The organism is Arthrobacter sp. ASL1, from assembly GCF_056680475.1.
The window spans coordinates 3,667,875-3,895,243 of the sequence record NZ_CM155284.1; the positions used below are offsets into that span (position 1 = coordinate 3,667,875).

The 227,369-nt window shown below is 68.0% G+C and carries 207 protein-coding genes, 3 tRNA genes and 1 other RNA gene (1 of these 211 only partly in view); 131 read left to right on the forward strand and 80 right to left on the reverse strand.

Annotated elements, in window-relative coordinates; all coding sequences use genetic code 11:
- Positions 1-88: 88 nt before the first annotated feature.
- The 7 genes from AC1MEQ_RS17365 to ssrA all read left to right on the forward strand — a co-directional run bounded on the left by AC1MEQ_RS17365 (position 89) and on the right by ssrA (position 6,147).
- Complete coding sequence (locus AC1MEQ_RS17365) at positions 89-880, forward strand: CoA transferase subunit A (protein ID WP_479792507.1); 792 nt, start codon at positions 89-91, stop codon at positions 878-880.
- Between the two features lie 5 nt (positions 881-885).
- Positions 886-1,533 carry a CoA transferase subunit B gene (locus AC1MEQ_RS17370; RefSeq protein WP_479792508.1) on the forward strand — a complete coding sequence of 216 codons (648 nt, stop codon included), beginning with the start codon at positions 886-888 and terminating at the stop codon, positions 1,531-1,533.
- A gap of 238 nt (positions 1,534-1,771) precedes the next feature.
- Positions 1,772-2,554, forward strand: coding sequence for a cell division ATP-binding protein FtsE (ftsE, locus tag AC1MEQ_RS17375; RefSeq protein ID WP_479792510.1), 783 nt, complete (start codon positions 1,772-1,774; stop codon positions 2,552-2,554).
- Positions 2,551-3,465, forward strand: coding sequence for a permease-like cell division protein FtsX (ftsX, locus tag AC1MEQ_RS17380; protein ID WP_479792511.1), 915 nt, complete (start codon positions 2,551-2,553; stop codon positions 3,463-3,465). Before ftsE ends, ftsX begins: the two co-directional genes overlap by 4 nt.
- Positions 3,466-3,593: 128 nt before the next feature.
- Positions 3,594-5,012, forward strand: coding sequence for a peptidoglycan DD-metalloendopeptidase family protein (locus tag AC1MEQ_RS17385; protein ID WP_479792512.1), 1,419 nt, complete (start codon positions 3,594-3,596; stop codon positions 5,010-5,012).
- A 161-nt stretch (positions 5,013-5,173) separates the two neighbouring features.
- Positions 5,174-5,650 carry an SsrA-binding protein SmpB gene (gene smpB / locus AC1MEQ_RS17390; RefSeq protein WP_479792514.1) on the forward strand — a complete coding sequence of 159 codons (477 nt, stop codon included), beginning with the start codon at positions 5,174-5,176 and terminating at the stop codon, positions 5,648-5,650.
- 110 nt (positions 5,651-5,760) lie between these two features.
- Positions 5,761-6,147, forward strand: a transfer-messenger RNA (tmRNA) gene (gene ssrA / locus AC1MEQ_RS17395).
- 166 nt (positions 6,148-6,313) lie between these two features.
- Here the strand turns inward: ssrA and AC1MEQ_RS17400 are convergent.
- Positions 6,314-7,483 (reverse strand): IS1249 family transposase, encoded by a 1,170-nt coding sequence (locus AC1MEQ_RS17400; RefSeq protein ID WP_479792515.1) that lies wholly within the window; start codon positions 7,481-7,483, stop codon positions 6,314-6,316.
- 496 nt (positions 7,484-7,979) lie between these two features.
- Between AC1MEQ_RS17400 and AC1MEQ_RS17405 the strand changes: the two genes are divergently transcribed.
- The gene (locus tag AC1MEQ_RS17405; protein ID WP_479792517.1) at positions 7,980-8,435 is read left to right on the forward strand and encodes a YrdB family protein; all 456 of its coding nucleotides are present in this window, start codon (positions 7,980-7,982) and stop codon (positions 8,433-8,435) included.
- A gap of 3 nt (positions 8,436-8,438) precedes the next feature.
- On the opposite strand, the gene hisN is transcribed toward AC1MEQ_RS17405, so the two are convergent.
- Genes hisN through AC1MEQ_RS17425 form a run of 4 tightly spaced genes read right to left on the reverse strand, consistent with a single transcriptional unit; the run spans position 8,439 to position 12,414 of the window.
- Positions 8,439-9,398: a histidinol-phosphatase gene (gene hisN, locus AC1MEQ_RS17410; protein WP_479792519.1), complete on the reverse strand. Its 960-nt coding sequence runs from the start codon at positions 9,396-9,398 to the stop codon at positions 8,439-8,441.
- Between the two features lie 40 nt (positions 9,399-9,438).
- A complete protein-coding gene (gene rsgA, locus AC1MEQ_RS17415; RefSeq protein ID WP_479792521.1) occupies positions 9,439-10,542 on the reverse strand; it encodes a ribosome small subunit-dependent GTPase A in 1,104 nt (367 codons plus the stop codon).
- Positions 10,543-10,544: 2 nt separating this feature from the next.
- Positions 10,545-11,873, reverse strand: a complete 1,329-nt coding sequence (gene aroA / locus AC1MEQ_RS17420) for a 3-phosphoshikimate 1-carboxyvinyltransferase (protein WP_479792523.1) — start codon at positions 11,871-11,873, stop codon at positions 10,545-10,547.
- 13 nt (positions 11,874-11,886) lie between these two features.
- Positions 11,887-12,414 (reverse strand): DoxX family protein, encoded by a 528-nt coding sequence (locus tag AC1MEQ_RS17425; RefSeq protein ID WP_479792524.1) that lies wholly within the window; start codon positions 12,412-12,414, stop codon positions 11,887-11,889.
- A gap of 272 nt (positions 12,415-12,686) precedes the next feature.
- Here AC1MEQ_RS17425 and AC1MEQ_RS17430 point away from each other — a divergent pair, with 272 nt between their 5' ends.
- Together AC1MEQ_RS17430 and rsrA are read left to right on the forward strand one after the other, a co-directional pair.
- Positions 12,687-13,343 (forward strand): sigma-70 family RNA polymerase sigma factor, encoded by a 657-nt coding sequence (locus tag AC1MEQ_RS17430; RefSeq protein WP_479792526.1) that lies wholly within the window; start codon positions 12,687-12,689, stop codon positions 13,341-13,343.
- The gene (gene rsrA / locus AC1MEQ_RS17435) at positions 13,343-13,609 is read left to right on the forward strand and encodes a mycothiol system anti-sigma-R factor (RefSeq protein ID WP_479792528.1); all 267 of its coding nucleotides are present in this window, start codon (positions 13,343-13,345) and stop codon (positions 13,607-13,609) included. Before AC1MEQ_RS17430 ends, rsrA begins: the two co-directional genes overlap by 1 nt.
- 89 nt (positions 13,610-13,698) lie before the next feature.
- On the opposite strand, the gene AC1MEQ_RS17440 is transcribed toward rsrA, so the two are convergent.
- The 5 genes from AC1MEQ_RS17440 to AC1MEQ_RS17460 form a co-directional block, all read right to left on the reverse strand.
- On the reverse strand, positions 13,699-13,773 hold the full coding sequence (locus tag AC1MEQ_RS17440; protein WP_372710594.1) for a 50S ribosomal protein bL37: 75 nt from the start codon (positions 13,771-13,773) through the stop codon (positions 13,699-13,701).
- A 97-nt stretch (positions 13,774-13,870) separates the two neighbouring features.
- Positions 13,871-14,533 carry a PadR family transcriptional regulator gene (locus tag AC1MEQ_RS17445; protein ID WP_479792530.1) on the reverse strand — a complete coding sequence of 221 codons (663 nt, stop codon included), beginning with the start codon at positions 14,531-14,533 and terminating at the stop codon, positions 13,871-13,873.
- Positions 14,533-15,381 carry a DUF4097 family beta strand repeat-containing protein gene (locus AC1MEQ_RS17450; RefSeq protein WP_479792531.1) on the reverse strand — a complete coding sequence of 283 codons (849 nt, stop codon included), beginning with the start codon at positions 15,379-15,381 and terminating at the stop codon, positions 14,533-14,535. Before AC1MEQ_RS17450 ends, AC1MEQ_RS17445 begins: the two co-directional genes overlap by 1 nt.
- A gap of 150 nt (positions 15,382-15,531) precedes the next feature.
- Positions 15,532-16,137: a GDSL-type esterase/lipase family protein gene (locus AC1MEQ_RS17455; RefSeq protein ID WP_479792532.1), complete on the reverse strand. Its 606-nt coding sequence runs from the start codon at positions 16,135-16,137 to the stop codon at positions 15,532-15,534.
- Positions 16,138-16,236: 99 nt separating this feature from the next.
- Positions 16,237-20,028, reverse strand: coding sequence for a multifunctional oxoglutarate decarboxylase/oxoglutarate dehydrogenase thiamine pyrophosphate-binding subunit/dihydrolipoyllysine-residue succinyltransferase subunit (locus AC1MEQ_RS17460; protein WP_479792534.1), 3,792 nt, complete (start codon positions 20,026-20,028; stop codon positions 16,237-16,239).
- Between the two features lie 503 nt (positions 20,029-20,531).
- On the opposite strand from AC1MEQ_RS17460, the gene AC1MEQ_RS17465 reads away from it, so the two are divergent.
- The 4 genes from AC1MEQ_RS17465 to AC1MEQ_RS17480 all read left to right on the forward strand — a co-directional run bounded on the left by AC1MEQ_RS17465 (position 20,532) and on the right by AC1MEQ_RS17480 (position 24,766).
- On the forward strand, positions 20,532-21,857 hold the full coding sequence (locus AC1MEQ_RS17465) for a hemolysin family protein (RefSeq protein WP_479792536.1): 1,326 nt from the start codon (positions 20,532-20,534) through the stop codon (positions 21,855-21,857).
- Positions 21,854-22,945, forward strand: coding sequence for a hemolysin family protein (locus AC1MEQ_RS17470; protein WP_479792538.1), 1,092 nt, complete (start codon positions 21,854-21,856; stop codon positions 22,943-22,945). Before AC1MEQ_RS17465 ends, AC1MEQ_RS17470 begins: the two co-directional genes overlap by 4 nt.
- A gap of 79 nt (positions 22,946-23,024) precedes the next feature.
- Complete coding sequence (locus tag AC1MEQ_RS17475) at positions 23,025-23,885, forward strand: metal ABC transporter ATP-binding protein (RefSeq protein WP_479792540.1); 861 nt, start codon at positions 23,025-23,027, stop codon at positions 23,883-23,885.
- Complete coding sequence (locus tag AC1MEQ_RS17480) at positions 23,882-24,766, forward strand: metal ABC transporter permease (protein ID WP_479792541.1); 885 nt, start codon at positions 23,882-23,884, stop codon at positions 24,764-24,766. The genes AC1MEQ_RS17475 and AC1MEQ_RS17480 overlap by 4 nt, the downstream gene beginning before the upstream one ends.
- A 28-nt stretch (positions 24,767-24,794) precedes the next feature.
- Here AC1MEQ_RS17480 and AC1MEQ_RS17485 read toward each other — a convergent pair whose 3' ends face one another.
- Together AC1MEQ_RS17485 and AC1MEQ_RS17490 are read right to left on the reverse strand one after the other, a co-directional pair.
- A complete protein-coding gene (locus AC1MEQ_RS17485; RefSeq protein ID WP_479792543.1) occupies positions 24,795-25,103 on the reverse strand; it encodes a hypothetical protein in 309 nt (102 codons plus the stop codon).
- 55 nt (positions 25,104-25,158) lie between these two features.
- A complete protein-coding gene (locus AC1MEQ_RS17490) occupies positions 25,159-25,605 on the reverse strand; it encodes a Fur family transcriptional regulator (RefSeq protein ID WP_479792544.1) in 447 nt (148 codons plus the stop codon).
- A gap of 126 nt (positions 25,606-25,731) precedes the next feature.
- Between AC1MEQ_RS17490 and AC1MEQ_RS17495 the strand changes: the two genes are divergently transcribed.
- Positions 25,732-26,394, forward strand: coding sequence for an MBL fold metallo-hydrolase (locus AC1MEQ_RS17495; RefSeq protein WP_479792546.1), 663 nt, complete (start codon positions 25,732-25,734; stop codon positions 26,392-26,394).
- Positions 26,395-26,412: 18 nt separating this feature from the next.
- On the opposite strand, the gene map is transcribed toward AC1MEQ_RS17495, so the two are convergent.
- Entirely contained in the window at positions 26,413-27,180 is a 768-nt protein-coding gene (gene map, locus AC1MEQ_RS17500) for a type I methionyl aminopeptidase (protein ID WP_479792548.1), read from the reverse strand.
- 65 nt (positions 27,181-27,245) lie between these two features.
- On the opposite strand from map, the gene AC1MEQ_RS17505 reads away from it, so the two are divergent.
- Complete coding sequence (locus tag AC1MEQ_RS17505; RefSeq protein WP_479792550.1) at positions 27,246-27,545, forward strand: helix-turn-helix domain-containing protein; 300 nt, start codon at positions 27,246-27,248, stop codon at positions 27,543-27,545.
- Here AC1MEQ_RS17505 and AC1MEQ_RS17510 read toward each other — a convergent pair.
- Complete coding sequence (locus tag AC1MEQ_RS17510; RefSeq protein WP_479792552.1) at positions 27,542-27,904, reverse strand: VOC family protein; 363 nt, start codon at positions 27,902-27,904, stop codon at positions 27,542-27,544. The two genes, AC1MEQ_RS17505 and AC1MEQ_RS17510, sit on opposite strands and share 4 nt — an antisense overlap.
- A 54-nt stretch (positions 27,905-27,958) precedes the next feature.
- Complete coding sequence (locus tag AC1MEQ_RS17515; protein WP_479796173.1) at positions 27,959-29,077, reverse strand: PLP-dependent cysteine synthase family protein; 1,119 nt, start codon at positions 29,075-29,077, stop codon at positions 27,959-27,961.
- Positions 29,078-29,151: 74 nt separating this feature from the next.
- Between AC1MEQ_RS17515 and AC1MEQ_RS17520 the strand changes: the two genes are divergently transcribed.
- Both AC1MEQ_RS17520 and AC1MEQ_RS17525 read left to right on the forward strand, forming a co-directional pair.
- On the forward strand, positions 29,152-30,021 hold the full coding sequence (locus AC1MEQ_RS17520; protein WP_479792554.1) for a sulfurtransferase: 870 nt from the start codon (positions 29,152-29,154) through the stop codon (positions 30,019-30,021).
- 66 nt (positions 30,022-30,087) lie between these two features.
- Entirely contained in the window at positions 30,088-30,633 is a 546-nt protein-coding gene (locus AC1MEQ_RS17525; protein WP_479792556.1) for an HIT family protein, read from the forward strand.
- A 14-nt stretch (positions 30,634-30,647) separates the two neighbouring features.
- On the opposite strand, the gene hrpA is transcribed toward AC1MEQ_RS17525, so the two are convergent.
- Positions 30,648-34,655, reverse strand: coding sequence for an ATP-dependent RNA helicase HrpA (gene hrpA / locus AC1MEQ_RS17530; RefSeq protein WP_479792557.1), 4,008 nt, complete (start codon positions 34,653-34,655; stop codon positions 30,648-30,650).
- Between the two features lie 334 nt (positions 34,656-34,989).
- Here hrpA and AC1MEQ_RS17535 point away from each other — a divergent pair, with 334 nt between their 5' ends.
- The 3 genes from AC1MEQ_RS17535 to AC1MEQ_RS17545 all read left to right on the forward strand — a co-directional run bounded on the left by AC1MEQ_RS17535 (position 34,990) and on the right by AC1MEQ_RS17545 (position 37,787).
- Positions 34,990-35,991 carry an ABC transporter substrate-binding protein gene (locus AC1MEQ_RS17535; protein WP_479792559.1) on the forward strand — a complete coding sequence of 334 codons (1,002 nt, stop codon included), beginning with the start codon at positions 34,990-34,992 and terminating at the stop codon, positions 35,989-35,991.
- Positions 35,992-36,081: 90 nt separating this feature from the next.
- Complete coding sequence (locus tag AC1MEQ_RS17540; protein WP_479792560.1) at positions 36,082-36,990, forward strand: ABC transporter permease; 909 nt, start codon at positions 36,082-36,084, stop codon at positions 36,988-36,990.
- 5 nt (positions 36,991-36,995) lie between these two features.
- Positions 36,996-37,787 carry an ABC transporter ATP-binding protein gene (locus tag AC1MEQ_RS17545; RefSeq protein ID WP_479792562.1) on the forward strand — a complete coding sequence of 264 codons (792 nt, stop codon included), beginning with the start codon at positions 36,996-36,998 and terminating at the stop codon, positions 37,785-37,787.
- Between the two features lie 55 nt (positions 37,788-37,842).
- Here the strand turns inward: AC1MEQ_RS17545 and AC1MEQ_RS17550 are convergent, their stop codons facing one another.
- From AC1MEQ_RS17550 to AC1MEQ_RS17580, 7 genes are all read right to left on the reverse strand, one after another.
- Positions 37,843-38,181 carry a CHY zinc finger protein gene (locus AC1MEQ_RS17550; RefSeq protein WP_479792564.1) on the reverse strand — a complete coding sequence of 113 codons (339 nt, stop codon included), beginning with the start codon at positions 38,179-38,181 and terminating at the stop codon, positions 37,843-37,845.
- Positions 38,178-38,774, reverse strand: coding sequence for an energy-coupling factor transporter transmembrane component T family protein (locus AC1MEQ_RS17555; protein WP_479792566.1), 597 nt, complete (start codon positions 38,772-38,774; stop codon positions 38,178-38,180). The genes AC1MEQ_RS17550 and AC1MEQ_RS17555 overlap by 4 nt, the downstream gene beginning before the upstream one ends.
- Positions 38,768-39,454 (reverse strand): energy-coupling factor ABC transporter ATP-binding protein, encoded by a 687-nt coding sequence (locus AC1MEQ_RS17560; protein ID WP_479792568.1) that lies wholly within the window; start codon positions 39,452-39,454, stop codon positions 38,768-38,770. The genes AC1MEQ_RS17555 and AC1MEQ_RS17560 overlap by 7 nt, the downstream gene beginning before the upstream one ends.
- Positions 39,451-40,578 carry a thiolase family protein gene (locus AC1MEQ_RS17565; protein WP_479792569.1) on the reverse strand — a complete coding sequence of 376 codons (1,128 nt, stop codon included), beginning with the start codon at positions 40,576-40,578 and terminating at the stop codon, positions 39,451-39,453. Before AC1MEQ_RS17565 ends, AC1MEQ_RS17560 begins: the two co-directional genes overlap by 4 nt.
- The gene (locus AC1MEQ_RS17570; protein ID WP_479792571.1) at positions 40,568-41,734 is read right to left on the reverse strand and encodes a class I adenylate-forming enzyme family protein; all 1,167 of its coding nucleotides are present in this window, start codon (positions 41,732-41,734) and stop codon (positions 40,568-40,570) included. The genes AC1MEQ_RS17565 and AC1MEQ_RS17570 overlap by 11 nt, the downstream gene beginning before the upstream one ends.
- Positions 41,734-42,369 carry a biotin transporter BioY gene (locus AC1MEQ_RS17575; RefSeq protein WP_479792573.1) on the reverse strand — a complete coding sequence of 212 codons (636 nt, stop codon included), beginning with the start codon at positions 42,367-42,369 and terminating at the stop codon, positions 41,734-41,736. The genes AC1MEQ_RS17570 and AC1MEQ_RS17575 overlap by 1 nt, the downstream gene beginning before the upstream one ends.
- 114 nt (positions 42,370-42,483) lie before the next feature.
- Positions 42,484-43,401 (reverse strand): LysR family transcriptional regulator, encoded by a 918-nt coding sequence (locus tag AC1MEQ_RS17580; protein WP_479792574.1) that lies wholly within the window; start codon positions 43,399-43,401, stop codon positions 42,484-42,486.
- A 166-nt stretch (positions 43,402-43,567) separates the two neighbouring features.
- On the opposite strand from AC1MEQ_RS17580, the gene AC1MEQ_RS17585 reads away from it, so the two are divergent.
- Positions 43,568-44,962, forward strand: a complete 1,395-nt coding sequence (locus AC1MEQ_RS17585) for an MFS transporter (protein WP_479792575.1) — start codon at positions 43,568-43,570, stop codon at positions 44,960-44,962.
- A gap of 358 nt (positions 44,963-45,320) precedes the next feature.
- Here the strand turns inward: AC1MEQ_RS17585 and AC1MEQ_RS17590 are convergent.
- The 6 genes from AC1MEQ_RS17590 to AC1MEQ_RS17615 all read right to left on the reverse strand — a co-directional run bounded on the left by AC1MEQ_RS17590 (position 45,321) and on the right by AC1MEQ_RS17615 (position 49,685).
- A tRNA-Arg gene (locus tag AC1MEQ_RS17590) sits at positions 45,321-45,396 on the reverse strand.
- An 81-nt stretch (positions 45,397-45,477) separates the two neighbouring features.
- A complete protein-coding gene (locus AC1MEQ_RS17595; protein ID WP_479792576.1) occupies positions 45,478-46,077 on the reverse strand; it encodes a hypothetical protein in 600 nt (199 codons plus the stop codon).
- On the reverse strand, positions 46,074-47,420 hold the full coding sequence (locus AC1MEQ_RS17600) for a DUF58 domain-containing protein (RefSeq protein WP_479792577.1): 1,347 nt from the start codon (positions 47,418-47,420) through the stop codon (positions 46,074-46,076). The genes AC1MEQ_RS17595 and AC1MEQ_RS17600 overlap by 4 nt, the downstream gene beginning before the upstream one ends.
- 11 nt (positions 47,421-47,431) lie before the next feature.
- Positions 47,432-48,439, reverse strand: coding sequence for an AAA family ATPase (locus tag AC1MEQ_RS17605; protein WP_479792578.1), 1,008 nt, complete (start codon positions 48,437-48,439; stop codon positions 47,432-47,434).
- Positions 48,436-48,927, reverse strand: coding sequence for a hypothetical protein (locus tag AC1MEQ_RS17610; RefSeq protein WP_479792579.1), 492 nt, complete (start codon positions 48,925-48,927; stop codon positions 48,436-48,438). The genes AC1MEQ_RS17605 and AC1MEQ_RS17610 overlap by 4 nt, the downstream gene beginning before the upstream one ends.
- The gene (locus AC1MEQ_RS17615; RefSeq protein WP_479792580.1) at positions 48,924-49,685 is read right to left on the reverse strand and encodes a DUF4129 domain-containing protein; all 762 of its coding nucleotides are present in this window, start codon (positions 49,683-49,685) and stop codon (positions 48,924-48,926) included. Before AC1MEQ_RS17615 ends, AC1MEQ_RS17610 begins: the two co-directional genes overlap by 4 nt.
- A gap of 158 nt (positions 49,686-49,843) precedes the next feature.
- Between AC1MEQ_RS17615 and argS the strand changes: the two genes are divergently transcribed.
- The 22 genes from argS (at position 49,844) to AC1MEQ_RS17725 (ending at position 73,056) form a co-directional block, all read left to right on the forward strand.
- The gene (gene argS / locus AC1MEQ_RS17620; RefSeq protein WP_479792581.1) at positions 49,844-51,487 is read left to right on the forward strand and encodes an arginine--tRNA ligase; all 1,644 of its coding nucleotides are present in this window, start codon (positions 49,844-49,846) and stop codon (positions 51,485-51,487) included.
- A gap of 2 nt (positions 51,488-51,489) precedes the next feature.
- A complete protein-coding gene (gene lysA, locus AC1MEQ_RS17625; protein ID WP_479792582.1) occupies positions 51,490-52,908 on the forward strand; it encodes a diaminopimelate decarboxylase in 1,419 nt (472 codons plus the stop codon).
- A gap of 7 nt (positions 52,909-52,915) precedes the next feature.
- On the forward strand, positions 52,916-54,223 hold the full coding sequence (locus AC1MEQ_RS17630) for a homoserine dehydrogenase (RefSeq protein WP_479792583.1): 1,308 nt from the start codon (positions 52,916-52,918) through the stop codon (positions 54,221-54,223).
- The gene (gene thrC, locus AC1MEQ_RS17635; RefSeq protein ID WP_479792584.1) at positions 54,224-55,324 is read left to right on the forward strand and encodes a threonine synthase; all 1,101 of its coding nucleotides are present in this window, start codon (positions 54,224-54,226) and stop codon (positions 55,322-55,324) included.
- Positions 55,325-55,327: 3 nt separating this feature from the next.
- Positions 55,328-56,332, forward strand: coding sequence for a homoserine kinase (thrB, locus tag AC1MEQ_RS17640; RefSeq protein WP_479792585.1), 1,005 nt, complete (start codon positions 55,328-55,330; stop codon positions 56,330-56,332).
- 317 nt (positions 56,333-56,649) lie between these two features.
- Entirely contained in the window at positions 56,650-58,785 is a 2,136-nt protein-coding gene (gene rho, locus AC1MEQ_RS17645) for a transcription termination factor Rho (protein WP_479792586.1), read from the forward strand.
- A gap of 146 nt (positions 58,786-58,931) precedes the next feature.
- Positions 58,932-60,017, forward strand: coding sequence for a peptide chain release factor 1 (prfA, locus tag AC1MEQ_RS17650; protein ID WP_479792587.1), 1,086 nt, complete (start codon positions 58,932-58,934; stop codon positions 60,015-60,017).
- A gap of 4 nt (positions 60,018-60,021) precedes the next feature.
- Complete coding sequence (gene prmC, locus AC1MEQ_RS17655) at positions 60,022-60,873, forward strand: peptide chain release factor N(5)-glutamine methyltransferase (protein ID WP_479792588.1); 852 nt, start codon at positions 60,022-60,024, stop codon at positions 60,871-60,873.
- 39 nt (positions 60,874-60,912) lie between these two features.
- Complete coding sequence (locus tag AC1MEQ_RS17660) at positions 60,913-61,707, forward strand: L-threonylcarbamoyladenylate synthase (RefSeq protein ID WP_479792589.1); 795 nt, start codon at positions 60,913-60,915, stop codon at positions 61,705-61,707.
- 117 nt (positions 61,708-61,824) lie between these two features.
- Positions 61,825-63,642 (forward strand): polysaccharide biosynthesis protein, encoded by a 1,818-nt coding sequence (locus tag AC1MEQ_RS17665; protein WP_479792590.1) that lies wholly within the window; start codon positions 61,825-61,827, stop codon positions 63,640-63,642.
- A complete protein-coding gene (locus AC1MEQ_RS17670; RefSeq protein ID WP_479792591.1) occupies positions 63,639-64,652 on the forward strand; it encodes an MraY family glycosyltransferase in 1,014 nt (337 codons plus the stop codon). Before AC1MEQ_RS17665 ends, AC1MEQ_RS17670 begins: the two co-directional genes overlap by 4 nt.
- A gap of 130 nt (positions 64,653-64,782) precedes the next feature.
- A complete protein-coding gene (locus AC1MEQ_RS17675) occupies positions 64,783-65,265 on the forward strand; it encodes a Cg1360 family ATP-synthase-associated protein (protein WP_479792592.1) in 483 nt (160 codons plus the stop codon).
- Positions 65,265-65,507, forward strand: coding sequence for a hypothetical protein (locus tag AC1MEQ_RS17680; RefSeq protein WP_479792593.1), 243 nt, complete (start codon positions 65,265-65,267; stop codon positions 65,505-65,507). Before AC1MEQ_RS17675 ends, AC1MEQ_RS17680 begins: the two co-directional genes overlap by 1 nt.
- Positions 65,508-65,591: 84 nt before the next feature.
- The gene (gene atpB / locus AC1MEQ_RS17685) at positions 65,592-66,398 is read left to right on the forward strand and encodes a F0F1 ATP synthase subunit A (RefSeq protein ID WP_479792595.1); all 807 of its coding nucleotides are present in this window, start codon (positions 65,592-65,594) and stop codon (positions 66,396-66,398) included.
- A 69-nt stretch (positions 66,399-66,467) separates the two neighbouring features.
- Positions 66,468-66,686 carry an ATP synthase F0 subunit C gene (gene atpE, locus AC1MEQ_RS17690; RefSeq protein ID WP_343901976.1) on the forward strand — a complete coding sequence of 73 codons (219 nt, stop codon included), beginning with the start codon at positions 66,468-66,470 and terminating at the stop codon, positions 66,684-66,686.
- A 55-nt stretch (positions 66,687-66,741) separates the two neighbouring features.
- The gene (locus AC1MEQ_RS17695; RefSeq protein ID WP_479792598.1) at positions 66,742-67,293 is read left to right on the forward strand and encodes a F0F1 ATP synthase subunit B; all 552 of its coding nucleotides are present in this window, start codon (positions 66,742-66,744) and stop codon (positions 67,291-67,293) included.
- Entirely contained in the window at positions 67,293-68,108 is an 816-nt protein-coding gene (locus AC1MEQ_RS17700) for a F0F1 ATP synthase subunit delta (protein ID WP_479792600.1), read from the forward strand. Before AC1MEQ_RS17695 ends, AC1MEQ_RS17700 begins: the two co-directional genes overlap by 1 nt.
- 111 nt (positions 68,109-68,219) lie before the next feature.
- Positions 68,220-69,857, forward strand: coding sequence for a F0F1 ATP synthase subunit alpha (gene atpA / locus AC1MEQ_RS17705; RefSeq protein WP_479792602.1), 1,638 nt, complete (start codon positions 68,220-68,222; stop codon positions 69,855-69,857).
- A gap of 70 nt (positions 69,858-69,927) precedes the next feature.
- Complete coding sequence (locus AC1MEQ_RS17710; RefSeq protein WP_479792604.1) at positions 69,928-70,818, forward strand: F0F1 ATP synthase subunit gamma; 891 nt, start codon at positions 69,928-69,930, stop codon at positions 70,816-70,818.
- A gap of 57 nt (positions 70,819-70,875) precedes the next feature.
- Entirely contained in the window at positions 70,876-72,330 is a 1,455-nt protein-coding gene (gene atpD, locus AC1MEQ_RS17715; RefSeq protein WP_479792606.1) for a F0F1 ATP synthase subunit beta, read from the forward strand.
- 2 nt (positions 72,331-72,332) lie between these two features.
- Entirely contained in the window at positions 72,333-72,617 is a 285-nt protein-coding gene (locus AC1MEQ_RS17720; protein WP_479792608.1) for a F0F1 ATP synthase subunit epsilon, read from the forward strand.
- A gap of 7 nt (positions 72,618-72,624) precedes the next feature.
- Positions 72,625-73,056, forward strand: a complete 432-nt coding sequence (locus tag AC1MEQ_RS17725) for a DUF2550 domain-containing protein (RefSeq protein ID WP_479792610.1) — start codon at positions 72,625-72,627, stop codon at positions 73,054-73,056.
- Between the two features lie 96 nt (positions 73,057-73,152).
- On the opposite strand, the gene AC1MEQ_RS17730 is transcribed toward AC1MEQ_RS17725, so the two are convergent.
- The 3 genes from AC1MEQ_RS17730 to nucS form a co-directional block, all read right to left on the reverse strand.
- Positions 73,153-73,356 (reverse strand): cold-shock protein, encoded by a 204-nt coding sequence (locus tag AC1MEQ_RS17730; protein WP_343901984.1) that lies wholly within the window; start codon positions 73,354-73,356, stop codon positions 73,153-73,155.
- Positions 73,357-73,564: 208 nt separating this feature from the next.
- Positions 73,565-74,800, reverse strand: a complete 1,236-nt coding sequence (locus tag AC1MEQ_RS17735) for an N-acetylglucosamine-6-phosphate deacetylase (protein ID WP_479792613.1) — start codon at positions 74,798-74,800, stop codon at positions 73,565-73,567.
- 64 nt (positions 74,801-74,864) lie between these two features.
- Positions 74,865-75,560 (reverse strand): endonuclease NucS, encoded by a 696-nt coding sequence (gene nucS, locus AC1MEQ_RS17740; RefSeq protein ID WP_479792615.1) that lies wholly within the window; start codon positions 75,558-75,560, stop codon positions 74,865-74,867.
- Positions 75,561-75,635: 75 nt separating this feature from the next.
- On the opposite strand from nucS, the gene AC1MEQ_RS17745 reads away from it, so the two are divergent.
- Positions 75,636-75,980, forward strand: coding sequence for a hypothetical protein (locus AC1MEQ_RS17745; protein ID WP_479792617.1), 345 nt, complete (start codon positions 75,636-75,638; stop codon positions 75,978-75,980).
- A 44-nt stretch (positions 75,981-76,024) separates the two neighbouring features.
- On the opposite strand, the gene AC1MEQ_RS17750 is transcribed toward AC1MEQ_RS17745, so the two are convergent.
- Positions 76,025-77,386, reverse strand: coding sequence for an AI-2E family transporter (locus AC1MEQ_RS17750; RefSeq protein ID WP_479792619.1), 1,362 nt, complete (start codon positions 77,384-77,386; stop codon positions 76,025-76,027).
- Between the two features lie 196 nt (positions 77,387-77,582).
- Between AC1MEQ_RS17750 and AC1MEQ_RS17755 the strand changes: the two genes are divergently transcribed.
- The 7 genes from AC1MEQ_RS17755 (at position 77,583) to AC1MEQ_RS17785 (ending at position 86,879) form a co-directional block, all read left to right on the forward strand.
- On the forward strand, positions 77,583-79,277 hold the full coding sequence (locus AC1MEQ_RS17755; RefSeq protein ID WP_479792621.1) for a hypothetical protein: 1,695 nt from the start codon (positions 77,583-77,585) through the stop codon (positions 79,275-79,277).
- A gap of 60 nt (positions 79,278-79,337) precedes the next feature.
- Positions 79,338-80,264 (forward strand): co-chaperone YbbN, encoded by a 927-nt coding sequence (locus AC1MEQ_RS17760; protein WP_479792623.1) that lies wholly within the window; start codon positions 79,338-79,340, stop codon positions 80,262-80,264.
- A gap of 82 nt (positions 80,265-80,346) precedes the next feature.
- Positions 80,347-81,126: an ABC transporter ATP-binding protein gene (locus AC1MEQ_RS17765; RefSeq protein WP_479792625.1), complete on the forward strand. Its 780-nt coding sequence runs from the start codon at positions 80,347-80,349 to the stop codon at positions 81,124-81,126.
- Positions 81,108-82,679: a transporter gene (locus AC1MEQ_RS17770; RefSeq protein ID WP_479792628.1), complete on the forward strand. Its 1,572-nt coding sequence runs from the start codon at positions 81,108-81,110 to the stop codon at positions 82,677-82,679. Before AC1MEQ_RS17765 ends, AC1MEQ_RS17770 begins: the two co-directional genes overlap by 19 nt.
- A 28-nt stretch (positions 82,680-82,707) precedes the next feature.
- On the forward strand, positions 82,708-83,019 hold the full coding sequence (locus AC1MEQ_RS17775) for a DUF3039 domain-containing protein (RefSeq protein ID WP_479792630.1): 312 nt from the start codon (positions 82,708-82,710) through the stop codon (positions 83,017-83,019).
- A 175-nt stretch (positions 83,020-83,194) separates the two neighbouring features.
- Positions 83,195-84,943 carry a DEAD/DEAH box helicase gene (locus tag AC1MEQ_RS17780; RefSeq protein ID WP_479796174.1) on the forward strand — a complete coding sequence of 583 codons (1,749 nt, stop codon included), beginning with the start codon at positions 83,195-83,197 and terminating at the stop codon, positions 84,941-84,943.
- A gap of 262 nt (positions 84,944-85,205) precedes the next feature.
- On the forward strand, positions 85,206-86,879 hold the full coding sequence (locus AC1MEQ_RS17785; RefSeq protein ID WP_479792633.1) for an APC family permease: 1,674 nt from the start codon (positions 85,206-85,208) through the stop codon (positions 86,877-86,879).
- 349 nt (positions 86,880-87,228) lie between these two features.
- Here AC1MEQ_RS17785 and AC1MEQ_RS17790 read toward each other — a convergent pair whose 3' ends face one another.
- The gene (locus tag AC1MEQ_RS17790) at positions 87,229-87,444 is read right to left on the reverse strand and encodes a hypothetical protein (RefSeq protein ID WP_479792635.1); all 216 of its coding nucleotides are present in this window, start codon (positions 87,442-87,444) and stop codon (positions 87,229-87,231) included.
- A 321-nt stretch (positions 87,445-87,765) separates the two neighbouring features.
- Between AC1MEQ_RS17790 and AC1MEQ_RS17795 the strand changes: the two genes are divergently transcribed.
- Positions 87,766-89,013 (forward strand): FUSC family protein, encoded by a 1,248-nt coding sequence (locus tag AC1MEQ_RS17795; protein ID WP_479792637.1) that lies wholly within the window; start codon positions 87,766-87,768, stop codon positions 89,011-89,013.
- 146 nt (positions 89,014-89,159) lie between these two features.
- Here the strand turns inward: AC1MEQ_RS17795 and AC1MEQ_RS17800 are convergent, their stop codons facing one another.
- Together AC1MEQ_RS17800 and AC1MEQ_RS17805 are read right to left on the reverse strand one after the other, a co-directional pair.
- Positions 89,160-89,798 (reverse strand): isochorismatase family protein, encoded by a 639-nt coding sequence (locus tag AC1MEQ_RS17800; RefSeq protein WP_479792639.1) that lies wholly within the window; start codon positions 89,796-89,798, stop codon positions 89,160-89,162.
- A 14-nt stretch (positions 89,799-89,812) separates the two neighbouring features.
- Positions 89,813-91,126 carry a nicotinate phosphoribosyltransferase gene (locus AC1MEQ_RS17805; protein WP_479792641.1) on the reverse strand — a complete coding sequence of 438 codons (1,314 nt, stop codon included), beginning with the start codon at positions 91,124-91,126 and terminating at the stop codon, positions 89,813-89,815.
- Between the two features lie 110 nt (positions 91,127-91,236).
- Between AC1MEQ_RS17805 and clpS the strand changes: the two genes are divergently transcribed.
- The 4 genes from clpS to AC1MEQ_RS17825 all read left to right on the forward strand — a co-directional run bounded on the left by clpS (position 91,237) and on the right by AC1MEQ_RS17825 (position 94,007).
- On the forward strand, positions 91,237-91,533 hold the full coding sequence (gene clpS, locus AC1MEQ_RS17810) for an ATP-dependent Clp protease adapter ClpS (protein WP_479792643.1): 297 nt from the start codon (positions 91,237-91,239) through the stop codon (positions 91,531-91,533).
- A 5-nt stretch (positions 91,534-91,538) separates the two neighbouring features.
- Entirely contained in the window at positions 91,539-92,123 is a 585-nt protein-coding gene (locus AC1MEQ_RS17815; RefSeq protein ID WP_479792645.1) for a DUF2017 domain-containing protein, read from the forward strand.
- Between the two features lie 64 nt (positions 92,124-92,187).
- Positions 92,188-93,150 (forward strand): glutamate racemase, encoded by a 963-nt coding sequence (gene murI / locus AC1MEQ_RS17820; protein ID WP_479792647.1) that lies wholly within the window; start codon positions 92,188-92,190, stop codon positions 93,148-93,150.
- Positions 93,147-94,007 (forward strand): MBL fold metallo-hydrolase, encoded by an 861-nt coding sequence (locus AC1MEQ_RS17825; protein ID WP_479792649.1) that lies wholly within the window; start codon positions 93,147-93,149, stop codon positions 94,005-94,007. The genes murI and AC1MEQ_RS17825 overlap by 4 nt, the downstream gene beginning before the upstream one ends.
- Before the next feature lie 12 nt (positions 94,008-94,019).
- Here AC1MEQ_RS17825 and AC1MEQ_RS17830 read toward each other — a convergent pair whose 3' ends face one another.
- The 3 genes from AC1MEQ_RS17830 to AC1MEQ_RS17840 form a co-directional block, all read right to left on the reverse strand.
- Positions 94,020-94,394, reverse strand: coding sequence for a hypothetical protein (locus AC1MEQ_RS17830; protein WP_479792651.1), 375 nt, complete (start codon positions 94,392-94,394; stop codon positions 94,020-94,022).
- A 239-nt stretch (positions 94,395-94,633) separates the two neighbouring features.
- Positions 94,634-95,218 (reverse strand): hypothetical protein, encoded by a 585-nt coding sequence (locus tag AC1MEQ_RS17835; RefSeq protein WP_479792653.1) that lies wholly within the window; start codon positions 95,216-95,218, stop codon positions 94,634-94,636.
- A 68-nt stretch (positions 95,219-95,286) separates the two neighbouring features.
- The gene (locus tag AC1MEQ_RS17840; RefSeq protein ID WP_479792655.1) at positions 95,287-95,727 is read right to left on the reverse strand and encodes a VOC family protein; all 441 of its coding nucleotides are present in this window, start codon (positions 95,725-95,727) and stop codon (positions 95,287-95,289) included.
- A gap of 144 nt (positions 95,728-95,871) precedes the next feature.
- Between AC1MEQ_RS17840 and rph the strand changes: the two genes are divergently transcribed.
- A complete protein-coding gene (rph, locus tag AC1MEQ_RS17845) occupies positions 95,872-96,624 on the forward strand; it encodes a ribonuclease PH (RefSeq protein ID WP_479792657.1) in 753 nt (250 codons plus the stop codon).
- Positions 96,621-97,250: an RdgB/HAM1 family non-canonical purine NTP pyrophosphatase gene (gene rdgB, locus AC1MEQ_RS17850; protein WP_479792659.1), complete on the forward strand. Its 630-nt coding sequence runs from the start codon at positions 96,621-96,623 to the stop codon at positions 97,248-97,250. Before rph ends, rdgB begins: the two co-directional genes overlap by 4 nt.
- A 33-nt stretch (positions 97,251-97,283) precedes the next feature.
- On the opposite strand, the gene AC1MEQ_RS17855 is transcribed toward rdgB, so the two are convergent.
- Positions 97,284-98,771 carry a sugar porter family MFS transporter gene (locus AC1MEQ_RS17855; RefSeq protein ID WP_479792661.1) on the reverse strand — a complete coding sequence of 496 codons (1,488 nt, stop codon included), beginning with the start codon at positions 98,769-98,771 and terminating at the stop codon, positions 97,284-97,286.
- Positions 98,772-98,908: 137 nt separating this feature from the next.
- Between AC1MEQ_RS17855 and AC1MEQ_RS17860 the strand changes: the two genes are divergently transcribed.
- Entirely contained in the window at positions 98,909-99,967 is a 1,059-nt protein-coding gene (locus AC1MEQ_RS17860; RefSeq protein ID WP_479792662.1) for an FUSC family protein, read from the forward strand.
- 25 nt (positions 99,968-99,992) lie between these two features.
- Here the strand turns inward: AC1MEQ_RS17860 and AC1MEQ_RS17865 are convergent, their stop codons facing one another.
- Positions 99,993-100,697, reverse strand: coding sequence for a DedA family protein (locus AC1MEQ_RS17865; RefSeq protein ID WP_479796175.1), 705 nt, complete (start codon positions 100,695-100,697; stop codon positions 99,993-99,995).
- Positions 100,698-100,815: 118 nt separating this feature from the next.
- Here AC1MEQ_RS17865 and AC1MEQ_RS17870 point away from each other — a divergent pair, with 118 nt between their 5' ends.
- Positions 100,816-101,823 (forward strand): 3'-5' exonuclease, encoded by a 1,008-nt coding sequence (locus AC1MEQ_RS17870; RefSeq protein ID WP_479792663.1) that lies wholly within the window; start codon positions 100,816-100,818, stop codon positions 101,821-101,823.
- A gap of 21 nt (positions 101,824-101,844) precedes the next feature.
- Here AC1MEQ_RS17870 and AC1MEQ_RS17875 read toward each other — a convergent pair whose 3' ends face one another.
- Positions 101,845-102,762 (reverse strand): ADP-ribosylglycohydrolase family protein, encoded by a 918-nt coding sequence (locus AC1MEQ_RS17875; protein WP_479792664.1) that lies wholly within the window; start codon positions 102,760-102,762, stop codon positions 101,845-101,847.
- 122 nt (positions 102,763-102,884) lie between these two features.
- Between AC1MEQ_RS17875 and AC1MEQ_RS17880 the strand changes: the two genes are divergently transcribed.
- Positions 102,885-103,142, forward strand: a complete 258-nt coding sequence (locus AC1MEQ_RS17880; protein ID WP_479792665.1) for a hypothetical protein — start codon at positions 102,885-102,887, stop codon at positions 103,140-103,142.
- 17 nt (positions 103,143-103,159) lie between these two features.
- Here the strand turns inward: AC1MEQ_RS17880 and AC1MEQ_RS17885 are convergent, their stop codons facing one another.
- Positions 103,160-104,953 carry a glycoside hydrolase family 15 protein gene (locus tag AC1MEQ_RS17885; RefSeq protein ID WP_479792666.1) on the reverse strand — a complete coding sequence of 598 codons (1,794 nt, stop codon included), beginning with the start codon at positions 104,951-104,953 and terminating at the stop codon, positions 103,160-103,162.
- A 190-nt stretch (positions 104,954-105,143) separates the two neighbouring features.
- On the opposite strand from AC1MEQ_RS17885, the gene AC1MEQ_RS17890 reads away from it, so the two are divergent.
- From AC1MEQ_RS17890 to AC1MEQ_RS17925, 8 genes are all read left to right on the forward strand, one after another.
- Positions 105,144-105,620 (forward strand): hypothetical protein, encoded by a 477-nt coding sequence (locus tag AC1MEQ_RS17890; protein ID WP_479792667.1) that lies wholly within the window; start codon positions 105,144-105,146, stop codon positions 105,618-105,620.
- Positions 105,617-106,237: a gluconate 2-dehydrogenase subunit 3 family protein gene (locus AC1MEQ_RS17895; protein ID WP_479792668.1), complete on the forward strand. Its 621-nt coding sequence runs from the start codon at positions 105,617-105,619 to the stop codon at positions 106,235-106,237. Before AC1MEQ_RS17890 ends, AC1MEQ_RS17895 begins: the two co-directional genes overlap by 4 nt.
- Complete coding sequence (locus tag AC1MEQ_RS17900) at positions 106,234-107,859, forward strand: GMC family oxidoreductase (protein ID WP_479792669.1); 1,626 nt, start codon at positions 106,234-106,236, stop codon at positions 107,857-107,859. The genes AC1MEQ_RS17895 and AC1MEQ_RS17900 overlap by 4 nt, the downstream gene beginning before the upstream one ends.
- A gap of 41 nt (positions 107,860-107,900) precedes the next feature.
- The gene (locus tag AC1MEQ_RS17905; RefSeq protein ID WP_479792670.1) at positions 107,901-109,709 is read left to right on the forward strand and encodes a thiamine pyrophosphate-requiring protein; all 1,809 of its coding nucleotides are present in this window, start codon (positions 107,901-107,903) and stop codon (positions 109,707-109,709) included.
- Entirely contained in the window at positions 109,706-110,818 is a 1,113-nt protein-coding gene (locus AC1MEQ_RS17910) for an enolase C-terminal domain-like protein (RefSeq protein WP_479792671.1), read from the forward strand. The genes AC1MEQ_RS17905 and AC1MEQ_RS17910 overlap by 4 nt, the downstream gene beginning before the upstream one ends.
- Before the next feature lie 58 nt (positions 110,819-110,876).
- Positions 110,877-112,043: an exonuclease SbcCD subunit D gene (locus tag AC1MEQ_RS17915; protein ID WP_479792672.1), complete on the forward strand. Its 1,167-nt coding sequence runs from the start codon at positions 110,877-110,879 to the stop codon at positions 112,041-112,043.
- Complete coding sequence (locus AC1MEQ_RS17920; RefSeq protein ID WP_479792673.1) at positions 112,040-115,126, forward strand: AAA family ATPase; 3,087 nt, start codon at positions 112,040-112,042, stop codon at positions 115,124-115,126. Before AC1MEQ_RS17915 ends, AC1MEQ_RS17920 begins: the two co-directional genes overlap by 4 nt.
- Before the next feature lie 64 nt (positions 115,127-115,190).
- Positions 115,191-116,477 (forward strand): MFS transporter, encoded by a 1,287-nt coding sequence (locus tag AC1MEQ_RS17925; RefSeq protein WP_479792674.1) that lies wholly within the window; start codon positions 115,191-115,193, stop codon positions 116,475-116,477.
- Positions 116,478-116,502: 25 nt separating this feature from the next.
- Here AC1MEQ_RS17925 and AC1MEQ_RS17930 read toward each other — a convergent pair whose 3' ends face one another.
- Positions 116,503-117,240, reverse strand: coding sequence for an IclR family transcriptional regulator (locus AC1MEQ_RS17930; protein ID WP_479792675.1), 738 nt, complete (start codon positions 117,238-117,240; stop codon positions 116,503-116,505).
- Positions 117,241-117,559: 319 nt separating this feature from the next.
- Here AC1MEQ_RS17930 and AC1MEQ_RS17935 point away from each other — a divergent pair, with 319 nt between their 5' ends.
- Positions 117,560-118,891 carry an MFS transporter gene (locus AC1MEQ_RS17935; RefSeq protein ID WP_479792676.1) on the forward strand — a complete coding sequence of 444 codons (1,332 nt, stop codon included), beginning with the start codon at positions 117,560-117,562 and terminating at the stop codon, positions 118,889-118,891.
- Positions 118,892-119,022: 131 nt separating this feature from the next.
- On the opposite strand, the gene AC1MEQ_RS17940 is transcribed toward AC1MEQ_RS17935, so the two are convergent.
- Positions 119,023-120,585, reverse strand: a complete 1,563-nt coding sequence (locus tag AC1MEQ_RS17940) for an aminopeptidase P family protein (protein ID WP_479792677.1) — start codon at positions 120,583-120,585, stop codon at positions 119,023-119,025.
- 58 nt (positions 120,586-120,643) lie between these two features.
- On the opposite strand from AC1MEQ_RS17940, the gene AC1MEQ_RS17945 reads away from it, so the two are divergent.
- The 3 genes from AC1MEQ_RS17945 (at position 120,644) to AC1MEQ_RS17955 (ending at position 123,706) form a co-directional block, all read left to right on the forward strand.
- Positions 120,644-121,501: a PHP domain-containing protein gene (locus AC1MEQ_RS17945; protein ID WP_479792678.1), complete on the forward strand. Its 858-nt coding sequence runs from the start codon at positions 120,644-120,646 to the stop codon at positions 121,499-121,501.
- 376 nt (positions 121,502-121,877) lie between these two features.
- A complete protein-coding gene (locus tag AC1MEQ_RS17950) occupies positions 121,878-123,557 on the forward strand; it encodes a sodium:solute symporter family protein (RefSeq protein WP_479792679.1) in 1,680 nt (559 codons plus the stop codon).
- A gap of 17 nt (positions 123,558-123,574) precedes the next feature.
- Complete coding sequence (locus tag AC1MEQ_RS17955; protein ID WP_479792680.1) at positions 123,575-123,706, forward strand: putative transporter small subunit; 132 nt, start codon at positions 123,575-123,577, stop codon at positions 123,704-123,706.
- A gap of 99 nt (positions 123,707-123,805) precedes the next feature.
- Here the strand turns inward: AC1MEQ_RS17955 and AC1MEQ_RS17960 are convergent, their stop codons facing one another.
- Complete coding sequence (locus AC1MEQ_RS17960) at positions 123,806-124,735, reverse strand: DNA-methyltransferase (RefSeq protein ID WP_479792681.1); 930 nt, start codon at positions 124,733-124,735, stop codon at positions 123,806-123,808.
- A gap of 5 nt (positions 124,736-124,740) precedes the next feature.
- Positions 124,741-126,399: a DEAD/DEAH box helicase gene (locus tag AC1MEQ_RS17965; RefSeq protein ID WP_479792682.1), complete on the reverse strand. Its 1,659-nt coding sequence runs from the start codon at positions 126,397-126,399 to the stop codon at positions 124,741-124,743.
- 389 nt (positions 126,400-126,788) lie between these two features.
- On the opposite strand from AC1MEQ_RS17965, the gene thiO reads away from it, so the two are divergent.
- From thiO to AC1MEQ_RS17980, 3 genes are read left to right on the forward strand one after another with little or no spacing between them, the layout of a single operon-like run.
- On the forward strand, positions 126,789-127,970 hold the full coding sequence (gene thiO / locus AC1MEQ_RS17970) for a glycine oxidase ThiO (protein ID WP_479792683.1): 1,182 nt from the start codon (positions 126,789-126,791) through the stop codon (positions 127,968-127,970).
- On the forward strand, positions 127,967-128,209 hold the full coding sequence (gene thiS, locus AC1MEQ_RS17975) for a sulfur carrier protein ThiS (protein ID WP_479792684.1): 243 nt from the start codon (positions 127,967-127,969) through the stop codon (positions 128,207-128,209). The genes thiO and thiS overlap by 4 nt, the downstream gene beginning before the upstream one ends.
- Positions 128,210-128,213: 4 nt before the next feature.
- Positions 128,214-128,999 (forward strand): thiazole synthase, encoded by a 786-nt coding sequence (locus AC1MEQ_RS17980; RefSeq protein ID WP_479792685.1) that lies wholly within the window; start codon positions 128,214-128,216, stop codon positions 128,997-128,999.
- A 52-nt stretch (positions 129,000-129,051) separates the two neighbouring features.
- On the opposite strand, the gene AC1MEQ_RS17985 is transcribed toward AC1MEQ_RS17980, so the two are convergent.
- The gene (locus AC1MEQ_RS17985) at positions 129,052-130,515 is read right to left on the reverse strand and encodes an RNB domain-containing ribonuclease (protein WP_479792686.1); all 1,464 of its coding nucleotides are present in this window, start codon (positions 130,513-130,515) and stop codon (positions 129,052-129,054) included.
- A gap of 78 nt (positions 130,516-130,593) precedes the next feature.
- On the opposite strand from AC1MEQ_RS17985, the gene AC1MEQ_RS17990 reads away from it, so the two are divergent.
- Both AC1MEQ_RS17990 and AC1MEQ_RS17995 read left to right on the forward strand, forming a co-directional pair.
- A complete protein-coding gene (locus AC1MEQ_RS17990; protein ID WP_479792687.1) occupies positions 130,594-131,274 on the forward strand; it encodes a ferritin-like fold-containing protein in 681 nt (226 codons plus the stop codon).
- Positions 131,275-131,317: 43 nt separating this feature from the next.
- Positions 131,318-132,010, forward strand: coding sequence for a 4a-hydroxytetrahydrobiopterin dehydratase (locus AC1MEQ_RS17995; protein ID WP_479792688.1), 693 nt, complete (start codon positions 131,318-131,320; stop codon positions 132,008-132,010).
- A gap of 96 nt (positions 132,011-132,106) precedes the next feature.
- On the opposite strand, the gene AC1MEQ_RS18000 is transcribed toward AC1MEQ_RS17995, so the two are convergent.
- Together AC1MEQ_RS18000 and AC1MEQ_RS18005 are read right to left on the reverse strand one after the other, a co-directional pair.
- Positions 132,107-132,334: a DUF3107 domain-containing protein gene (locus AC1MEQ_RS18000; RefSeq protein ID WP_479792689.1), complete on the reverse strand. Its 228-nt coding sequence runs from the start codon at positions 132,332-132,334 to the stop codon at positions 132,107-132,109.
- Between the two features lie 67 nt (positions 132,335-132,401).
- Complete coding sequence (locus tag AC1MEQ_RS18005) at positions 132,402-133,070, reverse strand: TetR/AcrR family transcriptional regulator (protein WP_479796176.1); 669 nt, start codon at positions 133,068-133,070, stop codon at positions 132,402-132,404.
- Between the two features lie 41 nt (positions 133,071-133,111).
- Between AC1MEQ_RS18005 and moeB the strand changes: the two genes are divergently transcribed.
- Positions 133,112-134,290, forward strand: coding sequence for a molybdopterin-synthase adenylyltransferase MoeB (gene moeB, locus AC1MEQ_RS18010; protein ID WP_479792690.1), 1,179 nt, complete (start codon positions 133,112-133,114; stop codon positions 134,288-134,290).
- Between the two features lie 18 nt (positions 134,291-134,308).
- Here moeB and AC1MEQ_RS18015 read toward each other — a convergent pair whose 3' ends face one another.
- Positions 134,309-135,661 carry a glutamyl-tRNA reductase gene (locus AC1MEQ_RS18015; protein WP_479792691.1) on the reverse strand — a complete coding sequence of 451 codons (1,353 nt, stop codon included), beginning with the start codon at positions 135,659-135,661 and terminating at the stop codon, positions 134,309-134,311.
- Between the two features lie 190 nt (positions 135,662-135,851).
- Here AC1MEQ_RS18015 and hemE point away from each other — a divergent pair, with 190 nt between their 5' ends.
- The 9 genes from hemE (at position 135,852) to AC1MEQ_RS18060 (ending at position 146,574) form a co-directional block, all read left to right on the forward strand.
- On the forward strand, positions 135,852-136,922 hold the full coding sequence (gene hemE, locus AC1MEQ_RS18020) for a uroporphyrinogen decarboxylase (protein ID WP_479792692.1): 1,071 nt from the start codon (positions 135,852-135,854) through the stop codon (positions 136,920-136,922).
- A gap of 83 nt (positions 136,923-137,005) precedes the next feature.
- Positions 137,006-138,475, forward strand: coding sequence for a protoporphyrinogen oxidase (gene hemG / locus AC1MEQ_RS18025; protein WP_479792693.1), 1,470 nt, complete (start codon positions 137,006-137,008; stop codon positions 138,473-138,475).
- Positions 138,476-138,529: 54 nt separating this feature from the next.
- On the forward strand, positions 138,530-139,234 hold the full coding sequence (gene hemQ / locus AC1MEQ_RS18030) for a hydrogen peroxide-dependent heme synthase (RefSeq protein ID WP_479792694.1): 705 nt from the start codon (positions 138,530-138,532) through the stop codon (positions 139,232-139,234).
- A 53-nt stretch (positions 139,235-139,287) separates the two neighbouring features.
- Entirely contained in the window at positions 139,288-140,445 is a 1,158-nt protein-coding gene (locus AC1MEQ_RS18035) for a ferrochelatase (RefSeq protein WP_479796177.1), read from the forward strand.
- Complete coding sequence (gene hemC, locus AC1MEQ_RS18040) at positions 140,442-141,440, forward strand: hydroxymethylbilane synthase (RefSeq protein WP_479792695.1); 999 nt, start codon at positions 140,442-140,444, stop codon at positions 141,438-141,440. Before AC1MEQ_RS18035 ends, hemC begins: the two co-directional genes overlap by 4 nt.
- Complete coding sequence (locus AC1MEQ_RS18045) at positions 141,441-142,319, forward strand: uroporphyrinogen-III synthase (RefSeq protein WP_479792696.1); 879 nt, start codon at positions 141,441-141,443, stop codon at positions 142,317-142,319. It abuts the gene before it with no gap.
- A 63-nt stretch (positions 142,320-142,382) separates the two neighbouring features.
- Positions 142,383-143,366 (forward strand): porphobilinogen synthase, encoded by a 984-nt coding sequence (gene hemB, locus AC1MEQ_RS18050; protein ID WP_479792697.1) that lies wholly within the window; start codon positions 142,383-142,385, stop codon positions 143,364-143,366.
- Positions 143,367-143,368: 2 nt separating this feature from the next.
- Positions 143,369-144,682 (forward strand): glutamate-1-semialdehyde 2,1-aminomutase, encoded by a 1,314-nt coding sequence (gene hemL, locus AC1MEQ_RS18055; protein WP_479792698.1) that lies wholly within the window; start codon positions 143,369-143,371, stop codon positions 144,680-144,682.
- A gap of 137 nt (positions 144,683-144,819) precedes the next feature.
- On the forward strand, positions 144,820-146,574 hold the full coding sequence (locus AC1MEQ_RS18060; protein ID WP_479792699.1) for an IS1634 family transposase: 1,755 nt from the start codon (positions 144,820-144,822) through the stop codon (positions 146,572-146,574).
- Between the two features lie 168 nt (positions 146,575-146,742).
- On the opposite strand, the gene AC1MEQ_RS18065 is transcribed toward AC1MEQ_RS18060, so the two are convergent.
- The 4 genes from AC1MEQ_RS18065 to AC1MEQ_RS18080 form a co-directional block, all read right to left on the reverse strand.
- A complete protein-coding gene (locus AC1MEQ_RS18065; protein ID WP_479792700.1) occupies positions 146,743-147,402 on the reverse strand; it encodes a methionine ABC transporter permease in 660 nt (219 codons plus the stop codon).
- The gene (locus AC1MEQ_RS18070) at positions 147,399-148,493 is read right to left on the reverse strand and encodes a methionine ABC transporter ATP-binding protein (protein WP_479792701.1); all 1,095 of its coding nucleotides are present in this window, start codon (positions 148,491-148,493) and stop codon (positions 147,399-147,401) included. Before AC1MEQ_RS18070 ends, AC1MEQ_RS18065 begins: the two co-directional genes overlap by 4 nt.
- A 115-nt stretch (positions 148,494-148,608) precedes the next feature.
- Positions 148,609-149,514 (reverse strand): MetQ/NlpA family ABC transporter substrate-binding protein, encoded by a 906-nt coding sequence (locus AC1MEQ_RS18075; RefSeq protein WP_479792702.1) that lies wholly within the window; start codon positions 149,512-149,514, stop codon positions 148,609-148,611.
- Positions 149,515-149,833: 319 nt separating this feature from the next.
- On the reverse strand, positions 149,834-150,514 hold the full coding sequence (locus tag AC1MEQ_RS18080; RefSeq protein WP_479792703.1) for an exonuclease domain-containing protein: 681 nt from the start codon (positions 150,512-150,514) through the stop codon (positions 149,834-149,836).
- A gap of 70 nt (positions 150,515-150,584) precedes the next feature.
- Here AC1MEQ_RS18080 and AC1MEQ_RS18085 point away from each other — a divergent pair, with 70 nt between their 5' ends.
- Genes AC1MEQ_RS18085 through AC1MEQ_RS18095 form a run of 3 tightly spaced genes read left to right on the forward strand, consistent with a single transcriptional unit; the run spans position 150,585 to position 157,653 of the window.
- Positions 150,585-150,968 (forward strand): MGMT family protein, encoded by a 384-nt coding sequence (locus AC1MEQ_RS18085; RefSeq protein WP_479792704.1) that lies wholly within the window; start codon positions 150,585-150,587, stop codon positions 150,966-150,968.
- A gap of 8 nt (positions 150,969-150,976) precedes the next feature.
- Positions 150,977-154,198, forward strand: a complete 3,222-nt coding sequence (locus tag AC1MEQ_RS18090) for an ATP-dependent helicase (protein WP_479792705.1) — start codon at positions 150,977-150,979, stop codon at positions 154,196-154,198.
- Complete coding sequence (locus tag AC1MEQ_RS18095; RefSeq protein WP_479792706.1) at positions 154,195-157,653, forward strand: UvrD-helicase domain-containing protein; 3,459 nt, start codon at positions 154,195-154,197, stop codon at positions 157,651-157,653. Before AC1MEQ_RS18090 ends, AC1MEQ_RS18095 begins: the two co-directional genes overlap by 4 nt.
- 2 nt (positions 157,654-157,655) lie before the next feature.
- Here AC1MEQ_RS18095 and AC1MEQ_RS18100 read toward each other — a convergent pair whose 3' ends face one another.
- A complete protein-coding gene (locus tag AC1MEQ_RS18100) occupies positions 157,656-159,164 on the reverse strand; it encodes a macrolide 2'-phosphotransferase (protein WP_479792707.1) in 1,509 nt (502 codons plus the stop codon).
- A gap of 208 nt (positions 159,165-159,372) precedes the next feature.
- On the opposite strand from AC1MEQ_RS18100, the gene nudC reads away from it, so the two are divergent.
- Complete coding sequence (nudC, locus tag AC1MEQ_RS18105; RefSeq protein ID WP_479792708.1) at positions 159,373-160,323, forward strand: NAD(+) diphosphatase; 951 nt, start codon at positions 159,373-159,375, stop codon at positions 160,321-160,323.
- Between the two features lie 4 nt (positions 160,324-160,327).
- Positions 160,328-162,448 (forward strand): ATP-dependent DNA helicase UvrD2, encoded by a 2,121-nt coding sequence (locus AC1MEQ_RS18110; RefSeq protein ID WP_479792709.1) that lies wholly within the window; start codon positions 160,328-160,330, stop codon positions 162,446-162,448.
- Positions 162,449-162,461: 13 nt separating this feature from the next.
- Here the strand turns inward: AC1MEQ_RS18110 and AC1MEQ_RS18115 are convergent, their stop codons facing one another.
- Positions 162,462-163,475, reverse strand: coding sequence for a TOMM precursor leader peptide-binding protein (locus AC1MEQ_RS18115; protein WP_479792710.1), 1,014 nt, complete (start codon positions 163,473-163,475; stop codon positions 162,462-162,464).
- A 134-nt stretch (positions 163,476-163,609) separates the two neighbouring features.
- On the opposite strand from AC1MEQ_RS18115, the gene AC1MEQ_RS18120 reads away from it, so the two are divergent.
- Positions 163,610-164,284, forward strand: a complete 675-nt coding sequence (locus AC1MEQ_RS18120; protein ID WP_479792711.1) for a M48 metallopeptidase family protein — start codon at positions 163,610-163,612, stop codon at positions 164,282-164,284.
- Between the two features lie 67 nt (positions 164,285-164,351).
- Here AC1MEQ_RS18120 and AC1MEQ_RS18125 read toward each other — a convergent pair whose 3' ends face one another.
- Complete coding sequence (locus tag AC1MEQ_RS18125) at positions 164,352-165,827, reverse strand: zinc-dependent metalloprotease (protein WP_479792712.1); 1,476 nt, start codon at positions 165,825-165,827, stop codon at positions 164,352-164,354.
- Positions 165,828-165,985: 158 nt separating this feature from the next.
- Here AC1MEQ_RS18125 and AC1MEQ_RS18130 point away from each other — a divergent pair, with 158 nt between their 5' ends.
- The 6 genes from AC1MEQ_RS18130 to AC1MEQ_RS18155 all read left to right on the forward strand — a co-directional run bounded on the left by AC1MEQ_RS18130 (position 165,986) and on the right by AC1MEQ_RS18155 (position 172,874).
- Complete coding sequence (locus tag AC1MEQ_RS18130) at positions 165,986-167,098, forward strand: YlbL family protein (protein WP_479792713.1); 1,113 nt, start codon at positions 165,986-165,988, stop codon at positions 167,096-167,098.
- A 137-nt stretch (positions 167,099-167,235) separates the two neighbouring features.
- The gene (locus AC1MEQ_RS18135) at positions 167,236-170,241 is read left to right on the forward strand and encodes a UPF0182 family membrane protein (protein WP_479792714.1); all 3,006 of its coding nucleotides are present in this window, start codon (positions 167,236-167,238) and stop codon (positions 170,239-170,241) included.
- Between the two features lie 141 nt (positions 170,242-170,382).
- A tRNA-Met gene (locus AC1MEQ_RS18140) sits at positions 170,383-170,456 on the forward strand.
- A 165-nt stretch (positions 170,457-170,621) separates the two neighbouring features.
- On the forward strand, positions 170,622-171,539 hold the full coding sequence (locus tag AC1MEQ_RS18145) for a cytochrome b/b6 domain-containing protein (protein WP_479796178.1): 918 nt from the start codon (positions 170,622-170,624) through the stop codon (positions 171,537-171,539).
- Between the two features lie 65 nt (positions 171,540-171,604).
- Complete coding sequence (locus AC1MEQ_RS18150; RefSeq protein WP_479792715.1) at positions 171,605-172,741, forward strand: acyl-CoA dehydrogenase family protein; 1,137 nt, start codon at positions 171,605-171,607, stop codon at positions 172,739-172,741.
- A 59-nt stretch (positions 172,742-172,800) separates the two neighbouring features.
- A tRNA-Met gene (locus AC1MEQ_RS18155) sits at positions 172,801-172,874 on the forward strand.
- Positions 172,875-172,968: 94 nt separating this feature from the next.
- Here the strand turns inward: AC1MEQ_RS18155 and AC1MEQ_RS18160 are convergent.
- Genes AC1MEQ_RS18160 through AC1MEQ_RS18175 form a run of 4 tightly spaced genes read right to left on the reverse strand, consistent with a single transcriptional unit; the run spans position 172,969 to position 175,049 of the window.
- Positions 172,969-174,141, reverse strand: coding sequence for a site-specific integrase (locus AC1MEQ_RS18160; RefSeq protein ID WP_479792716.1), 1,173 nt, complete (start codon positions 174,139-174,141; stop codon positions 172,969-172,971).
- Entirely contained in the window at positions 174,134-174,493 is a 360-nt protein-coding gene (locus tag AC1MEQ_RS18165) for a hypothetical protein (RefSeq protein ID WP_479792717.1), read from the reverse strand. The genes AC1MEQ_RS18160 and AC1MEQ_RS18165 overlap by 8 nt, the downstream gene beginning before the upstream one ends.
- Positions 174,490-174,717, reverse strand: a complete 228-nt coding sequence (locus AC1MEQ_RS18170) for a hypothetical protein (RefSeq protein ID WP_479792718.1) — start codon at positions 174,715-174,717, stop codon at positions 174,490-174,492. Before AC1MEQ_RS18170 ends, AC1MEQ_RS18165 begins: the two co-directional genes overlap by 4 nt.
- The gene (locus tag AC1MEQ_RS18175) at positions 174,702-175,049 is read right to left on the reverse strand and encodes a hypothetical protein (protein ID WP_479792719.1); all 348 of its coding nucleotides are present in this window, start codon (positions 175,047-175,049) and stop codon (positions 174,702-174,704) included. The genes AC1MEQ_RS18170 and AC1MEQ_RS18175 overlap by 16 nt, the downstream gene beginning before the upstream one ends.
- Positions 175,050-175,140: 91 nt before the next feature.
- Here AC1MEQ_RS18175 and AC1MEQ_RS18180 point away from each other — a divergent pair, with 91 nt between their 5' ends.
- The 4 genes from AC1MEQ_RS18180 to AC1MEQ_RS18195 all read left to right on the forward strand — a co-directional run bounded on the left by AC1MEQ_RS18180 (position 175,141) and on the right by AC1MEQ_RS18195 (position 177,244).
- Positions 175,141-175,794, forward strand: coding sequence for a hypothetical protein (locus AC1MEQ_RS18180; protein WP_479792720.1), 654 nt, complete (start codon positions 175,141-175,143; stop codon positions 175,792-175,794).
- Positions 175,795-175,982: 188 nt separating this feature from the next.
- Positions 175,983-176,183, forward strand: a complete 201-nt coding sequence (locus AC1MEQ_RS18185; protein ID WP_479792721.1) for a hypothetical protein — start codon at positions 175,983-175,985, stop codon at positions 176,181-176,183.
- A gap of 83 nt (positions 176,184-176,266) precedes the next feature.
- Positions 176,267-176,824 (forward strand): hypothetical protein, encoded by a 558-nt coding sequence (locus AC1MEQ_RS18190; RefSeq protein WP_479792722.1) that lies wholly within the window; start codon positions 176,267-176,269, stop codon positions 176,822-176,824.
- Between the two features lie 207 nt (positions 176,825-177,031).
- Positions 177,032-177,244, forward strand: a complete 213-nt coding sequence (locus AC1MEQ_RS18195) for a hypothetical protein (protein WP_479792723.1) — start codon at positions 177,032-177,034, stop codon at positions 177,242-177,244.
- Here AC1MEQ_RS18195 and AC1MEQ_RS18200 read toward each other — a convergent pair.
- A complete protein-coding gene (locus AC1MEQ_RS18200; RefSeq protein ID WP_479792724.1) occupies positions 177,241-177,696 on the reverse strand; it encodes a DUF732 domain-containing protein in 456 nt (151 codons plus the stop codon). The genes AC1MEQ_RS18195 and AC1MEQ_RS18200 overlap by 4 nt on opposite strands.
- A gap of 241 nt (positions 177,697-177,937) precedes the next feature.
- Here AC1MEQ_RS18200 and AC1MEQ_RS18205 point away from each other — a divergent pair, with 241 nt between their 5' ends.
- Together AC1MEQ_RS18205 and AC1MEQ_RS18210 are read left to right on the forward strand one after the other, a co-directional pair.
- Complete coding sequence (locus tag AC1MEQ_RS18205; protein WP_479792725.1) at positions 177,938-178,369, forward strand: HIRAN domain-containing protein; 432 nt, start codon at positions 177,938-177,940, stop codon at positions 178,367-178,369.
- Positions 178,353-179,030: a hypothetical protein gene (locus AC1MEQ_RS18210; protein WP_479792726.1), complete on the forward strand. Its 678-nt coding sequence runs from the start codon at positions 178,353-178,355 to the stop codon at positions 179,028-179,030. Before AC1MEQ_RS18205 ends, AC1MEQ_RS18210 begins: the two co-directional genes overlap by 17 nt.
- Positions 179,031-179,591: 561 nt before the next feature.
- Here AC1MEQ_RS18210 and AC1MEQ_RS18215 read toward each other — a convergent pair.
- Positions 179,592-180,359, reverse strand: a complete 768-nt coding sequence (locus AC1MEQ_RS18215; RefSeq protein WP_479792727.1) for a PspA/IM30 family protein — start codon at positions 180,357-180,359, stop codon at positions 179,592-179,594.
- Positions 180,360-180,439: 80 nt separating this feature from the next.
- Positions 180,440-182,521 (reverse strand): TPM domain-containing protein, encoded by a 2,082-nt coding sequence (locus AC1MEQ_RS18220; RefSeq protein ID WP_479792728.1) that lies wholly within the window; start codon positions 182,519-182,521, stop codon positions 180,440-180,442.
- Between the two features lie 261 nt (positions 182,522-182,782).
- On the opposite strand from AC1MEQ_RS18220, the gene AC1MEQ_RS18225 reads away from it, so the two are divergent.
- The 4 genes from AC1MEQ_RS18225 to AC1MEQ_RS18240 all read left to right on the forward strand — a co-directional run bounded on the left by AC1MEQ_RS18225 (position 182,783) and on the right by AC1MEQ_RS18240 (position 187,000).
- Positions 182,783-184,246 carry a S1C family serine protease gene (locus AC1MEQ_RS18225; RefSeq protein ID WP_479792729.1) on the forward strand — a complete coding sequence of 488 codons (1,464 nt, stop codon included), beginning with the start codon at positions 182,783-182,785 and terminating at the stop codon, positions 184,244-184,246.
- Between the two features lie 220 nt (positions 184,247-184,466).
- Entirely contained in the window at positions 184,467-185,285 is an 819-nt protein-coding gene (locus AC1MEQ_RS18230) for an electron transfer flavoprotein subunit beta/FixA family protein (protein ID WP_479792730.1), read from the forward strand.
- A gap of 16 nt (positions 185,286-185,301) precedes the next feature.
- Positions 185,302-186,243, forward strand: a complete 942-nt coding sequence (locus AC1MEQ_RS18235; protein WP_479792731.1) for an electron transfer flavoprotein subunit alpha/FixB family protein — start codon at positions 185,302-185,304, stop codon at positions 186,241-186,243.
- A gap of 1 nt (position 186,244) precedes the next feature.
- Positions 186,245-187,000, forward strand: a complete 756-nt coding sequence (locus tag AC1MEQ_RS18240; RefSeq protein ID WP_479792732.1) for a PIG-L deacetylase family protein — start codon at positions 186,245-186,247, stop codon at positions 186,998-187,000.
- Positions 187,001-187,082: 82 nt separating this feature from the next.
- On the opposite strand, the gene AC1MEQ_RS18245 is transcribed toward AC1MEQ_RS18240, so the two are convergent.
- The 5 genes from AC1MEQ_RS18245 to folP form a co-directional block, all read right to left on the reverse strand.
- Positions 187,083-187,634 (reverse strand): anti-sigma factor domain-containing protein, encoded by a 552-nt coding sequence (locus tag AC1MEQ_RS18245; RefSeq protein WP_479792733.1) that lies wholly within the window; start codon positions 187,632-187,634, stop codon positions 187,083-187,085.
- A 97-nt stretch (positions 187,635-187,731) separates the two neighbouring features.
- The gene (locus tag AC1MEQ_RS18250) at positions 187,732-188,193 is read right to left on the reverse strand and encodes a tRNA (cytidine(34)-2'-O)-methyltransferase (protein ID WP_479792734.1); all 462 of its coding nucleotides are present in this window, start codon (positions 188,191-188,193) and stop codon (positions 187,732-187,734) included.
- A gap of 40 nt (positions 188,194-188,233) precedes the next feature.
- Positions 188,234-189,157, reverse strand: a complete 924-nt coding sequence (locus AC1MEQ_RS18255) for a J domain-containing protein (RefSeq protein WP_479792735.1) — start codon at positions 189,155-189,157, stop codon at positions 188,234-188,236.
- A 94-nt stretch (positions 189,158-189,251) separates the two neighbouring features.
- Positions 189,252-190,028 (reverse strand): pyrimidine reductase family protein, encoded by a 777-nt coding sequence (locus AC1MEQ_RS18260; RefSeq protein ID WP_479792736.1) that lies wholly within the window; start codon positions 190,026-190,028, stop codon positions 189,252-189,254.
- Between the two features lie 9 nt (positions 190,029-190,037).
- The gene (gene folP / locus AC1MEQ_RS18265) at positions 190,038-190,961 is read right to left on the reverse strand and encodes a dihydropteroate synthase (RefSeq protein ID WP_479792737.1); all 924 of its coding nucleotides are present in this window, start codon (positions 190,959-190,961) and stop codon (positions 190,038-190,040) included.
- 65 nt (positions 190,962-191,026) lie between these two features.
- Here folP and AC1MEQ_RS18270 point away from each other — a divergent pair, with 65 nt between their 5' ends.
- The 3 genes from AC1MEQ_RS18270 to mnmA are packed head-to-tail and all read left to right on the forward strand — an operon-like array spanning position 191,027 to position 194,295.
- Positions 191,027-191,881: a hypothetical protein gene (locus AC1MEQ_RS18270; RefSeq protein ID WP_479792738.1), complete on the forward strand. Its 855-nt coding sequence runs from the start codon at positions 191,027-191,029 to the stop codon at positions 191,879-191,881.
- A gap of 30 nt (positions 191,882-191,911) precedes the next feature.
- On the forward strand, positions 191,912-193,150 hold the full coding sequence (locus tag AC1MEQ_RS18275) for a cysteine desulfurase family protein (protein WP_479792739.1): 1,239 nt from the start codon (positions 191,912-191,914) through the stop codon (positions 193,148-193,150).
- Positions 193,147-194,295, forward strand: coding sequence for a tRNA 2-thiouridine(34) synthase MnmA (gene mnmA / locus AC1MEQ_RS18280; RefSeq protein ID WP_479792740.1), 1,149 nt, complete (start codon positions 193,147-193,149; stop codon positions 194,293-194,295). Before AC1MEQ_RS18275 ends, mnmA begins: the two co-directional genes overlap by 4 nt.
- A 24-nt stretch (positions 194,296-194,319) precedes the next feature.
- Here mnmA and AC1MEQ_RS18285 read toward each other — a convergent pair whose 3' ends face one another.
- Positions 194,320-194,685 carry a hypothetical protein gene (locus AC1MEQ_RS18285; RefSeq protein WP_479792741.1) on the reverse strand — a complete coding sequence of 122 codons (366 nt, stop codon included), beginning with the start codon at positions 194,683-194,685 and terminating at the stop codon, positions 194,320-194,322.
- Between the two features lie 92 nt (positions 194,686-194,777).
- Between AC1MEQ_RS18285 and AC1MEQ_RS18290 the strand changes: the two genes are divergently transcribed.
- The 3 genes from AC1MEQ_RS18290 (at position 194,778) to AC1MEQ_RS18300 (ending at position 197,178) form a co-directional block, all read left to right on the forward strand.
- Complete coding sequence (locus AC1MEQ_RS18290) at positions 194,778-195,701, forward strand: CPBP family intramembrane glutamic endopeptidase (protein WP_479792742.1); 924 nt, start codon at positions 194,778-194,780, stop codon at positions 195,699-195,701.
- Positions 195,702-195,742: 41 nt separating this feature from the next.
- The gene (locus AC1MEQ_RS18295; RefSeq protein ID WP_479792743.1) at positions 195,743-196,135 is read left to right on the forward strand and encodes a chorismate mutase; all 393 of its coding nucleotides are present in this window, start codon (positions 195,743-195,745) and stop codon (positions 196,133-196,135) included.
- Between the two features lie 278 nt (positions 196,136-196,413).
- Positions 196,414-197,178 carry a uroporphyrinogen decarboxylase/cobalamine-independent methonine synthase family protein gene (locus tag AC1MEQ_RS18300; RefSeq protein ID WP_479792744.1) on the forward strand — a complete coding sequence of 255 codons (765 nt, stop codon included), beginning with the start codon at positions 196,414-196,416 and terminating at the stop codon, positions 197,176-197,178.
- On the opposite strand, the gene AC1MEQ_RS18305 is transcribed toward AC1MEQ_RS18300, so the two are convergent.
- Complete coding sequence (locus AC1MEQ_RS18305; RefSeq protein WP_479792745.1) at positions 197,175-198,215, reverse strand: phosphotransferase family protein; 1,041 nt, start codon at positions 198,213-198,215, stop codon at positions 197,175-197,177. The two genes, AC1MEQ_RS18300 and AC1MEQ_RS18305, sit on opposite strands and share 4 nt — an antisense overlap.
- 78 nt (positions 198,216-198,293) lie before the next feature.
- Here AC1MEQ_RS18305 and AC1MEQ_RS18310 point away from each other — a divergent pair, with 78 nt between their 5' ends.
- On the forward strand, positions 198,294-198,872 hold the full coding sequence (locus tag AC1MEQ_RS18310; protein ID WP_479792746.1) for a dienelactone hydrolase family protein: 579 nt from the start codon (positions 198,294-198,296) through the stop codon (positions 198,870-198,872).
- A 38-nt stretch (positions 198,873-198,910) separates the two neighbouring features.
- On the opposite strand, the gene AC1MEQ_RS18315 is transcribed toward AC1MEQ_RS18310, so the two are convergent.
- From AC1MEQ_RS18315 to AC1MEQ_RS18335, 5 genes are read right to left on the reverse strand one after another with little or no spacing between them, the layout of a single operon-like run.
- Positions 198,911-200,203 (reverse strand): DUF58 domain-containing protein, encoded by a 1,293-nt coding sequence (locus AC1MEQ_RS18315; protein WP_479792747.1) that lies wholly within the window; start codon positions 200,201-200,203, stop codon positions 198,911-198,913.
- A 6-nt stretch (positions 200,204-200,209) separates the two neighbouring features.
- Complete coding sequence (locus tag AC1MEQ_RS18320; RefSeq protein WP_479792748.1) at positions 200,210-201,181, reverse strand: AAA family ATPase; 972 nt, start codon at positions 201,179-201,181, stop codon at positions 200,210-200,212.
- On the reverse strand, positions 201,178-202,371 hold the full coding sequence (locus AC1MEQ_RS18325) for a DUF4350 domain-containing protein (protein ID WP_479792749.1): 1,194 nt from the start codon (positions 202,369-202,371) through the stop codon (positions 201,178-201,180). Before AC1MEQ_RS18325 ends, AC1MEQ_RS18320 begins: the two co-directional genes overlap by 4 nt.
- Positions 202,368-203,048: a DUF4129 domain-containing protein gene (locus AC1MEQ_RS18330; protein ID WP_479792750.1), complete on the reverse strand. Its 681-nt coding sequence runs from the start codon at positions 203,046-203,048 to the stop codon at positions 202,368-202,370. Before AC1MEQ_RS18330 ends, AC1MEQ_RS18325 begins: the two co-directional genes overlap by 4 nt.
- 4 nt (positions 203,049-203,052) lie before the next feature.
- Positions 203,053-204,354 (reverse strand): DUF7847 domain-containing protein, encoded by a 1,302-nt coding sequence (locus AC1MEQ_RS18335; protein WP_479792751.1) that lies wholly within the window; start codon positions 204,352-204,354, stop codon positions 203,053-203,055.
- Between the two features lie 148 nt (positions 204,355-204,502).
- Between AC1MEQ_RS18335 and mtrA the strand changes: the two genes are divergently transcribed.
- The 7 genes from mtrA (at position 204,503) to secA (ending at position 214,665) form a co-directional block, all read left to right on the forward strand.
- On the forward strand, positions 204,503-205,180 hold the full coding sequence (gene mtrA / locus AC1MEQ_RS18340) for an MtrAB system response regulator MtrA (protein ID WP_479792752.1): 678 nt from the start codon (positions 204,503-204,505) through the stop codon (positions 205,178-205,180).
- A 2-nt stretch (positions 205,181-205,182) separates the two neighbouring features.
- Positions 205,183-207,054: an MtrAB system histidine kinase MtrB gene (mtrB, locus tag AC1MEQ_RS18345; RefSeq protein WP_479792753.1), complete on the forward strand. Its 1,872-nt coding sequence runs from the start codon at positions 205,183-205,185 to the stop codon at positions 207,052-207,054.
- Positions 207,047-208,777, forward strand: a complete 1,731-nt coding sequence (locus AC1MEQ_RS18350) for an LpqB family beta-propeller domain-containing protein (protein WP_479792754.1) — start codon at positions 207,047-207,049, stop codon at positions 208,775-208,777. Before mtrB ends, AC1MEQ_RS18350 begins: the two co-directional genes overlap by 8 nt.
- Positions 208,778-208,886: 109 nt before the next feature.
- A complete protein-coding gene (locus AC1MEQ_RS18355) occupies positions 208,887-209,810 on the forward strand; it encodes a ComF family protein (protein ID WP_479792755.1) in 924 nt (307 codons plus the stop codon).
- A 127-nt stretch (positions 209,811-209,937) separates the two neighbouring features.
- Positions 209,938-210,612 (forward strand): ribosome hibernation-promoting factor, HPF/YfiA family, encoded by a 675-nt coding sequence (gene hpf, locus AC1MEQ_RS18360; RefSeq protein ID WP_479792756.1) that lies wholly within the window; start codon positions 209,938-209,940, stop codon positions 210,610-210,612.
- A gap of 27 nt (positions 210,613-210,639) precedes the next feature.
- A complete protein-coding gene (locus tag AC1MEQ_RS18365; protein ID WP_479792757.1) occupies positions 210,640-211,863 on the forward strand; it encodes a winged helix-turn-helix domain-containing protein in 1,224 nt (407 codons plus the stop codon).
- 72 nt (positions 211,864-211,935) lie between these two features.
- The gene (gene secA, locus AC1MEQ_RS18370) at positions 211,936-214,665 is read left to right on the forward strand and encodes a preprotein translocase subunit SecA (RefSeq protein WP_479792758.1); all 2,730 of its coding nucleotides are present in this window, start codon (positions 211,936-211,938) and stop codon (positions 214,663-214,665) included.
- Here the strand turns inward: secA and AC1MEQ_RS18375 are convergent.
- On the reverse strand, positions 214,662-215,234 hold the full coding sequence (locus tag AC1MEQ_RS18375) for an Rv3235 family protein (protein WP_479792759.1): 573 nt from the start codon (positions 215,232-215,234) through the stop codon (positions 214,662-214,664). The two genes, secA and AC1MEQ_RS18375, sit on opposite strands and share 4 nt — an antisense overlap.
- 5 nt (positions 215,235-215,239) lie before the next feature.
- Positions 215,240-216,022: a LysM peptidoglycan-binding domain-containing protein gene (locus AC1MEQ_RS18380; RefSeq protein WP_479792760.1), complete on the reverse strand. Its 783-nt coding sequence runs from the start codon at positions 216,020-216,022 to the stop codon at positions 215,240-215,242.
- A gap of 131 nt (positions 216,023-216,153) precedes the next feature.
- Here AC1MEQ_RS18380 and AC1MEQ_RS18385 point away from each other — a divergent pair, with 131 nt between their 5' ends.
- From AC1MEQ_RS18385 to AC1MEQ_RS18405, 5 genes are all read left to right on the forward strand, one after another.
- Positions 216,154-216,708: a hypothetical protein gene (locus AC1MEQ_RS18385; RefSeq protein ID WP_479792761.1), complete on the forward strand. Its 555-nt coding sequence runs from the start codon at positions 216,154-216,156 to the stop codon at positions 216,706-216,708.
- Positions 216,709-216,854: 146 nt separating this feature from the next.
- Positions 216,855-217,508: a CpaB family protein gene (locus AC1MEQ_RS18390; protein ID WP_479792762.1), complete on the forward strand. Its 654-nt coding sequence runs from the start codon at positions 216,855-216,857 to the stop codon at positions 217,506-217,508.
- Positions 217,505-218,779: a CpaE/TadZ family protein gene (locus tag AC1MEQ_RS18395; RefSeq protein ID WP_479792763.1), complete on the forward strand. Its 1,275-nt coding sequence runs from the start codon at positions 217,505-217,507 to the stop codon at positions 218,777-218,779. The genes AC1MEQ_RS18390 and AC1MEQ_RS18395 overlap by 4 nt, the downstream gene beginning before the upstream one ends.
- Before the next feature lie 60 nt (positions 218,780-218,839).
- Positions 218,840-223,672 (forward strand): NAD-glutamate dehydrogenase, encoded by a 4,833-nt coding sequence (locus tag AC1MEQ_RS18400; RefSeq protein WP_479792764.1) that lies wholly within the window; start codon positions 218,840-218,842, stop codon positions 223,670-223,672.
- A 3-nt stretch (positions 223,673-223,675) separates the two neighbouring features.
- Positions 223,676-225,142, forward strand: coding sequence for a sensor histidine kinase (locus tag AC1MEQ_RS18405; RefSeq protein WP_479792765.1), 1,467 nt, complete (start codon positions 223,676-223,678; stop codon positions 225,140-225,142).
- Between the two features lie 76 nt (positions 225,143-225,218).
- Here AC1MEQ_RS18405 and AC1MEQ_RS18410 read toward each other — a convergent pair whose 3' ends face one another.
- A complete protein-coding gene (locus AC1MEQ_RS18410) occupies positions 225,219-226,979 on the reverse strand; it encodes a LysM peptidoglycan-binding domain-containing protein (RefSeq protein ID WP_479792766.1) in 1,761 nt (586 codons plus the stop codon).
- Between the two features lie 235 nt (positions 226,980-227,214).
- Here AC1MEQ_RS18410 and AC1MEQ_RS18415 point away from each other — a divergent pair, with 235 nt between their 5' ends.
- On the forward strand, positions 227,215-227,369 hold the 5' end (the start) of the coding sequence (locus AC1MEQ_RS18415; RefSeq protein WP_479792767.1) for an Rv2175c family DNA-binding protein. The gene runs 166 nt beyond the window's last position; only the first 155 of its 321 coding nucleotides appear in the window; its start codon is at positions 227,215-227,217; the stop codon falls past the right edge of the window.

The window sequence follows — 227,369 nt, forward strand, 5'->3', positions numbered from 1 at the left end:
ATAGGTTGGAATGTAACGCCGGTCACGGCCCGCAAGGGCATGGTGCCGGCACGTCGTTCATCGGGCAAAGGAGGTCATTGAGTTGGCAATGGACAAGAGTGTTGCCTCGGCTGCTGAGGCCGTGGCTGATGTCGGGGATGGTTCCTCGATTGCCGTGGGTGGTTTCGGGCTCTCGGGTAATCCGATGGCATTGATCCAGGCCGTGTTGGAGCAGGGGGCAACGGATCTTTCGGTTGTTTCGAACAACTGTGGTGTCGACGGTTGGGGATTGGGTGTTTTGCTGGCCGCTGGGCGGATCCGGAAGATGACGTCTTCCTATGTGGGGGAGAACAAGGAATTCGCCCGCCGTTACCTCCACGGTGAGCTGGAGCTGGAATTGACTCCGCAGGGGACCCTGGCCGAGAAGCTGCGGGCCGGTGGTGCCGGGATCGCGGCGTTCTACACCCGGACCGGGGTCGGCACGCAGGTCGCAGAGGGCGGGTTGCCGCAGAAGTATGATGCCGAGGGCAACATCGTGCAGGGTTCGCAGCCCAAGGAGGTGCGCACTTTCGCCCCGGGTGGTGAGCCCGATGAATTCGTGTTGGAGGAATCGATCGTCACCGATTTCGCGCTGGTCCACGCTGCAAAGGGCGACAAGCACGGGAACCTGGTGTTCAACAAGGCGACCCGCCAGTTCGCCCCTCCGGCGGCGATGGCCGGGAAGGTCTGCATCGCCCAAGTCGAGGAGCTGGTGGAGCCCGGGCAGATCGATCCGGACGAGGTCCATCTGCCCGGCATCTACGTTCACCGGGTCCTGGAGGTCGGTAAGGACATCGAGAAGCCGATCGAGAAGCGCACGGTGCGTACGGCTGCTGCCGGTTCGACGACGAAGGAGGCCTGAAGACGATGGCGATGACACGTGAACAGATGGCGGCCCGTGCCGCGCAGGAGCTGGTCGACGGGGCGTACGTGAACCTGGGGATCGGGATGCCGACGCTGGTGCCGAACTACATTCCGCAGGGCCGGACGCTGGTGTTGCAGTCCGAGAACGGGATCCTCGGCGTTGGCCCCTATCCGGTGGAGGAGGATCTGGATCCGGATCTTATCAATGCCGGGAAGGAGACCGTGACGGTCAATCCCGGGGCGAGCTTCTTTGACTCGGCAACGAGTTTCGGGATGATCCGTGGAGGGAAGATCGATGCGGCGATCCTGGGCGCGATGCAGGTCTCCGCTACAGGGGACCTGGCGAACTGGATGATCCCGGGCAAGATGGTCAAGGGGCCCGGGGGCGCGATGGACCTGGTCCATGGTGCCCGCGAGGTCATCATCTTGATGGAACACACGGCCAAGGACGGGAGCGCAAAGATCGTCAACGAGTGTTCGCTTCCGTTGACGGGCAAGGCCGTGGTGAACCGGATCATCACCGATCTGGCCGTCATCGACGTCACCGATCACGGGCTGGTGCTCGTGGAGACCGCCCCGGGAGTGAGCATCGAGGAGGTCCGTGCGGCCACCGAACCCGAACTCGCCCTCGGCGGGGACCTCTCGAAGTAATAGGCCCCCCGGGGGCGACCCGGCAAGCAGGCAGCTTCGCTGCCGCCCCTGCCGGGCGGGAAAGTCCGGCGACCGTCCAGATGTCCACGTCGGCACGACGGCACCGACACGCGATGCCGCCTGCGCTGCTATGACTAGGGCTGCCGCTAGAGTGCTCAGTGCCGGTGCTGTACGTTCCCCCAGCAAAGCCCCGCATTTTTTCGGACACTGACCGGTGGTCCGGGTGGGCAGAACTGCCATGATCAGATTTGAGCACGTCACCAAGGTCTACGACCAGAAGTCTCGTCCGGCGCTGGACGACATCGATGTTGAGATCGACCGCGGCGACTTCGCGTTCCTCGTCGGGGCTTCCGGCTCCGGGAAGTCGACCTTCATTCGACTCGTGCTGCGCGAGGACCAGGCTTCACGCGGTTCGGTCCACGTTGCCGGACAAAACGTCGCCCGCATCCCCAGCTGGCGTGTCCCGCGCATGCGTCGCGGGATCGGAGTCGTCTTCCAGGACTTCCGACTTCTGCCCAACAAGGACGTTTTCTCCAACGTCGCCTTCGCCATGCAGGTGATCGGCAAGAGCCGGGCCTCCATTCGAAGCACCGTCCCCGAGGTCCTCAAGACGGTGGGTTTGCAGGGCAAGGAAAAGCGCATGCCGAACGAGCTTTCCGGCGGTGAACAGCAGCGTGTGGCCATCGCCCGTGCCATCGTGAACCAACCGGGCATCCTGCTCGCCGATGAACCCACCGGTAACCTCGACCCCGCCACCAGTGTGGGCATCATGAACATCCTGGACAAGATCAACCAAAACGGCACGACAGTGGTCATGGCCACCCATGACGACGACATCGTCAATTCCATGCGGCGTCGGGTGATAGAACTCGACGAAGGCAAGCTCGTCCGTGACGAGCGCGCAGGCGAATACACCGCCATGATCCCCATCATCAACCGGGATGGCTCGCGTGAACTTCGAACCGCCAATCCTCAGGACCAGGCAATCGCACCCTTCGACTCAGAGGAGGACGAGGCATGAGACTGGCATTCATTCTCGGCGAAATCGGCTCCGGTCTTCGTCGCAACCTTTCCATGGTCGTTTCCGTCGTCCTCGTTACGTTCATTTCATTGACCTTTGTCGGCGCCGCCGCCTTGACGCAGATGCAGATCACCCAGATGAAGGGCTTCTGGTACGACAAGGTCGAGGTGGCCATCTTCCTGTGCGGGGAGGACTACGGTTCGCAGACCTGCGCCGATGGCGCCGTGACGGACTCCCAACGCTCTGCCATCAAGGACATGCTGGATTCCGCGGCGGTCAAGCCGTACGTGGACGGCTATGAGTACGAGTCGCAGGACCAAGCGCTGCAGCACTTCCGCGAACAGTTCAAGAATTCGCCGATTGTCGACACCGTCACCGCCGACCAGCTGCCGGAGTCATTCCGCGTGAAGATGGTCGACCCGGAGAAGTACGACGTCATCAACGAGCTCTTTTCATCGATGAAGGGCGTCGACACGGTCATCGACCAACGCGATCTCCTGGAGAAGGTCTTCTCCATCATGAACATCGCGTCCCTGGTTGCCGTCGGGATCGCCGTGGTCATGATCTTCTGTGCCGTTTTGCTGGTAGCCACCACGATCCGGCTCTCCGCCTTCAGTCGGCGTCGCGAAACCGGAATCATGCGTCTGGTGGGAGCATCCAAGCTGGTGATCCAACTGCCCTTCGTGCTGGAGGGCGTCATCGCCGCGCTCATCGGCGCGGTTTTGGCGTCCGGTACGCTGTGGGCGGTGGTGCGGTACCTCATTCAAGACAAGCTCGCCATGGAATATCCGGATACCGCCTTCATCGCCACCAGTGAAGTTTTGCTGGTTGCTCCGGGCCTGCTTGCGCTGGGTGTCGTCCTCGCTGGTGTATCGTCGGTCCTGACCTTAAGGCGCTACCTGAAGGTTTAGGTTGTTCGGCGCCCGTATTCCCCTCGCGTATCCGAAGCGGTGAACTGCTGTTCCAGTGAAAGGACGGACCTCCTGTGGTGGACCGTAACAGACGGACTCTGTCCCAAGCCGTGATCAGTGGTGCCCTCGTGAGCTTGCTGTCGCTTTCATTGGTCGCGCCCATGGCGCACGCCGACAACCTGGACGACAAAAAGGAAAAGGTCGAGAAGCAGCTGGACTCGCTGGAATCGGATCTCGAATTCCTTAATGCGGACATCCAGAAGGTCGCCGACAAGCTGAAGAACTACCAAGATCGCCTGCCTGCTGCCCAGGAGAGGCTGGCGTCTGCGCGGGCCAGCGTCCAAACAGCAACCGACCAGGTCAACGAACTCACAGCCCGCGTAGAAGCGGCGCAGTCGTCGAAGGACCAGATCAGCAGCCAAATGGTCAAGGATGCAGAGTCCATGGCCGACACCCGCAAGGTCATCGGTCAGATCGCCACGCAAGCCTACAAACGCGGAGGGGTCTCCAGCAATCTGAGCCTACTGCTCAATGCGTCCTCAGAGGGGAACCTCGCGGACAGCATGGGAATGGCCGATCAGGCCCTCCGCAGCCAAAATGCCGTGCTCAGCGATCTGAACCAGCAGCACGCCACCAACGCCAATGCCCAGGCCAGGATGGCCGCTGTGGAGTCGGAAATCAGTGATCTCAAGAGCCAAGCCGAGACGGCGTTGGCCCGGGAACAGTCGGCGCGTGATGAGGCCGAGGCCTCCAAGCGCCACGTAGACCAACTCATTGATGGCGCGGAAGCGGCCAGCAGCGAGCTCAACGCCAAGCGCCCGCAGATCAAGGAACAGATCCACAAGCAGCAGGCTGAACACGATCAGGTCGTCGCCGAGATCAAGGAACGCCAAGAGCGCTTGATCCGCGAGGCAGCCGAACGCAAACGCAAGGAAGAGGCGGCCCGAAAGGCAGCCGAGGCGCGAGCGGCCAAGGCGCAAGCTGCTGCCGAAGCAGCAGCCCGAGCCAATGCCGCGGACGCTGCGGCTAAGCGCGCTGCGGCGGATGCGGCTGAGCGTTCGGCCGCATCCGCGAGAAGGAAAAGCGAGAGCGCCGGGAACAGCGGCGGATCATCGTCAACCAGCAGCTGGGGGCTATCGATCCCGGTCAACGGCGGGCACATCACTTCCACCTTCGGGTGGCGACCGACCCCTGCCGGGACCATCGACTATGGCGGAATGGGCGGCTACGTCCACGCGGGCCTGGACTGGGGATTCGGCGGCCAGTGTGGCGCCCCCGTCCATGCCGCAGCCGGAGGCGAAGTCTGGTACGCCAGCATGTCTGCTACTTCTGGCAACAAGGTGCAGATCAGCCACGGTGTTGTGAACGGGCACGCCCTCCTGACCGGGTATCACCACCTGAGCAGCTACGTGGTCCGCGCGGGGCAGCAGGTCTCCAAGGGGCAGCTCATTGGATACGTAGGCACCACGGGCAACTCGACCGGGTGCCATCTTCACTTCGAGACCATCCTCGATGGAAAAGTTGTCAATCCTGCCGGTCTGCTCTGACCGAATCGGCGCTCGGTGGCCTGGTGGACGGTGGTTCGCTGACCTCTTCCGCTGACGACCCCGGATGGGACCGACTTGAAGTCGACGGCGATGGCGTACGATTATTGTCCTGATCTTCCACCCACAATTCCCGGCGTAAGTATGTACAAGAGGAGGTTGCCATGGGCAAGGATACCGAGCGCAAGGTCGTCGCGACCAACCGCAAGGCGCACCACGACTTCCATATCTTCGATACGTTTGAGGCTGGAATGGTGCTCAGCGGCACTGAGGTGAAGTCCCTTCGCGAGGGCAAGGCATCACTGGTCGACGGCTTCGGCCAGTTCTACAACGACGAGTTGTTCATCGAGGCGCTCTACATCCCGGAGTACCTCAACGGCTCTTGGACCAACCACGCGGCCCGCCGTCGACGCAAGCTTTTACTGCACCGCGAGGAACTGAGCAAGATCACCCGGAAAATTCAGGATCCCGGCTTCACCATAGTCCCGCTGCAACTCTATTTCCGGGATGGCCGGGCCAAGCTGGAGATCAGCGTGGCCAAGGGCAAAAAGGAATTCGACAAGCGCCAGACGCTTCGCGAGAAGCAGGATAACCGGGAAGCGCTGCGTGCGATGCGTGAGAGAAACCGGCGAACGTCCTGATATGCAAAGCCGCCGGGGGAATGAATCCGGGATGGGTTGGGTTATAGTTAATGTCTCGCAGGTTAGCCTGCGGGGTTGAGCGGGTATCCCGCGATTTGAGAAGTAAATACGGGGATGATCGGTTTCGACGATGTGAGTCGCGACAGGAGAAGCGGGCCGAGGACGCAAGGTTATCTCGTAAACGCTCTTTGCAAAACACAAGTGCCAACTCTAAGCGCACTGACTTCGCTCTCGCTGCCTAAGCAGCCAGACAGTCCGTCAGCCAGGGATTGCTATCGGCCCTGATACTGGCGTCATTTAGATAGCCACTGTTCAACATCTTGGTCACTGGGGTGTTGGACATATTTTCGGTGACTGTGCTCAGGGTATCCCGAAAGGGTCCAGCCGCATGTTTGTGAGACGGCTGCTGGAGCAGAGAAAACCCACAGCAAACTGCGCCCGGAGAAGTCCTGGCAACGCCACATCGGACGGGGGTTCAATTCCCCCCATCTCCACTATGTAATGTCTCGGGACATCGGTAGAACGATGTTCCGAGACATTAGTCTTTAACCAGTCGCCAGTGCTGCTGGCGGATTTCATTCTTCTGGCCTCCAAGTGGCCTCCTGCCGCGGTCCAGAACCATCCGCGGGTTATAGGCAGGAATGTGTGTATGGCCCGGGTGTGTCACGGTCTGCTTCTACCGCCCCAGCCGTGCTGGACGCCGTTGCCGTCTTCCCAACTGAATTCCTTGTCGTAGAGCGCCGGCCCGTCGGGTTCTTCCTTGATTTTTCGTTGCTTGCGTGGAGGGTCCCAGTGTTCCTGGCGCACGAGTGTCCATGGCTCCCTGGGGAATTCAGTCAGTGAATCCAATAGCCAGTTCACCGCGGTGCGGGCGTGCGCGTCAGGCATCCCGCGATGGGCGCGGAGCAATTCCTTGATGGCCTTGTTCGGACCGCCCTCCAAGGGCGAAGTAGTCCGGTGGATCTTCGCTCCACTGGCAGGCTGCAAATCGGTCTCCAGCCAGATGAACAGGTTCTCGTGTTTGATCAACGACCGGTAGAAGCCTCGAGCCCGGCGTAGCCGCTGATGGGTGTACCACCAGAGACGACTGGCAGGAACAGCGGAGGGCCGTTCAGCACCGGTACGGGCTTCGGTGCGGTGCTTGAGGAAAGCGTCCCATTTGGCCTCCCACTGCGAATAGGCGCTGATCCAGGCCGCAGCCTGCTCCTGGCTGGAGACCTTCATCAACGCCTTGGTCAGGGCCATGAGCTCCCGACCAGCGGGCAGCCTGGGGGCGAAAGTCAGGTGGCGGCGTACGGCCTGGAAGATGTGGAAATAGCACCGCTGCACGCGCGTATCCGGCCAGTAATGGCGCAATGCTGCATGCAGACCGGTCCCGCCATCGACAACGGCCACCGTCGGGGCCGGGACCCGTTCCATCAGGGCCTGCCATGAGGCTTTCTTCTCCTGGTCGCACCACTGCCAGTCCACGACATGGGAGCCGGTGAAGGCGATGAGCACGCACCAGCCGTTGAAGTACGTCCCGTCGAGCATGACCTGCTCGTGGACCTGACCCGTTGGCGCTGGCGGGGGAACCTCGACCCGCCAGCACCATCCAACCAACGCCCGGAAGGTCCTGCCGGTCCCACCACGGGAGGCCTGCGACGTGACACCGAGCAGCCAGTCCACGAAGCCAGCCAGCTGTGCTCGTCGGCTGACGTCCAGGCGCGACTGCGTGCTCGAAGCCCCGCACTGTTTGCATCGCCATCGGGTACGTCCGGCCGAGGTTTTCCCGTTCTTGACGAGCTTGGAATCGCATACACCACAACGCGGTTGGTTCGAGGCAAGAGGCACCCCACATGCTCCCAAAGCATGTGTATCCCGGCCTCACCCTACGCACGACAGGGAAGCAAGCCTCTCACGTACACACATTCCTGCCTATAACCCCCATCCGCAGGCTTTGGCTATCCGTGATCTGCTGTTTGCCTTTCGGATGCGGCAGTCGGCGCTGACGGCCCTGCGCCGCTGCGATTCCGGGTGAGGGCCGCTGGCGAACGTATCAACGAACAGTTTGCTTCAGGCCGCGAATGATGGCCTGGCGCTTGGACCAGGGGTACATGGGGAACGATGTCCCAGGGCATGGGTGAACGATGTGTTTAGTCCACTCAACCCATCTCCACTATTCGACGGCCCCGGGATCCACGCGATTCCGGGGCCGTCGACGTGCCGCCCGGAGTTGCCGTGTTGCGCATAGAATGGGAGTTGTCCCCTTGGGTCGCTGCCCCGGGATCAATACAGACGATATGGGCATTTCCTCGCGCCGTCCGCCGGAAATGGGAGAGGCAGACGCATGCAAGACAAGCAGCAGAACGCTGAGGAGGCTTCGGTGGACCAACCGGTCGAGCCGCTGGCCCCGGTCCGCTCCTCGGGGGTGATCGCGTTTGTCCTCGAGGTCGCCCTGTTGTGTTCGGCGGCGCTGTGGGCCATCCAGGTCCTACCTTGGGCACCAGCCCTGTCGGTGACCGTGGTCCTGGTCCCGCTGTTGGTGTTCTGGGGGCTTTTCCTGGCTCCGCAGGCCAAACTGCGGTTTGGGTGGCCCGTCTTACCGCTCGTGTCCCATGTTCTTTTCCTGCTGGGGGTGGCCGCTCTCTATGCCTCAGGCCATCCGTGGTTCGGCGGGATCATGCTGGTCCTGACACTGGCGAGCGTGGCCATGACCTGGTTCAAACGCGGCCAGCTCGCCGCTGATGCCGCCCGTCTGCCCCGTGAACGCCAGCGTCCGGCCGGGCGCCGGGCGGCCAGGTAGCCCCTAGCCGTTCTCCCATGGTGACGCATGGCGACCAGCAAACGGCAAGCCGGTGGAATCGCCTTCGAGGGGGCCACCGGCGCGGTGCGTGCCGGGCATGTCCTCCGTCCCCGCCGACGACCGGTCGGCTTCGGAACCACGGGTGCCTACCGGCTCTGTAGTTCCAGGGGCGCCGTTGAGCATGGCCAACGTGGCGTCGTGCAGTCGTGAGTTGGTGGCCAGTGCGTTTCCGCCGAGGCAGCCGTCCTCGCCGTCCAACGAGGTGAATCGCCCGCCCGCCTCGGTGATAATCGGCACCAGGGCCGCCATGTCGTAGAGGTTCAGTTCCGGTTCGCAGGCGATGTCAACTGCTCCTTCGGCGAGCAGGCAGTAGGACCAGAAGTCGCCGTAGGCACGGGTCCGCCATACGGCGTCGTGCAGATCCAGCATGGCGTCCAGCTGGCCGCGTTCGCGCCATCCGCCCAGGCTTGAATATGACAAAGAGGCATCGGCCAGGTCACTGATGCCGGAGACCTGTAGGCGGGTCGCCGAGGCCAGCGACTTGCCTGTGTAGGATCCGGTGCCTTCCGCTCCCCACCAGCGGCGCCCGAGCGCCGGAGCAGAGACCAGCCCGACGACGGAGCGGCCCTCATCCATCAGCGAGATCAGCGTGGCCCATACGGGGACCCCGCGGACGAAGTTTTTGGTTCCGTCGATGGGGTCGATGACCCAGCGTCGCGATCCATGTCCAGTGCTGCCGAATTCCTCGCCCAACACGGCGTCGCGCGGCCGAGAACGGGCCAGCTGGCTGCGAATTGCTTCCTCGGCGGACCTGTCGGCATCGGTCACCGGCGTCAGGTCCGGTTTGGTGTCCACCTGCAGGTCCTGCGCCTTGAAGCGGGACATGGTCAGGGAATCGACGGAATCCGCGATGGCGTGCGCCAGCCGGAGGTCGTCGTTGTAGCTCATTACGTCGCGGGTCATACCTTTAAACCTACCGCAGGACGGTCTCCGGACCGTGGTCCTAGACGGAACCCAATTCCTTGTTCTCGGCTTTGGCTTCCGCACCGAACAGCCGGCGCAACGAGGCCAGCCTGGCCACGCCGGAGGAGTCGGCATCGGGCCGACGAACCCACGCGTCCAGTGCGCATCCGGGGGAGTCGGCCGTGTGTCGGCAGCCGCGGGGACAATCGACGGAGCCTTCCACCAGGTCCGGAAATGATGCCAGGATGTTCCCCGGAACGACCAAGGCGAGCCCAAAAGACCGTATGCCGGGCGTGTCGATGATCCAAGTCCCCGCCGGGGCGTCCTCGACACGGAGGGCCAGCGCGGAGGACGAGGTATGGCGGCCGCGACCGGTCACTGCGTTAACACCGCCTGTGGCGCGCTGGGCGCCCGTCAGCGCGTTGACGAGCGTGGACTTGCCGACCCCCGAGTGGCCCAGGACCACCGAGACGCATCCGGCCAAGAGGCCGCGCAGTTCCAGGATGGCACCCTCCTCAAGTCGTGCCGAGGCGCCGTCCGCCGATCGGGCGTCGATTCCCGATGCCTCGGCGCCGATGCTCTTGCTCGTCAGGACATGCATGTCCAGATGCCTGTAGTTCTCCAGGAGGGATGCTGGATCGCGGATGTCCGTTTTCGTCACGCAGAGGATCGGTTCGATGCCCGCGTCGTAGGCAGCGGCCAGGGCGCGGTCGATGAAGCCGATCCGGGGCTCGGGGTTGGCTGCCGCGACGACGATGACCAGCTGGTCGGCATTGGCGACCACCACGCGTTCGACCGGGTCGGTGTCGTCGGCACTGCGGCGCAGCAGCGTCCGGCGTTCCTCGATCCGCACCAGGCGTGCCAACGTGTCCGGGGCGCCACTCGTATTGCCCACGAGGGCGACGAAGTCCCCGGGCACCACCGGAGAACGCCGCAACTCGCGTGCGCGTGCGGCGACGACGATCCGCTCGTTGGCGGTGTCCTCGTCCAGGATGGCCGTATATCGGCCCCGATCCACGGTGACGATGCGGCCGATGACGGCATCGTCATGGGAAGGCCTGTCCTTGGTCCGCGGACGCGAACCCTTCTTGTTCGGACGGATCCTGACGTCGGATTCGTCCCAGCTGCGAGCGTCGCGGCCCATGGTCACTTGCCTCCGGTGGCGGCCAGGTCCTGCCATAAGTGCGGGAAGTCCGGCATGGTCTTCGAGGTGGTGGCGATGTCCTCGACGCTTACCTCGTCCACTGCCAGGCCGATGACGGCACCGGCAGTGGCCATGCGGTGATCCTCGTAGCTGTGGAACACCCCGCCGTGGGCAACGGCACGCCGGATCACCAGTCCGTCGGGTGTTTCTTCGGCCAAACCGCCAAGGGCGTTGATCTCCGTGACCAGCGCGGCCAGCCTGTTGGTCTCGTGACCGCGCAAGTGGGCTATGCCGGTGAGGCGGGTCTCATCGTCGGATAGGGCAGCCAGAGCCGCCACCGTGGGAGCCAGTTCGGAGGCATCAGCCAGATCAATCCCGCGCACCGGGCCGGTGCCGGTCACGGTTAGGACGCCGGAATCGCACGAAGTCGTAGCACCCATCCGCGTGAGGATCTCCGGCCAGCGGGCACCCACCTGCGTGGTCTGCACCGGCCAGTCGGGGATGCGGACGGTGCCCCCAGCGGCCAGGGCCGCAGCGACGAAGGGCCCGGCGTTGGACAGGTCTCGTTCGACGAGCACGTCGAAGGACCGTACCGTCCCGGGGGAGACCTTCCAGTGGCCCGGTGTCGAATCATCGACCTGCACTCCGACCTGCCGCAACGCTTCCACGGTCATCCGGATGTGGTCAAGGCTCGGCACGGCCTCCCCGGCATGTTCAAGATGCAGGCCCTCGTCGAAGAACGCCCCGACCAGAAGCAGCGCGGAAACAAATTGTGATGAGCCGCTGGCATCGACCACCAGATGGCCCCCGCGGACGTTGCCGGTGGCGTGGACGGTGAAGGGAAGCGTCCCACGGTTCTCGTCGTCGACCTCCAGTCCCAGGTCCTTCAGGGCGGTGACCACCGGGGCCATGGGCCGCTCGCGCGCCGCCGGATCGCCGTCGAAGTGCACGGTCGCCGGCAGCAGCGCAGCCAACGGTGGGACAAACCGCATGACGGTGCCGGCCAACCCACAGTCGACCACCACCGAGTCCCGAGCTGCACTGCGGTCCAGCGGAGTGACCCGAAGATCTTGGCCCTCGCCGTCCTCCGACGCCAGTTCCTCGATGTCTGCGCCGAGCGCGCGCAAGGCCTCGATCATCAGGTCGGCATCACGCGAGCGCAGCGGCTTGCGCAGCCGGCACGGCCCATCCGCCAGCGCGGCCAGTAACAGGTAGCGGTTGGTCAGGGACTTCGACGCCGGGACGTGAACGGTGGCATCGAGCGGGCCTCGCGCCCGGGGGGCTGGCCAAGGGGACAGGTGGGCGGGGGCTGCGGAGAGATTGCTGCTCATGCTGGTCGGGGGGCTAGTGCCCGATCACGTCCTCAGCGACCTTGCGTGCGTCCTGTGCTCCGCCACGGACCGACTTGGCCAGCTCCTTGTTGGACTTGATGAGCTGCTTGCGTGCGTCGTTGCCCAGATGGCGGGCTCGCCAGGCCAGGGACGGGGCGCCCGCAGTGTCGACGGATGCGAGCAGGACGCCTCCGGCAAGGGAGATGTTCTTGACGCGGCTCGAGGTGAGCAGCCGGGAATCGCCTGCGTTGTCGTTGAATCCGGTTACGGCCGAGGAGCCGACGAGGAGCAGAGCGGAGAAGCGCGGAAACTTGCCCAGGGCCAGCATCAGGCCGGAAATGACCTGCGCTGCACCGATGCAACGGGCCGCGAGGGCGGGCTTTGCAGCGATGGGCTCGAGCTGGGGGAACACGGAGGCAGCACGGCGCAGGTTTGGGCGGAGCCGTTCCCCGCTCTCCTCAGGCTTGCGGACGCGGTCGAGGCCGGTCAGCACGAAGCTGGAGGCCAGCAGTGGGCGGGCGATCAGGCGAACCAGGGACATCGATTCCTCCAAGGAGTCGGGAGTGCTTTCACATGCTCGTCCTAGTCTCGCACTTTTTCCTACCCATCGGTGCTTGAGGTGCATCAGGGCGGGAATAGTGACGTAGTCGGGGCTGTTGTGCCTACAGACGACGGGTGATGTCACCATCGGTCCCGACAAGAGCAAACCAGACGGTTCAGGAGGAAGCGCCAACGATGCCGGTCATGACACGTGCTGACCACGCGGTACATGCCGCGGACAGGACCCACGGCCCCGGTCTAGACTGGGCGGTGATGAGCACTTCACAGCATGGGGTCGAGCAGGCCCCCGAGGACGCCGAATCCGAGGCACAACGCCGCGAGCGGTTCGAACGCGACGCCCTGCAGTATGTCGACCAACTCTATTCGGCGGCTATGCGCATGGCACGGAACCCCTCCGATGCGGAGGACTTGGTGCAGGAGGCCTATACCAAGGCCTATTCGGCTTTCCACCAGTACAAGCCGGGTACCAATTTGAAAGCTTGGCTGTACCGGATTCTCACGAATACCTACATCAACCTCTACCGTAAACGCCAGCGCGAGCCGCTGCGCTCGAGCACCGACACGGTCGAGGACTGGCAAATGGCTCAGGCGGCCGAGCATACGCCGACCGGGCTCCGCTCGGCGGAGGCCGAGGCCTTGGACCATTTGCCCGACTCCGACGTGAAAGAGGCGTTGCAGGCGATTCCCGAGGAATTCCGCCTCGCCGTCTACTTCACCGATGTGGAGGGCTATGCGTACAAGGAAGTCGCCGAGATCCTCGGTATCCCGATCGGGACCGTGATGTCGCGGTTGCACCGTGGACGCAAGCAACTCAGGGAACTGCTCGCCGATTACGCCGCCACCCGCGGACTCGGAAAAGCGAAGAAGACCACAGGCCGCCCGGCGGCGGCCGGACAAGGGAGGAAATGATGGGTGACTGCCAATCAATGGGTGATTGCAGCGACGAGCGGATCGCCCGTCTGTATGAATACCTGGACGGCGCGCTGTCCGTGGATGATCTCAAGGATGTCCGCGAACACCTCGAGCATTGCGACGACTGCACCAAGGAATACGATCTGGAGTGCATCATCCGCTCGGTGGTCAAGCGAAGCTGCCAGGAGACGGCTCCTGACACGTTGAAGACCCGGATCATGACGCGCATCAGCGAAATCCGCGTCGAGGTCGGCCACGGCTGATCCGTTGGCCCTCCAGTGAACCGGGCGTTACCGGGACACAAAGGAGCCCACATCCGTGAGGATGTGGGCTCTTCGCGGTTCCACCTGATTTAGGTGTTGGGGCGCTTGCCGTGGTTTGCGCCGCCGTTCTTGCGACTGCGGCGCTTGCGTGCTCGCTTGCTCATGGCTGCCTCCTCATCTGCTCGGTAATTGGGCTGCCCTCTATCTTGTCACATCCGGGCGCCCCGCAACGACGCTCCACGCGTCCTTTCGGATGGTCGTTTAGCGCAGCACGGCCCGGATCGACGACTTCGCCTGTTCAAGCACCACCTTGATCGTCGCGTAGGCCGCTTCATCAATACCTGTCCCTGCAGTGGCCTTGCGCAGGTCGGCCCGCAACTGCAAGCGGAAGTCGTCTACTTGGTGTTCGAGTTCGTGGAGGGAGCGGCGGGGGATCGCTCCTCCTGAGCTCATGGGCGGCTCGCGGCCTGGGGCCGTCTTCCGGGGTCCTTCTGTGGGTTCGGCGGCAGGTGGCCGTCGCGTGCTCCGTTTTCCGGCCGCATACCGCTCCGCGGTCGCCGCGAGCTCTGCGCGGACCGACCGCATGTTGTCTCGGATCTCCGCGCTCAGGGAGTCGGCCAGACGCGTCACGGTTGCAGAAATATCGGCGTCGATGTCATGCAGTTCCCTGTTCCGTTCCTCCAGCTCCCGGTGACCGTCGGTGGTGAGCCCATAGAGGTTGCGCCTGCCCTCCTGACGCGTCGTGACCAGTCCCTCCTCCTCCAGCTTCGCCAGCCGTGGATAGACGCTGCCGGCGCTGGGCGAATAGGTCCCGCCAAACCTGTCGGTCAGTGCCTGGATGATGTCGTAGCCGTGCTTGGGTCCCTCTTCGAGTAGGTGCAGCAGATACAGGCGCATGGCGCCGTGGGCGAAGACCGGAGGCATCAGTGCGTCGCCTCTTCCGGTGCCGTTCGTGCCGGCGACGTCGAGGGCGCGTTGAAGATCGCCACCCGACCGGAAACGCCGTCTGTCCGGATCGATGCGCGCGGGGTTGCCGGCCCGTCGCTGATATGGACCTTCTTGGCGAGGCCTTGGAAGTTCTGCTCGTTCAAATGGATGCTCCCCGTCACGGTTTGCGCCTCCAGGTCCACGCCTACCGCGTGGGGGAGCCGGATCCGGACACCCCCGGACACCGTATCTACGTGTACGGTCCCCGGGTCAACGAGCAGGTCCAGGGCCAGTTCTCCGGTCACCGTGCTGGCGGTGACGTCCCGCAGGGCACCGCTGGCGGTGACGTCGCCGCTGACGGAGCTCGAGCTCAGCGTTCCGGTGTGGTTGCGCACGATCGCCTCGCCGCTGACGGTCTCGATGCCGAGGACGCCGGTCGTGCCGTCGACCAGAAGCGATCCTGCCACGGTTCCCGCATGCACATCGGCGCGGATCCCCGCGACCAGGCAGTCGCCGACCACGTTGCTGGCCCTGACCTCCACCGAGGCCCGCACCATGATGGTGACCACGCAGCGGTCCCTGACCTTGGACCAGGAGAAGTTTCCGCTATCGAGTAGGCGTTCGATGAAGCCGCGCGCCGTCGTCCGGTGCTTCAAGAAGAGTCTGCCGCCCGCGAACTCGATGCGGATGGGGGAGCCCGATAGCTCAGTGACCTCGATCCGCGTGAAGTCCTCCTCGTGCACCAATACGTCCAGACGCCCCGCGGTGCATTCCGCGCCGAGCTCCGCCACCCCATCGATGTCGATGGTTTGCGGGGATTCGATGGTCCATTCGCCGTCGTTCATGGTCTCTCCAAGTCCGATCCAATTCGCGATATAACGCGATGAGAAACACGATATATCGTGTTTGCGTTTCGGGCAAGGGTGACGAGGGTTAAATGAACGAAGGCGGGGATCCCGTGCTGGGATCCCCGCCGTCGTGGCGGTGAATTCGGCTCAGGCGCCGGTGGGCTCGGCCAGATCGAGCCAGCGGTACCAGCCGCGATGTAGGACGAGCCAGGCGATGAGTCCGTGTCCGGCCTGGCCGGGAAGCCCGCCATTGGCTGCCAGGTCATTGCGCCACTGCTCGTGGTTCTGCAGCGGGCCGAACGTGTCGACGAACGCGTGGTGGCGTCGTGAGGCCACATCGGCGTAGGCGGCGGAGAGCTCGCCGAGGCGCGCGTTGCGCTCGTTGTCCAGCGACGGCGTGGGGCCGACGACGAGGGCCTTGATGCTCATCTGCGAGGCCGCGTCCATGATGTTCGCGAGGTTCAGGCGGCTGCGGGCCGTCGACAACCCGAGGTCGAGGTCGTGGTCGGAAAGCGCGACGACGAGGCGGTTGTCGCAGCCATCGCCGAAACGTCGTGTTGCCTCCTGCAGCCACCGCTCGGCCAGTGCCTCGGTGCCCTCGTCGGGGGAGGCCAGCGAGTAGCTCTCGAGACGGAAGTCGTCGCCTGTGGTGCGGGCCAGGACCCGGCCGAACCAGCCGAGGGCACGGGGGTCGCCATGGCCGGCGAGGACCTCATTGCCGACGGCGGCGATGCGGATGATGCGTTGTTCCACGAAAGACCTTTCTGCGCGGTACGCCCACTCTAACAGCGGGCCTGCTACGCCGAAGGGCGGGACACGAGGTCCCGCCCTTCGGCTCATGCGTTGTTGCTGCTACTGGTCGAAGGCGTGCTTCAGGAGCTCCGCCAGCTCGACTTCGTGCCGCTTGTGCGAGCCGGTCGAAGTGGCCGCCGACGCCGAACGCGACACCAGTTCCACCGGGCGGTCCAATTCGGGTGCCAGGTTCAGGCCCATGAACGGCCACGGGCCCTGGTTGGCGGGCTCGTCTTGGGTCCAGTACAGCTTGGCCTTCGGATACTTCGCCAGTTCGGCCTGGATCGCCTCGAGGGGCAGCGGGTAAAGCTGCTCCACGCGGATGATCGCGGTCTTCTCATCGCCGGCCTTCTTACGGGCTGCCTCGAGGTCGTAGTACAGGCGACCGGAAACCATGAGCACGCGCTCGACGCCCGGGCCCTCCAGCCTCATCGTGTCGCCAATGACCTCCTGGAAGTGCCCCTGGGTGAAATCCTCGACCGAGCAGGCCGCGGCCTTCAGGCGCAGCAGCTGCTTCGGGGTGAAGATGATCAGCGGCTTGCGCGGACGGGCGTAGGCCTGGCGGCGCAGCAGGTGGAAGTGGTTGGCGCCGTTGGACGGGTTCGCCACCACCAGGTTCTCCTCGGCGCACATCTGCAGGAACCGCTCGATGCGTGCGGAGGAGTGGTCCGGCCCCTGGCCCTCGTAGCCGTGCGGCAGCATGAGAACGAGCGAGGACCGCTGTCCCCACTTCTGCTCGGCGGAGGAGATGAACTCGTCGATGATCGTCTGGGCACCGTTGACGAAGTCGCCGAACTGGGCCTCCCACAACACCAGTGCGTCCGGCCGCTCGACGGAGTAGCCGTACTCGAAGCCCATGGCCGCGTATTCGCTGAGCAGCGAATCGTAGATCCACAGCTTCGCCTGGTCCTCGGAGAGATTGCGCAGCGGCATCCACTCGTCGCCGTTCTTGCGGTCGTGGAACACCGAGTGGCGCTGCACGAAGGTGCCACGGCGGGAGTCCTGGCCGGAAAGCCGGACCGGCACCCCTTCCATCGACAGCGAGCCGAAGGCAGCGATCTCCGCGAAGCCCCAGTCGATGCCGCCCTCGCGGGACATGGCCTCGCGGCGCTCGAGTAGCGCCTTGAGCTTCGGGTGGATGGTGAAGCCCTCGGGGATGTCGGTATGCGCCGCACCCACACGGGCAAGCATGTCAGCGCTGACTGAGGTTTCCTTCGGACGGTTGGCCCCGGCGTCGTCCACCTGGGAGGCCGGCAGTTCCAGGTCGTTGACCTTGGTCTCGTCGGAGGAAACCACCGGGATGGGCGAGGTCTGGGCCGCGTGCGTCTCGGCGAAGACCCGCTCCAGCCGTCCCTGGTAGTCGCGCAGCGCCTGGTCGGCCTCGTCCTGGGTGATGTCGTTGCGGCCGACCAGCGCCTCGGTGTAGAGCTTGCGGGTCGAGCGCTTGGCCTCGATGAGGTTGTACATCATCGGCTGCGTCATCGAGGGATCGTCGCCCTCGTTGTGCCCGCGGCGGCGGTAGCAGACGAGGTCGATGACGACGTCCTTGCGGAACTCCTGGCGGTACTTGAACGCCAGCTGGGCCACACGGACGACGGCTTCGGGGTCATCGCCGTTCACATGGAAGACGGGTGCCTGGATGATCTTGGCCGCGTCCGTCGAATACACGGAGGACCTCGATGCCGTCGGCGAGGTGGTGAAGCCGACCTGGTTGTTGACCACCACGTGGATGGAGCCGCCGGTGCGGTATCCGCGCAGCTGCGAGAGGTTCAGGGTCTCGGCGACCACACCCTGCCCGGCAAACGCGGCATCGCCGTGCACCAGGATCGGCAGGACGCTGAAGCCGCCGGACTCCGTGCCCAGATCCAGGCGGTCCTGCTTGGCGCGGACGATGCCCTCGAGGACCGGGTCCACCGCCTCGAGGTGCGACGGGTTGGCCGCCAGGTAGACCCGCGTCTCGTTGCCGCTGTCCGAGGTGAACTTGCCCTCGGTGCCCAGATGGTACTTCACATCACCGGAGCCCTGGACGCTGCGCGGATCCTGCGTTCCCTCGAATTCGCGGAAGACCTGCGCATAGGTTTTGCCGGCGATGTTCGTCAGGACGTTCAGGCGTCCACGGTGGGCCATGCCGATGGCCACCTCGTCGAGGCCCTGGTCAGCGGCGTCGGAGATGATGCCGTCAAGCAGCGGGATCAGCGATTCGCCGCCCTCCAGGGAGAAGCGCTTCTGGCCGACGAACTTGGTCTGCAGGAAGGTCTCGAATGCCTCGGCGGCGTTCAGCCGGCCGAGGATGCGGAACTGCTCCTCGCGGCTGGGCTTCTCGTACTCATGCTCCATCTCGTCCTGGAACCACTGGCGTTCCTCGGGGTTCTGGATGTGCATGTACTCGATGCCCGTGGTGCGGCAGTAGGAATCGCGCAGGACGCCGAGGATCTTGCGCAGCGTCAGGCGCGAGGCGCCGCCGAAGCCGCCCGTGACCCATTCGCGCTCCAGATCCCAGAGCGTCAGGCCGTAGGTGCGGATGTCCAGGTCGGGGTGGCGGCGCTGGACGTACTCGAGCGGGTTGATGTCCGCCATCAGGTGCCCACGCACGCGGTACGCGTGGATGAGCTGCTGGATGCGGGCGATCTTGTTGACCTGGAGCTCGACGTCGACCTGGTTGTCCACGACCCAGCGCACGGGCTCGTAGGGGATGCGCAGCGCCTCGAAGATCTCGTCGTAGAAACCCTGCTCGCCGAGCAGCAGCGACTCGACCAGGCGCAGGAACTCGCCGGAACCGGCGCCCTGGATGACCCGGTGGTCGTAGGTGGAGGTCAGGGTGATGACCTTGCCGATGCCCTGCATCGCCACGGTCTTCTCGCTGGCACCGCGGAACTCGGCCGGGTACTCGAGGGCGCCGACGCCGACGATGGTGGCCTGGCCCTTGGACAGGCGCGGGACCGAGTGGACGGTGCCGATGCCGCCCGGGTTGGTCAGCGACGTCGTGGTGCCTGCGTAGTCGTCGGCGGTCAGCTTGTTGTTGCGGGCCCGCTTGATCAGTTCCTCGTAGGCCGTCCAGAACTCCGAGAAGTTCAGCGTCTCGGCCTTCTTGATGTTGGGCACGGCGAGCATGCGTGAACCATCGGGCTTCGGGATGTCGATGGCGATGCCGAAGTTCACGTGGGCCGGCTGCACGGCGGTGGGCTTGCCGTCGACCTCGCGGTAGGTGACGTTCTGCGAGGGGAACAGCTTCAGGGCGCGCACCACGGCGAAGCCGATCAGGTGCGTGAAGGAGACCTTGCCGCCGCGGGAGCGGGCCAGGTGGCTGTTGATGACGATGCGGTTGTCGATCAGCGCCTTGGCCGGAACGGCGCGCACGGTCGTGGCCGTCGGGACGGTCAGCGACTGCTCCATGTTCGTCGCGATGGCCTTGGCCGGACCGCGCAGGGGCTTGGAGACGTCTTCTTCGGTCGGGTCCGCGCCGCCGTTCGACTTCGGCAGCTCGGCGGGAATCGGGGAGGTCTTCGGTGCCGGGTCGGCCGGTTTGGCCTTCTCGGTCTCGGGGGTGTCCTTGGGCGTGTCGCCCGCGGTGGTGGCGGTGTCGGCCTTCTGCTCCGGCTCCTTGGCCGCGGGGGCTTCGTTGACCCGGGCCTCGGTGGCCGCGCGGGGGCTGGGCCCGGATCCGTTGCCGGAGGACGCCGCTGAAGAGTCCGCGGCGGCAGGGCGTCCCGAGGGATCAAAGGAATCGAAGATGCTCCACCACTTCTTGTCCACGGAGTTCTTGTCCCGCAGATACTGCTGGTACAGCTCCTCGACGAGCCACTCGTTCCCGCCGAACTCCTCGGTCAGCCGGTGGTGTGGTTGATCTGGCACGATGACGCCTCTTCTTCCCTGGTTGCCTCGCCGCTGGGTCCCGATCGTGTCCGGGGTGGTGCGACGACCTAGTCCTAGACCTCCGGCCAGTCTAGTGACTTTGGGTGCAGCGTTGCGAATCAGACGCGGCCCGTTGTGCGCGTCGTTCCGCAGCGGTTCGCGAACGGGACCGGGGAGCGGCCGCGTGTGTGTCCAACGACACCCGCCCCTGCGGCCCGGCCCTCGCGGCCGGCGCGCGGCTTCTGTAGACTGGGATCCTTATGGACAGCCACTCAGTGTGCCGGCCCGTCGCGAAAACGCGCAGCGCCGGCTCAAACCGTCTCAGCATGCCCACCTCTTCCGCCGCCCCATCGGAGCCTTCCGGTCCGGGCGCAGCGGACTCCGGCCCCGCCAGTGCGGAGCCCTCCAGACCGGGTTCCCCGGAAGATGACCTACGCACCCACGCCCGGCACCGTCGTCGTGCCGTGGTGTCTGTGGCGGGAACGACGGCGGTGAGCCGGTAGGTGGAATGGATCCTCCTGGCCCTGGGCCTGCTCCTGATCGGGGGCACCGGGTTCTTCGTGGCCGTCGAGTTCTCCCTGGTCGCCCTGGACCAAAGCACCGTCCAGCGCTCTGTCGCCAAGGGTGAACGTGGCGCCGAACCGCTGCTGCGTTGCCTCAAGTCGCTCTCGACCCAACTCTCCTCCTGCCAGCTGGGCATCACGCTGACGACCCTGCTGACCGGTTACGTGATGGAGCCGTCGGTGGGCAAGCTGCTCACCCCGCTGCTCGCCGCGGCCGGGCTGGGGCCCAGCGCCGCGCCCGTCTCCCTCATCGTGGCGATGGCTTTCGCGACGATCCTGTCCATGCTGGTCGGCGAATTGGTCCCCAAGAACCTCGCCATCGCCCGCGCGCTGCCCATCGGCCGGGCCATCGCCCGTCCGCAACTGGTGTTCACCGCGGTGTTCAAGCCGGCGATCGTCGTGCTCAATGGATTCTCCAACAAGGTCCTGCACACCATGGGATTGGAGGTCAAGGAGGAGATCTCCGGGGCCCGCAGCCCCGCCGAGTTGAACTCGCTGGTCCGCCGCTCCGCCGAAATGGGAACCCTGGACCGCGAAACCGCCCGGTTCCTCTCGCGCACGCTGCGGTTCTCGGAGCGTTCGGCGGCCGACGTGATGACCCCGCGCATCCGCATGGAGACCGTCGACCTTGACGAGCCGCTGGAATCGATCATCGAGACCGCCCGGCGCACCGGCTACTCCCGCTTCCCGGTGATCGGCGATTCCGCCGATGACATCGAGGGCGTCTGCCATGTGAAGAAGGCAGTCGCCGTGCCCCGCCACAAGCGCGCCGGGTTGGTCGCCGCCACGATCATGGAGGAGATCATCTCCGTGCCCGAAACGGTGCACCTCGACTCGCTGATCGCCGACCTGCGCGGGGCCAACCAGCAGGTCGCCATGGTGCTCGACGAATACGGCGGAACCGCCGGCATGGTCACGCTGGAGGACCTGGTCGAGGAGATCGTCGGGGAGGTCACCGACGAGCACGACCGGACCCAACCCGGCGTCCTGGTCTCGGCGACCGGCCGCTGGTATTTCCCGGGGCTGTTGCGCCCCGATGAGCTCGGCGACCAGGTGGCGGGGCTGAAGATCCCCGACGACGGCTCCTACGAGACCGTCGGCGGCTACGTGATGTCCATGCTCGGGCGCATCCCCGCAGTCGGCGACGTCGTGCCCACGGGCAACGGCGAACTGCTCGTGGAGGTCATGGACGGGCGTCGCGTGGACCGGCTGAGCTTCCAGGCCGCCGTCACGGACGACGACACCGACGGGAAGGAGGGGCGATGAGCGACTGGCTCGGAATCATGTGGCTCGTGCTGCTGCTGCTCGGCAACGCCTTCTTCGTCGCCTCCGAATTCGCGGTCATGACCGCCCGGCGCAGCCAGATCGAACCGCTGCTCGACACCGGGGTGAAACGGGCGCGCACGGCATTGAACGCGATGGAGAACGTCTCCCTCATGCTGGCGGTCTGCCAGCTGGGGATCACCGTCTGCTCGCTGCTGATCCTCAACGTGGCCGAACCGGCCATCCACCACCTCTTCGCGGGGCCGCTGGAATCGGTCGGGGTTCCGGTGGCCATCGCGGATACGACGGCGTTCGTCATCGCGCTGCTCATCGTCACCTTCCTGCACGTGACCTTCGGCGAGATGGTCCCCAAGAACATCTCCGTCTCGGTCGCCGACAAGGCCGTGCTGCTGCTGGCGCCACCACTGATCTGGCTCTCCAAGATCCTGCACCCGGTGGTGGCCTCGCTGAACTGGCTGGCCAACCATGCGCTGAAGCTCATGCGTATCGAGCCACAGGACGAGGTCACCAGCTCGTTCACCCTGGAGGAGGTCCAGTCGATCGTCCAGGAATCCACGCGCTCGGGCCTGGTCGAGGATGGCAGCGGCATCATCCATGGTGCGCTGGAGTTCTCCGACTACACCGCCGAGACCTCCATGGTCCCGCTCCGCGAGGTCGTCACCCTGCCGGCCGACACGACACCGGCCCAGTTCGAGAAGGCCGTCGGCCGCACCGGGTTCTCCCGCTTCGTCATCACCGACGAGGAGGAGAACCTGGCGGGCTACCTGCACCTGAAGGACGTCATGTCCATTCCGCCCTCGCGCTACGACCAGCCGATCCCGGTCACCCGGTTGCGCAACCTGGCCAACCTGGGCACCGACGTGGAGGTCGAGGACGCGCTCGGGATCATGCAGCGCACCGGATCGCATCTGGCCCGCGTCAACGACGCGGCCGGAAGCACCCGCGGCATCCTGTTCCTGGAGGACGTGCTGGAACAACTGGTGGGCGAGATCACCGACTCGAACGAACGCCGGGGCATCCGCCGGTTCAACCAGCAGGCCGATAATGAAAACGAGTCTCATTTGAGCTAGGCTGGTAGCCGCATCGCGCGCCCTCCACCGGACGTTGCGGTCGGCCCAGTCCCAGACGACCCACGCAGGAAGGCCCCCAGTGCCCGAAACCAGCCCATCCGGACCCGCTCCGGCGGTGAAGTTGCGCGGAGCGGGGCTGGACTTCGGGCCCCGCCGCCTCTTTGATGGCCTGGACCTGGACGTGCAGCCGGGGGAGTTCCTCGCCGTGCTCGGACCCAACGGCGCCGGCAAGACGACGCTGCTCAAGGTCCTGCTGGGACTCCAGCAGCTGAGCACCGGCAGCGTCGAGGTCGGCGGGCGGCCCGTGACCCGGGGTTCGCGCCACATCGGCAGCATCCCGCAACAGCGCGGGTTCCCGGCGGACACCGCACTGCGTGCGCGCGACCTGGTCGCCCTCGGCGTCGACGGGCACCGCTGGGGCCCCCGCCTGCTGCAGCGCCGCGAGGTCAGCGCCCGGGTGGACGAACTCCTCGAGCGGGTCGGCGCCACGTCGTACGCCGACCGGCCCGTTGGACTGCTCTCCGGTGGCGAACAGCAGCGGCTGCGTGCCGCCCAGGCACTGGCCGGGGAACCGGAACTGCTCTTGTGCGACGAACCGCTGCTCTCGCTGGACCTGCACCACCAGCAGGCCGTGTCGGCGCTGATCCACCGGCAAGCCTGTGACCACGGCAGCGCCGTCGTCTTCGTCACCCACGAGATCAACCCGATCCTGCAATACGTCGACCGCGTCCTCTACCTGGCAGGCGGCCGCTTCCACGTCGGCACCCCCGAACAGGTCATGCGCTCGGACGTCCTCTCCGAGTTGTACTCCAGCCCCATCGAGGTCTTCCGCAGCAACGGGCGCATCGTCGTCGTCGGCATGCCCGAGACGCTGGCCCACCACCATCCCACCGCCCCGGGCGCCGAACCCGTGGCCACCGTCGAAGGCGGCCTGCTGTGAACCCCACCGACATCTGGCAGACGATCTTCAGCTTCGAGAACTACGGCGAACTGCTGCCGCTGGTGGCGAACTCGATCATCGCCGGAGCCATCCTCGGCCTGGTCGGGGGACTGGTGGGCATCTTCGTGATGATGCGCGACATGGCCTTCGCCGTCCACGGGATCGCCGAACTGAGTTTCGCCGGCGCGGCGTTCGCGCTGCTGATCGGCGCCAACGTGGTCGCCGGATCGCTGGTGGGCAGCATCGCCGCCTCGCTGGTGTTGGGGCTCATGGGCGCCAACGCTCGCGACCGCAACTCCATCATCGGCATCCTCATGCCCTTCGGCCTGGGCCTGGGCATCCTGTTCCTCTCCCTCTACGAGGGGCGCAGCGCCAACAAGTTCGGCCTGCTCACCGGCCAGATCGTCGCCGTGGATTCGGTCCAGCTCGGGGTCCTAGCCGTCTGCTCGCTGGTGGTGATCGTGGGGTTGCTGGCCATCTGGCGGCCGCTGATGTTCGTCAGCGTCGACCCGGCCGTCGCCTCGGCCCGGGGCATCCCCGCCGGCCGGCTCTCGGTGGCGTTCATGCTGCTGCTGGGCCTGGCCGTGGCACTGTCCATCCAGGTCGTCGGCGCGCTGCTGGTGCTCTCACTGCTGATCACCCCCGCAGCCGCGGCCATCCGTGTCACCACACGGCCCGGACTGACCGTGGTGTTGAGCATCGTGTTCGCAATGACCAGCGTGGTCGGCGGCATCATGCTCGCCCTGGCCGGCCGGCTGCCGATCAGCCCCTACGTGACGACGATTTCCTTCGCCATCTACGTGGTGTGCCGCGTCATCTCGTGGCGGCGCTCCCGGATCCGCCGCAGCGCCGAGGAGGCTGCGGTACCGGTGGCCGCCTGAACGACGGCGGTGCCCGGCTTCGCTCCGGTCAGCCGGGTTCGGATTGCAGCTGCCAGGCCAGGGCCACGGCGTTCTCGATGGCCGCAGCATCCCCGTGCGCCAGATCGGCGACCACCATCATGTGCTTTTCGAATCGCGGGGGCACCGAAAACGTCCCTGGGTGATCGCGCAGCAATCCGGATCGACTGTCGAACGAGGTGCGGATCACCACCTCGTTCTCGCCCAGCTGCCGGGCAATGAGCCGGCCGTGCAGACTCCATCGTCCCAACCCGTCACGCCTCGATCCCCGGACGCCGGGGAACGAGGTGGCGAAAGTGCCGAAGGCGGTGAGGTCCACGACGCCAGTCTGGGACTGGGGTTCGGGGAGGAGAAGAGCAGGAAGCCGGTCGGCCCTAGGCCGTTTCCTGTCCACCGGACGCGCGCAGGCGGGTGCATTCGGGGCAGTAGCCGTAGATCTCCACGGTGTGGGAGGACTCCGTGAACCCGTGCTCGGTCGCGACGCGGGCCGCCCAGGTTTCCACTGCAGGGGCCAGGACCTCGACGCCCTTGCCGCACGAGCGGCAGACCAGGTGGTGGTGGTGGACCTCCGCCTCGCAGCTGCGGTAGGCTGCCTCACCGTCCCCGGAGCGGACGACGTCGAGCAGGCCGTCCTCGGTCATGGACTGCAGGATCCGGTAGACGGTGGCCAGGGAGACCTTCTCGCCGTTGTCCTGCAACAGGCGGTGCAGCTCCTGCGCTGAGACGAAGTCATCGAGCCGGCCCATCGCGGCGTCGACGGCGAGGCGCTGCTTGGTGACGCGCTGTTCGCGCCCACGCTTGGGTTCGACGTTCTCGGACATGGTGTAGCTGCACTCCTGGTGGTTCGCTTCCGGCCCGTGGCCGCGGTCGAGGACCGGCCGTTCGGACCAGCGATGACTGGCCGCATCAGCTTATCAGCGGGGCCCGCGCGAACTACTGTGGGGGTCATGAAGCTGACGAAACATGGACATGCCTGCATCCGCCTCGAGAAGGGTTCCCGGGTGATGGTCATCGACCCCGGAACCTTCACCGACGTCCCCACGGCCATGGCCGGGGCCGAGGCGGTGCTGGTTACCCACGAACATGCAGACCACATCGACCCGGCCGCGGTGCTGCCCATTGTCGACCGCACCGCCGGCGTGCACGTCTATGCGCCGCAGGAGGTGGTCGACCAGCTGCTCGGTCATGAGGCCATCGGTGGGGCTGCGGAACGGATCCATGTCCTGTCCCCGGAGGACGAACAGCACATTGCGGGCTTCGACGTGCGCGTTGTCGGCGGCCAGCACGCCCTGATCCACCCGCAGATCCCGGTGGTCGCCAACCTCGGCTACCTCATCGACGGGAGCGTATACCACCCGGGCGACTCGCTGATCGTTCCGTACGGAGTCACCGTTGACACGCTGCTGGTACCGCTGCACGCCCCGTGGTCGAAACTGCAGGAGACCGTTGATTTCGTCGTCTCGGTGCGCGCGAAACACGCCTATCCCATTCATGACGGGTTGCTCAACGAGATCGGTCTGGGCATGATGTCAGGTCATGTCACCCGCTTCGGGGCGTGGTACGGCTCCGTGTTCGAGTACCTGAAGGTCGGCGACAGCCGGGAGGTGTAGGGGCGTCGACCGCCCGACCTACGGTTCCGTGAGGATCTCGGCGCCGTCGTCCGTGATGGCGATGGTGTGTTCGGTGTGTGCCGTCCGGCTGCCGGTGACGCTGCGCAGCGTCCACCCGTCCGGATCGGTGACGAGTTCCGCGGTATCGGTCATGACCCAGGGTTCGAGGGCGAGCAGCAGCCCGGGGCGGAGCTTGTAGCCGCGGCCGGGGCGTCCGGTGTTGGCCACATGGGGGTCCTGGTGCATGGTTGAGCCGATGCCGTGGCCGCCGAACTCGGTGTTGATCGGGTACCCGGCCTGGCCCAGGACGGTGCCGATCGCATGGGAGATGTCGCCGATGCGGACCCCGGGCCCCGCCATGGCAATGGCGGCTGCCAGAGCGCGTTCGGTGGCGTCGATCAGGGCGACGCTTTCCGCCGGACGGGAACCGCCCACGATGAAGCTGATCGCCGCATCGGAGGCCACCCCGTTCAGGATGACGGCGAGGTCCAGCGTCAGCAGGTCCCCGTCGGCGAGGTGGTAGTCGTGGGGCAGGCCGTGGAGCACGGCGTCGTTGACGGAGGTGCAGATGTAATGCCCAAAGGGCCCACGGCCGAACGAGGGGGCGTAGTCGACGTAGCAGGAGCGCGCCCCGGCCTCGACGATCATTTCCCGTGTCCACCGGTCGATGTCCAGCAGGTTGGTGCCCACGGTGGCGCGGCGTTTCATGGTCTGGAGGATGCTGCCGACCAGCGCTCCGGTGTCCTTTGCCCGGGCCAGCCCGGTGCCGTTCAGGATCTCGATCATGCGATGCCTCTCCAGGTTTCCAATTACTATACCGTCCATGTTATCCCGGTATTAGAATAGGGGTCATGGTCAGATTGCCACTTACCCCCGAAGAGGTCCAGCGAGGCGAGCGCCTGGGCGCCGTTCTGCGAAGTGCCCGCGGCGCACGGTCGATGCTCGAGACCGCCCTGGACGCCGGGGTTTCCCCCGAGACCCTGAGGAAGATCGAGACGGGCCGGGTCGCGACGCCCTCCTTCCCCACCATCGCCGCGATTGCCGGCGTCCTGGGCCTGTCCCTCGACGGATTGTGGGCCGACGTCTTGGCCGAGGCCGGGACCGAGCCGGAGGCATCCCGACGCCGGTCGGGGGAGTGGATGGCCTCCTAGGCCTGTACCCCGCCGAATGGCCGGTCGTCCGTGAGACCGGTGTCGATGATGCAGAACAAGTTTCCATCCGGGGCGGCCAACACCACGAAGTCCGCGCCATCGGGGTAGTCCCACGGGACCCGGACGGCTCCCAGCACCAGCAGCCGCTCGACCTCGGCGGCCAGCTCCGCCGCGCTGTCGACCCAGAGGTCCAGGTGCGTACGATCGCTACCGTCCAGATGCAGCCGGGGCGCGGTGCCGTCCGATGGCGCGAGGAAGTCCGGGTTGGCCCCGGGCCGGTAGCCCAACGCCCGGCTCCAGAAAGCGGCCGCCCTTGCGGTATCGGACACGTTGAGGACGATGGCCCCGATGCGGATCATGGGCCCAAGCTACCGGCCTGCCGCGGGCAGCGGCAAGGGCTTCCGCGGCTCTGCTCAGCTGACCGGGGCGGCCGGTTCGACCCAGTCGCCGCCGGCCAGGAAGTCCTCGATGACCCCTTCAAAGGGTGTGGTGTCGATGCCCACCCGGGCCAGCCAGTCGGCGTCGTAATGGGAACCGGCATAGCGGTCGGCGCCATCGCAGATCAGCGAGACGATGCTGCCGGTCTGCCCCGCGGACCGCATGGAGGCGACCAGCCGCCAGATCTGCCACATGTTCGTACCGGTGGACGGCCCGGCGTGCAGTCCGGCCCAGTCGGCGAGGTGTCGCATCGCCGCGACGGAGGCTCCATCGGGCACGGTCTGGACCAGGTCGATGACCGAGGGCACGAAGCTCGGCTCCGGCAGGGACCTGCCGATGCCCTCGATGCGGCTGGGCGATCCGGTCACCGCGGCCGGGTCGCCGCCGTCGTTCCAGGCCTGCCACGCCGGCAGGAAGGCGGAGCCCTCGGGGTCGCCGACGGCCAGCCGGGTGGGATGGCGGTGGTAGCGGATGTAGCGTCCCAGCGTGGCACTGGTGCCCCCGGTGCCGGCACCGGCGACGATCCAGGCCGGGACCGGATGCGGTTCAAGCGCCAGTTGGCCGAAGATCGATTCGGCGATGTTGTTGTTCCCGCGCCAGTCGGTGGCCCGTTCGGCGTAGGTGAACTGGTCCATGTAGTGGCCGCGCGTTTCGGCGGCGAGGCGGCGGGCCTCGGCATCGACCGTCGAGGGGTCGTCGATGAGGTGGCAGGTTCCGCCAAGTCCGCGGATGAGGGCGATCTTCTGCTCCGAGGTCGTCGCGGCGACCACGGCGACGAACGGCAGGCCCAGCAGCCGGGCGAAGTACGCCTCGGAGACCGCGGTGCTGCCGCTGGAGGATTCCACGATCGTGGTGCCCTCGGTGATCCAGCCGTTGACCAGCCCGTAGAGGAACAGCGATTTGGCCAGCCGGTGCTTCAGCGACCCGGAGCGATGCGTCGACTCGTCCTTCAGGTACAGCTCCACGCCCCAGTCGGCGGGCAGCTCGACCTTGTGCAGATGGGTGTCGGCGGAACGGGCGGTGTCGGCCTCCAGGGCCAGGACGGCCCGGTTCACCCAGTCCCTCCCGGACGGCGGTTGTAGGGTTGGCTGCATCATCGAATCCACCCGCCCAGCCTACCCGCCGCCGCGGGCCGGGCGCCGGGTGGGCACCGCTGAAGGGAATGGGCATGCAGGTACTGATGGGTCCCGGGGACCTGGCCGAACGGATGGCCGCGGGGCAGCGCACCGTGCTGCTGGACGTGCGCTGGGCGTTGGGGCAGACGACCGGGCACCGCGACTATCTGGCAGGCCATCTTCCCGGCGCCGTGTACGTGGACCTCGAGGCCGAGCTGGCCGCTCCGGGGTCGCCCGAACACGGCCGGCACCCGCTTCCGGAGCCGGGGGACTTCGCCGCCGCCGTCGAACGCTGGGGCATACACCCCTCCGACACCGTGGTCGTCTACGACGCGGTCGGCGGCACCTCCGCGGCGCGCGCCTGGTGGCTGCTGCGCGACGCCGGGATGGACCGGGTCTTCCTGCTCGACGGCGGGCTGCAGGCCTGGCAGGAGGGCGGCGGGGCGCTCGAGACCGGTGAGGTGCACCCGGAACCGGGCAGCTGGGAGCCGACGCCGGGTGCCATGCCGGTCATCGACGCCGATGCGGCGGCGTCCTTCGCGCGGAAGGGGATCCTGCTCGATGCCCGGGCCGGTGAACGCTACCGCGGTGAGGTCGAGCCGGTCGATCCCCGGCCCGGCCACATCCCGGGGGCGTTGAGCGCCTCGACGGCCGAAAACCTGGATTCCACCGGCCGGTTCCATTCGGCCGGGGCCCTGCGCTCACGCTTCGCCGGTATCGCCCCCGGCTTGGCCGGCGGAGGGGACGACGGCGGGACTTCCGGCCTCGCGTCGCCGGCCGTGGCCGTCTACTGCGGTTCGGGGGTCAGCGCGGCACACGAGATCGCCGCCCTGGAGATCATCGGCGTGCGTGCGGCACTGTATCCGGGGTCGTATTCGCAGTTCTCCTCCGACCCCGCCCGTGAGGTGGCCACCGGCGCCTGAGTCCGCGGGTGCCCCGGTGGGCAGGGCGGCTGGCCCCACCGGCGCGGACGCGGGTATGTTCGATCTATGACGCCCCGGATCCCGCCCCCGCCCCGCGACCGGCTGGTCACGCACCGCCCGCGGGCCGACGGCACCACGGGAACGCGGCGGCACCGCCATGACGACGACCGGAAAGAGGGCACCGTGAGCACGCTGTTCACCAAGATCATCAACGGAGAATTGCCGGGACGCTTCATCTGGAAGGATCCGGACGTCGTCGCGTTCCTGTCGATCGGGCCGATCACCGATGGCCACACGCTGGTGGTGCCGCGCGAGGAAGTCGACCAGTGGACCGACGCCGAACCCGAACTGCTCACCCGGCTCACCGAGGTCGCCCGGGTGATCGGTCGGGCCCAGACCCGTGCCTTCGGTTCCGAGCGCGCCGGGCTCATGATCGCCGGTTTCGAGGTCCCACACCTGCACGTGCACGTCTGGCCCACCAACTCGCTGGCCGACTTCGACCTCACCCGGGCCGACTCGGACCCGAAGGCCGCACGCCTGGACGACAACGCCGACAAGCTGCGCACCGCGCTCCGTGAGGACGGGCATACGGATACGGTTCCGGCCGGCTAGCAAGCGCCCGACGGTTAAGCTGCCGCCTCGCGCAACGCCGTGCGGATGCGCTTTTCCGACACGGAGTAGGCGGTGCCGAGTTCCTGGGCGAACATGCTCACCCGCAGCTCCTCGAGCATCCATTTGATCCGTGCCAGCGGGGCCGGCGTCCGCATGCCCGCCGGCAGGGCGGACAGTGCGGCGTCGTAGGCGTCCTCGAGGGCCTGCACGGCCAGCATCGCCTGGTGGTCGCGGGCCACGTTCCCGGACTCCAGCTTGTCCATCCGCTTCGCGATCGCATCCAGGTAGCGGGGCAGCTGCGCCAGGTGCGCGTACCCGGTTCCGGCCACGAACCCGGGGTAGACCAGGTTGTCCAACTGGCTGCGGATGTCGGCCAACGCGTTGACCAGCGCCAGCGATGACGCCTTGGAGATGCGCTTGGAGATGATGCGGGCCGTGGAGAGCACCCGCTCCACGATCGCGGTCACGGCGAACACCGTGTCGATCAGCTCCGCGCGTACCTGCTCGAACAGCGCGTCGAATTCGGCACGGCTGAACGGCAGCTCGGCCGGCACCAGCCGGTCCAGCGCCGCCAGCGTGCAGTCGGCGATCAGCTTCTCCACCGAACCGTGCGGGTTCTGCGTGAAGACCAGCTTCTCCTTGTTGTTCAGGTGGTCCAGGACGTAGCGGGCCGGCGACGGGACCTGGAGCAGCAGCAACCGGATGACACCGGCACGATGCGCGGTGAGTTGTTCGTCCTCGTTGCGGAACACCGTCAGCGAGGCCGTCTCCCCGGCATCGAGCAGGCCCGGGAACGCGGTCACCTCGACGCCGGCGACCGTGGTGCTGACCTTGCGCTCGATCCGTTCCCCGGTGCCCAGCCCGTCGGGCCAGACGGTCAATCCGGTCCGCTCGCGGCTGGAGGGGGACGACGGCGGGGCCTGGACTGCGCGCGGGACGGCACCCCGGGCGGGGGAGCCGGGCTTCCCGCCCGCGCCGGGGGAGGTGGTGCCGCCGTCGTGCCGGGCCTCGGCCTCGCGCGCCGCGGCGAGCAGCGCCGGGCCGGCACTGCCCAGGGATTCGGCCAGGGCGGCCCGGTTCTGCGCCGCGAGGGTGCGCTGCAGGGTGGACAGGTCCTTGGATTCATCGAGGGTCCGGGCGCGCGCATCGACCACTTGGAAGGACGCCAACAGGTGTGGCGGCACCGACGCCCAGTTCCAGGACCCTGCCGGTATGACGACGCCGCGCATCCGGCGCAGGGCCAACTCCAGGGACGGCTCCAGGTCATCGGCGGTGGGGTCGAAGTCCGCGGCCAGGGCGGCAACCGCCTGCCGGGCCACGTCCGGGGCGGGCACGAAGTTCTTGCGGATCGCCTTGGGCAGCGACTTGATCAGCGACGTGACCAGCTCGGTGCGCAGGCCGGGGATCAACCACTTGAACCGTTCGGGGTCGAGCTGGTTCAGGAACAACACCGGAACCCGCACGGTCACGCCGTCGTTTTCCCCGGCACGTGCCGCGGGGTTGAACTCGTAGGAGAGATCCAGTTCCAGGTCCCCGTGACGCAGGGTGCGCGGGAAGTCGTCCTGGTTCAGTTCCTCGGCGTTGGCGTTGAACAGCTCGTCTGGGTCGAAGTCCAGCAGGGTCTCGTCGTCCGCGCGGGCCTTCTTCCACCACCTGTCGAAGTGGCGCTCGGAGACGACTCCGGCACCGACGCGCTGGTCGTAGAAGTCGAAGAGGTCCTCGTCCGTGGCGCCCAGGTCGCGGCGGCGCATGCGGGTCTCGAGTTCGTCGATGTCCGCCAGAAGCCGCCGGTTCCGCTGGAAGAACTTGTGGTGCGTCTTCCAATCGCCTTCGACCAGGGCGTGGCGGATGAACAGCTCGCGCGCGAGCTCGGGGTCCACACGTCCGTATTGGATGCGCCGCTGGGGGATGACGGTCACCCCGTAGAGGGTGGCCTTCTCATACCCCATGACCGAGCCCATCTTGCGGGACCAATGCGGTTCGGAATACGAGTACTTCATCAGGTGCTTGCCGACCTCCTCGACCCAGAGCGGGTCGAAGCGGGCGTTCACCCGGGCCCAGAGCCGGCTGGTTTCCACGAGCTCGGCGGCCATCACCCATTCGGGGTTCTTCTTGAACAGCGCGGATCCGGGGAAGATCGCGAACCGGGTGCCGCGGGCCCCGGCGTAGTCGCGCTTGCGCTCGTCGTAGGTGCCGATGTGGCTGAGCAGCCCGGCCAGCAAGCTGGTGTGGATTTCGCGCTCCAGCCCCGCGGGGTCCACCGGCCCGGTGGAGAGCGTGATGCCCAGCGGTTTGGAGAGCTGGCGCAGCTGGGCGAAGAGGTCCTGCCATTCGCGCACCCGCAGGTAGTTGATGAACTCCTTCTTGCACAGGCGGCGGAACGCCGAGGAGGAGAGCTCCTTCTGCTGCTCCTGCAGGTACTTGAACAGGTTCAGGAACCCCGAGAAGTCCGACGTCGCGTCGTCGAACCGGCGGTGCAGCTCGGTGGCCTTGGCCCGCTGTCCCGTTTCCTCCGAGGGGCGCTCGCGGGGGTCGCGGATCGTCAGGGCGGCGGCCAGGACCATGACCTCCTTGGCGCAGCCGCGTTGTCCGGCCTCCACGATCATCCGGCCCAGGCGCACGTCGACGGGCAGCTGGCTCAGCTTCCGACCCACCGGGGTGATCTTCGCGGAGGTCCCGTCGTCGACGGCACCGAGCTCGCGGAGCAGGGCCACTCCGTCGTTGACGGCCTTGGCATCTGGGGGCTGGACGAAGTCGAAGCCGGCAACGTCGCGCGGGGATTCCACCACGCCCATCGAGGACATCTGCAGGATCACCGCCGCCAGGTTGGTGCGCAGGATCTCCGGGTCGGTGAATTCCGGACGGGACTCGTAGTCCTCCTCCGAGTAGAGCCTGATCGCGATGCCGTCGGAGACGCGGCCACAGCGGCCCGAACGCTGGTTGGCGCTGGCCTGGGATACCCGCTCGATCGGCAGGCGCTGGACCTTGGTGCGGTGCGAATACCGGGAGATGCGCGCGGTGCCGGTGTCGATGACGTACTTGATGCCCGGCACGGTCAACGAGGTCTCGGCGACGTTGGTGGCCAGCACCAGGCGCCGGTTGGAGCCGGGATGGAAGACCTTGTGCTGCTCCTCCAGCGAAAGCCGGGCGAACAGCGGCAGCACCTCGGTCCCGGCCAGGCGCCGGTTGGTGCGCACCCGGGCGCGCAGGGCCTCCGCCGCGTCACGGATCTCGCGCTCGCCGGAGAAGAAGATCAGGATGTCCCCGGGCGCCTCGGTCGCCAGCTCGTCGACGGCGTCGCAGACCGCGTCCAGTGGATCGCGGTCCTCGTCCTCGGCATACTCGGCGTCGTCGTCCTCGCGGCCCTCCGCCGGGTTCAGTGGCCGGTAGCGGATCTCCACCGGGAAGGTGCGTCCGGAGACCTCGATGATCGGGGCGGGTACGACGGCGGTGACCCCGGCGTCCGCCGCCGGGGAACCAACGGGCGCGGGGGTACCGAAATGTTGGGCGAAGCGTTCGGGGTCGATCGTCGCCGAGGTGATGATGACCTTCAGCTCCGGGCGCTTGGCCAGGATGCGCTTGAGGTAGCCGAGCAGGAAGTCGATGTTCAGGCTGCGTTCGTGCGCCTCGTCGATGATCAGCGCGTTGTACTTGCGCAGCATCCGGTCGCGTTGGATCTCGGCGAGCAGGATGCCGTCGGTCATGACCTTGACCTGGGTGGCCCCCGAAACGTGTCCGGTGAAGCGGACCTGGTAGCCGATCTCCTCGCCCAGCGTGCAGTCGGTTTCCTCGGCGATGCGCTCGGCGACCGTCCGTGCCGCCAACCGTCGTGGCTGCGTATGGCCGATCATCCCGCCCTCGCCCAGTCCCAGCTCCAACAGCATCTTGGGCAGCTGCGTCGTCTTGCCGGATCCGGTTTCGCCGGCGATGACCACCACCTGGTTGTCGCGGATGGCCTCCATGATGTCGTCGCGGCGGGCGCTGACCGGGAGGGATTCGGGGTAGGTGATCTTTACAGCCATGGTTGAAACAGTCTAAGGGGCCGCCTCTGTGGCACCGTCCCCGGGGGATCGGGGCCCCTCCTGCGCAGCGACGCGGAGTGGAATACAAAATGTTGACAGTGTGTGGCCCAGGACACTATTCGTCTTCAATGGGGGGTCGAGCGGGCGACACCCGTCCATCGGCGTTGGGAGCGAATGGACAATGTGAGTTGGTTCACAGGTATCATCAAGAGGTCTTTGGGGACGAGGTCGTCAAAAGATTGTCGAATCACTCGTTGTGGACGACGGGTCCCGGTGGGCATCGATGACGATGCGCGCCGCCGGTGGATCCGCGGCCCATGAAAGGAAAAAACTCATGAACATCTCTCGCGCCGGCAAGCTGGCCACGGTTCTCGCGGCCACCGCACTGCTCGCCACCGCCTGCGGTTCCGGCAGCTCCGGGGACGCCAGCGCCCCCGATGAGGCCAAGCCCGTCAAGATCGGCATCTCGCAGTACGTAACCCACCCGTCGCTGGATGCCGTGACCAAGGGCTTCAAGGAGGGCATGGCAGACGCGGGCTACGCGGGTGACAAGATCAGTTACGATCTGCAGAACCCGCAGGCCGACGCCTCGACCAACACCGCGATCATGGGCCAGTTCGCCAACGACAACCTGGACCTGGTGCTGGCCATCGCCACGCCGACGGCCCAGGCGGCTGCCCAGGCGATCACCGATATCCCGGTCCTGTTTTCCGCCGTGACCGACCCGGTAGCGGCCAAGCTGGTGGCCAGCAACGAGGCACCCGGCGGCAACGTCACGGGCACCTCCGACAAGAACCCGGTCAAGGAACAGCTCGAGCTGCTCAAGAAGATCGACCCGGAGGCCAAGACCGTCGGCATCGTCTACTCCTCGGGCGAGGTCAACTCCGCCGTCCAGGTGGAGTGGGCCAAGGAAGCCGCCGCCGACCTCGGACTGGAGATCAAGGAGGCGACGATCTCCGCGTCGTCCGAGGTCCAGCAGGCAGCCAGCTCGCTGGACGTGGACGCGTTCTACGTCCCGACCGACAACGCAGTGGTCTCCGCCCTGGAGGGCCTCCTGCAGACCGCCCAGTCGAAGAAGATCCCGGTCATTGCGGCGGACGGTGATTCCGTCAAGCGCGGGGCCACCGCCACGTACGGCATCAACTACGAGAAGCTGGGCAAGCAGACCGCCGAGATGGCCGTGAAAATCCTCAAGGACGGCGCCAAGCCGGCGGACATGCCCGTGGAGACGCTGACCGACGTCGACCTGTACGTCAACACCGCAGCGGCCAAGAAGATCGGTGTGGAGATCCCGCAGGAACTGATCGACCAGGCAGCCGAGGTCTACAAGAAGTAGCGGGGCCCGCAGCTCCACGACGGTGGTGCCCGGCCATCCACCGGTGGCCGGGCACCACACCAGAACACCCCACGACACAAGGATCCACACATGATCACTGCGGTTGAACTGGGCCTGATCTACGCGATCATGGCGCTGGGGGTCTACCTGACCTTCCGCATTCTCGATTTCCCCGACCTCACGGTTGACGGCAGCTTCACCACCGGCGCCGCCGTGGCCGCCATCAGCATCGTCAACGGCATGCCCGCATTGCTGGCCACCGTGCTCGCCTTCTTCGCCGGCGCTGTCGCCGGCATCGTCACCGGCCTGCTCCACACCAAGGGCAGGATCAACGGGCTGCTCGCCGGCATCCTGACCATGATCGCCCTCTATTCGATCAACTTGCGCATCATGGGCAAGGCGAACGTACCCCTGCTGGGCGAGGACACGCTGGTCTCCCCACTGCGTGAGGCGCACCTGACGGGCGGCATCGTCTCCGTGCTGATCTTCTTCGCCGTCGCCCTGGTCCTGAAGTTCGTGCTCGACTGGTTCCTGCACACCGACGTCGGCCTGGCCATGCAGGCCACCGGCGACAACGAGGAGATGATCCGCAGCTTCGGCGTCAACACCGACAACCAGAAGATCCTTGGCCTGGCGATCTCCAACGGACTGGTGGCCCTCTGCGGGGCGATGATCGCCCAGTACCAGGGCTTCGCCGACGTCGGTATGGGCATCGGCCTGATCCTCATCGGCCTGGCGTCGGTCATCATCGGCCAGGCGATCTTCGGTACCCGCACGATCTTCGTGGCCACCCTGGCCGTCATCCTCGGTTCGGTGCTCTACCGCGTCTTCATCCAGGTGGCCCTGGACGCCGGCCTGGACCCGAACGACATGAAGCTGATCTCCGCGATCCTCGTGGTCGTCGCGCTGGTGCTCCCGCAGTGGAAGGGTTTCAACCGCTTCGGCAAGCGCATGCGCACCATCACCGCGGCAGCGGAAAAGCAGAAGGAGACGGTGTAGAAGCCATGTTGGAGATCAACAACCTGTCCAAGACCTTCTTCGCCGGAACGGTCAACGAGCGCAAGGCGCTGCGCCACATCAACCTCACCTTGTCCGAGGGGGAGTTCGTCACGGTCATCGGCTCCAACGGTGCCGGCAAATCCACCGTGCTGAACATGGTCGGTGGAAAACTGCGCCCGGACGCCGGCACCGTGAGGATTGCCGGCAAGGACGTCACCAAGCTCGCCGACCACTCCCGCGCCCGCTACATCGGCCGCGTCTTCCAGGATCCGATGGCCGGCACCGCGCCGAACATGACGATCGAGGAGAACATGTCACTGGCCCTGAACCGCGGCAAGCGGCGCGGGCTGGGACTCGGCGTGACCAAGGGCAAGCGCGAGCAGTTCGCCCACGAGCTCGCATCGCTCGAACTGGGGCTGGAGAACCGGCTGAAGGCCAAGGTCGGGCTGCTCTCCGGCGGTCAGCGGCAGGCGCTCTCGCTGCTGATGGCCACCTTCAGCGGGCCGAAGATCCTGCTGTTGGACGAGCACACCGCGGCGCTGGATCCGCAGCGTGCCGCCCTCGTGGCCCGGTTGACCGAGGAGATCGTCACCCGCCACCGGTTGACCACGCTGATGGTCACCCACAACATGGAACAGGCGTTGCGGTTGGGCACCCGGCTGGTCATGATGCACGACGGCGAGATCATCCTCGATCTCGACGCCGAGGCCAAGGCCAAGATGACGGTTCCCGGTCTGCTCAAGGAATTCGAGAAGATCAAGGGAGCCCAGCTCGACGACCGGACCATGTTGCAGTAACCGCACCGGCCACTGTCAGGGCCCGCGACCGGAGTCATCCGGTCGCGGGCCCCGGTCATTCCGGACCGATCCGGGACTGGAAATAGAGGTCGCTGTGGAGCTTGCAACCCGGGTTGAACCGGGCGCCGCAGCCCGGGCAATCCGCAGTTCCCAGGTATTCGGTGATGGTCCACTGCGCGCCGCAGACCCCGCACAGCACGGCCCGCGCGTCGTGCAGTTCCGGGGGCCAGGGGATGGCCGGATGCTGGCCGGGGACCTCGTCGTGGCAGCGGTGGCAGGGGTAGTACGCGTCGCAGCAGAAGAACCGGATGGCGATCACGTCCAGGACCGTGCGGTAGTGGGCGCACCGGGTCTGCCCGTCCACCATCTGCCCCAGCACCCGGGGCCGGCTCATCGCACACCCCGAGCCGTCAGCGCCTCGCCGAGCTCGTCGGCATGCTTGAGCGAGACCACCAGGAACGGGATGACGAAGCGTGCCAGGTTGCCGGAGGCGCCGCGGGCCCGCTGGGCCTCGCGGACCCCGGAGCCGAGTCGGGCCAGCACCGGCACCGTCGTGATTGTGATGCTCAGCAGCAGGGAGGCGCGTTGGGGGTCCAACCCCCACCGCTCGGCCGGTGCCAACAGCCGCTCAATGGTCTCGAGAAGGTCGGTGATGCGGGTGGTGATCACCAACAGGGAGGCCAGCAGGATGGTGGCCAGCACCCTGCTGGTGTTTGCCACGGCCGCTTCGGGGGCGACGAAGACCAATTGCACGCCGACGGTGATGGCCAGCAGCCAGCGCAGGGCGAAGAGCTGGCGGAACAGGACTCCGGTGCCCAGCCCCGCGACGGCGTAGCCCAGCGGTGCAATGGCCAGGGCCGCCCCGGCCGCCCACCAACTCGAGGGCAAAAACGACAGGGCCAGGACCACGACGGCCAAAGCCAGCGCCTTGGGCCCGGCGGGCATCCGGTGCAGCGGCCCCCGCCCGGGCTGGTAGAGGCTCAGCACACCAGCGACCGTTGGTAGGTGGCGATGACCTCGTCCGGGGCGCCGGTGGCGCCGATCCTGCCGTCTTCCACCAGCACCGCTGTATCGCACCGGGCCGCTAACGCCAGATCGTGGGTGACCAGCACGAGGCGGTGGCCCGGGCGGTCGAGCAGGTGCCCGGCCACGAGCCGGGCATTGCGGGCGTCGAGCAGCGCGGTGGGCTCGTCGGCAATGACCAGCTCGGGGGAGCGGATGAAGGCACCGCACAGTGCCAGCAGCTGCTTCTGCCCGCCGGATAGCTCATGGGCCGAGCGCCCGGCCAGCGCGGAGAGCGCGAAATCCTCCAGGGCTGCGGCCACCCGCTCGGCCACCACCCGGCGGGGGAGCTTGTCAGCGCGCAGGGAGAAGGCCACATCCTCCGCGACCGTGGGCATGATGATCTGCGCATCGGGATTGCTGAAGACCACTGCGGTCCGTCGACGCAACTGCCGGAGGTCCCGTACCGCGTCGATGCCATGGACGTGCACTTCGCCGGCCGAGGGGGACACCAGGCCGCCGATCACCCGGGCCAGCGTCGATTTTCCCGACCCGTTCTCGCCGATGATGGCGATCCGCCGGGCATCGAGTTCAACGGAGGCCCGATCGAGCACGGTGGTCCCGCCGAGGGCGACCGAGACGTCACGCAGCGATATGGTGCTCATCGGACCACCTCGAAGACCGCGGCCACGCCCAGCCCTCCGCCCACCGAAGCGGCAGCGAGGCCGATGGTGCCGGACGGCGCACCACCGCGCACCAGCCGGCTGAAGAGCCGGACGACGGACACCGCTCCGCTGGCTCCCCATGGATGTCCCCAGGCCAGCGCACCACCGTCTGCACAGACCCGCGGATCGTGATCGTCGACGCCGATCCGCTGCAGCACGGCCAATGTCTGGACGGCGAACGCCTCGACCAGTTCGATCGCCGCCACCTCGGCCACCGCCAGCCCGGCCGAGCGCAGTGCGGCCTCGATGGCCGGTGCCGCCCCGATGCCCGGGAGTGCCGGATCGCAGCCGATGACGGCGTGGGCGCGCAGTGCCAGCCCCGGCGCCGACGATGTCCCGCCAGGCACGAGGGCGACGGCGGCTGCCCCGTCGCTGATCCGGCACGAGTTCCCGCCCGTGAGGCTGCCTCCCGGGAACAGCGGCGTGAATCGGGGCAGGAGCGACTCCCCGCGTGCAGGCACCTCGTCGGCGCCCAGCCCGTTGGTGCGGACCAGTTCATCGGCGAAGGCGCCTCGACCGGCGGCCGCGACGGCCCGGCGGTGGGAGCGGGCGGCATACGCATCCTGCCGCGCGCGGGGGATGCCCGCCGCCACGGCCAGGTCCTGGGCCGCCCGCGGCATGCCGGGGTCCGGCCATCCGGCCGGAACGAAGGGGGCGCGGTCGTAGGGGAGCCCATCGACGGACCGCAGCGGCGCGGTCGATGCGCTTTCGGCACCCCCGGCCAGTTGCAGTCGGCCATCGCCGGCACTGATCGCCTGGGCCGCGGTGATGACCGCTGCCAATCCGCTGCCGCATTGCCGGTCCACGGTCAGCCCGGGTACCTCGTGTCCGAGCCCCGCACCCAGGGCCGCCACGCGCGCGGGGTTCCCGCCGGGCCCCATGCAGTTGCCCAACACCACATCGCCCACGGTGGTCCGCCGCCCCAGGGCCAGCTCGGCGTCGGCGAGCGCCGCCGACAAAACGGAGGAGGCCAACGCATCGACGGTCAGCGTGGAGAGAGCGCGGCCGCGCGTGGCGACCGGGGTCCTGCGGGCGGCGATGACCACCGGAGTCCTAGCGTTCAAGGACCTGCACCTCTCCGGTGGCGACCCGGCGCGCGAGTTCGGCCCGGGCGGGTTTCCCGCTGGCCGTGCGCGGCAGGATCGCAGTGAACCAGCGTCGTGGCCGGTGCGCGGGGGAGAGCAGTTCCCCGGCGGCGCGCCGCAATCCGGCGACATCGGGCACCCTGGTGCCTGCGGCCGGTTCGATGACCGCCGCTACCAGCTTGCCGATCTCTGGTGCCGGGAGGCCGAGGACGACGGCGTCTCCCACGCCGGGGACTAGGCGCAGCGCGGATTCGACATCTTCGGGGATCACTGTGGCCGAGGCCGTCAGGATCGCGCCGTCGGACCGTCCGCCGAAAACCAGCCGGTCGCCCTCCCGATAGGCCAGGTCACCGACGGTGTGCCAGTCCTCTTCGGTGCGCAGCGGTCTCGGTCCGGCATGTTCTGCGGGGTAGGCCAGGTAGCCGTCTGCGACATAGGGGGAGCGGACCCAGAGCAGACCCCCGCGCAGATCGACCTCGACACCGGTAAAGGGCGAGTACCCGGCGCCGGTGTCCACGGCGACCAGCGAGAGTTCGGCGGCCCCGTAGTAGGAGACCACCCGGATGCCGTGCGCTGCGGCCCGCTCCCGCAAGGAGGGGTCCAGCCGGCTGCCTCCGACCCATGCCGCCCGCAGCCGAGGTGGTGCGCCGTTGTCGAGCAGCCGGGACAGGGCCTGGGGCGTGCCGTGGAAAAGCGTCGCATCCGCGAAGTCCCCGGCACCGACGGCCTGGCCGCCGGGTAGCAGCGGCCGGGGTCCGCCCTCCAGGGCGTGGGCCAGCGAGAACAACGAGATCGACGCCGCCGGTGGTGCCGGCAAGGCCACCACGTCGTCGTCGTGCAGGCCCACCAGGTCGGCGAAGCCATCGAAGGAAGCCGACCATGAATCGGCCGAGCGCAGCACGATGCGGGGGAACCCGCCGCTGCCCGAGGTCAGGGTTGCCCAGCCAATCCCCGCAGGCACCGCGGATGAGGCACACAGCTTGTCGATCTCGTCCCACTGCCGGGCGGACCACCGGTCGTCACCCACCAGCGGCGCGGCGCCGGCGGAGCGGATGGCGGACAGGCGCTCAAGCAGCTGCCTCGTGGCTTCCGGGCCGGAGGGGCAGTGGCGCACCGGTATGAGCTGCCCGGACATCACCGGACCGGGTGCCCCACGCGCTCGCCGGCCGCGTCCGCCGTCGATGCACCTCGGGTGCCGGGTGCCGGGCGGGTGGCCCGCTGCCGGAAGGCCCGTGGGTAGGCGCGGGCCAGTGTCATCGTGATGGCCGCCGCGATGGCGACCTTGACCAGGTCGCCGGGCAGGAACACCAGGGATTGCAGGGCGGTGGCCTCCAGGGGCAGCCGGGTCACCAGTGCCTGGACCGGGATCCCCACGGCGTAGATGACCGGGATGCCGCCGACGAGGATCCCGAGCGTGGTCCGGATCCGCGTCAGCCGCGGGCCGCTGTGGACGATCGCGCCGATGACGGCGGCACCGGCGATCCAGCCGAAGAGGTACCCGGCCGAGGGGCCGACGAAGGCGCCGAGCCCACCTCGTCCTCCGGAGAGCAGCGGCAGCCCGATGGCGACAAGGGCCAGCAGGACCACCATGGACAGCGCGCCCCGCCATGGTCCAAGCACCGCGCCGGCCAGCATGACCCCCAGGGTTTGGGCTGTGATCGGGACGGTCCCGAAGACGGAGAACCCGCCGGGCAGGCCCAGTGCCGCCACGATGGCGGCGAAGACGGCGATACGGGCGATGTCGGTGGCATCGAGGCGGAGGCGGTTCATCGGGATCCTGGCTGCAGAACGACGTGACACGCTCTTGAACAGCGTTCACTTGAACGCTGTTCACTGTAGCTGGCTGCGGACCGTCCGGCAAGGGACGCCGGTGGCGCCGGTCGATCAGCCTTGCCCGTCGGCACCCCTCATGTTCTTGACCGCATGGGACAGGACCGCCTCTGCCCGCGGGCTCAGGACCATGCCGTCCGGCCAGATGGCGCAGACCGTCGTCTGGGTGGCTGGCGGCGACAGTGGGCGCACTGCGACCTTGCGCCCTTCCACGGTCAGGCTGTGTTCCTGCGGGCGGGACATGAGCAGGGCATAACCCAGCCCGCGCCCTACCAGCGCCTGCACCAGGACCACCTGCGGCATCGACGCGGCGACATGTGGCCGCAGGCCGCGCTCCTCGAAGACGCGATAGGTGTTCGCCGTGCTCGGACTCGACGCGTACATGATCAGGTCTTCTTCCGCCAGGTCGGCCAGGTCGACGGTCGCCCGGGCCGCCAGCGGATGGTTGGGTGGGAGCACCGCACGCAGCTCGGTTGGGTAAATCGTGCGCTGGCTGTAGCCGGCCGGCAACTCCAGGTCGTACACGATGGCCAGGTCGAGCATCCCGGCATCAAGAGCGGGAAGCAGCTCGTTGTGGGAGCCGACCATCACGTCGACGACGATGCCCGGGTAGCTGTCGGCCAGCCCGTCGAGCACGGACGGCACCACGGTGCTGGCGAAGCTCGCGAAGCAGCCCAGGCGCACGGGGCCTTTGAGCTCGCCGCCAACACCGGCCAGATCGTCGAGCAGTGCGTCTGCCTCGCGCAGCAGCAGTCGTGCCCGCTGCGCGAAGTATTGTCCCGACGGCGTCAACTGCAGGCCACGTGCCTTACGCCGCACGCACAGTTGCTCGCCGGTGGTTCGCTCCAATGCCGTGATGGCCTGCGAAAGGGCCGGCTCGGAGATGTACAGGCTGGCGGCCGCCGAACTCAGTGTCGGATGGTCCGGCAGGGCTGCGAAGAGCTCCAGTTGCCGGAGTGTGAAAGGGGGCATAACTTAACCTCATTCAAAGAAGTATCCAAGTCTTCTGAAGTTTACCTTTCTAAGAGACACCTGTCACACTTGCCTTTGATCGACCCCTTGACCACCACGGGGGGCCACTATCCCATCGCTACAACGCGCCCAGAAGCTTCGTGGCGCACCCTCGAGAAGGACATCCATGAGCATTGCAGCCCCCCGCTATTCGAAGGCCGCGAACCAACGCCGCGTCGCGCTGGCCACGATCATCGGCACCACCATTGAGTGGTACGACTTCTTCATCTACGCCACCGCCGCAGGGCTGGTGTTCGCACAGATCTTCTTCCAGCCGGCCGGTTCATCGATCGGCCTGCTGCTGTCGTTCGCCTCCGTCGGCATCAGCTTCCTGTTCCGTCCCCTGGGCGCGTTCCTGGCCGGGCACTACGGCGACAAGATCGGTCGCCGCGCCATGCTCGTGGTCACGCTGATCCTGATGGGCGCCTCGACCATGCTCATCGGCGTGTTGCCGACCTACGAAACAGCAGGCGTCGTGGCGCCGGTCATGCTGCTGCTCCTGCGCATCATGCAGGGAATCTCCGCCGGCGGCGAGTGGGGTGGCGCGGTGCTCATGGCCGTCGAACACGCCCCCCGTGACCGCCGCGGCCGGGCCGGGGCGTTCCCACAGCTCGGCGTCCCGCTGGGCATGCTGCTCGCCTCGGGCATCACCGCGATCATGACCGGCTGGATCTCCCCGGGCGCGGCCTTCATGGAGTGGGGCTGGCGCGTCCCGTTCCTGCTGAGCATCGTGCTGGTCGTCGTGGGCTACTTCGTCCGCAAGTCGGTCGACGAATCCCCGATCTTCCAGGAGATCGCCGCGAAGAAGCAGCAATCAAAGGTGCCCGTCGTCGAACTGTTCCGCAAGCACTGGCTGCTGGTCCTCCTCGCCGCCCTGGTCTTCGCCGGCAACAACGCCGCCGGCTACATGGCCACCGGCGGCTTCATCCCCGCCTACGCCACCAGCCCCGCCGTCGGCCTGGAGCGGACCACGGTACTGATCGCCATTTCCTTCGGCGCCGCGATGTGGTTCATCTTCACCGCCCTCGCCGGTTACCTCTCCGACAGGATCGGGCGCAAGCGAACCTACCTGATCGGCTTCAGCGCCCAGCTCCTCGCGGTGTTCCCGCTGTTCTGGATGATCAACACCGCCTCGCTGCCCATGCTGTACCTGGCCCTGGGGATCTTCGCCTTCGGCCTCGGCCTGGGCTACGGTCCGCAGGCGGCCTGGTACTCGGAGATCTTCCCGGCCTCCGTGCGCTTCTCCGGCGTTTCCATCTCCTACGCGCTGGGAGCCATTCTCGGGGGCGCCTTCGCGCCGACCATCGCACAGGCCCTGGTCCAGGCCACCGGCGGCACCACGGCCGTCTCGGTGTACCTGCTCGGCATGACCTTGGTCTCCATCGTCGCCGTGTTGATCCTGCGTGACCGCCCCGGCATCGACCTCTCCATCAACAACCAGGCCGAGCAGGAGGTCGGGGCCACCGTCTTCGACAAGCGCCGCGCCGCCTCCACAGACGAACTGGCGAAGATGGAGGTCTAGCGGCCCGCCCAACAACGACTCCCGGGGGATCCCCTCCGGCACCAGGCGCCGTCCGTGGCTTGCCGGGCATCCACCCCAGATGCCCCGCCGGCCACGGGCGGCGCTGTGGTGCATCGTGTTCTGCCCCATGTCCGATGCGCGGTGGCCGCGCAAACGGCGCACCAAAGCGTCAGAAGATGTGCGCGTGGACCCGGTCGACGCCTGGGGGAGCAGTCGCCAGTTGCCATCTACCTGGAGTCGCCGGGATTGCGCCCGGTGTTGTCACCGGCGCCGGTTGGACCACGGTGTCGCATCCTGCGTCAGGGTGCGAAAAAGGCCCCCGGCATGAAGCCGGGGACCTCTTTCAGGTGCCCCCCAGTGGTGCCCTCGAAAGGATTCGAACCTTCGACCTGCTGCTCCGGAGGCAGCCGCTCTATCCCCTGAGCTACGAGGGCGTGCCGCGACGTTGTCTGCGGCGGGAACCTCAAAGAGCTTAGCAGGAACTTCACGCCCTCGCGTAACCGGTAGTCGGGGACTCAGTCCGGGTTTTCGGGACGGCCGGCGACCCGTGAGGCCACGAGGGCGCCTCCCGCCAACACGCATGCCGAGACGATCCCCGCGGCAGCTCCCAGAACCCCGGTTTCGGTGGGGCCCCACCACGCCAGCAGGAGCACGACGACGGCGAGCACCTGGGCGCCGACCTGGGGCCACGCTGCCGCCCGGGCCGCCTCGCGCAGGGCGGCCCGGGTGAACCGGGCCGAGCGTGGCCCCATCGCGGCCAATCCGAGGAGCACGTAGACGGCATGGAAGGCCACCACATAGAGCGGCAATGTCCACAGCCCCATGCTGCTGACGCGGACGTAGGCAGCCCCCAGGAGCAAAAGCGCAATCAGGGCGGCGATGTGCTGGGGCCACAACAGGATCAGGGCGACCCCGGCGGCGACGACGGCCAGCGCACCCACCCACTCGAGCACCCCCTGCCCGGCAGCGGTCGCGATCGCGGCGGGCAGGGTCCCGGCGACCAGCAGGGCGGCGGCGACCAGCGCCAGCGTCGCCGCGGGGACGGTCCCCGCGACCAGGGGTTCCAGCGAGGGAGACCGGTGTGACGGGGCCAGCGCACGGGACAGGCGAATCACCGGGCACCGCCGGGTAGCGTCCGGGACCGGGCACGTTGCAGGCCCCACCGCTCGACGGACTCACGCAGGTTCGACGCCGGCAGGACCGGGATCCCCTCCCCGGCCAGTTCGGCGCGCACCGCTGCCCGGGTGGCCAGCAGCAGGGCCAGGGCCTGGGCCTCGGCGGCCGGCAGGCCGGCGGGATCGGGCTCCGGCAAGGTGTCGACGACGGCGACGATGTGCCCGGAGCGGACCCAATGGGCCGGTAGGGTCGCGGCATCCGGATCGAGCAGCGGCGAGAAGAAGTAGACCAGGGTCCCCGGCGCCGGCGCCGGCATGCGGGAGGGCTGGATGCTGGTGGATGGCACGGTCAAGGCCGCCAACCGGCGCCGCAGCAATTCGAGTTGGCGATGGCCCCCGGCTGGACGCAGGGGAGCGCCGAACCCGAACGCGTCCAGCAACCCGACCCGGTCGCCCCGGGCGGCGTACGCCGCCGCCACCGATCCCGCCGCCCCGCGTGTGAGTTGAAGGCTGGAGACCATCCGCAGAGTGTCCAGACTCGGGTCGACCCATGCAGCAACCCGCGCGGGGATATCCACCCGGGAATCGATGGCCAGGGTGACTCCGGCATCGGCGGGGGCGAGGTAGCGGCGCACCAGGGGGGTCGCGGCGGCATCGGTGCTGCGCGCGGTGGCCCGCCAGTCGATGTGCCGTCGGTCGTCGCCATGGCGCAGCGGTCCGATGTCGCGGATCTCTGTCCCGCCGCCGCGCAGCCGGGCATGATGTGACCCGGCATGCGCCCGCAGCGCGACCGGCACCGGAAGCCTGCGGAGTGGCTCGGCTTGGGGCTGGAGCAGTGCGGTGAGCACACCGGTCGTAGACTCGTCGCGGCAGACCCCCAGATCGGTGCTGAAGGCCGAGACTCGGTAGTCCAACAGGTCCCGCCGCCCACCCAGGGGTACACGCACCCCCAGCAACGAGGTCTCGGCTGCCGTGGCGACAAATGCGGATTCACGGCCACCGGGGGCCAGGGCGCGAACGGCCATCAGGGCATTCCCGGCATGGTCGGCCTGTGATCTGTCGTGGAAGAAGACGGGGCGGCGTCCTGTGGAGCCGGCGTCCCGAGACGTTCCAGGGGCGAAGCCCAGCGTCGGCGCGTGACCCTGGCCGAACCGCCGTGGAACCGAGACGGCGATCAACGCGAAGAGCGCGCCGATGACGGCAATGTCCGGACGCCTGGCCACCGCTGCGCCCACGCCGAAGAGGAGGGCCAGGACGACGGCCACACCCCATTGGGGGGAATGCGCCGGTGGGCCCGCGGCCGCCGGACGGTTTCGGGCATCGACCAGCCGCGCCGGGGTCATGTCCAGTTCCGTCACGGCGCCGTCGCCGGTACGGGGACCGCAGCGGTGAGTTGCCGGACCAGTTCCACCGGGTCGGACCCGCGGGCCCAGGCCGCCGGGGAGAGCACCAGCCGGTGGGCCAGTGCGGGGACCGCCACGGCCTTGACGTCCTCGGGCACCACGTAGGCCCGGCCATCCAATGCGGCGACGGCGCGGGAGAGCAATACCAGTGCCTGGGAGCCGCGGGGAGATGCCCCGACCTGCACCTCGTCGAGGTCGCGGCTGGCGGCGGCGAGCCGGACCGCGTAATCGATGATGTCAGGGGAAACGGGAATGCCGGACAGTGATTCCTGCAGCCGGCGCAGACCTGCCGCATCCAGCACGGGGTCCAGGACCGGTTCGACCAGACCGCGAACCAGACGGCGTGCCACGATGTCGGCTTCCGCCTGCGCCGTGGGATAGCCCAGCGACAACCGGACCAGGAACCGGTCCAACTGGGCTTCAGGGAGGGGATAGGTCCCCTCGAACTCGACTGGGTTCGACGTGGCGAAGACATGGAAGGGCACCGGTAGGGTCCGTGTCGCCCCTTCCACGGAGACCTGCCCCTCGGCCATGGCCTCCAACAGGGCCGACTGGGTCTTGGGCGAGGTGCGGTTGATCTCATCGGCCAGCAGCAGGCCCGTGAAGACCGGCCCGGGCTGGAAGTCGAACGTCCGCTCGACGGGATCGAAGATCGAGGACCCGGTGACGTCGGACGGCAGCAGGTCGGGGGTGCATTGCAATCTCCGGAACCCCAGGCCGAGCGTCTGCGCCAAGGACCGGGCCACCAGGGTTTTGCCCAGCCCGGGCATGTCCTCGAAGAGCACATGGCCGCCGGCCAACACGGAGGCCAGGGCCAACCGCAGCGGCTCACGGGTCCCCACGACCGCCCGGCCAACACCGTCCAGGACGGCGGCGCCGGCAGCGGCGATCTGCTCGACGGCCGGTTCGGGAGCGGCATGGACGGAGGAACGGTCGATATTGGAGGGTCGATCGGTCATGGTGTGCCTTTCGAGGGGGCTATGGAGGTGGCTGGTGAGTCGGCGAGGCAGGCCTGGATTTCACGCGCCGCTGCCGTCGTCTGGCGGGCGGTGAGGTCGTGTCCGGCGGCCAGTTCACGCTGGACGAGGACCGTTGCGGGGCCGACGGACTCCACGTCCCCAGCGGCCCGGACGGCGATGGCGACGGCATACTCCAGCGCCGTCGCCGCGGGGGAGTGCCGATGGACGCGCTGGGCGAGCAGGGCGAACGCAGTGGTGCGAAAGGCCTCGTTGCCGTTGGCGGGCCGCCCCGGCGCGAGCATGGCCCGACCGGAGAAGGTCAGCAGGGGGAACAGCGTGAACAGGTACCCCAGGCAGACGCCCACGGCGGTGAACAGCGCGGTGTGCCCGGGGTCGATGCGGGTGTACAGGCAAAAGGCCAGCGCGACCGTGCCGAAGCAGAGGGGCCCTATCCACGCCGTCTTGCGACGCACCCCTCCGGCGCTCACTCCCCGGCTCCCGCGTGGTGGTGGACACGGTCTGCGGTGCCGACCGCCTCGGCTAGCCGTGCGAAGTCGGCCCCGGCCTGGCGCACCTGCTCGTCGCCGGGCTCCCAACCCGGGACACCGACGTCGTACCTGACGCGTTCATAGAGGGCGAGCAGACGGGCCAGCGGTGGGGACGGGACGCCGAAGGCGGCCAGCATGGCACCGGCCTGCTCGGTCGGGGTCGACGCGCGGTCGTGCCGCAGGCCCCGGGTGGTGGCCAGGCGTTCGAGTTCGGCCCAGCAGGCGATGATGCGCGAACGGATCTGCGCACCGGTGGCACCTTCGAGCGACGTCTCGGCCCGGGCGAGCGTGGCGGCGACCTCGGCGCGCAGCTTCGCCTCGGAGGGGATGTCATCGGCCGCTGCGGCATGGGGCGGGTCGGCGGTACGGGCCTGGCGGCGCAGTGACAGGACCATCCCGACAACGAACAGGACGACGACGGCGAAGAGCACCGCGGCAATCGTCTGGCCGATCCTGCCGATGGCGGCGTCATCCGGGCGGCTTTCGGGTGCAACCGGATCCCCGGAGGGCTCCGCGGATTGCGTCGCTTGGGCCGGAGCGGGAAGGTCCGGGGTCGGCAGGACGAGGCCCTGCGGGCTGTGGTGCGTCATGGCCGGCAGGGTCGCGGCCCCGAAGACGACCAGCAGCGAGCCCAGGAAGACGAGCAGGAACACGGCGGACGGCCGGGGCAGCCGTCGCCCGGCTGGGTCAGCGTCCATGGTCTCCCTCGTCCCTGTGAAGCAGTTGGTTCGGAATCTACCAGCACCGGCCGTTTGGCGGGAGGGGAGGGCGGCGCCGGTGGGGCGACGTCGTTACGCGCGTGACCTGCCGGTTCACCGAGTCGGGGAGCCGGGGTGGCGACCGTTATCCTTGTGTGGTGACTCCTGAAGAACTCTCCCTCGCCATTTCCGCCTGCCTGCGCGACGCCGTCGCGGCCGGTGAATTCACCGTTGACGTCCCCGACGAGGTGCGGGTGGAGCGGCCCAAGAGCCGCGAGCACGGCGACTGGGCGACGAACATCGCCCTGCAGCTGGGCAAGAAGGCCGGCATGAACCCGCGGGAGTTCGCCACCGTGCTGCGCGGGCGCCTCGTGGAGATCCCCGGGGTCACCGCCGTGGAGATCGCCGGACCGGGCTTCCTGAACATCACCGTCGACGCTGCCGCCGCCGGTGGGCTGGCGAAGGCCATCGTCGAGGCGGGTGCCGCCTACGGTTCGGGTACGGTCATGGCCGGACACCGCATCAACCTCGAGTTCGTCTCCGCCAACCCCACCGGCCCCATCCACCTGGGCGGCACCCGCTGGGCCGCGGTCGGGGACTCGTTGGCGCGCATCTTCCAGAACCAGGGGGCCGAGGTCACCCGGGAGTACTACTTCAACGACCACGGTGCCCAGATCGACCGGTTCGCGCGCTCCCTGCTGGCCAATGCGCAGGGTGAACCGACCCCGGAGGACGGCTACGCGGGCGAGTACATCGACGACATCACCGCCCGCGTGATCGCCATCGAACCGGACATCCTGCAGGCCGACGACCCGCAGGAACGCTTCCGTGCCATCGGCGTCGACATGATGTTCGGCGAGATCAAGTCCTCGCTGCACGATTTCGGCGTCGACTTCGACGTGTACTTCCACGAGGACTCGCTGCACCGCGACGGCTCGGTCGAGCAGCTGCTCGAACAGCTCAAGACCTCCGACAGCCTGTACTTCGCCGATGGCGCCTGGTGGCTGCGCTCCACCGACCACGGCGACGACAAGGACCGCGTGGTCATCAAATCCGATGGCAACGCCGCCTACATCGCCGGTGACATCGCCTACATCCATGACAAGCGGTCCCGCGGGTTCGACCTGAACATCTACATGCTCGGCGCCGACCACCACGGCTACGTGGCCCGCCTGAAGGCCGCTGCCGCCGCGCTGGGTCACGACCCGGACTGCGTCGAGGTCATGATCGGGCAGATGGTCAACCTGGTGCGCGACGGCAAACCCGTGCGCATGTCCAAACGCGCCGGCACCGTCGTCACCCTTGAGGACCTGGTCGACGCCGTCGGCGTGGACGCCGCACGCTACGCCCTGACCCGCTACTCCTCGGACTCGAACATCGACATCGACCTGGACCTGCTGGTGCAGAAGACCAACGACAACCCGGTCTTCTATGTGCAGTACGCCCACGCCCGCTCCCGGGCCGCCGCCCGCAATGCCGCGGCGGCCGGCGTGGACCGCAGCGCCTTCGACGCGTCCCTGCTCACGCACGCGACCGAGAACGAGCTGCTCGCCGTGTTGGCCCAGTTCCCGCACCACCTCGCCGGAGCCGCCGAACACCGTGAGCCGCACCGCGTCGCGCGGTACCTCGAGTCCCTGGCCGGGGCCTACCACCGCTGGTACGGGGCCACCCGCATCACCCCGCTGGCGGAGGCACCGGTCGAGGACGTCAACCGCACCCGCCTGTGGCTCAACGACGCCACCACCCAGGTCCTGGCCAACGGGCTGGACCTGCTCGGCGTCTCGGCACCGGAGAAGATGTAGCCATGGCCGCCTCAGCCTTGGCCCCCGACTGGCTGTCCTACCCCGCCGACGCCAACGCGCTGCGCCCGGTCCAGTGGGCGGACGGCGTGGCGCGCACCGACGACGGCGAACTGGCCGTCCAGGGACTGCGCGTGTCCGAACTGGCCCGCGAATACGGCACCCCGCTGTTCGTGATGGACGAGGACGACTTCCGTTCCCGTGCCGCCGGTTTCCGCGATGCGTTCAACGCCGCCTTCGCCGAGCTGTGCGGCGGGGTCGACGTCTACTACGCCGGCAAGGCCTTCCTGTGCACCGAGGTCGCCCGCTGGGTGACCGACGAGGGCCTGCGGTTGGACACCTGCTCCGGCGGCGAACTCGCCGTGGCCCGCCGCGCCGGGGTCCCGGCGGCGAATCTGGGCCTGCACGGGAACAACAAGTCCACCGCGGAAATCGAGACCGCCCTGGACATGGGCCTGGGCCGGATCGTGGTGGACAGCCTGGACGAGCTCGAACGCGTCGCCGCGATCGCCTGCCGGCTGGGCACCACCGCCCACGTCATGCTCCGGCTCACCCCCGGGGTACACGCCAGCACGCACGAATTCATCGCCACCGCCCACGAGGACCAGAAGTTCGGCCTGTCCATGGTCGCGGACGACGCCGGTGCCTCGCCCGCCGCTGACGCGGTCGCCTTCGCGCTGGCGTCGCCGTCCATCACCTTGTTGGGCATCCACGCGCACATCGGATCGCAGATCTTCGAGGCCGAGGGCTTCGAGGTCGCCGCCCGCAAGATGCTCGGTTTCCTGGCCGGAATCCGCGACGCCCACGGCGTGGAGCTGCCCGAGCTGGACCTCGGCGGCGGCTACGGCATCGCCTACACCGAGGCCGACACCCCGCGCGAGCCCGCCGTCCTCGCCCAGGCGATGGCCGCCGTAGTGCAGCAGGAAGCCGCCGCGCTGTCACTGGCCGTGCCGCGGATCTCGATCGAACCGGGCCGGGCGATCGCCGGGCCCAGCACGTTCACCCTCTACGAGACCGGCGTGCGCAAGACCGTGCAGGTCCTGAACGGCGACGGCACCCTGCCGCGGCGCTACGTCTCGGTCGACGGCGGGATGAGCGACAACGCCCGCCCGGTCCTCTATGACGCGGACTACACCGCGGTGCTGGCCTCGCGTGTGACGGATAGTGAACCGATTATGTCCCGCGTGGTTGGAAAGCACTGCGAAAGTGGTGACATAGTCGTGCGGGACGTTTACCTGCCGGACGATGTGGCGGCGGGCGACCTGCTCGCGGTCCCGGGGACCGGGGCCTATTGCTGGGCATTGGCCAGCAACTACAACTACCTGGCCCGCCCGGCCGTCGTCGCCGTTCGCGGCGGCACGGCCCGCACCATCATCCGCAGGGAAACCGAAGACGATTTGTTGGCCCGTGACATGGGAGCGTAGATAACACGTGAAGAAACTCAGGGTGGCCCTGCTCGGCTGCGGCAATGTCGGTTCACAGGTGGCACGGATCCTGCTGGACGACGCCGGTGAACTCACCACACGCGTGGGTGCCGAACTCGAACTAGCCGGCATCGCGGTCCGCAACACCGCTGCACCGCGCGACGTCGAATTGCCCGCGTCGCTGTTCACCACCGATGCCGAGGCGTTGATCGACGACGCCGACATCGTCATCGAGCTCATGGGCGGGCTGGAGCCGGCGGCCACGCTGATCCGCCGGGCCATCGACGGCGGGGCCACCGTGGTCACCGGGAACAAGGCGCTGCTGGCCAAGGACCTGCCCGGGCTCTCCGCCCGCGCCGGGGACGCCGGCGTGCAGCTCTCCTACGAGGCCGCCGTCGCCGGGGCCATCCCGATCCTGCGGCCGATCCGCGACTCGCTGGCCGGCGACCGGATCACCAAGGTCATGGGCATCGTCAACGGGACCACGAACTACATCCTCGACGCCATGGACACCACCGGCGCGCAGTTCGGGGACGCGTTGGAGCGGGCCAAGGAACTCGGCTATGCCGAGGCCGACCCCACCGCCGACATCGAGGGCCACGACGCCGCCGCGAAGGCCGCCATCCTGGCGACCCTGTCCTTCCACGCACCGTTCGACCTGGACGACGTGCACTGCGAGGGCATCACCTCCGTCACCGCCGACGACGTCGCCGCTGCCCGGGAACAGGGCATGGTCATCAAGTTGCTGGCCATCGCCGAACGCCTCGGCGACGGCAACGGCTCCGAGGGCGTCGGGGTGCGCGTCCACCCCACGCTGATCCCGCGGGTGCACCCGCTGGCCGCCGTCCACGGGGCCTTCAACGCCGTGTTCGTGGAGGCGGACAACGCCGGGGAACTGATGTTCTACGGCCAGGGCGCCGGCGGCAAGCCGACGGCGTCCGCGGTCGTCGGCGACGTCGTCTCCGCTGCCCGCCGGGTCGTTCTCGGTGGGCCCGGGCGCACCGAATCCACCACCGGCACCGTGCGGGCGCTGCCCATCCAGGCCGTGTCGACCAGCTACAGCATCGGCCTGCGCGTCAACGACAAGACCGGCGTGCTGGCCAGGATCGCCACGATCTTCACCGAGCGCGGCGTGTCCATCGAATCGATGCGCCAGATCCCGGACCCCGTGGACGGGGACGAGCCCGGCTCGGCCACGCTGCGCTTCGTCACCCACCAGGGCAGCGAGGCCGCACTGGCCGCCACGGTGGCGGACATCGAGGCGCTGAAGGTCGTCACCGCCGTTACATCAGTACTGAGAGTCGAAGGAAACTAAGTGGCCCACCAGTGGCGCGGAGTCATCCGCGAATACGCATCCCGCCTGCCCGTCAACGACTCCACCCGGGTCATCACCCTGGGGGAGGGCGGCACACCGCTGGTCCTCGCCCCGGCGCTGTCCGAGCTCACCGGATCCGAGGTGTACCTGAAGGTCGAGGGGATGAACCCCACCGGCTCCTTCAAGGACCGCGGCATGACCATGGCGATCACCGCCGCCGTCGCCGCCGGAGCCGAGGCCGTGGTCTGCGCCTCGACCGGCAACACCTCGGCTTCCGCCGCTGCCTACGCCACCCAGGCCGGCATCAAGTGCGCCGTGCTGGTCCCGGACGGCAAGATCGCCATGGGCAAGCTCTCCCAGGCCATCGCCCACGGCGCCGAGCTGCTGCAGGTCAACGGCAACTTCGACAACTGCCTGGACGTGGCCCGCAAGCTGTCCGAGAACTACCCGGTCTTCCTGGTGAACTCGGTGAACCCCGCGCGCATCGAGGGCCAGAAGACCGGAGCCTTCGAGGTCGTGGACTCCCTCGGCGACGCCCCGGACTACCACCTGCTGCCCGTGGGCAATGCCGGGAACATCACCGCCTACTGGAAGGGCTACAAGGAATACTCCGAGCCCTACGAGTCCGAAACCGCGGGCACCCTGCCCGCCGTATCGACCAGGCGCCCGGTCATGTGGGGTTTCCAGGCCGCCGGGTCGGCCCCGATCGTCGCCGGGCACCCCATCACCGAACCGGACACCATCGCCACTGCCATCCGCATCGGCAACCCCGCCTCCTGGGCCCAGGCCGAGGCAGCGCGGGATGAATCCGGCGGCCTGATCGACGCCGTCACCGACGAGGAGATCCTCGAGGCGCACCGCTGGCTGTCCGCCCGCGAGGGCGTCTTCGTCGAGCCGGCCTCCGCCGCGGGCGTCGCCGGGCTGCTCAAGTACCACGCCGCCGGCCAGGTGCCCTCCGGCAAGAAGATCGTCATCACCGTCACCGGCCACGGACTGAAGGACCCGCAATGGGCCCTGCGCAACGCCGACGGATCCGATGTCACGCCCACCAAGGTGGACTTCGACGTCGTCTCGGTCGCCGACGCCCTCGGTCTGGCCTGAGCCGTGGCCTCGAGCAACCCCGCCGGTGCCCCGGTGCCCCAGGCCCCCGTCGCCGGTCCGTCCGTCGCCCCGGGGCAGAGCGTGACCGTCGTCGTGCCCGCGACCACCGCCAACCTGGGCCCGGGCTATGACTGCCTCGGCATGGCGTTGGGGCTGCACGACACCCTGACGGTCACCACCACGGCCGAGACCGGCGTGCACGTGGACATCGAGGGGGAGGGTGCCGGCTGCCTGCCCACCGACTCGAGCCACCTGGTCGCCCGCACCATCCTGGCCCGCTGGTCCGATGCCGGTGCGGCGCCCGCGGGCTTGCGGCTGCACGCGCGCAATGTCATCCCGCACGGCCGTGGACTGGGCTCATCCGCCGCGGCCATCGTCTCGGCCCTCACGGCCGCCGATGCCCTGCTTCCCGCGGCCCTGCGCCGCGAGATCACCGACCGCGAGCCGGTCTTTGCCGCCGCCGCGCGCCTGGAGGGCCACCCCGACAATGTTGCGCCGGCGGTCTTCGGTGCCCTGACCCTGTCGATGCAGGACGACGCCGGGGCCACCAGCACCGCATTGTCGCTGGACGAACGCATCGTGCCCGTGGTGGCCGTCCCCAACATCGAGTTGTCCACCCGCACGGCGCGCTCGCTCTTGCCCGATGCCGTCCCGCACGCGACGGCGGCGGCCAACGGCGCACGCGTCGGACTGCTGGTGCACGCCCTGGCCGGGGATCCGTCGCTGCTGCTCGCCGCCACCGAAGACCGCTTGCACCAGGGCTACCGCTCGCCCGCCATGCCGGCCTCCGCGGAGCTGATCACCCGGCTGCGGGCCGCCGGCCACGCCGCCGTCGTCTCCGGTGCCGGGCCCACGGTGCTGGTCCTGGCCGCGTCCGGCGACGAGGCGCGTCGGGTCGCCGACCTTGTCTCCGCGGCGCCGGACGGCACGGGCGGGGCACCTGCGGTGTCCTGGCGTGTCCTGATGCCCGGCGTCGACCGTGTCGGTGCTAGACTGGAAGGGCACTAGCGGTATTGACCCCGGTTTCCGGGTCCGTGGCGAGTCGCCACAGCCGGAATCCGGACACGCTTGGATCGTGCACTTCGAGAACCCCACATTGTGGATCCCATGTGTCGGCCCGACGCGTCACCGCGTGCGGCTTTCAGACTGGTCGTCCCCCGACTCTTGGGGAATCCGACGGCCACCACACAGGATGAATGCCTCAGGGCGCCATCGGCTTACCGCCGCTGCGTCCAGCAGCCGGCCCGCATCTGAAGCGGATCACCGGAAGACAACCCAGCGGATCGTTCCGACACGATCCGCCTGACGAGGGGGAAGGAACCTTCGTGACCGAAACCACCAGCCTGACTGCAGGCGTGGAAGAAACGTCGACGGCACCGCAGAACGGACTGGCCGGGCTCAAGCTCGCCCAGCTCCAGGCACTGGCGTCGCAACTGGGGATCACCGGCGGATCGCGCATGCGCAAGGGCGACCTTGTGACCGCGATCTCGAGCCACCAGCGCGGCGGCTCCGTTGCCGACCGCGAGAAGGCCCCGAAGGCCGAGACCGCCAAGAAGTCGCAGTCCTCCGCCGAGCAGGCTCCGGCCGAGGCCGCCCAGTCCGGCAAGGATGCCGAAGCCGCCGAGCGACCCGCCCGTGGCCGCGGCCGTAGCCGCCGCGCCAGCAGCGACGGACAGGCACCCCAGGTCACCGAGACAGCCGACGCCGCCCCCGCGCAGAGCGCACCGTCCGGTGAAGCCGAATCCTCGACCGAATCCGGCTCGAACCAGCGCCGGGGCCGTGGCTCCCGCCGTGCGTCCGACAACGGAAATGCCAACTCCCAGGCCGCCGAGTCCACCCAGGACGCCGGCCAGGACCAGGGCAACTCCGCCCAGGACGGCAACGACGACCGTTCCGACGACCGCAACGAGCGCGGGGACCGCAACGATCGTTCGCGCAACCGCCGCTCGCGCAACCGCCGCGACAACGACGGCGACTCCTCCGGTGAATCGCGCGAGAACAACCGCGACGACAACCAGAAGGGCCAGCAGGACAATTCGGGCCGCAACGCCCAGCAGGACAACTCGGGTCGCAACGCCCAGCAGGACAACTCGGGTCGTAACAACCAGCAGGACAACCAGCGGGAAAACAACAACCGCCGGGACAACCAGCGCGACAACGACTCGAACGACCGCAGCGGACGCAACAACCGCCGCGAGCGCAACCGCGACCGGAACAACCGCAACGACCGCAACGACCGGAACAACCGGCGTGGGCGCAACCGCAACCAGCCCGAGGTCGATGACACCGAGGTGACCGAGGACGATGTCCTGCTGCCCGTCGCCGGCATCCTGGACGTGCTGGAGAACTACGCGTTCGTCCGCACCTCCGGCTACCTGCCCGGGCCCAACGACGTCTACGTCACGCTGAACCAGGTCAAGAAGAGCAACCTGCGCAAGGGCGACGCCGTCGTCGGCGCCATCCGCGCCCCGCGCGATGGCGAGAACAACAACAGCGGGAACCAGCGCCAGAAGTTCAACGCACTGGTGAAGCTGACCTCCGTCAACGGCAAGCCGGTCGAGGAGAACACGGACCGCGTCGAGTTCAACAAGCTCGTCCCGCTCTACCCCTCGCAGCGGCTGCGCCTCGAGACCGAGGCCAAGCTCGTCGGCCCCCGCGTCATCGACCTGGTCGCCCCCATCGGCAAGGGCCAGCGTGGTCTGATCGTCTCGCCGCCGAAGGCGGGCAAGACGCTGATCCTGCAGTCCATCGCGAATGCGATCACCGTCAACAACCCCGAAGTGCACCTGATGATGGTCCTCGTCGACGAGCGTCCCGAGGAAGTCACCGACATGCAGCGCACGGTGAAGGGCGAGGTCATCGCCTCGACCTTCGACCGCCCGGCCGACGACCACACCACGGTCGCCGAACTCGCCATCGAGCGCGCCAAGCGCCTGGTGGAGATGGGCATGGACGTCGTGGTCCTGCTGGACTCGATGACCCGCCTGGGCCGTGCCTACAACCTCAGCGCGCCCGCTTCGGGCCGCATCCTCTCCGGCGGTGTGGACTCGGCGGCGCTCTATCCGCCGAAGCGCTTCTTCGGTGCCGCGCGCAACATCGAGAACGGCGGCTCGCTGACCATCCTGGCCACCGCCCTGGTGGAGACCGGTTCCAAGATGGACGAGGTCATCTTCGAGGAGTTCAAGGGCACGGGCAACATGGAACTGCGCCTGTCCCGCCAGCTGGCGGACAAGCGCATCTTCCCGGCCGTGGACGTCAAGGATTCCGGCACCCGCCGCGAGGAGAACCTGCTCTCGGCCGAGGAGATCAAGATCATGTGGCGCCTGCGCCGCGTGCTCTCCGGACTGGAGACGCAGCAGGCCCTGGAGGTCCTGACCTCCAAGATCCGCGAGACGCAGTCCAACGCTGAATTCCTCATGCTGGTGTCCAAGACGACCCTCGGGTCCAAGTCCGACTCCTAGCTGCCTGATACGCCCGGAACCGGTCCCGCCACCATGCGCGGGGCCGGGCCGGGCGTTGTGCGTTAAGCGCCGATGCGGCGCAAACCTCCCTAGACTGGGGCACAACGTGGTCGAGCGGCCGCGGTGATGCCGAGAAAGAAGAGCCAATGTTCGAGTCCGTCCAGGGCCTGCTCGACGAGCACGCCGACCTGCAGCGCCAACTCAGCGATCCCGCCGTCTACCAGGACCAGTCCCTGGCCCGCAAGCTCGGGCGGCGCAGTGCGCAGCTCAACGGCATTGTCGAGGCGCACAAGCGCTACACGCAGGTCGTCGACGACCTCGAGGCCGCCCGCGAAATGGCCGGCGAGGACCCGGAGTTCGCCGAGGAGGCCGCCCGCCTGGAGCAGGACCTGCCCGTGGTCGAGGAGAAGCTGCGGCGGCTGCTCATCCCGCGCGACCCCAACGACGCCCGCGACGTGATCCTCGAGGTCAAGGGTGGCGAAGGCGGCGACGAGGCGGCCCTGTTCGCCGCGGACCTGTTGCGCATGTACACCCGCTATGCGGAGCACATGGGCTGGAAGACCGAGCTGATCTCCTCCAACGAATCCGATCTCGGTGGCTACAAGGACGCCCAGATGGCCATCAAGGGCAAGTCCAACGACCCCGCGGAGGGCGTCTACGCCCACCTGAAGTTCGAGGGTGGCGTGCACCGCGTGCAGCGCGTTCCGGTCACCGAATCCCAGGGCCGCATCCACACCTCCGCCGCCGGGGTCCTGGTGCTGCCCGAGGTCGACGAGCCCGAGGAAGTCGATATCCACGCCAACGACCTGAAGATCGACGTTTACCGTTCCTCCGGCCCCGGCGGCCAGTCGGTGAACACCACCGACTCCGCCGTGCGCATCACCCACCTGCCCACCGGCATCGTGGTGGCCATGCAGAACGAGAAGTCGCAGATCCAGAACCGCGAGGCCGCCATGCGCGTGCTGCGCTCCCGCCTACTGGCCCACCAGCAGGAGATCATCGACGCAGAGAACTCCGAGGTCCGCAAGTCCCAGGTGCGCACGATGGACCGCTCCGAGCGCATCCGCACCTACAACTACCCGGAAAACCGGATCGCCGACCACCGCACCGGGTACAAGGCCTACAACCTGGACCATGTGATGAACGGCGACCTGGCCCCGGTGATCGCCTCCTGCGTCGAAATGGACGAGCAGGACCGGCTCAACGCCATCGGCGACAGCCAGAAGAAGTAGGGCGTTGGTGGATCTCGAGGTGGCCCTGCGCCGGGCGGTGGCACAACTGCACGACGCCGGTGTCCCCTCTCCGCGTGCCGATGCCGAGTTGCTCGCCGGTCACCTGCTCGGCGTCTCCCGGGGCCGGGTGGCCGCACTGGCCCTGGCCGGCGCCGCAGTCCCCGACGGCTACGCCGAGCTCGTGGACCGGCGTGCGACGCGCATCCCGTTGCAGCACTTGACCGGGGTGGCCTACTTCCGCCACCTCGAGCTCTCCGTTGGACCCGGGGTGTTCATTCCGCGGCCGGAAACCGAGCTGCTGGCCCAGCTGGCCATCGACCGTGCCCGCGCCGTCCTAGCCGAGCGCGGGGCCGTGCGCGTCGTGGACCTGGGCACCGGATCCGGTGCCGTTGCCGCGTCCGTCGCCAGCGAGGTTCCCGGCTCCGAGGTGCACGCCGTGGAGCTCAGCGAGACGGCCTATCCGTTCGCCGCCGCGAACACGGCGTCCCATGGGGTCCGCCTCGTGGCCGGTGACCTGCGCACCGCGTTGGCCGGGGAGGAGGGCAGTTTCGACGTCGTCGTCTCCAACCCGCCCTACATCCCGCCCGGGGCCATTCCGCGCGACCCCGAGGTCCGCGACCACGACCCCGACCTGGCGCTCTACGGTGGAGGCCCCGATGGTCTGGAGCTGCCGCGGGCCGTCATCGCCACCGCCGAGCGGCTGCTGGTCGCGGGCGGCTATCTGGCGCTGGAACACGCCGACGTGCAGGGCCCGGCCATGCTGGGGCTCTTCGCTGCCAGCGGCCGGTGGCGCGACGTGGCCGGACACCGTGACCTGAACGACGCGGACCGCGTCACCTCCGGGTTCCTCGCCTGACGGCGGGGCCCCACAGCACGACATGGAAGAATGGACCCCGTGACCGAACGCTTTGACTGCACCACCGAACCCGCCCGTTCCGAGGGCCTGGCCGCCGCACAGGAGGCCATCGCCGCCAAGCAGTGCATCGTGCTCCCCACGGACACGGTGTACGGGATCGGCGCCGACGCCTTTTCCCCGCAGGCCGTCGCCACCCTGCTGGCCGCCAAGGGCCGCGGGCGCACCATGCCCCCGCCCGTTCTCATCCCGCGGGTGGGCACCCTGGATGGTCTGGCCACCGACATCCCCGACGACGCCCGACTGCTGGCCAACTTCTTCTGGCCCGGCCCGCTGACGTTGATCCTGCGCAGCCAGCCCAGCCTGACCTGGGACCTGGGGGAGACCCGCGGCACCGTCGCCCTGCGCATCCCCGACGACGATTTGGCCCGCGACCTGCTCGACGCGACCGGACCATTGGCCGTCTCCAGCGCCAACCGCTCCGGCCAGCCCGCGGCGTCCACCGCCGCCGAGGCCGAGGCCATGCTCGCCGAATCGGTCGCCGTCTACCTCGACGGCGGGCCACGCCCGGCAGCGGACCCCGACGCGACGGACGTCGGGGGCACCGGCGTGGATGCCGCCGTCGCAGCGGGCCTGCCGTCCACGATCGTGGACTGCACCGGCGACGTGCTGCGCGTGGTGCGCCAGGGCGCCCTGCCCCTGGAAGAGCTGCGGCGGCACGTGCCCTCGCTGCTCGGCTTCGGCGAGGACGCCCCCGACGCGGCGAACGTTCAAGCCGAACCCGAAGGTTCTGGTGTAGAACTGAAGGAGGGCGCGGACCCGGGGCCCGCCAGCTAGACGGCGATCCAGTCCCCAGTACGTACCACCCACGATTTCGGGAGGCCGCCCCGCACGGCGTCCCGGCCGGGAATCCGGCCCATTGACGAGGAGCACAGACCTGAGCGTCGCCAATCCATGAGCACCAGGCACAGCCCCGACGTACCCAAAACCGCCAGCAGCGACCGCATCCTCTGGCTCGGCTCGCAGTTCCTCCTCGACGCCGTGGCCTGGATCATCGCCATCGTCGTGGCCGTGATCCTGCGCTACGAGATGACGTTCGACCCCGGCAAGATCGACGGCGTCGCGATCGTCTGCGCCGTGGCGATCGTCAGCCAGTTCATCGTCGGCACCACCCTCTCGCTCTACAGGGGCCGCTACAGCTTCGGGTCCTTCCACGAGGCCAAGCTGCTGGTCATCGTCACCGTCGCCGTGTCGGTGATCCTCACCGCGGTCCTGCTCTTCGCCGGCATCCCGATGCAGATCGCCCGCGGGACCGGGCTCATCGCCTTCCCGTTCGCCTGCATCTTCATGGCCGCCATCCGCTACGTCAAGCGCATGCACGTCGAATCCAAGACCAAGCCCGGCGACCATGCCGAACGCACCCTGATCTACGGCGCCGGCTTCGTCGGCAAGTCCATCGTCACGCGGATGAGCAACGACCGGCTCTCGCCGTGGCAACCCGTTGGCCTGATCGACGACGACCCCGCCAAGAAGCACCTGCGCATCTCCTCCGTCCCGGTGCTGGGCCGGCGTGAGGACATCGCCGACGTCGTCAGGCGCACCCGCGCCACCGTTGTCCTGCTGGCGATGGCCAACATCGATGCCATCACCATCCGCGAGATCAGCGACCTGGGCCACTCACTGGGGTTGAAGGTGCTGGTGGTCCCGCCGCTGCGCGACATGCTCACCGGAGGCCACGAGTTCTCCTTCCGCGAGGTAGCCATCGAGGACCTCATCGGACGCCACCCCGTGGACATCCACGTCGACGAGATCGCCGGCTACGTCACCGGCAAGCGCGTGCTGGTCACCGGAGCGGGCGGGTCCATCGGCTCCGAGCTCTGCCGCCAGATCAGCGTCTTTCAGCCGGCCGAGCTGATCCTGCTCGACCGCGACGAAACCGGGCTGCAAGCCACCCAGATCTCGCTGACCGGCCGCGGGCTACTCGACGGACAGGACACGGTGCTGGCCGACATCCGCGACGCCGAGACCCTCACCGGGATCTTCCTCGACCGCCGGCCCGAGGTCGTCTTCCACACCGCAGCGCTCAAACACGTCTCGCTGCTGGAGCAGTACCCCGACGAGGCCTGGAAGACCAATGTGATGGGCAGCCTCAACGTACTCAACGCCGCCCGGGCGGCCGAGGTGGACACCTACGTGAACATCTCCACCGACAAGGCCGCGAACCCCACGACTGCTTTGGGCCACTCCAAGCGGGTGGCCGAGAAGCTCACCGCCTGGATGGGCGAGCAGACCGGACGCAAATACGTATCCGTGCGGTTCGGCAATGTGCTCGGCAGCCGTGGTTCGGTTCTGCCGCTGTTCACCGAGCAGATCCTCAAAGGCGGCCCGGTCACGGTCACCGATCCCGAGGCGACGCGTTTCTTCATGACCATTCCCGAGGCGTGCCAGCTGGTCATCCAGGCGGGGGCCATCGGCCGCGGCGGCGAGGTCATGATCCTGGACATGGGCAAACCGGTGCGCATCATGGACGTGGCCGAGCACATGATCCAGCTCAGCGGCAAGGACGTGGAGATCGAGATCACCGGCCTGCGCCCGGGGGAGAAGCTGCACGAGGACCTCATTGGCGAGGGGGAGGGCGACGAACGCCCGCTGCACCCGAAGATCTCGCACGCCCACATCGACATCCTCGACCCGGCGGAGATGGACCTGGGCGAATGGAAGGAACGCCAGGGCCACCTCGGCCGGCCGGACACCGGGGAAGCAGTGTCATGACCGGCATTGAGACCGTCGCGGTCGCCGTCTCCTTCGCGGCCGGTGTGCTGCTGCCCTTCGCGCTCATCCCGGTGTTGCAGCGGCTGGGGGTCATCGACGTCCCCAACGACCGTTCCTCGCACACCACCACGGCCGTGCGCGGTGTCGGGCTGACCATCACCGTCGCCGTGCTGCTCGGCTTCGCGCTCATCTGGTTCGCCGGGCCGCGCAGCGCGGGCCCCCTGCTCCCCGTGGTCGCCGGGGTCGCCCTGGCCGCCGCAACGCTCGGGTGGGTCGAGGACTACCGTGGCGTCTCGGTCGGGTGGCGCTTCGGGCTCCAACTGGTCATCGGCGCCCTGGGCACGACGGCGATGGTCGCCATCACCGACAGCTCGCCCTGGTGGATCCTGGTCGGCGCCTTGGCGGTGACCGCCTACATCAATGTCGCGAATTTCATGGACGGCATCAACGGGATTAGCGGCCTGCACGGGTTAACCGTCGGCCTGTTCTTCGCCGGCGCCGGCCTGCTTGACGGACAACCGTGGCTGGTCGCGCCCGCGCTGGTGGTCGCGGCCGCGTTCGCTGCCTTCCTGCCGTGGAACCTCGGGCGCGGGCATGTGTTCCTCGGCGACGTCGGCAGCTACCTGCTGGGGGCAACGCTGGCCGCGCTCGGCGCAGCGGCGTTCCTGAACGGCATGGAACCCGGCTACCTGCTGGGGCCCGTCGTCATCTACCTGGCCGATACCGGCTACACGCTGCTCGTGCGGATCCGCACGGGGGAGCGCTGGTACTCCGCGCACCGCCAACACGTCTACCAGCGGCTGACCGACGTCGGCCTCAGCCATGTCGCCTCCTCGCTGACCGTCACCTGCGCCACGGCGCTCTGCGCGGGAGGTGCCATGTTCAGCGTCCTGACACCCGGCCCGGCAAAGTTCCTCTGGGGCCTGTTCATCATCGCCGTCATCGCCGCCTACCTGTCCAGCCCAGCGTGGATCGCCCGGCGGTCCGGACAGCGACCGGTCGCCCGTTGAGAGTGCTGGCTGGTAACATTTCTATCTCGTGTAGAATTGTTCCGGGTTCCCAGCGGGAACGCCAACAATCCTGACCACCCGTCAAGGTGCCCTGCGCCGGACGGGAGGAACGACAACGAGGTGGACGTACATGCCGGAGGCGGCACACCCCCGCGGCGCACACGCCGTTCGGGAGTCGGGGGCGACCCCGTCTCCCTGGCTGTCGATCCTGCGCAAGTGCTCTGCCGTCGCCGCTGCCGCCACCGTGCTGGTGGCGATCGTGGCCTGGTTGGCCGCGGGCCCGGCAGCTGCCGGCAGCTCGCTGGCTGCGGGAGTCGTCGTCATCGTCTTCTTCGGCATCAGCCTGGGCATCGGACACCTGGTCGGACGGCGGAATCCCTCCGCCGCCTTCGGGGCGTTCATGATCGGGTACGTGGTGAAGGTCGTCGTGCTCGGAGTGCTGGCCTTCGGCCTCGGCGCGCCGGCATGGCTCGACGGGACGTGGCTGCTCGTCGGGGTCATCTCGACGGTGGTCATCTGGCAGGTCGTGGAGTTGCATGCCTTCTCCCGGCTGCGCCTCCAGCTCTACAACGACCCCGTCAACACCACCCCAGCGGACGAAGGGAAGAACTGATGGCCCAGCCCGGCAGCAGCAATTCCCCGAGGCCTGGGATCTCACGTTTTCGTGAAAACTTCAACTACATCGTTGGCGGGATCATCGCGTGGGGTTTGATAGGGTGGTTGTTGGACTTCCTGTTGCATCAATCTTGGATCTGGATTGTCGGCGCCCTTCTTGGTGCCGTTGCCGGATATTATCTGGCCTTCCTCCATCGGAAAGAACGCGCTTCCCGGCGGGTTCGCGGTGCGGACGAGTAACAGCCAACAACTTCATCAGGTAGGGGTCGGAAACGGCCTCGCACCGAAACTGCCCAAAGACGGACACTGCAGAGAGGAACCGCGTTGATCGCGCTTGCGCTTCCGGCGGCCCCAGAACAAGGCGGCTTCAAAGCCCCCGGCCTAGAGGACATGCACCTCCCCGAAATCCTCCCCTGGGGAGCGGACTACGGGAGTGGCTTCGGCAAACAGATGCTGCTGGTCATCATCTCCGTCATTCTCATCTCCTGGTTCTTCATGGCAGCGTCCCGCCGTCGCCAGCTAGTCCCAGGCAAATTCCAGTTCCTCGGCGAGGCGGCGTACAACTTCGTACGCAACTCCGTGGGCAAGGACATCATCGGCGAGAAGGACTTCAAGCCCTTCGTGCCGCTGCTGATGTGCCTGTTCTTCTTCATCCTGGTGAACAACCTCTTCGCCGTCGTGCCGATCTTCCAGATGCCGACCACCTCGCATGTGGGCACCGCCTACGCGCTGGCAGGCATCGTCTACGTCTTCTGGATCTTCCTCGGCCTGAAGAAGCACGGCATCGCCTACCTCAAGCTGGCCGTCGTCCCCTCCGGCGTGCCCAAGGCCATCCTGCCGCTGATCATCGTCATCGAGATCATCTCCAACTTCTTCGTCCGCCCGCTGACGCACAGCCTCCGTCTGTTCGCCACCATGCTCTCCGGCCACCTGATTGTGATGCTCGCTGCCGCTGGCACGTCGTACATGATCGTCGAGGGCGGTATCTTCCTGAAGGGCCTGGGCGTACTGACGTTCATCGGCGGTGTCGGCATGGGCCTCTTCGAGGTGCTGATCATGGTCCTCCAGGCCTATGTCTTCGTCCTGCTGACCGCCATCTACATCCAGGGCTCACTGGTCGAAGAGCACTAAAAGCTTTCCCCACCCGGGGAATACCCTGTATCCAAACACCCTGCCAATCGGCATTCTGAAAGGAACACAATGGAAATCTACGGTAGCCTCAACGCCATCGGTTACGGCCTGTCCGCAATCGGCGGTGCCATCGGCGTGGGTCTCGTCTTCGCTGCATACATCAACGGCGTCGCACGTCAGCCCGAGGCCCAGCGCGTGCTGCAGCCGATCGCCTTCCTCGGCCTGGCGCTGACCGAAGCTCTTGCCATCCTCGGCCTGGTCTTCGCCTTCATCTGGGGCCGCGTCTAAACTTCGGGTCCTTGCAGGGAACCGAAGGTTAGAGTCTAAGAAAGACGGGTGAATTATGATCTACGCAGCACTAAGCGCGGCTGAGGGCAAGGTAAACCCCCTCGTCCCCAATGTCTGGGAAATCGCACTGACGCTGGTGACCTTCCTCGTTCTGCTGTACCTCGTCAACAAGTTTGTCGTCCCGGCATTCGAGAAGACGTATGAGGAACGCTCCGCGGCCATCGAGGGTGGAATCGCCAAAGCCGAGGCCGCGCAGGCGGAAGCCAACGCAGCCCTCGACGAATACAAGCAGCAGCTGCTGGACGCGCGCACGGAAGCCAATCGCATCCGCGAGGAAGCCCGTGCCGAGGGGTCCAAGATCCTGGCCGACCTGAAGGAGAAGGCGGCGGCCGAGTCCGCGCGCATCACCGAACAGGCCCATGTCCAGATCGAGGCCGAGCGCCAGGCTGCCGTCGTCTCCCTCCGGGGAGAAGTCGGATCGCTGGCCACGCAGCTCGCCAGCCGCATCGTGGGCGAGTCCCTCGATGACGATGCACGCTCCGCACGTGTGGTCGACCGCTTCCTGAGCGACCTCGAGAACCAGCAGAGCGCAGGTGCATCGAACTAATGGCAGGTGTATCGAGCCAGTCGCTGGCCGCGGCGCAGTCCGAGCTGGAGGCAAAACTGCCGACGGCCGGCCTGCCGTTGGCCACGGACCTCTTCAAGGTGCTTGCCGTCCTGGATTCCAGCGCCGGCTTGCGCCGCGCACTGACCGATCCGTCGCGCAGCACCGAGGAAATGACGGCCCTGACGTCCCGGCTGCTGCAGGGAAAGGTCTCCCCGGAGGCCCAGTCCATCGTGGCCGGTCTCGCCGGTTCCCGGTGGGGCTCGGCGCGTGACATCGGCGATGCACTCGAAACGCTGGCCGCCACCGTGGCCATCAGCGTGGCAGAGCGCCAGGCAGAAGGGCCTGCGGGTCTCGAAGCCCTGGAAGAAGATCTCTTCGGCTTCATCCAGGTTGTGGGTTCCAGTCATGATCTGCAGCGCGCCCTCGACGACCCGCAGGCCGATGCCGACGCCAAGCGCACCCTTGCGCTGAAGGTGTCGCCGCAGGCCGGCGAGGTCGCGCGGGTCCTGATCACCCAGGCCGTCGAATCCCCTCGGGGACTGAGGCCTGCTGCACTCGTGCAGAAGTTTGTGGAGTTGGTGGCCAAGCGCCAGCAGCGGTGGATTGCGCATGTCAGCGCCACCCGTCCGTTGACTGATGAGCAGTTCAACCGACTGCAGGCCGGGCTCAACAAGCTCTACGGACGCGATCTGAAGATCAACGCCGCAGTGGATCCATCACTAGTTGGAGGAATCCGGGTAGTCGTCGGTGACGAGGTTGTTGACGCAACTGCAGCCACCCGCCTCGCGGAACTCCGCCGTCGGTTGGCCGGGTAGCCCTCCACTTCGGAGGGCGGCCCGCCGCCGCTACCACAGACTGAATTAAACCCCGGTTTCCACCAGGCAACTCCGGTCGGGAACCACAATCTAGGAGAGCAGGGACTGCAGATGGCCGATTTGACCATCAACGCCGATGACGTCCGCAACGCCTTGACCGACTTCGCCGCGTCCTATGAACCGGGCAACGCGCAGCGTGTCGAGGTGGGTCGCGTGAGCACGGCTAGTGACGGCATCGCAAAGGTGGAGGGTCTTCCCTCCGTAATGGCCAACGAGCTGCTTCGTTTCGAAGATGGCACGCTGGGACTGGCACAGAACCTCGACACCCGTGAAATCGGCGTCGTCGTCCTCGGCGACTTCGCCGGGATCGAAGAAGGCCAGGAGGTCCACCGCACGGGCGAGATCCTTTCCGTCCCCGTCGGTGACAACTTCCTGGGCCGCGTTGTTGACCCGCTGGGCATGCCCATCGACGACATGGGCGACATCGAGCCAGAAGGACGCCGTCCGCTTGAGCTCCAGGCGCCCGGCGTGACGCAGCGCCAGTCCGTCAGCGAGCCGATGCAGACCGGCATGAAGGCCATCGACGCCATGATCCCGGTCGGCCGCGGCCAGCGCCAGCTGATCATCGGCGACCGCCAGACGGGCAAGACCGCCCTGGCCGTCGACACCATCATCAACCAGAAGGCCAACTGGGCCTCCGGAGATGTCTCGAAGCAGGTGCGCTGCATCTACGTGGCCATCGGCCAGAAGGCCTCGACGATCGCCGCGGTCCGCCAGTCGCTCGAAGAGCACGGCGCCATGGAGTACACCACCATCGTCGCCTCCCCGGCCTCCGACCCGGCCGGCTTCAAGTACCTGGCGCCCTACGCCGGTTCGGCCATCGGCCAGCACTGGATGTACGGCGGCAAGCACGTCCTCATCGTGTTCGATGACCTTTCCAAGCAGGCCGAAGCCTACCGCGCCGTGTCCCTGCTGCTGCGTCGTCCGCCGGGACGCGAGGCCTACCCGGGTGACGTCTTCTACCTGCACTCCCGGCTGCTGGAGCGTTGCGCCAAGCTCTCCGACGAGCTCGGTGCCGGCTCGATGACCGGATTGCCGATCATCGAGACGAAGGCCAACGACGTATCGGCGTACATCCCGACCAACGTCATTTCCATCACCGATGGCCAGATCTTCCTGCAGTCGGACCTCTTCAACGCCAACCAGCGTCCCGCAGTCGACGTGGGCATCTCGGTGTCCCGCGTGGGCGGTTCGGCGCAGATCAAGGCCATGAAGAAGGTCTCCGGCACGCTGAAGCTGGAACTGGCGCAGTACCGGGACATGCAGGCGTTCGCCATGTTCGCCTCGGACCTAGACGCCGCGACCAAGCAGCAGCTGACCCGTGGTGCCCGCCTGATGGAACTGCTCAAGCAGGGCCAGTATGCGCCGTACCCGGTCGAGGATCAGGTCGTCTCCGTGTGGGCCGGCACTAACGGCCACCTGGATACCGTTCCCGTCAGGGACGTCCGCCGTTTCGAGCAGGAGTTCATCGAGCACCTGCGCAACCGCACCGATGTGCTCACCACGATTGCCCAGACGGGCAAGCTGGAGGACTCGACGGTCGAGGCGCTGAAGTCCAACGTCGAGGACTTCAAGCAGGGCTTCTTCGGCCAGGGCGGGGACCAGCTGGTCAACGCCGGGCACGAGGAGCATGACGCCCTCGGTGAAGAGAACGTCGACCAGGAAAAGATCGTCAAGCAGAAGCGCTGACGTTCTCCGTGAGGTGGTGGCCGGGCCCCAGAGTCCAGCCACCACCACCACGGACTAGGAAAGGATAAACATGGGAGCCCAGATTCGGGTCTACCGCCAGAAGATCGCCTCGACCTCGTCGATGGGCAAGATCTTCAAGGCGATGGAACTGATCGCCACTTCCCGCATTGGCAAGGCCCGGAGCCGCGTTTCGGCCTCGCTGCCGTATGCCCGTGCGATTACCCGTGCCGTTTCTGCCGTCGCATCCCAGTCCGAGGTCGATCACCCCCTGACCACCGAGCCGGAGCAGATCCGCCGCTCGGCGGTGCTGGTGATGACGTCCGACCGTGGTCTGGCAGGTGCCTACTCGGTCAGCGCCATCAAGCAGGCTGAGGCACTGAACGAGTTGCTGCATGCTGAGGGCAAGGAAGTCAGCACCTACATCGTCGGACGCAAGGCCCAGGCATACTACGATTTCCGCAACCGCGATTTTGTGCGGGTGTGGACCGGGGATACCGACGCGCCCAAGTTCGAGACGGCCCGCGAAATCGGCCAGGCGCTGCTGGAGGCCTTCAACACGCCGTTCGAAGAAGGTGGCGTGGAGGAGATCCACGTCGTCTACACGCAGTTCAAGTCCATGGTCCTCCAGGAACCAACCGTTATCCGGTTGCTGCCGTTGGAAGTCGTGGAGGAAGAAGTGGCCCAGGAGAACGACCTGCTGCCGCTGTATGAGTACGAACCCGAGCCCGAACAGGTTCTGGACGCGCTCCTACCGCGTTACATCGAGTCCCGCATCTTTGCGGCCCTGCTGCAGTCGGCTGCATCCGAGCTGGCGGCACGCCAGCGCGCGATGAAGGCGGCCGGTGACAACGCCAACGAGCTGATCAAGAAGTACACGCGACTTCGGAACAACGCCCGTCAGGCCGAAATCACCCAGGAACTGTCGGAAATCGTGGCAGGCGCCGACGCGCTCAGCGCGTAGCAGCCGGCCGATCACCATGTATGCCCACGCTCTAGAGATACAAGCGAAGTGAGAGAGATGACTGCCCAACTAAACGAGCAGGGAACCGTCGCCGCAGCCCCGGGTGCAACCGGGCGCATTGCACGCGTCACCGGCCCGGTCGTCGACGTCGAATTCCCGGCCGATGCCCTTCCCTCCCTGTACAACGCCCTGACCGCCGAGGTCACGCTCAACGGTGAGACCCACACGGTCACCTTCGAAACCAGCCAGTACCTTGGCGATGACTTGGTCCGCGCGATTTCGCTGCAGGCCACCGACGGACTCGTCCGCGGCGCCATCGTCCAGGACACCGGATCCTCGATCTCCGTCCCGGTCGGCGACGTCGTCAAGGGCCACATCTTCAACGTGCTGGGCGAACCGCTCGACGTCTCCGCCTCCGAGCTGGAGATCACCGAGCGCTGGCCCATCCACCGCAAGCCACCGCCGTTCGCGTCCCTGGAGGCGTCCACGGAGATCCTCGAGACCGGCATCAAGTCGATCGACCTCCTCACCCCGTACATTCAGGGCGGCAAGATCGGCCTCTTCGGTGGTGCCGGCGTGGGCAAGACCGTGCTGATCCAGGAAATGATCACCCGTGTGGCCCGCAACTTCGGTGGCACCTCGGTGTTCGCCGGTGTGGGAGAGCGCACCCGTGAGGGCAACGACCTCTGGGTCGAAATGGAAGAGTCCGGCGTTCTGAAGGACACCGCATTGGTCTTCGGCCAGATGGACGAGCCGCCGGGAACGCGCCTGCGCGTGGCACTGTCGGCCCTGACCATGGCCGAGTACTTCCGCGATGTGCAGAACCAGGATGTGCTGCTGTTCATCGACAACATCTACCGCTTCACGCAGGCAGGTTCCGAGGTGTCGACCCTGCTGGGCCGCATGCCCTCCGCCGTGGGCTACCAGCCCAACCTGGCCGACGAGATGGGTACCCTCCAGGAACGCATCACCTCCACGAAGGGCCACTCCATCACCTCGATGCAGGCCATCTACGTGCCCGCGGATGACTACACCGACCCGGCTCCTGCCACGACGTTCGCGCACTTGGATGCGACCACGGAACTCTCCCGTGAAATCGCCTCCCGTGGCCTCTACCCGGCCATCGACCCGCTGACGTCCACGTCGCGCATTCTCGACCCGCAGTACGTGGGCCAGGCGCACTACGACACGGCGGTGCGCGTGAAGTCGATCCTGCAGAAGAACAAGGAACTGCAGGACATCATCGCGATCCTGGGTGTCGACGAGCTCTCGGAAGAGGACAAGATCGTCGTCTCCCGAGCCCGGCGCATCCAGCAGTTCCTGTCGCAGAACACCTACACTGCCAAGCAGTTCACCGGCGTGGAGGGCTCGACCGTTTCCATCAAGGATACGATCGAGGGCTTCAAGGCCATCTGCGATGGCGACCTCGACCATATCGCCGAGCAGGCCTTCTTCAACATTGGCGGACTCGACGACGTCGAGCGCCAGTGGGCCGAAATCCAGGGCAAGTAGCCATGGCCGAACTCGAAGTCGAAATCGTCGCCGCCGACCACTTCGTGTGGTCCGGCGCGGCGACCCTGGTCAAGGCACGCACCAGCGATGGCGAGATCGGCGTCATGCCCGGGCACAGCCCGGTCCTGGCGATCCTCGCAGCCGGTGAGTTGGCCATCACGCCCACCAACGGCTCGCGGTTCACCATCCAGTCAGAAGGCGGTTTCTTCTCGGTCGACAAGGACCGGGTTGTCATCGTGGCTGACAACGCGCAGATGGACGAATCCGCCACGGCAGGAAACCGATAGTCCGCCGTTGAACTCCTTGGGCATTCCCGTGATCATCCTGGCGGTAGCCCTGCTACTGCTGGTCATGATCTTGGGTGCCATGGGGCTTCGCCGCCATCAGCTGCTGCGTGCCCTCGGTACATTCGACGCCTCCATCTCCACCGCCTCCGGGAAGTGGACGATGGGGGTTTGTCGTTATACGGGGACCGAACTGGAATTCCTGAGGCTGTTCTCCGTCACCCCGGTCCCCAGCCATCGTTTTACCCGCACGTCGCTCCAGCTGACCGGCTGGCGGGAATCGGACGCGGCGGAGCGGACCCGGATCCAACCGGGCGCCGTCGTCGTGTCCATCGTGGTCGATGGGGAACCGGTCCTGCTCGCCATGGACTACGGCTCGTACACCGGGCTGCGTAGTTGGATCGAGGCAGGCCCGGTGGCCGGCGTCGGGACGTGGCGCTGACCAGCAGCTTTCCGCACACGACGATGGCGCGCACCCCGCGGGGTGCGCGCCATCGGTGTTATGGATCGCTGGCGGGCCAAGCGACCAGCGAACCGACTAGATTCCGACGACTCCCGTTGCCTGGGGGCCCTTGGCTCCCTGGCCGATCTCGAACTCGACACGCTGGTTTTCCTCCAGCGTGCGGAAGCCGTTGCTCTCGATTTCCGAGTAGTGGACAAAGACATCGCCGTCGGCTTCGTCCGGTGTGATGAAACCGAAGCCCTTTTCAGCGTTGAACCACTTCACGGTGCCCTGCGCCATGTATATCTCCTCATAGATGTGAAACTAACCGGACGTGGCCCCTTGCCGCGTTCGGGCGGTACCGAAGTGGGAAGGTGCCGGCCGGGGCCGACGGAGCTTCGCACCCGCAACCTGCTTTGCGGGCATGATCATGACCAACACAAAGACTGAGTTGATCATCACATATCGATGTGATCTATTCAACGATAGCCAGCCAATTCGCCATGAATTACGCGCGAACGGGGTCCAACTGGCGCCCGTCCCGGAAAACGGACACGAGCCGCAGATGCCGGTCCACGACCACGGCGTCCGCGCTGAAGCCGACCTTGAGGGCACCCACCTCGTCCGCGAGGCCGACCAACTCGGCCGGTACTGCGGTAGCCGACTGCACAGCCTGTTCCAGCGGAACCCCGCCGTCCACGGCGGCACGGACGACATCGAGCATGGTGGACGTGCCGCCGGCCAGGGAAGTGCCATCGGCCAGACGTGCCGCTCCGCCGGAGACGACGACTTCCTGGGGGCCGAGGGTGTAGCGCCCGTCGGCAAGGCCAGTAGCGGCCATCGAGTCGGTGACCAGCACGATGGCCTCGGGTCCCAGGAGGGCGAACACTGTGCGGACGGTTGCCGGATCCAGGTGGACGCCGTCGGCGACCAGTTCGACAACTGCCTTGCCATTGGCGGCCGCTTCAAGGCAGGCGGCGACGGGCCCGGGGTTGCGGTGGTGCATGGGGGGCATCGCGTTGAACAGGTGCGTGACCATGGCGCGTTCGGTGTACCCGTCGAAACCTGCGGAAGAGAGCTCCTCAATGGCCACGTCCAGGGATGCGGTCACCGTGGCGGCGTCCGCATCGGTGTGCCCCACCGCGGGCAGCACGCCGTGTGAGACCAGTTGTTCGACGAGCGCGTCCGAGCCGGCCAGTTCGGGGGCATAGGTCATGGCGCGCAGCTGCCCGTGGGAACTGGCGACAAGCTGGTCGACGAAGTCGGGGTCCGGGACGCCAAGGTGGGCTGGGTCCTGCGCCCCGCAGCGGGCGGCGGAGAGGAACGGCCCCTCGGCATGCAGGCCGGCCAGCAGCTCCTGCTCGGCCAGCGGCGCAAGGGCTTCGGCGGCGCGCAGCATGTCGTCGCGCCCGGCCGTGACGAGACTGGCCAACAAGGTGGTGGTCCCGGCGGCGTGGAGGAAGCGGATGGCCCGTTCGGCTGCTTCCGGGTCACCGCTGGGGAAGTCGGCTCCGGCAGCGCCGTGGCAGTGCACGTCGACCAGGCCCGGGAGGATGGTGGCCCCGGCGGGGATGCGGATCTCAGTGTAGGCATCCGCGTCGGGCCATTGGGCGAACGCGTCGGGGGTCCCGACGAAGGATATGCGGTCGCCTTCGAAGGCCAGGACGGACTCCTCGGAGATCGTTCCGCCGCTGACAATGCGGCCCCTCAGGGACAGCCGGGTGGTTTCCTCGGTGGAAGTCATGCCTCCAGCATAGGTTCTGTGAGTGCGCGCACCTAGGTCCATCACGGAGTGTGGTCCGACGCGGTCAGAACAGCCGCGAGTCGCTGTCGTCCACCCCGCGCATGGCGTCATAATCCAGGGTCAGGCATTCGATCCCGCGGTCCGTGGCCAACGTGCGGGCCTGCGGCTTGATCTGCTGGGCGGCGAAGACCCCGCGGACCGGCGCCAGCAGGGGGTCCCGGTTCATCAGCTCCAGATAGCGGGTGAGCTGTTCGACCCCGTCGATGTCGCCACGGCGCTTGAGCTCGATGGCCACGGTCGCCCCGGCGGCGTCGCGGGCCAGGATGTCCACCGGGCCGATCGCCGTCATGTACTCGCGGCGAACGAGCCTGAAGCCCTCGCCCAGCACGTGGATCTGTTCGGCGAGCAGCCGCTGGAGGTCGGCCTCGACGCCGTCCTTGATCAAACCCGGGTCGATCCCCAGCTCGTGGCTTGAGTCATGCTGGATTTCGTGGATCCGGATGACCAGGTGGTCATCGCTCTTGGCGTGCTGGACGCGCCAGGTCTCCTGCACGCCCTCGGCCACTGCGTCCTCGTCCGCGGCGGCGATATGCATGGTGGCCGGGGGACTCATCCAGTTCAGCGGCTTGTAGGACCCACCGTCGGAATGTATGAGGACGGAACCATCTGCCTTGACCATAAGCAGGCGGGTCGCCAACGGAAGGTGGGCACGCAGACGGCCCACGTAATCGACTGAGCAACGGGCTATCACTAAACGCACATCCAGCACTCTACCGTCCGGTGGGGCTGCCCGGGCATTCCCCGCTCCGGCCCCGGAGGCGATACGATCCGGAACATGCCCCGCTCGAACCGCCCCCGCCGTCCGAACCGCCCGGCCCGGCCGGGCAAGTGGTCGCCGGCCGGGCGGCAGCCTGCGGAGGAAGACGGTGCCCTCCGCGGGCCTGGGCTCTCCATCCCCTCGCTGCAGAGCGCGCCGGACGGGCAGTGGCATGTGCGACGGATCTCTGCGGCACGTGCCGGCAAGACGTATATCTGCCCGGGCTGCCATCGGAACATCGACCCGGGGACCGAGCACATCGTTGCCTGGCGGGCCGACCACTGGAGTGGCGACGAGGCCTCGGCCGCCGGGCGGCGCCACTGGCACCTGAAGTGCTGGAGCGGACGCAGCTTCCGCTACTGAGCCGGCGCAAGCGCCGCCGTCGTGCCCCGCCGGTACACCGGGCGCTAGAGCCGTTCCTGGCGGGCCATGAACACCTCGCGGATCAGCAACATCGTCGAGGCGGCCAGCGGGATGGCCATCAGCGCGCCCACGACGCCCATCAGCGAACCGCCGGCGATGACCGCGATCACGGCCACGGCGCCGGGGACGGCGACGGTACGCTGCATGACGCGCGGGGAGATGAAATAGGCCTCGAACTGCAGGTATCCGAAGTAGAAGATGGCGTAGACCACCGCCGTCTCCCAGCCCACGGTCAGGGCGATCAACGACACCAGGACGCCGGCGATGACCGCGCCGACCAGCGGAATGAAGGCCAGGATGACCACGACCATCGACAGCAGCAGCGAGTAGGGCACCCCGACGATGCTCATCACGATGAACGCGTAGAGCGCGTTGAGCAGGGCGACCACGGCCTGTCCCATGACGTAGTTGCCGACGCTGTTCGTGATCTGTTCCGAGAGCACCTGGACGCGTTCGCGCTTCGAGCGCGGAGCCAACCGGTAGCACCAGGCCTTCAACCCGGGCAGCGATGCCAGGATGTAGACGGCCAGGACCAGGACGATCAGCGTGCCGAACATGCCTTGCGCCACCACCGAGCCGACGCCGATCACACCGCCGAAGACCCCGCCGACGGCATCGGTGTTCTGGAAGAACTTGTCGACTTCCTCGGTGATCCGTGCACGGATCTGGAATTGCCGGTCGACGGTGGTGAAGAACTCCGAATTCAGGAAGCTGTCCACGAAGTCCGGCGCCTTCTCCACGAAGGCGGTGGTCTGGCGCACGATCGTGGGGACCAGCGCGCCCACCACACCGCCGAAGACGGCAGCCAGCAACAGGATCGCCGCCAGCACGCCCAATGGGCGGGGGACCCGGTGGCGCTCGAGGAACCGCACGATCGGATCCAGCCCCAGGGCGATAAAGAGGGCAATCGCGATCCAGACCAGCAGCGAGCCGACATTGGTGAGGATGAAGTAGAGCAGCAGCGCCAGCCCGACGCCGACGCTGATCATGAACCCGGTGAAGATCGGGTGGTGGACCCCCGGGGTGGTCACGAGCGGTTCGTACTCCCTGGGCTCCTCGGGGACCGGGGTGACGGGGCGTGCCCGCTTCAACGCGTCGCGCACGCGGCCCATGAACGACGGCGGGGGCCCGCCGGGGGAGTGGTGGCCGGGGGCACGCTGGGACGCGCCGCCCACCGGCACCGGAATGCCGGCGGGCGCGGACGGCTGTGCCGCATCGGCACGCGGCGCGGGCTGCCCGGCGGGCGGGGCGGACGCCTGGCCGGGGCTGTTGTCCCCCGGACCCGCGCCGGGCGATGCCGGCCCGTTCTCCTCGCCGTCGGGGGTGGCGGTGCTCTCCGTCTTCACGGGGACGAGCCTACCCGTCGAGTGATCCGATCCGCTGCCTTCGGCGATTACGGGGAGGTCGCATATCGTGGCGCCCGACACAACCCGGAACCGCTGTGGTAACCGATTCGTTATCATTGGAGTGTGGCCGGGTCACCCATGTGCCCACCACGACCGAGGCCGATCCATCGACCCCCATTTTGTTAGGTGTATTTTAGTGCGAATCATCATTGCTGCGATCTCGATCCTGCTGGGCGCCGTGGCGCTCGTGGTAGGCATCGGACAGCGGACGTTCTGGGCCCCGCCCGAGATCGCGACGGCCACGGTCCAGACCCAGCTGGAGGACGCCCCGGTGACCGTGATCGGCCCCGGGATCGCGAAGAACCAGGACCGACCGGTCGATGTGACCATCGAGGCGGACGGGGAATTCACCGCCGCCCTGGGCCGTAGCGCCGACGTCGACGCCTGGGTGGGCAAGGCAGCGCACAACACCATCTCGGGGATCAACTCCGAGACGATGGCCCTGGACACCCAACACGTCAAGGGCGAGTCCAAGGTGCCGAATCCGAAGGGCTCCGATCTCTGGGTGGCCTCGGAATCCGCGGATTCGCATCTGGTACACCGCTGGACGCAGCCAGCCGACGGCGACTGGTCCCTGCTACTGGCCGCAGACGGCAGCAAGGCCGCTCCCACGCACATCACCGTCTCCTGGGAAAACGACGCCAGCACCCCGTTCTCGATTCCGCTGATCATCGTGGGCGCGCTGCTCGTCGTGTTCGGCGTGGCCAGCCTGCTGGTCCGCGGCCGCGGTCGCGGCAAGGATCCGCACGGCCCGGCGGCCACCGACCCGGGGTCGGGATCGGCCGCCCCTGCGGCGGGCTCCGGATCGGGGTCCACGGCCCTCCAGCGCACCGCTGCCGTCGCAGCTGCAGCGGCGCTGGTGCTGGTCCCGGCGATGCCCGCCTCCGCGGCACCGAAGGATTCGCCGTCGGGCTCGGGTTCGGCCTCGGACCCCACCAATACCGACCAGGGTGTCTATGCGGTCGTGCAGGAGAACCAGCTCAACCGCATCCTCGAGTCCGTCTCCGATGCGGTGTCCGCCGGTGACAAGGCCAAGGACGCCAAGAAGCTCAGTGCCCGCGTCGGCGGAAAGGCCCTGGACCTGCGCAAGCACAACTACGCCCAACGCAGCGACGGAGTGAAGACTGCTGCGCCGGATCCCGTCGCCGGCGGACCGGTCCGGTCGGCGGCCGTGACGACGACGACCGATTGGCCGCGCACCCTCATGGTGGTCACCCAGGCCAAGGACGCCAAGGTTCCGGAGGTCCTGGTCCTCGAGCAGGACAATCCCCGGGCCAACTACAAACTCGTCAACGCCGTGACGATGTTGCCCGGTTCCGAGTTCCCCGGCATCGGCGTGGGCGACACCTCGGTGCGCACGCTGTCCACCAAGGACGATTCGGTCGCCGTGTCACCGGAAACGGCAGCCAAGGACCTGGCGGAGTACCTCAGCAACCCGAAGTCGAAGAAGAAGAGCGAGTTCGAGAAGAGTCCCTTCATCTCCGCCACCCACGACGGCCAGGCCGCCGCGGTCAAGGACAACAAAAACGCCAAGATCGAGTACAAGCACCAGGCCGATACGAAGTCGCTCGACGTCCTCTCCACGCCCAACGGTGGTGCGCTGGTCAGCGGATACCTGACCAGCACCATGAGCGCGACCCCGAAGGAAGTGGGCGGCACCGTCAAACTCGACGCGGTGAGCGCCAAGCTGGCCGGCGCCTCGAGCACCAAGAAGGGCGTCGACATCACATACGCCGAGCCCGTGGTGTTCTACATCCCGGCCAACGACAGCAAGGACAAGATCCGCCTCGTCGCGGGCGAGTCGATGCCGCTCTCGGCCAAGTTGAAATAGGTAGTGTCCACGGGCATACCCCGTTGGGCAGCAGACCGGCACAGACCATAAGGTAGGGGCATGAGCAATACCGAACCAGCAGCAGCTTCCAGCCGCGGCGCCGTGGACCTGTCCGCATTCGGCGCCCAGACCCCCGGACCGGCCACGCCGGCGGCAGCCGGGACGCCAGCCGGAGGAGGGGAAACCTGGGCGACGGCGGTGAACCAACAGGACTTCACCCAGCTGGTCCAGCTCTCCAGCACCGCCCCGGTCGTCGTCTCGCTCGGCACCGGGGCCTCACCGGCGTCGGCCCAGCTCGATGCCACACTCCGCGATCTGGTCGACGGATACGCGGGACGGCTGGTCCTTGCCCTCGTCGACACCGACCGGGAGCCGGCCATCGCCCAGGCATTCCGGGTCGAGCAGGTGCCCTCGGTCGTGGCACTGCTCAACGGGCAGCCCGTCCCCCTGTTCCAGGGTGGCGCCTCGCCGGAGCAGATCGCCTCGCTGTTGCAGGAGCTGCTCCAGCTCGGCGTGCAGCACGGTGTGACCGGAACCGTCCCTGCCTTCGGCGGAGAGCCTGCCGAACAGCCGGTCCCGCCATTGCACCAGGAGGCCATCGACGCGATCGATGCCGGCGACTATGACGCTGCCGCGGCCGCCTACCGCAAGGCACTGGCAGAAAAGCCCAATGACGAGGACGCCCGCACCGGGCTGGAGCACGTTGAACTCCTTCGCCGGACGGCCGATGCCGACCTCCAAGCGGCCCGCCAGTCCGCCGCGGAACACCCGGACGGCATCGACGAGCAGTTGGCCGTGGCCGATCTCGACGTCCTCGGTGGGCATGTCGAGGACGCCTTCACCCGGCTTGTCTCACTGGTGGGACGCACCGCGGCCGAGGAACGCGAACGTGTCCGCGCCCGTCTGGTGTCCCTCTACTCGGTGGTGGGTACCCAGGATGAGCGGGTCGCGAAGTCGCGGCAGGCGTTGGCTCGCGTCCTCTTCTGAGCGCCTACCCCTGAAGGCTGATACTCCCAATTCACCCGGAGGGATGATGCCTGGCGCAGGGGGCCGCTGTTAGGTTCGGAGCATGAACACCGAACTCGACCAGCAGGCGGCTCCTGCCATCAGCCTGCGCGGCTTGGGCAAGCGCTACGGCCAGAAGATCGCCGTGAACGGCATCAGCCTCGATGTCCCCGCAGGATCCTTCTACGGACTCGTGGGTCCCAACGGCGCCGGCAAGACCACCGCGTTGTCGATGGCCACCGGCCTGTTGCGTCCGGATGCGGGACAGGCATTCGTCCATGGTGTCGATGTCTGGAAGGACACACGGCAAGCCAAGAAGGTCCTGGGTGTACTCGCCGACGGGGTGCGCCTGTTCGATCGGCTCAGCGGACGGCAGCTGGTGACCTATTCGGGGCTGTTGCGCGGCATGGATGCAGCCACGGTCGCACAGCGCACCGATGACCTGCTGCGCGTGCTGGATCTCGAGGAAGCCGGTGGCAAGCTCGTGGTCGACTATTCGGCCGGCATGACCAAGAAGATCGCCCTGGCGACGGCACTGATCCATTCACCGCGCGTGCTCGTGCTGGATGAGCCCTTCGAAGCGGTTGACCCGGTCTCGGCCGCGAACATCCGGGACATCCTGGCCGACTACGTCCATCATGGGGGCACCGTCGTTGTCTCAAGCCACGTGATGGACCTCGTCCAGCGCATGTGCTCCCATGTGGCGATCATCTCCGACGGGAACCTGCTCGCCGCCGGAACCGTCGACGAGGTCCGCGGTGGCGGCAGCCTCGAGGACACCTTCGTGGAGATGGTCGGCGGACGTGCCGAGGGGGGTGGGCTCTCGTGGTTGCACACCTCCTGAGGCTCAAGCTGGCCTTGCTGCGTAACGGGTTCCGCCGGAGCCCCTGGCAGCTGGTCGGCGTCATCCTGGGCGGGCTGTACGGGCTCGGGCTGGCCGTCATGCTCTTCGTCGCGATGTTCTTCCTGGGCGACCAGCCTGTCGAGTTCATTACCACCGCGTTGGTCCTCGCGGTCTCCCTGGTCACCCTCGGGTGGGCGGTCATCCCGGTGCTGGTCTCCGGCGTCGACCTGACGTTGGATCCGTCACGGTTCACGAGCTTTACCATCCCGCCGCGCCAACTGGTCGTGGGCTTGCTGCTCAGCGGCTTCATCGGCGTCCCCGGACTGATCACCTTGGTGCTGTTCGCCGGGCAAGGGCTCGCCTGGCGGGCCGAACCCGGCCTCGTTGTGCTGGGCCTGGTCTGCGGTGTCCTGGCCGCCCTCTTCGTCCTCGCCCTCTCCCGGCTCACCGTCACCGCTGCCACGGCGCTGACGTCGAACCGCAGGTTCCGCGAAGTCGGGACCATCGTCTTGTTCGTCCCGCTCATCATGCTCGGGCCCATCATCCAGACAGCAATGCAGGGAATCGAACACGGGCTCTCGTGGCTGCCGCGGGTCGCTGCGGTCCTGGGGTGGACGCCGCTCGGCTCCTTTGCCGCGGTACCCGGCGACGCAGCCGCCGGGGCCTGGGGCACGGCCGCAGTGCGGCTGGTGCTCTCGCTTGCCTATCTGGCCGTGACGGTCTGGGCTTGGCAGGTCTCGCTGATGCGCGCCCTCGAGACACCCCGCGAGCAGTCCGGAGGCACACGGAACGTCGCCGGACTGGGAACCTTCCGCCTCTTCCCGGCCACGCCCTGGGGTGCCGTCGCCGCACGCTGCCTCACCTATTGGTTCAAGGACCCGCGGTACGCCATGAGCATCATCATGGTGCCGCTGATCCCGATCTTCATCTGGTTCATGTTCGGCCGCGACGGCGACTTCACCGCGATGCTTTTCATCGCCCCGATCATCGCCGTGCTCATGGCCTTCAGCATCTCCGCTGACGTCTCCTACGACAACACCGCGTTTTCGCTGCACGTGCTGACCGGGGTTCGCGGGATCGATGACCGGCTCGGCCGGGTGGCGGCGTGCGCCGTGTTCACGGTGCCCACCGTCCTGGTCGCCGCGGTCCTGCCGGCCGTGCTCATGGGCGAGGTGTCGATGTTGCCCTCCATCCTCGGCCTCTCGCTCGGTGCGCTGGGAGCGGGATGGGCGGTCTCCAGCATCGCCTCGGCCCGCTACACCTATGCCGTCCCGCTGCCGGGGGACAACCCGATGAAGACGCCACCGGGGGCCGGGGCCCGGATGGCGCTGACCCAATTGGCGACCTTTGGCACGACGGCCGCGCTGGTGCTGCCCGAGATCGTGCTGCACATCGTCTTTCTGGTGACCGGGCAGGAACTGTATGCGTGGCTGGTCCTGCTCACCGGCGTCGTATTCGGTGCCGGATTGCTCCTGCTGGGGCTGCGCATCGGCGGGCGCTGGTTCGACTCCCGCGCCCCGGAGCTGATGCAGGCGACGGTACTGAACCGGTAGCACCTGCCCGGGTTGGTAGACTGGGCGCATGAGCTTGCCCCCAGATCCGTTTGAAAACGACCCCCGCGACCCGGGCCAGGGCGGCGGTACCGCGACCATCGAGCGAGAGCAACTGCGCGAGCACGTCGAACCCGGTGACAGTGAGCGCTTCGCGCATTACGTGCGCAAGGAAAAGATCATGGAGTCGGCCCTGACGGGTGAGCCCGTGATCGCGCTCTGCGGCAAGGTTTGGGTCCCCGGGCGTGACCCGAACAAGTTCCCGGTCTGCCCCGAGTGCAAGGCCGTGTACGACGGCATCAAGGCCCCGAAGGACGGCGGAGGCAGCGGCGACGACCAGTAGGTCGTAGCCGCGGGGACGGGCCAATCCGGTACTGTCCCGTGTCGATGGGGGGCGCACTGTCGCGCCCGCCGTAAGATGGTTTCTTCTTTCCGGTCGTTCGCGACCGATTCCAGCTGCCACCAAGCAATCGAGGAGGTTGGCCGTGGGCGATGCCCTATTCAGTCTGGGCGAGTCCATGCCACCGGCATACCCGGAGCGCGCGGCGTGGGGCACTGCCCCCAAACTTCGCCAGTGGCAGACGGAGGCACTGGATAAGTACTTCACGGACAAGCCGCGCGACTTTCTCGCCGTGGCGACACCCGGCGCCGGTAAAACAACCTTCGCGTTGCGCGTGGCAGCCATGCTGGTCGAGGCCGGCACCATCAACCGGATCACGGTGGTCGCGCCGACCGAACACCTCAAGAGCCAGTGGGCCGACGCCGCGTCGCGCATCGGGTTGGCGCTTGACCCGAACTTCAAGAATTCCGACGGGCGCCACGGGGCCGACTTCATCGGCGTTGTCGTTACCTACGCCCAGGTGGCCAGCAAGCCGCTGCTCCACCGGGCCAAGACCGAGGTCGCCCGCACGCTGGTCATCCTCGATGAGATCCACCATGGCGGCGACGCGCTGAGCTGGGGTGACGGCATCCGCGAGGCATTCGAACCGGCCACCCGCCGGCTCGCGCTGACCGGTACCCCGTTCCGCTCCGATACCGCGGCGATCCCCTTCGTGGACTACGTCGAGGACATCGAGGGGATCCGCCGCTCCAAGGCCGATTACACCTACGGCTACGGCGACGCACTGAAGGACCATGTCGTGCGTCCAGTGATCTTCATGGCCTACTCGGGCCAGATGCGCTGGCGTACCTCGGCCGGGGAGGAGATGGAGGCCCAGCTCGGCGAGGGCTTCACGAAGGACATCACCGCCCACGCCTGGCGGACCGCCCTGAATCCCGAAGGTGAATGGATCCCCTCCGTGCTCGCTGCGGCCGACCGGCGCCTCACCGAGGTCCGGCGCACGATTCCCGACGCCGGAGGGCTGGTCATCGCCACCGACCACTCCGATGCCAAGGCCTACGCGGCACAGTTGAAGCGGATCACGGGCGAGAAAGTCACCACGATCCTTTCCGACGACGCCGGTGCGTCCAAGAAAATCGAGGACTTCTCCGAGGGGACCGATCGCTGGATGGTCGCCGTACGGATGGTCTCCGAAGGCGTCGACGTTCCGCGACTGGCAGTTGGCGTGTATGCCACCTCGACGTCGACTCCGTTGTTCTTCGCCCAGGCCGTCGGCCGCTACGTCCGCTCTCGGAAACGCGGTGAGGTCGCCTCGATCTTCCTGCCGTCGGTGCCGATCCTCATGGCTTTGGCCAACCAAATGGAGGTCGAACGCGACCATGCGCTGGACCGGCCGGAACAGCACGTTGAGGATCCGGACTTCATCCCCGAGGAAGCCCTCATGGACGAGGCCAACCGCGAGGAAAAGGCGTCGGACGAGCTGTCCAAGCAGAAGTTCGAGGCCCTCGGCTCCCAGGCCTCCTTCGACCGGGTCCTCTACGACGGCGGCGAATTCGGCACGGGCGCAATGCTCGGCTCCGAGGATGAACAGGATTTCCTGGGGATACCCGGCCTGCTCGACGCCGACCAGGTCGGCGTCCTGCTGCGCCAGCGGCAGCAGGAACAGGTCACGCGCCGCAGCCGCGGCACCGCCGCTGCCGCCCCCGTCGAGGAGCCGTCGGTCACCGATCACCGGAGGCTGACCGAACTGCGGGGCAAGCTCTCCAAGAACGTTTCCGCCTGGGCCGCGCGGACTGGGACACCCCACGGCGTGGTGCACACCAAGCTGCGCGAGGTCTGCGGCGGGCCGGCCGTCGCCCAGGCGAACGCCGACCAGCTGAACAAGCGCCTGGACAAGCTGCAGGACTGGTTCGTCGGCAAGCGGTGACCCTCCGGCACTGCCTTTGACACACGTCGGCGGACCGGGGCCGGCGTCTGGCGCCACTTGCCTCCGATGGGGGCGACGAGCCGTGGATAGGGAGGGCGCACTGATTGGTTGGCTGCGCCAATCGGCAGGGTGCATCGAGCCAATAGACGTCGGCGAGCCTTATTGACACTGTGAATCTGTGGGTAAATACTGCAAAAGTGACCCGCACCACCGGGTTGCTGGATGGCAAGCTATTCACAGTTCCCGACGAGAGAGGCCATCGATGTCCTCAAATATTCCGCAGCCGACCAAGGTCAAGGTCGAATTCGACCGCGGCCTGAAACGCGATATCGGAAAGATCGGACTCCTGTTCACCGGCGTTGGATCCATCATCGGTTCCGGCTGGTTGTTCGGCGCATTCGAAGCGGCAGCCCTGGTGGGACCGGCCTCGATCATCTCCTGGATACTCGGCGCGGTCATGATCATCATCGTCGCCTTGAACTATGCCGAGCTGGGCGTCATGTTCCCGGTTGCCGGCGGTGTCATCCGGTTCCCCCACTACGCCTTTGGGTCGTTTGCCAGCTACACCAGTGGCTGGATCACCTGGCTGTCGGTCGCGGCCACCGTGCCGATCGAGGTCCTGGCGACCGTGCAATACGCCTCCAGTTACCTTCCCGGCTTGATGCACACGGTCGACGGCACGCTGGTGCTGACCGGGCAGGGAATTGCCGTCAGCGTCGTGCTCGTGGCGATATTCTGCGTCATCAACATGTTTGGCGTGAAATTCTTCGCAACGTTCAACAATGTCCTGGTCTGGTGGAAGTTGTTCGTGATCGTCCTGGTCATCGTCGTGTTGGGCATTCTGGCCTTCCACCCGGGACATTTCTACGAGGCCCGGTTCGGCGGCTTCATGCCCGAGGGCGCGGCACCGATCTTCGCTGCCCTCCCGGCTGCAGGCATCGTCTTCTCCTACTTGGGATTCCGACAGGGGGTGGAATTCGCCGGCGAAACCACGAATCCGCAAAAAAACGTGCCCTTCGCCTTGATCGGCTCCGTGGTGATCACCGGAATTATCTACGTCCTGCTCCAGGTCGCCTTCATCGGGGCGGTACCGGATAGCATGCTCGCCGACGGCTGGGGCGGTCTCTCGTTCACCGACGCCGCCGGGCCCTGGGCGGAAATTGCGATCGTGCTGGGCGCGATGTGGCTCGGCATCATCCTGTACGTCGATGCCGTCGTCTCTCCCGCCGATACAGGGCTGATTTACACCGCGCTGTCCCCGCGGCTGTCCTACTCCCAGGCCCGGGTCGGCAACGCACCGGCCGGGCTGGCCAAGCTGAGCAAGCGCGGCGTGCCCTGGATCGGATTGATCGTGACGTTCGTCGTCGCCTGCTTCATGTTCCTTCCCTTCCCGTCCTGGGCCCAGTTGGTCGGGTTCATCACCACCGGTACCGTGCTGTCCTTCGGCAGCGGCCCGGTGACCGTGGCGGCGCTGCGCCGCCAGCTGCCCGAGCAGGAACGCCCTTACCGGCTGCCCGGTGGGGACCTCATCCCGCTGCTGGGATTCCTCTGCGCCAACCTGATCGTGTACTGGACGGGCTGGGCCGTGAACTGGAAGCTGTTCCTGGCAGTGGCGGTCGGCTACATCGTGCTGGTGTTGCACTACATGTTCAGCGACCGCAGCAAGATCCCGCCGTTCCAGCTGAAATCCGGCTGGTGGATGATCCTTTGGCTCGCCGGTCTGGGTGTACTCAGCCTCCTGGGCCATTACGGCGAAGGCTCGCTGGACATCCTGACGTTCGGCTGGGGTGAACTCGGGGCGGCTGTGCTGACTGTCATCGTGTTCTACGTGGCCGTCTCGCAACGGCTTTCGTCGCAGGACGTCGTGGACAACGTCGAGCGCACCCACATCGTGGATGTTGAAGACGAGGAAGAGGGGCGGGCGCCGGTCATGTAGGCCCTGCTGGACGTCAGATCAAGCGTGCTCGATGCGGCTGCGAAGCCGGCATTCATCGAGCACGTCTTGGTGTCCGCGGCGATGGCCGGCGGGTCGGAACCCGGTTGGCGGCCTGGCATGGGTATGCCGTCCGGCAAGACGCGTCGCGGACCGGGCTCGTCGCCAGCCGGGCGCGGCATCGCCCGTGTGCCCACCACACCGGGGAGGCCGAGGACCGGGCCGAATCCTTCTTGTGCACGTGGCGAATCGATCCAACCGTCGATGAATTCGGCGCGTGGTGGTTGCGTCCGACTGGCGGTGCGGGGTTGAACCCGCAGGACGTGGCCACTGACGCGCTCCGTGCCTCCATTCAGTCCGATCTGAGCAGTACGTTGAGAATCTCGCCGACGGCGACCTCGTCCAAGCCTTCCCTGCGAAGTGGCAGGTTCGAATGCAGCTCGTAGACGTTGCGGCTTCCTACCCGGCGGCGGGTCAAGTAGCCGCCCTCCACCAAATCCGACACCAGCCGGTGCGCAGCACGCTCCTGCACCCCCACGGACTCGGCGATTTGAGGTAGTTCATTCATTGCAGCCGCAATGGCGGTGCATCGGCACCGGGTGAGGAACCCTCGGTCACCGGTCACCGGCTACTTGACCAACAGGGCAGCCAGGGCCCCAGTAAAACTTGTGTGCGGGACACGCCAACCGGGTCCCCGCCGGGCGTTCGTGGCTCGCTGCCTACAGAGTGGCGGCCTTCTCATGGTGCGCGGGGCAACCACGCACGTCTGTTGTGGGCATTCGCGTGGGTCAGTTGGCCGTTGGCGCCCTGACCGACGGTGGGCCCGACATGAGATATCTCGTCGTTGTCACGACCGGCAAGGACGGGGCCGGCCGACGGAATATGGTGGATGGCTACATCGATCGTCCGCCGGCGAGAGGAGAACGCGGTGTCGAACCCCGATGGGCAGATGCCCGTCACGGAAATCCATGAGGGTAGCTGGGCCCGAAACCCGCCTGGCGAGCGGCTCCGGCGCGCCGGCCGGCGCGTGCATGAGGTGTTGAAACGACCCGATTTCGTCACGGATCTGCTGCAAATCATCAAGTGCGTGGTCGCTGGCACGGGTGCCTGGTGGCTCTCGGCGCATGTCTTGAATTCCAGCTTGCCGTTCTTGGCGCCATGGACTGCGCTGTTGACCGTGCACGCCACTGTCCACAGGTCCCTATCTCGGGGCATACAGGCGACCGTTGCCTCCGCGATCGGCGTGGGGCTGTCGTTTCTCATCGGCAACTACCTGGGTGTCGGCATTTGGACCTTTGCCCTGGCACTTTTCGTGGGCCTGGTCGGGGCGCGGATCTCCTGGATCCGCGACGAGGGAGTGGCGATAGCCACCACGGCGATCTTCATCCTCGGCAGCGGGTTCTCCAGCCAGCAGCCAGTGCTCCTGGACCGTTTGATCGAGGTGGGCATGGGCGTTGCGGTGGGCGTCGCCGTCAATCTGCTGCTGATCCCGCCCCTGCGCGATCAGCAGGCGACTCGCTACATCGACAGCCTCAATCGCCGCATGGGCGGTGTCCTGGTGGACATGTCCGAAGAACTCTCCACTTCATGGGATACCGACAGCGCCGACGCCTGGTTCAACGAGAGCCAATCGATGAGTGACGAACTGAATTCCGCGTGGCAGTCCGTGCATTTCGCGCGGGAAAGCCGTCGAGCCAACCCCCGTCGCAGGCTCAGGGCGCAGGCCCGGCCAGGCGACGGACGGCGCCGACCTCGACAAGCGCCCCAGCAGGCCGATTACGAGGACATCCTCTACCGCGTCGACGAAGGCATCTCCCACTTGCGCAACCTCACCCGCACGCTGCGCGAAGCCACCTACTCCAGCGGTGAATGGGATGGACGCTTCCGGGAGAAGTGGGTGGCCATTGTCCGCGATACGGGACAGGCCATCGCGGATCCCGATATCGTCGTCGAACCGATCAACGACCGGTTGACCCAATTGGCGGCGACCATGTCGGGGGAGGACCTGCCCCGGCGGATGTGGCCGATCTACGGCTCCCTCATCACCAGCATGCGCCACATCGTCACCGTCGTGGATGACGTGGCCTCCGCACGGAAAGCCCGCGAGACGGGGACCAGCAGCATGCCGGATTCTTAGGTCCGACGCATGGGGCGGCCGTGCTGGTGGTGCGCTGCGGCGCCTGCAAGATGACGGCAGCGGATGGACGGATGCCTTCCACCGGAGACACCTACAACGAGATCGGCTGAAGTGCCAGCGCCCAACCCGGTATCCGCCCGTCGGGGCTAGGCGTCCTCGTCGATGGTGACCCCGGCGCGGCGCAGCTCGTCGAGCACGGTGGGCACCGTGGCGCGGTGTACGGCGGCCGTCAGGCGGGGGAGGACCGTGGTATCGAAGCGGGCGCGCACCGCGTCAAGGGCGGTGGCGCGGACGCAAAAATCGGTGGCGATCCCAACGATGTCCACGGCGTGGATCCGGCGGGTGTTCAGCCACTCGGCGAGTGACTCGCCGGGAGCGCCATCCAGTGTTTCCAGCGCATCCGCCGTCGTGCCCGGGTCATCGGCGGCGGGGTTCGCCAGGATCCCCTCGAAGCCGGAGTACGCGGCCTCGTAGCGCCCCTTGCGGAAGGTCGCCGTGATGGCATCGGCCTTCAGTACCGGGGCCAGCCCCGGGTGCAACTCGGCCCCATGGGTTCCCGCGACGCAGTGCACCGGCCAGGAATCGAGGTAGTCGGGCTCGGCGGAGAAGTGCTCGCCGGGATCGATGTGCCAATCCTGCGTCGCAAGGACCGCTGCGTACTTCCAGCCGGTGTCGCGCAGGTAGGCGGTGATGGCCGCAGCCGTTTCCGCACCCCCGGAGACTCCGAGCGAGCCGCCCTCGCAGAAGTCGTTCTGCACGTCGACGATGATCAGGGCGGTTTCCATGTGCTGCGTTCCTCCTAGATGTGGCCCACGAATTCCGTGGGGATCACGGGTTCTCCACGCTGCAACCGCTTGGAGAGACCGGGCATCTCCTTCACGCTATCGCGGTGGCGCTGCGTCGCCCGCTCCAGACCCGCGTGTCCGGTGAATCCGGGCACGACCTTCCCTCCGGTGACGAAATCGACCATCAGGTCGCGGTCGTTGGCGTTGGGGGCAGGGCGTTCGCCGATGCCGACGACCTCGGTGGTGGCGCGGCCGCGCTCGTTGAGCCGGCGCAGCGCGTACTTGCGCCCGCCCACGCTGACCTTGTTCTTCGCGGCCTTGGCCACGTCGGCGAATTCGCCGTCGTCGCCCTCGCGGGAGACCAGCTTGTACACCATCGAGGCGGTGGGGGCCCCAGACCCGGTGACCAGGGCGGTGCCCACGCCGTAGGAGTCCACGGGGGCCGACGCGAGGGCCGCGATGGCGTGTTCGTCCAGGTCGGAGGTGACCATGATGCGGGTGTTGTGGTTGCCCAGCTCGTCCAACAGGCGGCGGACCCAGCGGGCCTGGTCGATCAGGTCCCCGGAGTCCAGCCGGACGGCACCGAGCTCCGGCCCGGCGACCTCGACGGCGGTGCGCACCCCCTGCTCCACGTCGTAGGTGTCCACCAGCAACGCCGTCCCGGCCCCCATCGAGGCGACCTGCGCCTCAAACGCGGCGCGTTCGGAATCGTGCAGCAGGGTGAACGAGTGGGCCGCGGTGCCCACCGTCTTGACCCCGTAGTGCAGCCCCGCCTCGAGGTTGGAGGTGCTCTGGAAACCGGCGATCACAGCGGCCCGGGCGGCGGCGACGGCCGAATGCTCCTGGGTGCGGCGCGATCCCATCTCGATGCATGGGCGGGTGCCCGCGGCGGCGGTCATGCGCGAGGCCGCCGAGGCGATCGCCGAATCGTGGTTGAGCACCGAGAGGACGTAGGTCTCCAGGATGCAGGCCTCGGCGAACGTGGACTCCACGGTGAGGATGGGGGAGTGGGGGAAGTACAGGTCGCCCTCGGCGTAGCCGCGGATGTCGCCCGAGAACTGGTAGCCGGCGAGGTACTCCAGCGTGGTGTCGTCCACGACGTGGCGGTCGGCCAGGAAGTCGAGCTGCTCGGCGCCGAAGCGGAAGTGCTCGAGACCCTCAAGGATGCGTCCGGTGCCGGCGACGACGCCATAGCGGCGGCCATCGGGCAGGCGGCGGGCGAAGGCCTCGAACACCGAGCGGCGGTGCGCGGCCCCCGAATGCAGGGACGCCTGGAGCATCGTCAGCTCGTAGTGGTCGGTAAAGAGCGAGGTCGGCTGCTGCCACATGGCTCGGGGGACTCCTCGGATCGGTCGGTCGTGGACCACGCAGCTGCGGCCCGCACCACACTCTATCCGTCGCGGCGTTCCATGCGCCGTAGAATGAAGGAATGCCTGTCATGACCACTGCCACCGACGTCTTGCCCCGCGGCGAGACCTCCGAACGGCTGGACCTGGACGTCCCGTATGTCCTGCTGGTCTGGAACGACCCCGTGAACCTGATGAGCTACGTCAGCTACGTCTTCCGCAGCCACTTCGGCTACACCCAGTCCAAGGCCGACGCGTTGATGATGGAAGTCCACCAGCAGGGCCACTCCGTGGTGTCCACCGGGACGCTGGAGAAGATCGAGGCCGACGTCACCGCCATGCACGCCTATGGGCTCTGGGCCACGTTCCAACGCGCGGACCAGGGCTGAGACGCATGGCCCGCGCCTTCAAGTCAACGCCCCGCGGCTTCACCGCCCGGCTGGACACCACCGAACGCGACCTGCTGCGTGGCCTCTTCGAGGATGTCGCCCAGGTCCTGGCCCCCGGGCACAACGGCGATGTCCCGGCCGGGGAGGTCGACCCCCTCTGGGCCATGGTCGGCATGGACCCGCGCACCCACGCCGCCGGTTTCGCCGCCCCCACCGATGCCGCCGAGCGCCGGCTGCTGCCCGACGCCGTGCAGGATGACCCCGAGGCCGCGCTGGAGTACCGCCGGCTGACCGAGACCTCGCTGCGCGAGACCAAGACCGGCAACCTCAAGGCCGCGGCCCTGGCGATGGAGACCGGCACCCTGGTCTTCGAGACGGCGGCGGCCAACCAGTTCGCCCAGGCGCTGAACGACGTGCGCCTGGTGCTGGCCGAGCGGCTGGACCTGCGCGACGAGGCCGATGCCGAGCGCATCGCGAACATGACCGATGCCCGCAATGTCGGGGACGTCGACGAGTACCTGGCACTGATCTACAACTTCGTCACCTGGCTGCAGGAATCACTGATGCAGGCCCTGCTCGGGGACCTGTGACGTGGGCCATATTCGCTGTGGGCTGCTGCCACGGCGACCCCGCAGGCAGTATGGTCGGTAGATCATGAACAGCCACCCACCCGCGCAGCCCGGGGATGCCGCGTCGGCGGACCGCCGCGCCGCACGCGAACGCACGGCACCGCTGGGAATCTTCGACTCCGGCGTCGGAGGCCTGACCGTCTCGCGGGCCATCATCGACCAGCTGCCCCATGAATCCACCCTCTACGTCGGGGACACCGCGAACAGCCCGTACGGCCCGCTGCCGATCGCCCAGGTCCGCGCCAACGCCCTGGGCGTGATGGATGAACTGGTCGACGCCGGGGTGAAGCTGCTGGTCATCGCGTGCAATTCAGCCTCCGCCGCTGTGCTGCGCGATGCCCGCGAACGCTACACCGCCCGCTACGGGATCCCCGTCGTCGAAGTCATCCTGCCCGCGGTCCGCCGCGCCGTCGCGGCGACCCGCAACGGGCGCGTCGGCGTCATCGGCACCGAGGCCACCATCGGCTCGCGGGCCTACGAGGACGCGTTCGCCGCCGCACCGCACCTGCAGATCACCGGGGCCGCCTGCCCGCGGTTCGTCGAATTCGTCGAGAACGGCATCACCACCGGCGAGGAGCTGCTGCGCACCGCCGAACGCTACCTGGCCCCGCTCAAGGACGCCGGCGTGGACACCCTCGTGCTCGGCTGCACCCACTATCCGCTGCTGACCGGCGTGATCTCCTACGTCATGGGCGACGGCGTCACCCTGGTCTCCAGCGCCGAGGAGACCGCGAAGGACGTCTACGGCGCACTGATGCGCCACGGCATTTCGAGCGGCACCGGGATGCGCGGCAGCCACGAATTCATGTCCACCGGCGACGCCGCCTCCTTCGAGGTCCTGGCCCGCCGCTTCCTGGGCCCCGAGGTCCAGGGCGTCCGCCACGTCGCCCACGGCGGGAACATCCACCCCACCGGGGAAATCCCGCGGGTGGACCGGCTGCGCGCAGGCTCCGGGGACCAACGGCTGGAAGCGGGGATCGGGCCGTGAAGATGACCATCATCGGCTGCTCGGGCTCGTTCCCCGGCCCCGGCTCGCCGGCCTCCTGCTATCTGGTCACCGCGCACGACGGCGAACGCACCTGGCGGATCCTGCTGGACCTGGGCAGCGGATCGTTGGGCGTGCTGCAGCGCTACATGGACCTGGAGGACATCGACGCGATCTTCCTCTCCCACCTGCACCCCGACCACTGCATGGACATCTGCGGACTGCACGTGGCCGTGCACTGGAACCCCAACGGCTGGAACCGCGACAGGATCACCGTCTGGGGCCCGGCGGTGACCGCTGACCGGATGGCTACCGCTTACGGGCTCGAACTGGACCCGGGCATGCATGAGGACTTCGATTTCCGCCACTGGGTGCCCCGTGCACCGGTGGAACTGGGTCCGTTCACCGTCTCCGCGATCCCGGTCAGGCACCCGGTCGAGGAGGCCTACGCGTTGCGCGTCGAGGCCACCGAGCCCCTCGCCGACGGCTCCGTGCGCACCTCGGTGCTGGCCTACTCGGGCGACACCGACACCTGTGACGGACTCGTCGAGGCGGCCCGCGACGCCGACATGTTCCTCTGCGAGGCGGCCTTCGAGGAGGGGCGCGACGACGGCATCGAGGGAGTGCACCTCACCGGCAAGCGCGCCGGCGAAATGGCCACCGCGGCCGACGCGAAGCGCCTGCTGCTCACCCATATCCCCGTCTGGACCGACGTGAACACCGTCGTCGACGAGGCCAAGACCACGTACGACGGCGGATTGGCCGTCGCGGTTTCGGGGGTCACCTATGGTGTCTGGTCAGGTGATCGGCTGGGCGAACCCAAGGCCCGCCCCGCGCCACGGGACCCCACCCGCGCTTGAGTCGGTGTCTGTTCAGGCGATGTTGGAGTCGAAGTTCAGTAGTTCCGCAGCCGCCGCAATGCCTGCCGCGATGCCCGGGTGGTTCAACGGGGCCGAGAAGGAAGGCGTGTGGGGAAACGGCTTCGTCGTCCACAGGACAACGACTTCGCGGCCGGCGACGGCCGAGGGCGCCACGATCCCACCGAGCTCCGGCCAGGCTTCGTGAACCACACGGGCCCATGCGCGCGTGAGGGACTTCTCCTCCGATCCGGCCAGCGCGGACTTCGCTCCCGCACGTGGTAGCCAGACATCTGTGAGATCGAGCAGAACGGCGTCCTTCGCCGTTTCGATGGCCGTTGCATAGCGTTCCCCCGCGTTGACGTCGACAAACCGGGTGTCCTGGTACACCTTGGCGACGCAGGTGAGCAGGTCGCGGCCGAAGTAGGCTGCTCCCCGCGGGGAATGGTCTGCAGCTGGTTCCGGCTGCGGGCCCTAGCGCGCACCAGACAGCAGCCCAAACGTGCGCAATCCGTTCCATGCCATCGGATGGGCGGAGGCCGTCGAGTGGATCCGCCACAGGACGGTACCGGCCACCAACCTGCGATCATGTCTTCCGATGTGGCGCAGGTCCCCAGAGGACGGCGGCCTCATAAGCGGCCGACCGACGATGCCAGGGCAACAACCGGGTCCGACGCTCCGCCCGAAATCAGCCAGTCCCTGGGTGTGGCGGGTACCCCGGCGAGACGGAGGTCGGGTTGCGCGGTCGTGAAGAACCCCTGGACGGTCTGGGGATGGCTACCCAGCGGCAGCGCCTCCAGAACCCCTGCAAGGTGCGGTAACGGCCGTCCCGTTTCACTGAACTGCCAGGCCGGGAACAGCATTCGTCCGTTGGCCTTGAAGGAGTACAGTTTCCGGTCCAGCACATAGTGGCGAACCGTGGATGGCTTCAGACGGAGCTGGGACGCCACCTCGTTTGAACCCAGGCTGACCGCCTCGTGAAGGACTGCAGCTGCGACAGAGGCGGTCATCGCGTGGGCGACCAGTTGTGGGTCGCTGGGGATGCCGGAATGCTTGTCCCAGAACGATTGGCCGGCCGATGTCAGTGCCGCGGTGTCGGTGGGCTTGAGGCGTCCAAGTGCGCGTTCAAGCGCGTCGGCAAGCTGATCGCTGCTGAATCCCGGACGAACCCTGTCGATGAGTGCCTCGACCGGCGCGTGCGTCCCTGTTGTCATGGCCCGCCCCTCCAACCACGTTCTATCGCGTTGTGGTCGAAAGTGGCCCGCCCGGCGCGGGTGCCTCGTCAGCCGATGCGCTCCGCCAGCGCCACGATGATCCCCTCCGGCCCGCGCACGTAGGCCATGCGCCAGACGCCCTCGTACTCGCCGATCCCCCCGACCAGCCCGTAGCCATCCCCGGCCAGCTGGTCCACGAGTCCCCGGAGGCCGTCCACCTGGAACGCCACATTCCGCAGCCCCACTTCGTTGGCCATGGCCTTCGGCGAGCCGGGAACCAGCTCCGGGTGGAAGAAGGTCGAGACCTCAACGCCGGCACCGCCGTCCGGTGCCCGCAACATGACGATCTCGGAGCGGGAGCCGGGGATCCCGGTCACCGTATCGACGAACGTCCCCTCCATGGGCGTCCGGCCTTCCACCTCGAGGCCGAGCGCGACGAAGAATGAGATAGCCGCGTCGAGGTCGGCGACCGTGATCCCCACATGGTCAAAACTTCGTACCGCTGCCATGGTCCTTGTCCTCCGAGTTGTGGTGGGCGGCAATCACCCACGCTGCGTGGGGCCACACTATGCCTTCACCTTGCCTCCGGCCAGAGATGGGCAGGGGTCTGTGTGGTTCGGCGCGGGCCGTCGACGGACCATAGACTGGACGGCATGACTACAGGCTCCAACGCATCCTCCGTCCAGCGCGCCGACGGGCGCGGTACCGCCGATCTGCGCCCCATCTCCATCACCCGCGGATGGTCCCGGCAGGCCGAGGGGTCGGCGCTCATCGAATTCGGCAATACCCGGGTGCTGTGCACCGCGTCCTTCACCGCAGGCGTCCCGCGCTGGCTCAAGGGCGAGGGGACCGGCTGGGTCACCGCCGAATATGCGATGTTGCCCCGGGCGACCAACACCCGCAACAGCCGTGAGTCGGTCAAGGGCAAGATCGGCGGCCGCACCCACGAGATCTCGCGGCTGATCGGCCGCTCGCTGCGCTCGGTCATCGACACCAAGGCGCTGGGCGAGAACACGATCGTGCTGGACTGCGATGTCCTGCAGGCCGACGGAGGCACCCGCACCGCGGCGATCACCGGCGCCTACGTGGCACTGGCCGACGCGATCGCCTGGGCCCAGGGCGAGAAGCTCATCAAGGCCAACGCCACCGTGCTCACCGACAGCGTCTCGGCCATCTCCGTCGGCATCATCGATGGGACGCCGATGCTGGACCTGCCCTATGTGGAGGACGTCCGCGCCGAAACCGACATGAACGTCGTGGTCACCGGCAGCGGCGACTTCGTCGAGGTGCAGGGCACCGCCGAAGGCGCCCCGTTCAAGCGCGACGAACTGGACGCCTTGCTTGACCTGGCACTGATCGGCACCTCGGAACTGGCCATCATCCAGCGCGAGACCCTGGGCCAGTGACGGCTGCCGAACCGCGGCTGGTCCTGGCCACCCACAACCAGGGCAAGCTGCGCGAACTGCGCGAACTGCTGCGCGGTCAGGTTCCCGGGCTCGACGTCGACACCCAGGTCGTCGATGCCGGCACCGTGGGTGCGCCCGACGTGCGCGAAACCGGTGTCACCTTCGAGGCCAATGCCCTGCTGAAGGCCCACGCCGTCGCCCAGGCCACCGGACTGCCGTCGATCGCCGATGATTCCGGCCTCGCCGTCGACGTCCTCGGCGGTGCCCCGGGCATCTTCTCCGCCCGCTGGGCCGGCCGTCACGGCGACGACCAGGCGAACCTTGACCTGCTGTTGGCCCAGCTCGGCGACATCTCCGCCGAACACCGGGGTGCGTCGTTCATCTGCGCCGCCGCCCTGGCGCTGCCGGACGGCACCGAACGGGTCGAACTCGGCCGTCTGGCGGGCACCTTGCTGGACGTCCCCCGCGGCCAGGGCGGGTTCGGGTATGACCCGGTCCTGCTGCCGGAGGGCTCGGAGCTCAGCTGCGCAGAACTGACCAGCGAGGCGAAGAACGCCATCAGCCATCGTGGCCAGGCTTTCCGCGCGCTGATGCCCGGGATCGTCAGCGTCCTCGCAGCAGGCTGAAGCTGCACCGCGGGCTGACCGGGCACGTGCCGATCAGCCCGTCGCCCGATCCGCCTTGCGCCGTTGGCGCTTGTACCGGTCGGACATCTTCTCCAGCGGAATGTTCTTGGTCTCCGGGACCTTGAAGAACACGAACACCAGCGAGGCGAGGGCGAAGAACGCGTACATGCCGTAGGTGAAGGGCAGCGACATCTCGCTCAGCGCCGGGAATGTCACGGTCACCGCGAAGTTCGCCAACCAGTTCACTGCTGTCGCGATGCCCACGGCGAGTCCGCGGATCTGGTTGGGGAACATCTCGCCCAGCAACGTCCACATCACTGGCCCCCAGGACACCGCGAAGAACACCACGAAGGCGTTGGCTGCCACCAGGGCGATGGGGGCCCACGGTTGGGGCAGTTGCGGCTGGCCGTCGACGATCGAGGACTGGGTGAAGGAAACTGCCATCAGGACCAGGCTGAGCGTCATGCCCGCCGATCCCACCAGGAGCAGCGGGCGGCGCCCGACCTTGTCGATGAGGAAGACGGCCACCACCGTGATCACGATGTTGGTGATGGCAGTGATGACCGAGGCGTTGGAGGCGAACTCCGAACTGAACCCCACGGAGCGCCAGAGGGAGTTCGAGTAGTAGAAGATGACGTTGATGCCCACCAGTTGCTGGAACGCGGCGATGACCACGCCAACCCAGACGATCGGAACCAAGCCAAGCGTTCCACCCCGCAGGTCGCTGAAGGACGGCTTCGAATCGCCCCTGATGGATTTGCGGATCGACTGCACCAGCGTGTCGGTGTCCGCTTCGCTGCGCCCGTGGACGTGGCCGAGGACCTTGGTGGCGCGGTCGACGTCGCCAATGGCGATCAGTGACCGGGGCGACTCGGGAAGCCTCAGGGCCAGGACGCCGTAGAGCACGGCAGGGATGACGCCGGCCAGGAACATCCAGCGCCAGGCGTCGAGCCCGAACCAGAGTTGCTGGTCGGCGCCGCCCGCGGCTCCGGCGAACAAGTCATCGAGAAGCAAGGCGACGAAGATCCCCAGCACGATGGCCAGCTGCTGCAGCGAGGTGAGCCGGCCACGCAGGCCGGGAGGGGAGATCTCCGAGATGTAGGACGGGACGATCGCGGAAGCGGCCCCGATGCTCAGCCCGCCGATGACGCGCCAGGCCGCAAGATCCCACGCCGCGAAGGCGAAGGCCGATCCCAGGGAGCCGAGCAGGAACAGGATGCCGACGATGAGCATGACCCTGGTCCGGCCCCATTTGTTCGCCACCGGCCCACCGAACCATGCGCCGACGGCAGCACCCAGGAGGGATACGGCGACCACGAATCCGGTGATGGCCGGGTTCAGGTCGAACTGGCCGGTGACCGCCTCGATCGCGCCGTTGATCACCGAGCTGTCGAAGCCGAAGATGAATCCACCGATGGCGGCACCGATGGAAATCAGAACGACGCGGATGGTGTGTTGTCGGTCCAGCGAATCGTAGGGTTCCTTGTCGCTGGTTTCCCGTTCGGACTGGTGCTCGTCCACGATTGATCTCCTGGCCACATCGGATACGTGCTTACTCCTCACCATAGGCACGCCCTATAGTGGGCGGCAACGATGTGGTGCGTTGCGTGGTGGATTGAGCGACCACCGTCTGCGCCGACAACCAGGGAAGGCCACGCGTGGGCAAACGACGGATCCACCACGTGGTCGGCAGCGCGACCCGGGCAGTCGGCCCTATAGCCCTCTGGGGACGCCTGCGGCAGGCCCTGCCCATCGTCGCGCAATGTGCCGGGGCGGCGGGTGTCGCCTGGTGGTTGGCCTCCACGCTGCTCGGCCATGCCAAGCCCGTTTTCGCCGCCATCGCCGCCATCATCTGCCTGGCTGGGGGAAAGGGCGAGCGGGCACGCCAAGCGGTCGACCTGGTGGCCGGCGTCCTCGCCGGCGTCGTGGTCGGGGAGGTCATCCGGTACACGGGATCCGGCACCGGGGTCATCAAGGTCGTGGCTGTGGTCGTCCTGGGCATGCTCGCCGCGGCCGCCATCGACTTCCGACGCCTCGCCTACATCCAGGGTGCGGCATCCGCACTCTTCGTCCTCGTCCTGCCCCCGCTGCAGAATCCCGCCAGCAGGTTCCTCGATGCGGTGGTCGGCGGGGCGCTGGGGCTGGTCGGCAGCCAGATCCTCTTCACCCCGGACCCGGTGACCCTGGTCGCTGCCTCTCTGAAACGCGTGCTCGGAAGCGTGGAGAACGCCCTCGTCGCCGGTTCCCGCGCCATCGAGGAGGACCACCCCGACGCGGCGGAGAGGGCCATCCGGTTCGCCCGGGAGGCCCGCAGCGACCTCGCCGAACTGTCGACCCAGCGTGTGATCGCCCACCGGATCCGGCGGTGGACGGTGCGTGGACGCCGGCGTTCCGCCCGGTTGCGGCAGCTCGATGAGACGCTGGACCATGTCGACGTGCTGGTGGCCGCCACGGTGCTTCTCATCCAGGGGCCGGCCATCCAGGATCCCGCCGACGGCCCTCGCGAAATGGCTTTGGCGCGCTTCCTGCGCGATGCCGGCCAGGATGTCTCCACGGCTGCCCAGGTCCTCGGCGAACGGTCACGCGGACACTATGTGGCCAGGGAATTCCGGGCCCGGCTTCCTGCAGCGTTGGAGGACGACGTTGCCTCCTCTGCGCGCGCCATCCTGGCGTCGCTGGACGCGGTCATCCCCTCCGGGTCCCCGGAGGTGGGGTGAATACGGACCCGGTCCGCGCCGGGGGTCAGGCCTTCGGTGACTTCTTGGCGGGCCTGCGGCGGGCCTTGAGCAGCTCGACGCCGATCGGGACCACGGAGACCAGCACGATGGCCACGAAGATGATGTCGATGTTGTTGCCGACCCATGCGTACTGGCCGAGCCAGTGGCCCAGCAGGGTCACCCCGACGCCCCACAGCAGGGCGCCGATCAGGTTGAAGGCGATGAACGTGGCGTAGTGCATCTTGGCGACACCGGCGATCACGGGCACGAACGTGCGCACGATGGGCACGAAGCGCGCCAGGATGACGGCCCGGCCGCCGAACCGCTCGAAGAACTCGTGCGCCTTCTCGACGTACTCCTTCCTGAAGAAGCGCGAATCCGGCTTGTTGAACACCGCAGGCCCGGCCTTGCGGCCGATCAGGTATCCGGTCTGGTCGCCGATGAAGGCCGCGACGAAGACGCAGAGTGCGAACACCCACAAGTTCACGTCGATCGCCCCGGTGGCCACCAGCAATCCGGCGGTGAACAACATCGAGTCACCGGGCAGGAAGAACCCGACGAGCAGGCCGGTTTCGGCGAAGACGATGCCGCACACCAACAGGATGATCCAGGGCGCGAGCGCCGGATCGCGCAGGAAGACATCGGGGTTCAGGAAGTCCGGCAACAGGCCGGCCATCTGGGGCTTCAGGAGGGTGGCGGCGTCCAGGGCCGGGCTCAGGGCGTCAAGTATCACCTGCCCAGCTTACCGGCGCGGTGCCCGCCGGACGGCTCGTCGCTGCCCTGAATGCCAAAGTGTGGGCAGACTCCCAGTTGCGCCCGCGGACGCACCGTGCCGGTAGGATGGATACGTGGCTTTGGACTTTACGGCGATCGACTTCGAGACGGCCAATGGATTCCGCGGGTCCGCCTGCTCGGTCGGCCTGGCCCGGGTCCGTGGCGGGGTGATCGTCGAGGAAACCCAGTGGCTGATGCGCCCGCCCACCGGCTTTGACCACTTCGACCCGCGCAACGTGCAGATCCACGGCATCACCGCCGACATGGTCGCCGACGCCCCCCGCTTCAACGAGGTCTTCGGCGCCATGGGATCGTTCATCGGCTCCGACACCCTCGTGGCCCACAACGCAGCCTTCGACCTCGGGGTCATCCGCTCGGCCCTGGAGGTCTCCGAACTCGCCGGTCCGGCGTACGACTTCGCCTGCACCGTGAAGCTGGCCCGCAAGACCTATTCGCTGGAGTCCTACTCGCTGCCGTTCGTCGCCGAGGCAGCCGGCGCGCCGATGACCAACCACCACGACGCCCTGGCCGATGCCCGTGCCTGCGCGTCCATCATGATCGACGTGGGCCGGAGGCACGTGGTGGACTCCGTGCTCGCCGCAGCGACGGCGGTCCGGGTCGCGATGGGCCGGGCCGACGCCTATGTGCCGGGCGACGGCTTGTCCAAGGCCACCGCGACCGCACAGGCCCAGCGCGCCACCGGTCAGCTGGTCCCCGCCCAGCCGCAGTGGGCCGGTGGTTGGCCCAGCGAGGGCGAGAACCCGATCCCGAACCCGGACGCCGACCCCTCCCACCCGCTCTGCGGCGAGACCGTTGTCTTCAGCGGCAACCTGGCCATCACCCGGCAGGATGCCAAAAACCGCGCCGCAGAGATCGGCGCCTTCTGCGCCAGCCGGGTCACCCGCGCCACCACCGTGCTGGTGGTCGGCGACGGCTTCACCCCGGTCAACCTGCACACCTCCCACCAGACGAGCAAGGTGCGTCATGCGCTGCGCCTGCGCGAGCAGGGCCGCGAGGTCTCGCTGCTCTCCGAGGGAGAATTCCTGCAGCTGGTCGGTGGCATCTGGCCGGCCACTGTCTAAAGTCCCCGGCGTCGGCGGGGCTTAGGGGGCGGTGCCCAACACGGCCTCGACCCACCGCCGGTGCATCTGTGCGATGACCGGCCCGGCACCGGGCGCGGGGCCATCGGAGCCCGGTTCATGGCCGGCCGCGGAGGCCACGAGGGCCGCGGCATAGGCCGCGGTATCCGCGTCCACGTCCCCGTGCAGGCGATGCACGACGGCGGTGGCATCGCGGGTGCCCGTGCTCGGTCCCGCCAGCTCATCGATCGCCGCGGCCAGCGCCGAGCGCAGCGCGGCCAGGGAGGCACCGTCGTCGTTCCCGGTGTCCCCGAGCAGCTCCGCCCAGCGCGCCGGGGCCGCTGGACCGAGGTCGAGCCCGGCGCGGACCGCACGTCCGGCGAGGCCGGCCGCGCGGTGGGCGCCGGGGGAGCCGTGGGTCAGGGCGGCGGCGTCGGTGGCGATCCGTGCCGTGGTGTCCGCATCGACGCGGGGCAGCAACGCCATCGCCGCCGCGCGGGGCAGGACCCCGGGGCCATCGGCCGCGGGGAAGGCCGGTCGGCCGGTGCTGGCCATCTCCGGCTGGGAGAAGCCCAGCACGTTCTGCGGGTCGGCGGGGGCGAGCCGCTGCACGGGCTCGAACGCGTGGTCGATCCAGCGCGGAAGCGGTTCGGGCGAGCCCGGGGGAAAGGCGCCGGTGACCGTGCGGTACCAGCGTAGGCCGGCCAGCCACATGCAGGCGGCCTCGTCGGCCGCCACCCCGTCGTTGGCCCATTCGACGGCCTCGAGCAACCCGTCGAGCAGGAACAACTGAAGGGTCTCCGTCTCGCCGACCCCGGAGACGGTCCCGGCCGGGGTGTCCTGGCGGACCCGGGCCGCACCCCCGGCGCTCGCCTGCAGGATGGCCAGGACACGGTCGGCGAAGTCGGGACGGGGTTCGAGGTCCTGCTGCGGTGAAGTCACCGGGACAGTCTATCGAGGCACGACGTGCGGATTTCCTTGAGCGGCCGCACCGGCGGGCAGAGGCTCGCGGCAGCCGGCAGGACGGGTGGTTGGTGCTGTCGGGCAAGTCGACAGGAGGGCCCATGCCACGCTCGGAACTGGTGACGTTGACGGCCTGCTGGGCCGTGGCCCTGTTCTTCGCCTCGGCCGGGGCGAGCTCGGCCTACCTGACGGTCTCGGAGGTCATCCCGATGGAGACCCGGGCCCTGGCAATCGCCTTTTTCTATGCCATCGGCACCGCCGCCGGCGGCATCAGCGGCCCGCTGCGGTTCGCCAAGATGGTGGAGACGGGAAAGCCACTGGACACGGTTATCGCGTTCGCCGTCGGGGCCGGGCCGTGAGCGCGGGCCGTGGTGGGCTAGGGAACCGGTGCGCCGGAGCTCGGCTGGTCGTGTCCGGTCGCCTCATCGGCCAGCGTGGCCGCGGCCTCCAGCATGGCTGCGTGCACGAAGGCCTGGGGCAGGTTTCCGCGGAGCTGGCGTTCCTCCACGCCGTACTCCTCGGTGAACAGGCCCGGTGACCCGCAGGCGCACCGGTTGCGCTCGAACCAGCGCAGCGCCTCGGCACGATCGCCCTGCTGGTGCAGCGACAGCGCCATGTCGAATCCACACAGGAGGAACGCCCCTTCGGATTGGGACAATTCGCGCTGGTCGTGGCGGAACCGATAGAGGTAGCCCTGGCTGGAGAGCTCCGCCTGGACCGCCCGCAGGGTTTCCGCGGTGCGCGGGTCATCGGGGGGGACCGCCCCGCGCAGTGCCGGACGCAGCAGGGCGGCATCCACGCGCGGGTCCTGTGGCGAGCGCTGCCACCGACCCGAGGGATGCACGGAATCGGCCGAGACCCCTGCAGTGATCTCATCGGCCAGGGCGGTCCACTGCGCGGCCTCGGCCGCCGGTGCATGGGCCGCGAGCGAACGCAGCCCGGCCACGCAGATCAGCTTCGAATGCGTCCATCCCCGATTGTCCAGCTCCCAGATCCCGGCCTCGGGTACCTTCCACCGTCGGGAGACCACCTGGACGCAGACCTCCGCCGCCTCCCAATGCTCCGGTTCCAGCCGATGGTGTCGGGCGCCCGCGGCGAAGAGCAGCAGCGCCTCCCCGAAGGCGTCGAGCTGGTGCTGCAGATGTGCGTGGTTCCCCACCCGGGCCGGGGCCCCGGGGTATCCCGGCAGGTCCAGGTCCTCCTCGTCGGGGACGGGGCCCCCGTCGACCGTGTAGGCCGGACGCAGGTCCTCGCCGTCGGCGAGGACCCGGGCCGAGATGAAACGCAGCGCATCGTCCAGCAGCGGGTAGGGACCGCAGGCCGCCACGGCCTGCCCGGCAAAACACTGGTCGCGGATCCAGGCGTAGCGGTAGTCGTAGTTGCGCTTCTCGTTCACCTGTTCGGGCAGCGACGTCGTGGCCGCGGCGACCATCGCCCCGCTCGCCGAGGTCATGCCGCGCAGCACGGCGTAGGACTGCCGTGCATCGCGCGGCGCCAGGACGTGCTCCAACGCGGGGACCTCGGACTGCCAGGCAGTGCGTGTCCCCGACCAGCTGGCCTCCGGATCCGGAACCGGGCCGGTCAGTTCCCCCGTGGCGAGTTCGAGCACCAGATCATGGCTTTCCCCCGGCTCCAGGTCAAGGATCTGGACCAGCGGGCCCTGCGACCGCCGTCGTGCCGTGGGGGCCCCGGTGAAGCGGAAGTGCAACGGCCCGGAGCGCCCGGTGCGGATGCCGTCGTGCATGGACAGCGCGGTCATCCGGTGTCGGCCGAATCCGGCACGCACGTCCAGCTCGACCCGGACCCGGACCCGATGGTCCACGGCCCGGATCCGTCGCAGGAACACGGTGCGCTCGCCGTCCCCTGGGAACGCCAGGGCGTTGTCGCACTCGACCGTGCCGGTGTCCAACTGCCAGCGGCTGCGCCAGACGAGGCTGCCGTCCAGATACCACCCGTGGGCCACGAAGCGCCCGTCGGCGGGGGTGACGGAGAAGATGCCGTCCCCGCCCAGCAGCCCGCAGAATGCCGCATCGCTGTCCCAGCGGGGCGCGCACATCCACGCCACATCGCCGTCGGGCCCGATGAGGGCACCGCGCTCGCCGTCGGCCACGAGCGCATAGTTGCGCAGGACTTCCGGCGGATGTTGTCTGGGATGCGTCGTGTCGGCCATGCCTGAGTCTATGGACGACGGCGGAAATGCCGCAATGCCCAGAGCCCAAAGGCCGCGATGGCGCAATTGCTAGCCGGTTCCCAGCCGGCGGGCCTAGTGTGGAAAATGTCGGCGACGGCACCTGAAACCAATGGCCATCCACTGTGCGTTGGGGATGCCGGACGCCGGACACGCAGGAAGAGGTGCACCGGTGAAACTCCTGGAACCCAACCGTCCGAGTCCAGCCCCGCCGCAGGCCCTGCGGGGCATCGACCGGATGATCCGCAACGTCGAGACCGGCAGATTCGAGCGCAGCCTCTCGGCACTGACCGCTGCCGGTTCGGTCATCACGGCGGTGGAGATCTACTTCGAGCACGACAAGGCCAGCTTCGGGAACCCGAACATGTGGTTGCCGGTGATCGGCGGCCCGATCGGTGCGGCGGCCGGGATCGCCGGGTTCTGCAGCCACCGCATGGCCAAGACCGCACTTCCCGTGGCGTCGGCGCTCATCGTCGCCAACGGGCTCCAAGGGGTCTACCTGCACGCCCGCGGCATCGGGCAGAAGCCTGGTGGATGGCGCAACTTCCGCTACAACATGGAAATGGGCCCGCCCCTGCTGGCCCCGCTGCTGGTGACCCTGGTCGGCGGAATGGGACTGCTGGCCGCCATCCTGAGGCGCGAGGCATGAGCACGGCCCTGCCCTACCCCCGCTTCCCGGGCTTCGACGTGATGGCACAAGCGGACCACTGGGACCCCGTAACGCGAAAACTCGTCGAGGACCGGTTGGAACAGCCCCCCGGTGGATCCTTCTTCAGCCGCATCGAACGCCGTGCCGCCGCCGCCCTGGCCAACCAGCTCACCGGCCAGCACGAGGAGCCGCGGGTCCCCGTGCTGGAGATGGTGGAGAATCGGCTCGCCACCGGTGCCACCGACGGGTGGCACCACGAGGACCTGCCCCACGACGACGAGGCCTGGCGGCAGTCCCTGCGCCACCTCGACGCCGACGCCGTCGCCGCCCACGGGCGCGGGTTCGCCGACTGCACGCTGGAGGAACAGGAATCCGTGCTGCGGGCCCTCCAGGCGCTGGGCAGCGGGTTGTGGCACGGCCTGCGGGCCGCGGAGATCTGGAACATGTGGATGCGCTACGTCTGCTCCGCGTTCTACTCGCACCCCAGCGCCTGGAACGAGATCGGCTTCCCCGGGCCCGCCTTCCCGCGCGGCTACAAGAACGCCGGGCTGGACCGCCGCGAGCCCTTCGAAGTGGCCCAGGTGCACCCGGAACAGGGATCGGAGCCGCACGCATGAGCGGGGTCCGTGAACGCAACGCCTCGGCCTGGCTGCTGCCCGCCGACGGCTCCAGCACCGACCATGACCAGCGGGCCCGGATGCGCCGCTACGCGACCTCCGAGACCGTCGACGCCGTCGTCATCGGTTGCGGGGCCGGCGGATCGACCATGCTGCAGCGGCTCGCGCGCTCCGGCTGGTCCGTCATCGGATTCGACGCCGGGCCGTTCTGGGACCCGGACGCCGACTGGGTCTCCGACGAGGCCGGCTCGCACCAGCTGTTCTGGAACGAACCGCGGGTCATCTCCGGCTCCGACCCCGTTCCGCTGGGCTCGAACAACTCCGGCCGCGGCGTCGGCGGGTCGATGGTCCACTTCGCCGGCTACGCCCCGCGCTTCCACCCCAGCGACTTCAACACGCTGAGCCGCGATGGCGTGGGGGCCGACTGGCCGATGGACTACGACGATCTCGACCCGTTCTACGCACAGATGGAGCAGGAACTGCCGGTGGCTGGGGAGCCCTGGCCGTGGGGCCGCAAGCACCGCTACCCGCACCGGCCGCACCCGGTCGGTGGCAACGGCGAGGCGTTCCAGCGCGGCGCCGAGGCCATCGGGCTGCGCACCGCCGTGGGCCCCGTGGCCATCAACAACGGCAGGTTCGGGCACCGCAACCACTGCATCTACCGGGGCTTCTGCCTCCAGGGATGCAAGGTCAACGCGAAGGCCTCCCCGCTGATCACCCACATCCCCGACGCGCTGGAGCACGGCGCGGAAATCCGGGCGGACAGCATGGTCACCCGGATCGTCGTGGACGAGCACAGCGGGCGCGCCACCGGCGTGGAATACATGCACGACGGCGTCGCGCAGTTCCAGCCTGCGCGGGTGGTCATCGTCGCCGGCTACTCGATCGAGACGCCGCGGCTGCTGCTGAACTCGGCCACCCGGCAGTTCCCCGACGGATTGTGCAACAACCACGACCAGGTCGGCCGCTACCTCATGGTCCAGGGGGCCCCGCAGACCGCCGGGCGGATGGAGCAGGAGGTGCGGATGTACAAGTCACCGCCGCCGGAGGTCAGCTGCGAGGAGTTCTACGAGACCGACCCGGCCAAACCCTACAAACGCGGGTACTCGATCCAGACCGTCTCCCCGTTGCCGGTCACCTGGTCCGAGCACCTCACCGCGCAGGGCCACTGGGGCGCGGACCTTCGCCGGCGGATGACCGACTACGTGCACTGGGCCAGCCTCGGGGCGCTCTGCGAACTGCTGCCCCAACCCGGCAACCGGGTCACGCTGGATCCGCAAACCGACCGGAACGGGCTGCCGGTCGCGAACTTCTCCTACTCGCTGTGCCAGAACGACCGGCAGCTCATCGAGGCCGCCCAGGGAACGATGGAGCAGGTCCTGAACGCCGCCGGCGCCAGCGAGACCCTGACCATCCAGCGCTTCGCCCACCTGGTCGGCGGTGCCCGCATGGCGGCCGATGAACACTCCGGCGTCGTGGACCGCGACTGCCGCAGCTTCGCGGTCGACAACCTCTACATCACCGACGGAAGCGTGCTGCCCACCCAGGGCAGCGCCAACCCCGCCCTGACCATCATGGCCGTCGCGGCACGCGCCGCCCGGCAACTGGCCGGCAGACGCTGAGCGCCCCGGCACCGACCGATCCCCGAAGGAGGACCATCCAAATGTCCAAGAAAACCGTGGCAACGTACCTGCTCCAGCGCCTGCGCGAATGGGGCGTGGAGAAGGTGTTCGCCTTCCCGGGCGACGGGATCAACGGGATCATCGCCGCGTGGTCGCAGGCCGACCCGGCCGAGGTCCCGAAGTTCATCCAGTCCCGCCACGAGGAGATGAGCGCCTTCGAAGCGGTCGGGTACTCCAAGTTCACCGGCAACGTCGGTGTCTGCATGGCCACCTCCGGACCCGGCGCCGTCCACCTGCTCAACGGCCTCTACGACGCGAAGCTGGACCACGTCCCCGTGGTCGCCATCGTGGGGCAGACCAACGGCACCGCCATGGGTGGCTCCTACCAGCAGGAGATCGACCTGATCAGCCTCTACAAGGACGTCGCCAACAACTACGTGCAGATGGTCACCACCCCCGAGCAGCTGCCCAACGTGCTGGACCGGGCCATCAAGGTCGCCCTGACCGAACGCGCCCCGACGGCGGTCATCGTCCAGCTCGACGTCCAGGAGGCCGAATACTCCCCGCCGACCCACGACTTCAAGATGGTCCCGTCCTCGCTCGGCATCACCCAGGGCACCATGGTTCCGGACCCGGAGGGGCTCAAGCGCGCCGCGGCGATCCTGAACGACGGCGGAAAGGTCGCCATCCTCGCCGGGTCAGGGGCGCGCGGGGCGCGCAGCGAGCTCGAGCGGGTCGCCGAACTGCTCGGTGCCGGCGTCGCCAAGGCGCTGCTGGGCAAGGACGTGCTCTCCGACGAGCTACCGTATGTCACCGGGTCCATCGGCCTGCTGGGCACCCGGCCCAGCTGGGAGATGATGCGCGACTGCGACACGCTGCTCACCGTCGGCTCGAGCTTCCCGTACTCGCAGTTCCTCCCCGAATTCGACCAGGCCCGTGCGGTGCAGATCGACCTCGACGGCAAGATGATCGGCATGCGCTACCCGTACGAGGAGAACCTCGTCGGCGATGCCGCCGCCACGTTGCAGGCGCTGATCCCGCTGCTCGAACGCAAGGAGGACCGCGCCTGGCGCACCACCATCGAGAAGAAGGTCTCCCGCTGGTGGGAGGTCATGGAGGCCGAGGCGATGGTCGATTCCGAGCCCATCAACCCATTGCGGCTCTTCTCCGAGCTCTCCAAGCGGTTGCCGAACGACGCGATCGTCGTCGCAGACTCCGGCTCCTCGGCCAACTGGTACGCCCGCCAGCTGAAGTTCAAGGGGGATATGCGCGGTTCGCTCTCCGGCACGCTGGCGACCATGGGCCCTGCGGTGCCGTACGGCATCGGGGCCAAGTTCGGCCATCCCGGCCGGCCGGTCATCTCCTTTGCCGGGGATGGGGCCATGCAGATGAACGGCCTGGCCGAATTGATCACCATCAAGCGGTACTGGCAGGAATGGGAGGACCCGCGCCTGGTGGTCTGCGTGCTGCACAACAACGACCTGAACCAGGTGACGTGGGAGATCCGCGCGACCGAGGGTGCCCCGACGTTCGAGGAGTCCCAGCGGCTGCCCGACATCTCCTATGCCGACTTCGCCGCATCCATCGGGCTGAACGCGATCACCGTCCGGGAGCCGGGGGAGCTGGGACGGGCCTGGGACGCTGCCCTGTCCGCGGACCGGCCCACCGTGCTCGACGTCCACGTGGACCCCGACATGCCGCCCATCCCGCCGCACGCATCCCTGCAGCAGGCCATGGACACCGCGAAATCGGTGGCCAAGGGCGACCCGCATGCGTGGGGGTTCATCAAGCAGGGCATCAAGACCAAGGCCCAGGAGCTGCTGCCGCACCCGGGCCACGGCGACAAATGACCGGCACCGGGGTCACCGGCCTGCAGGTCTCCGTCTACACCGTTCCCACGGATGCACCGGAGGCCGATGGAACCGCGGCCTGGTCCTCGACGACACTGGTCCTCGTCCGCGTCCGCGCGGGCGGCCGGGAGGGGCTGGGGTGGACCTACGGGCCACCTGCCTGTGCCGCCGTCGTCCGCGACACCCTGTCCGGGTGCGTGGTCGGCGCCGACGCGATGGACATCGACGGTTCCTTCGCCGCCATGCTGGCCGCCGTGCGCAACCAGGGGGCTTCGGGGGTCTGCGGGTACGCGATCTCCGCGGTCGACATCGCCCTCTGGGACCTGAAGGCCCGGCTGCTCCAGGTGCCGTTGCACCGTTTGCTCGGATCGGTCCGTGACACGGTGCCGGTCTACGGCAGCGGGGGCTTCACCACCTACGACGCCGGGAGGCTGCGCACCCAGCTCGAAGGCTGGGTCGCGGGGGAGGGGATCCCCCGGGTCAAGATCAAGATCGGCGAATCCTGGGGCACCCGTGTCGACCGCGATCTCCAGCGGATCGGCCAGGCCCGGGAGGCCATCGGCGACGCGGCGGAACTCTTCGTCGACGTCAACGGCGGCTACACCGCAAAACAGGCCATCCGGGTCGCCGCGGCGGCCCGGGATGCGGGCGTGTCCTGGATGGAGGAGCCGGTCTCCTCGGACAACCTGGAGGGCCTGGCCCAGGTGCGGGCCGCCATCGATGCCGACGTGGCGGCAGGGGAGTACGGGTGGGACCCGTGGTACTTCCGCAGGATGTGCGATGCCGGAGCGGTGGACTGCCTGCAGGCCGATGCCACCCGCTGCGGCGGGATCACCGGGTGGCTGCGTGCGGCAGTCGTCGCCCAGGCCCATGGGCTCGAGCTTTCCGCGCACTGCGCCCCGCACGTGCACGTGCAGGCCGCCGCCGCCATCCCGAACCTGCGCCACCTGGAGTGGTTCCACGACCACGTGCGCATCGAGAACCTGTTCTTCGACGGCACGCTGCCGCCCACGGGGGGCGAGCTGCGTCCCGCCCCGGACGCACCCGGTCTGGGCCTGGTCTTCCGTGCGGCCGACGCCCGACCGTACGAGGTCTCCGCACCGGGCTGAATCCCCAGCTGCGCCCGCCGGTGGCCCAACCATCGGTGCGCCTCGATAGTCTTGGCCCATGCGCATCTTGCACACCTCCGACTGGCATCTGGGCCGGTCCTTCCACGGCGCCGGGCTGCTGGACACCCAGCGCGGCTTCATCGACGCCCTGCTGGATACGGTCGCCACCGAACAGGTCGACGTCGTGCTGATCGCCGGCGACGTCTACGACCGGGCGCTGCCCCCGGTCGACGCGGTCACCCTCTTCGACGACGCCATCGTGCGGCTGAGCGAGGCCGGGGCCACCGTCATCGCCACCAGCGGGAACCACGATTCGGCCCTGCGGCTGGGATTCGGCTCCCGCCTGCTCGAGCGCGCCGGCCTGCACCTGCGCACCCAGGTCGCGGACCTGGACACCCCCGTCCTGCTCGACGGCGGGGACTTCACCCTGGCGGTCTACGGGCTGCCCTACCTGGAACCGCGGATGGTTGCCGAATCGCTCGGCGTCGACGCCCCCGGACACCAGCCGGTCATCCGGGCCGCCATGGAGCGGGTCCGCGCCGACCTGGCCGCCCGGCGCTCGCAGGCAGCGCATCCGGTCCGCTCGCTGGCCATGGCCCACGTCTTCGCCGCCAGCGGCCAACCCAGCGACTCGGAGCGCGAGCTGAGCATCGGCGGGCTGGACATCGTGCCCATCGAGGAATTCACCGACGTCGACTACGCGGCCCTCGGACACCTGCACGGCCGGCAACGCCTGGCCGAGACGATCCGCTACTCCGGCTCGCCCATCGCCTATTCCTTCTCCGAGGCCAACCACCGCAAGGGCGCCTGGCTGCTGGACGTCACCGCCGACGGCATCGACTCCATCGAACCGGTCGACTGGCCCGCGGCCAAGGCCCTGCGCGTGTTGCGCGGGCGGCTCGAGGACCTCCTGGGCGACGCTTCGCTGGCCGACGCCGAGGATGCCTGGTGCCAGATCACCTTGACCGACCGCGACCGGCCGGCACAGGCCATGGAGCGGCTGCGCACCCGCTTCCCGGGCACCCTGGTGCTGCACTTCGAACCCGAGGGCCGGCCGGCGGAGGTCGAGCGGACCTACCGCGACCGGCTCGCCGCCGCCGAAAACCCGCTGCAGGTGTGCACCGGTTTCGTCGACCACGTCCGCCAGCGTCCGCCCTCCGGACCGGAATCCGAACTCCTCTCCCGCGTCCTCGACGAGGCCACCGGTTCGCAGGGGACCCGATGAGGATCCACCACCTCGAGATCGCGGCGTTCGGGCCCTTCGCCCACCGCCAGTCGATTGACTTCGACGAGCTGTCGGCCGCCGGGCTGTTCCTGCTCAATGGTGAGACCGGGGCCGGCAAGACCAGTGTCCTCGACGCCATCTGCTACGCCCTCTATGGCAGTCTGCCCGGCACCCGCGAGGGGTCGAAGTCGTTGCGCAGCGACCACGCGGGACCTGCGGATGAACCGGAGGTCGTGCTCGACTTCGGCACGGGCGGACGCCGTTTCGAGGTCCGCCGTTCCCCGCAATGGCAGCGTCCCTCCAAGCGCGGGGGCGGCAAGAGCACGACGGCGCAGGCCCAGAGCCGGCTGCGCGAACTCGTGGAGGGTGAATGGCAGGAACGTTCCACCCGCAACGACGAGGTCGCGGCGGAACTGCTTGAGGTCATCGGACTGGGCAAGAACGAATTCACCAAGGTCGCCATGCTCCCGCAGGGCGCGTTCGCCGCCTTCCTGCGCGCCAAGGACAGCGAACGCGAGTCGCTGCTCAAGACCCTCTTCGACACCCGCCTGTATTCGGGCGTCGAGGCCCTGCTCACCGACGAGCTCGCCTCGGCCCGAGCCGCAGCCGAGGACGCCGGGCGCACCCGCGCCACCGCCGTCTCCCAGCTCATCGAGGATGGCAAGGCATCCCTGTACGACGACGATGCCCAGCTCCCCGGCGAACTCACCGGCGAGGACGCCGGCAGCGACGGCCTTCTCGGGCTGCTGGCCGCCCGCCTTCACGAGCGCACCATGGGGCTCGCGGCCGAACGCACGGCAGCCGACACCGCAGCCACCGAGGCACGGACCGCCGCGACCGGACTCGTCGAGGCGGCCGAACGCCATCGTGCCCTCGCCGAACTCCGGACGTTGCGCACCATCCACTCCGAGCGGGCCGGACACATCGCCGACGTCGAGACGCGACTGGCCCTGGACGTCCGGGCCAGCGGGCTGATGGCAGCCCATACGGCGCAACGCCGTGCCACCCAGGCAGTGGAAGGTGCCGAGGCGGCACTGGAATCGGCCCGGCAGGACAGCTCGGACGCGCTCGCCACCGGATATCTGGCGCAGGCATCCGACGGAGCGGAACCCGCGACGGATCCGCTGACCGGGCAGGCCGCCCTCGCGGTCCGCGCCGCAGATGCCGCCTCCCGGGCCACCGGGGCAGCCGCCGTACTCGCTGCCGCCCTGCCCGATGAACAGCAGCTGGCCGAACGGACGGCGGAACTGGCCACCGCGACGGCCGACCACGAGCAGCGCACGGCCCGGCATGCCGAGGGCCAAGCGAAGCAGGACGTGGTGGAAGCATCGCTGCCCCGGCTGCGCGAACGGGCCGAGGCCCTGTCGGGAACGGCCACCCGACTGCCCGTGCTCACCGCCGAACGCGATGCCGCCTCGCGCCGGGTCGACGCAGTGGCCGCCCGTACCATGGCGGAAGCGGCGGCCACCGAAGCCCACGTGGCCTGGACCGCAGCCAAGGACCGCCAACTGGCCGACCGTGAGCGGCTCCTCGAACTCGGACGCACGCGTCTGGCCCAAGCCGCTGCCGCGCTGGCCCGCGAACTCGTTTCCGGGCAAGCCTGCCTGGTGTGTGGTTCCATCGAGCACCCGGCACCTGCCTCGCTGGCCGACGGCGCCCTCGTAGAGGAGGAGGACGAGGAAACCGCACGAGATACCGCCCACGCGAGCGAGGCGGCCGAGGCCGCTGCCGCAACCCGGCTGCGAGACGCCCGCGACGCTGCATCGCTGGCCGCCGGACAGGCGGGGGAGTCGACCGCCGAGGAAGCCGCCGCTGCACTTGCCGCGGCCGAGGAGGACCTGGCCGTGACGGCCGCCAGCGCCCGGGATGCAGAACATGCCGGCGCCGCGCTGGCAGATGCCGGCACGGAATTCGAACGGCTGCGTGCCGGCAACGCCGAGGAGGCCGCGGCCCTGGCCGTCCTGGCCGCAAGGATCGAGCAACTGGCAACCGGGGTCGCCACCCTGGAGGCCCGGCTGGCCGACCTGCGAGGCGGGGAATCGTCGTTGAAAGCCAAACACGGCCGCATCCTCGGGGCGCGGCGGGCCCTCGAGGCCCTCGCTGGGGCGGCCCGTGGTCTCGACGAGGCCCGGACCATGGCCTCCGCCGCCGCGCAGGCGTGGGAGGCCGAACGCTCCGCGGCAGGCTTCGACGACGACGCGGCATGGTCCGCCGCCCTGCTCGATGCCGTCCTGCGCACCGATGCGCAGGCCGAAGTGGAGGCGTTCACCGCCGAGGGCGTGCGCATCGAGACGTTGGCCGGAACCGATGCCGTCGCCACGGCCCACACCGAAGCCGAACGGGGGATCGGCGCGCCGGACCAGGACCAGTTGGACGCTGCCTCGATGGCGGCGACCGAGACCGCCGCCGTGCGCGACTCCGTCCTGCAGCGAGAGGCGGTCCTGCGCTCCCATGCCGGTCGTTTCGAGAAGCGCAGTGCCGAGCTCCGCCGGATCGAAGATGCCCAGGGTGCCGTGCTGCAGCGGTACCAGACAGTGAAATCGATTGCCGAGCTCGCCCGCGGTGGCGGAGAGAACCGGTTCAAGATGACCCTGTCCACGTACGTTCTGGCCGCGCGGCTGGAGGCCGTCGCCGCCGCAGCCACCGAACGCCTGCTGGTCATGAGCGGGGAACGCTATGCTCTGGTCCACGACGACAGCCCGAAGGGCAATGCCAAGTCGGGACTCGGCTTGAACGTGCTCGACGCCTGGACCGGCCAACGGCGCGATACCCAGACCTTGTCGGGCGGCGAATCGTTCATGGCGTCGCTGGCGTTGGCACTGGGTCTGGCCGATGTCATCCAGCAACAGTCCGGCGGGATAGACATCGAGACGCTTTTCGTCGACGAGGGATTCGGCTCGCTCGACGAGGGGGCACTCGAAATGGTGATGGACGCCTTGGACGGGCTGCGCCGGGGTGGTCGCGTCGTCGGGCTGGTCAGCCACGTCGCGGAGATGAAACAGCGCATCCCCGCCCAGCTGCGCGTCCGCAAGGAACGCACGGGCTCCACGGCCCAGGTGGTCATGGCCGACCCGGTAGAATAGCGGGGTAAGGGTTGGGCGCTCCGGGTGGCTGGGACGGGCGCGCTATCGAGGAACCCTGAAACCGATGAACACCCAGACGCCACCGTCCGCCGCAGACGCGCCCACCGAAACCAGCGGCGCCGCAGGTCGCGGGAGCTTCCGCAGCCTGCTGGAACTGGCAGGTCCTGCGTTCTTCCCGCTGGCATTCTTCGCCCGCCTGCCCTTGGCCATGCTGACCATTGGCACCCTGACCCTCATCAGCACCGCGACCGGCTCCTACACCAGCGGTGGTGTAGCCGCCGGCGCCGTGGGCATCGGCTCCGCCATCGGCGCGCCGCTGCTGGGCTATTCGGCAGATCGTTGGGGACAGCGCCTGGTGCTCGTTCCCGCGGCACTGCTGCACGCCCTCGTCGTTGCGGGCCTCATCGTCACCGGTGCCGGACCACTCCGGGATTCCCCGGTGATTCTGGTCGTCGGCATCGCCCTCGTCGCCGGCGCGACCTGTCCGCAGGTCGGTCCCTTGGCCCGCGTGCGCTGGATGGCGTTGACGGCCGGACGCCGGCGGGGGCGACGCGAACTGGAAACGGCGTTGAGCTACGAGAGCACCGTCGATGAGCTGACCTTCGTCATGGGCCCGGCCCTGGTCGGCGTGCTTGCCTCGCTCGTCGCCCCGTGGCTGCCGCTGGCGTTGGCAGCCCTGTTGACGGCGGCCCTGGTCCCTGCCTTCGCAGTTCACCCCACGGCCCGGGCGGTCCAGCCCCACCGGCCCTCCGCCAACGCCGTGGCCGGAGCCGGTTGGGTACTGGGCCGCATCATCCGCGTCGGGCTCTGCGTGGTGGGCATGATCGGCATGGGCACGCTCTTCGGCTCGGTGTCCGCCGGTGCGGTGTCCTTTGCCGGGAGGTTCGGCGACGCCAGTGCCGGCGGTCTGCTCTATGCCGCACTCGGCCTGACCTCCGCCATCACCGCGCTGTCGGTCTCGGTATGGCCGCACGGATGGGCCCAACCCGTACGCTGGGCCGCCTGCGCGCTGCTGCTGGTCCCGCTCGCCCTGCTGCTGCAGGTGCCCGATTCAATCGGCACCATGGTCGTGTTCCTGTTGTTGATCGGCCTGCCCATCGGCCCGATCATGGTCACCATCTTCACCGTCGGCGGCGACGTCGCGCCCGTCGGCCGGATGGGCACCGTCATGACGATGCTCGCCAGCGGGATCGTCGTCGGCACCGCCATCGGCAACGGCCTCGCGGGCATCCTCGCCGACGTAGCCGGGCCGCACGGGGCCTTCCTCGTCGCAGCAGGTGCCGCCGTCATGCTGTTCCTGGCCGGGGCCGGGACGTTCGCGCTGGGACGCGTCCGGCGCACCACCGCCTGATTCCCCGGCGTATCCGGAACCGCCGTCAGGAACCCAGGGTGCGCTCCACGGCGACCGCGGCGGCCGCCACCAGGCGTCCCACCTCGTCAACATCGATGGTCCGAGTGGCCGTGGCGTACACGACGGCCAACGCTGCGGGGTCCTGTCCCGGGATCCGCAGCGGCGATGCCAGGGACGTCACGCCGGGGATCACCTCGTCGACGCTGGTGGCGTAGCCGAGCTCCCCGGCCACCACGGCTTCCTCGCGCCACGGGTGCCCCGGGGCGATATGTTCCCACTCCGCGGGCGTCAGGGCGGACTGGATGGCAATCCCGGGGGCGCCCCGGGACAAGGGGTGGCGCGAACCCGGGCGCTGGAGCACCGTCGCATGTCCCTGCCGCGGCTCCACGGTGACGAGGGTGACGCAATCGTCGTGGTCCCAGACCACGAGGAAGGCGCTCATCTGCAGCTCGTTCGCCAGGACCGTCAGTTCCGGCAGCGCCGCCGACTGCAGGTCACGTTGGACGCCGCGGGCCAGGGCGGCCAGGCCCGGGGCGCCCTGCAATCGCCCGTTGTCGTCCCGGCGCACCAGGGCATGGTCCTCCAGCGTGCGCAGGATCCGGTAGGCAATCGAGCGGTGTACGCCCAACTCGTCCGCCAGTTCGGCGATGGTGGGCGCGTCCTGGCGGTCGGTGATGATCTCCAGGGCGCGTAGGCCGCGTGAAAGCGTCTGGGCGGGGGACGCACCGTTCGGGTGTTCGGTCAAGGGGTTCCGCCTCTGCATCGCCGCTGGGCTCGGCCCCCCACAGGGGCCGGACTCCGGGGGACGAGTCGTTGGGTGTTCTGTTATAGAACCGTGAGTTCGAATATAGAACACAAAGGGGTCGGCGGGCAAGGTCGGGGCACCCGACGCGTCGCGATCCTTGGCCCCCTGGTGGGCCACCGAGGGCGGGCTGGCCGCGCTGCGGGCATGACGGCGACGGGCCAGTGGCGGTTGATCAAAAATTGACCAATCGTCCGTTATGATGAGCTGCATCACATTTACCGTCCGTTCGGTCGGTAACGCACCGTGCGCCTGACGGCGCTCAACCATGGAGTCAAGCATGTCCCAGCCAGCAGCAGCACCGTCTGCCATCACCCGGCGCGAGGAACGCAAAGTCCTCGCCGGCACACTCGTCGGCACCACCATTGAGTGGTACGACTTCTTCATCTATGCCCAGGCCGCCGGGCTCGTGCTCGGCCCGCTCTTCTTTGCCCCGCTGGGCGAGTCCGGAGCCCAGTTGGCGTCCTGGGCCTCCATCGGCATCTCCTTCCTGTTCCGGCCGCTCGGCGCCATCGTCGCCGGTCATCTCGGCGACAAGCTGGGCCGCAAGAAGATGCTCGTCTTCACCCTCATCATGATGGGCGTTTCGACCTCGCTCATCGGCGTCCTGCCCACCCACGCGCAGATCGGCGCCGGGGCCGCGATCCTGCTCATCGCACTGCGTGTGCTGCAGGGCTTCTCCGCCGGCGGCGAATGGGGCGGGGCGGCCCTGATGTCCGTCGAGCACGCCCCCGACAACCGCCGCGGCTTCTTCGGTGCCTACCCGCAGATCGGCGTTCCGTGCGGCATGATCCTGGCGACGTTCACCATCTGGGTACTCACCACGATCATCGGCAACGAGGCCTTCCTGACCTGGGGTTGGCGCGTCCCGTTCCTGTTCTCCATCGTGCTGATCGTCGTCGGCTACGTCATCCGCCGCTCGGTGGAGGAATCGCCGGTCTTCGCCGCCCTGCAGGAACGCAAGAAGGAATCGTCGGCCCCGCTCGGCCAGCTCTTCAAGCACAACACCCGCGAGGTCGTGCTCACCGCATTGATCTTCATCGCGAACAACGCCGCCGGATACCTGCTCATCGCCTTCTTCGCGACCTATGCGTCCAAGACGCTGGGCATGGAGCGGGGCCCGGTCCTGCTGGCCACCACGCTGGCCTCGTTCGGGTGGCTGTTCTTCACCATGTACGGCGGCATCCTCTCGGACAAGATTGGCCGCGTGCGGACCTTCCAGATCGGCTATGCGCTGGTGGCCATCTGGTCGATCCCGATGTGGTTCCTGATCGATACGGCCAACATCTACTGGTACTTCGTCGCCCTGTTTGGCCTGACGGTCGGCCTGGGCCTGTCCTACGGCCCGCAGTCGGCGCTCTACGCCGAGATGTTCCCGGCCCGCGTACGCTACTCCGGTGTCTCGATAGGCTACGCCCTCGGTGCGATCCTCGGTGGGGCATTCGCCCCGCTGATCGCAGCGGTGCTGCTCAAGAACACGGGCCACTCCTGGAGCATCGGGATCTACGTCGTGGTCATCTCGATCATCTCGCTGGTCGCCGTGTCCGTCGTGAAGGAGACCCGCGGGGTCGACCTGCATGTCGAGCACCACGCCAACCACGTGGAATCCTGACCCCGCCGGCGGCGGAAACCATGAGGGTCGGTGCAACACCCCGCACGGGGGAGTTGCACCGACCCTCATCGTTAGCCTGGAAACGCCAGAAGCCGGGGCGGGGCCCGGTCGGCCGCCGCAGTGGACCCCGGCTATTCTCCGGTCGGCGAGTAGATCCCGGCCATCCATGACTCGACGTCCTCCGGCGTGCGCGGCAGCGCCGCGCTGAGGTTCTCACAGCCGTCGGCGGTCACCAAGACGTCGTCCTCGAGCCGGACGCCGATGCCGCGGTATTCCTCCGGCACGGCCAGGTCCTCCGACTTGAAGTACAGGCCCGGTTCGATGGTGAAGACCATCCCGGGTTCCAGTACGGCGTCGAGGTAGAGCTCCCGCTTGGCCTGCGCGCAGTCATGGACGTCCAAGCCCAGGTGGTGGCTGGTGCCGTGCGGCATCCAGCGGCGGTGGTGCTGGCCGTCCGCGGCGAGCGCCTCCTCCAGGGGGACCGGCAGCAGGCCCCAGTCGTCGAGGCGCTCGGCCAGGACCTTCAGTGCCGCCTCGTGGAGTTCACGGAATTTACGGCCCGGGCGGGCCACCTCGAAGGCGGCATCTGCGGCGTCCAGGACCGCCTGGTAGATCTTGCGCTGCACCTCCGAGTACCGCCCGTTCACCGGCAGGGTCCGGGTGATGTCCGCGGTGTAGAGCGAATCCGCCTCGACGCCGGCGTCGACGAGCAGCAGGTCGCCGGTGTTGACCTGGCCGGAATTGCGGATCCAGTGCAGCACCGTGGCGTTGTTGCCCGACGCGGCGATGGTGTCGTATCCGAGGTCATTGCCTTCCTCGCGGGCCCGGGCGAAGAACGCGCCCTCCACGACCCGCTCGCCGCGCTTGTGCTCGATGGCGCGTGGCAGCTCCTCCACGACGTCGTGGAAGCCGTTGACCGTTGCCTCGACGGCAGTGCGCATCTGCTCGATCTCCCAGTCGTCCTTGACCAGGCGCAGTTCGGACAGCGCCTCGGCCAGTTCGGCGTCGAGGTGGTCCGAGGCCTCCAGATCGACCCCCGTGTTGATGCGGGAGGTGTCCACCAGCGCGTCGCAGTTCATGTCGACGTCGCGCAGCAGGCGGATCCGCATGCCACCGAATTCCGTCGCGCCGGCAGCGCGGGTGATCGCATCCTCCAGCTCGGTGTCCATGTGCGCGGTGGGCAGCTGCAGCCGGGCCTCCAGATCCGTGAGTGTCGGCCGGGTCCCGATCCAGAATTCACCGGAGCGGGCATCGGAGTAGAACTCCTCGGAGTCCCGTCCGGCCATCGGCCGGAAATAGAGGGTGGCCCGGTGGTTGCCGCCGTCGTCGCCCGCACCTTCCTCCGTGGGTTCGAGGACCAGGACGGCATCCGGCTCATGGTCGACGCCGAGCCCGGTCATGTGGGCAAACCCCGAATGGGGGCGGAAACGGTAATCCGTGTCGTTTGAGCGGACCTTGAGCGGGCCGGCCGGGATGACCAGCCGTTCGCCGGGGAACCGGCCGGAGAGGGCACGACGGCGGCTGGCCGCGTAAGGTGCCACGGCATCCGGGCCGGGGGAGGTCGCCTGGGTGGAGGGGGCCCACTGTGAGCCCATGAAGTCCTTGAAGGCCTGAGAGGAGGGGCGCTGCGAACGGTTGTTCACACGCTCCTCGAGGGGTTGATCGCTACCGGGGGTGTTGTTCGCATCAGTCATCACCGTCCCATCGTCTCAAAGCCGGGGCGATCTACCAAGGCGCCGGTATGCTGGCGGGATGCTGATCGACCTGCATGCGCACTCGAACATTTCCGACGGTACCGAGACTCCGTCGCAGCTGGTGGCGGCCGCCGCGGCTGCCGGCTTGGATGTCGTCGCGTTGACGGACCACGACCAGACCTCCGGCTGGAAGGAAGCCGGTGCGGCGGCCCGCGGGCATGGCGTCGGGTTGGTTCCCGGCATGGAGATCTCCTGCAAGGCCGGGCAGGGCCTGAGCGTGCACCTGCTCAGCTACCTGCACGACCCCGCCGACGCCGACCTGCTGGAGGAGATCAACAAGGCCCGGGGGGCCCGGATCGACCGGGCGCGCCGCATGGTCGAACTCATCGCCGAGGACTATCCGATCACGTGGGACCTGGTGGGGGAGCAGTCCACCCCCGGCGCGACGCTGGGTCGGCCCCATATCGCCGATGCGCTGGTGGCTGCGGGGGTCGTCTCGGATCGCAGCGAGGCCTTTGCCACCGTGTTGACCTCGCATTCGAGGTACTACGTGGGCCATTATGCCGTCGACCCGGTACGGGCTGTCGAGCTGGTCCGAGCAGCCGGGGGCGTCCCGGTCTTCGCCCACCCAATGGCCGAGCTGCGCGGGAGGGTCGTGGCCCCCGCGGTTTTCGAGGACATGATCGAGGCGGGGCTGATGGGGCTGGAGATCGACCACCGGGACAACTCCCCGCAAGGGCGCACCTTCCTGCATCGGCTGGCCGAGCGGCACGACCTGATCGTCACCGGATCGAGTGACTACCATGGCGCGGGAAAACCGAACCGGCTGGGCGAGAACACCACGGATCCGGGCATGCTCCAGCGTATTCTGGCGGCGGGAACCGGCAGCGCCCCGGTGGGGCTCGCGCACATCTAGGAGACCGCGGAAGGTGCCACCAATGCGAGGGGCGTGGCCAGGTGGTGCTAGGATCAACCAATGTAGGGGGTTGCCTGAGGCAACTTGTCGAGCGTTGATCCGAGCGTCTTGTCGACCCCCAATCCCACAGCGGGCCGCGCGATGGCCCCTGCCGATGACGTGGCCAGGACCCGAGAGCCGGGTAGCCACGTGCACTGCGCCGAATGCGGACCAGCCGGTCCGATGCGCGTGCCGGACGGGATGCGCGCCCTGAATGCGTCCACACCGGACCAAGCCCGCTTCGCGGCGGCCAGGAAATGGAGCCCGAAGCTGACGGGCCGGCGCGCTGCGGCAAAGGGAGGCATCCGGTGGCCTGCCCCGTGAGTAGAGGAGCATCATGGCACCGAACGGTGTGGAGCTCCAGCAGTTGAGCGGATGGTTGGTCATCGCCCTGCTGGTGTTTTTTTATGGGGGTACGTTCATCATGACCCTCGGGATTGGCAAGAAGAAGGAAAACGCCGACGGCTACATGACGGCCGGCAACAAGATCGGCTTTGGCATTTCCGCGGCCAGCATGACGGCCACCTGGATCTGGGCATCCTCGATGTACGCCTCGGCGACCTCGGGTTACACCTACGGCATCTCCGGACCCATCCACTATGGGCTCTGGGGCGCACTGATGATCCTGTTCATCTATCCCTTCGGCAAGCGCATCCGCAAGGTCGCACCTCGTGCCCACACCCTCGCCGAGGTCATGTATGCCCGCCACGGTCGGGCTAGCCAACTGATGCTCGCCGGCTCCAATATCGTGGGCAGCCTCATCAGTGTGACCAGCAACTTCATCGCCGGTGGCGCGTTGATCGCGATGCTCTCGCCGTTCAGCTTCCAGCAGGGCATCCTCGCCGTCGCGGCGGGCACCCTGCTGTACTCCCTCTGGTCCGGCTTCCGTGCCTCGGTCATGACCGATTTCGCCCAGGTGCTGGCCATGCTCGGTGCCGTGGTGATCATCATCCCCGTGGTGTTCTTCGCCGCCGGCGGCCCGGACATGTTCGTCCGGGGGGCCAGCAACCTGACTCCGCAGCAGGGGAACTTCTTCTCCTCGGACGCCTTCATGAACCAGGGTGCCCCTTATATTGCCGCCGTACTGGCCTACGCCATCGGCAACCAGACCATCGCACAGCGCCTCTTCGCCGTGCGTGAGGACCTGATCAAGAAGACGTTCATCACCGCGACCGTCGGCTACGGTGCCACGATCATCGGCGTCGGTATGCTGGGCGTCATGGCCCTCTACGTGGGGGTCACCCCCACCGGTGGGAACGTGAACAACCTGATTCCGCAGATGGCCGCCACGTACCTCGGTCCGGTGCTGCTGTGCCTGTTCATGATCATGGTCATCGGTGCCTTGTCCTCCACGGCCGACGCCGATCTCTGTGCCCTGTCCTCGATCATGATGGCCGACATCTACGGGCAGAACGTCGCCAAGCGCGGCAAGGCCAACCCCAAGACGATGCTGTTGGTCGGCCGTCTCACGATGGTCGTGGCCACCGGCGCCGGGTTGTACTTCGCGAGCGGGCAGATGAACATCCTGGACCTGTTGGTCTTCGTCGGCGCACTGTGGGGCTGCCTCGTCTTCCCCGTGATCGCCAGCTTCTACTGGTCCAAGGTCACCAATACGGCGTTCGTCGCGGCTGTCATCACCGCCTTGGCAGTCTTCATTCCGGTGCGGTTCTCCTGGCTCCCCGTCGACGGGCTCTGGGGACTGGGCGTCGACGTCATGTCCATCGTGGGCATCGGTGTGGTCATCGGCCTGATGTCCTTCGGGTTCTTCGGCGGACGCGTGGCCCGCATCGCGGGCATCACCTCGGCCGTCGTGGCAGCGCCGTTTGCCTTCGGGCACCTGCACGACTACGCGGTGCTCAGCGGTTCGCTGGTCGCCTATGCGGTTTCCACCGTGGTCTGCTTCGCGCTCTCCGCCCGCTCGAAGATGGATTTCGACTTCTCGACCATCAAGGACACCGTCGGGGACTTTGATCCGATGGACACCGCCGTTCCCGACGCCGCTGCGACGCAGCGCTAACCCCGAAGGAGACGAATATGGAACCGATCTTCCTGACCCTGTACGTGTTGATGTGGCCGGTCATCGTAGCCGGCACGCTCTTCGTCATCACCCGCGCGTTCCTGCGTGACTGGCTCGAGGCCCGTCGCGAACACCGCACGATGGTCTAGCGGCCCGGCGACGGGAAAAGCCGTGTCCAACGCACTTTTCGGTGCGTCGGGCACGGCTTTTCCCGTTGGCGGACGACGGCAACGGACAGCTGGAAAACATCAGCTCTGGAGGAAGACGGTTCCCTCCGGCATCCGTGCGCGCATGGTCTCGATGGCCTGGGCGTTGGAATCCACGCAGACGAACCGGCGGCCCAGCTCCGCGGCGACGGCACCAGTGGTCCCAGAACCGGCGAAGAAATCCAGCACCCAGTCGCCGGGCCGGCTGCTGGCGGCAACGATCCGGCGCAGGATGCCCTTCGGCTTCTGCGTCGGGTAGCCGGTCTTTTCCTTGCCGGTGGGGGAGACGATGGTGTGCCACCAGACGTCGGTGGGAAGCTTCCCGCGGGCTGCCTTCTCTGCGGTGACCAGCCCCGGCGCCATATAGGGCTCCCGGTCGACCTCTTCGGAATTGAAATGGTAGGCGGCCGGGTTCTTGACGTAGACGAGGATGTTGTCGTGTTTCGCGGGCCACCGGCTCTTGGACCGGGCGCCGTAGTCGTAGGCCCAGATGATCTCGTTCAGGAAGCAATCGCGACCGAAGATCCCGTCGAGCATCACCTTGGCATAGTGCACTTCGCGGAAGTCCAGATGCAGGTACAAGGTACCGTCGTCGGCCAGCAGTCGCCAGGCCTCGAGCAGACGGGGCTCGAGGAAAGACCAGTAGTCATCGAAGTCGTCGTCGTAGCTGTGCAGGGTGCCGCGGATCGTGGAGTAGCTGGCACCCTTGAACCCCACCCGGTCCCCGGCGCCGTCGGCGGCCCGGACCATGGTGGTGCGCTGGCGTGCCTGCTTCCGGCCGGTGTTGAACGGCGGATCGATGTAGATGAGGCTGAATGCGCCGTCGGGTAGCGCCGGCAGGAACCCGGCGTTGTCCGCGTGCACGACGATATCCGGTCCGTCGGGGGACCACGATTCGACGTTCCCCACCGCGGACGGGACCCCGGACGACCCTCCGGGATCCCCTCCAGCTGCAGGCGTGGTTGCGCCCATCGGACCTACTCTGACTCGGGTCGATTGACGACTTCGCCGTGGTGGCGGCGCGTCCGTGAGCGGCGGCGGCGTGCCGGGCGGGCCGCCTCATCGCCAGCGTCGCCGGTCGCAGACTCTGCCGGCTGGCTCTTCGCTTCTCCGGTCGCTTCGCGATTGGGGCGGTCGGAACGACCATGGCCATGGCCACGACGTCCGCCGCCTTCGCTGCCGGACTCCGACCTCCGGCCCCGGCCCTCGCCGCGTCCGCCGCGGGACCCGGCGCCCCGACCGCCGTCGCGCTCGTTCGGCCGCTTGCCGGTTTCGCCCAGGTCCTCGAGCTTTTCGCCGGAGAGGCCCTGGAGCTTGCGCTGGTTGCGCGGCAGACGGCCCTTGGTACCGGCCGGGATGTCCAGGTCGGTGAAGAGGTGCGGGGAGGAGGAATAGGTTTCCACGGGGTCGGCCTGGTCAAGCCCGAGGGCCTTGTTGATCAGACCCCAGCGGGGCACGTCGGACCAGTCCACGAAAGTGATCGCGGTGCCCTTCTTCCCCGCACGGCCGGTGCGCCCGATGCGGTGCAGGTAGGTCTTCTCGTCCTCGGGGCACTGCAGGTTGATCACGTGGGTGACATCTTCGACGTCGATGCCACGGGCGGCGACCTCGGTCGCCACCAACACGTCGACCTTGTTATTGCGGAAGGCACGCAGTGCCTGCTCCCGGGCCCCCTGACCGAGGTCTCCGTGGATCGCACCGGCGGCGAAACCGCGGTCGATCAGCTCCTCGGACAACTTGGCGGCCGAGCGCTTGGTCTTGGTGAAGATGATCGTGCGTCCGCGGCCTTCGGCCTGCAGGATCCGTGCGACGACCTCGTCCTTGTCGAGCTGATGTGCCCGGTAGACGACCTGGCGGATGTCCTTCTTGGTGATGCCCTCGTCCTCGGGGTCCGCGGCACGGATGTGGGTGGGGCGTGACATGTACCGCCGGGCCATCGAGACGACGGCTCCGGGCATGGTGGCCGAGAAGAGCATGGTCTGGTGGACCGCCGGGATTGCGGCCAAGAGGGTTTCCACGTCCGGCAGGAAGCCCAGGTCCAGCATCTCGTCGGCCTCGTCGAGCACGACGATGCGGATGTTCTTCAGGTTCAGGTGCTTCTGCTTGTGCAGGTCGATCAGGCGGCCCGGGGTGCCGACGACGATTTCCACCCCGGCGGCGAGCTGTTCGATTTGCGGTTCGTAGGCCCGGCCGCCGTAAATGGTGGCGATGCGCGCATTGCGCTTGGTTGCCGCCTTCTGGATGTCGGCGGATACCTGGTTGGCCAGTTCCCGGGTGGGGGCGACGATCAGGGCCTGTGGGGCCCCCGGGGTCGGCAGCTTGTCATAGTCGGCGTCGTCGGGGCCGATGACCCGCTGCAGGGCAGGGATGCCGAAACCGAAGGTCTTTCCGGTACCGGTCTTGGCCTGGCCGATGATGTCATGCCCACCCAGGGCGACGGGCAACGTCATGGCCTGGATCGGGAACGGGTGGACAATGCCGGCGTCGGCGAGCGACTCGACGATGTCGGCGCGGACCCCGAAATCGGCGAAGGTCTGCTCGGGGATCTCGTGCGGTGCGTCCTCGGTGGCCAGGGTCCCATCGACCTCGAGCTGTTCGGTGCCGGTGTCGTCGGTGAGTTGCTGCTCAGTATTCAATGAAATCTCATTCGTTTAGGCGCCGGGGCACGGTGTGCTCAACGTCCCCCGAGTCCGGGAGCGGAGTCCACCGCTGCAGCGGCACGTCCAGCGGAGCCGATCGTGGGCTAACGAGCGCGAATGATCGCGCAAAAGGTGCAGGTTCGCTGGGAATTCCTGCCAAGTAAATGCGTCTGGTACGACCGGGCATCCTTGTCTACCCACCCAGTCTAGCCCCCCGGGTGCTGCCCGCCGGGTCGACGGCGCGTCGCCGCGCGGCGTGGACTAGGGTGGAAGAAGACCACGGGAGCCCGCAAACGGGCTGAGAGGGCGCTGCCGCACCGCATGCGGCACGGCGCCGACCGACACACCTGATCCGGATCATGCCGGCGGAGGGAAGGTAACCGACCATGCATTGTGCAGTCCTGGGTGCCGGGATCATCGGATTGTCCGTCGGGTGGGAGTTGGCCCGCTCCGGCCACCAGGTCACCATCGTCGACCCGGAACCCGCTGGCGGGGCCACCCACGCCGCCGCCGGGATGCTTGCCGCAGTCACCGAATTCCACCATCAGGAACAAGACCTGTTGCGGCTGTCGGTGCCCTCCGCCACAGCCTGGCCCGGATGGGCCCGCAACCTGGAGGAGGCGAGCGGCAGGGACACCGGATTCACATTGGCCGGGACCCTTCTCGTTGCCGCCGATGCGGCCGACCGGGAAGCCCTGTCGGACCTGGCCACCGCCCAACGTGCCGCCGGGCTGGACATCGGTGAGCTCGGAACGGCCGCTGCCCGTGCCGCCGAGCCCCTCCTGTCTCCCCGGCTGGCCGGCGCCTTCACCGCCCCCGGTGAGGCGCAAGCCGACCCACGCCGCACCGCCGTCGCCCTGATGTCCGCGGTGGAGGCCGAGCCGCGGGCGCGGCTGCTGCGGCAGCCGGCGACTGCCGTCGTGCCCGGCAGCCACGGACCGGTGGTTCATCTCGGCGGGGGTTCGGATGCGGGGCAGTTGGAGGCCGACGAAGTGGTTTTTGCGACCGGGATCGGCCGCCCGGGGTACGGGGCTGTTCGGCAGGACATCGCGGGGCTGCCCGAGGGTCTGCGGCTGCCCGTCCGCCCCATCCACGGGGACGTGTTGCGCCTGCGTGCAACCGCCACGTCGCCACGGCCCACGGGGGCCACGGTGCGTGCCCTCGTCTCCGGCCACGGAGTCTACATCGTGCCGCGCCCCGGCGGGGAGATCGTCGTGGGCTCCACCGAACGCGAAGACCTGCAGGACGGGGTCAGCGTAGAAGGAGTCCACCGCCTGCTGCGTGACGCGTTGCGTGTCATGCCGGCACTGGGACACTGCGAACTGGACGGGACCACGGCCCGGGCACGTCCCGGAACCCCCGACAACCTGCCCCTGCTGGGACGGATCTCATCGGGGCTGATCGCCGCCACCGGATTCCACCGCCACGGCGTCCTGCTCAGCGTCGCGGCGGCGGCGGCGGTATCGGCACTGGTCGGTCCGTCCCCGGGCACCCCGTCCCGCCACCCGCCCCCGGCGCTACTGGACCCCCTGGCCCTGTCGCCCTTCGACCCCTGGAGATTCTCATGACCGACAACGACCGCCCGCTGGTCCTCAACGGATCCGCGCAACCACATGCCGCATTGAATGTGCTGCAACTCGTCCGCCGTGAGACCGGGGCGGCCAGCGGCCCGAATGACCAGTCGACGACCGCTTGCGGGGTTGCGGTGGCCATCAATGGCGAGGTCATCCCGCGTTCGGCCTGGGCCGTCACCGACCTGGTGCCCGGGGACCGTGTCGAGCTCCTGTCGGCGGTGCAGGGTGGCTGAGCCGGTGGACCACGACGACCTGGTCATCGACGGGGTCCGACTGGGCTCGCGGTTGATCACCGGGACCGGCGGCGCCCCGGGACGCGCCGTCCTGGAGCGGGCGTTGCGGGCCTCCGGCACGGAAGTCACGACGGTATCGATGCGCCGCCACGCGCCGGTACCGGGCCGGGAGTCGATCTTCAGCCTGCTGCAGCGCCTGGGCATCAGGCTCCTGCCCAACACCGCCGGTTGCCACACGGCACACGAGGCCGTCCTGACCGCGCGACTGGCCCGGGAGGCTGTGGAGACGGACTGGGTGAAACTCGAAGTCATCGCCGATGACGAGTCGCTGCTGCCCGACATCCCGGAACTGCTCGCCGCCACCGAGACGCTGGTATCCGACGGTTTCAAGGTCTTTGCCTACACCAACGATGACCCCGTGGCCGCCCGGCGGCTGGAGGACCTCGGCTGCACTGCGGTCATGCCCCTGGGGGCGCCGATCGGCACCGGGCAGGGAATCCTGAACCCCCACAACATCGAGTACATCGCCGCACGGCTTGCAGTTCCCGTCGTGCTCGATGCCGGGATCGGGACGGCCTCCGATGCGGCCCTGGCCATGGAGCTCGGCTGCGATGCGGTGCTGTTGGCCACCGCCGTGACCCGCGCCGCGGATCCTGCGGTGATGGCCGGGGCCTTCCGGCACGCGGTCCTTGCCGGGCACCTCGCCCGCCGCGGCGGGAGGATACCGCGTCGTCCGATGGCCGTCGCCTCGTCGACGCTCGAGGGACGGGCGGACTTCACGCTGGCCTGAAATCACCGCCCCGGGCGACGCTCCGGCACATCGTCCGGACCGGTCGCCGGGATCAGGGGATCCTGAACAGCACCGTGCGCTTGTCGATGTCAGCCTCGATGAGCTCCGCCCGGACGCGCTCTCCGGCCTTGGCGGTTCCTTCGAATCGTGCGTTGACGGCAGGATCGAGCAGTTGCAACCGACCTCCCGGGGTGTTCCCGTTCTCCCGGGCCGTGGCGATCTGCCCCGGGCTGGTCCCATTGAGGGTCACCGCCTCAAACATCTCGCCAATCCGGTCGACCAGCAGGGCGGCCTCCACGGTGTCGATGGCCGCCCGTTCGACGTTTCCGGCGACCTGGTTGGAGGCCTGCATCAAATCCGGAAGCAACGGCAACGCCTGGCGGATGTCGTCGGGAACGGGGGCACCGCGCACCAGGTGTTCGCAGACGACCAGGACGAAGCGGTCCACCAGGCGCCGCAAGGGAGCCGTGGTGTGGGCATAGGGGGCGGCGATGGCGGCCTGGGTTCGTTCCTGGGGGAGTTCGCCGTCGAAGGCCGTGTAACCGGCCCCGCGGAAGAGCGACGTTGCGGCGTGCATGATGGCCAGTTGCCGCGGCTGGCCAACGTCCAGGGACCTGAGGAATTCGCCGTAGGCGACGTCTTTTTCCCACGGGGTCCTCAGTGAGGCCGCCTCCTGGCGGAAGGCGGTGGAACTGTGCTCATCCGGGGACGGCATCGTGCGCAGGATCCCGATCCTGCCCTCGAGCATGATCCGTGCCGCCTCCATGCCGGTCATCAAGGAGATCTGGGCATTCCAGTCCTCGACCGGCAGAGGAGCACGTGCCTCCAGCTGGTACACGCCGGCGTCGTCCACTTCGACTTCCTGCTCGGGGATGCGCAAGCTGGCGCCCCCGCGTCCGCGCTCGGCCTCGATGCGCTTGATGCCCACTTCCTTGAGCAATGCCAACGAGCCGGGAGCCATGCCCTCGTCAATGGCAGTTTGCACGCCCGCATAGTCGAGCTTTTCCCGACTGGAAACCACCGCCCGCACCAGTTCCGTGCGGCGGACCGTGGCCGCCGCGTCCAGGTGGAACGTCCAGACATAGGCGCTCCGTCGTTGGCCGGGCAGCAGGGACCCGGCGCCCTCGCTGATGACCTCGGGATGCAGGGGAATGCGGCGCCCCGGCAGGTAGAGGGTCTGGCCGCGTCGCCGGGTCTCGGCATCCAGCGGACCGCCGTGGGCAACGAACGCCGGGACATCGGCGATGGCATAACGGACCGTGTATCCGTCCCCGTCACGGTCCAGGTGTAAGGCCTGGTCCAAGTCGGTCGAGCTTGGCGGGTCGATGGTGACGAATTCGACGTCGGTCAGGTCGGTGTCGGGAAAGACGAGCTGTTCGGCGGCTGCCCGTGCCTCCGCCAAAGCATCCTCGGGATAATGGGCAGGCAGCTCGAGGGTTTCGGCCAGCCCCTCCAGTGCGGCCGAGAGCCGGGACTGGCGGGCGCTGGTCTTCACGTCGATGAGTTTGTGCACCACAAGGGCCAGCCTAACCACATCGGTGCATGAAATCAGCGTCAGCCGGTGCTGAAGTGCCAGCGGAGTAGGCTGGATTCCATGACCGAGCTGCCGCCGCCGATCCTTGACGAAGCGACCCGAACCCGCGCCGAGCTGGCTCTTTATGGGCTGATGGCCTACCGGGAGCTGACCGCCTTCGAACGGCTGTCCTCGGACGCGCGCTTCTCGCCCACGCTGGCCGATCGGGAGTCCTTGGCCCGGCTGTCCGTCCATGAATTCGGACACTACGAGCGGGTGGTTGCGGCCATCGCCGCCCGGGGCCACGACCCGGAGACCGCCATGGAGCCGTTCATGGCGTCCATCGATGCCTTGCACGAGCGGACCCGTCCGGGGGACTGGTTCGAGTCCCTCATGAAAGCCCACGTCATTGATTCCGTCTCGGGCGATTTCTATGTGGCCATCGCCCGGGCCCTGGCTCCCGAAGCGCGGGCGCTGGTCCAGGGGGTGCAGGCACTGGACGAACAAAACAAGTGGCTCCACGACCGGCTCCGTGCCGCACTGGACGAGGACCCCCGGTTGGCATCCCGGTTGGCCCTATGGGGGCGCCGGCTGTTGGGCGAGGCGCTGACACAGGCCCGCAGGATCAACGAACGCGACCTGCGCTGGGACGAGTTGTTCGCCGCGTCGGGTGAGGAGGGTGACGAACGTCTGGCCCGGTTGTTCGGCACGTTGGTCGAGAACCACTCGCGACGCATGGCCGCCCTGGGGTTGACGGCCTGAGCCGGCGGAACAAGCATGGGGAGGGGGCCGAAAGGAGAGTTCCATGACCGATCCATCCAATGACGCGGCAGCGTCCCCGGGCCCGGCCGTCTTGACGGGAACCCAAATCACCGAGGAGCTCGCCCAACTGCCGGACTGGCGATACCGCATGGGCGCACTGGTGACGGCGTTTGCTTTCGACACGTCCGCAGCAGCCATTGGCTTCATCGCGGCCGTGGGGGCGACCGCCGAGGAGCAGAACCACCATCCCGATCTTGAATGGCGCTACAACACCGTGTTCCTGGCGGTGTCGTCCCATGATGCCGGGGGAGCGGTCACGGCGAAGGACACCCGGTATGCCGCAGCCGTCTCCGCGGCCGCGGTGCGCACCGGCGGACGCGCCGAGCCGCACCGGCATACCACCGTGGATCTGGGCCTCGACACGGACGATCCCACGCGGATCGCCGAGTTCTGGACCCGGGCCCTGGGCTACCGGTTGGCAGACAACGGCGACGTCGTTGACCCCGAGGGACGGAACCCGACCATCTGGTTCCAGGTCACCGATACACCGTCGGACAACCGGTTCCACCTGGACCGCAACGTTCCGCTGAGTGCCCTGGACGCCGAGCGTGAGCGCATCCGCCCCGCAGGGGGCGAAGGCGACGGGACACGGCACCCCTCCTTCCGCGTGTATGCCGACCCGGACGGAAACCGGGTGTGCCTGTGCACTGAGGTCGGGCACATGCCCGTCGACTGACGCGCTGGGCGGACGTCGCGGCGCTGCCGGTTCCACCTATGCGAACGGCCGGCCCCGACGTGCACGTCGGGACCGGCCGCAATGGTGCGGGAGTGGCTACACGCCGGCGGCGAAGCCTACGCGGCGCTGTTCCTCGGCACCGACTTCCACATATCCGATGACACCGGCAGGAATGATGATCTGGCGGCCCTTTGAATCGGTGAGGACCAGGTCCGTGGACCCGCTGATGGCATCGCGGACGGTCTTGCTGACCTGCTCCGCGGTCTCGGCGGATTCGATGACAACCTCGCGGGCAACATTCTGGATTCCGATGCGCACGTCCATGGTGGCTCCTCTATCAGTCGGTGGGCGCCGGTTGGCGGCGCCGGTCTACGTCAGTCAACAATCTACGTCAGGCTTCCTTGGGGAACCGACCGATTCCGCGCCAAGCTAAACGGGAGACCAGCTCGCTGGCCTCTTCGAGGTCGACCTCTCCCTCCAGCTCAAGCCAGTAGCGCGCCGAGACCTGGGCCATGCCGGACATGGCACGTCCGAGCAGTACCGCCTGGGCGCGGCTCAAACCGGTGTCCTCGGAGATGACACCGGCGATGGCGTCGGCGAACCGTGCATTGAACGCCTCGAGCCGCGAGCCTACGGCCGCATCGTGCATCAGATCCGATTCGAAGACCAGCCGGTGGGCCTGGCTGTCGCTGGCGATGAAGCCGAAGAACTCGCGGATGGTCGCCTGGACCCTCAGCTTGTTATCGGAGGTCGACGCGATGGCCCCGAGCAGCCGGTGTGTCAGGTCCTCCAGATGCTCGTCCAGCAAGGCCAGGTAGAGTTCGCGCTTGCCCGGGAAGTGCTGGTAGAGCACCGGCTTGCTGACCATCGCCACGTCGGCGATCTCGTCCATGGCCGCGCCGTGGTAGCCATGGGCGACGAACACCTGGTGGGCTGCCTTGAGCAGCTGCCGCCGGCGCTGGTCCCGCGGCATCCGCGGTGTCCGCTGCGAATGTTCTGTGCTGCTCTCCACTGCCTGCCTCTCCGCCGGGACACCGTCGTCGTGCCGGACCCTGCCCATTCTACCCATGGGTATTCCGCGCGCGGGACTAAACTGGGCCCATGCAGGAAGCGACAGCTCAACGACCCGGCCCCCTCGTCGAGCCGGGGGCGGAATTGGGCCCCGACGAACTCAAGCGCTATTCGCGGCACATCATCATCCCGGAGGTGGGGATGGTGGGCCAGCGGAGGCTGAAGAACGCGCGGGTACTGGTGATCGGCGCCGGCGGGCTCGGCTCTCCCGCGCTGCTCTACCTGGCAGCCGCCGGCGTGGGCACGATCGGCATCGTCGAGGACGACACGGTGGAGGTCTCGAACCTGCAACGCCAGGTCATCCACGGGATGTCCAACCTGGGCCAGGGGAAAGGCGAGTCCGCACGGCAGTCCATCGCCGAGATCAACCCGTTCACCGACGTCGTCCTCCATACCGAGCACCTGGGGAGCGCGAACGCGCTGGGGATCTTTTCCGGCTACGACCTCATCCTGGACGGGACGGACAACTTCGCGACCCGGTATCTGGTCAACGATGCGGCGGCGATCCTGGGCAAGCCCTATGTCTGGGGTTCGATCCTGCGGTTCGACGGACAAGTCAGCGTGTTCTGGAACGGCCACGGGCCCACCTACCGGGACCTGTACCCCGAGGCGCCGCCTGCCGGGACCGTCCCGTCGTGCGCGGAAGGCGGGGTGTTCGGGGTGCTGTGCGCCCAGATCGGCTCCGTGATGGCGGCCGAGGCGATCAAGCTGGTCACCGGCATCGGCGAGACGCTGCTGGGCAGGGTGCTCATCCTCGATGCGCTGGCCATGACCTGGCGCGAGATCCGACTGCGCCCGGATCCGGAAACCGTGCAGCCGGTCGAACTGCTCCAGGACTATCCGGCCTTCTGCGGGGTGCCCCCGGCCGCGGAACGCGAACTGCCGGCGATCGACCCGTTGGGCTTGCGGGAGCTGCTGGCCGAGCGGGCGGCGGGGCGTAGGGATTTCATGCTGGTCGACGTGCGCGAGGCGGGGGAGGCGGAGATCGTGGCCATCGACGGCGCTGAACTGGCGCCCCGCGGCCAGGTGCTCGGTGGGGACATCGAACTGCCGCGCGACCGCGAACTGGTGTTGCATTGCAAATCGGGTGGCAGGTCGGGAGAGGTGCTCGGGTACCTGCTGGACCATGGATACGGCAACGTCAGGCATCTGGAGGGCGGAATTGCCGCGTGGGTCGACCAGGTGGAACCCTCCAAGTCGATGTACTAGGGCGCCGCGCGGGGCCGGTCAGGCCTCGTGGCGGATGGGGCACGCCGTCTGCGCGTCGACGTCCTGCGGGGAGGTGCCCGCTGCCGTGGCGGCCGGGGCGCCGGCGATGGTGGCGGCCGGTACGTCCAGCTCGATGCCGAAGAGTGTGGCGAGGGCGTCCTCGACGTCTCCCTGGCGTCCATCGGCGGCCAGCTCGCGTGCCCGCACGGTGGGGACATGCAGTAGCTGGCGCATCATCCGGCGCATGGCGAACTCGACTTCTTCGGCGGCCGCGGTGCACCCGTGCTGGGCCCTGACCTTGCCCACCTCGGTTTCCAGCACGTGCTGGGTGTGCTTGCGCAGGGCCACGATGGCCGCGTCCGCGGAGCGCTGCCGCTGGGCGCCGGCGAATTTTTCGGCCGCGTCCCCGACGATGGCGCTGGCCTGGGACAGCGCCTCGGACTGTTCGGCCGGTGCCGCCATGCGCACGGACTCCAGGGTGATCAGGTCCACGCCCTCGAGCGTGGCCACATCTGGGTCGACGTCATGGGTCAGGGCCAGGTCGATGGCGACCAGCGGGCGTCCGCCGCGGTTCAGGGACTCCAGCTCGGCGGCGTCGATGCGCACGCCGCCACCGCTGCAGCCGATGAGCACATCGGCCTCGCGCAGCACCAGGGCCAGGGAATCGTCGTCCACCGCGGTTCCGCCGCGGGAGGCGACGAATGCGTCGGCGCGCCCGGAGGCCGAGTACACGAAGATGTTGGTGGCGCCGCGTTCCTTCAGCCGGGCCATGGTGGCGCCGGCGTAGGCGCCCGTACCGAAGACGACGACGTTGCGTCCGGCCCACGAGCTGGTGCCGGAAATGTCCTCGGACAGGTCCAGGGCGACCGAAACGATCGAGAGTCCGCGTCCACCGAGTGCCGTCCGAGTCCCGACATCCTTGGCGGTGCGTGAAGCGGTCTGGAAAAGCCGGACCAGTGCACCGGATGCAGTGCCGGTGGCCTGGGCGTCGATGAGCGCGCGGCGGACCTGGCCGGCGATCTCGCGTTCGCCGATCACTGCCGAGTCGAGGCCGGCGCCGACGGCGAAGAGGTGGGAGACGGCGTCGTGCTCCGTCTTGGATTCCAGCGCCTGGGAGACCTGGTCCTCGGGTAGCCCGGATGCCGCGGAGATCTGCTCGATCACTGCCTGGCGGGCCGCGGGGACCGCTGCCTCGTTCGGGGCCTCGCAGTAGACCTCGTACCGGTTGCAGGTGGACAGGACCACGGCGCCGGAGACGGGCGTGGTGCCATCGAGCACGGCGGAAGCGACCCCGTCGGCGCCGGCGCTGAGCCGGGCCACCGTCTCGAGGTCGATATCAGAATGGGAGGCGACGAGTGCTAGGAAGACCACAATGTCCCCATCATAACTTCCCGAGGTCGTTTACGGCAGCGAGGCAGACCTAAGCTGTCCTCCAATTACCCCCGGAATGGCAGGTGGAAACGGCCTTTCGACGAATTGTAGAACGTGTTGTTGGCCACGAATCGCCGCCGTGCCCACCAAGGATTAACGGTTGGCGACGCGGACTTGGCAGAATCGGGTCATGACCTTGAGCGCTAGCCACCCGTTGATGGATGGCCGTACCTCCACATCCGACCTGATCACCGCGTACCGCGGCGGTACCCCGAGCCGACGGCCCGTGTGGTTCATGCGCCAGGCCGGCAGGTCGCTGCCCGAATACCGGAAGCTGCGCGAGGGCACCAACATGCTCGAATCGTGCCTGCGCCCGGACCTGGCCTCCGAGATCACCCTGCAGCCGGTGCGCCGCCACGGCGTGGACGCCGCGATCTTCTTCTCCGACATCGTCATCCCGCTGAAACTGGCAGGGGTGGACGTGGACATCGTCCCCGGTGTCGGACCCGTGTTGGGCGCACCGGTGCGTACCGCCGCGGACGTCGCCCGGCTGCCGCAGTTGACGGATGCCGCGCTGGATCCCATCCGGGAGGCCGTTGCGCTCACCGTCGACGAACTGGGCAGCACCCCGCTGATCGGCTTTGCCGGGGCCCCCTTCACGGTCGCGGCATACATGGTCGAGGGCAAACCCTCCCGCGACCACCTGGGCCCGCGCCGGATGATGCACACCGACCCGGACACCTGGCGGGCGCTGGCCGACTGGGCGGCCGAGGCGTCGGGCGCGTTCCTGCGGGCCCAGCTCGAGGCCGGAGCCAGCGCAGGACAGCTGTTCGACTCGTGGGCCGGGAGCCTGTCGCTGGCCGACTACCAGCGGTTCGTGGCGCCGGCCTCCACCAGCACGTTGTCCAGCGTGAAGGACCTGGTTGTGCCGCTGGTGCACTTCGGGACGGGAACCGGCGAGCTGCTGCCGGCCATGCGCGACGCCGGTGCCGACGTGGTCGGCGTCGACTACCGGTTGCCGCTGGCCGAAGCCAACCGCCGGCTGGGTGGCAGCTCGGTGCTGCAGGGCAACATCGACCCCGCCCTGCTGGCCGCCCCGTGGGAGGTCCTGGAGGAGCATGTCCGCGCCGTTCTGGCCTCGGGCGACGAGGCGCCGGGCCACGTCGTGAACCTGGGGCACGGGGTCCCCCCGGACACCGATCCCCAGGTCCTGACCCGGCTGGTCGAACTGGTCCACTCCGTGCCCCCGGCGGCCCGCTGAACCGACTTCGCACCGGGCTCACAGGGCACGCGACGATAATGGACGGGACAGGCACCCCACGGCACCGCGGAAAGGACGCACCGATGACGCAGGCAGAACAGGCAAGCGGCTCCTCCCCGGATACCGCGGCGCCCCGGGCCATCGTCGTCGGCGGGGGGATCGCCGGACTGGTGGCCGCCCGTGAGTTGTCGCTGACCGGGCACCGTGTCGACGTCTTCGAGGCCTCCCCGCGCTTCGGCGGCTGCGTCGGTTCGCACGAGGTTGCCGGCCTGGTCCTGGACGCCGGTGCCGAGTCCTTTGCCCTGCGCAACACCGCGGTCGCCGATCTGGCCGCCGAGCTCGGCTTGGCCGACGCGATCACCAGCCCGCACGCCGGAGCCTCCTGGCTCTACCACGCACCGGCGGCAACGGGAAAGCGCCAGGCCGCCCGCGCCCAGAAGATGCCCGCCACCGCCATCCTCGGCATCCCCGCCGACCCGCGCGCCGACGACGTCAAGGCGGTGATCGGCACGGCCGGCTCGGTCCGTGCCGCCGCGGACCTGGCCATGCCGGTGACCCGTCGGCAGGCCACCGAACCCATCAGCCTGGGCGAACTCGTCCAGGCCCGCATGGGCCAGGCCGTCCTCGATCACCTGGTCACCCCGATCGTCGCCGGGGTCCACTCCGCCGACCCGTCCACCCTCGACGCCGACACCGTCGCACCGGGGCTGCGGGCCGCCATGGCCAAACACCATTCGCTGGCCCGCGGCGTCGCCTCGCTGAAGGCCTCCGCCCCGGCCGGAAGCGCCGTCGGGGGCCTCACCGGGGGAATGTACCGGCTCGTCACGGCACTGGTGGCCGAACTGGCAGGAGCCGGTGTCGGCCTGCACCCCGGCTCCCGGGTCGCCGGCATCGCCGCAGTCTCCGGGTCCGACGGCGGGTGGCGGGTCGACATCGACGGGCTGGAAGCCAGCGAGCAGGCCGAGCGGCTGGTCATCGCCACCCCCGGCCCGGTCGCCGTTGACCTGCTCTCCGAACTGCTGCCCGACGCCGCGGCGTTGCGTCCGGCCACCGGCCACGGGATCGCCCTGGCCACCCTGGTGGTGGACCAGCCCGAACTCGACGAGGCCCCGCGCGGCACCGGCCTGCTGGTCGCCCCCGGCACGGCCGGCGTCACCGCCAAGGCGCTGACCCATGGCACCGCGAAATGGGAATGGCTCGCCGACGAAGCGGGCCCCGGAACCCATGTGCTGCGCCTGTCCTACGGGCGGCTCTCCGACGCCCCCGACGCGGTTCCAGCCGACGACGGGGTCCTGTTCGACGTGGCGATCGCCGATGCCTCCGCCCTGCTGGGCACGGCATTGAGCGAGGTCGACGTCGTCGGCTGGGACGTGGTGCGCTACGACGCCGCACTGCCCTTCGCCACCACCGGCCACCGCGACCGGGTCGCCGCCTTCCGCACCGCCGTCGCCGAACATCCCGGACTCGAGGTCGTCGGCGCCTGGCTGGCGGGAACCGGATTGGCCTCCGTCATCGCCGACACCCGCGCCCGCACCGCCATCACCGCCAGTTGACGCGGTGCCCCAGACCCCACGAAATATCCAGCAGCAGAAAGTAGAGGCCACACCGTGAGCCAAGCACCTTCCACCCCCGAGACCAGCACGTCTGACGCCGCGGAGGAAGAGCTCTTCTATACCCTGTGGACCGTGTTCAAGCGCGACTCCGACCTGGACCGCAGCGAAGGCGTGCAGGCCTTCGATGCCCTGGTCGCGGAGCTGGCCACCGGCGGCGTCGTGCTGCGCGGCACCTACGACGTCTCCGCCATGCGCCACGATGCCGACATCATGGTCTGGCTGCACGGCCCGAAGCCCGATGACCTGCAGGACGCCGTGCGCAAGATCCGCCGCACCTACCTCTTCGCCGAGACCTCGATGGTCTTCTCCGCGATGGGCGTGCACCGCGACGCCGAATTCACCAAGAACCACTCGCCGTCGTTCGCGCTGGGCAAGTCCCCCGAGCAGTGGCTGTGCGTCTACCCGTTCGTGCGCTCCTACGAGTGGTACCTGCTCGACGGCGCCGAACGCGGCAAGATGCTGCGCGACCACGGCCTGCTCGGACGCGACTTCCCGCAGGTCCAGGCCAACACCGTTGCCTCCTTCGCACTGGGCGACTGGGAATGGATCCTCGGCCTGGAGGCCCCGAACCTGATCGACCTAGTGGACCTCATGCGCCACCTGCGCTACACCGAGGCCCGCAACCACGTGCGCGAGGAGATCCCGTTCTACACCGGCAAGCGCATCGACTCCGCGCAGGTCGCCGAGGTGCTCCGGTGACCAGCCCCAGCCTCGACTTCGACCCGCGCGAGGGCTACGACGCCTCCGGGCGCATGGCCCCCAAGCCATACGACGCCATCCTGCTGGCCTCCTTCGGCGGGCCCGAGGGCCAGGACGACGTGATCCCGTTCCTGCGCAACGTCACCCGCGGGCGCGGCATCCCGGACGAGCGCCTCGAGGAGGTCGCCACCCACTACCGCGCCAACGGCGGGATCAGCCCCATCAACGCGCAGAACCGCGCCCTGAAGGCCTCCCTGGAGGCCGAGCTCGCCGACCGCGGCATCGACCTCCCGGTCTACTGGGGCAACCGCAACTGGGACCCGTACATCCCGCAGACCCTGCAGGAGATGTACGACGGCGGACACCGCCGGGTGCTGATGATCTCCACCAGCGCCTACTCCTCCTACTCCAGCTGCCGGCAGTACCGCGAGGACCTCGGCACCGCCCTGCGCGCAACCGGCCTGGAGGGCAAGCTGGAGGTCGACAAGGTCCGCCAGTACTTCGACCACCCCGGCTTCGTGGACCCCTTCGCCGAGGGCGTCACCGCCGGCCTGGCCGACGTACGCGCCCAGCTTGCCGCCGCCGGAACGCCCGAGGCACCCGTGCGGATCGTCTTCGTCACCCACTCCATCCCCACCTCCGACGCCCAGGCCGCCGGCCCGCGCGACCTCGCCGCGTCCCTGGACACCGACGTGTACTCGGCCCAGCACCTGGCCGTCGGCCGGGCCATCCTGGCGCAGGTCCCCGAGGCCGCCGGACTGGAACACTCACTGGTCTTCCAATCCCGTTCCGGCGCCCCGCACGTTCCCTGGCTGGAGCCGGACATCAACGACGCCCTGGCCGAATACCACCGGCAGGGCACCGGAGGCGTCGTCGTCGTGCCGATCGGCTTCGTCTCCGACCACATGGAGGTCCTCTGGGACCTGGACACCGAGGCCAAGGACACCTGCGCCGAGCTCGGGCTGGCCTTCCACCGGGTACCCACGCCGGGAACGCACACGAAGTTCGTGCGTGGCATCGTGGACCTGCTCTCCGAACGGCTCGCCGGTCCCGACGGATCCGCCCTGCTGGAGGGGCGCGCGTCCGAGGTGGAACTCGGCCCGTGGTTCGACGTCTGCCGGCCCAACTGCTGCTCCAAGGTGATGCGCGACGGCACCGTCAAGCCCACCATCGCCGCGGTCGACTCGGAGGTCGGGGTGCCCGCACCATGAGCACCCTGGAGGAGGGCACGACGACGGCCACCGGCTTCCGGGTGGGCACGCGCGGTTCCGCGCTGGCCATGACCCAGACGATGACCGTTGCCGACGCGCTGGCGTCCACCAGCGGTGCCGGCTACGAACTGGTCCGGGTCAAGACCGAGGGCGACGTCACCAGCGGTCCGCTGTCGCAGCTCGGCGGCACCGGGGTATTCGCCGCAGCACTGCGCCTATCGCTGCTCGACGGCGGCTGCGACGTGGCCGTCCACTCGCTCAAGGACCTGCCCACCACCCAACCCGAGGGCCTGGTCATCGCCGCCACCCCGGTGCGCGTCGACGTCCGCGATGCCCTGTGCGCGCGTGACGGCCTGCGCCTGGACCAGCTGCCGGATGGATCGAAGGTCGGCACCGGGTCCCCGCGCCGCGGCGCCCAGCTGAAGGCAGCCCGCCCGGACCTGCAGATCGTGGACATCCGCGGTAACGTCGGCACCCGGCTGGGCCGGGTCGCAGGCACCGCGCGCCCGGAGGACGACGGCGGCGTGGGCCGCGGTGTCCACGGTGACCTTGACGCCGTCGTCCTGGCCGCCGCCGGACTCGAACGCCTCGGGCTGGCCGGACACATCACCGAATACCTCGATCCGGAGATCATGCTGCCCGCCCCCGGGCAGGGGTCCCTGGCGGTGGAGGTACGCGCCGACGGCACCGGCAACGCCGCGGTGGATGCCGCCCTGCAGGCGCTCGACGACGAACCGACCCGCCTGGCGATCACCGCCGAACGCGCGCTGCTCGGACGCCTCGAGGCCGGCTGCGCGGCGCCCATCGGAGCCCTCGCCCGACAGGTCGGCGACTCGCTGGTGCTGACCAGCGTCGTCTGTGCCCCGGACGGCAGCAGCACGCTGCGCCGTGACGCCACCGCACGCACCCCCGGCATCGACGGGGCGCGCGAACTGGGTATCCGGTTGGCCGAGGAACTACTCGACGCCGGTGCCGCGGAGCTGGCGGGACTCTAGGTGCCCGAACACCCAACCCTGGCCGGCCGGACCGCGCTGCTGTTGCGCAGCGCGGACCGCGCCGCGCCCACCATCGCCGAACTCGCGTCCCGCGGCGCGGCGACCGTGTTGTGCCCGCTGATCGACTTCGAGCTCCCCGAGGACACCACAGTGCTCGACGACGGGGTGCAACGCCTGGCCGATGGCGGATTCGACTGGCTGGTGATCACCTCGCGCACCACCCTTCGGTCCCTCTGGCGGCGGGCCACGGCGCTGGGCCTGGTGTCCGACGCTGACGCGCGCTTGCCGGTGGCCCCCGGCACGCGGGTCGCCGTGGTGGGGGAGGCCACCGCCGCAGCGGCCATGGCGGCGGGACTGCCGGTCGACGTCGTCCCGGTCCATGACCATTCGGCCCGCGGCATGCTGGCCGAATGGCCACCGGTGCTGCGCCCCACCGGCGGAACCACGGTGTTCATGCCGCAGACGGACATCGCCTCGCCCACCCTGGCCGACGGATTGCGGGCCTGGGGCGCCGACCCCGTGGTCGCCACCGCCTATCGCACCGTCGACGCCCCGGCCGCCCCGGAGCGTGCCCTGGCCGGCCCGCAGACCGACACGCCGGAACCCGATCTGGTTCCCGCGGAGCTGGAAGCAGCCCACGGGACACCACCGGGGATCGACGTCGTGCTGTTCACTTCCCCGAGCATCGTGCGCCGCTACCTGGCCCTGGCCGGATCACCACCACCGGGCCTCATGGCGATCGCCATCGGGGACCCGACCGCCACCGAACTACGCGGGAACGGATGGGAACCGACCGCCACCGCATCGACCCCCACCCCGGCAGGCCTTGCCGACGCCTGGGAACGGGCCCTGCACGGGGACGTACCAGCCGGCGGCTGAGCGCCCCACCCACCACCAAACCCATTCCCGATTGCCCCTTGCGGCAGAAAGTCGAAGGCCACGATGTCTTTCCCCACCCACCGGCCCCGCCGGCTGCGCACCACGGCTGCCATGCGGCGCCTGGTCGCCGAAGTCGACCTCGCCCCCCGCCATCTGATCCTGCCCGCTTTCATCCGCGAGGGCCTCACCGAGCCCCGGCCGATCGACTCCATGCCCGGCGTCGTCCAGCACACCACCGACTCGCTCAAGCGGGCCGCCGCCGAGGCCGTGGAACTCGGCCTCGGGGGCCTGATGCTCTTCGGCGTCCCCGCCACCCGTGATGCCACCGGCAGCGCCGGACTGGACCCGGCGGGCGTGCTCAACCAGGCGATTGCCGACGTGCGCGCGGAGGTAGGCGACGACCTCATCATCATGTCGGACCTCTGCCTGGACGAGTTCACCGACCACGGCCACTGCGGCGTGCTCGATGCAGACGGCCGCGTGGACAACGACGCGACCCTGGAGATCTACGGCAGAATGGGCGTCGAGCAGGCCCGCGCCGGAGCCCACCTGGTCGCCCCCTCGGGGATGATGGACGGCCAGGTCGCCGTCATCCGCCAGGCCCTGGACGCCGCCGGATTCGAGGACATCCCCGTGCTGGCCTACGCCGCCAAATACGCCTCGGCGTTCTATGGCCCCTTCCGCGAGGCCGTGGACTCGCAGCTCTCCGGTGACCGCCGCACGTACCAGATGGACGCCTCCAACCGCCGCGAGGCGATCCACGAGGTCGAACTCGACCTGGAGGAAGGCGCCGACTTCATCATGGTCAAGCCGGCCATGAGCTACCTGGACATCCTGGCCGACGTCGCCGCGATGTCTCCGGTTCCCGTCTCCGCCTACCAGATCTCCGGCGAATACGCGATGATCGAGGCCGCGGCCGGCAACGGCTGGATCGACCGCCGCGCCGCCATCAGCGAATCGGTGCTCTCCATCCGCCGCGCCGGCGCCGACACCGTCTTGACCTACTGGGCCGCCGAACTCGCCGGCTGGCTGAAGGAAGGAAAGTAACCATGCCCACCTCGCAGGAACTCTTCGACATCGCACGCGCCCTGATGCCCGGGGGAGTGAACTCGCCGGTCCGCGCCTTCGGCTCCGTCGGCGGCGTCCCCCCGTTCATCGTCGGCGCCGACGGCGCCCACCTCACCGACGCCGACGGAAACGACTACGTCGACCTCGTCTGCTCCTGGGGCCCGGCACTGCTCGGACACAAACACCCCGCAGTCCAGGAGGCCGTGCACGCCGCCGTGGACCGCGGCCTGTCCTTCGGCGCGTCGACGCCCGACGAAGCCGGCCTGGCCCAGCTCGTCACCGGCCGGGTCCCCGCCGTCGAACGGATGCGGATGGTCTCCACCGGCACCGAGGCGACCATGACCGCCGTCCGGCTGGCCCGCGGCTACACCGGCCGCGACCTCATCGTGAAGTTCGCCGGCTGCTACCACGGCCACCTCGACGGGCTCCTCGCCGCCGCCGGATCCGGACTCGCCACGCTGGCGTTGCCCGGGTCCGCCGGGGTCACCGCTGCCACCGCCGCAGAGACGCTCGTGCTGCCATACAACGACGTCGCCGCCGTCGAGGCGGCCTTCGCCGAACACGGGCCCCGCATCGCCGCAGTCATCACCGAGGCGGCCCCGGCGAACATGGGCGTCGTCACCCCCGCGGACGGCTTCAACGCCGCCCTGTCGCGCATCACGTCGGAGCACCGGTCGCTGCTGATCCTCGACGAGGTCCTCACCGGCTTCCGCACCGGCCCCGCCGGGTATTGGGGGTTGACCGGCGTCCACGAGGGCTGGACGCCGGACCTGTTCACCTTCGGCAAGGTCATCGGCGGCGGGCTGCCCACCGCCGCCCTGGGCGGACGCGCCGAGGTGATGGACCACCTGGCCCCGCTGGGCCCGGTCTACCAGGCGGGCACCCTCTCCGGGAACCCCGTCGCCATGGCCGCGGGGATCGCCACGCTCACGCACGCCACGGCAGAGGTCTATGCCCACATCGACGCCCGCAGCGCCGAGCTGCAGGCCGCGGTGCGACGGGCCTTCGAGGCCGCCGGGGTGGACCATTCCATCCAAACCGCGGGGAACCTCTTCTCCGTGGCCTTTGGCACGTCGGCGAATGGGGTCCACGACTACGCCCAGGCCCAGGGCCAGGAGGCGTTCCGTTACGCACCGTTCTTCCACTCGATGCTGGAGTCCGGCGTCTACCTCCCGCCCAGCGTGTTCGAGGCCTGGTTCCTCTCCGCGGCGCACGACGACGCCGCCATGGAACGGATCACCGGTGCCCTGCCCGCCGCAGCGCGCGCCGCGGCTGCCGCGGCGCCCAGCACCTAGGCCGAAGTTACGTGGGCTGATCACTCTGGTTCCCAATGGTTCCGGGTGATCAGCCCTCTTTCCGGTCCGACAATGTAGCCACTAAATTCTGGCGTGTCGATACCGTTGCATCACGCTTTCGGGCGTAGTCTCTGAACATGGCAAAGACGCAGCAGGCCGTCCACGTAGCCCGGACGAAGTCCAGGCGGGTGAACAAGGCCGGGGAACCCGTCGAATACGAATCCGTGTTGCTGCGCCGCTCCTACCGCCAAGACGGCAAGGTCAAGCACGAGACCCTGGCGAACCTGGCCTCCCTGCCCGATAACGCGGTCCAGGACCTGCGCGCCTCCCTGGCCGGCAAGACCCTCATCGAGGCCACCGCCGGCCTGGAAGTCACCCGGTCCCTGCCCACCGGACACATCGACGCGGTGAACAGGATGGCCCACGGACTGGGGTTCGAGGCCATGCTCGGCCCGGCTTGCCGCGAACGCGATGTGGTCATGGGCCTGCTCGCGGCCAGGATCTGCGCCCCGGCCTCGAAGCTCGCCTCGCTGCGCTGGTTCGCCGACACCACCCTGGCCGCCGACCTCGGCCCGGTGTCCACGGACGAGGCCTATCACGCGATGGACTGGCTGCTCGCCCGCCAGCCGGCCATCGAGTCCAAGCTCGCCCACCGGTACCTCGGCGCCGGGGCGAACCCGGACAAGCTCGCGCTGTTCGATCTCTCCTCCTCCTGGGTCACCGGGCACCACAACCCGCTGGCCGCCCGCGGCTACTCCCGCGACAAGAAGAAGGGCGTGGAGCAGATCGAATACGGGATGCTCTCCACCCGCGAGGGCATCCCGATCGCGGTGCGGGTGGTGCCCGGGAACACCGCGGACCCGGCCGCGTTCACCGCCATCGCCAGCGAGATCAAGGACCTGGCCGGGGTCGAGGACATGGTCATGGTCGGGGACCGCGGCATGATCACCTCCGCCCGGATCCGCCAGCTCGCCGCCCTCGGCGGCCTGGGCTGGGTGACCTGCCTGCGTGCCCCGGCGATCCAGGCCCTCGCCGCGGACGACGGGCCCTTGCAGATGAGCCTGTTCGACGAGCAGGACCTGGCCGAGATCAGCCACCCCGACTATCCCGGCGAACGCCTCATCGCCTGCCGCAACCCCGCCCTGGCCGCCGAACGGGCCCGCAAACGCGACGAACTGCTCACCGCCACAGAAACCGAACTGGCCACCATCAAAGCCGCCGTGAAAGCCGGCAGGCTCGCCGGGGCCGGACGGATCGGCATCAAGGTCGGCAAGAGCGTCGACAAGTACAAGATGGCCAAGCACTTCGAGCTCACCATCACCGACAACAACCTCACCTACACCCGCCGCCAAGCCGAGATCGCCGCAGAGGCCGCCCTCGACGGGCTCTACGTGATCCGCACCTGCGTGCCCAGCGACCGGATGGACGCCGAGGAGGCCGTCAGGGTCTACAAGTCGCTGGCGAACGTGGAGAAGATCTTCAAGTCGCTCAAATCCGTGGACTTGCGTATCCGGCCCATCCACCACCACACTGAGGAGCGCACCCGCGCCCACGTCCTGCTCTGCATGCTCGCCGGGCACCTGACCTGGCACCTTCGCCATGCCTGGGCGCCCCTGACCTACACCGACGAGGACCGCCCCACCCCCGAGAACCCGGTCACCGCAGCCACCCGCTCACCCGAAGCCCAGACCAAGGCCTCCAGACGGACACTCACCGACGGGACGCCAGCCCATGGCTACCAGTCCCTGCTGGCTCACCTGGCCACCCGCACCCGCAACACCCTGCGTGCAGCCGGCACCGAGGCCACGTTCGAACTCACCGCGCTGCCCACACAGGCCCAACGCCAAGCCACCGAACTGATCGACCACCACCTCGAAAACCAACGAAAGTAGCCAGACACCACACCACGAAAAACGAGGAGATCCCCGCCAACGCGGGGATCTCCTCATCTCAAGAAACGTAACTTCGGCCTAGGCCCGGTCCGGGCCGGCAGGTCCGGGCAGCAGGAAGGCGGTGTCTCCCGGCCACACCGGGAAACACCGCCTTATCCGTGTCCGGGGTTACCGGTGCATCATGCGCTTGGCCAGGAAGTTCCCCAGCAGCTGGGCCAGCTGGACGATCACCACGATGACCGCGACCGCGAGCAGGGTAACCGCGTAGTTGAACTGCTGGTAGCCATAGGTGATGGCGAGGTCGCCCAGGCCGCCGCCGCCGATGTACCCGGCCACTGCCGACATGTCGACGACGCCGATGAAGATGAACGTGTAGCCCAGCACCAGCGGGGCGAGGGATTCGCGCAGCACGACGTCGAACAGGACGCGGGTGCGGCTCGAGCCCATGGCGCGGGCCGCCTCGACCACGCCGGGGTCCACTCCCACGAGGTTCTGCTCGACGATGCGTCCGAGCACGACGGCCGTCATCAGGGTCATCGGGAAGATGGCCGCCTCCGTGCCGATGGAGGTGCCGATGACCGCAAGGGTCCATGGCCCCACGAGCGAGATGAAGATGATGAAGGGGATCGGACGCACGATGTTGATCAGGAAGTTCAGCACGTTGAACAGCACCGTGTTCTGCAGGATGTTCCCCGGCCGGGTGGCATAGAGCAGGATGCCGAGCAGGAGGCCGAGGATCCCGCCGATGATCATCGTGATGATGACCATGAAGAGGGTCTGCTGGATGGAGGTCGCCAGCTGCGGGCCCATGGTGGTCCAGTCGATCATCGCGGTGCTCCTTCGTCGTCGCTGCCGGCCCCGACCGCGGCGGGCCACTGCTGGACGGTCGTGATCTTCGACAGGCCCTCGATGACGGCATCGACGTCGTCGTCGGGACCTTCAAGGACGTAGGTCAGCGAACCGAAGGGCCGCTGCGCTATCTCGGTCACCGAGCCGTAGACCACCGAGTCGTGGACTGTCGGACGGGAGGCCAGCAGCGAGGAGATCTCCCGCTGGCTGGTCCCGGCGCCGGATCCGGGCGCCTCGGAGATGGTGATGCTCACCAGCCGGCCGGGATGCAGCTGCTGCAACCTGGCCACGGTGTCCGCGGAGGGCTTGTCGGCGATGGTGCTGCTGATGAACTTCTGCGTCGCCGGGTTCTTCGGGAAGGCGAACACGTCGTACACGGGCCCATCCTCGAGCAACGAGCCCAATTCCATGACCGCCACGTGGTTGCAGATCGAGCGCACGACGTGCATTTCGTGGGTGATCACCACAATGGTGGTGCCGAATTCGGCGTTGACCCGCTTCAGCAGGGCCAGGACCTCGGTGGTCGTCTCGGGATCGAGCGCGCTGGTGGCCTCGTCGGCGAGCAGGATCTCGGGATTCGTGGCCAGGGCGCGGGCGATGCCCACGCGCTGCTTTTGTCCGCCGGAGAGCTGGCTGGGGAACTGGCGGGCCTTCTCCGAGATCCCGACAAACTCGAGCAGCTCGGCCACCCGGGCGGCACGCCGGGCCTTCGGCCACCCGGCGACGACGAGTGGGTACTCGACGTTCTTGGCCACGGAGCGGGAATTGAACAGGTTGAACTGCTGGAAGATCATCCCGATTCCACCGCGCAGGCCGCGCAGCTGCTTTTCACCCATGCCCGTGACCTCGCGGCCGTTGACCGTGAGACTGCCACCGGTGGGCAGCTCGAGCGCGTTGATCAGCCGGACAAGTGTGGATTTCCCGGCTCCGGAGTAGCCGATGACACCGGTGATGGAGCCCTTCTGGACATCGAAGGTGACGTCCCGGAGCGCGTGGACTGGCTTGCCCTTGGCGGCGCCGCGGCCCGGGTAGGCCTTGGAGACGTCGCGGAAGCTGACGATGGAAGTCACGGCAGGTCCTTTCTCGCAGTGGATGGTTGCGGGCCCGCAAAACCCGCTGCGGCTCCTGCCCCGGGATATCGGGTGCGGGAGCCGCAGCGGGTCTGGCTGGCGGGGTTCCGGAAGGCTACTTGGAACCCTTCATGTTGTCCTCGATGACCTGCAGCGCGGATTGGAGATCCTCCGGGGAGTTCTCCTTGAACACCCCGCCCTCGCCGAGGTCCTTCTTGATGGCCTTGACGACCTTGGGGTCGTGGTACAGCTTGGCGATCTTCAGCAACGTCGGGTTGGACTTGTCCGCGTCCCGGGCAACGAACGCATTGATGTAGGGCTTGGTCGACTCCGCTGACGGGTCGTCCTGCGCGATGATGTCGTCGTTGCTGAGCTTGGCGGCGGTGGCGAAGTTGTTGTTCACGATCGCCCCGGCCAGGGAGTCCAGGTTCTGCGCCGTCATCTTCGCGTCGACGGTGACGACCTTGACCTTGGAGGCCGCGGTATCGACATCGGCTGGCGTCGACGTCGAGTTGGCACCGCCCTTGACCTTGATCAGGCCGGCGGTCTCCAGCACGATCAGCGACCGGGCCAGGTTGGTCGGATCATTCGGGATGGCGATCTGGGCCCCGGCAGGGATTTCCTTGGCTGACTTGTACTGGGTGGAGTACAACGGCAGCGGGTAGACCGCCGTGGCGCCGATCGGCTGCAGGTTCTTGTTGTTCTTGCTGTTGTAGGTCGCCAGGTACTGCAGGTGCTGGAACTCATTGAGGTCCAACTGCTTCTGGTCCAGGGCCGGGTTCGGCTGGTTGTAGTCGGAGAAGTTCTTCAGCTCCACGTCCACGCCGGTCTCGTCCTTGACGACCTGCTTGTAGACCTGCCAATACGGTTCGGCACCATCGGCGACACCAATGGTCACGGACTTGATGTCGGTGGGCAGGGCAGCTGCGTCGTCGGAACCGCCACCGCAGGCGGTCAGGCCCAGGGTGGTGACCGCCGCAACCGCGGCAAACTTGGCAAGGGACAAGCGAATGTTCTTCATGCGAGTGTTCTTTCCGGCTGGAAGTGACCAGCGGCCACTGCGGACCGCCAAAAATCGAATGAATCAATTCCAACAGGCCATGAAGGCATCACAAAATCGAACTCGACGTAGATTACCGCATGAGGTTTCGAACGATATTCGAGATGAGCGCGGATTTGGGTGGTCCGCATGCGGTGCGCGACGGCCTTGCGCTAAGAACGGGTCCATACAACAGGCAGCGGAGGGCCCGCCGCAATTTCGTGACATGGCTCTCTGCGACGTGGCATGACCCGCGCGCGGGCGCCTCGTTCGGCAGCCGGTTCCGCCCCCGACGCCGCGGTCAGCGGACGGGCCAGGTGCCGTCCACGAGGGCCGCGGGATTCTTGCGCCGGAAGAACTCCTGCAGGCCGGCGGCCTGCTCGGCCGCCCAGACGACCTGCCGGCTGTGCAGCTCGGACGGGTCGATCGCCAGTTCGCGCGCATACTTCAGCACCTGGGCATCGGCGACACCGATGGTGGCTGCCGCGTCCGCGACCGAGGTATGGGCGTTGTTCAGGGGGATCCCGTAGTGCTCGCACAGGGCGGTCAGGGTGCGTTTGCCCCTGCGGTACTTGTCCACTTGCTTGTCGATGATGAACGGGTCGATCACCGGCTGCGGCAGCAGGGCGGGAACCCCGTGGCGAGCGGCCTCCCGGGCCAGCACCGTGAAATCGTAGCTGGCGTTGAAGGCCATCACCGGCATGGTCTGGAACAGGTCCTGCAAGTGGACGGAAATCTCGGCCACGGCCACCGCCGGAGCGACGCCGGAGGCCACCGCCCGATCGGTGCTCACCCCGTGCACTGCGGTGGCCTCCTCGGGGATCGGCACCCCCGGGTTCACCAGCCATTCACGGTGGTTGATGATCTCCTGCCGGCCGTTGACCACGACGATGGAAGCGGTGACGATTCGCGCCTCGAGGGGGTCCTTGCCCGTGGTCTCCAGGTCGAATGCTGCCCGCGGAAGCTCATGCCAATTGTCCATGTCCCCACGGTATCGTCCACGCCTGATGATTTGGTGCCGGCCGGGCCGGGTGGCGCATAAGCTGGGAGGCATGTCACTGGAGTATGCCGAGGCCGTCCACCGGGTTGCCGGCCGGATCCCGGCGGGCAGCGTGCTGACTTATGGCGACATCGCCGAGCTACTCGGCTCCGGTGGGCCGCGTCAGGTGGGGGCGGCAATGGCGCGCTCCACGGGTCCGCTGCCGTGGTGGCGCGTCCTGCGCGCGAACGGAACACTGCCGGCTGACCTGCAGCAACGGGCACTGCCGCATTGGACCGCCGAACACGTCCCGGTGCTGCGTGGGCGCGTGCGGATCGCCCAGGCGCGCTGGCAGCCCGATGCCGATGGCTTCGATTTCCTGGATGCGGTGGCCTCGGCGCTGGCCAACGGCGCCGGGCCGGGCACCGTGCCCAACTGTCAGGACCAGGTGTTCTGATGGGGGCCATGGAGACCTTGGAAGGAACCGGCGCACGGACCCGCGGCCGCCTGGCGGAGTTGGAGGCCGGCCACGGTCCGGTGCTGGTGCTGGGCGCCCCCGGGACCGGGAAGAGCACCGCCTTGCTGGAGACCGTGGTGCGTCGGCTGGACGCCGGCCACCGGCCGGAGGCGCTGTTGGTCATCGCCCCGTCGCGGACCGCCGCGGGGGACCTGCGCGACCGGCTCTCGGCATCGACAGACACGACGTTCTCCGAGCCCGCGGTGCGGACCTGGGCAGCTTACGCCTTCGACCTCATCCGCAGGGCCCGTCTGTTGGGTTTCCTGCCGGCGGTCGAGCGCCCGCCGCGGCTGCTCTCCGGACCCGAGCAGGACACCCTGATTGGGCAGCTCCTGGCCGGCCATGCCGCCGGCATCACTTCGGGGCCGGCCTGGCCGGACTCGTTGGGGGAGGCCATCGGCACCCGAGGATTCCGCAAGGAAATCCGGGAGCTCTTCGACCGTCTGGCCGAGTACGGCGTCGAAGCGGGCGACCTGCAGGAGCTGGGGGAGCGTTGCCTGCGGCCCGAATGGACGGCGTCGGCCGTGCTCTACCAGGAGTACCGTGATCTGCTGGACCTGGGCAGCAACGAGGCATTCGACCCGGCCGGTCTGATCACCGCGGCCGCGGACCTGCTCGAAGACCAGCCCGAACTGCTCGAGGCCGAACGCGACCGGATCACCTTGTTCGCCGTCGACGACCTCCAGGAGGCCAACCCGGCCCAGCACCGTTTGCTGAAGCTGCTGGCGGCGGGCCGCGACCTGTTGGCCTTCGCCTCCCCGGACAATGCCGTCCAGGGATTCCGCGGAGCCCGCCCGGACCTGTTGGGCCGATTCGACGCCGACTACGGCACCAACCGCAATCCGGCGACGGTGATGGAGCTCGACACTTCGTGGCGGATGGGAGCGGACATTGGTGCCGCCTGGACCCGCGTTGCCGGACGCATTCCCGTCACCACCGGCGGAGCCGGGCGGCGCCTCCTGCAACCCAAGGCCGACCCGGGCCCGGAAACCGTGGAGGTGCATCTGGTGGAATCGCCGGTCCACGAATTGCGGCTGCTGACCCAACGACTCCTGGAGGAGCACCTCATGGGCTCGCGGCCGCTGGACGCGATGGCGGTGGTCGTCCGCAACGGCGGGCAAGTCGCCGCCATATCGCGTCACTTGGCAGCCCAGGGGATCCCCGTGAACGTCCCGCAGGCCGAAGTCCCGTTGCGTGACGAACCAGCGGTCCGGCCGCTCCTGACGTTGCTGGGACTGGGCATCGCCGCCACGGAATCGGCAGCAACCCCGGCAGTGGACCCCCCGGAAGCCGAGGAGGACGCGCACCTGCTGCCCGAGGCGGGTGCCGTTGAGGTCCTTTTGTCCTCTCGCTACGGTGCCTCCACCGCCTTGGACATCCGCCGGTTGCGCCAGGTCCTGCGCCGGACGGAGCGGGTGGCCGGTGGCCGCCGGTCCAGCACCGAACTGCTCCGCGGCATCTTCTCCGAACCGGGCTTGCTGACGGGGCTGGGCCGTGAAGGCCGCGGTGCCGAACGGCTGGCCCGCATGCTCGAAGCGCTGGTCTCCGAATTGCAACTCCCGACGGCGAACGCCGAGACCGCCCTCTGGGCGCTCTGGTCCGCCTCCGGCATGGAGGCGAAATGGAAGCAGGCAGCGCTCGATGGTGGTGCCGCCGGCGCACGGGCCGACCACGACCTCGACGCCATGATGGCCCTGTTCCAGGCCGCAGAACGCTTCGTGGACCAGCTGCCCGGATCGACCGTCGCCCAGTTCGCCGACCATGTGCTCGGCCAGGAACTGCCCATGGACACGCTCGCGTCTCGCGGCGGTAGCGGCCCCTCGGTCTCCGTGACGACGCCGGCCGGGTCCGTCGGCCACGAATGGGACCTTGTCCTGATCCCCGGGATGCAGGAAGGCATCTGGCCCAACACGCGGTTGCGCGGCGAACTGCTGGGCAGCAGCGCACTGGCCGACGTCGTCGAACACGGCCCTGGCATCCTGCGCCAGCGTGACCCCGCCACCCGGTTGCGGGCCACCCGCGCGGACGAGCTGCGGACGTTTGCCAGTGCCGTTTCCCGGGCGCGCGCTTCCCTGGTCTGCATCGGCGTCGCCTCGGAGGACCACCAGCCCTCCCAATTCCTGGACCTGGTTCTTCCCTGGACGGACCAGGAGAGAGCACGACCGATCACCGCGGTGCCCCGCGAACGCACCCTGGCATCCCTGGTCGCCTTGCTGCGCCAGCGCCTCGAAGACGGAATCACGGCCCCGGATCGGGCTGACAATGCCCATGATGCGGCGGCCGTATTGGCCCGGTTGGCGGCTCATCCAGAGCGGGTCCGCGGGGCGGCGACCACGGAATGGTGGGGGCTGCTGCCCTCCAGCACCGACGCCCCGGTTAATCCGTATGGTGAACCGGTCCGTGTTTCCCCCTCACGAGTCCAGGCCGCCCTGGAGTCCCCTTTGGACTGGTTCGTCCAGGCAGCCGGCGGCGAACCGGCGACCGATCTGGCCCGCAGCCTAGGCACCCTGGTCCATGCAATCGCCGAGGACCTGCCGGCCGCGAGCGGAGCCGAGTACCTGGAGGAGTTGGACCGTCGGTGGCCGGACCTGGACCTGCCGCCGAACTGGGAGACGGCGAAGGACCACGAGCGTGCCGAAACGATGCTGGGCAAACTGGCCCAGTATGCCTTGCTGATGCGCAGCCACGACCGGACACTACTGGCCCGGGAAAGGGACTTCGACGTTGAGATTACCGACGCGGACATCACGGTACGGCTGCGCGGGGTGATCGACCGGCTGGAGGTCGACGCCGAGGGGCGGGCTTATGTGGTGGATCTCAAGACCGGAAAATCGGCGCCGACCAAGGCCGATGTGGAACGCAACCCGCAGCTGGGCAGCTACCAGGCCGCGGTATTGGCCGGGGGCCTCGGCCCGGAGCTTCCCACCCGCCCGGGAGGCGCGGCACTGGTCCAGCTGGGCACCTCGACGAAAAGCCCGGGGGAGCAGGCCCAGGAGCCGGTCGGCGACGAGGACTGGGCCACCCCGATGGTGCTGGCGGCGGCACGCCTGATGGCCGGCAACGAATTCCAGACCCGGCACGACCCCGCCAAGGCCGGACGCACCGGCAGCGGCTGCCGGTTGCCCTCGGTCTGCCCACTGTGTGACGAAGGACGGCAGGTCACCGAATGAGCCATCTGGACGAATCAGCGGGCCCGAACGGCGCCACCGACGACGAAACCGGTCCGCCACGGCGGCGGTTTACCCCCGAGGAACTGGCGGACCTGCTCGGACAGCACCAGCCGACGGCCGAGCAATCGGCGATCATCTCCTCGCAGCTTTCCCCGATGCTCGTCATCGCCGGGGCGGGATCGGGCAAGACCGCCACCATGGCCGACCGGGTGGTCTGGCTCGTGGCCAACGGGCACGTCCGTCCCGACCAGATCCTGGGGGTCACCTTCACCCGCAAGGCCGCCGGGGAACTGGCCCAGCGCATCCGGGCGCAGCTGGTCCGGCTGGCCGAAAGCGGGATCGTCCCCGCACCGGAGGACGACGCCCCCCTGGAACCTGCCGTCTCGACGTACCACTCGTACGCGAACACGCTAGTGCAGGACCACGGGCTGCGCATCGGTGTCGAATCGGACACCACCCTGCTCGGCAGCGCCCAAGCGTGGCAGCTGTCGCTGAAGGTCGTGCAGGACTACGACGGCGAGTATGAGCACCTCCGCGCCGCCAAGTCCACCCTGGTCGACGCCGTCGTGAAATTTGCCGGCGAATGCGCCGAACACCTGGTCGACCCGGTCGACGCGCGAGACCACGTCCTCGCCGAGGTCGACCGGTTGGCTGCACTGCCGTACCGCGTCGGCAAGCAGACCGCGCCAGCGCAGAAGGCCCTGCAGCTGCTGGACAAGTTGCGGACCCGCGCCACCGTGGCGGACCTGGCCGTGCGCTACGCCCGCGCCAAGGCCGAACGCAACGTGCTGGACTACGGCGACCTCGTCGCGCTGGCCGCCCGCATCGCGCGGACGGTACCCGCAGCTGGCCATGCCGAACGGGAACGTTTCAAGGTGGTGCTCCTCGACGAGTTCCAGGACACCTCCCACGCTCAAATGGTCTTGTTCTCCTCGCTGTTCAACGGAGGACACGCCGTCACCGCGGTCGGGGATCCCAACCAGTCCATCTACGGCTTCCGCGGCGCGTCCGCCGGGCAGCTGTTCCGGTTCCCACAGGAATTCCCCGCGAGGGGACCCGACGGCTCCCGCACCCCCTCCGCGGTTGCCTTCCTCACGACCGCCTGGCGCAACTCCGCGAACGTCCTGGAAGCCGCCAACGCGGTGTCGGCACGGCTGAACCGTGTCGACCCGAACCGTGCGTCCCACTCGATCGGCGTTCCACCACTGGCCCAGAGCCCCTTCGCCGGGACCGGTCGGGTCGAGCTGGTCCGCCTGGCCACCAGTGCCGACGAGGCCGCCGCCTTGGCCGGTCGTCTGTTGGCAGAACGCGGTTCCTTCACGGCCGAGTACGGCCGCGCGCCGACCATGGCGGTTCTCTGCCGGACCCGCTCGGCCCTCGGCGGCATCGCGGAGGCCCTCGTCCAGCGGGGCATCCCCTATGAAATCGTGGGTCTGGGTGGTTTGCTGGCCATGCCGGAAATCGTCGACCTCGTCTCCACGCTGCGGGTGTTGGTTGACCCGTTGCGCTCGGATGCGCTGCTGCGGCTGCTGGCCGGCGCCCGATGGCGGATCGGCCCGGCAGACCTCATGGCCTTCGCCGACTGGTCGCGTTTCCTGGCCAGACGCCGTGAAGCTGCCATCCGCGATGCCCGCGACATCGACACGACCACCACCGACGGCACTGCCGCCGACAGCCGCGCCGAGGCACGCAGCGAATTGGCGGAGGAGGCCAGCCTCATCGAAGCACTCGACCGGCTGCCCCCGGTCGAATGGACCTCTTCGGCCGGCCGGCGGCTCACCGGCACGGCACTGACCCGGTTGCAGAAGCTGCAAAACGAAATCCGCTACCTGCGCAGCTTCGCCGACGACGACCTGGCTACCCTGCTGCACGAGGTCGAGCGGACCCTGCTGCTCGACATCGAGGTCGCCGCGAAGCCCGGGGCGAACATCCATTCGGCACGCCGGCACCTCGATGCGTTCGCCGACATCGCCGCCGGGTATTCCGACACCGACCTCGGCGCAGACCTGGCTGGATTCCTGACCTGGCTCGATGCCGCTGCCGCGAAGGAAGGCGGTCTGGAGATCGTCCAGCAGGAAGCCAACCCCGACGCCGTCCAGCTGCTGACGATCCACGCGTCGAAGGGCCTGGAGTGGGATGTCGTGGCGATACCGGGGATGAATGAGGGGATCTTCCCCTCCACGACCGACTCCCGCTGGACGAAGGAGGACGGGTCACTGCCCTGGCCCTTGCGCGGGGACCGGAACGACCTGCCGCAATGGGACACCGACCAGCCCAGCCTCTCCGAGGCAGTCGACGCGGAAGCCGTCTTCCGCGGGGACGTGTTGGCCCATGGAGAGGACGAAGAGCGGCGGCTGGCCTATGTCGCGCTCACGCGCGCCAAGGACCTCCTGCTGTGTTCGTCAACGGTGTGGACCGGCTCCCGCTCCAAGCCCACCGCTCCGTCCCCGTTTCTGCGGGAACTGCTGGCGCTGGCCGAGGGCCCGACACCCAGGGTGCGTATCGCCGCGTGGTGCGAAGACGAGGACGCGCCGGAACAGAACCCGTTTCGGGAAGACCCGCTCGAGTCCAGCTGGCCCTATGATCCACTTGAGGGTCCGGTGGTCCTCCGGGCCGGGGTCGCCCAGCCCAAGCCGGCAGGCCGGCGCCTGATGTTGGAGGCAGCCGCCGCGGAAACCAACCGCCACCTCGAGGTGCTGCGGGCGGCGGATGACACGGCATGCCCCGACGACGATGCAGCGATGCGCACTGACGTCGGACGGGCCTGGAACCACGAGGCCGGGCTGCTGTTGGCCGCATGGGCCGAACGCGAGGCCACGCGGGAACTGACGAAGACGCCCGAACATGTCCGTGCTTCCCTGTTCGTGGATCTGGCCACCGATGCGGCCCAGGTCCTGGAGCAGCTCCGCCGCCCCGTCCCCCGGCGGCCCGGCGTCGCGGCCCGCAAGGGGACGGCCTTCCACGCCTGGGTCGAGGACCACTACGGCTCGACCGGCATGCTGGACCTGGGCGAATTCCCCGGTGCGGCCGACGCCTACGTCGAGGAGCAGTACGGGCTCGAGGAGATGAAGGCCGAATTCCTGGCGTCCGAGTGGGCGCAGCGGCAACCGGCCTACGTCGAGGTCCCCCTGGAAACCAGGGTGGGTCCGGTCAGTGTCCGCGGCCGCATCGACGCCGTGTTCAAGGACACCGACGCCCAGGGCAGGACGGTGTGGACCCTCGTGGACTGGAAGACCGGCAGGGTCCCCACAGGCCGGGACCTGGAGGCCAAGTCGCTGCAACTTGCCGTCTACCGGCTCGGGTGGTCACGACTGCACGGGATCCCGCTCGAGAGCGTCGAAGCGGCCTTCTACTACGTGGGCCAGGGCACGACCATCAGACCCGAACGGCTGGCGGACGAGGCCGCGTTGGAGGCGTTGATCACCGGATCGCTGGCCGGTACCGGTGCCGGGTAGGGCTATTTCCTGTTGGCGTCCGTGGCAGGGCGCGTGCCGTCGTCGTCGGAGTCGATGACGATCAGTGGGATGGCGTCCGTCTCGTCCCCTGGCGTCGAGGGAGCCGGGGCCTTGCCGGTCTCCGGTGCGTCCGAGTCCTCGGGTTCGTCGTCGACCACGTCGATGTCACGCAGGAAGGCGGGACCATCGTCGTCATCGGAGCCGGCCCCGTCGGGGTCCTCGGGTGCGGCGGCGGACGCGTCCGGCGTGGGGACGGCATCGCCGCTGGTTGCGGACGGTTCGTGATCCGGCAGCGGCGGCGCGTCGGACGGCTCGGCGGGTCCCACGGCGCCCACCTGCTGGCCGGACTCCTGATCGTCCTCTGCCGGCCCCCAATGCGAGACGGCCGAACCCGCGGTCTTCGGCGGCATCGTGGGATGCGGGGGAGTCGAGGCCGGATCCGCTTCCGGCTGCTGGTCCGCGTCGTCTTCCGTTGCCGCGGAGCCGGGGAACCCCGCCTCGTCGGTGGACTCCGCTTCGTCCTCCGGCGCGGACTCGGGGATGGGCTGGCCGTGGATATCCATGCGCGGAGGATCCACGATGCTGATGGGCTGTCCGCCGAATTCTGCGATGTCCGAATCGAGGTCGCGCAGCATCTGCTCCCCCTCGGAAATGCGTTCGGCGTCATTGGTCGCCACCCCGCGGGTGAACCACTGTGCCAGGGCGAACTCGGCGGCCAGGGCTGCACGACGCATGATGTGCGGGTCGGCCAACTCGCCGCGGGCCGCGGTGTAGGCCTCGATCACCGTGTCGGCGAAGGACTGCTCGTGGGCGGCCGCGAGCCAGGCGAAGTCGTCGGCGGGGTCGCCGATGCGGACGTCGGTCCATCCGGTCACCGCGGCGACCTTGCCGTCGTCGAGCAGGAGGTTCTCCTCGTGCAGGTCGCCGTGGACGACGCGCGGGTTGAAGCGCCAGAGGGCGATGTCCTCCAGGGCATGTTCCCAGCGGCGCAGCAGGCGTGGCGGGATCCGTCCGGTCGTCGCCGACTGGTCCAGCTCGTTGAGCCGTCGCTGCCGGAACTCCTCGGCCGTGTAGACCGGCAGGTCGGCACGGTCCACGAGCTCCTCGGGCAACGCATGGATCGCTGCGATGATGCGGCCGATGTCGGCAGCGGTCGAACCGCCCGCGGCGACCAGGTCTTCCAGGTCCATCACGGCGCCGGGCAGGTGGTTGTAGACGAAGGTGCGCAGGCTGCCCTGGCGCACGGTGCCGGCCACCGAGGGCAGGCGGAAAGGCAGCGCAGCGCGGATGCCCGGGGTGAAGGAACGCAACGCGGTCAACTCGGTTTCCAGTCGCATGCTGGACTCCTCGTGCCGGGGCGAGCGGACGCGCCACCGGTTTTCCTGCGCGTCGATGATCAGGGCCGAATCGAAGTCGTCGGGATCATCCGGGATGCCTGCGACGCCGACAGGGGTCAACCCGGGCACCGCCGCGGTCGCGATGGCGGCCAGTTCCATGGGAGATCTTTTCACGTACCCAACCGTAAGCCGCCGAGGGCCCCGGGGCCACGTGCACCGGGCGGCGAGTCGCCGGAATCCCCGAAGCCTCCCAGTCAACGCGCAGCGGCCGGGCAGGTCATGAGGCGACATGGACCGGCCCACGGGCGACGGAAGCGCCGTCGGATCCACACCGCGGTCCACCGGTGTGCGGGCACCGCCGGAACCTCAGTACGGTAGGAGCATGACATTTCGCCAGGATCCCGTCGCCGCGCATGCCCTCGACTACCCGCTGTTGGGTGACCTGCCGCTGGCCCGCACCGGGGTGGACCGCGGATGCGAGCGCCGGATGGACGATGCCTGGCTCCCCTCCCTGATGCACGACGACGGCACCCGGGTCCTGCTCCTGGTCAAGGGCCGGGCGCCGGTACGCGACGGGTCACTGGTCCTGGTCGGGCCCGGTGATGTCCCGGCCGGCGTGCGGTTGGTCTACCTGGGGCGTTCGGGGGGCCGGGAGATCGTGCTCGCGGATCTGGACCGGACCCCGGGGATGCAGCCCGGGGACGCCGACTGGCTCGGCTTGCGTGATGTCGCGGCGGGGCTGTCCGCCGATGACGCCGGACTGTTCGTCGAGGCCGTCGCGATCGCCAACTGGCATGCCAACCACACGCACTGCCCGCGCTGCGGAACGCCGACGCAGGCCGTGCAGAGCGGCTGGGTCCGCGTCTGCCCGCACGACGATTCCCAGCACTTCCCGCGCACCGACCCGGCCATCATCGTCGCCATCACCGACGCCGAGGACCGCCTCCTGCTCGGGGCCAATGCCCAATGGGGTGGGCGCCGCTACTCGACGCTCGCCGGCTTCGTGGAACCGGGCGAATCCCTGGAGGAGGCCGTCATCCGCGAGGTCGGGGAGGAAGCAGGCATCCGGGTCCGGGCCGCCCGGTACGCCGGCTCGCAGCCATGGCCCTTCCCCTGTTCGCTGATGCTCGGTTTCACCGCCGTGGCGGAGTCCACCGCCGTCGTGCCCGACGGCGAGGAGATCATCGACCTGCGCTGGTTCACCCGCGAGGAACTGTCCCGGGACATCATCGAGGGGGCCATCGGCGTCCCGTCGGGGGTCTCGATCTCCAGCGCACTCATCGAACACTGGTACGGCGGGCCGCTGCCCGAACCGCGCCAGATGGAGAACTAGAAGCATGGCATCACTGGAAGAGCGCATCCTCGGCGGACTCGACGAGGAGCAACGCGCGGTCGCGACGACCCTGAACGGGCCGCTGTGCGTCCTCGCCGGCGCCGGAACCGGCAAGACCCGCGCGATCACGCACCGTATCGCCTACGGGGTGCACACCTCCGTGTACAAGCCGAACCAGGTCCTCGCCGTCACCTTCACGTCCCGCGCGGCCAGCGAGATGCGCACCCGGCTCCGGGACCTGGAAGCCGGGGGAGTGCAGGCCAGGACCTTCCACGCGGCCGCCTTGCGCCAGCTGCAGTACTTTTGGCCGCAGGCCATTGGCGGGCAGTTGCCCTCCATCGTGGACCACAAGGCCCAACTCGTGGCCGAGGCGGCCCGCAGGCTGCGCATCACCACCGATCGGGCAGCCATCCGCGACATGGCCGCGGAGATCGAATGGGCCAAGGTCTCCATGCTCACACCGGAAGGCTATGTCGAGGCCGCCGCCGGGCGCGCCGAACCGGCGGGACTGGAACTGCGCACCGTGGCCCGACTCTTCCAGTCCTACGAGGACGTCAAGTCCGACCGCCATGTGATCGACTTCGAGGACGTCCTGTTGCTGACCGTGGGCATCCTCGACGAGGACCCGCGTGTCGCCGCCTCGGTCCGTGAGCAGTACCGGCATTTCGTCGTCGACGAGTACCAGGACGTCTCCCCCCTGCAGCAGCGCCTCCTGGACCTGTGGCTGGGCGGACGCGAGGAACTCTGCGTCGTCGGGGACGCCAGCCAGACGATCTACTCGTTCACCGGCGCCACGCCCTCCCACCTGCTGAACTTCACCCTCGCGCACCCGCAGGCGCCCGTCGTGAAGCTGGTCCGCGACTACCGCTCCACACCCCAGGTGGTGAGCCTGGCCAACCGGCTCCTGTCCTCCCGGCGCCTCGAACCCGGCGCCGCCGGCCGAGATGTGCAGTGGGCGGCACCCTTGGAACTGCTGGCCCAGCGCGACACCGGTCCCGAACCCGAGTTCACCGAGTGCAGCGACGACGAGGCAGAGGCCTCCCATGTTGCCCGCCGTATCCGTTCCCTCATGGACGACGGCGTTGCCCCCGCGGAAACGGCCGTCCTGTTCCGCACCAATGGCCAGTCACAGGCCTACGAACAAGCCCTCGCGGCCGAGGGCATCGGCTACCAGCTGCGTGGCGGGGAACGCTTCTTCCAACGCCGGGAAGTCCGGGACGCCATTCTCGCCCTGCGTGCCGCCTCGCGGCAACCCGCCGACGACGCCGTCCCGCAGCTCTGCCGCGATGTGCTGGCATCCCTGGGCTATTCGACGCAGGCCCCGGCCGCCAGCGGCGCCGTCCGCGAACGCTGGGAGTCGCTTTCGGCGCTCGTCGCGCTCGCCGACGACCTGGCCACGGCCCGCGCGGATCGGGACACGCCGTTCACCATGCTGGAATTCGTGGCCGAACTCGATGAACGGGCGACCACCCAACACGCCCCGACCGTCCAAGGCGTCACGCTGGCATCGCTGCACTCGGCCAAGGGCCTGGAATGGGACGCAGTCTTCCTGGTGGGAATCAGCGAAGGGCTGATGCCCATCTCCTTCGCCGAAGACCAGGGCGACTACGACGAGGAACGCCGGCTGCTGTACGTGGGAATTACCCGGGCCCGGAAGCACCTCTCGTTGAGCTGGTCCACGGCACGCACGCCGGGTGGGCGCGCCAGCCGCAGGCCATCGCGCTTCCTGGACGGGCTGCGCCCGCAATCCTCCAGCAGGGTTGCGGCAAAAACACCGGGTGGAGGCGTCAAACGGCGCAAGGCCGCGACCCCGCCGACCTGCCGGGTGTGCGGGACGCTGCTGGGAAGCGCCGCCGAACGCAAGCTGGGCCGTTGCCTGGACTGTCCTTCGACGTACGACGAGAAGGTCTACGAGTCACTGCGCGAGTGGCGGTTGAAGACTGCACGGGAAGCCGAAGTCCCGGCATTCGTCATCTTCACGGACGCCACGCTCATGGCCATCGCCGAGGCCATGCCAGGGACGCCGACGACGTTGGCCAAGGTCTCGGGCGTCGGGTCCGCGAAGCTCGAACGCTACGGCAAGGACGTGCTCGACATCCTCGGCGCGGGCTCGACCCCCGCCTGAGCCGCAGGTGCGCTCATGCCGCCGGGATCATGCAGGTACACCCCGGCCTCGGCTCAACCGGGACCCGATGCACCCCTCCCGTGGCCAGATCGACAGTGAGCACCGCATCGGCGGCGGACGGGACATTGACCCCATCGAGCAGCATCAACACCTGGAGGGTCGCCAGACCCGCGGCCGTCGCCGACAATGCCAACTCCGCGGTCGAACTCGCTCCCCGTGGCCTCCTGGCCGCCCGGGGTCCGGCCTCCTCGAGGCCAGCCGCGGGCTGTGCGCAATCCAGGCACGAGGTCAGCCCCGGGATGACCAGGGGACCGATACGGGCCCAAGACGGGCCGAAAACGACCGGCAGGTGGGGGATGCGAGTCGCGGCCAGATGGGACACCAGATGATCCGGCAGGGCATCGCAAGCCGTCACCACGATCACCTGCGCCCCCATCCCCTGGTCATCCGGGCCCGGGGTCCAGTGGGCGAGCCGGGTTCGTGGCCACGAGGCCTCCAACCGGTGTGCCAGGGCGACAGTGCGGGGTTTGCCCAGGTCGGCCAGGCGCAACGGGCCCGTCCCCACATCGCCGGGCTGGACCGGGAGGTCGTCATGCAAGTGCAGTGCGCCCACTCCCGAGGCTGCCAGCAGCGCCGCGATGGCCTGACCGCAACGACCCAGGCCGCCGAGCCTGACCATCGTCGTGCTGCGGCTCCGGACGACGTGTCCTGCGGGGATCCCGTAGGCCACCGAGAACGCGTTGACATCGGGAATCAGCGTTGCGCCGAGGGCCCCGGGAAGCCGGAAGGGGTCCTCCAGGACGGGAGCCAGCACGGCCAGCAGTTCCTCGCGGCGACCGGCTCCGGGTCCGGCGAGGCGGGGAACTGCGGATGGCTGCTCGGCCGGCGCGGACGTGCCGGCCAACGACCTGATGAAGTCCTGGTCCGCAGCCGAGAGACCGGATATCCACAATCCCTCGTCGGGCCCTCCAACACGGACGGTGGTCTCGGATACGCTAACGACCTGAAGCCCGGGAATGATGCGCATGTTCGTCTCCAATGATCGGACCGGACGGGTTCCGGTGGGGATATCCTGACAGGTCGAACCCGCCGAAAACCCGGTATCCACAGGCTCCGGTGGGCGCGTGCCCGCCGGCCGAAGATGAGGAAAGAGGAAGCAGCATGCCCCAGCATCCGACAGAGCGGGCCGTGGTCACCCCGGATGGGGTATCGGTGCGGGTTCTGCGCTCCACACGTCGACGCCGAACGGTATCCGGTGTGTGGAAGAACGGGGCAGCCGTGATTTCCGTTCCGGCGGCCTTGAGTCTGCGGCAGGAGGACGAATGGATCGACCGGATGGTCCCGGGCATCCTGGCTCGGCGGGCCAAGGCGTTGGACCGATTTGGGAAGTACTCCGACGATGAACTCATGCAACGCGCGGAAATGCTTAACCGCAAGTACCTGGACGGCAGGGCCGAGCCACTGTCCGTTCGGTGGGTCCGGAACCAGACCACCCGATGGGGTTCGGCGTCCCCAGGCTCCGGCGCCATCCGTCTGAACAACCAGTTGCAGGGGATGCCGGAGTGGGTCCAGGACTACATCCTGGTCCACGAACTCGCACACCTCATCGCCGACGATGGACACGGCCCGCAATTCAAGGCCCTGGAGGGCCTCTATGGACGCCGGTCGGAGGCCAAGGCCTACCTCTCAGGCGTCAGTTTCGGGATGGCCAATCCACCTGGACACAGAACCCGAGGCAGCAGCGCCACGGACCCGCATGGCCAGCCGGCGTGGGATGATCCGCAGGACCTGGATGAACACGACTCATGGGAGGAGACCCCCTCCGGCTGGGTCTAGCAGCGCGAAGGCCGACTCCTCCGGGTGGAGGAGCCGGCCTTACCGAAATCGGCTGGGGGGAGAGGACCTAACGTTGTCCGCCGGTTCCGCCGGGGGAGTCGTCCTGATCCCCGGAGTCATCGGAACCGGACGTCTGATCGGTCCCGTCCGTCTCGGAAGCGGCGGGGGAGTCGTACCCGCCATCGAGCAGGCGATTCAACGCCGCGTCCAATTCGCCGTCAGAGGCCTCGGCCAGGGCACGGCGCGCGGAAAAGCCCTCGGGATCGTCCAGGTCCTCGGCGCCCGGCATCAGATCGGGATGCTGCCAGATCGCGTCCCGGCCCTCGAAACCACGTTCGTCCGCTAGCAGGGACCACAGCTTGGCCGCATCGCGCAGTCGCCGTGGACGGAGCTCAAGACCGACCAGCGAGGCGAAGGCCTGTTCGGCGGGGCCACCCGTCGCGCGGCGACGGCGCACTGTCTCGCGCAGGGCCGCGGCGGAGGGCAGGTTGGCGGCGGCCTCGGCGACCACCTCGTCCACCCAGCCCTCGATGAGGGCCAGCGCCGTCTCGAGCTTGGCCAGCGCCGCCTCCTGGGCCGCGGTGCGCTGCGGCATGAAGAGCCCCTCGGTGACGGCACCCTGCAGGGATTCGGGGTTGGACGGGTCGATGTCGCGCACGGCTTCCTCGATCCGCGACATGTCGATGTGGATGCCCCGGGCATAGTCCTCGATGGCCCCCAGCACGTGGGCCTGGAGCCACGGCACCCGCTGGAACAGCCGTGCATGGGCGGATTCGCGCAGGGCGGCAAAGAGCAGGACCTCCTGCTCGGGAATGTCGAGTCCCTCGCCGAAGCGGGAGATGTTGGCCGGGACCAGGGCGGGCGCCTCGGTCGTCAACGGGATCCCGATATCGGTGGATCCGAGCACGTCCTTGGCCAGTCCGCCCACGGCGGTGCCAAGCTGCATGCCGAACATCGCCCCGCCCAGATTCTGGAACATGCCTTGGGCCGAGCCGAGCATGGCCTTGAATTCCTCGGGCACCTGGTCGCGCATGGCCGTGCTGATGGCCTGGGAAACACTGACGGCCACCGGTTCGGTGAGCTTCTTCCAGCGCGGCAGCGTCTTCTCCACCCACTGGGCCCGGGAATACGATGAAAAGCCGGACGGCGATGCTTCAAAAGTCGTGGCCTGGTCGAGCCACATGTCGGCCAGCCGGCCCGCCTCGCTGATCGCCGCGGCCCGGGCAGTGGTCACGCTTGGGTCGTCCCCGGCGGCGGCCTGACGGGCTGAATCCTGGGCAAGTTTCCAATTCACGGGGCTGCCGTCGCCCGAGGACATGGCCCCCATCATGGCCTGCATCTGGCCCATCATGGCCTGCATGGCAGCGGGGTCCGACGGCATCCCCATGGCGCCGAGCTGCCGCTGCAAATCGGCTGCGTCCACGCCCTCGGGGAGCTGTCCACCGAAGAGGTTGGAGAGCATCTCGGAAAAGGGGTCCTGACGCCCGGAATCGTCCGGGTCGTCTGAGCCGTCGGGGCGGTTGTTCGGGGGGTTCTCAGCCATGTTTCCACGGTAACCCCGCATTGTGGGCAGACCCTATGGATTCACCGGGAGGTTCGCTGTCGGCACAGCGGAGACGGTGATACACCTTGTACCCTTGGGGAGATCGAATGCTCACCGGCCCCGCGGGCCGGCGAAAGCCGGAAGGAAAAGTAGGCACGGTGACCCAACCGCAGGACCCCCAGGAGAGCGCAGGCGACGAGACCTCCTTTCCGCCCCCGCCGCCATCCCGTCCCCGCCGTTCACAGCGGCGCCTCATCACGGCGACCTGCATTGCCGTCGTTCTGGGATTCACGGCCCTTGCCGTGCCCACCCCCTATATTGTCGAGGTGCCCGGCCCTGCCCTGAACACGCTGGGCACCGTGAACGAGAAACGCATCATCTCCGTCGACGGACACGACACCTACCCGGCCGAGGGTTCTTTGGACATGACGACCATCTACGTGCTCGGTGGAGCACAGACCCGCATTCCCTTCCTTCGGGTGCTCCAGGCGTGGGCCAATCCCCATGAGGATGTCTACCCCGAGGAAGCCTTGTACCCCCGCGGCGCAACGGACGACCAGATCAGCGACCGCAACGCGGCCGAAATGGACGATTCGCAGCAGAATTCGATAGCCGCAGCCCTGGGCAGCCTGGATATCGGGTACACCGAGCAACTACGTGTGGCCGGGCTGGCCACGAAGACGAACAAGGGGCTGTTGCAAACCGACGACGTCCTCAAGAAGATCAACGGGAAGCCGATTACGGATCTGGACATGCTCAAGGCGTCCCTCCGAGGCGACCAGGGTGAAACGCCGGAGCTGACGGTCATTCGCGCCGGGAAGAAGAAGGACATCACGGCGAAGACCACCATGGCCGACGATGGGCAGCGCCAGCTCGGCGTCTACCTCGGCACCCAGTACACCTTCCCCTTCGACGTGAAGTTCGGCCTGTCCAATGTCGGCGGTCCCAGCGCGGGCATGATGTTGGCCCTGGGGATCATCGACACTTTGACCGAGGGAGACATGACCGGAGGAAAAGCCTTCGCCGGAACGGGGACCATCGACGCCGACGGAAATGTCGGGCCCATCGGAGGGATCGCCCAGAAACTGGTTGGCGCGCAAAAAGGGGGAGCCGACTACTTCCTGGCCCCTGCCGCCAACTGCGCCGACGTCGTCGGGCGCGTCCCCGAAGGGCTCACGGTCATCAAGGTCTCGACCCTGGATCAGGCGCGGAAGGCGGTGGAATCCATCGGTTCCGGAGCCGATCCCGGTTCATTCCCGAGCTGCGGCTGAGGGCCGATGCCGACGGGCAATGGACGCAACACGACAGCGGGGTTAGCGAGTTGACCTGACTCAAGGCAGAATGGACACCGTGCCCCTTCTTTGCTGCGGGGTACCCAGTAGCTCGTACTGACGATGAGGTTTAATAAGTGAGTTTCGGTCCTGACAACCCGTTCGGTCGGCGCCCCCAAGGGTCCGGAGACGACGACGGCGGTGGCCAGCGGCCCGCCGCGCCCCCCAGAAAGTCCTCGCCACTGGTTCCGACCATCGTGATCATCGGCATCCTGGTGGCGGCGTTCATCTTCTTCGCCAACATCTACGCAGATGTCCTCTGGTTTAACCAGATTGGCTATGCCGGGGTGTTCTGGACCGAACTTCTGACCAAGGTCTCCGTCTTCGTGGTGGCATTCATCATCATGGCCGGTGCCATCTGGGCCAGTCTCCAAGTCGCCTTCAAGACGCGTCCGGTCTACGCTCCGGATCTGCAGGCGACCGACAACATCTCCCGCTATCAGGCGCAGCTCGAACCCATCCGGCGGCTTCTCATGTGGGGCATCCCGCTGGTGATCGGCGCGTTTGCCGCGACCGCAGTCGCCTCCCAGTGGCAGACAGTGCTGCTGTTCATCCACCAGGTGCCGTATGGGGAGGTCGACCCACAGTTCCACAAGGACCTCTCGTTCTACATGAACTCGATGCCGTTTTATGGACTGCTGGTGGGCTACCTGATCAGCGTCGTGCTGATCGCCGGGATCGCCGGGCTGTTGACGCACTATCTCTACGGTGGAGTGCGCATCCAGGAACGCGGCGGTGTTTCCATTTCCCGGGCCGCCCGACTGCACGTGAGCATCGCGGCGGCACTGTTCCTGTTGCTCCAAGGAGCGAACTTCTGGTTGGACCGGTACAACACCCTGGAGAACCAGGGAGGTCGGGTGGCCGGTGCGCTCTATACGGATGTCCATGCGGTCATCCCCACCAAGACGATCCTCGTCGTCGCAGCGCTCATCGTCGCCGTGCTCTTCGTCATCGGTGCCATCATGGGGCGGTGGAAGTTGCCGCTGGTCGGAACCGCCATGCTCGTGGTCACCGCAGTTGTCGCCGGGGGCATCTATCCGATGCTCGTTCAGCAGTTCCAGGTTGTCCCTTCTGAGAAGACGCTCGAGCAGCCGTACATCAAGCGGAATATCGAGATGACGCGCAACGCCTATGGGCTCGATGCCGTGCAGTCCAGTCCCTATAAGGCCACCGTGGACACGGCTAAGAACGCGTTGGCCAAGGACAAGGCCACCACCACGAACATCCGGCTATTGGACCCGAACCTGGTCTCCGACGCATTTGCCCAGTTGCAGCAGTTCCGTACCTACTACAAGTTCGCCCCAACACTGAACGTCGACCGCTATGAAGTAGATGGCAAGACGGAAGACACTGTCATCGCCGTGCGTGAACTGAACGTGGATACAACGGGCAGCTGGGTCAACCAGCACGTCACCTACACCCACGGCTACGGCGTCGTGGCCGCATACGGTTCCAAGGTGGCCCCGGGCGGGCGCCCGGAGTTCATGCTCTCCGGGATCCCGACGAAGGGTGTACTCGGCAGCGACTCCACCTACGAGCCGCGCATCTACTTCGGGGAGTACTCCCCTCAATACTCCGTCGTGGGTGGTCCCGAGGGGTGGGTCCCCAGGGAGCTTGACCGGCCGTCGGACAAGTCAGGGGAAGGCGATGCCAAGACCACCTTCGAGGGCGATGGCGGGCCGCTGGTCGGCAACTTCTTCAACCGCCTGGTCTACTCGCTGAAGTTCAGCTCCACTGATCTTCTGCTCTCGGACGCCATCAACAGCGAGTCGCAGATCCTCTACGACCGTGGCCCGAAGGAACGCGTCGAGAAGGTCGCTCCGTACTTGACGGTTGATTCGAACACATATCCCGCCATTATCGACGGTCGGGTGAAGTGGATAGTGGACGCCTACACCACCAACGATTCGTTCCCCTACTCGACCGCCCAGCAGCTCGATACGGCGGTCCGGGACTCGCTGACAGCGGATAACCGGACGAATGCCCTCTCCGGGAAGGTCAACTACATCCGCAACTCGGTCAAGGCCACAGTTGACGCCTACGACGGCTCCGTCGACTTGTACGCATGGGAGCCGGACGAGCCGCTGTTGCGGGCGTGGCAAGAGGTATTCCCCACCACGGTGAAGCCCCTGTCGGAAATTTCCGGTGAACTGATGAGCCACGTGCGGTACCCCGAGGATCTGTTCAAGGTGCAGCGAACCTTGCTCGGGGAGTACCACGTGACCAATCCTGACGACTTCTACGAATCCAATGACGCCTGGGCGGTCCCCAACGATCCCACCAAGTCGCAGACACCGGTCCCGCAGCCGCCGTATTACCTCTCGCTGCGCATGCCGAAGCAGGAAAAGGAAACGTTCTCGTTGACCAGCACGTTCATTCCAGCTACGAGTGCCGGCAGTGCGCAGCGAAATGTGCTCTACGGGTTCCTCTCGGCGGAAGCCGACGCCGGAGACAAGGCGGGGGTTAAGGCCGACGGATACGGAACCTTGAGGCTGCTGGAACTTCCGCGGAACACCGTGGTCCCCGGCCCGGGTCAGGCGCAGCAGAACTTCGACTCGAACACGACGGTGTCGACGCAGCTGAACCTCCTGCGGCAGGGTGCCTCTGAGGTCCTCAACGGCAACCTGCTTTCCTTGCCGGTTGGTGGCGGCATCCTGTACGTGCAGCCGGTCTACGTTCAGTCCACGGGTGAAACTTCGTACCCGACGCTGCGCAAGGTGCTCGTGTCCTTTGGCGACAAGGTTGGTTTTGCCGACACCCTGTCGGAAGCGCTCGACCAGCTCTTCGAAGGCTCATCAGGAGCGGTAACCAACGAAGGGGACGGCAACAAATCCCCGGGTAAGCCCGCCGACTCGGCTCCGGCCAATGCAGGACAGCAGCTCCAGGAGGCCTTGTCCGCTGCGGACGCGGCCATCAAGGCGGGTCAGGAAGCCCTCGCCAAGGGCGATTTTGCGGCCTACGGCAACGAGCAGAAGAAGCTCAGTGACGCCTTGGCCAAGGCCCTGAAGGCTGAAAGCGAGATCTCCGGCAGTTCGGACCAGGGTCAGAATGAGTCGGCTCCCGCCAGTGGCTCCGGCGGCTAGCGGCCAGCCCGTCTAGCGCGGGCCAACTGGTCCCGGGGACGGGGCAGCTGTGAGGGGCCGCGGTGTCGTGCAGTGATCTGCATGACACCGGGGCCCCTCGATTTGAGGTTCGGCACCGAAGATGGGATGCTTGTAGCACGCCGCGGGGTGGAGCAGTTCGGTAGCTCGCCGGGCTCATAACCCGGAGGTCGCAAGTTCAAATCTTGCCCCCGCAACGACGGAAAGGTCCCGGTCGATGGAAACATCGACCGGGACTTTTTGCATGCCCGGATACTTTGACCACAAACGCTTGGACCTCCTACTAAATACTTGCAAGACCTAGTATTATCGTGTCCAGCAATCCGCTCCGAGAGGAACAACTGGTGAATCAGGAAACCCCCATGCCGTCCGATGGTGCGCAGAACCCCTGGGTGCGCTTTGGTCTCTACGCCGCGGGCGCCGTCGTGCTCCTGGCGCTGGTGGTGCTGGGTGCCCGGTGGCTGACCGGCACGGGTCCGTTGTCGGATTTCATGGCCAAGTACCCCGGCCATGTGCCGCTGCCGGAAACTGCTCCCGTGGGGTTGCCCGCCTGGTTGGGGTGGCAGCATTTCCTCAATGCGTTCTTCCTCGTGTTGATGGTCCAAACCGGGTGGAAGGTGCGCACCACCCAGCGTCCGGCTGCCCACTGGGTGCGGAACAACAAGGGGCTGATCAAGACCAAGAAGCCGCCGAAGCGCATCAGCCTGGACTTGTGGCTGCACCTGAGCCTGGATGTGTTGTGGGTGGTCAACGGGATCGTGTTCCTCGTCCTGATCTTTGCCACGGGGCAATGGCGGCGCATCGTGCCCACCAGTTGGGACATCATCCCCAATGCCGTTTCGGCCGGACTGCAGTATGTATCGCTGAACTGGCCGTTGGAAAACGGCTGGGTGAACTACAACAGCCTGCAGTTATTGACCTATTTCCTCACGGTCTTCGTTGCAGCCCCGCTGGCCATCATCACGGGTCTGCGCATGTCGTCCATCTGGCCTTCAAAGGCCAAGAAGCTCAACCGCGCATACCCCATAGAAGCCGCCCGGGCGCTGCACTTCCCGGTGATGCTCTACTTCGTCCTCTTCGTCATCGTGCACGTGACATTGGTCCTGAGCACTGGTGCCCTGCGCAACCTGAACCACATGTTCGCCGCACGTGATGACCATGGCTGGCTGGGATTCACGTTTTTCGCCATAGCTGTCGTCGTCATGGTCGGGGCCACCTTCTTGGCCCGGCCGATCTTCGTCGGGCCCGTGGCTTCCATCATGGGCAAGGTGAGCCGCTAGCCAACCGCACCGGGCGGAACTTCGTCCGGGCACCACCCACGCCCCAACGGGCCGGAAGGACAGACATGTTCGAGCTCAATGACGAGCAACAAGCGATGGTCGAGATGGTCCGGGACTTCGCGACCGAAAATATCGCTCCACATGCGGAGCGGTGGGACCAGGAACACCACTTTCCCGTCGATGTACTGGCCCAGGCGGGCGAACTGGGAATGGGAGCCATCTACGCCGATGAGGAATTCGGAGGCTCCGGGCTCTCGCGCAGCGATGCCGTGCTGATCTTCGAGGAATTGGCACGTGCATGCCCGACCATCGCCGCCTACATCTCCATCCACAACATGGTCGCGTGGATGATCGATTCGTTCGGCGACGACGCCCAGCGCGAGCGGTGGATCCCCGGCATGGCGACCATGAACGAATTGGGCAGCTATTGCCTCACGGAGCCGGGGGCCGGTTCCGATGCGGCGGCACTTGCCACCCGGGCAGTGCGTGACGGCGACGAATACGTTCTCAACGGGACAAAGCAGTTCATCTCCGGAGCCGGCGCCGCAGCCTACTATTTGGTGATGGCCCGTACCGCGGACACCGGAAGCCGGGGCATCTCGGCCATCGTCGTTCCAGCCGGCACCGATGGATTGAGCTTTGGTGCCTTGGAGAAGAAGATGGGATGGAACGCGCAGCCGACCCGCCAGGTGATCTTCTCGGACCTTCGTGTCCCCGTCGGCAACCGCCTAGGTGAGGAAGGTGACGGTTTCGGCATCGCCATGAAGGGCCTGAACGGGGGGCGGCTGAACATCGGCGCTTGTTCACTCGGCGGTGGCCAGACGGCGTTGGAAAAATCCGCAGCCTACCTGAAGGAACGACACGCTTTCGGTGGCGCACTGATCAACCAGCAGGCGCTGCTCTTCGAACTGGCAGATATGGAAACGAAGCTGGTCGCGGCCCGGACTCTTCTCTGGCGCGCGGCAGCGGCACTGGACGACGGTGCGGATGATGCCCTGAAACTCTGCGCCATGGCCAAACGGGTGGCGACAGACGCCGGATATGAAACAGCCAATGCCGCCATTCAGCTCCACGGCGGGTACGGCTACCTGAGCGAATACGGCCTCGAGAAGATTGCGCGAGACCTCCGCGTCCACCAGATCCTGGAGGGAAGCAACGAGATCATGCGACTGATCATTGGACGGATGATCGCCGAAAAGTAGGCCACAGGTCACCACGATTTTGGGAGGTATCCACTTTCGTGTAGAGTCTTATCTCGCGACGCGGGGTGGAGCAGTTCGGTAGCTCGCCGGGCTCATAACCCGGAGGTCACAGGTTCAAATCCTGTCCCCGCAACGAAATAAACAGCCTCTGACTAGGAGAAATCCCGGTCAGAGGTTGTTTTCGTTTCCGCGACATTCTTCCCGGAGTCACCGGAAACTCACCGCATTCAAACCGACGCCTCCCCGAACGCCTCGAGCAGCGCAGCTGGGTCCGGTGCCAGGGCCCGCCGCTGCACGTAGTGCTTGCTCGTCACCGCCTCCGAGGAGTGCCCCAGCTGCTGCGACGCCGCGGTGAGACCCTCGGCGTTCGCCACGATGGTCCCCACGGACTTCCGGAACGTGTGTGGGGTGACCCACTCGAAACCGATGCCGGTCCGGGCGGCCCGACATTGCTTCCGGTAGTTGTTCGGATCCCGCAGCGTCCCGGACGCCGAAGGGAACACGACGTCGTATGCGTTTCGCTTTGCCTGCCGGACCTGCCGGCGCAACAGCATGTTCACCGCGAACCGGGGGAGCCGGTATGTCAGCTGCGATCCCGCGCTCTTCGGATGTTTCTGCCAGATCACGCCCTCGTGCGGGACGTAGACGGCGGTGCCTTGGATGGTGACTGTCGGGTGCTCGGCGCCGAGGTCGACGTCCTCCCACCGGATGACCAGCGCTTCACCGATGCGGCAGCCGGTGGCCAGCATGATGTCGATGACGTCGAGCAGGTCATTCGGACGTGGCCGGCCCGCCTTCCCGGTGTGATGCTGCCACTCGTTGAGCCCTGCCCGCAGCTCGGCGACCTCCTCAACGGTGAGGGCCCGGACCTTCTTCGGTGTGATGCGGACTTGCTGGACTTCCCGCATGGGGTTGGCCTCGATCACGTCGTTCGCGACGGCCACCCCCAGCAGTCCGAACAGGACGGCCTTCATGAGCTTCGCTGTGGTCGCTCCGTGGTCGTCGCGGACCTTCTTCATGAACCGGTTGAGACGGCTCACCCGGGCCTCGTGGATCTGCCATGCCCCGATGCCGGGGAGGACGATGCGGTCGAGGATGTCCTTGTACCGGATCCGCGTGTTGACCGCCCGGTCCCGGTCGGTACATTCTTCCCACCAGATGGGGGCGAGGTCGCGGATCCGTGATTCGCTGGTGAGCTCAACGGAGCCGGCCGCCCCGCGGTTGTCCAGGGACTTCAGGAGACGCCGCTCAGCGGCCGCTCCTGTGCGCCCGGTCGCCGTGACCTGCCGTGTGACCCCGTCGTCGTCCCTGTAACGGCAGGCGGCCCGCCAGAGGCCGGAGCCTTGCTCCTTACTGCTGATCTTCCCGTGGTGCCCGATCGCCAGCGGTTGCCTAGGCATCTCGACGGCCCTCCGCGTGGAGCTCGAACAGGAAGGACCGGTATGCAATGCGGAACCATGCCCGTTGAGGGGTCCTGGGCTGCTGCCGGGCTTCCTCGAACCAGACAAGGATGGCCGGGAAGACCTCGGCGACCAGCGCCTCATGCGCAACTGGGTCCGTGATGCCGTGCTCTTCTGCGAAAGCGTTGGGTGTCCGTGCCGCAGTGTCACGGTTTCCGAGCGACTCCGCGTAGTCCTCGGCGACTTTCAGAAGCATCTCCTTGAACGTGACCCGGTCGATCCAGTAAGACCGTTCGGCACCGATGATCTCGATATACCCGTTGACGCCCTTCGGCTCCTTGAACTCGCTCATAGGACTTCGCTATTCGGCTCGACAACGAGTCGCCCGAAGGCATCCAGACGCCAGGCCTCGTAGCCGAGGGTTTCCTCGTTGATTACTGCTTCGGCGTTTTCCTCCGGGGTCTGGCACTCGGGGCACAGGTTGCCGGTCACGACGCCTTTGGAGAAGACGATGTTCCAGTCGCCATGCCCGCGGTACCGGCGCCCGCACCTGCTGCACTTCACTGCCGCACGCATTTACCGGCCTCCTGCCACTCGACCATGACACCGCCTTCGCAGAGGACGTCGCACTTGAGGGGGGCCCAGCCCATGCGGTCCATGGCGTCCCGATGGTGCAGGCGTTCAGCGTCGGTCCATAGTGTGGGTTCGCTGCCCGCACAATCGGTTCTGTGCTCGACGTGGAGGAGCATGTGGGCAATGGCCTCCTCGTCGCCCCAGATCCCGTGGTGTGCGGTTGCGGCGGCGGTGTTCACGTCAACGACCAGGTACTCCCAGCCGGTGGGGGAGACGCGGCTCCACTTGGTGATCCCGAGGGTGCCGATGGGGATGTCATTCGGAGTGCGGAGCATGCCGTGGCAAGACGAGTGCGACAGGTGGCGGCGGAAGTCTTCGCGGGACCACTGATCCCACATCGGGCGGGCGGTGGCGGTAGCTTCGGTGATGGCACAGAAGGCCGCAGACAAGGCCCAGGCAACCGTGGATGAATGGAACGCCAAGGCGGCAGCAGCACGGGTCGACGCCCAGCAGCTCGACGCCGACGCGGGTGCCCAGATCCTCGCAGACGAGAGCGCAGCCGAGCGCATCACCCTGCAGATCCAGTCCCTCGAGCGGAAGGCCCGCGCCTACGACCAGGCAGCGACCGAAGCAGCCCGGAACCTTCACGCAGCCCAGCACGACGTGTTGAGCGCAGAGGCCGCGGAGCTGGAGAAGCAGGCGGCAGGCATCCGCAAGCAGGCAGAGAAACAGGAAGCCGAAGTGCAGAAGATCCTGGCGCAGCTCGAAGCCGTCGACGAGGCGAAGTGGGAGCGTGCCGAGATTCCCGGTGAGAGCACCGGGCACAGCACGCAGTCCTACGCGGGCAAGGCAGCGGGAATGCTGTGGGATGCCCTGGCCATTGAGACGCGGGCGCAGGTCATCCGGTATTGGCTGGCAAAGGGGAAGACGCCCGACGACTTGCGCGACCTGAACAACATGTTCGGACCGACGCACGATGTGCACATCACCGTGCTTGGCACGGACTACCTGGACAAGTACGGCGACCCGATCACTGACACATTGCGGCAGGCAATGTCCGCCGGCCTCACGTTCGCGTAGGGGAGTGTGATTCCGATGAGGGAAACCGGTGAGCAGACGGTAGCCGCCCACGTCGGGCCCACGTGCAGCCCTTGCGAATGCGGAGTAACCCGCTGCTGTGGGCTGCGAACGGGCGCATCGGAGTCCACCACAACCGCTCATCGGATCATCCCGACCATGACCAGTATCAAGGACCTGTAGGAGACACCGTGGACGTTCACCAGTCGACCATCCGGGAGCAAGCGCTCGCCGCCAAGTTCGCCGTGCAAGACCTGCTGGCCATGGTCGGCGAAGACCACGGAAGCTGCGCCGGACTCACGCTCGACGCCTACGCCGAATCCGTCCTGTGGAGCGCCGAGCTCGTCCTCCGCGACACGATCGCCGACTCGATCGAAGCGGCCAAGGCGTGAGCATCCACGACGGGGTCCTTTAGCTGGGCAAGGATGCACGCGCACGGCTGGGCAAGCTCAGCGACGAGCACATCGTCGCCCTCGTGCGGGCATGGGTCGAGACGTGGGATGGACTCGGGGCGGAGTTCACGGACGCACTCAACGACCTGATGGCAGGGGCCAAGGATGGCAGGGTGTCCTATGCTCAAGCCGCCCGGAACAAGCGTCTCGCTGCTGCCCTCGAGTTGGCCGCGACGCGCTCGCAGGAGTTGGCTGATCTCGTGGGGGACACGCTCGTCCCCGACCTGGCAGAAGTCGTCAGAGACGCAGCGGACAGCCAACGGGCGATGATCCAGGCACAGATGCCGCCCGGCGTCCCACTGTCCGCTGACGCGCTCACCGCGGTACCACTCGACGCAATCGTGAAACGGTCCACGGAACAGATTCACGCGCTCTCCAAACCGCTCGCCACCGACATGGCCGCAGCAATGAAGGCCGAGCTCGTGCGCGCGGTGGCAGTCGGCGACTCACCACGGGTGACCGGCCGGCGGATCCTGAAGCGTACCGAAGGCAAATTCAATGGCGGCCTGACCCGTGCCATGATGATCGCCAGAACCGAGGTCCTCGACGCCGGAAGAACCGCGGCTCTCGTCTCCGATTAGGCGTACCGTGATGTACTCGACGGCTGGGAATGGGGTGCATCGTTGGACGCAAGGACGTGTATCTCCTGCCTCGTGTAGCACGGTACCCGTCACGATGTAGATGAGCCGGGGCCGCTCGATCATCATCAAGGCCGTTGTGCCCGGATCCCCGTCACGAAGTCGTGGAAGGATCTCGGATTCGCAACTGTCGACGAACCGTCTAACGACATGCCGGACTCGCGGGAGTGGTTCGACAATCTAACGCCGGATACGCAGCAGAAGATCATGGGCAAAGCCCGGCTCAAGGCGTTCAACGACGGCAAGATCACGTGGGAGCAGCTATCCACTCGACGGGCTACTTCCGGCTGGCGCGACAGCTACCTCGTGACGCCGTTGAAAGACCTGGACATCAAGGCAGGCCAGCATGCCACTGTTTTCTAGAGCTTGTCGATGTGCTCGGGGCAGAACGCGCCGACTGCGGCCCCGTGAACGGTAACCAGCTCTTGGAGCGTGTACTCCACGCCGGCCGCAGTAAGGATGTAGTCGTTGACGTCGCTCGATGCCGCACCGTTGTCATACATGGTGCAGAACGATGTGCCGATCAACAGAAGATCTTCGTCGGCGGCATCGGTTAGTCCCGGCTGGGACTCACGGACCCTCTCCAGGAAGACGCCCTCCACAGGATCCGAAGCTAGTTCCGCTGTCGGAATGTCTTCGGCAGGTTTGCTCGATGCGGACGGCGCGGCTGGTTCATCTGTGGATGGTGCTACCGAACTTGGCGATGCCGTAGCCGGCGCCGAAGCGGAAGAGTTCGCGGCACAGCCACTTAGCGCAATGAGCACGGCGACGGACAGGACAGACGTGAGTGATTTCCCCCAAGTATTCATGGACATATTGAAGCATCAAGCACCGACGTTTAGGGAATCCAGATGCAGTGAACGCCCGTAGACTGTGGCCAGCCGTGGTGGCGAAAACATTCGTGGGGGGACGATGCGGACATTTTGGGTAGTCGTAGTTATTGGCGCGGCTCTATGGCTCGTGCTCAAGGTGCTCGGATGGATCATGGGACCCGCCAAAACTGAACCGGCAGCGATGCCCACCGTTGGACCACCCGACGCCAAACTAGTAGCACCCGTGCTGGCCAGCCGCGGGGAGAACGACAGCAGCACCGACCTCGACGACGACGGTTCCGACGAGGACGTGAAGATAGAGCACCTGACCTACCCGCGGCTTGCATACTTCCCCGACCTCCCCACAAAGCAACTGCGATGCGTCGGCACATGGGCATACGTCACCGACCAGGAGCGCGACAGGCTCAGGATCCGCACCGTCATTGCAGTCCCCGAACCGGACAACGAGTACGATCCCAACGCCGTGGCCATCATCAGGCACGACGGTAGGAAAGTCGGATACCTCACCCGTGCGCAAGCCGCCGCATATGTGGCACTCATCGCCAAGGCCGGCGCACTCAAACTCGACGCGACCACCAGCCGTGGCAGTATCCTCCTGAAACTCCCCACACTCCCTGCGCTGCGCAAGGCGGTGCAGAATGGCGGGCAAGCGTAATACCGGCGAACGCTACACGGACGAGGATCTGTTGGCCGAGTTTATACGCGAGGGCACGGTGGTTAGACACCACCCTGCAGCCGTCAAATTACCGCCGGCGCTAATGCGTCTGAAAATCTCTCCTGGACAGCTGAAACCATTCGTGGAAGTCCCCTTGGACGAGGTCTATTCGTGGCAGCACCTGGCGATATCGGTGCGCAAACTTGCCTTGCTTCCCGGAGAACCGCTAAACGTACAAAAGGTACTTAGGACACTCGCCAAGAATCATCGTGATGCAGGGCAGGAGGTGTCGTCGTTGCTGAGAGAAATACAGCGATGGGAAACGACGGCACTCTATTTCACTGGCGATATGGGCGAGCTCAGCGAAGACGAAAAATTGCCCTACGGTCAAACGCGATTTGTCAGCCTGACATTGGGGGACGCGGCCACGGACCACTCAAAGGGCATGACCAACAAACTGGACTCAATCCAACTGGCCGACATCTTCATAAACGGGAAGATGTTTCACGGAAACCCTGGTCAAGTAACCGTTTTCGAGAACGGCACACCATATTTCAAAGCTATATGCCAACAATCCGCGCAGTACCGGGTCAAGGGCGGCGCCTATTGGATTGTCAGAGCCTTGGGACTGATTGAACGGTACGGCAGCTCTACGGACTAGCGGACTCCCTGCGGGAGCTGTTGCCTTTGCTGACCCCCTGCCCCAAAGTTTCGCCACCGCCCCGCTCCCCATCCGCGATATGCCGACGCCTGTAGCCCGCCACGGTTTCCGTGACAGGCTGGCGCAACCCGTCGCGTGGCCTTTGCAACGGTCGGCCCCGGTAGGGCCAGGAATGAGGGTGTGAAACACCGGGCCTCCACTGGTTACGCGGGGGAGGCAGGAACGCGGGGACTGGAAGTCCTGGAGCCGCCACAGGAGGGGAGCCTGTGCCGATGCCGCGCACTGTTCGCGCTCACCGCTTATTCATCGGTATTAACGGTAACGATGGGTGATTACTCGGGAACATGAACTGACACATTCCCGTGTCGCCACTGGGATGCAGTGGACTGGATTGGACACGCGTGGACAGTGCGAGACGGTCGGATCATAACCCGGAGGTCACAGGTTCAAATCCTGTCCCCGCAACGAGAGAAGGACCCCCGATCAGGCATCTTGCCAGATCGGGGGTCCTTTGTCATGGCCGATGGGTCCGCATCCGCTAGGTCGCGGGCCCGCCAATGATCACGATCCGCTGGGAGTGGATTCCGGCTCGCCGGAGCCCAGCGCGGCGGTGGGAGCCCCGCCGGACTTCAGTGCGGCCAAGCGAGCCTCGACCTCGGTCTGTTCCCCGAGGTCCTCGAGCGATTCGAATTGAGCGTCCAGACTGGACGCTGACAGCTCCGCGGCCCCCTGCATACGGGCTTCCTCGCGACGGACCTTTTCCTCGAATCGCGACACCTCGCTGGTCGGGTCCATGATGTCGATGCTCTTGAGCGCATCCTGAACCTGTGACTGGGCCTGTGTTGCCTTGGCGCGCGCCACCAGCCCGTCGCGTTTGGCGACGAGCTCCTGCCGCTTGCCCTTCATCGCGTTCAACCCGCTTTTGAGCTTCTCGACGATCTCCTCCTGCGAGGCAATCGTCGGTTGGGCTGACTTGGCCTCGCCTTCGGACTGCATCTGGCGCTCGATGGCGATTTTGGCCAGATTGTCGAACTTCGTGGCGTCCCCGTCCTTGCCCGCACTACGGAACTCATCTGCCTTGCGCGAGGCTGCCAGGGCCTTATTGCCCCAATCACGGGCATTCTCCTGGTCCTCCTGATGGTCCTGCTGGAGCATGCGGAGGTTCCCGATCGTCTGTGCGACCGCAGTCTCGGCTTCGGCGATGTTGTTTGTGTAATCACGCACCATCTGATCCAGCATCTTCTGCGGGTCCTCGGCCGAATCGATCATCGAGTTGACGTTGGCCTTGGCAAGCTGGGCGATGCGTCCAAAGATTGACTGTTTGATCACGATGTCACCTTCCACTGGTTTTACTGGTCTGGTCCTGCACCCGGCAGCCGCGCCGCCGGAATCCTGTCTACACGGTGAGGTCAGAAGTTGCCTCCTCCGCCACCACCGCCGAATCCGCCGCCGCCGAAGCCACCGCCACCCCCGCCGCCGCCGAAGCCGCCGAATCCGCCGCCACCGAAGATGCCGCCGTCGTCTCCTCCGTCCCCGCCGCCGAGGATCGAGCCCAAGAGGATGCCACCGAGGAGGGCACCGCCCATCCCATTCCCGCGACCGTAGCCGCCTCCGCCGTAGCCGCCTCCGCCGAATCCGCCGCCACCGAATCCATCGACGTCGGTTTCAGCCTGACGTGCTGACTGGTCTGCGAGCATCGATGCACGTTGGGCAAATTGCAGGGCGGACACCGGGTCGGTCCCGGCAACGCGCAGTGCCTCGTCGAGGTGCCTCTGGGCCTCGGCCAAGCGGGTCCTGGCTGTCGCGCCGACGCCGCCGCGACGGGCGCGAATGAAGTCATCGGTGCCGTTGATCCTGTCCTGGGCCGTGCGCAGTGCGGACTGCAGGGACGCGCTGGCGCGGCGCGCACGCTCCGTCCGGTCCCGCACGGCGCCCAACGGTCCATCCAACGTCTCGCGGGCCCGGGAGAGCGTTGAGAGCCGCGCGACGGGATCGAGCCGTTCGGCTTCCCGGGACTGCTGGACCTGGCCCAGTGCATCCTCCAGTGAAGCGATGGGAACGGAGAGCTCAGGGTGCTCCCCAGCCGCGGCCAGGGAGCGTGCCTGGGCGAGATCCTGTGTGGCTTCAGCGATCTGCGTATCAAGTTCCGCATGCGCCGTGTCGAGGCCTGCCCCTGTCTTCCCGATCGCGCCGATGAGTACACGGGCCTGGTCGACGGCTTCCTCACCGGCGCGTACGACGACGGCGGCTTCGGCGGTTTCGGCCGCGGCGATCTTTTTCTCGGCGGTGTCGACGCACTCCTCGATGAAGTCGATGCGATCGCCGGCCTGCTCGACATTGTCCCGCACCTGGGCCAGGGCGGAATCCGCGTACCTGTCCGATAGGCCGGATAGGGAGGACTGAGCCGTGTCGAGCTCTGCGCGCAAGCCCGCCATCTCGTTCTTCAGGGTCGCTGCCGCTTGTGGGGCGTTGCGCTCGAGTTCACGCAGTGCGGCGAAGTCCTCACGGTGCTCCTCCAGGGAGTCGTTGACGGCCTCGCAGCGACGGATGATGTCGCCGAGCCATTTTCGCTGGTCTGCCTCGGTATCGGGGATCGAGTCGTCGAGTTGCTGCTGCAGCTTGAAGGACTCGTTGAGGTGTTCCCTTGCGGTTGCCAGATCCGCGGTGAACGGCTTGACCGAGTCCTGGCCGAACTCCGCCATGGCGAATCCGATTTCCTGTTCGCTGGAACGGATCGCGTCATCCGCGGCGATCAGCAGGGGGCCGGCCTTCAAGCGGAGTTCTTCAACGCTCAGAGATGCGAACGGATCCTGGGGGCCATCTTCGGCGGGCCGGGGGAGTGGCTGCCGTGCAGGTCCGTTGGCCTTCTTCCGCCGCGCGAGCACCCACAGGGTGCCGCCGCCGACGACGATGACCCCACCGATGATCCACGGCGCGGCCGACCCGCCCGATGAGGTGTCCGTATTGCCGCCGGGGGCTGTCCCGGAACCGCGTTCTCCCGCGGCGGCCGCTTCGATGCCCTGCACTGCGTTCTCTGCTGCTCCGGCCCAGTCGCTGGCCGTCAGGTTGTCCTTGCGCAGTTCAGGGGTGATGTATTCCTTGGCGATGTCCGCGTCGAACGGGGCGATGTCCCCGTCGTTGTCTGACTTCAGGCGTAGTTGCCGGGAGTCGGTCGCGATGGCCAGGATGCTGTCGGATGGGCCCATCCCCTTCTTCTCGGCAACGGCCTTGACCCACGCGTCCATGTCGGAAGGGTCGGTGAACTCGTCGACGTAGATGACGTAGAGGTTAAGCCCTTCGCTCTGCTGCAACTCGTTGACAGCCTGGTCCACCCGGTCTGCCTCGTTGCCCAGTACACCCGAGGAGTCCACCACATATTCGCCCGGCGGGATCGTCACTGGCGGTTCCGCCGAGGCTGGCCCTGCCAACAGCAGGATGGACATCAGCACGAAACCGGCAGCTGCCGATACTCGTCTGGCAATGGATCGCATGGATCACCCTTCGATATCGGTGACGGCCATCGAGTCAAAAGTTGCCGATCGGGTCGTGGGACCCGGTGGCCGATGGCACGCAGCCGTCCCTGTTGATTCTATGGGTATGGTCTGGGGTCGTCCACAACGGCACGGCCTACCCGGTAGCGTGCCGGGTTGTGGCATGGTGCTCTCACAGGTTGCGCTTAGGTAAAGCTTTTTCGGAACACAGCGCGCCTTGTCATAGTTGGAGGCAAGGAACCCCAGAAAGGACACAAAGACATGAGCGAGGACCGGAACACCTACTCCAACGGCCAGGGAAACGAGGCGGCCGACGGAAGCGGACAACCCAACGACGGCCCAGCCGTCCCGCCCCGCCCGCAGACTCCGCCGCAGGCAGCCAGCGGCCCGGCGACCGCCGAATACCCGCCAACGAACGCCCACCCCCGGACCGCGCAGTATGCTGCAACCGGCGCACCGGGTGCGGGTGGCCCGGCAGGGGGCGGCTTCTACCCTCCGGGTGCCTCGTTCGGCCCGGCACCACGCCGCCAACCCAAGCGTTTTGGCTCGACCACGCTGGTCTCCGGGATGATCATTGCCGCACTGATCGGCGGAGGCAGTGCGGTCGGCGCCAACTACCTCATGGATGGTTCAGGCCAGCCGGTGGCCTCATCTTCGCAGAAGGACCAGGCAGTCGTCATCAACAACCCGGACAACGTGACCGCGGTGACCGCGGCGGCTGCGAAGGCCTCGCCGAGTGTCGTGACCATCGAGGTCGATGGGCAAAGCCAGGCAGGTTCGGGATCCGGCATCATCCTGGACAAGGAAGGGCACATCCTCACCAATACCCACGTCGTAACGCTAGGGGGTGCCGTCTCCAACCCGAACATCACCGTACGGACCAGCGACGGCCAGGTGCACAAAGCCACCGTTGTCGGGACCGACCCACTATCCGACCTGGCCGTGATCAAGGTCGATGCGAAGGGCCTGCAGCCCGCCACCCTGGGCAAGTCCTCCGAGATGAACGTTGGCGACGCAGCGATTGCCATCGGAGCCCCACTCGGCCTGAGCGGAACGGTCACCGACGGCATCATCTCCACGCTCAACCGCACCATCAGCGTTGCCTCGTCGGCGGTGCCGAAAGACAAGGCGTCCGACGGCTCGTCGGGAGACGGAAACCAGTTCAACTTCCAGGTTCCGGGCCAGCAGCAGAGCTCGGGCGGCGGGTCGATCTACATCAACGTGATCCAGACCGATGCGGCCATCAACCACGGCAACTCCGGTGGCGCCCTGGTCAACGCCTCCGGGGAGATCATCGGTGTGAACGTCGCCATTGCCTCGGCTGGTGGTTCGAGTTCGAGCGGCGACAGCAGCGGGTCCATCGGTGTCGGCTTCGCCATCCCCATCGATTACGCCCAGCGCATCGCCCACGACATCATCGACAACGGGAGCGCCACCCACGGCCTGTTGGGTGTGACCGTCAAGGCAAAGCCAGCGGATTCCGGGACGCAGTTCAGCGTGGGTGCCGAGGTCCAGGAGGTGACTCCCGGCTCGGGAGCGGACAAGGCGGGGCTGAAGTCCGGCGATGTCATCACCCAGGTCGGGGAGCGGGAGATCTCCGATAGCCAGTCCCTGACCGCGGCCATCCGGGAACACGCGCAGGGGGACAAGACGACGATCTCCTATACCCGTGGCGGGAAGCAGCAATCGGCCGACGTCACGCTGGGCGAGCTGCCCCAGAAGTAGCGCATCAGCAGCGGACAACCGGTCGGCGTCTCCCCAGGGGCGTCGACCGGCCTGCGTGCGCCCGGCTAGGCTGAAGGCCCGGGCCGCGTCCGGAAGGTGGCGGGGCACTGTCCCGGACGTTACTCTAGGTTAATACTCATTAACTGGAATTTGCGGGGAATCCCGCGGAACCGATGGTTCCGGCCGCGAACGGCCGGAGGAGTCAAGGCGAAAGGCAAACATGAGCGTGGCAAGCGGAGGACCGCTGAGGGTTCTGGTCCTGGTCAAGCACGTCCCGGATGCGCAGTTCGACCGCCATCTGGCGGATACAGACCACAGCATCGACCGGTCCGAAAGCATCCTGTCCGAGTTGGACGAATATGCCATCGAGTCCGCCCTGCAGCTGATCGAGAGCCGCGGGGGCGTGAAGGCCGGACACACCGTGACCGCCCTGACCATGGGCCCGGATCGTGCGGCCGCGGCCGTGAAAAAGGCACTGCAAATGGGCGCGACCGACGGCGTGCATGTGTGCGACCCGGCCCTAGCCGGATCCGATGCCGCAGCCACGTCGCTGGCCTTGTCCGCGGCCGTCAACCACCTGGGTGGATTCGACGTCGTCATCGCCGGCATGGCCTCCACGGATGGTGAGACCTCGATCGTCCCGGCACAGCTCGCCGAGCGGCTGGGGCTGCCACAGTTGACCTTCGTGTCTTCGCTCGAGCTGGGGGACGACGCGGTTCTGACTGGCCGCCGTGACTCGGACACGACCTCCACGACGCTGCAGTCCCCGCTACCGGCAATCGTCTCGGTCACCGACCAGGGCGAAGAGCCGCGCTACCCGAACTTCAAGGGCATCATGGGTGCCAAGAAGAAGAAGACGGTGACGTTGTCCCTCTCCGATCTCGGACTGGACGCCGCGCAGGTCGGCACCGCCGGCTCCTGGACCCATGTCGAGGATGCGCAGGCCCGCCCGCCGAGGACCGCAGGCACTGTCATCGCCGACGAGGGAGACGCCGGCGTCCAGCTGGTGGACTTCCTGGCCGACAAGAAACTTCTCTAGGAGCCGAGGGGAAACCATGGCGAACATTCTGGTATTCATCAACACGCCCACCGCACAGCCGGGCAAGGCCCAGCGTGAACTGCTCACCCTGGCGCATCGGCTCGGGGAACCGGTGGTCGTCTTCGGCGCCCCCGTCACCGACGACGTGGTCGGCGCCGTGGGCGGTCTCGGGGCGACTGCAGTCTACGCGCCCTCCGCCGCCTTGGATGCAACGCTCATCGCCGGGGAAGCAGCCCTCGTGGCCGGTGTGGCCCGATCGACCGAGTCGGCTGCCGTACTGATGCCGAACACGGCTGACGGCAAGGAAATCGCCGCCCGGGTGGGCATCAAGCTCTCCTCCGGTGTCATCACGGACGCCATCGACGTCGCGGCGGACCTGACGGTCACCAAATCCGTGCTCGCCGGCGGCTACACCGTATCCGCACGCTCCACACGGGGCATCCCGGTCATCACCGTGAAACCGAACAGCATCGAACCGCTCGATGCCGCCGCCGCCAGCCCGGCCGTCACCACCGTGGAGGTCTCCGACGCCGGCCCCGCGGCCACTGTCACCCACACGGCGGCCAAACCGGCCTCGGGCCGGCCCGCCTTGCAGGATGCGCGCATCGTCGTCTCCGGTGGCCGCGGCGTCGATGGTGATTTCAGCCAGGTCGAGGAACTTGCCGACGCCCTCGGCGCGGCGGTGGGCGCCTCCCGGGCGGCCACGGACGCCGGGTGGATCGAGCACTCGTACCAGGTCGGCCAGACCGGCAAGACGATTTCCCCGCAGCTCTACATCGCAGCCGGGATCTCCGGGGCCATCCAGCACAAGGCCGGCATGCAGACCGCCCAGGTCATCGTTGCCGTGAACAGCGACGAGGACGCCCCGATCTTCGAGATCGCCGACTTCGGCATTGTGGGCGATGTGCGCACCGTGCTACCCCAGGCTGCCGCCGAGATCAAGCGTCGACAGGGCTAGCGTGGCCGTGTTCGATCCGGCGCGGGAGACCGTGCGCCGCGTGCTGTGCTTCGGCGCCCACCCGGACGACCTTGATTTCGGGGCGTCCGGGACGGTCGCCGGCTGGACGGGCGCCGGCGTGGAGGTCCAATACTGCATCATGACCGATGGCGACGCCGGGGGGTTCGACCCGGCGCACCGGGCGGAGATCGTGGCCATGCGCCACGCCGAGCAGCGGGAGGCCGCACGCGCCGTCGGCGTGGAGGAGGTGCACTTCCTCGGTGAACGAGACGGTTTCCTGGAGCCGTCCCACGAGGTGCAGCGCAAGGTCGTGGCGATCATCCGCCAGGTGCGCCCCGACGTCGTGCTGGCCATGCACCCCGAACGGGACTGGAGCCGCCTGCAGCGCTCGCACCCCGACCACCTGGCGTGTGGGGAGTCCGTCACGCGGGCCGTGTATCCGGCGGTGGAGAACCCCTATGCCTATCCCGACCTGCAGGAATCCGGGCTGGAGGCGTTCAAGCTGCGCTGGCTCTGGCTCTATGGTTCCCCCGAGGCGCGGGAGAACCATGCGATGGACATCACCGGGACCTTCGATGCGAAGCTGACGGCGCTGCGCGCACACCTGAGCCAGCACCCGGACGTGGCGAAGATGGAGGCGTTCGTGCGCACGAACAGCGAGTCACTGGCCTCGGCCCATGGTCTGGGCGCCGGGCGGCTGGCCGAGAGCTTCCACGTCGTGGAGGTCAATGCCGCGGACACCATCGCCGGTTTCTGACCGGAGAACGACAACGGTGGGGCACCCGGGTCGGGTGCCCCACCGTTTCGACGACTGGTGTTGCCCGCGGCGGGCGGGTGGCCTAACGGGGCAGGTTGATGTCCAGCACGAAGTTTTCGCCCGGCTCGTTGGAGCCGCCCTCGGGCTCGGTGGTGACCTGGACCGATCCGATGTCCTTCAGGGCCGTGAACCCGACCGTCGCTTGCTTGTCCTTCGGGTCCAGGACCTTCAGCGAACTGGCCGATCCGCCACCGATGGCCTCCACCCACACCTGGTAGGTCTGGCCCTGGGGGGCGCCGGCCAGGTCGTTCAATGTCAGCGATCCGGCATCTTCGGAGGCGGAGAGCCGCAGGACCGCCTGGCCGCCACCGTCGACCTTCACGGTCTGTTCCGTGGCGTCGGCGGCGGACGCGACGTCACCGACGACGTCGCGGGGCATGAGCGCCAGGACCAGGGCGACGACCCCGATCACGACCACGAGTGCGGCGCCGGCGACCAGCATCCATTTCTTGACCGGGGCAGTCCGGCGCGCGGGCCGGTGCTGGGCGACGTCGTCGACCAGCCCCAGCCCCAGGTCATCCTGGGCATCCTCGGGCGTCCCGTAGCGGAAATCCTCGGGCTCTCTGTGCTGCATGGTCCTCATCCCTGGCTGGTGTGGTGTCTTCCCCCCCATATTCCAGCTTAGGGCAGGCCGGTGGCGTGAGGGTGGAGGACGACGCCGGATGGCCGGATCAGGCGCCTGTGAATCCCTGCTGCCGCCACGCCTCGTAGACCACGATCGACGCCGAATTGGCCAGGTTCAGCGATCGCCGCGAGGGCAGCATCGGCAACCGGACCCGGGCGGTCACGCGCGGATCCGCCTTGACCTCGGCCGGCAGGCCGACCGATTCGCGGCCGAACATCAACACATCGGACGGCCGGTAGTCGATGTCGGTATAGGTGACATCGCCTTCGGCCGTGTAGGCAAAGACGCGTTCGGGGGCCAGGACCTCCCAGGCGGTCTCCAGGTCGGGGTGGACCTGGACGACGGCGAGGTCGTGGTAGTCCAGGCCGGCCCGCTTGAGCTTGGCATCGGAGAAGTCGAAGCCCAGCGGCTCCACCAGGTGCAGTTCGGCACCGGTGACGGCTGCCAGGCGGATGGCGTTGCCGGTATTGCCGGGGATCTCGGGCGTCAGGAAAAGTATGCGGAACACCGTTAGATCCTATGCCCGACCGGGGCGCGGAGCCGGACGGTCAGTACATGCCGCCCAGCAGCCGGGCCAACACGGGCACGTCCACCACGTTCGGGGTGGGTCCGGTGCCCAGGAACATCTTCACTTCCCGGACCAGGTTTGCGGCGTTGACCACGTTCGTGGGCGTCGCAGCCGCTGGTTCGGCACCGCGGGCGTAGTCGATGACCGGTTCGTGCAGGTTGTCGTCCACCGAGTGGATGACCGTCCACCCGGTCACGTTCAGCTCCGGGAACGCCTCCTGCATGCCGCGCACCATCCCGGCCATGTGCGGCGGATCCAGGAGCTTGCCGTCACGGGCCAGCGCGGCGCCGTCCCACCGGTAGAACCCGCGGGGCAACACCATGGAGCCGACCAGCGCCAGCCGGTAGCCGGCCAGCACTGCGTGGTCGATGAAACCGCGCTCGATTGGTGAATGCAGTCCGTTGACCAGGCGGGCGGCGGGCAGGTGGGGGAGGACCTTGCCGGAGAGCAGCCGCACCGTGCGCGCCTCGCGGGCCAGCCGTGACTGCGGGGTGAAGAACCCGCGCTTGCGCGGTGCCCCATGGATGTGGCGGGCGGCCACCGGCTGTTCCAGGACAGGCTCGCCGGGGCCGCCGAACGGCGGCACGTAGCGGACCGGGTCGGTCGCCGTGGAACGGCGCCCCCCGGTGGGTTCGGCCCGTGCGGAGGTCGTGGATCCGGCGGCTTCGTCCGAGGACGGGGCACGGTAGGCGGACGTGGTGCCGTAGCTGCGGTCGTAGGTGGCCCGGGCCGAGGGGTCGCTGAGCGTCTGGTAGGCCAGGGACACCAGCCGGAACTGGGCCGCGTCGCCTCCCTGGTCGGGGTGCGTGGTGCGGGCGGCCCGCCGGTACGCGGCCTTGACCTCGGCCACCGTGGCATCGCGGTTGATGCCGAGGACCTCGTAGTGGGTTCTTGCCGGGGACACGCCTGACCTTTCCATCGGTGCCGGAAGGCACCTGGTGAGTTGCTGTTCTTGCGGAACGAACGGCGCCTCCCTGCGGTTCCGCCGTGGACCCACACTAGCCGGAGGTCGACGCCCGGCCGGTGCCGCTGCGCCGGTACTCGGCGAACAATGCGCCATCCTCCTCGAGCAGCACCGCCAACTCGAGCCGCCGCAGTTCCGATGCCGGACCGGTGGCGATGCGCCGTGGCCCGCCACCGGCGAGCAGGGGACTGGTCGTCAGGCACAGGCTGTCCACCGCGTCGGCGCGCTGGAAGGTGGCAAACAGGGATGGGCCGCCCTCCGAATGCACGATCCGGTGGCCGCGGCCGGTGAGCGCCTCCACCGCCAGGCGGGGGTCGACGTGGCCCTCGCCGGCGGTGACGACCTCGGCGACCCGCTCCAGGGCGGCCCGGCGGGAGGGATCGGCGGAGCCCGCGGTGAGGACGACGATGGGGACCGGGGCCTCCGTGAAGAAGGCGGAGGCGGGGTCCAGGTCGAGGGACCCGGAGACGACGGCGATGCCCGGGTGCGGGGGCAGGCCCCGAACCCGGCGCCAGGCCTGGGCACCGGGATCGAGCAGGTCACCGGCGTAGCCCTCGGCCCGGATGGTCCCGGCACCGACCAGGAGGACGTCGGCGTGGCGGCGCAGGAGCGCGAAGATGCGCCGGTCCGCGTCGGTACCCAACGACCCGGACATCCCGCCCCAGGTGGCCGCCCCGTCTGCCGAGGAGACGAAATTGAAGCGTACAAAGGGGTGCGGCCCCGGCTCGGGGTCGTAGAGGCCCAGAAGCTGCTCATCGGTCAGGACGGTGCCGGTGGCGTCCGGGTCGGTGGGGATCAGTTGCTGGACCATGGAACCAACCTATCGGCCCGGTACCCGGGCCGGCTCGTTCGCATCGCCTATGTTGTGCCGCAGATACGCCGGTTCACGCCAGCCCGCCACCGCCTCGAACAGCCGGGCGGCAGCCACGGACTCGGCGACGTTGTGCATGCGCAGGATCCGCGCCCCGTTCATCAGGCAGATGGTGGCGGCGGCCAGTGAGCCGGGCAGGCGTTCGGACTTGGGCTGGTCCAGTGTCTCGCCGATGAAGTCCTTGTTCGAGACCGCGGCGAGTACCGGGTATCCCAGCCGGGCGATCTCGTCGAGCCGGCGCGTGACCTCCAGGGTGTGCAGCGTGTTCTTGTTCAGGTCGTGCCCGGGATCGATGACGATCTTCGAACCATCGACCCCCAGGCCACGCGCCAGTTCGACCTTGTCCTGCAGGAACCTGGCCACCTCCGAGGTGACGTCGCCGTAGGCCGGGCGGGGGTAGGCGGTGCGCGGGCGGGCCAGGGAATGGGTGATGACCAGGTGCACCCCGGTATCGGCGACGACGCGGGCCAGGTCCGGGTGGCTGATCCCGGTGGTGTCGTTGACGACGTCGGCCCCCGCCTCGATCGCGGAGGCCGCGACCCGGGGCTGGAACGTATCGGCGGAGATGATCGCATCCGTCCGCTCGCGGATGGCCCGGATCACGGGGACCACCCGCTCTGCTTCCTCCCTCCACGGAAGCTCCGGACCCGGCGCGAAGGGCACCCCGCCGATGTCCAGCCACTGCGCGCCGTCCTCTACCGCACGCAGGGCGGCACCCACCGCGGCCTCGAGGGCGAAGGTCGCCCCGCCGTCGTAGAAGCTGTCCGGGGTGCGGTTGATGATGGCCATGACGGCCACCTGGCGGGAGAAGTCGATGCTCCGGTGCGCGAAATGGTGGACGGGGTGGATGAGCTCGGGAAGGTACAGGCTCACAAGTTCACGCTCCTCGGGACGGGTGCTTCATTTCTACCAGCATCCCGGCTTGTAGGCTGGTCGGCATGGCCATGACGTTCGCCGGGGCAGAGCCCGGACAGTGGATCGCCGACGCGCTCGCCGACATCCTTTCCCAGCGCCCCCCGGTCTCGACCGCGGCCGCACAGATCCCGGCGGGCTTCCCCGCCTACGCGAGGATCTTCCACCCGGCCACCGACGAGGACGGCCGGCCCGTGCGTTGGGCCGACATCGCCGCCGAACGCGGGACCACACTCCACGCGGGGGCCCAATTCGCCGCCGTGTCCGGGATCGACGACACCGGGATGCCCTGGACAGAGGACGCCTGGAACGGTGAACCGCCCGGCGGCGATGGCCCGCCCGCCGCGGATCTGGCAGCAATGGCCGACATCATCTGCCACCATGCCGGATCCGATGCCTACCTGGCCCTCTGGGACGGCTACGCCTTCATCCGGGGCGGGGACGCCGTGGAGGTCCTCACCGCCGCCGAACCCGAAGAGGACCCCGAAGCCGCCCAACGCGAGCGCCTCCTGCGCGAGCAGCTCAAACGCCCCGCCTTCACCGACGCCGTCCTCGCCGGCCCCCGTCTGGCCCTGGGACCGGAGGGGTACCGCGAGTACTACGTCTTCTCCGGCACCCTGGACGATGTAGCCTCCCCGCTGTGGAAATCGGGGGACGGGTTCGCCGAACGCCAGGCGCCCAACCTTGCCTGGGGAGCCGACCGCTCCTGGATGTTCTCCACCGAGCTCTACGAGGATTCGACCATCATCGGCGGCCCGGTGGAGCTGGTCCGCGAGTTGGCCCGGGACCCGCGTCTCGAGGCCAGGGCGCTGGACCTCCAGACCGATCTGGGTATCAATGGTGACCGGCTCAACCCGGCCCCGGAGCCCGAGGGGTACTGACATCGGGCGCACCGGCGGTAGAATTGACCGGTGTCCGCCACCCAGCCCGTGTATTTTGACCACGCGGCGACCACGCCGATGTCGGCGTCCGCGCTCGCCGCGATGACCCATGAATTGAGCCGTACCGGGAACCCATCCTCCCTGCACGGTGCAGGTCGTCGCGCCCACATGGTGGTCGAGGAATCCCGTGAGCGGCTGGCAACCGCCGTTGGCGCCCACTCCTCCGAGGTCATCTTCACCTCCGGCGGCACCGAGTCCGACAACCTGGCGATCAAGGGCCTGTACTGGGCCCGCACCGCCACGGCGCCGGGCCGCCGGCGGATCCTCTGCAGCACCATCGAACACCACGCCGTGCTGGACACCGTCGAATGGCTGGCCGCCCACGAAGGCGCGGAGATCACCTGGATCGACGTCGATGCCACCGGCAGGATCCGGCTGGACCAGTTCGCCGCCGAGCTCTCCCGGGACCCGTCGTCCATCGCCCTGGCCACGCTGATGTGGGCGAACAACGAGGTCGGGACCGTCCAGCCCGTCGCCGAAGCGGTGGCCCTGGCCACCCCGCACGGCATCCCCGTGCATTCCGACGCGGTCCAGGCGTTCACCGCCGTCCCGGTGTCCTTCGCCGACTCCGGTCTGGCCACGATGGCCATCAGCGCCCACAAGATCGGCGGCCCGGTGGGGATCGGCGCGCTGCTGGTGCGCCGCGACGTCGTCCTCACCGCCGTCCAACACGGCGGCGGGCACGAACGGGCGCTGCGCTCGGGGACCCTGAACACCGCCGCCGCCGCTGCCTTCGCGGCCGCTGCGCAGGACGCTGCGGACCACCGGGCCGAGGAGTCCGAACGGCTGGCCGGCCTGCGGGATCTGCTGGTCGCCGGGGTGCGCGATGCGGTGCCCGACGCGCTGCTGTCCGGCCCCGGGGACGGGGGAAACACCGGAAAGCGGCTGCCCGGCAACGCGCATTTCACCTTCCCCGGCTGCGAGGGGGATTCGCTGCTCTTCGTGCTGGACATGCTCGGGGTCCAGTCCTCGACCGGATCCGCCTGCACCGCAGGCGTCCCGCGCCCTAGCCATGTCCTGCTGGCCATGGGCTACAGCGAGGAGGCGGCCCGCGGGGCCCAACGGTTCACGATCGGGCATACGACGACGGCCGACGACGTGGGGACGTTGGTGGCCGCACTGCCCGAAGCGCATGAACGCGCTAAACAAGCGGGGATGGCCGCACGGCAAAGCAGGATCCAAACAGCAGGAACGGGATTATCGGTATGAGGGTATTGGCGGCAATGAGCGGCGGGGTCGACTCCGCAGTGGCAGCGGCACGGGCCGTCGACGCAGGGCACGACGTCGTCGGCGTGCACCTGGCGCTGTCCCGCATGCCCGGGACCCTGCGCACCGGCAGCCGCGGCTGCTGCACCGTGGAGGATTCCAACGATGCCTGGCGTGCCTGCGACAAGCTCGGCATCCCGTATTACGTCTGGGACTTCTCCGAACGATTCAAGGAAGACGTCGTCGACGACTTCATCGCCGAATACGCCGCCGGGCGCACACCCAACCCCTGCATGCGCTGCAACGAGCGCATCAAATTCGCCGCGCTGCTGGAAAAGGCCCTCGCCCTGGGCTTCGACGCCGTGTGCACCGGCCACTACGCCAAGGTCGTCGCCGACGCCGAGGGCAACCCCGAACTGCACCGCGCCGCCGACTGGGCGAAGGACCAGTCCTACGTGCTGGGCGTGCTGACCGGCGAGCAGCTGGCCCATTCGCTGTTCCCGCTGGCCGAGACCCCCTCGAAGGCCGAGGTGCGGGCCGAGGCGGAGCGCCGGGGCCTCTCCGTGGCCAAGAAGCCCGACAGCCACGACATCTGCTTCATCCCCGACGGGGACACCCGCGGCTGGCTCGAGGAACGCATCGAGCTGTCCGAGGGCGAGATCCTGGACCACGAGGGCAATTCCGTCGGCAGCCACCCCGGCGCCAACGCCTTCACCGTGGGCCAGCGCAAGGGCCTGAAGATCGGACGTCCCGCGGCCGATGGCAAGCCGCGGTTCGTCCTGGAGATCCGGCCCAAGGAAAACCAGGTCGTCGTCGGGCCCAAGGGCCTGCTCTCGGTGGACCGGTTGCGCGGGATCAAGGTCAGCTGGGCCGGGCAGCCGCTGCCGCAGGCGCTGGCCGGGGAACGCTTCGAGTGCATGGTCCAGGTGCGTGCCCACGCGGATCCGGTCCCGGCCATCGCCTGGCTTCAGGATGCCGCGGGCGAGGGAACCGCCGTCGTCCGGGAGCTCGTCGTGGACGTCGAGGAGCCGCTGCAGGGCGTTTCGCCCGGTCAGACCATGGTCATCTACCGGGGCACCCGCGTATTGGGCCAGGCGACCATCGATACGGCACGCAGCCTCGCCTGGGATCCGGCCAGCGTTTCCTGACGTGCAGGTCCCGCGCCGGCGTGGCTAGTGCGCGGCCTCGTCGACCACGCCGGTCAGCCATCCGGCGACCTGTTCGTATTCGCAGCGCACGCGCCCGGCCGGGACGGCGGGCAGCTCGCGCGGGGAGTGTGAATCGCAGAAGACGAAGTCGAAGTCCGGCCACCATTTCTTGGGCCGCGCGGCCTCCGTGCGACCGCAGACCGCGCAGGTCAGGTGCACCCACACGGCGCGCTTGCCCTGGCGGTTCTCCCGCGACTGGATGAGCCATTGCGGCGGAGTCGCCTGCAGTTCGGCCAGCTCCGCTTCGGATAGGCGGGACGGGATCCCGTGCTTGGTGGCCATCTCCAGGGGGATGTCCAGGGCGATCGCGGCGTCTCGTCTACTCATCATGGCCCTCCCACTGTAGGCCATGGCCGGGTGCACGCCCGGGCCGCCGATAGGGTGGATATGCCCGAGTCCAGCCGTCGCGAGGTGTCCACACCATGTCGTCCATCCGCCCCCAACCGATCATCCTGTACGTCGTGCTGGCCTATGCGCTGGCCTGGCTGGTGGCGTTGCCGTTGTGGATCGGCGGCCAGGGGCTCGGCGATCCGCTGTTCACCGTCTACGCCCTGGTGATGATGTTCACGCCCACCGTCGCCGCCGTGCTGGCCACCCGGTTCGCCGAAAGACCGGGGAACCGTCCCGGCGGCCCGGGCATCGCCCGCAGCCTGGGGTTGTGGCCGCTGAAGCCGGTGGGCCCGTTCATCGCGTTCCTGGCCGCCGGCCTGCTGCTGCCGATCCTGCTGGTGCTGGGTGGGCTGTTGCTCGGCGCTGCGCTGGGTCTCTACCCGGCGGACTTCGCGAACCTGACCGCCCTGCGCGCGATCATGGCCCAGCAGGCACCACAGGCCGCGGCGCAGCTGGACGCCCTGCCCGCGGGGCTGCTCATCGCCGGACAGCTGTTCAACGTGCTCATCGGCTCGGTCATCAACCTGGTTCCCGCCCTCGGCGAGGAAATCGGCTGGCGCGGCTGGCTCGTGTCCCGGCTCGAACCGCTGGGCAAGACCGCCACCGTCCTGGTCTCCGGGGTCGTGTGGGGTCTGTGGCACGCCCCGCTGATCCTGCTCGGCTACAACTACCCCGGCGTGCCCGGTTGGCTGGGGCTGCTGGCGATGACCGGCATGACGATCAGCTTCGGCGCCGTCTTCGCCTGGCTACGCCTGGCCTCGGGAAGCGTCTGGCCCGCGGCACTGGCCCACGGCGCCCTGAACGCCGCGGCCGGGCTGTTCCTGGTCTTCGCCGCGACCACCGAGCTGGACATGCTCGTCGTCGCCCCGCTGGGCTGGACCGGGTGGATCCTGCCCATCGTTTTGGCAGCGGTGCTGCTCTGGAAGCTTCCGCGGCGCAGCACACACGCCGCGTAACACCGCCGGGCATCGGCAGACCCACCCGTAGGATGGAAATCATGAGCAACGAGCCGGACCCCCAGCCCCCCGTGGACGAGGATTACGACCCCACCGCATCCTCCCTGGCCGGGAGCGTCGACCCCGCCGTCATGCACGAACTGCTCGATGTGCGCGGCAGCATCGACAACATCGACGCCACCCTGATCTACCTGCTGGCCGAACGGTTCAAGGCCACCCAGAAGGTCGGGCACCTCAAGGCCGAGCACCAGCTGCCGCCGGCGGACCCAAACCGCGAAACCGCCCAGATCGCCCGGCTGCGCCGGCTGGCCGCCGAGGCGCACCTGGACCCGGCGTTCGCCGAGAAGTTCCTGAACTTCGTCATCGACGAGGTCATCCGCCACCACCAGGCGATCTCGGCCTCGCGCCAGCCCGAGGGAGGCGACGCACGCTGAGCAGCGTCCGCGCCACCGGCCAGGGCCCGCTGCCGGGTACCGATCCGCTCGAGGCCGCCCGCATCATCCGCGGCGAACTCGGCGACCCGCACCTGCCGCACCTGGTCCAGCTTCCCGGCCGGGGCGTCGGATCCGACGCCGTCGGCCGCACCATCGCGCTGCTCACCGAGCTCTACGCCGACGTCCAACCGCACGGCTGGCGGCTCACCGAACGCCCCGGCCTCGACCACCGGCGTGCAGCGTCCGCCCTCTCCGGCGACCTGGGCGTCCTCGCCGACGTGATCGGCGAGGCCGGCACCGCCGCCGGACCCCTCAAGGTCCAGCTGCGCGGCCCGCTCTCGCTGGCCGCCGGCGTCTCCCTGCACCACGGGGAAAAGATCCTGTCCGACGCCGGTGCCCGCCGCGATCTCGCCGCATCCCTGGCGGACGGGGCAGCCGGGCACCTGCGCGACGTCCGGCGCGTGACCGGCGCCGGGCCGTTGACCGTCATCGTGGAGGAACCCGAGGCCGCCGCCGTCCTGGGTGGCGCCGTCCCCACGGCCAGCGGCTACCGCACCCTGCGGGCCATGCCCCGGCACGAGGCCACCGGCCACTGGTCGGACCTCGTCCGGGGGCTGCGGGCTGCGGGGGCCGAAACGGTCGTGTTGTCCCCGGGACCCGGTTTCCCGTCCGCACCCACAACCGGTGGCACCACCTGGCGCGACCTCGTCGACGACGCCATGGCGGCCGGCTTCGACACGCTTGTGCTCGGTGCCGGGGCGGGCATGGGTGCCTGGGAGCGGATGGCAGAACTCGTCGACCAGGGCGGCCAGCTGTGGCTGGAGGCCCTGGATCCCTCGGACGACCTGCCCGGCGTCACCGCGGCGGTGCAGCGGATCCACCGGCCCCTGCAGATGATCGGGGTTCCCGACGCCCAACTCGGGGCACTGACGTTGATGCCGGCCCCCGGCCTGGAACACACCACCCCGGACACCGTCCGCCGCGTCCTGCATCGCCTCACGCAGATGGCAGACGCCCTGGACCAGCTGCGCGTCGGCGGCTAGGAACCGGCCCGGACCCCCAGCAGCGCCAGCGTCTGCCGGGCGCACAGCTGCTGGTGCCGACGCAGGTCCGGACTCGTCGGGATCGGCTCCCGGTCACCGGCCTCGGCGTAGTAGATGAACACCGCCGCCAGCCAGGTGTCGACGTCCGCGCCCTCCACGTCCCGGGTCAACTCCCAGCCGGTGATCCGGTCCAGCGGCAGGCCGTCATCGTGCAAGGCGGGCCACTGGATCACCCAGTCGGCCCAGCCGGGGCCCAGCGCCAGGTAGTTCCAGTCGCAGATCCAGGCGGTTCCAGCGGGGAAACCCTCCACCGGATCCGCGGCGATGACGACGTTGTCGGCACGCAGGTCGTTGTTCAGCGGCGTCGTGCCGGCCAGTGCGGTGCCCGCACGGGCGGCCGCGGCCAGGATCCACTCGGCCAGTGCGTCGCCGTCCACGCCGCGGAACCACGTCGGCAGGAAGTCCGGGCGGCATCCGGGGCCGATCACCGCGTGCCCGCCGTCCAGTCCAGCGAGGAACGCCGTCCACTGCCCGGCGAGGGTGCCGGGGAACCCCAGCGTGTGCGGTGCCGCGGTGGCCAGGACGGAGTTGGCCAGGAGCGCGGAGTCGTGCACCGCCCGGGCATCCACCAGCGTCCAGGGCGAACCGGGCATGCGGCCGGCCACCGGCGTCGTGGCGAAGAGCCGCCACCCCTCGACGACACGGTGCTCGAGCAGGGCGGGGATCGGAGCCCCGGACGGCAAGGCCGCGAGCACCCCGGCCTCGCGTTCGTAGGCCGGGGCGATGTCCCGGTCGGCGAGGGCGATGGCCTTCACGAAGAGCGGGCGCGGGCCCCCGATGAGTGCGGCGAAACCGTGGGTGAACCCGCCTCCGGCGATGCGGACCCCCTCGACGCGTCCCCCGGCCCAGCCCCTGATGGTGGCCTGCACCCCGGCCGGCAGGTCCTCCAGGTCCGGGCGCCGCGCCGTGGCCGCGTAATCGATGGCGAACCCGCCGGGAGCCGCAGCGGGCGGGTCGCCGACCTTGCCGTGTTCCATGTTGTGCACCATTCTGGGACAGGGTCCACCGGCCCGCCGACAGACCGAAGACCGCAGACCGAACCGAGGGAAACCACCATGGCCGACGTCGTCCTATTCCACCACGTGCTCGGGCTGACCCCGGGGATCGAGGCATTCGCCGAGCTGCTGCGCGCCGGCGGACACACCGTGCACACGCCCGACCTGTTCGAGGGCGCCCGGTTCGACACCATCGAGGCCGGCGTCCGCCACGCCTCCACCGAGATCGGCTTCGACGAGGTCATCGACCGCGGCGCCCGGGCCGTGGAGGGCCTCGGCGCCGAGCTGGTCTACGCCGGGTACTCCATGGGGGTGCTTCCGGCCCAGAAGCTCGCCCAGACCCGTCCCGGCGCGGCCGGCGCCCTGTTCATCGCCTCCTGCGTACCGGTCACCGAGTTCTCCGCCACCTGGCCCGACGGCGTTCCCGTGCAGATCCACGCCACCGAAACCGACCCGGAATTCGTGGACTCGGGCGACATCGACGCGGCCCGCGAACTCATCGGGCAGGCAGCCCAGGGCGAGATGTTCCTCTACCCGGGGGGTGCGCACTTCTTTGCGGACTCCTCCACGCCGGAGTACGACGCCGGGGCCACCGATGAGATGCTGGCCCGGGTCCTGCAATTCCTCGGCTCCCACTGATCCGCAGGGCCGGGGGCCGGCGGGCCGCGGCACGGCGCTCAGAGCCGGCCGGTCGCCTTGAGCCGGATGTAGGTGTCCGCCAGCACCGGGGGCAGCTCAAGCGGTGCGGCGTCCACCACTTCGGCGCCCACGGCCCGCAACTGGTCCTTCAGCGCCTCGCGCTGTTGCAGCGTCCGGGCCGCCGCGGCGGCCCGGTACACGGCGGCGGTGTCGGAGACATCGGCGGCCAACACGTCCAGTTCCGGGTCCCGGACCGCGGCGATGACCACCACGTGCTGGGACGTGAGTGCCGGCAGGATCGGCAGCAGGCCCTCCTCGACGGCCCCGGAATCCAGTGCGGTCAGCAGCACCAGCAGCGAACGGTGCGAGGAGATCGCCCGCACCTGGGCCGGCAGCCCGGAGAAGTCCGCCTCGATCAGCTCCGGCTCCAGCGGGGCCATCGACTCGACCAGCTGGGTGAGCATGACGCCCTTGGAGGCCGACTCGACCCGTGCCCGGGGCCGGCGGTCATAGGCCAAAAAGTCCACCCGGTCCCCGCCCCGCTCGGCCAGCACCGCCAGCAGCAGCGAGGCCTCGATCCCCGTGTCCAGGCGCGGCTCGTCGGCGATCCGTGCCGCTGAGGTACGCGAGGTGTCCAGCACGATCACCACCCGCCGGTCGCGTTCGGGCCGCCACGTCCGCACCACGACGTTCTGCCGGCGCGCGGTGGCCCGCCAGTCGATGGAGCGCACATCATCCCCGCGGACGTAGTCGCGCAGCGAATCGAATTCGGTGCCGGCCCCGCGGACCTGGATCGCGGCCCGGCCGTCGAGTTCGCGCAGCCGCTGCAGCTTGGAGGGCAGGTGGCGTTTGGCATGGAAGGGCGGCAACACCCGCACCGCGCCCGGGCTGGGGTGGGTGAGCTGGCGGGAGGCCAGGCCCAGCGGCCCCGCGGAGCGGAGCGTGGTGTGGTGTACGGACAGGTCCCCGCGGCGCACCGGGAGCAGGCCGATGGCGAAGCCGCGCCGCTCCCCGGGCGGCAGGTCCAGGGCGAACCGGGTGCCGGTGGCCCCGGCCGAGGGCTGCCAGCCATCTCGCACCCGGCCGCGCAGGCGCCGGGATCCCGTGTTGCGCAGGTACAGGTGTGCCGTGGCCGGTTCCCCCAGCCGGACGCTGCGCGGAATGGCGCGCTCGATGACCACGCTGCGCGGGGAGGCGGCGAGCAGGACGTCGAGCCCGGCGGCGGCCAGCAGCACGAAAAGCGTGGCGGCGATCGTCGCGCCGCCGGGCCAGAGGATGACGGGGAGCAGCCCGGCCAGGGCCAGCCAGACGAATCGTCGGTGCAGGGCCATGCCGGCCTAGCGGGGGACCGGCACGGTGGCCAGGATCGACTGCAGCACGTCGTCGGCGCCGACCCCGTCCATCTGGGCCTCCGGGCGCAGGGACACGCGGTGGCGCAGGCACGGCAGCGTGAGGACCTTGACGTCATCCGGTGCCACGAAGTCCCGGCCCGACAGCCACGCCCACGCCCGGGCCGTGTTCAGCAGGGCGGTCGCCCCGCGCGGGGAGACGCCGAGCTGGAAGCTCGGTGCATTGCGGGTGGCCCGCACGATGTCGACGATGTAGCCGATGACCTCGGGGGAGACCGTCACCGTGGCGACCGCGGCCCGCGCGGCATCCAGGTCGGCGGCGTCCGCGACCGCGGTGACGCCGGCGGCGGCGAGGTCCCGCGGATCGAACCCGGCACCGTGGCGGCGGATGATCTCGATCTCGTCGTCCCGCTCCGGCAGGTCCATGGTCAGCTTCAGCAGGAACCGGTCCAACTGCGCCTCGGGCAGCGGATACGTGCCCTCGTATTCCACCGGGTTCTGCGTGGCGGCCACGATGAACGGTTGCGGCAGCGGGCGGGACACCCCGTCGACGCTGACCTGGCGCTCCTCCATGGCCTCGAGCAGCGAGGCCTGCGTCTTCGGCGGCGTCCGGTTGATCTCGTCGGCGAGCAGGATGTTGGTGAACACCGGCCCCTCGCGGAAGCTGAAATCGGCGGTGCCCGTGTCGTAGACGAGCGAACCGGTCACGTCCCCGGGCATCAGGTCGGGGGTGAACTGGACCCGCTTGGTGTCCAGGTCCAGGGCCGCCGAGAGGGTGCGCACCATCAGGGTCTTCGCGACGCCGGGGACTCCTTCCAGCAGCACGTGGCCCTGCGCGAGCAGGGCGATCAGCAGCCCCGTGACCGTGGCGTCCTGGCCGACGACGGCCTTGGACACCTCATGGCGCACATCGAGCAGTGCCTGGCGGACCGCATCGGCCTCTTTGACTTGTTCGCTCACGGGATACCGATCTCCTTTTCGACGGTGTGCAGTTCCTGGGCCCACGCGACCAGGGCGGCCTCGCTGGCCACCTGGTCCGGGAAGTAGAGGCGCCGCAGCCGCGTGCCGGAAATCCCGGACTCCTTGGCGGCGGTGGCGACGATGGAATCGGCGCTGCTGCCGTGCCCCAGCCGCAGGTGGGCGGCCAGCCGGCCCAACGAGGCCGAACGCAGCGCCGCGACGGCGGCGTCGACGGCGTGGCCATCGCGGTACAGCCGGGCCCGGCCCTCGGCGGTCTCGGACGCGGGCACGGTGACGGGCAGCGGCTCGGGCACCAGCGGCCCATCGCGGCGGGCGCGCCAGCAGATGGCCAGCACCCCGAAGACCATCAACCAGGCCAGGGCGGGGGAGACCCAGTCCGGGAGCAGCTCGAACGGGTTTGCCGCCGGGCCGGTGGAGACGTGGTCGGCGATGGTCGGCTGGTACCACACGAGGGTGGGTTCGGCGCCGAGCGTCCGCAGGGCCAGGGGCGCATGGTCGAAGGCCAGCACCTGCCCGTTGGCGAGGTAGTCGGGGTTGCCGAGCACCGTCGTCGTGCCCTCGACGGCGTAGCCGTAGGCGGGCCCGGCGGAGGTCGCGTAGGCGAAGCAGCCGGTGGCGGCCCGGTACATCTTCCCGCCGGCGGCCGCGTTGCGGGTCTGGGCTGCGGCACCCAGTGCGCAGCCGGACTCCACGGGGGAGCCGGCGTCCTCGGGGACGACGCCGGCCGGGTGGATGCCGGGGGCAAAGGCGCGCAGCTGGGGGCTTCCCGGGCTGACGAGCACCGTGCGCTGCGAGGCCCGGGCCAGTTCGGCGAGCTGGCCGCGCCCCAGGTAGGCCTGCGGGTCGTGCAGCAGCAGGGTCGCATGGCCGCCGGAAGCCGCCAGGGCGGCCAGAGCGGCATCCAGGTCCTGGGGTTGCCCGACGGCGACCCCGTGGTCCGCGAGGACCCGGGCGACCGCCTGGCCGCCGTCGGGGGCAGGGTTCCGCGGGCTCAGGGCCCGGCCGTCGTCGGCCCCCTGGGCCAGGGCGTAGTAGAGCGCTGCGAGCCCGACCAGCACGGCGATCACGACCCAGAGCCGTGCCGCCCGCCAGCGGCGGCGCCATGTCGAGCCGGCACTGGCCGGCGGGGCAGCCAGCTGCAGGCGTTCGCCGTCGGAGAGCCGCGTCATCGGGGGACCGCCAGCGGCGCGTCGTCCGCGCCCGTGGTCGGTGCGGCCATGGAGAGCCGTTCCTCGAGGGCGGCGAGCCAGCGGGCGTCGGCCGCCGTCGGTTCGTGGTGCCCGTAGTGCACCGCGTTGAACAGTGTTCCCGCCCGCACCAGCTCGGCGGAGGCGTCGCCGAAGGACCGGCCCAGGGCCAGGGCGACCTCGGTGGCGGTGCGGCCCGGTTGGGGGTCCAACAGGGTGCGTTCCTCCGCGCGTGCGACGAGGGCGCGGAAGCGTTCGAGAACTGCGGTGGCGTGGTCAGCCGAGAGCAGCGCGCGATCGGCCCGCCGGCGGTACCCGGCGGCGTCGAGTGCGGCGTCGAGCCCCACCGGGGCCCCCACCGGCGCGGCGGCGGCGGCCCGGCGGCGCAGCCGGGGCCTGACGAAGACCACGACGACGGCGATGGCGGCTGCCAGGACCAGCAGGACCACCAGCCAGCCCAGGTTCGGGGCCAGCGCGTTCAGCGAATCCACCCAGGCCAGGAAATCCGCCCAGAGCCGGCCCAGGAACTGAAGGATCGGGTTCGGGATGGCCTGGGCGTATTCGCGGCGGGCCAGCTCACGGGCCAGGTCGCGGGTGGCCGCATCGCGGTCCGGGTCGTAGACCGGGGCGTTCACCAAGCCGGGGACGGGGAAGGGCATCCGATCAGCGGGGCCCGGGGGCGCCGGCGTCGTACCCGGACGGACCGGTCCGGTCCAGCCCCGGGATCGGGGCGTCGATGCCGGTGTCGAATTCGCGCAGCAGGGCCATGTCGAATCCGTCGCGGCGGATCCTCAGGTCCGTGTACAGCAGGGTGGTCACCGCGCACTGGTAGGCGAATCCCAGACCCGTGGCCAGGGCGGTCAGGATGGTCGTGATGAAGCTGAACTTGACCAGGAAGTCCATCAGGGCGCCGGGGTCCTCGGGCGACATGAAGCCGCCGATCATCCCGCCGGCCAGGCTCAGCGGCGAGGTGATCAGGCTGGTGACCACCCCGACGATGATCCCGGTCAGCAGCACGATGCCGAAGCACCGCCACCAGGAGGACCTGACCAGGGTGAAGGAGCGGGCCAGCGCGCGGCGCACGGTCAGGTCCTCGGCGACCACTGCGTGTGCCGTGAATGTGATCCGGACGCCGATCCACACGGCGGCCCCGAAGGCCAGGACCAGGACGATGGCCGCGGTGGTGAAGGCGGCGCCCGTGCTGGAGTTCAGGGCCACCAGGGTGATGATGCCGGCGCAGAGCAGCAGCGTGGCCAGCCCGGCGCCCAGGTAGAGCAGGGCCACGAGCAGCAGGCGTCCGATGGAGGGGCGCAGGATCCGCAGCGCCTCGCCGAACCGGGTCTTGCGGTTCAGCACGGCCCGTAGCACCGGGACGGTGACGGCCCCCTGCACGATGACCAGGAGGAAAACGGAGACCAGGGCGGCGAGCAGGCTGCCGCCGACCAGGGTGGCCAGCGAGCCGGCCAGGGCGCCGAAGTCGGGGTCGGCGCCCGCCAGGACGCCGGGGGTGCCGACGACCGCGAACAGGGGGAGCGTCACCAGCGCGGTCACGACGCCGACGAAGAGCTGGACGATCACCGACAGGCCCAGCGTGGCGCCGGCGTTGCGGCGGATCGCCTGGAACGAGCCGTCGAGCAGGTCGCCGATGCCCAGGGGGCGCAGCGGGACGACCCCCGGCTTGGGAGGCGGTGCGTACCCCCGGGGGGCGGCCGGCATCCCCGGTGGGAGCCCGCGGCCCGGTGGCATCCCCGGTCCGCCCGATGCCGACGGCGCGCCCCAGGCGCCGGATGGAGGGGCGCCCCAGCCCTGCGGGGCCGGGGCCTGCGGACCGGGGGAGGCCGGGGGCGCGAATCCCCCGGGCACCGGGCCGGGTGCTGCGGGTTGGCCGCGACCGGCCGACGGGTCGGCGCCTTCCCCGGCGGGGGGTTCGGGCCGGTGGTCCGGGTGGTCCGGGTCGTCGGTCATGGCGGTTGGTGCCCCTTGTATCGCGTCGGTGTCCAAACCAGCCTAGCCGGATGCGGTGTGCCGCAGGTGGTGGGCGCACCGGTGCCCCCTATAGTGGACTGCAGGAATGTTGGACACCGGCGAGACGCATGAACGGAAAAGGGGTGCCATGAAGGCCAGAGTTTTGGTGGTCGACGACGACGAGGCGCTGGCCGAGATGATCGGCATCGTGCTGCGGAACGACGACTTTGATCCGGTCTTCTGCTACGACGGCGCCCAGGCGCTGGATACGTTCCGCGAGGTCAAGCCCGATCTGGTCCTGCTGGACCTGATGCTTCCGGGGATGGACGGGATCGAGGTCTGCCGGTTGATCCGTGCCGAGGCGGATATCCCGATCGTCATGCTGACCGCGAAGTCGGATACCGCGGATGTCGTGCGCGGCCTGGAATCGGGGGCCGACGACTACGTGCCGAAGCCCTTCAAGCCGGCCGAGCTCATCGCACGGGTCCGCGCCCGGCTGCGGCCGGGGGAGAAGCACGCCCCGGAGACGCTGAAGATCGCCGACCTGGTCATCGATGTGGCCGGGCACTCGGTGACGCGCGGTGGCGAGATGATTTCCCTGACGCCGCTGGAATTCGATCTGCTCGTCGCCCTGGCCCGCAAGCCCTGGCAGGTCTTCACGCGCGAGCTGCTGCTCGAACAGGTCTGGGGCTACCGCCATGCCGCCGACACGCGGCTGGTCAACGTCCATGTGCAGCGGCTGCGCTCCAAGGTCGAAACGGATCCGGAAAACCCCGAAGTGGTCCTCACCGTCCGCGGCGTCGGGTACAAGGCCGGCCAAGGCTGAGCATGGAGACCTCCGCCGCTGCGGCACCGGCGGCGGAACCGTCCGGGGAGCCGCCTCCGCCCCGCCCCCCGGGCGTGCGTACGTTCCTCGAACGCGGCGCTGCACGTTGGCGCAGGCTGGTCACCGCGTGGCGGCGTTCCCTGCAGTTGCGGGCCGTGGCCACCACCGTGCTGCTCTCGGCCCTGGCCATGCTCGGGGCCGGGATCTTCCTGTCGAACCAGATCGCCGACGGACTGTTCCAGGAACGGTTCGGCCAGGTCCAGGAGGAATCGGTCCGCGGCCTGAACCAGGTCAAGTCGAACTTCGAGTCGGCGGCCACCACCGACCGCTCCAGCACCGTCGCGTTCGTCAACGACACCCTCAAGCTCGTCGAGGGCGACGGGGCCAGCGTCCAACGCGACTTCATCCTGACGCCGCTGCCGTCCTCGGAGAACATCTACGTCACCAACACCGCCAGCGGCGGGCTGACCACTGCGGTGATCCCCGATTCGCTGTCCGTCACGGTGCGCGACAACCCCGGGGTCTATTGGGAATCGATCAGCTTCCCGCACGCCACCTACGACTCGCCCGGGCTGGCCTTCGGCACGAAGGTCCAGCTCCCGCCGGGCCGCGAATACGCGCTCTACCTGGTCTACGACCTGGAGTCGGTGCAGCAGACGCTGGATTTCATCCACCGCGTGCTGGCGATCGGCGGCATCCTGCTGCTCTGCGTCACCGGCGGGATCGCCTGGTACACCACCCGGCTGGTCGTGCGCCCGGTCTCCAACGCGGCGATGGTCTCCGAGAAGCTGGCCGCCGGCGAGTTGCAGGAACGACTGGAGGTCCACGGCGAGGACGAGATCGCCCGCCTCGGGACGTCCTTCAACCGGATGGCCACGTCCCTGCAGGACCAGATCACCCAGCTGGCCACGCTCTCGCAGATGCAGCAGCGGTTCGTCTCCGATGTCTCCCATGAGCTGCGCACCCCGCTGACCACCGTGCGCATGGCCGCCGAGGTCCTGCACGACGCCCGGGAGGACTTCGACCCGATCAACCGGCGCTCGGCCGAACTGCTCTACAACCAGGTCGAGCGGTTCCAGACCCTGCTCAACGACCTGCTGGAGATCTCCCGCTTCGACGCCGGTGTCGCCGTGCTCGACGCCGATATCCTGGACCTGGTCCCGGTGGTCCGCCGCGTCGTGGAGACCGCCAGCCTGCACGCCGAGAACCTCGGGTCCGAGCTGCGCGTCCACGCCCCCGACGACGGATGCATGGTCGAGATGGATCCGCGGCGCATCGAACGCATCATCCGCAACCTGGTGATGAACGCCGTCGAACACGGCGAGGGCCAGCCGATCGACATCACCGTGGCGCAGGACGAGCACGCGGTCGCCGTCACCGTACGTGACCACGGCATCGGCATGGACCCGGAGGAGGCCGCACGGGTCTTCGACAGGTTCTGGCGCGGTGACCCCGCCCGCGCCCGCACGACCGGCGGCAGCGGGCTCGGCCTGTCCATCGCCACCGAGGACACCCGGCTCCACGGCGGGTGGCTCCAGGCGTGGGGCGAGAAGGGCGACGGCGCCTGCTTCCGGTTGACCCTGGCCCGCAACCTTGGCGATCCGGTCGGCTCCTCGCCGCTGCCACTGACACCGCACTCGCGCATGACCCTCGGGCAGGCCTTGAGCATCGAGGAGTCGAGCCCGCACACCGCCTCGTTGCCGACCTTGCCCTCCGGGGGGTTCGCCCTGCCCGGAAGCATCCTGCGTGCTGTCCCGCCGGCCGAACGAGCCGTCCCCGCGCGGGACGGCGGGGACGGCGAGGCGCTCCACGAGCTCGACGCCACGGCCGACGACGAACCGGAGACGGGGAACCAGGGAGGACGGCATGCCTAAGCCCATCGCACGGAACGACGGCGGGACCCGCACCCGGATGCTGGTGGCCGCGCTGGTGGCCGCCCTGCTGGTGCTCACCGGCTGCGCCTCCATCCCCAGCTCCGGGCCGGTGGGGACCAGTGCCCCGGAGGCCGCCGGCCAATCCGACTTCACCTACACCTTCGATCCGCCGGGTCCGTCCCAGGACGCCTCGCCGCAGCAGATCATTGAAGGGTTCATGCGGGCGGGCATCGCCCCGAAGGACGACTACAGCGTCGCCCGCGAATACCTCGCACCGGAGCTCTCGCGCGAATGGCGGGCTGCGGACCGGACGGTGGTCTACGCGTCCGAACCGAACATCGTGGAAAACGTCGAGGAGGGCAGCTACACCGTCGAGGTGGCGGCAACCTCCAGCATCGACGAACACGGGCTGCTCACCCGCAAGGAGGGGCAGTCCACGGTGTCGGCTGACATCAAGCTCGTGAAGGTCGACGGGCAATGGAGGCTTTCCAAGGTCCCCAACGGCACCATGATCGAGGAGGGCAACTTCGCCGTGCTCTTCTCGGCGTATCCGTTGTACTTTTACGACGCCACCAAGACGTACGCCATCGCCGACTACCGCTGGTTCGCCAAACGACAGGGCGTGCCGGCGACGATCGTCACGGCGCTGCTCTCCGGTCCGGCACCCTACCTGCGCAACGCCGTCACCAGCGCGTTCCCCGAGGGCAGCGCGCTGGCCCGCGCATCGGTTCCGGTGGACTCCCGCCGGGCCACGGTGGACCTGAACGTCTCGACCTTCGCGGATGCCACCGAGCTGCAGCGCCAGCAGATGCAGCAGCAGCTCGAACTGACACTGGGGCAGGTGCAGAACATCCGTTCGGTGTCCATGACCGTCGGCCAGCGTGCCGTCAGCCTGGGCAACGTGGCGGAGGGATTCGAGAAGGCGATCGTGGACGCTTCGGTGCCGAACACGCAGATCGCCATCGCGAAGCAGGCCCTGGTCTTCTACCAGGGCAACGGCGTCGTGCCCGTGGGCGGGGTCCAGGACATCTCGGCGTACAACCCGCGCGATCCCGCCATGGCACCGGCGGACAACCGCTATGCATTCCTCAACGGGAGCCGCACCAAGATGCTCACGGTCAACGAGGCGGGGGCCGCGCGGGTTGCCGTCACCGGAACGGACCTGCTGAGGCCGAGCATCGACATCCACGGCTGGACGTGGACCGTCGGCAACGACGGCCGCACCCGGGTGCGCGTCACTCCGTCCGACCCATCCAAGGACGGGTCCTCACGCCAAGTCAACTCGGGGTGGATGGGCAAGGCACAGGTGACGTCGCTGCGCGTCTCCCCGGATGGCGCCCGGGCATTGGTCGTGGCCACGGTCGACGGCAAGCCCGGCGTGTACATCACCGGGATCATCCGCGACAGCGAAGGCGTTCCGCGGGGTTTCACCGATCCACTGCACCTGGACGCGTCGGTCCCCGTGGAACAAGGGGTATGGAGCTCCTCGGACTCCGTCATCGTGATGAAGCCCAGCAATTCACAGGCCGTGCAGGCCGAGGAGATCTCGCTCAGCGGAACGGCAACGACCTTCGAACCCCTCTTGGGCATGACGAACATCTCCGCAGGCCCCGGCGACCAGCGGACGGTGTACGCCGAGACCCCCGACGGCGTCTATTCGCGGGTCTTCTCGACGTGGAAGAAGCGCGAGGGCCAGGCCACCCAGCTGGCCTACCCGGGGTAGCTCCGACACGACGACGGCGATGCCGCGGCAGCTGGTGGGGGCATGGGCCGGTCCACATCCCTGCACGTCGCCCTTCCCGGGCGCGGATCGGGCAGCGGATCATGGGCGCATGGAGTATCCTGGCTTGCCCGCGGGCCTGGCCCGGGCCCTGGACCGCATGGCGTTTGCCGCCTGGGTGTGCGGGCCCAGAGCCGCCCTTGCCGAACTGGCCACGGTGCTGGCCCCGAGCGACTGCGTCTTCTGCGAGGCCCCGGACGCGGTGCTATGCCCGGAGTGCCGGAGCGCCCTCCGGGCCGCGACGGTCCGGCCCTTCGAGGCCCAGGCCGGTGCCGAAGGACTGCCCCTGATGCCCGACGGGGAGCCGCTTCGCGTGGTGGCAGCCGGTGTCTACAGCCGCGAGGTCTCCGCCGCCGTGCTCTCCTTCAAGGACCGCCAACGTGTCTCGCTGGCCAGCGTGCTGGGTCCGGCGATGGCCGGTGCCATCCGCACCGCCGCCATGGCGCAACCCGGCCCGGTGGCTCTGGTTCCGGTTCCCTCAAGCCGAGCCGCCCGGGCCCGCCGGGGCTACGCGCCGGTGGACGTGCTGGTGGATTGGGTCGCACGGCGGGGGCTGCTGCCTGCCGGTGTCGTGGTCCTGCCCGCCTTGCGGGTGCTGCCCCGGCCGCCATGGGCCGCCACCGAACAGAAGTCCAAGGGCCGACGTGCACGGAGCACCGGTGCCGCGGCATTGGCCCTGCGTCACGGGCAGCGGGTGTCCGGGAGGCCGGTGCTGCTGGTCGACGATGTCCTGACCACCGGGTCGACGCTGGCGCGCGCCTACCGGATCCTCCAGCAGGATGGTGCACACGTCGAAGGGGCAGCCGTGCTGGCCGCAACGGCACCGCCCCGGCAGGACGACCCGGTCCCGAGCTCCCATCCGGAGGCGCGGGGGGCCGGCGACACGCCGGTCCCCCGGGCCGTCCGGGACAGGACCCGCGGTGCCCGGGCCGGTCTGCGTGAGCCGCTTCACAAAAAGGACGAGGGAAGGGCTTGATTATTGGGAGCCCTGGATTACGGTTGAGTATGGGCACCTCACCAAGAGGAGAAGAACCCATCTTCAGCGACTGGAAGGAGACACTTTCAGTCGCTGTCGTGTCACCCGAGGTCAGTAGGAGGACACCATGGAGATGAACATCACCGGGCGCAACGTGACGGTATCCGATCGGTTCCGCGAGTACGCGGACGAGAAGACTGACAAGATCGGACAGCTGGCGAGCAAGGTCCAGCGCCTCGACGTCAAGGTCACCAAGGAACCCAACGCCCGGCAGGCCGAGGCCCAGCTGACAGTGGAGATCAGCGTGGTGGGCAGCGGTCCGGCCATCCGTGCCGAGGCCAAGGCATCCGACAAATTCGCAGCCTTCGACACGGCGTTCACCAAGCTGCTCGAGCGGTTGCGCCGGGCCCGGGACCGCAGGAAGGTCCACCACGGCAGGCAGACCCCCCAGGCGGTCTTCCAAGCGACCTCCACGCTGGAGCCCGCCAGCAGCAGCATCCCGCTGCATGAGGAGACCCTGAACGAACAAGGGCGTGAGGCCGCGGAAAATGCGGCGGGCAGCCCCGTCGAAATCCGCCGCAAGGTATTCCCGTCCGAAACGATGAGTGTGGACGACGCCGTGGACCGGATGGAACTTGTTGGGCATCCCTTCTACCTGTTCGTCGACTCCGAGACCGGCGCGTCCTCCGTGGTGTACCGCCGCCAGCAATGGAACTACGGGGTCATCACCCTGGACGAAAACCACTCCGATGCGGAGACGGTGGAAACCCGCCACTACCGTGAGTCCCAGCCGGCGTCCTGAAGGGGCCCCTGGCCCTAGACTGGGCGCATGATCCAACGGATGACCCTGGCACAGGCACGACGCGTGGCGCTGGCCGCCCAGGGACTCCATGAGGCAAGGCCCACCGGCCCGGCGACAGCCCGGCGGGTGGGCCTCGCCTTTGACCGCCTCCACCTGCTCCAGATCGACTCCGTCAATGTGCTCAGCCGGGCGCACTACCTGCCGATCTTCGCGCGCGTCGGTCCCTATGACCGGGACATCCTCGACCGGATGGGCTCGCGATCGCCACGCCGCATGGTGGAGTACTGGGCGCACGAAGCAAGTTTCATCCGCCCCGGCCACTTCGCCGATCTGGTGCCCTGGCAGCGCCGCACCTGGATGGGCAGCTTCAGCGCGGAGCGACCGGAATTACGGGACCTGGCCGATCGAATCCTCGCACTCCTGGAGACATCGCGGCCGCTGACGGCACGCGATGTCGCTTCCCGGCTCGGACACCGCGAGGAGGTGGACCGTTCGAACTGGGGGTGGAACTGGTCCACGGTGAAGGAGGCCCTCGAAGCCCTGTTCGCCGGCGGCGAAGTCGGTGCCGCCGGGCGCACCGCCCAGTTCGAACGGCGCTATGCGCCCATCGCACGGGTGCTCCCGCCATCGGCGGTCCCTTCCGGGGACGACGATGCGGCGGCATCCGCCGAGCGGCTGGTGGAAACCGCGGCTCGGGCCCACGGCATCGGAACCGTGCGCTGCCTGGCCGACTACTTCCGCCTGCCCCTCCGCGCCGCCGGGCCTGCGGTGGACCGGCTAGTCGCTCGAGGCGTCCTCGAGCCCGTGGAAGTAACTGGTTGGCCGGGACGGCAGTACCTGCACGTCGGCGCCGCCCGGCCCCGCTTCGCCCGCGGGAGGGCGCTACTGAGCCCCTTTGACTCCCTGGTCTTCGAACGCCGGCGCGTCGAGGAACTCTTCGGCTTCCACTACCGTCTCGAGATCTACACGCCTGCCGCACAGCGCAGGTACGGCTACTACGTGCTGCCGTTCCTGCTGGGCGACCGGCTGGTCGCCCGGGTTGACCTGAAGGCGGACCGCGGCAACCGCAAGTTGGTGGTCCGCTCCAGCCATGGCGAGGTCGACGCGCCCGCCGCAACCGCGGTGGAATTGGCGGCCGAGCTGTGGCTCATGGCCCGCTGGCTCGGTCTGGAATCGGTTCAGGTCCATCCGGAGGGTAGCCTGTCCCTTGAACTGGCCCGCGCGGTGCGGACACGGTGCGGAGGAACCTAATCAGGCTCCCGAACGTGTCTCCCGTAGACTGGCCAAGCCAGAATTCCTGTGCCTGAGATTTGGAGCTACCACGTGGCATCACTGCTAGAACGCGTCCTGCGGACCGGCGACAAGAAGATCCTGAAGCGATTGCGCGGATACGCCGACGCGATCAACGTGCTTGAGGATGAATTCCGGGCCATGTCGGATGCGGATCTGCGGGCCGAGACGGAGGATTTCAAGAAACGCCACCAAGACGGTGAGCCCCTGGACTCCCTGCTGCCCGAGGCCTTCGCCGCCGTGCGCGAGGCCGCCGACCGCACCCTGGGCATGCGCCACTTCGACGTCCAGCTCATGGGCGGTGCTGCCCTGCACCTGGGTAACATCGCCGAGATGAAGACCGGTGAAGGCAAGACCCTCGTGGCGACCGGGCCGGCCTACCTGAACGCCATTTCCGGCAAGGGCGTCCACGTGGTCACCACCAACGACTACCTCGCGGAATACCAGTCGGACCTCATGGGGCGCGTGTTCCGCTTCCTGGGCATGACCACCGGCTGCATCCTGGCCAACCAGGATCCCGCGGTCCGCCGCAAGCAGTACGAGGCGGACATCACCTACGGGACCAACAACGAGTTCGGTTTCGACTACCTGCGCGACAACATGGCGTGGAGCAAGGACGAGCTCGTCCAGCGCGGCCACAACTTCGCGATCGTCGATGAGGTCGACTCCATCCTGATCGACGAGGCCAGGACCCCCCTCATCATCTCCGGGCAGGCCCAGGGCGATGTGAACCGCTGGTTCAGCGAGTTCGCCCGGCTGGTGACCAAGTTGGACCGCGAGGACGATTATGAGGTCGACGAGAAGAAGCGCACCGTCGGTGTCCTGGAGACAGGCATCGAGAAGGTCGAGGACCACCTCGGCATTCACAACCTGTACGAAGCGGCCAACACGCCCCTCATCGGGTTCCTGAACAACGCCATCAAGGCCAAGGAATTGTTCAAGAAGGACAAGGACTACGTCGTGATCAACGGCGAGGTCATGATCGTCGACGAACACACCGGTCGTACGCTGGCAGGCCGCCGTTACAACGAGGGCATGCACCAGGCGATCGAGGCGAAGGAAAACGTCGAGATCAAAGCCGAGAACCAGACGATGGCCACCGTCACCCTGCAGAACTACTTCCGCCTCTACGGGACCCTTTCGGGCATGACCGGCACCGCGCAGACCGAGGCCGCCGAGTTCATGGGCACCTACAAGCTCGGTGTCGTCGAGATCCCCACGAACAAGCCGATGCAGCGCAAGGACCAGTCCGACCTCATCTACAAGAACGAGATCTCCAAGTTCGACGCCGTCGCGCAGGACATCGTCGAGCGCCATGCCGCCGGGCAGCCGGTCCTCGTGGGTACGACCAGCGTCGAGAAGAGCGAATACCTCTCCCGCAAGCTGGCCCAGGAGGGCGTGCGCCACGAGGTCCTCAACGCGAAGCAGCACGCGCGTGAGGCGGCAGTCGTCGCGCAGGCGGGCAAAAAGGGCGCCGTCACCGTCGCCACCAACATGGCCGGCCGCGGTACCGACATCATGCTCGGCGGCAACGCCGAGTTCCTGGCCGTTGCCGCGATGGACCAGCGTGGTCTGGACCCCGAGCGTGACTCCGAGGAGTACGAACGTGTCTGGGACGACGTCTTTGCCAGCGCACGAGACCAGGTCAAGGCCGAATCCGAGGAGGTGCGCGGACTGGGTGGGCTGTATGTGCTCGGCACCGAGCGCCACGAATCCCGTCGGATCGACAACCAGCTGCGTGGCCGTTCCGGACGCCAGGGCGACCCGGGCGAGTCCCGCTTCTACCTGTCGATGACCGATGAGCTGATGCGCCGGTTCAATGCCAACGCCGCTCAGCGGATCATGAACAACCCGTCCATGCCCGACGATATGGCGCTGGAGTCCAAGATTGTCTCGAAGGCGATTGAGACGGCACAGGGCCAGGTGGAGTCGACCAACGCCGAGCAGCGCAAGAACGTGCTGAAGTACGACGACGTGATGAACCGCCAGCGTGAAGCCATCTACGGCGACCGCCGGCGGATCCTCGAGGGTGGCGACCTGCAGGAGCAGATCCAGCACTTCATGGAAGACGTGGTCAAGGCCATGGTGGCCGAGGCAACCAGCGAGGGCCACGGCGATGACTGGGACCTGAAGCAGCTGTGGACGAACCTCGGGCAGCTGTACCCGATCACGTTGACCATCGACGAGGTGTTGGAGGAGGGTGGCGGCCCCGGCCGGATTACCTCGGAGTTCCTGCAGGAGGAGATCCTCTCGGACGCACGCGTGCAGTACCAGGAACGCGAGCGGGCCATCGGGCCGGAGAACCTGCGCGAGCTCGAACGTCGGGTGGTGCTCAGCGTCATCGGCCGCAAGTGGCAGGAACACCTGTATGAGATGGACTATCTCAAGGAAGGCATCGGCCTGCGTGCGATGGCCCAGCGCGATCCGTTGGTCGAATACCAGCGGGAGGGGTTCGCGATGTTCCAGACCATCATGGAATCCATTCGCGAGGAGAGTGTCGGGTTCCTGTTCAACCTCGAGGTCGAGGTCGCCCAGCCGGCGCCCGTGTCGCTGCCCGGTGTCACCGACGCCCGGTCCACGACGACGACCCCGATCCTGAACACCCCGGGCCTGGAGGCCCCTGCACGCCCGGCGGCCCTGCAATACACCGCGCCGAGCGAGGATGGCGAGGCCGAATCGCGCGTGGAGCGAGGCGCCCCGGAGGATTCCAAGGCCGCGGGCAACCGGGCGGATCGTCGCTCGAAGAAGTCCAAGCGCCGCTAGCCGATCTCCAGTTCCACGACGCTCCAGTGTCCGTGCCGCCGCTCCAGCCGGAGCGCAGCGGCACGGACACGGTCGTTTTCGGCCACGACCAAGCTGGCCTCGTAGGCGCCGGGGGATACCTGGCACAACCGGGTGCGCCGGATGGTGGTGTTTCGGTGCAGGCGCTGGCCGTCGTCCGGCTGCGTGGCTGCCACCAGCGCCACCCGGCAGCGCAGTTTTTCGTATTGTTCTGCCTCGAGCCACCGGGCCAGCTGGTGGACCGGCCGGACGCCTGACATGGACTCGAAGGCCGCCAGGCCGACCATGCGCACGATGGTGTGGACGTGGGCCCGTTCCTCGCGCCGCTCGGATTCAACGGACTGGTGGATGGGGGGCTGGTGTCCCGTGGCGTCCGGGGTGGGAGCCGGTGAGCCGCCGGTCCGCGCGGGGGCGGAAGCTGGCAGCAGGTCGGCGAATTTGCGCACCGGCAAGGGGCGGATCAGGGGGACGATGGTGCGCCCGCTGGCTCCAAGGCCCGGTCCGGGCACGATGTTCGGAAGCTGTTCCTCGGGGCGTGCTGACTCGGTCATGGCTCCTACCTTCTGTTCTGGTCCTGTTCGGCCCGCGGTGGGGTCAGGACGATTCCGATGTCCAACAAGTCGGGATCCGGGCCAATGGCCGCCCGGTTGGTTCGATACCAGCGCGGCCACTCCCGGGCGATCTCTGCATCAGTGGCACCGGCACCGGCACCGCGTGCGGCGATCGACCACAAGGAGTCCCCCTCCTTGACCACGATGTATTCCGCGGTCGCGGCGGCGCGGTTCTGCTGCCCCATCAGCCGGTTCATGGGTGCTGCCGGACGTTCGGGGCTCCAAGCCGGCGAGGGCAGGTCCCGGCTGCTCCATGTGGCAGCGGGCAATTCGGCCCCGACGGCCGGCACCGACAGGGTGGCGGCGGTTTCGGGGGAGAGCCCGCCCCCCGGAAGCCCGACTGCGCCGGGGGACGCTGCCTGCGCCACGGGGACGACCAGGAGGTGGGCGCCGAGAAATGCGGCGGCCAGCCGCCGCATGAACGCCGGGGAAAACCGCGCGGCACGGGCCGCCGCCCGGTGATGGCCGCGCCGACCCAACAGCTCGGCGACCACACCGGCGAGCAGGCTGAACAGCCACCAGGCGAGCACTGCGAGACCCAGCACAGCGAAGACGAGGGCTGCGCCATGGTCCAGGCCGGCGGGGGAGAGCCAGGCGGTTGAGGTCGTCTCGTCGCGTCCGGCCAACAGGGCGAGGCCGCATGCAGTGAGCAACAGCCCGCAGAGCGCCACCAGCACCCCGGGAAGTGCGACCGCTACTGAAGGGCCCCGTCTCGTTGTCGAACTCATCCTCATCATCTCATTCGTTTTGATGTTATTTGATGTCGTTTGATGCTTCTTGAATTCGATGATGGCACTTGACGGCGTCGCTGTCCAGTGGGTGCGGGTTTTCATCGAACCGCGGGGCATAAGGTGGTTTCATGCGCTGGGAATCGTTGTTCGCCGATCTGGAGTCCCAACTCAACGCCGCCCGTGCCCGGGAACGGACCGTGGAGATCCAGGAGATGGTCCGCATCGAGCGGTCCCAACTGCGCCTATGGGACCATCTGGCCGGTCAAGTCGGGGCCGACATCACCTTGGACCTGCTGGGCGGGCAACGGCTGCGGGGGATGCTCCAGCACGTCGGTGTGAACTGGCTGTCGCTGCGCGACGGGCCGTCCGAGTACCTCGTCGTCGACGCGGGGATCAGGTCGCTTGAGATCGCGGGACACCGTGCCGCCGTCGCGGAGGAGGGCACGGTACGGCGGCGGGTCAGCCAGGGATCAGCACTGCGGTCGCTCGTGCGGGACCGCGCAAGGGTGACTGTCTGGGCCGTGGATGGTGCCCTGCTGGGTACCGGCACCCTGGACCATGCCGGGGCCGATCACCTGCGATTGGCATTGCATCCTGCCGACGGATACCGCCGGAATGCCGATGTCCGTTCCGTTGCGCTGCTGCCCCTGGGATCGGTTGCGGCGCTCAGGCATGACCTGTGATGGAGCGCCTGTTGTCCACAGATGACGCGTCGGGTCTTGGGCGTGGGCGGTTTGATCATTAAGGTGGACGATCAGGGGAACCAGCAATTGCCGCTTCCCCGGCAGTATGAACTGTGTACCGGAGATCCCGGGGAAGCGGAGGCAAGGTGGCAATTGAGCCGGAACACAGCGGACCGGCACGCCGGTTGCGCAAGCCCGGGTGGAAGGACCCCAGGCTGCTGGTCGGCATCCTGCTCGTCTTCGTCTCGGTGGCCGGGGTGCTCACGTTGGTCTCGTTGCAGAACCAGACGGTGCCGATGTACGTGGCCCGAGAGGACATCTCCCTCGGGCAGAAGATCGACCCCGCGAAGCTGCGGGTGGTTGACGTGCGCCTGAACGCGGTCCAGGACCGCTACCTTTCCGCCGAACGGCCGCCTTCCCCGGACCTGCAGGCGAACTCATTGATCCGTAGTGGTGAACTGCTGCCGGTGGCCTCGGTCGGGGGCCGCGACCCGCAGGGACGCAAACCGCTCTCCGTGGAGCTGCCCCAGGTGCTTCCGGTCGCCGTCGGCGTGGGCACGCGCGTGGATGTCTGGGCTGCCGAACGCGGCTCCAATTCGACCACGTATGGCGAGCCCAAGCGCCTGCTCCAGTCGGTCGAGGTCAGCGCCATACGTGAACTCGATTCGGGATTCGGTGGGGCCTCCGGCCAGGTGGTGGAACTGCTTGTCACCGACGAGAACCTGCCGGGCATGCTCTCGGCGATTGCCAACGAGGCACGGATGACTGTTGTCTACAACCCGGGCGGGGCCGCCAAATGAGCATTGCCGTCGTCGTCTATGGACGGGTCGGCGACCTGGCCGACCGTCTGGAACGGCTCCGTGGACCGGTGACGATCGTGCGCCACTGCGACGAGCTCACCGAGGTCATCGCCTTGGCCGAATCCGGGTTGGCCGATGCGGCCCTGCTCCTGGGGCTGACCGCCGACATCGACGCCGCCTTCGCCGACGAGCTCGCCTTCCACGGGGTCCCGGCGGTGGCCATCACCGACGAACCCGACGTTGCCGAGCGGCTGACAGGCCTGGGTCTGGGCGTCGAACCGACGACGACCGGTGAGCAGTCGGTCTCCGATCTGCTCGAGCTGCTCGTTTCGGGAGCCCACCGCCCTTCGCGCGGTGCCCGCCATGCCTCCCACGCCGCGGAAACCTCCCCCGAGCCGGCACGCGATCCCGGGCGCGTTCTTGCCGTCTGGGGTCCCACCGGATCCACCGGGAAGACGCTCGTTGCCGTCAACGTGGCCGCCGAGGCGGCGATGGACGGGCAACGCGTGCTGCTTGTCGATGCCGACACCTACGGATCCAGCGTGGCGGTCCACCTCGGCCTGCTCGACGAATCCGCAGGTATCGCGCAACTCTGCCGGCTCTCCGACCAGGGAATGCTCGACGAAGCCGGGTATGAGCGCTCCTGCGCCGTCGTGGCCGTCGGGGGGACCACCCTGCGTGTCGCCACGGGGCTGCCCCGCCCACACCGGTGGCCTGAGCTGCGGGCCGGGGCCCTGACACGCGTGCTGGACTTCGTCCGCCGTCGGGTCGACCTCGTGGTGGTCGATGTGGCGTCCCTGCTCGAACGCGACGAGGACCTGACCTACGACACCTCCGCGCCACAACGCAATGGCGCGACGTTGGCGGTGCTGGAAGTGGCAGCCGAGATCATCGCGGTCGGATCTGCTGACAGCGTGGGCGTGCCCCGGATGGTGAAGGCGCTGGAGGACCTCGGCGAGATCCTGCCCGAGGTCGAACCGCGCGTCGTCTTCAACCGAGTCCGGCGCTCCTCGGTCGGTCCCTCGCCGGAGCGCGCACTGCGCGAGACCTGGGAACGATTCGGCCCGGGGCCCGCAATGGCCGGTCTGCTGCCCTCGGATCCGGACGCCGCCGACCGCGCATTGCTGCAGGGAAGCGTCTTGGCCGAGGTCGCCCCGGACAGCGAGTTGCGGGCCCGGATTGCCGAGCTGGTTTCGGTGACCGTCCGGCGCAGAACAGGCTTGTTCGGCAGGGGATCGGGCGCATTGGGAGCTAGTCGATCCGCAGGTTAGTCTTGAGTAGTTCGAGACCGCAATGGAGCGGTCCACACCGCTACACGGAGGCGTTAATTGATGTCGTCGGGGTCGGGCATGCCTACAGGGTTCATTGCCGAGACAAACACTCCCAAATTCGCCGAGGCCTACTATGGCCACCTATCGCCAGAGGACGCCCAAGAGTACCCTCCTGAGGCGCTGGCTGGGCGGGTCTCGGTCCACCTCGGCGTCGGCTACGAACGCCAGCCCGGCCGTGCCAAGGTCGCCGTCGACACGACCGGCGGCACCGCCGTCGTCTATGTGGTCACCGACGACATGCCGTTCCTCGTCGATTCCGTCACCGCCGAGATCGTCCGGCAGGAACAGGCCATCACCCTGGTCGTGCACCCGACCTTTCTGGTCCGCCGGGACGACGCCGGGCGCGCCATCGCCGTCGAACCGGTGACGACGCGTGCCGCCACCGCGTCGGGGGATACCGCTGCGCTCCCCAACCTGGCCAGCTTCATGGCCCGCGAGGGGGGGAAATCCACCGTCGAGTCGTGGATTGCCATCGAAATCGGCGGGACCCCAGACGAAGATCATGTCGCCTCGCTGGTGGAGGGCCTGGAAAGTGTGCTCTCCGATGTGCGTGATGCCGTCGAGGACTGGCAGGCGATGCGCTCCAAGGCCGGGGAGATCGCCGATACGCTCTCCGAAGTGGTGGGCGGCGCGGAGATCCCCGATCTGGAAAGCGCCACGGAATTGCTGCGGTGGCTCGACGAGGGCAATTTCACCTTCCTCGGCTACCGTGAATACGATTTGGCCACCGAAGGCGGCAAGGACGTACTGCATGTCCGCCCGAACAGCGGGTTGGGCCTGATGCGCCGTTCCGGTACCACCATGCTCCGGCAGGAACTGACCGAATCAGGCCGTGAAAAGGCACGCGAAAAGCGTGCATTGGTCATCACCAAGGCCAACTCGCGTTCCACCGTCCACCGCGCCGTCTATCTCGACTACATCGGCGTGAAGAGCTTCGATGCCCAGGGCAACGTCAATGGCGAGCGCCGCTTCATCGGGCTGTTTGCCTCCAGTGCCTACACCCGCCCGGTGCGTACCGTCCCGGTGGCGCGCGAAAACGTCGCACGGGTCCTCAAGGCCTCCGGCTTTGCCCCGGATTCGCATTCCGGCAAGGACCTGTTGACGATCCTCGAGTCCTATCCCCGTGACGAGTTGTTCCAAATCAATTCCGATGACCTGTTGCGCATCGTGACCGGCATCCTGGGACTGCAGGAACGCCGCCGCACCAGCTTGTTCCTGCGACCAGACATCTATGGTCGGTTCATGTCAGCGCTCGTCTTCCTGCCGCGTGATCGCTACACCACGGCGGTCCGGCTCCGGATCGAGGCGGAACTGAAGAAGGCCTACGCGGCGGAATCCACCGAGTACGAGGTTCGCATGAGCGACTCGGCACTGGTGCGTCTGTTCTATCGCATTCGCCTACCACGCGGCGGGGAAACCCCACAGGTCAGCCGGGCGGACGTGGAGCAGCGGCTGGTCCGGGCGGTCCGGTCCTGGTCCGAGGGCGTGGACGAGGCCGTGCGCAGCCGGTTCTCCGGGGACACGGCAGCAGGACTATCGCGTCTATGGGCCTCGGCCTTCCCCCAGTCCTATCGCGTCGACTTCGAGGTCGAGGACGCGCTGGAGGACATCGAACGATTCTCGACCTATGACGATCCGAACCACGAGGGGCCCGTCGTCAATGTCTACGTGCCCTCCGACATGAGCCGCCAACACGGCATCGACGCACGGCTCAACCTCTATCTCACCAAGCCGCTGTCGCTGAGCCGCATCCTGCCCGTGCTGTCCAACCAAGGGCTGGAAGTCGTCGACGAAAAGCCCTTCGCGATCCAGCGTGGGGACGGCAAGGAGTTCTTCCTCTACGATCTCGGCCTGAAGTACCCTGCGGGAATCGACCCGCTGCAGACCCGCGACCTGCTGACCCAGGCATACTCCGCGGTCTTCACCGGTCGCGCCGAATCCGATGCCTTCGACCGGCTCATCCTGGCCCAGGGGCTCACCTGGCGGGAGACGGCGATCCTGCGGGCTTATGCCAAATACCTGCGCCAGCTCGGTGCGGCGAACTCCTACGGGTTCATTGCCGACACAATGCTGGCCAACCCGAGCGTCACGCGTTCGCTCATCGAGCTGTTCAAGGCCACCTTTGACCCTGACGTCGATCACGAGGCCAGGGCAATCCGGACCGAAGCAGCGCGTACGTCCCTGGATGCCGGCTTGGAGAGCGTCGCAACACTGGACGCCGACCGGCTCCTGCGCCGCTTCATCAACGTCATCGACGCCACCACGCGAACGAACTACTTCCAGGACACCATCCACCTGTCCTTCAAGCTCGAGCCCAGGCGGATCGACGGCGCCCCGTTCCCCCGTCCGCGCTACGAGATCTGGGTCTATTCGCCCCGGGTCGAGGGTGTGCACCTGCGCTTCGGCAAGGTCGCCCGAGGCGGCCTGCGCTGGTCCGACCGTCGGGAGGATTTCCGTACCGAGATCCTGGGCCTCGTCAAGGCGCAGATGGTCAAGAACGCGGTCATCGTCCCCACGGGTGCCAAGGGCGGGTTCTTCGCCAAGAACCTGCCGGACCCGTCGGTTGACCGGAACGCCTGGATGGAGGAGGGCAAGGCGGCGTACCGCATCTTCATCTCGGCCCTGCTGGACATCACCGACAACCTGATCCAGACCGAGGACGGCGAACAGGTGGCCGTGCCGGACCGTGTGGTGCGTCTGGACGGCGACGACAGCTACCTGGTCGTCGCAGCGGACAAGGGAACGGCGAGCTTCTCGGACATCGCCAATGAGATTTCCCTCTCCCGGGGCCACTGGCTGGGCGATGCATTCGCATCCGGCGGGTCCGTCGGCTACGACCACAAGGCCATGGGAATCACTGCGCGGGGTGCGTGGGAGTCGGTGAAACGCCACTTCGCCGAACTGGGTGTGGATACCCAGACGCAGGAGTTCACAGCGGCCGGAATCGGCGACATGAGCGGCGACGTGTTCGGCAACGGCCTGCTGCGCTCGGGTCATGCGCGGCTGGTTGCCGCCTTCGACCACCGACACATCTTCCTGGATCCGAACCCCGATGCCGCGACGTCATTCGCCGAGCGGCAGCGCCTGTTCGACCTTCCCCGCTCGAGCTGGGGCGACTATGACACGTCGTTGATCAGCGAGGGCGGCGGGGTCTACCCCCGCCAGTCCAAGACAATCCCGATCTCCGGACAGGTCCGCGAAGTCCTGGGCCTTCCCGATGGCACGAAGGTCATGTCCCCACCCGATTTGCTGCGGGCCGTCCTGTCGGCCCCGGTGGACCTGCTCTACAACGGCGGCATCGGCACTTATGTCAAGGCATCCGACGAGACGCACGCCGACGTGGGGGACCGCGCCAACGACTCGATCCGTGTCGACGGCCGGGACCTGCGGGCACGCGTCGTCGGGGAGGGCGGGAACCTGGGCATGACCCAGCGTGGCCGCATCGAGGCGGCGCTCAATGGCGTCATCCTCAACACCGACGCAATCGACAATTCGGCGGGCGTCGACTGCTCTGATCACGAGGTCAACATCAAGATCCTGGTGGACCGCATGGTCCGGGCCGGAAAGTTGGATGCCGAAGACCGTGCCGGCTTCCTGCACTCGATGACCGACGAGGTGTCGCGGCTGGTGCTGCGCACCAACGTCGACCAGAACATCCTGTTGGTCAACGACAAGCAGCACCTGTCCGAATGGAGCCCAAGCTTCGAGCGGCTCATGGACTGGCTGGAAGAGCACGCGGACCTGAACCGGGACATCGAATTCCTGCCCGGGACCGAGGAATTGGAAGAGCGGATGGCAGGGGGCAAGTCCCTGACGGCCCCGGAACTGTCCGTGCTGGTTGCCTACGCCAAAATCCAGTTGGCCACCGCGCTGGCCAAGTCCGATCTCTCGGACGACCCGTACTTCGACCAGACGATGCGCGAATACTTTCCGGTCCAGCTCGCCGAAAAGTTCCCCGAAGACATCCTGGCCCATCCGCTGCGCAAGGAGATCGTCAGCACCGTCGTGGCCAACGACATGGTCAACATGGGCGGCATCACCTATGCCTTCCGCGTCATGGAGGAGACCAGCGCCACCGAGGTCTCCGTGGCACGCTCGTTCGTGGCCCTACGTGAAATCTATGCCCTGGACTCGTACGTCGATGCGGTGACCGAGCTTCCGGCCAGCGTGCCGACCGAACATTGGTGCCGCATCCAATTGGACATGCGACGCCTCCTGGATCGCGCCACCCGCTGGTTCATCACGCACGTGGGCCGCGGGACCAGCATCCAGCAGGACATCGACGCCTTCCTCCCGATCGTGTCCACGTTGAATGCCGAGCTCGGCGACTTCCTCCAGGGCAACGACGCCGAACGCATTGCGGTCTGGAAGAGTGATGGACTGCGGTGGGGGCTGCCCGAGGATCTCGCGGCCCGTTGGGCCCGGCAGTTCGAGAGCTTCGCCCTGCTGGACATCGCCTTGGCCGCCCGGGACCAGCAGATGCCGGCGCGCGACGTCGCCGCCGTCTACTACTTGGTGTTCGACCGGTTCGGCGTGGATGCCCTGCTGGAGCGCATCACCAAGCTCCCGCGTGGGGACCGCTGGGAGGCACTGGCCCGCGCCGCCTTGCGTGATGACTTGTACTCCACGGTGGTGGACATCACCGAGGCGGCCCTGGACGCGGTTCCGGAGGCCAGTGGTCCGGTCGAGTGCCTCTCGGCCTGGGAGCAGGAGAATGCGGGCAACCTGGATCGGGCCAAGAAGATGTTCGACGAGGTCAACAGCCTGGAGCGCGATGACATGGCGTCCCTCTCGGTGGCCCTGCGCTTGCTGCGTTCGATCGTCCGGCGGTAGCAGTTGGCGACCTTCACCGATCCCATCCGGGACCTGGCCGGTTTCGGGCCCGGCGACGAGGAATGGCTCCACCTCCTGGTGGGGGACTGGCAGATGGTCGCGGACCTGGCCTTCGCCGATCTGGTGCTGTGGCACCCGTCGGCCGGGGGGACGTACATGGCCCTGGCACATGTACGTCCGTCCACCAGCCATACCGTCTTCCACAGCGATTTCGTCGGCGAACGGATCCGCCGGGACCTCCGGCCGCTCGTTGAGAAGACGTGGTCCTCAGGGCAGATGCAGCGAGCCGCCGAGGACCACTGGACCCAGGAATCGGCCATGCGCATCGAGGCCTACCCGATGGTGCGCAACGGCCGGACCCTGGCCGTGGTGACCAGCCATCAGGATTTGTCCTCCTTCCGGGTGGCATCCCGACTCGAGCAGACCTACAAGCAGTGTGCAACGGACCTGTTGCGCATGGGCACGCAAGGACTCTGGCCCGACTTTGCGACGCCGACCGGTTCTCGCAGGGGAGCCCCGCGAGTGGGCGATGGGTTGATCCGCTTGGACGCCGAGGGGATCGTGCAATACGCCAGCCCCAACGGTGTATCCGCCTATCGGCGGCTCGGCGGGGTCGATTCGCTCGAAGGACGGTCGTTGGCCGAAGTCACGACCGGCTTGCTCCGGGACCGACGGCTGGTCGACGAGTCCCTCGCCTTGGTCGTGACCGGGAAGATGCCTTGGCGGACCGAGGTTGAATCACGTGGTGTGAGCCTGTCCCTGCGTGCGATACCGCTGCGCGACGGCAGGAAACGTTATGGTGCCCTGGTGCTGTGCCGCGACGTGACTGAGCTGCGGCGCCGGGAAATGGAATTGGTTTCCAAGGACGCAACGATCCGGGAAATCCACCACCGCGTGAAGAACAACCTCCAAACGGTTGCTGCCCTGCTACGGATGCAGTCCCGCCGCATGGTCAGCGAAGACGGCAAGCTCGGTTTGGAGCAGGCCATGCGCCGGGTGGCCACCATCGCCCTGGTCCATGAAACCCTCTCGCAGGGCCTGAGCCAGAATGTGGACTTCGACGAATTGATCGACCGGCAGTTCAGGCTGGCAGCGGAAGTCGCCTCGCCCGGCCAGGTGGTACGTACCGAAAGGTCGGGCTCGTTTGGCGAACTGCCCAGCGAGCTGGCAACCCCGCTCTCCTTGGTCATCAACGAACTTGTATCGAACGCCGTCGAGCATGGTCTGGGTGAACGTGACGGCACCGTGAGCCTCGATGCAACGCGACGGGCCATCGCCGACGGCACCGAACGATTGCGCGTAGTGGTTTCCGACGACGGGCGCGGCCTCGGGCCCGTGCCGGGCAAGGACGGCCTCGGATTGCAGATCGTCAAGACGCTCGTGACGAGCGAACTGGCGGGCTCCATCGAGTGGGAGCCGCGGGAGCACGGCGGCACCAATGTCATCCTGGACCTTCCCGTCCAGCGCTGACCAAGGCGCCAACCGTTGAAGACAAGGCAGGCCGGACCCAAGGGGCCCGGCCTGCTTTGTCGGCAGCGTGCGCTGGCTAGCTGAACTTCTTCTGGTGCGCCTGAACGGAGTGCACATACGACTTGGTGTCGGTGTACATGCCATTGCGCTTCACCGAACCCTGCCCCTGGTAGTAGGAGGCAATGCCGATCTCCACCGAGGTGCTGGTGCGTTGCAGGGCGCGGATGATCGCGACACCAGCAGTCACGTTATCGCGGGGGTTCAACAAGTCGAGCTGGCGCCCGACCAGCTGCGAGGCCCAGTCTCCGGACGACGGGATGACCTGCATGGCACCGATCGCATTGGCGGGGGAGACGGCTGCCATGTTGAAACCCGACTCCTGGTAGGCGTGCGCCAGTGCCAACGACGGGTCGACACCCATCTGGCGTGCCGTGCTGACAATCAACGACTTCATTTCCGCGCGCGAAGGCAGGTTCCTCGAGAGCAGCTCGTACTTGTTGTCATTGGCCGACTTCACCGTTTCAGTCGGGTACTTGTAGTGCAGGAACGTGTCCGAGACCAGCTGCTTGCGCGTCGACGTCGTGGACACCGAGGAGCCGCCGGCGAGCTTGAGCTTCTGGCCGACACGGATCACCGACGACTTGCTCAGGTGATTGGCCTCCAGGAGCTTGGAGAGACCCAGGCTGGCTTCAGCGGCGATACCCGAAAGCGTATCCCCGGCCTTCACCGTGTACGTCGTGGCCTTCGGCGAACTCGAGGACTTGGCCGCCGCCGGAGACTCGGCCGGTGCAGCCGAACCGCCGGCGAGGCGGATCTTCTGGCCGGGGTAGATCGTGGTGCTGATCTTGAGCCCGCTGGACTTCAGGAGCTCGGAGAGCGACATGTGGTGCTTCTGGGCGATGCCCGACAGTGTATCCCCGGCCCTGACCACATAGCTCGTGGACTTCGGGGCGCTTGCCCACTTGATCGGGGTGGTGGTGCTGGTGGCAACCTTCACCGGAGCGCTCGTACCACCCGAGAGGCGGATCTTCTGACCTGGATAGATCACCGAGGAACGACTCAGGTTGTTTTCCTTCAGGACCGTGGAGAGCCCGACGCCGGCCTTGGAAGCGATGCCCGACAGCGTGTCCCCGGACCTGACGGTGTAGGACGATCCGCTGGTTGTGGTCGACCTCACGGAAGTCTTTTTCGCCGGAGATGCCCCGTGGGATCCGGACAAGCGGACCTTCTGGCCGGGGTAGATCGTGGTGCTGGCCTTCAAGCCGCTGGACTTCAGCAGCTCCGAGAGCGACATGTGGTGCTTGTGGGCGATGCCCGACAACGTGTCACCGGATTTGATGGTGTAGTTCGCGGACTTCGTGGAACTGGTGGACGAGTCGGAAGACGATTTCTTCGCCGGGGAGGACGAAGCCGTGAGCTTGATTTTCTGGCCCGGGAAGATCAATTCACTGGCCGAGAGCTTGTTCGCCTTGAGCAGTGTCGAAAGGGAGACATGGTGACGATGGGCAATACCGGACAAGGTATCGCCCGACTTCACCACGACCGTCTTGGGGACGGCCGTGGCGACCGTGATGCGGGCCGGCACATGCGACGCGACCAGATGGGCGGCGATTCGATGCTGGGCCGTGGCGATGTTGGCTGCCGTGGCCGTCTTCGGAAGGAGAAGCGCCTTTGAGGCAGGCGCTTCGACTGCTGATGCAGGGGCGGCCGCGGCCAACCCCGAAATGGCAACGGCGGGAATCGCCGCGACAGCGACTGCGCCGTAAATGGAGCGATTGCGGGGTCCCTGAACGAAGCCGTTCGAGGAACGTGCACCGCTGGAGCGGAGCTCGGGCATATAGACATCCTCTGATCGCGACGGCCGGGGCCGACGAAGTCCTACGAGTGGAACCAGGCAGGGCTCCGCGATACTCGTGTGACTTAAGTTGCAAGTGTGACTCAAGTGAATTTACACCATTTCCCCTTATCCCAAAAGTCTTAAGCGGCTCGTCACGGGGGGATTGCCCCAGGATAGGGCTAGCGTGTGGCAGTCTTGTCCTGTGAGCTCTCTTAATAAACTCGTAACCGAATGGTTGTCATTACCTGACCTAGCAGTCGAGCTGGGCGTCTCCATCAAGGACGTGCATCGACTGCTCGATGAGCGATCAATCGTTGAAGCCCGGGTCGGCGAACGTAAGGTCCGGTCCGTTCCGGCTGGCTTCGTGCAGGACGGCCGCTTGGTGGACAG

Excerpts from the sequence above, each read along its gene's own strand:
- rsgA (WP_479792521.1), bottom strand. The coding sequence starts at position 10,542 with ATGGGCCGCGACGCTCGCAGCTGGGACGAATCCGACGTCAGGATCCGT.
- AC1MEQ_RS17745 (WP_479792617.1), top strand. The coding sequence starts at position 75,636 with ATGCCCCGCTCGAACCGCCCCCGCCGTCCGAACCGCCCGGCCCGGCCG.
- AC1MEQ_RS17445 (WP_479792530.1), bottom strand. The coding sequence starts at position 14,533 with ATGCCTCCGGTCTTCGCCCACGGCGCCATGCGCCTGTATCTGCTGCAC.
- AC1MEQ_RS17880 (WP_479792665.1), top strand. The coding sequence starts at position 102,885 with ATGCCACGCTCGGAACTGGTGACGTTGACGGCCTGCTGGGCCGTGGCC.
- AC1MEQ_RS18325 (WP_479792749.1), bottom strand. The coding sequence starts at position 202,371 with ATGACGCGGCTCTCCGACGGCGAACGCCTGCAGCTGGCTGCCCCGCCG.
- AC1MEQ_RS18290 (WP_479792742.1), top strand. The coding sequence starts at position 194,778 with ATGTCGTCCATCCGCCCCCAACCGATCATCCTGTACGTCGTGCTGGCC.
- AC1MEQ_RS18270 (WP_479792738.1), top strand. The coding sequence starts at position 191,027 with ATGGCCATGACGTTCGCCGGGGCAGAGCCCGGACAGTGGATCGCCGAC.
- moeB (WP_479792690.1), top strand. The coding sequence starts at position 133,112 with ATGCAGGAAGCGACAGCTCAACGACCCGGCCCCCTCGTCGAGCCGGGG.
- atpD (WP_479792606.1), top strand. The coding sequence starts at position 70,876 with ATGACTGCCCAACTAAACGAGCAGGGAACCGTCGCCGCAGCCCCGGGT.
- AC1MEQ_RS18080 (WP_479792703.1), bottom strand. The coding sequence starts at position 150,514 with ATGGACAATTGGCATGAGCTTCCGCGGGCAGCATTCGACCTGGAGACC.
- AC1MEQ_RS18200 (WP_479792724.1), bottom strand. The coding sequence starts at position 177,696 with ATGTCCATGAATACTTGGGGGAAATCACTCACGTCTGTCCTGTCCGTC.
- atpE (WP_343901976.1), top strand. The coding sequence starts at position 66,468 with ATGGAAATCTACGGTAGCCTCAACGCCATCGGTTACGGCCTGTCCGCA.
- AC1MEQ_RS17765 (WP_479792625.1), top strand. The coding sequence starts at position 80,347 with ATGAACACCGAACTCGACCAGCAGGCGGCTCCTGCCATCAGCCTGCGC.
- AC1MEQ_RS17730 (WP_343901984.1), bottom strand. The coding sequence starts at position 73,356 with ATGGCGCAGGGCACCGTGAAGTGGTTCAACGCTGAAAAGGGCTTCGGT.
- AC1MEQ_RS17535 (WP_479792559.1), top strand. The coding sequence starts at position 34,990 with ATGAACATCTCTCGCGCCGGCAAGCTGGCCACGGTTCTCGCGGCCACC.
- AC1MEQ_RS17615 (WP_479792580.1), bottom strand. The coding sequence starts at position 49,685 with ATGGACGCTGACCCAGCCGGGCGACGGCTGCCCCGGCCGTCCGCCGTG.
- AC1MEQ_RS17365 (WP_479792507.1), top strand. The coding sequence starts at position 89 with ATGGACAAGAGTGTTGCCTCGGCTGCTGAGGCCGTGGCTGATGTCGGG.
- AC1MEQ_RS17700 (WP_479792600.1), top strand. The coding sequence starts at position 67,293 with ATGGCAGGTGTATCGAGCCAGTCGCTGGCCGCGGCGCAGTCCGAGCTG.
- AC1MEQ_RS18385 (WP_479792761.1), top strand. The coding sequence starts at position 216,154 with ATGCGCTGGGAATCGTTGTTCGCCGATCTGGAGTCCCAACTCAACGCC.
- AC1MEQ_RS17760 (WP_479792623.1), top strand. The coding sequence starts at position 79,338 with ATGAGCAATACCGAACCAGCAGCAGCTTCCAGCCGCGGCGCCGTGGAC.
- AC1MEQ_RS18260 (WP_479792736.1), bottom strand. The coding sequence starts at position 190,028 with ATGGTCCAGCAACTGATCCCCACCGACCCGGACGCCACCGGCACCGTC.
- AC1MEQ_RS18330 (WP_479792750.1), bottom strand. The coding sequence starts at position 203,048 with ATGCCCTTCCCCGTCCCCGGCTTGGTGAACGCCCCGGTCTACGACCCG.
- AC1MEQ_RS17575 (WP_479792573.1), bottom strand. The coding sequence starts at position 42,369 with ATGAACCGCCTCCGCCTCGATGCCACCGACATCGCCCGTATCGCCGTC.
- AC1MEQ_RS18295 (WP_479792743.1), top strand. The coding sequence starts at position 195,743 with ATGAGCAACGAGCCGGACCCCCAGCCCCCCGTGGACGAGGATTACGAC.
- AC1MEQ_RS18085 (WP_479792704.1), top strand. The coding sequence starts at position 150,585 with ATGTCACTGGAGTATGCCGAGGCCGTCCACCGGGTTGCCGGCCGGATC.
- AC1MEQ_RS18335 (WP_479792751.1), bottom strand. The coding sequence starts at position 204,354 with ATGACCGACGACCCGGACCACCCGGACCACCGGCCCGAACCCCCCGCC.
- map (WP_479792548.1), bottom strand. The coding sequence starts at position 27,180 with ATGATCGAGATCCTGAACGGCACCGGGCTGGCCCGGGCAAAGGACACC.
- AC1MEQ_RS17835 (WP_479792653.1), bottom strand. The coding sequence starts at position 95,218 with ATGACAACAGGGACGCACGCGCCGGTCGAGGCACTCATCGACAGGGTT.
- AC1MEQ_RS17785 (WP_479792633.1), top strand. The coding sequence starts at position 85,206 with ATGTCCTCAAATATTCCGCAGCCGACCAAGGTCAAGGTCGAATTCGAC.
- AC1MEQ_RS18090 (WP_479792705.1), top strand. The coding sequence starts at position 150,977 with ATGGAGACCTTGGAAGGAACCGGCGCACGGACCCGCGGCCGCCTGGCG.
- AC1MEQ_RS18115 (WP_479792710.1), bottom strand. The coding sequence starts at position 163,475 with ATGCGCATCATTCCCGGGCTTCAGGTCGTTAGCGTATCCGAGACCACC.
- AC1MEQ_RS17570 (WP_479792571.1), bottom strand. The coding sequence starts at position 41,734 with ATGTCCGGGCAGCTCATACCGGTGCGCCACTGCCCCTCCGGCCCGGAA.
- atpA (WP_479792602.1), top strand. The coding sequence starts at position 68,220 with ATGGCCGATTTGACCATCAACGCCGATGACGTCCGCAACGCCTTGACC.
- AC1MEQ_RS17910 (WP_479792671.1), top strand. The coding sequence starts at position 109,706 with ATGACCGGCACCGGGGTCACCGGCCTGCAGGTCTCCGTCTACACCGTT.
- AC1MEQ_RS18235 (WP_479792731.1), top strand. The coding sequence starts at position 185,302 with ATGGCGAACATTCTGGTATTCATCAACACGCCCACCGCACAGCCGGGC.
- AC1MEQ_RS17840 (WP_479792655.1), bottom strand. The coding sequence starts at position 95,727 with ATGGCAGCGGTACGAAGTTTTGACCATGTGGGGATCACGGTCGCCGAC.
- AC1MEQ_RS18160 (WP_479792716.1), bottom strand. The coding sequence starts at position 174,141 with ATGCCTAGGCAACCGCTGGCGATCGGGCACCACGGGAAGATCAGCAGT.
- hemE (WP_479792692.1), top strand. The coding sequence starts at position 135,852 with ATGACCTTGAGCGCTAGCCACCCGTTGATGGATGGCCGTACCTCCACA.
- hemL (WP_479792698.1), top strand. The coding sequence starts at position 143,369 with ATGCCCACCTCGCAGGAACTCTTCGACATCGCACGCGCCCTGATGCCC.
- AC1MEQ_RS17935 (WP_479792676.1), top strand. The coding sequence starts at position 117,560 with ATGTCCCAGCCAGCAGCAGCACCGTCTGCCATCACCCGGCGCGAGGAA.
- AC1MEQ_RS17545 (WP_479792562.1), top strand. The coding sequence starts at position 36,996 with ATGTTGGAGATCAACAACCTGTCCAAGACCTTCTTCGCCGGAACGGTC.
- AC1MEQ_RS18365 (WP_479792757.1), top strand. The coding sequence starts at position 210,640 with ATGATCCAACGGATGACCCTGGCACAGGCACGACGCGTGGCGCTGGCC.
- AC1MEQ_RS17560 (WP_479792568.1), bottom strand. The coding sequence starts at position 39,454 with ATGAGCACCATATCGCTGCGTGACGTCTCGGTCGCCCTCGGCGGGACC.
- hemC (WP_479792695.1), top strand. The coding sequence starts at position 140,442 with ATGAGCACCCTGGAGGAGGGCACGACGACGGCCACCGGCTTCCGGGTG.
- hrpA (WP_479792557.1), bottom strand. The coding sequence starts at position 34,655 with ATGGCTGTAAAGATCACCTACCCCGAATCCCTCCCGGTCAGCGCCCGC.
- rsrA (WP_479792528.1), top strand. The coding sequence starts at position 13,343 with ATGGGTGACTGCCAATCAATGGGTGATTGCAGCGACGAGCGGATCGCC.
- AC1MEQ_RS17720 (WP_479792608.1), top strand. The coding sequence starts at position 72,333 with ATGGCCGAACTCGAAGTCGAAATCGTCGCCGCCGACCACTTCGTGTGG.
- AC1MEQ_RS17805 (WP_479792641.1), bottom strand. The coding sequence starts at position 91,126 with ATGTGGCAGCAGCCGACCTCGCTCTTTACCGACCACTACGAGCTGACG.
- thiS (WP_479792684.1), top strand. The coding sequence starts at position 127,967 with ATGACCGACAACGACCGCCCGCTGGTCCTCAACGGATCCGCGCAACCA.
- AC1MEQ_RS17670 (WP_479792591.1), top strand. The coding sequence starts at position 63,639 with ATGACCGGCATTGAGACCGTCGCGGTCGCCGTCTCCTTCGCGGCCGGT.
- AC1MEQ_RS18375 (WP_479792759.1), bottom strand. The coding sequence starts at position 215,234 with ATGACCGAGTCAGCACGCCCCGAGGAACAGCTTCCGAACATCGTGCCC.
- aroA (WP_479792523.1), bottom strand. The coding sequence starts at position 11,873 with ATGAGCAGCAATCTCTCCGCAGCCCCCGCCCACCTGTCCCCTTGGCCA.
- AC1MEQ_RS17940 (WP_479792677.1), bottom strand. The coding sequence starts at position 120,585 with ATGACTGATGCGAACAACACCCCCGGTAGCGATCAACCCCTCGAGGAG.
- AC1MEQ_RS17790 (WP_479792635.1), bottom strand. The coding sequence starts at position 87,444 with ATGAATGAACTACCTCAAATCGCCGAGTCCGTGGGGGTGCAGGAGCGT.
- ftsE (WP_479792510.1), top strand. The coding sequence starts at position 1,772 with ATGATCAGATTTGAGCACGTCACCAAGGTCTACGACCAGAAGTCTCGT.
- AC1MEQ_RS18000 (WP_479792689.1), bottom strand. The coding sequence starts at position 132,334 with ATGGACGTGCGCATCGGAATCCAGAATGTTGCCCGCGAGGTTGTCATC.
- AC1MEQ_RS17950 (WP_479792679.1), top strand. The coding sequence starts at position 121,878 with ATGGCACCGAACGGTGTGGAGCTCCAGCAGTTGAGCGGATGGTTGGTC.
- nudC (WP_479792708.1), top strand. The coding sequence starts at position 159,373 with ATGACATTTCGCCAGGATCCCGTCGCCGCGCATGCCCTCGACTACCCG.
- AC1MEQ_RS17735 (WP_479792613.1), bottom strand. The coding sequence starts at position 74,800 with ATGACTTCCACCGAGGAAACCACCCGGCTGTCCCTGAGGGGCCGCATT.
- AC1MEQ_RS17580 (WP_479792574.1), bottom strand. The coding sequence starts at position 43,401 with ATGCCCCCTTTCACACTCCGGCAACTGGAGCTCTTCGCAGCCCTGCCG.
- AC1MEQ_RS18245 (WP_479792733.1), bottom strand. The coding sequence starts at position 187,634 with ATGCAGCACAGAGAGCCCGAGGATTTCCGCTACGGGACGCCCGAGGAT.
- AC1MEQ_RS17815 (WP_479792645.1), top strand. The coding sequence starts at position 91,539 with ATGGCCCGCGCCTTCAAGTCAACGCCCCGCGGCTTCACCGCCCGGCTG.
- hemG (WP_479792693.1), top strand. The coding sequence starts at position 137,006 with ATGACGCAGGCAGAACAGGCAAGCGGCTCCTCCCCGGATACCGCGGCG.
- AC1MEQ_RS17665 (WP_479792590.1), top strand. The coding sequence starts at position 61,825 with ATGAGCACCAGGCACAGCCCCGACGTACCCAAAACCGCCAGCAGCGAC.
- AC1MEQ_RS17520 (WP_479792554.1), top strand. The coding sequence starts at position 29,152 with ATGCAGGTACTGATGGGTCCCGGGGACCTGGCCGAACGGATGGCCGCG.
- AC1MEQ_RS18220 (WP_479792728.1), bottom strand. The coding sequence starts at position 182,521 with ATGCGATCCATTGCCAGACGAGTATCGGCAGCTGCCGGTTTCGTGCTG.
- AC1MEQ_RS18410 (WP_479792766.1), bottom strand. The coding sequence starts at position 226,979 with ATGCCCGAGCTCCGCTCCAGCGGTGCACGTTCCTCGAACGGCTTCGTT.
- murI (WP_479792647.1), top strand. The coding sequence starts at position 92,188 with ATGAACAGCCACCCACCCGCGCAGCCCGGGGATGCCGCGTCGGCGGAC.
- AC1MEQ_RS18310 (WP_479792746.1), top strand. The coding sequence starts at position 198,294 with ATGGCCGACGTCGTCCTATTCCACCACGTGCTCGGGCTGACCCCGGGG.
- AC1MEQ_RS17795 (WP_479792637.1), top strand. The coding sequence starts at position 87,766 with ATGGCTACATCGATCGTCCGCCGGCGAGAGGAGAACGCGGTGTCGAAC.
- mnmA (WP_479792740.1), top strand. The coding sequence starts at position 193,147 with ATGAGGGTATTGGCGGCAATGAGCGGCGGGGTCGACTCCGCAGTGGCA.
- hisN (WP_479792519.1), bottom strand. The coding sequence starts at position 9,398 with ATGACCCGCGACGTAATGAGCTACAACGACGACCTCCGGCTGGCGCAC.
- AC1MEQ_RS17600 (WP_479792577.1), bottom strand. The coding sequence starts at position 47,420 with ATGACCCCGGCGCGGCTGGTCGATGCCCGAAACCGTCCGGCGGCCGCG.
- AC1MEQ_RS18110 (WP_479792709.1), top strand. The coding sequence starts at position 160,328 with ATGGCATCACTGGAAGAGCGCATCCTCGGCGGACTCGACGAGGAGCAA.
- AC1MEQ_RS18230 (WP_479792730.1), top strand. The coding sequence starts at position 184,467 with ATGAGCGTGGCAAGCGGAGGACCGCTGAGGGTTCTGGTCCTGGTCAAG.
- AC1MEQ_RS17995 (WP_479792688.1), top strand. The coding sequence starts at position 131,318 with ATGACCGATCCATCCAATGACGCGGCAGCGTCCCCGGGCCCGGCCGTC.
- AC1MEQ_RS18065 (WP_479792700.1), bottom strand. The coding sequence starts at position 147,402 with ATGATCGACTGGACCACCATGGGCCCGCAGCTGGCGACCTCCATCCAG.
- AC1MEQ_RS17585 (WP_479792575.1), top strand. The coding sequence starts at position 43,568 with ATGAGCATTGCAGCCCCCCGCTATTCGAAGGCCGCGAACCAACGCCGC.
- AC1MEQ_RS18095 (WP_479792706.1), top strand. The coding sequence starts at position 154,195 with ATGAGCCATCTGGACGAATCAGCGGGCCCGAACGGCGCCACCGACGAC.
- hemB (WP_479792697.1), top strand. The coding sequence starts at position 142,383 with ATGTCTTTCCCCACCCACCGGCCCCGCCGGCTGCGCACCACGGCTGCC.
- AC1MEQ_RS18175 (WP_479792719.1), bottom strand. The coding sequence starts at position 175,049 with ATGCTCCGCACTCCGAATGACATCCCCATCGGCACCCTCGGGATCACC.
- smpB (WP_479792514.1), top strand. The coding sequence starts at position 5,174 with ATGGGCAAGGATACCGAGCGCAAGGTCGTCGCGACCAACCGCAAGGCG.
- AC1MEQ_RS17945 (WP_479792678.1), top strand. The coding sequence starts at position 120,644 with ATGCTGATCGACCTGCATGCGCACTCGAACATTTCCGACGGTACCGAG.
- AC1MEQ_RS18350 (WP_479792754.1), top strand. The coding sequence starts at position 207,047 with ATGCCTAAGCCCATCGCACGGAACGACGGCGGGACCCGCACCCGGATG.
- AC1MEQ_RS18035 (WP_479796177.1), top strand. The coding sequence starts at position 139,288 with ATGGCCCCCAAGCCATACGACGCCATCCTGCTGGCCTCCTTCGGCGGG.
- thiO (WP_479792683.1), top strand. The coding sequence starts at position 126,789 with ATGCATTGTGCAGTCCTGGGTGCCGGGATCATCGGATTGTCCGTCGGG.
- AC1MEQ_RS17955 (WP_479792680.1), top strand. The coding sequence starts at position 123,575 with ATGGAACCGATCTTCCTGACCCTGTACGTGTTGATGTGGCCGGTCATC.
- AC1MEQ_RS18195 (WP_479792723.1), top strand. The coding sequence starts at position 177,032 with ATGCCGGACTCGCGGGAGTGGTTCGACAATCTAACGCCGGATACGCAG.
- AC1MEQ_RS18225 (WP_479792729.1), top strand. The coding sequence starts at position 182,783 with ATGAGCGAGGACCGGAACACCTACTCCAACGGCCAGGGAAACGAGGCG.
- AC1MEQ_RS17425 (WP_479792524.1), bottom strand. The coding sequence starts at position 12,414 with ATGTCCCTGGTTCGCCTGATCGCCCGCCCACTGCTGGCCTCCAGCTTC.
- AC1MEQ_RS17930 (WP_479792675.1), bottom strand. The coding sequence starts at position 117,240 with ATGCAGAGGCGGAACCCCTTGACCGAACACCCGAACGGTGCGTCCCCC.
- mtrB (WP_479792753.1), top strand. The coding sequence starts at position 205,183 with ATGGAGACCTCCGCCGCTGCGGCACCGGCGGCGGAACCGTCCGGGGAG.
- ftsX (WP_479792511.1), top strand. The coding sequence starts at position 2,551 with ATGAGACTGGCATTCATTCTCGGCGAAATCGGCTCCGGTCTTCGTCGC.
- mtrA (WP_479792752.1), top strand. The coding sequence starts at position 204,503 with ATGAAGGCCAGAGTTTTGGTGGTCGACGACGACGAGGCGCTGGCCGAG.
- AC1MEQ_RS18285 (WP_479792741.1), bottom strand. The coding sequence starts at position 194,685 with ATGATGAGTAGACGAGACGCCGCGATCGCCCTGGACATCCCCCTGGAG.
- AC1MEQ_RS17450 (WP_479792531.1), bottom strand. The coding sequence starts at position 15,381 with ATGAACGACGGCGAATGGACCATCGAATCCCCGCAAACCATCGACATC.
- lysA (WP_479792582.1), top strand. The coding sequence starts at position 51,490 with ATGGCCGCCTCAGCCTTGGCCCCCGACTGGCTGTCCTACCCCGCCGAC.
- AC1MEQ_RS18380 (WP_479792760.1), bottom strand. The coding sequence starts at position 216,022 with ATGAGTTCGACAACGAGACGGGGCCCTTCAGTAGCGGTCGCACTTCCC.
- AC1MEQ_RS17775 (WP_479792630.1), top strand. The coding sequence starts at position 82,708 with ATGAGCTTGCCCCCAGATCCGTTTGAAAACGACCCCCGCGACCCGGGC.
- AC1MEQ_RS17800 (WP_479792639.1), bottom strand. The coding sequence starts at position 89,798 with ATGGAAACCGCCCTGATCATCGTCGACGTGCAGAACGACTTCTGCGAG.
- AC1MEQ_RS17515 (WP_479796173.1), bottom strand. The coding sequence starts at position 29,077 with ATGCAGCCAACCCTACAACCGCCGTCCGGGAGGGACTGGGTGAACCGG.
- clpS (WP_479792643.1), top strand. The coding sequence starts at position 91,237 with ATGACCACTGCCACCGACGTCTTGCCCCGCGGCGAGACCTCCGAACGG.
- AC1MEQ_RS17430 (WP_479792526.1), top strand. The coding sequence starts at position 12,687 with ATGAGCACTTCACAGCATGGGGTCGAGCAGGCCCCCGAGGACGCCGAA.
- AC1MEQ_RS17905 (WP_479792670.1), top strand. The coding sequence starts at position 107,901 with ATGTCCAAGAAAACCGTGGCAACGTACCTGCTCCAGCGCCTGCGCGAA.
- AC1MEQ_RS17470 (WP_479792538.1), top strand. The coding sequence starts at position 21,854 with ATGAGCGACTGGCTCGGAATCATGTGGCTCGTGCTGCTGCTGCTCGGC.
- AC1MEQ_RS17885 (WP_479792666.1), bottom strand. The coding sequence starts at position 104,953 with ATGGCCGACACGACGCATCCCAGACAACATCCGCCGGAAGTCCTGCGC.
- AC1MEQ_RS18075 (WP_479792702.1), bottom strand. The coding sequence starts at position 149,514 with ATGAAGAACATTCGCTTGTCCCTTGCCAAGTTTGCCGCGGTTGCGGCG.
- AC1MEQ_RS18210 (WP_479792726.1), top strand. The coding sequence starts at position 178,353 with ATGGCGGGCAAGCGTAATACCGGCGAACGCTACACGGACGAGGATCTG.
- rph (WP_479792657.1), top strand. The coding sequence starts at position 95,872 with ATGACTACAGGCTCCAACGCATCCTCCGTCCAGCGCGCCGACGGGCGC.
- AC1MEQ_RS18400 (WP_479792764.1), top strand. The coding sequence starts at position 218,840 with ATGTCGTCGGGGTCGGGCATGCCTACAGGGTTCATTGCCGAGACAAAC.
- AC1MEQ_RS17900 (WP_479792669.1), top strand. The coding sequence starts at position 106,234 with ATGAGCGGGGTCCGTGAACGCAACGCCTCGGCCTGGCTGCTGCCCGCC.
- AC1MEQ_RS18060 (WP_479792699.1), top strand. The coding sequence starts at position 144,820 with ATGGCAAAGACGCAGCAGGCCGTCCACGTAGCCCGGACGAAGTCCAGG.
- AC1MEQ_RS17780 (WP_479796174.1), top strand. The coding sequence starts at position 83,195 with ATGCCACCGGCATACCCGGAGCGCGCGGCGTGGGGCACTGCCCCCAAA.
- AC1MEQ_RS17490 (WP_479792544.1), bottom strand. The coding sequence starts at position 25,605 with ATGTCCGAGAACGTCGAACCCAAGCGTGGGCGCGAACAGCGCGTCACC.
- AC1MEQ_RS18305 (WP_479792745.1), bottom strand. The coding sequence starts at position 198,215 with ATGGAACACGGCAAGGTCGGCGACCCGCCCGCTGCGGCTCCCGGCGGG.
- AC1MEQ_RS17505 (WP_479792550.1), top strand. The coding sequence starts at position 27,246 with ATGGTCAGATTGCCACTTACCCCCGAAGAGGTCCAGCGAGGCGAGCGC.
- AC1MEQ_RS17675 (WP_479792592.1), top strand. The coding sequence starts at position 64,783 with ATGCCGGAGGCGGCACACCCCCGCGGCGCACACGCCGTTCGGGAGTCG.
- AC1MEQ_RS18125 (WP_479792712.1), bottom strand. The coding sequence starts at position 165,827 with ATGGCTGAGAACCCCCCGAACAACCGCCCCGACGGCTCAGACGACCCG.
- AC1MEQ_RS18165 (WP_479792717.1), bottom strand. The coding sequence starts at position 174,493 with ATGAGCGAGTTCAAGGAGCCGAAGGGCGTCAACGGGTATATCGAGATC.
- AC1MEQ_RS18005 (WP_479796176.1), bottom strand. The coding sequence starts at position 133,070 with ATGGGCAGGGTCCGGCACGACGACGGTGTCCCGGCGGAGAGGCAGGCA.
- AC1MEQ_RS17915 (WP_479792672.1), top strand. The coding sequence starts at position 110,877 with ATGCGCATCTTGCACACCTCCGACTGGCATCTGGGCCGGTCCTTCCAC.
- AC1MEQ_RS17695 (WP_479792598.1), top strand. The coding sequence starts at position 66,742 with ATGATCTACGCAGCACTAAGCGCGGCTGAGGGCAAGGTAAACCCCCTC.
- AC1MEQ_RS18395 (WP_479792763.1), top strand. The coding sequence starts at position 217,505 with ATGAGCATTGCCGTCGTCGTCTATGGACGGGTCGGCGACCTGGCCGAC.
- prfA (WP_479792587.1), top strand. The coding sequence starts at position 58,932 with ATGTTCGAGTCCGTCCAGGGCCTGCTCGACGAGCACGCCGACCTGCAG.
- AC1MEQ_RS17510 (WP_479792552.1), bottom strand. The coding sequence starts at position 27,904 with ATGATCCGCATCGGGGCCATCGTCCTCAACGTGTCCGATACCGCAAGG.
- AC1MEQ_RS18180 (WP_479792720.1), top strand. The coding sequence starts at position 175,141 with ATGGCACAGAAGGCCGCAGACAAGGCCCAGGCAACCGTGGATGAATGG.
- AC1MEQ_RS17710 (WP_479792604.1), top strand. The coding sequence starts at position 69,928 with ATGGGAGCCCAGATTCGGGTCTACCGCCAGAAGATCGCCTCGACCTCG.
- AC1MEQ_RS17370 (WP_479792508.1), top strand. The coding sequence starts at position 886 with ATGGCGATGACACGTGAACAGATGGCGGCCCGTGCCGCGCAGGAGCTG.
- AC1MEQ_RS18170 (WP_479792718.1), bottom strand. The coding sequence starts at position 174,717 with ATGCGTGCGGCAGTGAAGTGCAGCAGGTGCGGGCGCCGGTACCGCGGG.
- AC1MEQ_RS17405 (WP_479792517.1), top strand. The coding sequence starts at position 7,980 with ATGCAAGACAAGCAGCAGAACGCTGAGGAGGCTTCGGTGGACCAACCG.
- AC1MEQ_RS17605 (WP_479792578.1), bottom strand. The coding sequence starts at position 48,439 with ATGACCGATCGACCCTCCAATATCGACCGTTCCTCCGTCCATGCCGCT.
- AC1MEQ_RS18355 (WP_479792755.1), top strand. The coding sequence starts at position 208,887 with ATGGAGTATCCTGGCTTGCCCGCGGGCCTGGCCCGGGCCCTGGACCGC.
- AC1MEQ_RS17525 (WP_479792556.1), top strand. The coding sequence starts at position 30,088 with ATGACGCCCCGGATCCCGCCCCCGCCCCGCGACCGGCTGGTCACGCAC.
- AC1MEQ_RS17680 (WP_479792593.1), top strand. The coding sequence starts at position 65,265 with ATGGCCCAGCCCGGCAGCAGCAATTCCCCGAGGCCTGGGATCTCACGT.
- AC1MEQ_RS17895 (WP_479792668.1), top strand. The coding sequence starts at position 105,617 with ATGAGCACGGCCCTGCCCTACCCCCGCTTCCCGGGCTTCGACGTGATG.
- AC1MEQ_RS17925 (WP_479792674.1), top strand. The coding sequence starts at position 115,191 with ATGAACACCCAGACGCCACCGTCCGCCGCAGACGCGCCCACCGAAACC.
- AC1MEQ_RS17920 (WP_479792673.1), top strand. The coding sequence starts at position 112,040 with ATGAGGATCCACCACCTCGAGATCGCGGCGTTCGGGCCCTTCGCCCAC.
- AC1MEQ_RS18145 (WP_479796178.1), top strand. The coding sequence starts at position 170,622 with ATGCCGTCCGATGGTGCGCAGAACCCCTGGGTGCGCTTTGGTCTCTAC.
- AC1MEQ_RS18150 (WP_479792715.1), top strand. The coding sequence starts at position 171,605 with ATGTTCGAGCTCAATGACGAGCAACAAGCGATGGTCGAGATGGTCCGG.
- AC1MEQ_RS17990 (WP_479792687.1), top strand. The coding sequence starts at position 130,594 with ATGACCGAGCTGCCGCCGCCGATCCTTGACGAAGCGACCCGAACCCGC.
- AC1MEQ_RS17540 (WP_479792560.1), top strand. The coding sequence starts at position 36,082 with ATGATCACTGCGGTTGAACTGGGCCTGATCTACGCGATCATGGCGCTG.
- AC1MEQ_RS17550 (WP_479792564.1), bottom strand. The coding sequence starts at position 38,181 with ATGAGCCGGCCCCGGGTGCTGGGGCAGATGGTGGACGGGCAGACCCGG.
- AC1MEQ_RS18315 (WP_479792747.1), bottom strand. The coding sequence starts at position 200,203 with ATGGCCCTGCACCGACGATTCGTCTGGCTGGCCCTGGCCGGGCTGCTC.
- AC1MEQ_RS17495 (WP_479792546.1), top strand. The coding sequence starts at position 25,732 with ATGAAGCTGACGAAACATGGACATGCCTGCATCCGCCTCGAGAAGGGT.
- hpf (WP_479792756.1), top strand. The coding sequence starts at position 209,938 with ATGGAGATGAACATCACCGGGCGCAACGTGACGGTATCCGATCGGTTC.
- AC1MEQ_RS17960 (WP_479792681.1), bottom strand. The coding sequence starts at position 124,735 with ATGGGCGCAACCACGCCTGCAGCTGGAGGGGATCCCGGAGGGTCGTCC.
- AC1MEQ_RS18120 (WP_479792711.1), top strand. The coding sequence starts at position 163,610 with ATGCCCCAGCATCCGACAGAGCGGGCCGTGGTCACCCCGGATGGGGTA.